184 protein-coding genes, 21 tRNA genes, 6 rRNA genes and 3 riboswitches (2 of these 214 running past the window's edge) are annotated in these 230,686 nt (G+C 46.4%); of the genes, 130 read left to right on the top strand and 81 right to left on the bottom strand.

Annotation, left to right across the window (positions count from 1 at the left end):
- Positions 1-526 carry the 5' portion of a zinc-binding dehydrogenase gene (locus tag ACUC6J_RS01230; RefSeq protein WP_447249620.1) on the bottom strand. The gene continues 464 nt to the left of window position 1, outside the view, so only the first 526 of its 990 coding nucleotides appear in the window; its start codon is at positions 524-526; the stop codon falls past the left edge of the window.
- Between the two features lie 134 nt (positions 527-660).
- On the opposite strand from ACUC6J_RS01230, the gene ACUC6J_RS01235 reads away from it, so the two are divergent.
- Both ACUC6J_RS01235 and ACUC6J_RS01240 read left to right on the top strand, forming a co-directional pair.
- A complete protein-coding gene (locus tag ACUC6J_RS01235) occupies positions 661-1,527 on the top strand; it encodes a LysR family transcriptional regulator (RefSeq protein WP_447249621.1) in 867 nt (288 codons plus the stop codon).
- A complete protein-coding gene (locus ACUC6J_RS01240) occupies positions 1,511-2,659 on the top strand; it encodes an RDD family protein (RefSeq protein ID WP_447249622.1) in 1,149 nt (382 codons plus the stop codon). Before ACUC6J_RS01235 ends, ACUC6J_RS01240 begins: the two co-directional genes overlap by 17 nt.
- Positions 2,660-2,869: 210 nt before the next feature.
- Here the strand turns inward: ACUC6J_RS01240 and ACUC6J_RS01245 are convergent, their stop codons facing one another.
- Positions 2,870-5,128, bottom strand: a complete 2,259-nt coding sequence (locus tag ACUC6J_RS01245; protein WP_447249623.1) for a beta-L-arabinofuranosidase domain-containing protein — start codon at positions 5,126-5,128, stop codon at positions 2,870-2,872.
- Positions 5,129-5,258: 130 nt separating this feature from the next.
- Between ACUC6J_RS01245 and ACUC6J_RS01250 the strand changes: the two genes are divergently transcribed.
- From ACUC6J_RS01250 to ACUC6J_RS01260, 3 genes are all read left to right on the top strand, one after another.
- Positions 5,259-6,152, top strand: a complete 894-nt coding sequence (locus tag ACUC6J_RS01250; protein ID WP_447249624.1) for an AraC family transcriptional regulator — start codon at positions 5,259-5,261, stop codon at positions 6,150-6,152.
- Positions 6,153-6,266: 114 nt separating this feature from the next.
- Positions 6,267-7,205, top strand: a complete 939-nt coding sequence (locus tag ACUC6J_RS01255) for a YwqG family protein (RefSeq protein WP_447249625.1) — start codon at positions 6,267-6,269, stop codon at positions 7,203-7,205.
- Complete coding sequence (locus ACUC6J_RS01260) at positions 7,165-7,581, top strand: hypothetical protein (RefSeq protein ID WP_420743643.1); 417 nt, start codon at positions 7,165-7,167, stop codon at positions 7,579-7,581. The genes ACUC6J_RS01255 and ACUC6J_RS01260 overlap by 41 nt, the downstream gene beginning before the upstream one ends.
- A 117-nt stretch (positions 7,582-7,698) precedes the next feature.
- Here ACUC6J_RS01260 and ACUC6J_RS01265 read toward each other — a convergent pair whose 3' ends face one another.
- The 8 genes from ACUC6J_RS01265 to ACUC6J_RS01300 all read right to left on the bottom strand — a co-directional run bounded on the left by ACUC6J_RS01265 (position 7,699) and on the right by ACUC6J_RS01300 (position 19,135).
- Positions 7,699-10,743 (bottom strand): glycoside hydrolase family 2 TIM barrel-domain containing protein, encoded by a 3,045-nt coding sequence (locus ACUC6J_RS01265; RefSeq protein WP_447249626.1) that lies wholly within the window; start codon positions 10,741-10,743, stop codon positions 7,699-7,701.
- Positions 10,744-10,794: 51 nt separating this feature from the next.
- Positions 10,795-11,619 carry a carbohydrate ABC transporter permease gene (locus tag ACUC6J_RS01270; RefSeq protein ID WP_013368914.1) on the bottom strand — a complete coding sequence of 275 codons (825 nt, stop codon included), beginning with the start codon at positions 11,617-11,619 and terminating at the stop codon, positions 10,795-10,797.
- Positions 11,616-12,512 (bottom strand): carbohydrate ABC transporter permease, encoded by an 897-nt coding sequence (locus tag ACUC6J_RS01275; RefSeq protein ID WP_016820161.1) that lies wholly within the window; start codon positions 12,510-12,512, stop codon positions 11,616-11,618. Before ACUC6J_RS01275 ends, ACUC6J_RS01270 begins: the two co-directional genes overlap by 4 nt.
- 101 nt (positions 12,513-12,613) lie before the next feature.
- Positions 12,614-13,903, bottom strand: a complete 1,290-nt coding sequence (locus ACUC6J_RS01280) for an ABC transporter substrate-binding protein (protein ID WP_016820162.1) — start codon at positions 13,901-13,903, stop codon at positions 12,614-12,616.
- Between the two features lie 343 nt (positions 13,904-14,246).
- Positions 14,247-16,061 carry a cache domain-containing sensor histidine kinase gene (locus tag ACUC6J_RS01285; protein ID WP_039276562.1) on the bottom strand — a complete coding sequence of 605 codons (1,815 nt, stop codon included), beginning with the start codon at positions 16,059-16,061 and terminating at the stop codon, positions 14,247-14,249.
- Between the two features lie 39 nt (positions 16,062-16,100).
- Complete coding sequence (locus tag ACUC6J_RS01290; RefSeq protein WP_016820165.1) at positions 16,101-17,666, bottom strand: response regulator transcription factor; 1,566 nt, start codon at positions 17,664-17,666, stop codon at positions 16,101-16,103.
- 236 nt (positions 17,667-17,902) lie between these two features.
- Positions 17,903-18,538 carry a uridine kinase gene (gene udk, locus ACUC6J_RS01295; RefSeq protein ID WP_013368919.1) on the bottom strand — a complete coding sequence of 212 codons (636 nt, stop codon included), beginning with the start codon at positions 18,536-18,538 and terminating at the stop codon, positions 17,903-17,905.
- A gap of 75 nt (positions 18,539-18,613) precedes the next feature.
- On the bottom strand, positions 18,614-19,135 hold the full coding sequence (locus tag ACUC6J_RS01300) for a ClbS/DfsB family four-helix bundle protein (protein ID WP_447249627.1): 522 nt from the start codon (positions 19,133-19,135) through the stop codon (positions 18,614-18,616).
- 341 nt (positions 19,136-19,476) lie between these two features.
- Here ACUC6J_RS01300 and ACUC6J_RS01305 point away from each other — a divergent pair, with 341 nt between their 5' ends.
- Positions 19,477-21,570 (top strand): pectate lyase family protein, encoded by a 2,094-nt coding sequence (locus ACUC6J_RS01305; protein WP_447249628.1) that lies wholly within the window; start codon positions 19,477-19,479, stop codon positions 21,568-21,570.
- Between the two features lie 89 nt (positions 21,571-21,659).
- Here ACUC6J_RS01305 and ACUC6J_RS01310 read toward each other — a convergent pair whose 3' ends face one another.
- The 9 genes from ACUC6J_RS01310 to ACUC6J_RS01350 form a co-directional block, all read right to left on the bottom strand.
- Positions 21,660-22,004 (bottom strand): hypothetical protein, encoded by a 345-nt coding sequence (locus ACUC6J_RS01310; RefSeq protein ID WP_016820169.1) that lies wholly within the window; start codon positions 22,002-22,004, stop codon positions 21,660-21,662.
- 112 nt (positions 22,005-22,116) lie between these two features.
- Positions 22,117-25,080: a DEAD/DEAH box helicase gene (locus ACUC6J_RS01315; protein ID WP_447249629.1), complete on the bottom strand. Its 2,964-nt coding sequence runs from the start codon at positions 25,078-25,080 to the stop codon at positions 22,117-22,119.
- Positions 25,077-26,732, bottom strand: coding sequence for an SWIM zinc finger family protein (locus ACUC6J_RS01320; RefSeq protein ID WP_318300843.1), 1,656 nt, complete (start codon positions 26,730-26,732; stop codon positions 25,077-25,079). Before ACUC6J_RS01320 ends, ACUC6J_RS01315 begins: the two co-directional genes overlap by 4 nt.
- Positions 26,733-26,941: 209 nt before the next feature.
- On the bottom strand, positions 26,942-28,060 hold the full coding sequence (locus tag ACUC6J_RS01325) for a GerAB/ArcD/ProY family transporter (RefSeq protein ID WP_031462626.1): 1,119 nt from the start codon (positions 28,058-28,060) through the stop codon (positions 26,942-26,944).
- A complete protein-coding gene (locus ACUC6J_RS01330) occupies positions 28,060-29,214 on the bottom strand; it encodes a Ger(x)C family spore germination protein (protein ID WP_447249630.1) in 1,155 nt (384 codons plus the stop codon). Before ACUC6J_RS01330 ends, ACUC6J_RS01325 begins: the two co-directional genes overlap by 1 nt.
- A 4-nt stretch (positions 29,215-29,218) precedes the next feature.
- On the bottom strand, positions 29,219-30,697 hold the full coding sequence (locus ACUC6J_RS01335) for a spore germination protein (RefSeq protein ID WP_016820174.1): 1,479 nt from the start codon (positions 30,695-30,697) through the stop codon (positions 29,219-29,221).
- Between the two features lie 165 nt (positions 30,698-30,862).
- On the bottom strand, positions 30,863-31,528 hold the full coding sequence (gene pgmB, locus ACUC6J_RS01340; RefSeq protein WP_016820175.1) for a beta-phosphoglucomutase: 666 nt from the start codon (positions 31,526-31,528) through the stop codon (positions 30,863-30,865).
- 24 nt (positions 31,529-31,552) lie between these two features.
- Positions 31,553-33,835 (bottom strand): glycoside hydrolase family 65 protein, encoded by a 2,283-nt coding sequence (locus ACUC6J_RS01345; protein ID WP_045244949.1) that lies wholly within the window; start codon positions 33,833-33,835, stop codon positions 31,553-31,555.
- 154 nt (positions 33,836-33,989) lie between these two features.
- Positions 33,990-34,997: a LacI family DNA-binding transcriptional regulator gene (locus ACUC6J_RS01350; RefSeq protein WP_039276584.1), complete on the bottom strand. Its 1,008-nt coding sequence runs from the start codon at positions 34,995-34,997 to the stop codon at positions 33,990-33,992.
- Positions 34,998-35,242: 245 nt separating this feature from the next.
- Here ACUC6J_RS01350 and ACUC6J_RS01355 point away from each other — a divergent pair, with 245 nt between their 5' ends.
- Positions 35,243-36,907 (top strand): PTS transporter subunit IIBC, encoded by a 1,665-nt coding sequence (locus ACUC6J_RS01355; RefSeq protein WP_016820178.1) that lies wholly within the window; start codon positions 35,243-35,245, stop codon positions 36,905-36,907.
- A 5-nt stretch (positions 36,908-36,912) separates the two neighbouring features.
- Positions 36,913-37,734, top strand: coding sequence for an endonuclease/exonuclease/phosphatase family protein (locus ACUC6J_RS01360; protein ID WP_447249631.1), 822 nt, complete (start codon positions 36,913-36,915; stop codon positions 37,732-37,734).
- Between the two features lie 23 nt (positions 37,735-37,757).
- Here ACUC6J_RS01360 and ACUC6J_RS01365 read toward each other — a convergent pair whose 3' ends face one another.
- Both ACUC6J_RS01365 and ACUC6J_RS01370 read right to left on the bottom strand, forming a co-directional pair.
- Positions 37,758-39,056, bottom strand: coding sequence for an MFS transporter (locus tag ACUC6J_RS01365; protein ID WP_447249632.1), 1,299 nt, complete (start codon positions 39,054-39,056; stop codon positions 37,758-37,760).
- Between the two features lie 85 nt (positions 39,057-39,141).
- Positions 39,142-39,639, bottom strand: coding sequence for a DinB family protein (locus ACUC6J_RS01370; RefSeq protein ID WP_016820181.1), 498 nt, complete (start codon positions 39,637-39,639; stop codon positions 39,142-39,144).
- A 305-nt stretch (positions 39,640-39,944) separates the two neighbouring features.
- Here ACUC6J_RS01370 and ACUC6J_RS01375 point away from each other — a divergent pair, with 305 nt between their 5' ends.
- Positions 39,945-41,438: a monooxygenase gene (locus ACUC6J_RS01375; RefSeq protein ID WP_430098906.1), complete on the top strand. Its 1,494-nt coding sequence runs from the start codon at positions 39,945-39,947 to the stop codon at positions 41,436-41,438.
- A gap of 102 nt (positions 41,439-41,540) precedes the next feature.
- Complete coding sequence (locus ACUC6J_RS01380) at positions 41,541-42,023, top strand: MarR family transcriptional regulator (RefSeq protein ID WP_025363747.1); 483 nt, start codon at positions 41,541-41,543, stop codon at positions 42,021-42,023.
- 103 nt (positions 42,024-42,126) lie between these two features.
- Here ACUC6J_RS01380 and ACUC6J_RS01385 read toward each other — a convergent pair whose 3' ends face one another.
- Positions 42,127-43,056 (bottom strand): response regulator, encoded by a 930-nt coding sequence (locus ACUC6J_RS01385; RefSeq protein ID WP_016820184.1) that lies wholly within the window; start codon positions 43,054-43,056, stop codon positions 42,127-42,129.
- A 5-nt stretch (positions 43,057-43,061) separates the two neighbouring features.
- A complete protein-coding gene (locus tag ACUC6J_RS01390; RefSeq protein ID WP_038978235.1) occupies positions 43,062-44,366 on the bottom strand; it encodes a sensor histidine kinase in 1,305 nt (434 codons plus the stop codon).
- A 211-nt stretch (positions 44,367-44,577) separates the two neighbouring features.
- Here ACUC6J_RS01390 and ACUC6J_RS01395 point away from each other — a divergent pair, with 211 nt between their 5' ends.
- From ACUC6J_RS01395 to ACUC6J_RS01435, 9 genes are all read left to right on the top strand, one after another.
- Positions 44,578-45,831 carry a cation:dicarboxylate symporter family transporter gene (locus tag ACUC6J_RS01395; protein ID WP_016820186.1) on the top strand — a complete coding sequence of 418 codons (1,254 nt, stop codon included), beginning with the start codon at positions 44,578-44,580 and terminating at the stop codon, positions 45,829-45,831.
- A gap of 259 nt (positions 45,832-46,090) precedes the next feature.
- Complete coding sequence (locus tag ACUC6J_RS01400) at positions 46,091-47,602, top strand: methyl-accepting chemotaxis protein (protein WP_025363748.1); 1,512 nt, start codon at positions 46,091-46,093, stop codon at positions 47,600-47,602.
- Positions 47,603-47,738: 136 nt separating this feature from the next.
- A complete protein-coding gene (locus tag ACUC6J_RS01405; protein WP_039276604.1) occupies positions 47,739-48,101 on the top strand; it encodes a DUF1304 domain-containing protein in 363 nt (120 codons plus the stop codon).
- Positions 48,102-48,260: 159 nt separating this feature from the next.
- Positions 48,261-49,880, top strand: a complete 1,620-nt coding sequence (locus ACUC6J_RS01410) for an ABC transporter substrate-binding protein (RefSeq protein ID WP_447249633.1) — start codon at positions 48,261-48,263, stop codon at positions 49,878-49,880.
- 73 nt (positions 49,881-49,953) lie between these two features.
- Positions 49,954-50,904, top strand: coding sequence for an ABC transporter permease (locus tag ACUC6J_RS01415; protein ID WP_025363750.1), 951 nt, complete (start codon positions 49,954-49,956; stop codon positions 50,902-50,904).
- A 4-nt stretch (positions 50,905-50,908) separates the two neighbouring features.
- Entirely contained in the window at positions 50,909-51,754 is an 846-nt protein-coding gene (locus tag ACUC6J_RS01420; RefSeq protein ID WP_016820191.1) for an ABC transporter permease, read from the top strand.
- A 59-nt stretch (positions 51,755-51,813) separates the two neighbouring features.
- On the top strand, positions 51,814-52,851 hold the full coding sequence (locus ACUC6J_RS01425; RefSeq protein ID WP_447249634.1) for an ABC transporter ATP-binding protein: 1,038 nt from the start codon (positions 51,814-51,816) through the stop codon (positions 52,849-52,851).
- Positions 52,838-53,809: an ABC transporter ATP-binding protein gene (locus ACUC6J_RS01430; RefSeq protein ID WP_447249635.1), complete on the top strand. Its 972-nt coding sequence runs from the start codon at positions 52,838-52,840 to the stop codon at positions 53,807-53,809. The genes ACUC6J_RS01425 and ACUC6J_RS01430 overlap by 14 nt, the downstream gene beginning before the upstream one ends.
- Before the next feature lie 47 nt (positions 53,810-53,856).
- Entirely contained in the window at positions 53,857-54,309 is a 453-nt protein-coding gene (locus ACUC6J_RS01435; protein ID WP_017425649.1) for a hypothetical protein, read from the top strand.
- A gap of 653 nt (positions 54,310-54,962) precedes the next feature.
- Here the strand turns inward: ACUC6J_RS01435 and ACUC6J_RS01440 are convergent.
- Complete coding sequence (locus ACUC6J_RS01440; protein WP_017425650.1) at positions 54,963-55,850, bottom strand: copper amine oxidase N-terminal domain-containing protein; 888 nt, start codon at positions 55,848-55,850, stop codon at positions 54,963-54,965.
- 1,017 nt (positions 55,851-56,867) lie between these two features.
- Here ACUC6J_RS01440 and ACUC6J_RS01445 point away from each other — a divergent pair.
- Entirely contained in the window at positions 56,868-57,230 is a 363-nt protein-coding gene (locus ACUC6J_RS01445; RefSeq protein WP_017425651.1) for a hypothetical protein, read from the top strand.
- Between the two features lie 28 nt (positions 57,231-57,258).
- On the opposite strand, the gene ACUC6J_RS01450 is transcribed toward ACUC6J_RS01445, so the two are convergent.
- The 3 genes from ACUC6J_RS01450 to ACUC6J_RS01460 all read right to left on the bottom strand — a co-directional run bounded on the left by ACUC6J_RS01450 (position 57,259) and on the right by ACUC6J_RS01460 (position 58,525).
- Positions 57,259-57,657 (bottom strand): hypothetical protein, encoded by a 399-nt coding sequence (locus ACUC6J_RS01450; RefSeq protein ID WP_017425652.1) that lies wholly within the window; start codon positions 57,655-57,657, stop codon positions 57,259-57,261.
- Between the two features lie 368 nt (positions 57,658-58,025).
- Complete coding sequence (locus ACUC6J_RS01455; RefSeq protein ID WP_225164831.1) at positions 58,026-58,241, bottom strand: hypothetical protein; 216 nt, start codon at positions 58,239-58,241, stop codon at positions 58,026-58,028.
- Positions 58,193-58,525 (bottom strand): hypothetical protein, encoded by a 333-nt coding sequence (locus tag ACUC6J_RS01460; RefSeq protein ID WP_017425654.1) that lies wholly within the window; start codon positions 58,523-58,525, stop codon positions 58,193-58,195. The genes ACUC6J_RS01455 and ACUC6J_RS01460 overlap by 49 nt, the downstream gene beginning before the upstream one ends.
- Before the next feature lie 1,193 nt (positions 58,526-59,718).
- Here ACUC6J_RS01460 and ACUC6J_RS01465 point away from each other — a divergent pair.
- The gene (locus ACUC6J_RS01465) at positions 59,719-60,210 is read left to right on the top strand and encodes a hypothetical protein (RefSeq protein ID WP_025363753.1); all 492 of its coding nucleotides are present in this window, start codon (positions 59,719-59,721) and stop codon (positions 60,208-60,210) included.
- Between the two features lie 69 nt (positions 60,211-60,279).
- Here ACUC6J_RS01465 and ACUC6J_RS01470 read toward each other — a convergent pair whose 3' ends face one another.
- From ACUC6J_RS01470 to ACUC6J_RS01480, 3 genes are all read right to left on the bottom strand, one after another.
- A complete protein-coding gene (locus ACUC6J_RS01470) occupies positions 60,280-60,744 on the bottom strand; it encodes a hypothetical protein (protein ID WP_025363754.1) in 465 nt (154 codons plus the stop codon).
- 445 nt (positions 60,745-61,189) lie between these two features.
- The gene (locus ACUC6J_RS01475) at positions 61,190-61,405 is read right to left on the bottom strand and encodes a helix-turn-helix domain-containing protein (protein ID WP_225164832.1); all 216 of its coding nucleotides are present in this window, start codon (positions 61,403-61,405) and stop codon (positions 61,190-61,192) included.
- A complete protein-coding gene (locus tag ACUC6J_RS01480) occupies positions 61,357-61,689 on the bottom strand; it encodes a sigma-70 family RNA polymerase sigma factor (protein WP_447249636.1) in 333 nt (110 codons plus the stop codon). Before ACUC6J_RS01480 ends, ACUC6J_RS01475 begins: the two co-directional genes overlap by 49 nt.
- 362 nt (positions 61,690-62,051) lie before the next feature.
- Between ACUC6J_RS01480 and ACUC6J_RS01485 the strand changes: the two genes are divergently transcribed.
- From ACUC6J_RS01485 to ACUC6J_RS01500, 4 genes are all read left to right on the top strand, one after another.
- A complete protein-coding gene (locus ACUC6J_RS01485) occupies positions 62,052-62,609 on the top strand; it encodes a GNAT family N-acetyltransferase (protein ID WP_016820196.1) in 558 nt (185 codons plus the stop codon).
- Between the two features lie 267 nt (positions 62,610-62,876).
- Positions 62,877-64,175 carry an ABC transporter substrate-binding protein gene (locus ACUC6J_RS01490; RefSeq protein ID WP_327196902.1) on the top strand — a complete coding sequence of 433 codons (1,299 nt, stop codon included), beginning with the start codon at positions 62,877-62,879 and terminating at the stop codon, positions 64,173-64,175.
- A 38-nt stretch (positions 64,176-64,213) separates the two neighbouring features.
- The gene (locus ACUC6J_RS01495; RefSeq protein WP_090890796.1) at positions 64,214-65,086 is read left to right on the top strand and encodes a carbohydrate ABC transporter permease; all 873 of its coding nucleotides are present in this window, start codon (positions 64,214-64,216) and stop codon (positions 65,084-65,086) included.
- A complete protein-coding gene (locus ACUC6J_RS01500; protein ID WP_447249637.1) occupies positions 65,076-65,906 on the top strand; it encodes a carbohydrate ABC transporter permease in 831 nt (276 codons plus the stop codon). The genes ACUC6J_RS01495 and ACUC6J_RS01500 overlap by 11 nt, the downstream gene beginning before the upstream one ends.
- Positions 65,907-65,916: 10 nt before the next feature.
- Here ACUC6J_RS01500 and ACUC6J_RS01505 read toward each other — a convergent pair whose 3' ends face one another.
- Positions 65,917-66,753: an AraC family transcriptional regulator gene (locus ACUC6J_RS01505; protein ID WP_447249638.1), complete on the bottom strand. Its 837-nt coding sequence runs from the start codon at positions 66,751-66,753 to the stop codon at positions 65,917-65,919.
- A 137-nt stretch (positions 66,754-66,890) separates the two neighbouring features.
- On the opposite strand from ACUC6J_RS01505, the gene ACUC6J_RS01510 reads away from it, so the two are divergent.
- Positions 66,891-68,177 carry a Gfo/Idh/MocA family protein gene (locus ACUC6J_RS01510; protein ID WP_447249639.1) on the top strand — a complete coding sequence of 429 codons (1,287 nt, stop codon included), beginning with the start codon at positions 66,891-66,893 and terminating at the stop codon, positions 68,175-68,177.
- Positions 68,178-68,284: 107 nt separating this feature from the next.
- Here the strand turns inward: ACUC6J_RS01510 and ACUC6J_RS01515 are convergent, their stop codons facing one another.
- Together ACUC6J_RS01515 and ACUC6J_RS01520 are read right to left on the bottom strand one after the other, a co-directional pair.
- A complete protein-coding gene (locus tag ACUC6J_RS01515) occupies positions 68,285-68,812 on the bottom strand; it encodes a hypothetical protein (protein ID WP_143069152.1) in 528 nt (175 codons plus the stop codon).
- Positions 68,813-69,072: 260 nt separating this feature from the next.
- Positions 69,073-69,906 (bottom strand): carbonic anhydrase, encoded by an 834-nt coding sequence (locus ACUC6J_RS01520; protein WP_290410178.1) that lies wholly within the window; start codon positions 69,904-69,906, stop codon positions 69,073-69,075.
- A gap of 242 nt (positions 69,907-70,148) precedes the next feature.
- Here ACUC6J_RS01520 and adhP point away from each other — a divergent pair, with 242 nt between their 5' ends.
- Positions 70,149-71,165 carry an alcohol dehydrogenase AdhP gene (adhP, locus tag ACUC6J_RS01525; protein ID WP_016820203.1) on the top strand — a complete coding sequence of 339 codons (1,017 nt, stop codon included), beginning with the start codon at positions 70,149-70,151 and terminating at the stop codon, positions 71,163-71,165.
- A gap of 77 nt (positions 71,166-71,242) precedes the next feature.
- Here the strand turns inward: adhP and ACUC6J_RS01530 are convergent, their stop codons facing one another.
- Positions 71,243-71,608: a winged helix-turn-helix transcriptional regulator gene (locus ACUC6J_RS01530; RefSeq protein ID WP_013368959.1), complete on the bottom strand. Its 366-nt coding sequence runs from the start codon at positions 71,606-71,608 to the stop codon at positions 71,243-71,245.
- 140 nt (positions 71,609-71,748) lie between these two features.
- Between ACUC6J_RS01530 and ACUC6J_RS01535 the strand changes: the two genes are divergently transcribed.
- From ACUC6J_RS01535 to ACUC6J_RS01555, 5 genes are all read left to right on the top strand, one after another.
- On the top strand, positions 71,749-72,945 hold the full coding sequence (locus ACUC6J_RS01535; RefSeq protein WP_277376225.1) for an MFS transporter: 1,197 nt from the start codon (positions 71,749-71,751) through the stop codon (positions 72,943-72,945).
- A gap of 31 nt (positions 72,946-72,976) precedes the next feature.
- Positions 72,977-73,819 (top strand): aldo/keto reductase, encoded by an 843-nt coding sequence (locus tag ACUC6J_RS01540; protein ID WP_017425667.1) that lies wholly within the window; start codon positions 72,977-72,979, stop codon positions 73,817-73,819.
- A 167-nt stretch (positions 73,820-73,986) separates the two neighbouring features.
- The gene (locus ACUC6J_RS01545; protein WP_447249640.1) at positions 73,987-75,009 is read left to right on the top strand and encodes a LacI family DNA-binding transcriptional regulator; all 1,023 of its coding nucleotides are present in this window, start codon (positions 73,987-73,989) and stop codon (positions 75,007-75,009) included.
- A 181-nt stretch (positions 75,010-75,190) separates the two neighbouring features.
- Entirely contained in the window at positions 75,191-76,666 is a 1,476-nt protein-coding gene (locus ACUC6J_RS01550; protein WP_090890784.1) for a glycoside hydrolase family 32 protein, read from the top strand.
- A gap of 67 nt (positions 76,667-76,733) precedes the next feature.
- Positions 76,734-78,152, top strand: a complete 1,419-nt coding sequence (locus ACUC6J_RS01555) for a sucrose-specific PTS transporter subunit IIBC (RefSeq protein WP_016820208.1) — start codon at positions 76,734-76,736, stop codon at positions 78,150-78,152.
- Positions 78,153-78,323: 171 nt separating this feature from the next.
- Here the strand turns inward: ACUC6J_RS01555 and ACUC6J_RS01560 are convergent, their stop codons facing one another.
- Positions 78,324-79,112, bottom strand: a complete 789-nt coding sequence (locus tag ACUC6J_RS01560; protein ID WP_447249641.1) for a helix-turn-helix transcriptional regulator — start codon at positions 79,110-79,112, stop codon at positions 78,324-78,326.
- A 178-nt stretch (positions 79,113-79,290) separates the two neighbouring features.
- Here ACUC6J_RS01560 and pyk point away from each other — a divergent pair, with 178 nt between their 5' ends.
- The gene (gene pyk, locus ACUC6J_RS01565) at positions 79,291-80,706 is read left to right on the top strand and encodes a pyruvate kinase (RefSeq protein ID WP_016820210.1); all 1,416 of its coding nucleotides are present in this window, start codon (positions 79,291-79,293) and stop codon (positions 80,704-80,706) included.
- Positions 80,707-80,781: 75 nt separating this feature from the next.
- On the opposite strand, the gene ACUC6J_RS01570 is transcribed toward pyk, so the two are convergent.
- The 5 genes from ACUC6J_RS01570 to ACUC6J_RS01590 all read right to left on the bottom strand — a co-directional run bounded on the left by ACUC6J_RS01570 (position 80,782) and on the right by ACUC6J_RS01590 (position 86,179).
- Positions 80,782-81,180 (bottom strand): hypothetical protein, encoded by a 399-nt coding sequence (locus ACUC6J_RS01570; protein ID WP_090890782.1) that lies wholly within the window; start codon positions 81,178-81,180, stop codon positions 80,782-80,784.
- A gap of 242 nt (positions 81,181-81,422) precedes the next feature.
- A complete protein-coding gene (locus tag ACUC6J_RS01575; RefSeq protein WP_025363763.1) occupies positions 81,423-82,544 on the bottom strand; it encodes a GerAB/ArcD/ProY family transporter in 1,122 nt (373 codons plus the stop codon).
- Positions 82,545-82,846: 302 nt separating this feature from the next.
- Positions 82,847-84,052, bottom strand: coding sequence for a Ger(x)C family spore germination protein (locus ACUC6J_RS01580; protein ID WP_447249642.1), 1,206 nt, complete (start codon positions 84,050-84,052; stop codon positions 82,847-82,849).
- Positions 84,053-84,087: 35 nt separating this feature from the next.
- Positions 84,088-85,683 carry a spore germination protein gene (locus ACUC6J_RS01585; protein ID WP_044786871.1) on the bottom strand — a complete coding sequence of 532 codons (1,596 nt, stop codon included), beginning with the start codon at positions 85,681-85,683 and terminating at the stop codon, positions 84,088-84,090.
- Positions 85,684-85,837: 154 nt separating this feature from the next.
- On the bottom strand, positions 85,838-86,179 hold the full coding sequence (locus ACUC6J_RS01590) for a DUF805 domain-containing protein (protein WP_016820212.1): 342 nt from the start codon (positions 86,177-86,179) through the stop codon (positions 85,838-85,840).
- A 429-nt stretch (positions 86,180-86,608) separates the two neighbouring features.
- Here ACUC6J_RS01590 and ACUC6J_RS01595 point away from each other — a divergent pair, with 429 nt between their 5' ends.
- The 3 genes from ACUC6J_RS01595 to ACUC6J_RS01605 all read left to right on the top strand — a co-directional run bounded on the left by ACUC6J_RS01595 (position 86,609) and on the right by ACUC6J_RS01605 (position 89,976).
- Positions 86,609-89,044, top strand: coding sequence for a LamG-like jellyroll fold domain-containing protein (locus ACUC6J_RS01595; protein WP_447249643.1), 2,436 nt, complete (start codon positions 86,609-86,611; stop codon positions 89,042-89,044).
- A 384-nt stretch (positions 89,045-89,428) separates the two neighbouring features.
- Complete coding sequence (locus tag ACUC6J_RS01600; RefSeq protein ID WP_007428290.1) at positions 89,429-89,629, top strand: cold-shock protein; 201 nt, start codon at positions 89,429-89,431, stop codon at positions 89,627-89,629.
- Between the two features lie 131 nt (positions 89,630-89,760).
- Positions 89,761-89,976 carry a cold-shock protein gene (locus ACUC6J_RS01605; RefSeq protein ID WP_013308357.1) on the top strand — a complete coding sequence of 72 codons (216 nt, stop codon included), beginning with the start codon at positions 89,761-89,763 and terminating at the stop codon, positions 89,974-89,976.
- Between the two features lie 82 nt (positions 89,977-90,058).
- Here the strand turns inward: ACUC6J_RS01605 and ACUC6J_RS01610 are convergent, their stop codons facing one another.
- Complete coding sequence (locus ACUC6J_RS01610) at positions 90,059-90,883, bottom strand: alpha/beta fold hydrolase (protein WP_447249644.1); 825 nt, start codon at positions 90,881-90,883, stop codon at positions 90,059-90,061.
- 186 nt (positions 90,884-91,069) lie between these two features.
- Between ACUC6J_RS01610 and ACUC6J_RS01615 the strand changes: the two genes are divergently transcribed.
- Positions 91,070-91,402, top strand: a complete 333-nt coding sequence (locus tag ACUC6J_RS01615) for a hypothetical protein (protein WP_016820215.1) — start codon at positions 91,070-91,072, stop codon at positions 91,400-91,402.
- Positions 91,403-91,452: 50 nt separating this feature from the next.
- Here ACUC6J_RS01615 and ACUC6J_RS01620 read toward each other — a convergent pair whose 3' ends face one another.
- Both ACUC6J_RS01620 and ACUC6J_RS01625 read right to left on the bottom strand, forming a co-directional pair.
- Positions 91,453-91,998 (bottom strand): GNAT family N-acetyltransferase, encoded by a 546-nt coding sequence (locus ACUC6J_RS01620; protein WP_016820216.1) that lies wholly within the window; start codon positions 91,996-91,998, stop codon positions 91,453-91,455.
- A 259-nt stretch (positions 91,999-92,257) separates the two neighbouring features.
- Entirely contained in the window at positions 92,258-92,830 is a 573-nt protein-coding gene (locus ACUC6J_RS01625) for a hypothetical protein (protein ID WP_016820217.1), read from the bottom strand.
- Between the two features lie 213 nt (positions 92,831-93,043).
- On the opposite strand from ACUC6J_RS01625, the gene ACUC6J_RS01630 reads away from it, so the two are divergent.
- The 6 genes from ACUC6J_RS01630 (at position 93,044) to ACUC6J_RS01655 (ending at position 97,802) form a co-directional block, all read left to right on the top strand.
- Positions 93,044-93,457: a GntR family transcriptional regulator gene (locus tag ACUC6J_RS01630; RefSeq protein ID WP_017425681.1), complete on the top strand. Its 414-nt coding sequence runs from the start codon at positions 93,044-93,046 to the stop codon at positions 93,455-93,457.
- Positions 93,454-94,167: an ABC transporter ATP-binding protein gene (locus tag ACUC6J_RS01635; RefSeq protein ID WP_016820219.1), complete on the top strand. Its 714-nt coding sequence runs from the start codon at positions 93,454-93,456 to the stop codon at positions 94,165-94,167. Before ACUC6J_RS01630 ends, ACUC6J_RS01635 begins: the two co-directional genes overlap by 4 nt.
- Positions 94,164-94,931, top strand: coding sequence for an ABC-2 transporter permease (locus tag ACUC6J_RS01640; protein ID WP_017425682.1), 768 nt, complete (start codon positions 94,164-94,166; stop codon positions 94,929-94,931). Before ACUC6J_RS01635 ends, ACUC6J_RS01640 begins: the two co-directional genes overlap by 4 nt.
- A gap of 39 nt (positions 94,932-94,970) precedes the next feature.
- Positions 94,971-95,456, top strand: a complete 486-nt coding sequence (locus ACUC6J_RS01645; RefSeq protein WP_017425683.1) for a cytochrome c biogenesis protein CcdC — start codon at positions 94,971-94,973, stop codon at positions 95,454-95,456.
- A gap of 362 nt (positions 95,457-95,818) precedes the next feature.
- The gene (locus ACUC6J_RS01650; RefSeq protein WP_025363770.1) at positions 95,819-97,036 is read left to right on the top strand and encodes a stalk domain-containing protein; all 1,218 of its coding nucleotides are present in this window, start codon (positions 95,819-95,821) and stop codon (positions 97,034-97,036) included.
- A gap of 88 nt (positions 97,037-97,124) precedes the next feature.
- Positions 97,125-97,802 carry a hypothetical protein gene (locus tag ACUC6J_RS01655; protein ID WP_090890772.1) on the top strand — a complete coding sequence of 226 codons (678 nt, stop codon included), beginning with the start codon at positions 97,125-97,127 and terminating at the stop codon, positions 97,800-97,802.
- Positions 97,803-97,897: 95 nt separating this feature from the next.
- Here the strand turns inward: ACUC6J_RS01655 and ACUC6J_RS01660 are convergent, their stop codons facing one another.
- The 3 genes from ACUC6J_RS01660 to bglX form a co-directional block, all read right to left on the bottom strand.
- Entirely contained in the window at positions 97,898-98,902 is a 1,005-nt protein-coding gene (locus ACUC6J_RS01660) for a LacI family DNA-binding transcriptional regulator (RefSeq protein WP_016820223.1), read from the bottom strand.
- Between the two features lie 165 nt (positions 98,903-99,067).
- On the bottom strand, positions 99,068-102,508 hold the full coding sequence (locus tag ACUC6J_RS01665; protein WP_447249645.1) for a GH36-type glycosyl hydrolase domain-containing protein: 3,441 nt from the start codon (positions 102,506-102,508) through the stop codon (positions 99,068-99,070).
- 13 nt (positions 102,509-102,521) lie between these two features.
- Positions 102,522-104,696: a beta-glucosidase BglX gene (gene bglX, locus ACUC6J_RS01670; RefSeq protein ID WP_447249646.1), complete on the bottom strand. Its 2,175-nt coding sequence runs from the start codon at positions 104,694-104,696 to the stop codon at positions 102,522-102,524.
- Positions 104,697-105,268: 572 nt separating this feature from the next.
- Here bglX and ACUC6J_RS01675 point away from each other — a divergent pair.
- The 14 genes from ACUC6J_RS01675 to ACUC6J_RS01740 all read left to right on the top strand — a co-directional run bounded on the left by ACUC6J_RS01675 (position 105,269) and on the right by ACUC6J_RS01740 (position 121,704).
- Entirely contained in the window at positions 105,269-106,522 is a 1,254-nt protein-coding gene (locus tag ACUC6J_RS01675) for a sugar ABC transporter substrate-binding protein (RefSeq protein WP_029514783.1), read from the top strand.
- A gap of 36 nt (positions 106,523-106,558) precedes the next feature.
- The gene (locus tag ACUC6J_RS01680; protein WP_016820227.1) at positions 106,559-107,443 is read left to right on the top strand and encodes a carbohydrate ABC transporter permease; all 885 of its coding nucleotides are present in this window, start codon (positions 106,559-106,561) and stop codon (positions 107,441-107,443) included.
- Positions 107,444-107,461: 18 nt separating this feature from the next.
- Positions 107,462-108,316 (top strand): carbohydrate ABC transporter permease, encoded by an 855-nt coding sequence (locus ACUC6J_RS01685; protein WP_013368987.1) that lies wholly within the window; start codon positions 107,462-107,464, stop codon positions 108,314-108,316.
- 616 nt (positions 108,317-108,932) lie between these two features.
- Complete coding sequence (gene papB, locus ACUC6J_RS01690) at positions 108,933-110,111, top strand: PapB family radical SAM/SPASM ranthipeptide maturase (RefSeq protein ID WP_410442902.1); 1,179 nt, start codon at positions 108,933-108,935, stop codon at positions 110,109-110,111.
- Positions 110,092-110,979: an ABC transporter ATP-binding protein gene (locus ACUC6J_RS01695; protein WP_447249647.1), complete on the top strand. Its 888-nt coding sequence runs from the start codon at positions 110,092-110,094 to the stop codon at positions 110,977-110,979. The genes papB and ACUC6J_RS01695 overlap by 20 nt, the downstream gene beginning before the upstream one ends.
- Before the next feature lie 4 nt (positions 110,980-110,983).
- Positions 110,984-111,673 (top strand): ABC transporter permease, encoded by a 690-nt coding sequence (locus tag ACUC6J_RS01700; RefSeq protein WP_447249648.1) that lies wholly within the window; start codon positions 110,984-110,986, stop codon positions 111,671-111,673.
- Complete coding sequence (locus tag ACUC6J_RS01705) at positions 111,670-112,815, top strand: hypothetical protein (protein ID WP_447249649.1); 1,146 nt, start codon at positions 111,670-111,672, stop codon at positions 112,813-112,815. The genes ACUC6J_RS01700 and ACUC6J_RS01705 overlap by 4 nt, the downstream gene beginning before the upstream one ends.
- 717 nt (positions 112,816-113,532) lie before the next feature.
- The gene (locus ACUC6J_RS01710; protein WP_447249650.1) at positions 113,533-114,729 is read left to right on the top strand and encodes an ABC transporter ATP-binding protein; all 1,197 of its coding nucleotides are present in this window, start codon (positions 113,533-113,535) and stop codon (positions 114,727-114,729) included.
- Between the two features lie 558 nt (positions 114,730-115,287).
- A complete protein-coding gene (locus tag ACUC6J_RS01715) occupies positions 115,288-115,515 on the top strand; it encodes a hypothetical protein (protein WP_447249651.1) in 228 nt (75 codons plus the stop codon).
- Positions 115,508-115,753 carry a hypothetical protein gene (locus ACUC6J_RS01720; RefSeq protein WP_447249652.1) on the top strand — a complete coding sequence of 82 codons (246 nt, stop codon included), beginning with the start codon at positions 115,508-115,510 and terminating at the stop codon, positions 115,751-115,753. The genes ACUC6J_RS01715 and ACUC6J_RS01720 overlap by 8 nt, the downstream gene beginning before the upstream one ends.
- 176 nt (positions 115,754-115,929) lie before the next feature.
- Entirely contained in the window at positions 115,930-117,444 is a 1,515-nt protein-coding gene (gene arfA, locus ACUC6J_RS01725) for an arabinosylfuranosidase ArfA (RefSeq protein ID WP_447249653.1), read from the top strand.
- Between the two features lie 442 nt (positions 117,445-117,886).
- Positions 117,887-119,782 (top strand): HSP90 family protein, encoded by a 1,896-nt coding sequence (locus tag ACUC6J_RS01730; protein ID WP_016820229.1) that lies wholly within the window; start codon positions 117,887-117,889, stop codon positions 119,780-119,782.
- A 23-nt stretch (positions 119,783-119,805) separates the two neighbouring features.
- Positions 119,806-120,867: a hypothetical protein gene (locus ACUC6J_RS01735; protein ID WP_017425697.1), complete on the top strand. Its 1,062-nt coding sequence runs from the start codon at positions 119,806-119,808 to the stop codon at positions 120,865-120,867.
- Between the two features lie 90 nt (positions 120,868-120,957).
- Positions 120,958-121,704: a glycerophosphodiester phosphodiesterase gene (locus ACUC6J_RS01740; RefSeq protein ID WP_447249654.1), complete on the top strand. Its 747-nt coding sequence runs from the start codon at positions 120,958-120,960 to the stop codon at positions 121,702-121,704.
- 166 nt (positions 121,705-121,870) lie between these two features.
- Here ACUC6J_RS01740 and ACUC6J_RS01745 read toward each other — a convergent pair whose 3' ends face one another.
- The 5 genes from ACUC6J_RS01745 to ACUC6J_RS01765 form a co-directional block, all read right to left on the bottom strand.
- A complete protein-coding gene (locus tag ACUC6J_RS01745; protein ID WP_447249655.1) occupies positions 121,871-122,698 on the bottom strand; it encodes a class I SAM-dependent methyltransferase in 828 nt (275 codons plus the stop codon).
- A 141-nt stretch (positions 122,699-122,839) separates the two neighbouring features.
- Positions 122,840-123,721: a UTP--glucose-1-phosphate uridylyltransferase GalU gene (gene galU / locus ACUC6J_RS01750; protein ID WP_447249656.1), complete on the bottom strand. Its 882-nt coding sequence runs from the start codon at positions 123,719-123,721 to the stop codon at positions 122,840-122,842.
- Complete coding sequence (locus tag ACUC6J_RS01755; protein WP_257126577.1) at positions 123,718-124,140, bottom strand: GtrA family protein; 423 nt, start codon at positions 124,138-124,140, stop codon at positions 123,718-123,720. The genes galU and ACUC6J_RS01755 overlap by 4 nt, the downstream gene beginning before the upstream one ends.
- A gap of 3 nt (positions 124,141-124,143) precedes the next feature.
- The gene (locus ACUC6J_RS01760; protein ID WP_447249657.1) at positions 124,144-125,235 is read right to left on the bottom strand and encodes a glycosyltransferase family 2 protein; all 1,092 of its coding nucleotides are present in this window, start codon (positions 125,233-125,235) and stop codon (positions 124,144-124,146) included.
- Between the two features lie 17 nt (positions 125,236-125,252).
- Positions 125,253-127,595, bottom strand: coding sequence for a glycosyltransferase family 39 protein (locus ACUC6J_RS01765; protein ID WP_447249658.1), 2,343 nt, complete (start codon positions 127,593-127,595; stop codon positions 125,253-125,255).
- A gap of 289 nt (positions 127,596-127,884) precedes the next feature.
- Between ACUC6J_RS01765 and ACUC6J_RS01770 the strand changes: the two genes are divergently transcribed.
- Together ACUC6J_RS01770 and ACUC6J_RS01775 are read left to right on the top strand one after the other, a co-directional pair.
- Positions 127,885-128,571, top strand: coding sequence for a response regulator transcription factor (locus ACUC6J_RS01770; RefSeq protein WP_430208754.1), 687 nt, complete (start codon positions 127,885-127,887; stop codon positions 128,569-128,571).
- Complete coding sequence (locus tag ACUC6J_RS01775; protein ID WP_447249659.1) at positions 128,568-130,064, top strand: sensor histidine kinase; 1,497 nt, start codon at positions 128,568-128,570, stop codon at positions 130,062-130,064. The genes ACUC6J_RS01770 and ACUC6J_RS01775 overlap by 4 nt, the downstream gene beginning before the upstream one ends.
- Positions 130,065-130,148: 84 nt before the next feature.
- Here the strand turns inward: ACUC6J_RS01775 and ACUC6J_RS01780 are convergent, their stop codons facing one another.
- Entirely contained in the window at positions 130,149-134,441 is a 4,293-nt protein-coding gene (locus ACUC6J_RS01780; RefSeq protein ID WP_447249660.1) for a S8 family serine peptidase, read from the bottom strand.
- Positions 134,442-134,803: 362 nt separating this feature from the next.
- Between ACUC6J_RS01780 and ACUC6J_RS01785 the strand changes: the two genes are divergently transcribed.
- Positions 134,804-135,739 (top strand): manganese-dependent inorganic pyrophosphatase, encoded by a 936-nt coding sequence (locus ACUC6J_RS01785; protein ID WP_016820240.1) that lies wholly within the window; start codon positions 134,804-134,806, stop codon positions 135,737-135,739.
- A gap of 68 nt (positions 135,740-135,807) precedes the next feature.
- Here the strand turns inward: ACUC6J_RS01785 and ACUC6J_RS01790 are convergent, their stop codons facing one another.
- The 3 genes from ACUC6J_RS01790 to ACUC6J_RS01800 all read right to left on the bottom strand — a co-directional run bounded on the left by ACUC6J_RS01790 (position 135,808) and on the right by ACUC6J_RS01800 (position 138,340).
- Positions 135,808-136,731: an alpha/beta hydrolase gene (locus tag ACUC6J_RS01790; protein ID WP_019685885.1), complete on the bottom strand. Its 924-nt coding sequence runs from the start codon at positions 136,729-136,731 to the stop codon at positions 135,808-135,810.
- Positions 136,716-137,267, bottom strand: a complete 552-nt coding sequence (locus ACUC6J_RS01795) for a MarR family winged helix-turn-helix transcriptional regulator (RefSeq protein ID WP_016820242.1) — start codon at positions 137,265-137,267, stop codon at positions 136,716-136,718. The genes ACUC6J_RS01790 and ACUC6J_RS01795 overlap by 16 nt, the downstream gene beginning before the upstream one ends.
- A gap of 110 nt (positions 137,268-137,377) precedes the next feature.
- Entirely contained in the window at positions 137,378-138,340 is a 963-nt protein-coding gene (locus tag ACUC6J_RS01800) for an ATP-dependent DNA ligase (protein WP_019685886.1), read from the bottom strand.
- A 191-nt stretch (positions 138,341-138,531) separates the two neighbouring features.
- On the opposite strand from ACUC6J_RS01800, the gene ACUC6J_RS01805 reads away from it, so the two are divergent.
- From ACUC6J_RS01805 to ACUC6J_RS01975, 35 genes are all read left to right on the top strand, one after another.
- Entirely contained in the window at positions 138,532-138,807 is a 276-nt protein-coding gene (locus tag ACUC6J_RS01805; protein WP_013369011.1) for a GNAT family N-acetyltransferase, read from the top strand.
- Positions 138,808-139,098: 291 nt separating this feature from the next.
- Positions 139,099-139,662 carry a DUF420 domain-containing protein gene (locus ACUC6J_RS01810; RefSeq protein ID WP_017425709.1) on the top strand — a complete coding sequence of 188 codons (564 nt, stop codon included), beginning with the start codon at positions 139,099-139,101 and terminating at the stop codon, positions 139,660-139,662.
- Positions 139,663-139,846: 184 nt separating this feature from the next.
- Positions 139,847-141,121: an ABC transporter substrate-binding protein gene (locus ACUC6J_RS01815; protein ID WP_016820244.1), complete on the top strand. Its 1,275-nt coding sequence runs from the start codon at positions 139,847-139,849 to the stop codon at positions 141,119-141,121.
- 64 nt (positions 141,122-141,185) lie between these two features.
- Entirely contained in the window at positions 141,186-142,067 is an 882-nt protein-coding gene (locus tag ACUC6J_RS01820; protein WP_016820245.1) for a carbohydrate ABC transporter permease, read from the top strand.
- Positions 142,067-142,957 (top strand): carbohydrate ABC transporter permease, encoded by an 891-nt coding sequence (locus ACUC6J_RS01825; RefSeq protein ID WP_025363791.1) that lies wholly within the window; start codon positions 142,067-142,069, stop codon positions 142,955-142,957. Before ACUC6J_RS01820 ends, ACUC6J_RS01825 begins: the two co-directional genes overlap by 1 nt.
- 50 nt (positions 142,958-143,007) lie before the next feature.
- A complete protein-coding gene (locus ACUC6J_RS01830) occupies positions 143,008-144,834 on the top strand; it encodes a beta-N-acetylglucosaminidase domain-containing protein (RefSeq protein ID WP_447249661.1) in 1,827 nt (608 codons plus the stop codon).
- A gap of 95 nt (positions 144,835-144,929) precedes the next feature.
- Positions 144,930-146,471 carry a DUF4127 family protein gene (locus ACUC6J_RS01835; RefSeq protein ID WP_113050890.1) on the top strand — a complete coding sequence of 514 codons (1,542 nt, stop codon included), beginning with the start codon at positions 144,930-144,932 and terminating at the stop codon, positions 146,469-146,471.
- A 5-nt stretch (positions 146,472-146,476) separates the two neighbouring features.
- Positions 146,477-147,196, top strand: coding sequence for an N-acetylmannosamine-6-phosphate 2-epimerase (locus tag ACUC6J_RS01840; protein WP_113050891.1), 720 nt, complete (start codon positions 146,477-146,479; stop codon positions 147,194-147,196).
- Entirely contained in the window at positions 147,174-148,013 is an 840-nt protein-coding gene (locus ACUC6J_RS01845) for a MurR/RpiR family transcriptional regulator (RefSeq protein ID WP_017425714.1), read from the top strand. Before ACUC6J_RS01840 ends, ACUC6J_RS01845 begins: the two co-directional genes overlap by 23 nt.
- Positions 148,014-148,129: 116 nt before the next feature.
- Positions 148,130-149,071: an ROK family protein gene (locus ACUC6J_RS01850; protein WP_031462675.1), complete on the top strand. Its 942-nt coding sequence runs from the start codon at positions 148,130-148,132 to the stop codon at positions 149,069-149,071.
- Between the two features lie 25 nt (positions 149,072-149,096).
- Complete coding sequence (locus ACUC6J_RS01855) at positions 149,097-150,707, top strand: FAD-dependent oxidoreductase (RefSeq protein WP_447249662.1); 1,611 nt, start codon at positions 149,097-149,099, stop codon at positions 150,705-150,707.
- 389 nt (positions 150,708-151,096) lie between these two features.
- Positions 151,097-152,650: ribosomal RNA gene (locus tag ACUC6J_RS01860) — 16S ribosomal RNA — on the top strand.
- A gap of 358 nt (positions 152,651-153,008) precedes the next feature.
- Positions 153,009-155,935: ribosomal RNA gene (locus tag ACUC6J_RS01865) — 23S ribosomal RNA — on the top strand.
- Positions 155,936-156,085: 150 nt separating this feature from the next.
- Positions 156,086-156,202, top strand: a 5S ribosomal RNA gene (gene rrf / locus ACUC6J_RS01870).
- Together the 16S, 23S and 5S rRNA genes with 21 tRNA genes alongside form the textbook arrangement of a ribosomal RNA operon.
- 36 nt (positions 156,203-156,238) lie before the next feature.
- A tRNA-Ile gene (locus tag ACUC6J_RS01875) sits at positions 156,239-156,315 on the top strand.
- Between the two features lie 22 nt (positions 156,316-156,337).
- Positions 156,338-156,413 (top strand) — tRNA-Ala (locus ACUC6J_RS01880).
- A 4-nt stretch (positions 156,414-156,417) separates the two neighbouring features.
- A tRNA-Asn gene (locus ACUC6J_RS01885) sits at positions 156,418-156,493 on the top strand.
- A gap of 33 nt (positions 156,494-156,526) precedes the next feature.
- Positions 156,527-156,600, top strand: a tRNA-Met gene (locus ACUC6J_RS01890).
- 3 nt (positions 156,601-156,603) lie between these two features.
- A tRNA-Ser gene (locus tag ACUC6J_RS01895) sits at positions 156,604-156,695 on the top strand.
- 31 nt (positions 156,696-156,726) lie between these two features.
- A tRNA-Glu gene (locus ACUC6J_RS01900) sits at positions 156,727-156,798 on the top strand.
- A 7-nt stretch (positions 156,799-156,805) separates the two neighbouring features.
- Positions 156,806-156,881 (top strand) — tRNA-Val (locus ACUC6J_RS01905).
- Between the two features lie 29 nt (positions 156,882-156,910).
- Positions 156,911-156,984 (top strand) — tRNA-Met (locus ACUC6J_RS01910).
- 25 nt (positions 156,985-157,009) lie between these two features.
- A tRNA-Asp gene (locus ACUC6J_RS01915) sits at positions 157,010-157,086 on the top strand.
- A 51-nt stretch (positions 157,087-157,137) separates the two neighbouring features.
- A tRNA-Phe gene (locus ACUC6J_RS01920) sits at positions 157,138-157,210 on the top strand.
- Between the two features lie 25 nt (positions 157,211-157,235).
- Positions 157,236-157,311: transfer RNA gene (locus ACUC6J_RS01925), tRNA-Thr, on the top strand.
- A gap of 4 nt (positions 157,312-157,315) precedes the next feature.
- Positions 157,316-157,401 (top strand) — tRNA-Tyr (locus ACUC6J_RS01930).
- A 19-nt stretch (positions 157,402-157,420) separates the two neighbouring features.
- A tRNA-His gene (locus ACUC6J_RS01935) sits at positions 157,421-157,493 on the top strand.
- 18 nt (positions 157,494-157,511) lie between these two features.
- Positions 157,512-157,586, top strand: a tRNA-Gln gene (locus ACUC6J_RS01940).
- A gap of 4 nt (positions 157,587-157,590) precedes the next feature.
- Positions 157,591-157,666, top strand: a tRNA-Lys gene (locus ACUC6J_RS01945).
- Between the two features lie 15 nt (positions 157,667-157,681).
- Positions 157,682-157,769, top strand: a tRNA-Leu gene (locus ACUC6J_RS01950).
- A gap of 6 nt (positions 157,770-157,775) precedes the next feature.
- Positions 157,776-157,850, top strand: a tRNA-Gly gene (locus tag ACUC6J_RS01955).
- 10 nt (positions 157,851-157,860) lie between these two features.
- Positions 157,861-157,931 (top strand) — tRNA-Cys (locus tag ACUC6J_RS01960).
- A gap of 26 nt (positions 157,932-157,957) precedes the next feature.
- Positions 157,958-158,034: transfer RNA gene (locus ACUC6J_RS01965), tRNA-Arg, on the top strand.
- Positions 158,035-158,056: 22 nt separating this feature from the next.
- Positions 158,057-158,130, top strand: a tRNA-Pro gene (locus ACUC6J_RS01970).
- A gap of 9 nt (positions 158,131-158,139) precedes the next feature.
- Positions 158,140-158,210: transfer RNA gene (locus tag ACUC6J_RS01975), tRNA-Gly, on the top strand.
- Between the two features lie 206 nt (positions 158,211-158,416).
- Here the strand turns inward: ACUC6J_RS01975 and ACUC6J_RS01980 are convergent.
- The 3 genes from ACUC6J_RS01980 to ACUC6J_RS01990 all read right to left on the bottom strand — a co-directional run bounded on the left by ACUC6J_RS01980 (position 158,417) and on the right by ACUC6J_RS01990 (position 160,759).
- A complete protein-coding gene (locus ACUC6J_RS01980) occupies positions 158,417-159,520 on the bottom strand; it encodes a PAS domain-containing sensor histidine kinase (RefSeq protein WP_447249663.1) in 1,104 nt (367 codons plus the stop codon).
- Entirely contained in the window at positions 159,513-160,166 is a 654-nt protein-coding gene (locus tag ACUC6J_RS01985) for a response regulator (RefSeq protein ID WP_447249664.1), read from the bottom strand. Before ACUC6J_RS01985 ends, ACUC6J_RS01980 begins: the two co-directional genes overlap by 8 nt.
- Before the next feature lie 143 nt (positions 160,167-160,309).
- Positions 160,310-160,759: a GAF domain-containing protein gene (locus ACUC6J_RS01990; RefSeq protein WP_017428696.1), complete on the bottom strand. Its 450-nt coding sequence runs from the start codon at positions 160,757-160,759 to the stop codon at positions 160,310-160,312.
- Positions 160,760-161,057: 298 nt separating this feature from the next.
- Here ACUC6J_RS01990 and ACUC6J_RS01995 point away from each other — a divergent pair, with 298 nt between their 5' ends.
- From ACUC6J_RS01995 to rrf (ACUC6J_RS02010), 4 genes are all read left to right on the top strand, one after another.
- The gene (locus ACUC6J_RS01995; RefSeq protein WP_017428697.1) at positions 161,058-161,798 is read left to right on the top strand and encodes a Crp/Fnr family transcriptional regulator; all 741 of its coding nucleotides are present in this window, start codon (positions 161,058-161,060) and stop codon (positions 161,796-161,798) included.
- A 569-nt stretch (positions 161,799-162,367) separates the two neighbouring features.
- A 16S ribosomal RNA gene (locus ACUC6J_RS02000) occupies positions 162,368-163,921 on the top strand.
- Positions 163,922-164,267: 346 nt separating this feature from the next.
- Positions 164,268-167,193, top strand: a 23S ribosomal RNA gene (locus ACUC6J_RS02005).
- Between the two features lie 150 nt (positions 167,194-167,343).
- Positions 167,344-167,460 (top strand): 5S ribosomal RNA (rrf, locus tag ACUC6J_RS02010).
- Positions 167,461-167,636: 176 nt separating this feature from the next.
- Here rrf (ACUC6J_RS02010) and ACUC6J_RS02015 read toward each other — a convergent pair.
- Positions 167,637-167,795, bottom strand: coding sequence for a hypothetical protein (locus tag ACUC6J_RS02015; RefSeq protein WP_016818883.1), 159 nt, complete (start codon positions 167,793-167,795; stop codon positions 167,637-167,639).
- Between the two features lie 294 nt (positions 167,796-168,089).
- Between ACUC6J_RS02015 and ACUC6J_RS02020 the strand changes: the two genes are divergently transcribed.
- From ACUC6J_RS02020 to ACUC6J_RS02040, 5 genes are all read left to right on the top strand, one after another.
- Positions 168,090-169,421, top strand: a complete 1,332-nt coding sequence (locus ACUC6J_RS02020) for an extracellular solute-binding protein (RefSeq protein ID WP_447249665.1) — start codon at positions 168,090-168,092, stop codon at positions 169,419-169,421.
- Between the two features lie 232 nt (positions 169,422-169,653).
- Positions 169,654-170,544 carry a carbohydrate ABC transporter permease gene (locus ACUC6J_RS02025; protein ID WP_044787812.1) on the top strand — a complete coding sequence of 297 codons (891 nt, stop codon included), beginning with the start codon at positions 169,654-169,656 and terminating at the stop codon, positions 170,542-170,544.
- 5 nt (positions 170,545-170,549) lie between these two features.
- Positions 170,550-171,383, top strand: coding sequence for a carbohydrate ABC transporter permease (locus tag ACUC6J_RS02030; protein WP_447249666.1), 834 nt, complete (start codon positions 170,550-170,552; stop codon positions 171,381-171,383).
- Positions 171,384-171,413: 30 nt separating this feature from the next.
- Positions 171,414-173,210, top strand: a complete 1,797-nt coding sequence (locus tag ACUC6J_RS02035) for a sensor histidine kinase (protein WP_447249667.1) — start codon at positions 171,414-171,416, stop codon at positions 173,208-173,210.
- Positions 173,191-174,375, top strand: coding sequence for a response regulator (locus ACUC6J_RS02040; protein WP_025363804.1), 1,185 nt, complete (start codon positions 173,191-173,193; stop codon positions 174,373-174,375). The genes ACUC6J_RS02035 and ACUC6J_RS02040 overlap by 20 nt, the downstream gene beginning before the upstream one ends.
- Positions 174,376-174,447: 72 nt before the next feature.
- On the opposite strand, the gene ACUC6J_RS02045 is transcribed toward ACUC6J_RS02040, so the two are convergent.
- On the bottom strand, positions 174,448-175,353 hold the full coding sequence (locus tag ACUC6J_RS02045; protein WP_447249668.1) for a LysR family transcriptional regulator: 906 nt from the start codon (positions 175,351-175,353) through the stop codon (positions 174,448-174,450).
- Positions 175,354-175,514: 161 nt separating this feature from the next.
- Here ACUC6J_RS02045 and ACUC6J_RS02050 point away from each other — a divergent pair, with 161 nt between their 5' ends.
- The 6 genes from ACUC6J_RS02050 (at position 175,515) to ACUC6J_RS02075 (ending at position 182,184) form a co-directional block, all read left to right on the top strand.
- Positions 175,515-176,105: a flavin prenyltransferase UbiX gene (locus tag ACUC6J_RS02050; protein ID WP_013369033.1), complete on the top strand. Its 591-nt coding sequence runs from the start codon at positions 175,515-175,517 to the stop codon at positions 176,103-176,105.
- A gap of 28 nt (positions 176,106-176,133) precedes the next feature.
- Positions 176,134-177,552: a non-oxidative hydroxyarylic acid decarboxylases subunit C gene (locus ACUC6J_RS02055; RefSeq protein WP_447249669.1), complete on the top strand. Its 1,419-nt coding sequence runs from the start codon at positions 176,134-176,136 to the stop codon at positions 177,550-177,552.
- A gap of 41 nt (positions 177,553-177,593) precedes the next feature.
- Positions 177,594-177,818, top strand: coding sequence for a non-oxidative hydroxyarylic acid decarboxylases subunit D (locus ACUC6J_RS02060; RefSeq protein ID WP_016818874.1), 225 nt, complete (start codon positions 177,594-177,596; stop codon positions 177,816-177,818).
- A gap of 71 nt (positions 177,819-177,889) precedes the next feature.
- Positions 177,890-178,351 carry a pyridoxamine 5'-phosphate oxidase family protein gene (locus ACUC6J_RS02065; RefSeq protein ID WP_447249670.1) on the top strand — a complete coding sequence of 154 codons (462 nt, stop codon included), beginning with the start codon at positions 177,890-177,892 and terminating at the stop codon, positions 178,349-178,351.
- Positions 178,352-178,514: 163 nt separating this feature from the next.
- Complete coding sequence (locus ACUC6J_RS02070; protein WP_447249671.1) at positions 178,515-179,675, top strand: serine hydrolase domain-containing protein; 1,161 nt, start codon at positions 178,515-178,517, stop codon at positions 179,673-179,675.
- 172 nt (positions 179,676-179,847) lie between these two features.
- Positions 179,848-182,184, top strand: a complete 2,337-nt coding sequence (locus ACUC6J_RS02075; protein ID WP_447249672.1) for an Ig-like domain-containing protein — start codon at positions 179,848-179,850, stop codon at positions 182,182-182,184.
- An 82-nt stretch (positions 182,185-182,266) separates the two neighbouring features.
- On the opposite strand, the gene sdaAA is transcribed toward ACUC6J_RS02075, so the two are convergent.
- Both sdaAA and sdaAB read right to left on the bottom strand, forming a co-directional pair.
- Positions 182,267-183,166, bottom strand: a complete 900-nt coding sequence (gene sdaAA, locus ACUC6J_RS02080; RefSeq protein WP_447249673.1) for an L-serine ammonia-lyase, iron-sulfur-dependent, subunit alpha — start codon at positions 183,164-183,166, stop codon at positions 182,267-182,269.
- Complete coding sequence (gene sdaAB / locus ACUC6J_RS02085) at positions 183,156-183,845, bottom strand: L-serine ammonia-lyase, iron-sulfur-dependent subunit beta (RefSeq protein WP_016818869.1); 690 nt, start codon at positions 183,843-183,845, stop codon at positions 183,156-183,158. The genes sdaAA and sdaAB overlap by 11 nt, the downstream gene beginning before the upstream one ends.
- A 211-nt stretch (positions 183,846-184,056) precedes the next feature.
- A riboswitch (glycine riboswitch) is annotated at positions 184,057-184,171 on the bottom strand.
- 214 nt (positions 184,172-184,385) lie between these two features.
- On the opposite strand from sdaAB, the gene ACUC6J_RS02090 reads away from it, so the two are divergent.
- The 7 genes from ACUC6J_RS02090 to ACUC6J_RS02120 all read left to right on the top strand — a co-directional run bounded on the left by ACUC6J_RS02090 (position 184,386) and on the right by ACUC6J_RS02120 (position 193,044).
- Positions 184,386-185,990 (top strand): DUF6359 domain-containing protein, encoded by a 1,605-nt coding sequence (locus ACUC6J_RS02090; RefSeq protein ID WP_447249674.1) that lies wholly within the window; start codon positions 184,386-184,388, stop codon positions 185,988-185,990.
- A gap of 332 nt (positions 185,991-186,322) precedes the next feature.
- A complete protein-coding gene (locus ACUC6J_RS02095) occupies positions 186,323-187,354 on the top strand; it encodes an ABC transporter ATP-binding protein (protein WP_447249675.1) in 1,032 nt (343 codons plus the stop codon).
- Positions 187,332-188,258, top strand: a complete 927-nt coding sequence (locus tag ACUC6J_RS02100; protein WP_249507111.1) for an ABC transporter ATP-binding protein — start codon at positions 187,332-187,334, stop codon at positions 188,256-188,258. Before ACUC6J_RS02095 ends, ACUC6J_RS02100 begins: the two co-directional genes overlap by 23 nt.
- 14 nt (positions 188,259-188,272) lie before the next feature.
- Positions 188,273-189,241, top strand: a complete 969-nt coding sequence (gene opp4B / locus ACUC6J_RS02105; RefSeq protein ID WP_017427175.1) for an oligopeptide ABC transporter permease — start codon at positions 188,273-188,275, stop codon at positions 189,239-189,241.
- A 37-nt stretch (positions 189,242-189,278) separates the two neighbouring features.
- Positions 189,279-190,178 carry an ABC transporter permease gene (locus ACUC6J_RS02110; RefSeq protein ID WP_017427176.1) on the top strand — a complete coding sequence of 300 codons (900 nt, stop codon included), beginning with the start codon at positions 189,279-189,281 and terminating at the stop codon, positions 190,176-190,178.
- Between the two features lie 43 nt (positions 190,179-190,221).
- Entirely contained in the window at positions 190,222-192,042 is a 1,821-nt protein-coding gene (gene opp4A / locus ACUC6J_RS02115) for an oligopeptide ABC transporter substrate-binding protein (protein ID WP_447249676.1), read from the top strand.
- Between the two features lie 42 nt (positions 192,043-192,084).
- Entirely contained in the window at positions 192,085-193,044 is a 960-nt protein-coding gene (locus ACUC6J_RS02120; protein WP_447249677.1) for a LysR family transcriptional regulator, read from the top strand.
- Positions 193,045-193,071: 27 nt separating this feature from the next.
- On the opposite strand, the gene ACUC6J_RS02125 is transcribed toward ACUC6J_RS02120, so the two are convergent.
- From ACUC6J_RS02125 to ACUC6J_RS02140, 4 genes are all read right to left on the bottom strand, one after another.
- The gene (locus tag ACUC6J_RS02125; RefSeq protein WP_019685912.1) at positions 193,072-193,722 is read right to left on the bottom strand and encodes an amino acid ABC transporter permease; all 651 of its coding nucleotides are present in this window, start codon (positions 193,720-193,722) and stop codon (positions 193,072-193,074) included.
- Positions 193,723-193,736: 14 nt separating this feature from the next.
- On the bottom strand, positions 193,737-194,396 hold the full coding sequence (locus ACUC6J_RS02130; protein WP_019685913.1) for an amino acid ABC transporter permease: 660 nt from the start codon (positions 194,394-194,396) through the stop codon (positions 193,737-193,739).
- 71 nt (positions 194,397-194,467) lie between these two features.
- Positions 194,468-195,298 (bottom strand): transporter substrate-binding domain-containing protein, encoded by an 831-nt coding sequence (locus tag ACUC6J_RS02135; RefSeq protein ID WP_025363817.1) that lies wholly within the window; start codon positions 195,296-195,298, stop codon positions 194,468-194,470.
- A gap of 42 nt (positions 195,299-195,340) precedes the next feature.
- Positions 195,341-196,078, bottom strand: a complete 738-nt coding sequence (locus ACUC6J_RS02140; RefSeq protein WP_274597397.1) for an amino acid ABC transporter ATP-binding protein — start codon at positions 196,076-196,078, stop codon at positions 195,341-195,343.
- A 328-nt stretch (positions 196,079-196,406) separates the two neighbouring features.
- Between ACUC6J_RS02140 and ACUC6J_RS02145 the strand changes: the two genes are divergently transcribed.
- Entirely contained in the window at positions 196,407-196,874 is a 468-nt protein-coding gene (locus tag ACUC6J_RS02145; protein ID WP_016818857.1) for a cupin domain-containing protein, read from the top strand.
- 89 nt (positions 196,875-196,963) lie between these two features.
- Here the strand turns inward: ACUC6J_RS02145 and ACUC6J_RS02150 are convergent, their stop codons facing one another.
- The 3 genes from ACUC6J_RS02150 to ACUC6J_RS02160 all read right to left on the bottom strand — a co-directional run bounded on the left by ACUC6J_RS02150 (position 196,964) and on the right by ACUC6J_RS02160 (position 202,537).
- Entirely contained in the window at positions 196,964-197,629 is a 666-nt protein-coding gene (locus ACUC6J_RS02150; RefSeq protein ID WP_044787800.1) for a class D sortase, read from the bottom strand.
- A gap of 111 nt (positions 197,630-197,740) precedes the next feature.
- Entirely contained in the window at positions 197,741-201,289 is a 3,549-nt protein-coding gene (locus ACUC6J_RS02155) for a collagen binding domain-containing protein (RefSeq protein WP_447249678.1), read from the bottom strand.
- A 235-nt stretch (positions 201,290-201,524) separates the two neighbouring features.
- Positions 201,525-201,605: riboswitch (cyclic di-GMP riboswitch) on the bottom strand.
- Positions 201,606-201,655: 50 nt separating this feature from the next.
- A complete protein-coding gene (locus ACUC6J_RS02160; RefSeq protein WP_447249679.1) occupies positions 201,656-202,537 on the bottom strand; it encodes an AraC family transcriptional regulator in 882 nt (293 codons plus the stop codon).
- Positions 202,538-203,131: 594 nt separating this feature from the next.
- On the opposite strand from ACUC6J_RS02160, the gene ACUC6J_RS02165 reads away from it, so the two are divergent.
- Together ACUC6J_RS02165 and ACUC6J_RS02170 are read left to right on the top strand one after the other, a co-directional pair.
- Positions 203,132-204,388, top strand: coding sequence for a DUF445 domain-containing protein (locus tag ACUC6J_RS02165; protein ID WP_447249680.1), 1,257 nt, complete (start codon positions 203,132-203,134; stop codon positions 204,386-204,388).
- A 33-nt stretch (positions 204,389-204,421) separates the two neighbouring features.
- Complete coding sequence (locus ACUC6J_RS02170) at positions 204,422-204,802, top strand: TIGR02328 family protein (protein ID WP_016818852.1); 381 nt, start codon at positions 204,422-204,424, stop codon at positions 204,800-204,802.
- Positions 204,803-204,901: 99 nt separating this feature from the next.
- Here the strand turns inward: ACUC6J_RS02170 and ACUC6J_RS02175 are convergent, their stop codons facing one another.
- On the bottom strand, positions 204,902-205,576 hold the full coding sequence (locus ACUC6J_RS02175; RefSeq protein ID WP_016818851.1) for an NAD(P)H-dependent oxidoreductase: 675 nt from the start codon (positions 205,574-205,576) through the stop codon (positions 204,902-204,904).
- Between the two features lie 184 nt (positions 205,577-205,760).
- Between ACUC6J_RS02175 and ACUC6J_RS02180 the strand changes: the two genes are divergently transcribed.
- Positions 205,761-206,171: a winged helix-turn-helix transcriptional regulator gene (locus tag ACUC6J_RS02180; protein ID WP_016818850.1), complete on the top strand. Its 411-nt coding sequence runs from the start codon at positions 205,761-205,763 to the stop codon at positions 206,169-206,171.
- A gap of 69 nt (positions 206,172-206,240) precedes the next feature.
- Here the strand turns inward: ACUC6J_RS02180 and ACUC6J_RS02185 are convergent, their stop codons facing one another.
- The 5 genes from ACUC6J_RS02185 to ACUC6J_RS02205 form a co-directional block, all read right to left on the bottom strand.
- Positions 206,241-207,488: a stalk domain-containing protein gene (locus tag ACUC6J_RS02185; RefSeq protein ID WP_447249681.1), complete on the bottom strand. Its 1,248-nt coding sequence runs from the start codon at positions 207,486-207,488 to the stop codon at positions 206,241-206,243.
- A gap of 246 nt (positions 207,489-207,734) precedes the next feature.
- Positions 207,735-208,484 (bottom strand): YcnI family copper-binding membrane protein, encoded by a 750-nt coding sequence (locus tag ACUC6J_RS02190; protein WP_447249682.1) that lies wholly within the window; start codon positions 208,482-208,484, stop codon positions 207,735-207,737.
- A gap of 31 nt (positions 208,485-208,515) precedes the next feature.
- Positions 208,516-210,234, bottom strand: coding sequence for a copper resistance CopC/CopD family protein (locus ACUC6J_RS02195; RefSeq protein ID WP_447249683.1), 1,719 nt, complete (start codon positions 210,232-210,234; stop codon positions 208,516-208,518).
- A gap of 254 nt (positions 210,235-210,488) precedes the next feature.
- Positions 210,489-212,339, bottom strand: coding sequence for a bifunctional diguanylate cyclase/phosphohydrolase (locus ACUC6J_RS02200; RefSeq protein ID WP_039268785.1), 1,851 nt, complete (start codon positions 212,337-212,339; stop codon positions 210,489-210,491).
- A gap of 283 nt (positions 212,340-212,622) precedes the next feature.
- A complete protein-coding gene (locus ACUC6J_RS02205) occupies positions 212,623-213,216 on the bottom strand; it encodes a DUF5317 domain-containing protein (protein ID WP_017427192.1) in 594 nt (197 codons plus the stop codon).
- A gap of 202 nt (positions 213,217-213,418) precedes the next feature.
- Here ACUC6J_RS02205 and ACUC6J_RS02210 point away from each other — a divergent pair, with 202 nt between their 5' ends.
- From ACUC6J_RS02210 to nfsA, 5 genes are all read left to right on the top strand, one after another.
- A complete protein-coding gene (locus ACUC6J_RS02210) occupies positions 213,419-214,648 on the top strand; it encodes a multidrug effflux MFS transporter (protein WP_019685926.1) in 1,230 nt (409 codons plus the stop codon).
- Between the two features lie 113 nt (positions 214,649-214,761).
- Positions 214,762-215,112: a metal-sensitive transcriptional regulator gene (locus ACUC6J_RS02215; protein WP_017427194.1), complete on the top strand. Its 351-nt coding sequence runs from the start codon at positions 214,762-214,764 to the stop codon at positions 215,110-215,112.
- Positions 215,113-215,167: 55 nt separating this feature from the next.
- The gene (locus tag ACUC6J_RS02220) at positions 215,168-215,368 is read left to right on the top strand and encodes a copper ion binding protein (RefSeq protein WP_017427195.1); all 201 of its coding nucleotides are present in this window, start codon (positions 215,168-215,170) and stop codon (positions 215,366-215,368) included.
- A gap of 117 nt (positions 215,369-215,485) precedes the next feature.
- On the top strand, positions 215,486-217,942 hold the full coding sequence (locus tag ACUC6J_RS02225) for a heavy metal translocating P-type ATPase (protein WP_447249684.1): 2,457 nt from the start codon (positions 215,486-215,488) through the stop codon (positions 217,940-217,942).
- A gap of 287 nt (positions 217,943-218,229) precedes the next feature.
- On the top strand, positions 218,230-218,973 hold the full coding sequence (gene nfsA / locus ACUC6J_RS02230) for an oxygen-insensitive NADPH nitroreductase (protein WP_013369076.1): 744 nt from the start codon (positions 218,230-218,232) through the stop codon (positions 218,971-218,973).
- Between the two features lie 176 nt (positions 218,974-219,149).
- Here the strand turns inward: nfsA and ACUC6J_RS02235 are convergent, their stop codons facing one another.
- The 5 genes from ACUC6J_RS02235 to ACUC6J_RS02255 form a co-directional block, all read right to left on the bottom strand.
- Positions 219,150-219,995, bottom strand: coding sequence for a TatD family hydrolase (locus ACUC6J_RS02235; RefSeq protein ID WP_447249685.1), 846 nt, complete (start codon positions 219,993-219,995; stop codon positions 219,150-219,152).
- Positions 219,988-220,941, bottom strand: a complete 954-nt coding sequence (locus ACUC6J_RS02240) for an ABC transporter ATP-binding protein (RefSeq protein WP_017427198.1) — start codon at positions 220,939-220,941, stop codon at positions 219,988-219,990. Before ACUC6J_RS02240 ends, ACUC6J_RS02235 begins: the two co-directional genes overlap by 8 nt.
- 45 nt (positions 220,942-220,986) lie before the next feature.
- Positions 220,987-221,763 (bottom strand): ABC transporter permease, encoded by a 777-nt coding sequence (locus tag ACUC6J_RS02245; protein WP_447249686.1) that lies wholly within the window; start codon positions 221,761-221,763, stop codon positions 220,987-220,989.
- Positions 221,760-222,053 carry an MTH1187 family thiamine-binding protein gene (locus tag ACUC6J_RS02250; RefSeq protein ID WP_447249687.1) on the bottom strand — a complete coding sequence of 98 codons (294 nt, stop codon included), beginning with the start codon at positions 222,051-222,053 and terminating at the stop codon, positions 221,760-221,762. The genes ACUC6J_RS02245 and ACUC6J_RS02250 overlap by 4 nt, the downstream gene beginning before the upstream one ends.
- Before the next feature lie 354 nt (positions 222,054-222,407).
- The gene (locus ACUC6J_RS02255) at positions 222,408-223,451 is read right to left on the bottom strand and encodes an ABC transporter substrate-binding protein (protein ID WP_123796678.1); all 1,044 of its coding nucleotides are present in this window, start codon (positions 223,449-223,451) and stop codon (positions 222,408-222,410) included.
- A 195-nt stretch (positions 223,452-223,646) separates the two neighbouring features.
- Positions 223,647-223,756, bottom strand: a riboswitch (TPP riboswitch).
- 269 nt (positions 223,757-224,025) lie between these two features.
- Here ACUC6J_RS02255 and ACUC6J_RS02260 point away from each other — a divergent pair.
- The 3 genes from ACUC6J_RS02260 to ACUC6J_RS02270 all read left to right on the top strand — a co-directional run bounded on the left by ACUC6J_RS02260 (position 224,026) and on the right by ACUC6J_RS02270 (position 228,117).
- Positions 224,026-224,460 carry a pyridoxamine 5'-phosphate oxidase family protein gene (locus ACUC6J_RS02260; RefSeq protein WP_016818833.1) on the top strand — a complete coding sequence of 145 codons (435 nt, stop codon included), beginning with the start codon at positions 224,026-224,028 and terminating at the stop codon, positions 224,458-224,460.
- A 218-nt stretch (positions 224,461-224,678) separates the two neighbouring features.
- Positions 224,679-226,781, top strand: coding sequence for a bifunctional 2',3'-cyclic-nucleotide 2'-phosphodiesterase/3'-nucleotidase (locus ACUC6J_RS02265; RefSeq protein ID WP_447249688.1), 2,103 nt, complete (start codon positions 224,679-224,681; stop codon positions 226,779-226,781).
- A gap of 274 nt (positions 226,782-227,055) precedes the next feature.
- Entirely contained in the window at positions 227,056-228,117 is a 1,062-nt protein-coding gene (locus ACUC6J_RS02270; RefSeq protein WP_113050911.1) for an EAL domain-containing protein, read from the top strand.
- A 149-nt stretch (positions 228,118-228,266) separates the two neighbouring features.
- Here the strand turns inward: ACUC6J_RS02270 and ACUC6J_RS02275 are convergent, their stop codons facing one another.
- Positions 228,267-229,358, bottom strand: a complete 1,092-nt coding sequence (locus ACUC6J_RS02275; RefSeq protein WP_447249689.1) for a hypothetical protein — start codon at positions 229,356-229,358, stop codon at positions 228,267-228,269.
- Positions 229,359-229,628: 270 nt separating this feature from the next.
- Between ACUC6J_RS02275 and ACUC6J_RS02280 the strand changes: the two genes are divergently transcribed.
- Positions 229,629-230,686 carry the 5' portion of a glycoside hydrolase family 13 protein gene (locus ACUC6J_RS02280; protein WP_330708305.1) on the top strand. It continues 643 nt past the right edge of the window, so 1,058 of the gene's 1,701 nt are visible here — the first part of the coding sequence; it begins with the start codon at positions 229,629-229,631; its stop codon lies beyond the right edge, outside the window.

Below are 230,686 nucleotides of genomic sequence, written 5' to 3' on the forward strand. Positions count from 1 at the left end.
GCATGGCATACGTGGCTACCCCGCCGCCAATACCGGGAATGAGCACATGATCCCCTTGCTGCAATTGGCCTCTAGTGAAGAGAGCGCGGTAGGCGGTCAAGGCAGACAGAGGCAGTACCCCTGCCTCTTCCCAAGACAGGTAAGCTGGCTTGCTGACGGCATTTTGAACGGGAATGATAACCGATTCGGCCAATGTTCCGTCCGAAGGACCACCCAAAATGGCAGGAACCAAGGGAACGAGGTGCGCCTTTTCCCATCCGATACAAGGATTGATGATTACTTCAGCGCCAACCAGCGAGTTTGGAACGCCAGCGCCTACAGCTTCGATCACGCCTGCTCCATCCGATCCGAGAATGAGTGGAGCATCGTTGTTGGTTCGATCCGCCATGAGGAACAGATCCCGATGGTTCAAGCCCACGGCTTTGAGTCTGACCTTCACTTCGCCGTGCCCCGGATGTCTGTCCGTAACGTCCTTATACATCAGGCCCTCAAGGCCGCTTTTGCCGGTATGTATTACAGCTTTCATTTTAAAGCCTCCTGTAGTCGATTTTAGATGCATTTGCATGTACTTTGAATTGTACAGAGCGGCAAGCATCCGGTAAAATGAACAAAATCGAACGTCAGTATCATAAATGATCATACCAAGCAGGTGATGTATATATGGAAAGCAGTGATTTGAAAATTTTTCGGGCGGTTGCTCGCGAGGGCAGTATCACAAGGGCTGCACAAGTGTTGAACTATGTACAGTCCAATGTGACCTCGCGGATTCAGCAGCTTGAGGCACAATTGAACGTACCGCTATTTCGCAGATCTAACCGCGGAATGACGCTAACATCGGCAGGAGAGAATCTGCTGGAGTATGCAGAATCCATACTGACCTTGCTCGACGAGGCAGAGAAGTCTACTCAATATTCGGCTCAGCCTGCGGGACCGTTGCGACTGGGCTCGATTGAGACGACTGCGGTTACGCATCTAACCTCATTATTGACGGGATATCACGCTCAATACCCTGATGTGCATCTGTCGCTTATGACCGGGGGGACGCATGCTCTTGTACAAAAGGTATTGAATTACGAATTAGATGGGGCATTCGTCTATGGTCCTGTCGATGATCCGAATATAGAGCATGTTGCGGCTTTTGAAGAGGAATTGGTGCTTATTTCGGAACCGGGAGAAAGGGATATGAGCAAGTTACTTGCCAAGCCTATGCTGTTCTTCGATGTAGGCTGCACACATCGGACAACAGCAGAGAGCTTTCTGAACGATTCAGGTGTGGATGCCTATCAGATTATGGAATTTGGGACATTGGAAGTCATTGTGGGTGGTGTAGCCTCTGGCCTGGGGGTGTCCATGCTTCCACACTCGTCAATTGTAAAGGCGAAGGAGGCAGGAAGGATTGCTTCGTATCGTTTACCCGAAACCTATCGTAAATTAGAGGTGTGGTTTGTTCATCGGCGGGATTCGGCTTACTCCAGTGCGCTGTCAGGCTTGCTCCACTGGATGAAAAAGGATGCTATACTTAACTAGGATTAAATTGACATCAGGGGTGTATCATTTGGAAGAACATCATTTATCGAAAAATCCATCTACAGTAGCACCGGGAGAATTTGTGAGGAATGGCGGCTATCAACGACGAGAACCAGATAGGATGGCGGTATTATCAGAGACATACGGAGCCTCTATCTTTTTCAGAAGATGGGCCGCCTGGATGATTGACTTCATTCTTATCGTCTTTGGGTATGGAGGGCTGGTTTATTTCGCAGCGAAGAAACTATCTGAAACGGAAACTCCAAATCTGGTCATGGTAGTGATTCTCTTCTTGATTGGCTCTTTCTGCTATTATCTGTTACTGGAAGGACTTACAGGCTATACGCTGGGCAAGTTTGTACTTCGTATTCAGGTTGTGAATGGAGAAGGAAGGCCGCCAGGCATGATTAAATCGTTGATCCGTACGCTCATATATCTGGTGGATACGAATCCGCTGCTTTTCTGGGGGCTGCCCGCCGGCATCTGTGTGCTGGTGACACCTCGGAAACAACGAATTGGAGATATGGTCGCCAATACATATGTAGTTAAGGTACGGGATTTGGGGAAGGTAGGCAGAAAGAAAAACGGAATTATTGCAGGAGCAATCATCCTGATGACGATCGCTTCGATTGTCTTTGCTGTATCCTTAATTTCTACGCTCATTACTCAAATCGTGAAGCCAGAGGTATTTATCAGTAAGGATAACCAGTTTGCGATTACGGCTCCGTGGAATTGGTCACGAGATAATATGATTAATGAGGAAGCGGATATTTCCATTAAAAATGAATTTACCGATAGATATTTGATTGTATTGTCTGAACCGAAAAGCGACTTTGACAGCAGTATGACCCTTCAAGAATATAAAGGGATTATTGAAGACCATTTGGTGTCAGAAATTACGGACCCCGAATTGGGGCTGGCCTCCGACAGGGTGGTGAATGGATACCCAGCCATTGAATTCACCCTAAAAGGAGAAGTAGACGGGATTCCGATCATGTATAATGTGACCACGATTGAAACGCCTTCGCATTATCATCAAGTGCTTGCTTGGACCTACGCTTCCCGGTACGGTCGAGCCCAGCAAGAGCTGCGCAAGATTAGAGACAGTTTCCGTGAAATGAACATGATGTAACGTGAACATGAAGCAGCTACTATATTCGAAGTTATTAGGGTAAACAAAAAAAGCAGATAGCTCATAGGAGCATCTGCTTTTTTTTATTTAAGCTGAATTTAAAAGATGAACATCAAAAACGGAGCAGGCGGAATAGTGCTGTACAAGCAAAGCGGTGGCGATGGGAAGCCTGCGTAGTGGCGTTATCGTAGATTTATATAGATCAATTGGTCATACAATAGAATGTCTGATCACTCGTAATCCAGCCACTTTCGCCACCTTGCCTTGTGGATGGGCTTTGAATTGAATTGTCACTTCATTTTTGTGGCTCGTCACAGACAGAGGCAACTCATAGGCAAACGTCTCGAATTTATTCATTTCCTCGGATTCCAGCTTGCCTTCTCCCAAATTCTGACCATCTGCAGTGATGTCAAAGTCACGATGAGAGCGGTCGGAGTCCTTCAGATAGGTCACTGCTAATTGGACAGGCTCATCAGGGAGCACCTTCATGACAAAAGAGAACCAGCCCCCAGGCCATGTATCGCGATATTTGCGGTTATAGATGGACCCCAAGCCTACATGTTCGCCAGTAAAGGCATGATCCCGTTCAGGCTGCATTTCGGCAGGCTGCACAACATCCACTGTACGTCGTTCCAGTTCCAGCTGGTACGCTAACGCGGTACGGTATTCTGCCTCTGTTGATGTCCACTCCTCCTTGGAAAAGAGATCCCAATAAACGGTATAAGAACGATCATATATCTGATAAAACGGACGAAGCTGCAACTCTCCGATATAACCCAGGTCGCTTAGATGGAATGTATTCGGCTCGATCCTGTCAGCAGTCAGCTTGGTTGCCAAGGAATCAGCCGATCCGATCAGAACAGATGCCAGCAGACGTTCCTCGTTGGACTCCTGTTCAACAGGACCCAGATCTCCAGCCAGCACAAGTGGACCGTACATGAAGGCAATTCGTCGCGGATTATCTGGCATTTCCTCAACTCTTACTGTCATAGGAATATCGTACTCGACCGTATCTCCATCGTTCCATTCCCGTTCAATTACAATATAGCTGGTAGGACATGCCTCTGCGGCATACTCTTCCCCGTTGATCTTAATCATCATGCCCTGCTCCGCCCAGTGTGGGCATCTTAGTTTGATCGTGAAGAACTTGGGCTCCTTGCTTATGACACGCAGCGTTCCTCGCCCATTTTGCGGAAAGAGAGTTTCTTGTTGGAGCTGTACATCCATCTCGTCCCACGTCACGGTAGAAGGGACATATTGGTTGACATAGATTGTGTTTGCCGTGTGAAAATAAATCGCAGTGCCGTACATAGAGTGACTCTCCATACCGGACCCGACACAGCATGTAAAATCCTCATATTGAGAATTGAAGGACTTGTGTCCTCCCATTTCGAGGGACACAAAATAGCAAACACGTCCATCTACCGGCTGCTGTGAAGCCAGAATATGATTAAACATTGCCCGTTCATAGTAGTCGGCATAAGCTGCGTATGCGTCCCATTCGAACATATGTCTTGTTAATTTCAGCATATTGTAGGTGTTGCAGGTTTCACAGGTGCCTTCACCCAAACGATCATTCAGCTTGCCAGGTTCACCAAAATGTTCATTATAGCTATTGCCGCCGATTACGTAGGAATGCTTGTGAACCACCCGATCCCAGAAAAAGCGGGAGAGGTCCGCATATAGAGGTTTGCCTGTCACTTCGAACTGCCGTGCTGCACCAATGATTTTAGGAATTTGCGTATTAGCATGTCGTCCTGCCAGCGTATCGCGGCTGTCTGCCAGATCATTCAGCACTTCTCCATGATAAAAGCGTTCCGCCAGATTCAGAAAGCGTGTCTCTCCGGAATGTTCCGCCAGATCGGTCAGCACCTCGTTCATGCCGCCAAACTCGCAATGGAGCACCTGTTGCACCTGTTCATCGCTCAGTCCTTGGAATACATCCTCCAGCCAGTCGCCGAGTTTGATTTCCATCGCTAATGCTTTGGGATGATGAGCGAGCAGGTGGGCATCACGCAAGCCTGCAAAGAGCTTGTGCATCGTATATAGCGGTACCCAGCCTCCGTTAAGATCAAAGCCCTGGGAGCGAATATCTCCGGCTTTGACTTCTTCAAAAATCTCTTTCCCGCGCGGAATACCGGAAATGTATCCGTTTCCATGACTGCTTTGACATATTTCCAACTCGTCGATCACATAGTTTACTCGTTCCAGCAGTCTTTTGTCGCCTGTTGAGGCAAACATCAGCGCACAGCCAGACAGGTAGTGACCAAGTGTATGTCCACTGATGCCGCGCGCCTCCCAGCCCTCATAATGAGCCGCTTTGGGCTCCAGTCCCGCATATTCACGAAAACGTGACAATAAACGGTCGGGTTCCAAACTCAGCAGATAGGTCGTATTCAGCTCCATGGCGTGGTAAAGTGGGCCGGAATCAATGCTTACTTTATGCAAGTCAAAAGCTTGTGCTTTCAAAATCATCGCTCCTTAGCTAAGATGAAAGTGTATATTTCTCCACTACATTAGCATTGCAAACGCGGTATGTCAGTAGCTTAACCATACAATGGGTGGACAAATCCGAACATGAATCTAAAGAGGCGATAACATGACCTATCTGAAAGTAAATGTAGATACTCCGATCCAACTAATCTCGGCAGGCGAGTTTGTTTCCGAGGTGCCATGGAAGCATATGAGCCGTTCCATTGAGAACTTTGAGTTGATCCTGGGTGTCCAAGAGACAGTATATATACGGGAGGAACAGGAGGATTTTGAAGTAGGGGAAGGAGATATTCTATTGCTATACCCTGGTCGTACGCACCGAGGATACCTGGAATCGTTGCCGGGGGTTAAATTTTATTGGTTTCATTTCGATATGCCTGCGACCCCGAATATATTATCTATTGAGGAAATGAAGCAGGAAACAAGTGCTATGGACGGGCTTTTGCAGCGTCATGACGTGATGCGGGATATCTATTTACCGCAAAGCGTACAGGCAGATAATGGAGATCGGATTCATATTATTGTCAATCAAATTTTGCATGTCGCCAACTCACATTATCTTACATATCACAGTGCTAACTATTTGTTCACCTCACTGCTGATCGAGATATCTGAACTGGCCCTCAGCCGCTTGATCTCCAATCCTGTCCATTCACAGGGGAATGTGAGCATGAACAAAATTATCGAGTGGACTCGAATTCATGCTGAGGAACCGCTGACCGTGACCGATCTGGCTCGGAAGTTCAATTACAACAAGGATTATATATCTCGTTTATTCAAGCAAAATACGGGCATGCGCCCCTTGGAGTTCATTCACAGTATTCGAATCAACAAAGCGAAGGAACTAATTTCCCGTACAGATATGAGCATTAAGCAGGTTGCGGAGGAAGCGGGATACACGGATGAGAAGTATTTTATGCGATTGTTCAAAAAGCGAGTCCATATGACCCCCTCGCAATACCGGAATGCCTATCACAAAACATTTATGAACAATGTCTAGTCCATTTCCGCTTTACAGCAGGCATGGCTTATCAGACTATAATTTGATAATCTGATTTAAGAGAGATTGAATGAGAGTGCAATACATAATACTTTGTTAAAAGGGGCGAGTGAGATGCTACAACCACCATTAAAGGAAGAACTGACTCGAATACTCGAAGAGCATTCACTTGGTGAAGAATTAAAAAAAGAGATCAATCAAGAAGCTCAAGCTGCTATACAATTTCATCTAGATCATAAAGAAAATTACGAGCGTGTTGGCAATAGTCGAATTGCTGGCTACCCGGATTTGCCCCCCTCAATCGAGTGGCCGTGTGATTCAGACGGAGAATATTATACGTTTATTGCTCAGATCAATCTAAGCGAGTTGCCTTTTTCACCATTCGAGGGATTGCCTCATCAGGGCATACTATACTTTTTTCTTGGGCTGGATGAGCCAGCTTATGATATTGACCATAAAGTCTTTTACTATAACGGTGACACCAGTGCTTTGCAGAAAACATTACCGCCCGCTGGGCGCGTAGAGGTGTCGACGGAGCAACGGGATTTCACCGCCTATGCGATTTCCTTTCATCCGATCCTGACACTACCATCGGAGGGTGAGCTAGGAGATATTCTTGTAGATCAGTACGAAGAGCTTTATGAGCTTCTATACGAACATAGCGACACGGTGTGGGGACAGCATCAGTCTTTTGCCGGGAATACTCGTCGGGATGCTTATCTACGCCGAAACGGGCTGGAGGGTCTTCTATTTAACTGGCATAAGAGTGAGAGTCAGATCCACCAGGAAGCCGAGCAAGCTATGCATAGGGGAAGTACGGAGTATGCGGAGCAGTTACGATCTGAAGTGCTGCCTCAGCTGCAAGAATACCAGGCGAATCGGGAAAAGCACGATCAAGCTTCGGAAAATTGGCATGTTTTGCTCTCTGTATCATCCTTGAATGAGGTCGGTATGTGCTGGTGGGACGCAGGGTATTTGGAGTTTTTTATAGATCAAAGGGATTTGAAAAACCTTGATTTCACGCGAACGTATGTCAATCTGGCTACGAGCTAGCCGGGGCGCCGATGCTGTCATTGAGAAACGTGATACGTCTAAAAATTGGGTCACACTTCATAAACCTAAAGAAGAGAAACAGTTCGCTGGCCTTAAAGCGGACGGTTATCAAATTGATTTTGCATACTATACAGAGGGAAAAGATTTGATTGTCGAATCGAAATCCGGTTCCCCTGGCTTCAAAGGTGTCAGCCAAACAACGATGCGAATTAACGGCAAAGAAGTAATACCTGAGATCATTGCGAAGGGTATGGTATCCACAGGCGTTAATGTTGATCGTTATAAAGATATTAAATTAGACGGAAGATTGGAACTAAATCCTGGCATCTACAAGTACAGTGATCCTGGACGTGATATTGAAGTTGTTTTGAAATAGATAGGGCGTTCGCCGCCTATTCTACAGATACGTAAATGCAAAAGCCCTTCCGGCTTTCCATGAGGGAAGCAGCGGAAGGGCTTTTGTTATATATACTTGCCTATGCGGGGAGTGTATTTATACCCGCTGCACGGTAAACTCGAATTCCAGCTTTTGATCGGCTGGGATTTGATATTCTTCATGTACTGGAGCACCCCAGCTGTCGTCGCCGCCTACGCCCATTTGCTTGCCAGCTACGGTGACAACGGTGTAATACACGTTCGGTAACTCATACACATGGTATGCACTTTCCAGCTCGAACGCTGTATACGGCGATATATTGCATTCCACCGGCGCGGTGGCAGGTGCGGTAATGCGGATGCCCCGCTGGGAATTGTCAGTAATATCGACACGGCGCACGCCTGTACGATTGCCGGATTCCTGTGGCACGACATACCCGGACACGTTATCCGCAGCTTCGTTGCGGAATACGCCAAGTCTAGCACCGAAGGCCCGGTCGATGTAATTCTCCTCTGGTCCCATCGCATACCAGTCCAGATGGCGGTAGTCCGCTGGAACCTTGAACGAAAGGGCAAAGATCGGCAGGTTAGGCAGTCCCGATACACCTTCATAGGTGGATTTTACGTTCAGACTGCCATCCGCCAAGACGGTATAGGCTACCGTTACCTGTACGTCTGCATGAATGCTTAGGGTGTAGCGGAACGTAATGGTCACACGGTCTGCCTGCTCTTCCGTGACCTCGATGTCCACACATTTACGAGTCAGACTTGCAGCGAACCAGCCACCAGCTTCAAAACCGAGTGCGGTTCCCCGATCATTGTCTGTGGTCGCCCGCCAGAACAACGGGGCAGGAGGCGTAGCAATCATCTCACGTCCTGCGTAGCGAAGTGAAGTCAGGCTGCCTGCTCCTTTGGAGAACATGATGCTGAAATCTGCACCGTGAACGCCAATATTTACATCGCCATGCACCACTCGTAGGGCTCCACCTGTAGGAGCTTTCAGCGGATTTGGATTTTCCACAATGAAAATATGCTGTCCGAAGGCTACTTCATGCCCAGCCTCAGCCCAAATCGTCGCTTCCTTCAATACAAGCGCCGTGTGAATGACATATTCCCCAGGCTTCCCGTCTGTGCTTGGGAACGTCAATGGAATATAGGCTTCGGTCTGAGCCGCCACATCCACATGACTCACATTTCGCGTGATCTCTTGGCCTTCATGCAACAGGCTGTATACCAGCTCATAGTCCCCTGTTCCCTCGAACAGGTTTTCGTTGCGAATGGTCACACCTTGGGTATCCGGGATGAGCTTCAGATTTTGATACAGGAATTTGACCTCCTGCATCTTTGGTGAAACCTTCCGGTCCGCATAGACAATTCCGTCCGTACAGAAGCCATAGTCTGTCGGACGGTCGTCAAAGTCGCCGCCGATCGCGAGGTACTCGCGTCCGTAACGATCTTTTTTCATGACCGCTTGGTCGATGTAATCCCAAATAAAACCGCCCTGATACAGCTCGTATTTGTTCTCCAACTCGGTATACTTGTGCATGCCGCCCACAGAATTGCCCATCGCATGCATGTATTCGCAACTGATATACGGCTTTTGTGGATTGTCATTCAAGTATTGCTCGATATCAGCGGGTTTGGCGTACATCCGGCTCTCCATATCGCTGGTATCATCATACGTACGATTGTGAAACACGCCTTCGTAATGTACCAGACGGCTCGGGTCGGTGGACCGGAAATAGTTAGCGACATTGCGTAGCACTTCGCCTGCATACGACTCATTTCCGCAAGACCAGATCAGAATGGATGCATGGTTTTTGTCCCGTTCCAGCATGGAAATGGCGCGATCCATAACGATATCCTGCCACTCAGGCAGATTGGCCGGAATATTCCACGAAGGCTCGACTGCGCCGAGTTTTTGCCAGGAACCGTGTGTTTCCAGGTTCATTTCGTCAATCACGTATACCCCGTACTCATCGCACAGTTCATACCACAGTGTCTGATTCGGATAATGAGAGGTACGGACAGCGTTCATATTGTTCTGCTTGAGCGTCCGAATATCCCACAGCATATCTTCACGGGAAATTGCACGTCCGGTACGAGCGTTAAATTCATGGCGGTTCACACCCTTAAAGATGATGCGCTTGCCGTTCAGATGCATGACCTTGTTCACCATCTCGAATTTGCGGAAACCAACCTTTTGTGGGATCACCTCGACGAGTGTTCCATTGGCATCATAAATTTGAATGAACAACGTGTACAAATAAGGCTTTTCCGCGCTCCAGCGCTCCACTTGCTCCAAGGTTGCTGACAGCGAGGCGATGCCATCTGTAAAGTCAGCTTTCAAAGAAGCTACTATATGTCCGGTGGCATCCTTCACATCGACAGTTGTATGGGCTGTTGCTGGTTGTTCCAAAGTCAGTTTCAATTCCAGCAGGCCCTGCGTGTAGGTAGCATCCAGGTCTGCCTTGGCATGCAGGTCACGTACGTGAATAGCAGGGATCGTATACAGATATACGTCTCTGAAAATGCCAGAAAAACGCCAAAAATCCTGATCCTCCAGCCAAGCTCCCGTACTTCTTTGATATACCTCTACCGCCAGTTTGTTTTCGCCAGCTTGCAGGTAGGGTGTCAATTCAAAATCAGACGGTGTAAAGCTGTCCTCGCTATAACCGACAAATTGTCCGTTCAGCCATACATAGAAAGCCGACTCAACACCTTGAAAAGAAATGAACACAGGTTGCGCGTCAGAAGCCATATTTTCAGGCAAAACAAAGCTTTTGATATAGCTACCGACCGGATTGTGGTCTTGTGGAATATGAGGTGGGCGAACATCCGAATGTCCGTCCCACGGGTACATCGTATTGGCGTACTGCATTTGGCCGAAGCCTTGCGTCTGAATATGACCTGGTACCTGAATATCGCTCCAGCCGCCATATTCAAAGTCAGGGGCATAGAATTCTGCTGGGCGAGTGGCTGGATTCGTCGCATAGTTGAACTTCCAGCTCCCATTCAGGCTGTGACGCCAGGCCATATCGGCCTGGTGTTCTGCTTCCTGAAGCGTGGCGTAATATTTATGATCGGAATAGGCAGGCAAGCGATTTACCGCGAATTTGGTCACATCGGTGAGCCAGTCCAGACTAGGGGTATGAAGGGTCAAGGCGAACACTCCTTATTTTTAATTTAAATGAAGACCGTATACAGAAATCTATTATTTTACCGAGCCGACCATACCTGCGACAAAGTGCTTCTGCATCAGGAAGAATACCAGTGCAGTCGGCAATGTGGACAGGACAATGGCGATCATGATAACGCCGTAGTCCGGTGCATAGCTGGAGCCGAGGTTCGAGATCAACAGCGGGATGGTTTGATTTTCTGGCGTTTGCAGTACAATCAGAGGCCAGAGGTAGTTGTTCCAGCTGGACATGAACGTGATAATTGCGGCAGCGGCATAGGTTGTTTTCATCGTAGGCATATACACCCGGAAGAACAGACCCAGCTCGGATAATCCATCCATCCGGCCAGCTTCCAGCAGATCCTTGGGAAACATCTTGGTGCTTTGACGGAAAAAGAAGATCAGGAACGCCGTAGTTACGGTTGGAATAACGACAGAAGAGAGCGTATCAATGCCGATCCACGGTATCACATTAGAAATGCTGCCGAACATCCGGTAAAGCGGGATCATAATCGCCGCAAACGGAATCATCATCGACATCAGCAGGATATTGAAGACAACGTCTTTCGCTTTACTTCTGTAAATTTCAAAGCCATAACCAGCCAGTGATGCAATGAGCATAGCCAGCAACGTCGTTGAGATGGAAACCTTTGCAGAATTACTGAGCGCAGTAACGATGTCTACTTGTTCGAGCAGATTGTGCATGTTATCCATCAGGTGGGAGCCAGGCAGAAGCTTGCCTTTGGTCACATCGACTGACAGGTTCGTGGAGCTGGATAGCATCCACAGGAACGGGAAAATCGAAATGAATGACACAAGAATCAGAAAGGCGTACGTAAATGCTCTTTTTGTTTTCATCATTTTTTCTCACCTGCCACTTTAAACTGGATAATCGACAAGATAATGATCATAATGACGATGGAATAAGATACGGTCGCCGCATAACCAAAGTCGGATGAATACTTGAAGGACAGATTATAAATATATTGTGAAATAGAAGATGTCGCGTTACCTGGTCCACCTTTGGTAATATTCATGATTTCATCGAAGAGCTGAAGTGTACCAATCGTCGATGTAATCGAGGTGAACAGGATAATCGGCTTAAGCAGTGGAACGGTAATGCTGAAAAACTGCCGGATCGGGGAAGCTCCGTCAATACGGGCTGCTTCGTAGATAGAACTGTCAATGTTTTGAAGACCAGACAGGTAAAAGATCATGTTGTACCCGGTCCAGCGCCATGTGATCGCGATAATAATCGTTACTTTGGCCCAGAAAGGATCTGTAATCCATTGGATTGGCGTGCCAATCACGTGCAGATTCAGCAACAAGGAGTTTACCAAACCGTCAGCCGAGAACAAATACTTGAAAACAACCGAATAGGCTACAAGGGATGTGATACACGGCAAGAAGATGGCGGTGCGGAAAAAGCCTTTGAATTTCAGGTTTTTATCATTCAATAATACAGAAATGAACAGGGCCAGAATGACCATTAAAGGTACCTGGAAAATTAAATAGATAAACGTATTCTTCACGGCGGTGATGAACATTTTATCAGTGAACAGACGCTTGTAGTTATCAATGCCGTTAAAGCTCAGATTAGACCCAGTACCCGTCTTAAAGGATAAGATTAGCGCCTGAATCATCGGATAGAAATAAAAGGCGGCAATCATGATCACTGCGATGGATATGAACAACCATCCTGTCATACCTGCTTTAAGACGTGTTGTAGTCATTTTGGGCGCGGCTGTCTTCATACCATGTCAACTCCCTATGCAGCAATAAAACCTTGAACTCGCAAGCCCAAGGTTTTAAGTGCTTATCGTTTTATTGTTTAGCCTTGGCTAGATGGACTGACTTATTTAAGCTGTGCTTCCGCTTGTCCTTGAGCGTCCTTCAGAACTGCATCTACATCTTTTCCGTTCAGGTAGTTTTGAATTTCAACAGTCATGATGTCCTCAATTGCATAAGTGTGCAGGCCATAATTGACTTTTGGAACTTGTTTAGTCCAATCAGCAAATTTCTTGTATACTTTGTCGCCACCGAAGTAAGCATCTTCCACGTCATAAGCTTTACCGCTGGAAGCTGCGTTCAATGAACCAACAATTCCGATTTTGCTCAGCATATCTTGATACAGCTCTGTATCTGAACCAAATGTTTCTTTCAGGAAATCAGCAGCGGTATCTTGACCGTCCGAGTTGAGGACATACCAGGAGCTGCCGCCGAGGCTGGAAGCATTCACGGATTCAGGTATATTTTTCAGTTTAGGGAAAGGAACTACAGCCCATTTACCGGATTGCGAAGCTTCTGCCTTAATCGAAGGCGTAATCCAGTTACCTGTAGGTACAGAAGCAACTGCACCGCTGTTGAATGCGGCCAAGAATTGACTCCAGTCGGCATTCATTTTAACGATGTTGGCGTCGAACAAGGCTTTGTACGTCAAGAGCGCTTCTTTCAGAGCTGGATTACCAGCCAGGTTTGGTGTTTTACCGTCTTCTTTCAGGTACCAAGAACCTGCAGTTTGGATCATGCCACGGATCAGACCGAGATCATTCGGATCTTGAGTCAGCATATCTTTGCCTGTTTTTTGTTTTACAGCTTTACCGATTTCAATGAATTTGTCCCAATCAATATTGGTCAAGTCAGCTACTTTGTAGCCAGCTTGTTCCAGATAATCCGTTCTTACATACAATCCCATAACGCCGGAATCGAAAGGAACTCCATATTGCTTGCCGTTGTAGCTAGTCGGTCCGATTTTATAATCAGCGAAGTCGGATGCTTTGATCGAATTAGTCATATCATGGAAGGAATCGGGATAGGCTTGCAGGAAGTTCTGTGCCCGGTAATCCTCAATTAGAACCACGTTTGGCAATCCTTTAGTAGAACCGGAGTTGAGGCCGGCATTCATTTTTTGAACGATATCGTTTTGAGCATATTCGACAATGTTTACGGTTACATCTGGATGTTTGGCAACATAGCGATCTTTTGCCAGCTTCAGGGCTGCGATGTTGAAGTTCGGGTCCCAAGCCCAGACTGTAATTTCTTTCTTGCCTGAATCTGTGGTCGTAGCTGCTTTCTCAGAATTGCTGGAGCATGCGGATAACAAGATCAAGCTTGCAATCAGCAGAAGGAAAGACATTTTTTTCATTTTGTTCAACCCCTACTCTTTTTTTATATGTTGCTAACCATGTAGAACTTTTTTGAAAGCGGTTACCTTGTTTATGAATTTAGTTTATCATCCTTGCTTTACTGGCAGTTAGGAATATCTTTATACAGATTGGTCTTATTATTATGATTTATCCAAAAAGGTACCGCTTACATTTGTACTTTCTTTAGACTTAGGTAATTTTTATAGATTGAACTAAAGATTTTCACGAAGCGCCATTGAGCGGCCGGATGGTGCTTCCCATCGCTGTTGTGCCTAGATGGCTAGCACCATTCCGCCCACTCCATTCTTGTTTCACTTCTTTGTTTCGTTCAGCCTATATTTTTTATGAGGTAGGAGGAGCGGGTTTTACGATCAGTGGCAGTGTCATTCTTACTTTGGTGCCCTCGCCCTTCTTGCTGGAGATGGTCACACCATATTCTTCTCCATATAAAAGGGTAATGCGATTGTGCACATTCTGGATGCCGATGCCCGTAAATAGTTGGCGTTTGCTCTTGGGGTTCGGCAGTCCGTCCTGCGCTGTATGCCCGTCCAAATCCATACCATCTCCATCGTCGACTACTTCACAGATCAATGTATCCTCTGTTTTCGACACCAATATATAGATGTGCCCTGTGTTTTTCTCATTAAACGCATGGAAAAAAGAGTTTTCGATAAAAGGCTGAATGATAAGCTTGGGCACATGATACTCCAGACAATCGGGTGATACAAAATAATTTACCTGTACCCGTTGCCCATAACGCACATGATTAATGAATACATAATTTTGCATGTTGGCCATTTCTTGCTCGATGGTGATCGTTTCGCTCACATTGCTGATTGTATTTTGCAGCAAGGAAATGAGTGCATTGATCGTCTCGGCGGCGGTTTCCTTGTTTCCTTTGAGCACTAGCATTTTGATTGAAGCCAATGTATTGTACAGAAAATGTGGATTGATCTGCCGTTGTAGTGCAGCAAGCTCTGCATTTCGTTGGCCTTTCTGCGTTTCTAAAAGCTTATGAATATAATCATTGAGTTCATCAAGCATGTAGTTGTAAGCATGACTTAACTGTCTGACCTCGTAGCTACCCGTGACCGGGATATAATTATCAAAATTTTTCTCGCGTATAGTCGACATTTGCTTGACCAGCCGAGTCAGAGAACGAATCAGGCGACGTGAAATGAGAAAAACAATCACCAAAGCAATCAGTACAATGGCGATACAGATCCAGACAACAGATTTAACGTCAATAATTTGCCCAACTGCGGTTTGCCTATCGATCATGTTCACCAGATAAAAATCAAATGAAGGGATATAGTTGGAAAGAACGATGCTCTCCTTATTCATTACATCCGCATTAATATAGTTTAGTCCCTGTTCATTGATTTTGGTGGCATAGCCCAGCAGCTCACTGGAGCGTTGTCCGATTAGGTCCTGACGGTTGCTCGATACGATCAGTCCTGATTTGTCCAAAATAAGCACATCATTACCGTTACTCGTGAAATTGTTATAAAAACGCCGAAATTCTGGCTCCCGAATGGCAATGTAGATCATTCCGTACAAGGTGCCACTGGTTCGCTCCATAAATGGTTTAGAGGCGATAATATAGGGTGAGGGTTTTTGGACGGTGCTAGTCATTTGTTGATGAAATAACTCCGTATCCATTTGATACATAAGCTGTGCCGGGCGTGCTACACTTCGGGCCGTAATAGCACTGCTCTTAAGCTGCTCCGCAGTTACAGGCCAATAGGAGGAATCGGAGTAAAAGCTCCGTCCGTTCAGACCTGTTACAGCGACACCGACATCATAAGCATCGACGTTCGATTTAATTTGCTTCATTTGCTGTGCCATACCGAAGTAAATCCTTGCCGAGTTAATCGAGTCAGATTGGCCGCTAGTCAAATAGTTTTTGACTGTTCCATTTTCCGAAGCGTGGGTTACAGCATTCACGATAGAGTCATTGAAGGATTCAAAGCTGGATTGAATCTGGCTAAGCACCTTGGCATTGGTAATACTGAATGTCTCAGCGAATAGTCGTTCAGACATTCGAATCGTCACCAAAGAGGTCAGCAACGATACCGCAGTGATGCTGACCACCATAACAATAAAGATTTTGAAGAACAGACCTTGATATTTGATCTTGTGGATATATCTTTTCATATTCGATCTCTTTTCTGCTGGCAGATATGCGCTTGCTCTCTAATGGAGATGCTCCCGGCGGTACTGGCTGGGCGAGTAGCCCTTCACTTTTTTGAACACTTTAGTAAAATAGCTGGGGTCCGAATAGCCTACTGTACTGCTAATATCTGAAATGGGCAGCGTCCCCGATCGCAGTAGTTCAGCAGCTTTTTCAACCCGAATTTTGTTCAGGTACTCGCTAAATCCCTCTGTATGGTGTGCCGTAAAATAACTGGACAAATAAGAGGGGTTAAAATGAAAATATTGCCCAAGGGTCGTCAAATTGAGTGTTTCAGCATGATGTTCCTCAATATACTCCAGCAATTTTTTCATGCTTGCACTACTTCCTTGCTGCGTCTTAGCCAGGATCTGTCGGTTCGCTTCCTCTAAAAAAGTCTCCAGTAACCGTACGGCTTCATGTACATGAGGGGCATCATTAATTGTTTTGAAATACGAATATTTCGCCGCATCCAGTTCCTTCATATCATACCCCTGATTCCCGAGCAAAATTGTAATGTTGAACACGATATTTCCGAGCAGCGATTTGAATTCAAAAGCGGTCGATGTGTAGTTGCCGGACATGGCGGCTACATAGGACCTCAAATCCTGAAAAGCTGTATCAAAATGCTCACGCTTCATCTCTTCCGTAAACTGTTTTAAGTTAAACGAACGATTCACCTGAACAGGCTGAGGGAGTTCATCTTCGATCAGCAGCGCTGTCTCTGGGAAATAAAAGCGGTAACTTAGTAATTTGGGCAGTTCATCCTGATAGACACTGCTAATCTGATTAAAATCATCAAATAGATGACTGACCGCCCAGCCTGTCTGTGGATCGAGCTGCTTTGTCTCTTGAGCAACTTCCCTAACCGCAGCCATCCAGGCATCTAATTCCCGTGGCCCCAGATTGGCTAAAAAAACGGCCGCATACCCATCCGATGGCAGCTGTCGCAGAACGATGTGTTCACAGGCAGAGGCTACTCGGTCTGTAAGCTTGGAAAATAGGTCCGAAGCCGAGGGATTGGTAGAGCGTCCCTTATCTTGCTGTACCGACTGTTCTATACCTATGAGCGCAAAACGGGCGTAAGGAAATGCTTGCTTCACCAGCTCAACGTCATAATCTATGCTATAGCCAGAGATCAATTTTTCGATCACATGATCCATCGTGATTTGATTATTCCCGGCATCTTCCTGATATTGAATGGATGGAATTTTGCGGGCTGTTCGCTGGAGCACCTGAAGCAGCTCATCTGTGTCCAGCTTGGGCTTTAAAATATAGTCAGCCACACCTTGCTGAAAGGTGGAGCGTACGTAATTAAACTCGCCGTAGCTGCTGAGCACAATCACCTCGATATCTGGATAGTTCTGTCTGACGATGCGTGTCAGCTCCTCACCATCCATGATCGGCATTACGATATCCGTAATGACAATATGAGGACGCAAGGCTTCAATCAGCTCCAGCGCCTCTTTCCCATTGGAGGCCTCACCTACAATTCGAAATCCGTATTGTTCCCACGACAAATGATGTTTGATCCCTTGCCGTACCAATATTTCATCATCTACAATTAAAATGTTGCATAGCTCATTCATGACAGCACTCTCCATAATTATATCTATTCAAAAAAGACGCCATTAAGGCGAGGGCCTAATCATCTGACGGACATAGTTGATAACGCTTCCAACTTTAACTAAAATCTAAAGCTTTTAATCTTTACATGCTAACATAAACGGCAGGGTGATTCCAAAAATAATTTAGTTCAAATGGCATACAAAAGACAAAAAAGGCTGCCGAGAAAATCTCGACAGCCTGAACAACCGGGATTACTTTATACAGTACCCCATGTCCGATCTCCTGCCAAATATTTTTCAGTCAAAATAGACAGCAGTTGAATACCAACCTCGTTATGTCCTCCCTCAGGCAGGATCAGGTCGGCGTATTTCTTGGAAGGCTCAATAAATGCCTCGTGCATCGGTTTAACCGTCGTTAAATAGTGATCATGGATCGAATGGATGGTGCGACCGCGTTCCTCAATATCGCGAAGAACCCGACGGAGAATGCGAACATCTGGATCCGTATCCACAAATACCTTAATATCAAGCAGGCTGCGGAGTTTTTCGTCTGACAGTACGTGCAGACCTTCCAACATAACGATATGATTCGGCAGAAGCTCTACCGTCTCGTCCGTGGAACGAGCATGAACCGTAAAGTCATACACGGGCGCTTGAGTTGCTTGTCCTTTTTTCAGACATTGAAGATGCTCAATCAGCAAGTCGTTGTCAAAGGCAAACGGATGATCATAGTTGACCAAAGCACGTTCGTCATAACTCAGATGTGAATGGTCTTTATAGTAGTTATCCTGAGATATGAAAGTCACTTTATTAGATCCCAGACGCTCAACGACGGCGCGTGCGACCGTCGATTTACCGGAACCTGTACCGCCGGCAATACCAATAATTAGCATGGCGTTTCACTTACCCTTCCCTAAATGTATCCCGATACAACTCAAGTATTGTAGCACAATGCACGCTTTTTTTCATCAATGTTGCACGTTGTATTTCTTCCATTTCCGGATCTTGGCCCTGAATGTTTTGAACGGTGCTACGGAATTGATATGAATCCATCTCGCCATAGGCCAGTTCGGATTGGTGCCTGTCCACTTGTGAACGCCCTGGGTGAAGAGTTCTTCATGACTGAGTGTGTCCACCCAATCCAGCCATGTCTGTTCCGCCAGCTTGAGCATATTGCGTAATTCATGTAGAGAGTGGTGGGAATAGGTCTTGTAGAATGTTTGGTATAGTTCGCCTAGTCTATTCCACTTATAATTCGGAGCGGGCATGATAGCGGTTTTTCCCTCCCGTTCGTCTTTGTCCCAGCTCATGACAAGATGAAGCCATCCAAGCTGATAGGCTATCATTTCTGCGGGTGTTTTATCTACTTCGTCGATTCGAGTATCTTTGTGGCTTTCGTCGATGCCCTGGAACTCACCATCAAACCGTAAGTAGGCGGTATGAATGGCTTCTTTTAACTCTGATTTGGAAGCGTAGTCGTAGCTAGACATCTAATCGCTCCTTTACATGATATTGGTGATACTCACCCCTTTATATGTACCATTCTCAATATGACAACCGTATGTCTTATTCAAAAATAAAAAAACCTCGTTTTTTGTGATTTTATGAAACATCATTTGGTGTGTTCGCGAAAAAGAACGAAAAATTAATAGAAAAATTAAGACAAAAGATAAGTAATTAGACATATTTTAATATTTTTTTAAGTGCCTATAATTATTGGAGTATAGCGATTAGGGGCCCTCATTGGTGTATGGATATGATTTCCTCCATCAATACGTTATATACCGTTTGCTTTAGTATTCATAAATCCAATTGAGAAGGGAATTGTGATATGAAATCGAGTTTGTTAAAAAAATGTGCAAGTGTAATGTTAAGCAGTACGTTGGCACTGTCTTTATCATTACCGCTATTAGGCCATGCACAGGCTGATGAGAATGTACAGGTAAGTGATGATTTTGAACAAGGAGAAGCTCAAGGCTGGTCTGCAGATTCGAGGAACTGGTCTGTGGTCAAGAACGGGAATGGTTCTACATACCAACAATCTAGTCGAAGCGAAAGCCATTCCGTAAAAGGCAATACCTCATGGACAAATTATAGTGTGCAAGCAGATGTATATGTAAATGATTTTAATGGCTCTAATCGAGTATATGTGGCAGGTAGATACACGGATTCTAACAACTTCTATGCAGCATCTTTGTACAACAAGAAAGGCGGAGCCCTTGAGATTCGTAAAAAAGTTAATGGCTCTATGAAGACACTGGCTACTAATAAAAAATACAAACTGGACACCCATACATGGTACAGAGTGAAGCTGGAGCTATCCGGTTCGGAAATCAAAATGTATGTTAATGATCAGCTGGAGTTGTCCGCAGCAGACACCAGTCTCACTGCTGGAGCTATGGGTTTGGTAACGTCCAAAGCAGTTGCCCAGTTCGATAATGTGATTGTATCAGGTGCTTCCTCGGAAGGGGAGACAAGTACACCTCCTATGAAGCCGGCTCCAGGTACAGAACAACCGACTCCTGGGGTGGACCCCAGTGTAACCTCCAAAAATAATTATAATTTGACTGGCTTTTCATATGGTAATACGGGTGGTGGGAACATCGCCAATACGGATGCCAATTACAAAAAGGTGTACAATGCTGTAGATCTCAACGAAGCTCTGAAAAAAGGCAGCAAGGTTAAAGTGATTGAGATTATGAATGATTTGGACCTTGGCTGGAATGAAATTCCTAGCGCTGCGAAGGCAATGCCATTTAGTGCCAACAATCCTGTACAAACACATCCTGTTCTAAAAAAGACAGGGGTGAGCAAAGTCTATATCGAGAATATGAATGGAGTTACAATCTTCTCGGCCAATGGTGCGAAAATCAAACATGCCGGTTTTGTCATCAAACGAAGTTCTAATCTGATTTTCCGTAACCTTGAATTTGATGAACTTTGGGAATGGGATGAAGCAACCAAAGGAAACTATGACAAAAATGACTGGGATTATATTACAATCGAAGGTGCAAGCTCCAAGGTATGGATCGACCATTGTACATTTAACAAAGCCTATGATGGCCTGGTAGATGTGAAAAAGGGAAGTAACGGAGTTACGATTTCCTGGTCCTTGTTCAAAGGAGATGACCGCAGTTCCAACAGCTGGGTAACCCAACAAGTCAACGCGATGGAAGCAGATAAGTCCTCCTATCCTATGTACGCTTATTTGAGAAGCAGTGCAGTAGGCATGAGTAAAGAAGATATCATTGATATTGCAGCAGGACAAAAGAAAGCGCATCTGGTGGGTGCCACGGAAATGGCAGGCGACAATGCGGATTTGGAAGTGACGCTGCATCATAATTATTATCTGGATATTCAGGACCGTATGCCACGTTTACGTGGTGGTAATGCTCATGCATATAACATCGTTATGGATGATGCTGGATTGGCCAGAGCCAAAAAAAGAATTACGTCCGACATGGCCAAAGCGATCGCTGCCAAAGGATATCATTTTGACGTCGTGGGTAATGGTGCGATTTCAACAGAAAACGGCGCGGTGCTGCTAGAAAAATCGTATTTAATAGATGTGTTTTCTCCGGTGCGTAACAATCAAAAAGACCCTAATAAAGCGGATTATACAGGTAAAATCAAAGCCGAGGATGTTATCTTTTCGGACAACGGTGCCGTGTTCAGAGGCGGCAGTGACGCTGCGAATAGCCCATTAGCTCCTTATCCAGCAAAGGCTAAGAGCTTCTCTTGGAATGGGTTCACAACGTTGCCATACAGCTATACAGCCGAAGACCCTGCCAACTTGGTTGCTCAATTGCAGGCCAAGGACGGAGCGGGCGCAGGCAAGCTGAACTGGTCGAGTGAGAACTGGCTCAAAACGGTGTACAATACAGCCGCTACGAAAGATGCACAAGTGGAAGAAGATTCCGAGTAGGTAGTTTTGAAAAAAAGCAGTCAGGACAGATGCGCTCTGTTCTGACTGCTTTTGTTGTTAAACACGTTTAGGCTGCGTTCGGTACGAACTTAACCAATAACGACAAATGAGGATACGCCAGCAGGTACGGATCTAACGCGGAATAATACTCCATCATCTCTAAAAGTGCGCAGAATATAAGGCTGGTTCGTAGGTGTGCGGACTCTGTTGAATCGGGCAGTACCAAAGCGGTCGAAGCCTGCAGCTTGGACAAAGGTTCCATCTAAACGCCGGAGTGTTGCAAAAAATCCAGACGTGTTAAAAGGTACACCATCATTGTTAGCCCAGATAACTGTGAATCTACGAAGGGTTTGTGTTGGACTCACATTGCGATATCTCGTAACAGGAACCTTTCTGCCCGTAGATTTCAGCGTTTGTGGAGGACGAATGGCCACTAAAAATCAACTCCTTTGTTGTGATGAGATATTAAATGCACACAAAGGAGTGTTGGACCGTGCTATAAACTACTCTTCCTTAAAATAGGCATATAACGAACTTAGCACCTCATTATGCCCAATCGCGCCGTAGCGTGAAGAGGTCTTTTAACGCGTCTGTAGACAGCTCAGTAATCCAGCCCTCGGTGCTGGTGATAATTTGGTCACTGAGCTGCTGCTTGCTCTCGAGCATCTCGTCAATGCGTTCCTCCAGCGTACCCAACGAGATAAATTTGTGAACCTGAACATCTTTGGTTTGTCCCATCCGGTAGGCTCGGTCTGTAGCTTGATTTTCCACAGCCGGATTCCACCAGCGATCAAAGTGAAAGACATGGTTGGCAGCTGTCAGATTGAGGCCCACCCCTCCGGCCTTGAGCGATAAAATAAACACGGATGGTTGCTCGTCAGGGGGAAGCGTGTGCGATTGGAATTGATCAATCATTCGGTCACGCGCAGTTTTGGATGTACTACCGTTCAGATAGAGCACGGGTTCTTGAAGTTCCTGAGCGAGTACCTGCTGAAGCATCTGACCCATACCAATATACTGCGTAAAAATAAGACAGCGCTCGCCCTCTTCCCGCAGCTCCTTGACCATAGCCAGAATGCGCTCCAGCTTGGATGAACGGCTAATAACCGCTTCAAGATCGGGCTGACTATAACCAGAAGCTGCTGCATCCAGGAGCGCCTCCTTAGTTAAGAGAGCAGGGTGGTTACAAAGCTGCTTCAACTGGGTCAGGGCTGATAAAATAGCTCCTTTACGCTCAATCCCCTCCAGCTTCTGCATCCGTTCCATCAGTTCTTTAACAATCTGATCATAGAGCGCACCCTGCTCGGAGGTGAGGTGAATGTACGTTTTCATCTCATTCTTGTCAGGCAAATCAAGCTGTATCGCAGGGTCCTTCTTTTTGCGACGTAGCATGAAGGGCTGAACCAGCTTTTGCAAATCCAGCGTGCGCTGCTCATTATGTTCTTTTTCAATAGCATTCATGAAGCGATTGCTAAAGGCGCGTGAGCTGCCCAAATAACCTGGATTGATAAAATCATAAATGGACCATAGCTCGGACAGCCGATTTTCAATAGGTGTTCCTGTCAACGCGATACGATGACGTGCAGGGAAGCTGCGCACAGCTGTGGATTGCTTGGTTTGAGCATTTTTAATGTTTTGCGCTTCATCCAGGCAGATCGAATCCCAAGTCATGCTCTGCAGCAGCTCTTGGTCCAGAGTTGCCGTAGCGAAGGAGGTCAGGATGACATCAGCTTGCTCGACTTTTTCGCGGAACAAGTCTCCTTGTTCTCGCTTGCTTCCATAGTGCAGCATGACCTTCAAGGAAGGAGCGAAGCGGCTGAGCTCCTTCTGCCAGTTGCCCAACACCGAAGTCGGGCAAATCAGCAACGAACTGGAGTGCACACCCGTCTCGGCGGCAATGTCCTGTAGGTGCAGTAAATAAGTGATAAACTGCACCGTTTTGCCGAGTCCCATATCATCGGCTAGGCACGCGCCCAATCCGAAGCGTCGCAAAAAGGCAAGCCATGCATACCCGTCCTGCTGATACGTCCGCAGCTCGGCTTGCAGCCCATCGGGTACGTCCAAAGCGGGCCATTCCGATTGCCGTCCGAGCTGGCTGATCAGCTTCAGTAGATGAGCGTTCAGCTCTACTTCCAGTCGGAAGCGTGCCGGGTCCTCCGGCTGCTCGCCCGAGGCGTCGCCTTCAGGCTCGTCGGTGTTACCAAGCAGATGCAGCTGCAGGATGTCCTGAAAGGACAATCCCTGAGTGCTGTCGATCCCGGCCATGGCGCGGCGGATTTGCGCCAGCAGCGCAGGGTCGAGCGCGATCCATTGGCCGCGGAAGCGCACCAAGCGCTCGTTGCGAGCCACGAGCTCGGTGAACTCCGACTCGCTCAGATCGGCATCGCCGATGGCCACACGCCAATCGAACTGGACAATGGAGTCCAGTCCGAACAGCGAGCTGCCCTTCGTGCGCTCTCCCGCCCCTTCACCTGGGCGTACCTTGGCCCGCAGTTTCGGCTTCTTGCGGGTGGCTGCCTCCCACCAGGCCGGCAGCAGCACCTGCCAACCGCTTTCCAGCAGACGCTGGCTGTCGGTCGTCAGGAATTGCCACGCTGCTTCGTCGGAGAGCGGGCGGCTCAGTATGTCATCGCGGCTTCCGGCACGCTGCCCTGCGGGCAAAATAGCGGTCAAGCTTTCCAGCCATCCGGCTGAGCGCTCACGCACATGCGCCGTCCATGCATCAGGCCATGATCCGGATGCATAGCCATCAGCGGCGAGCTGTACAGGCACCAGCAAGGCCGGGTCCTGCTTGTCCTGCAACACAAGCTTGAGCTGCCAGGACGGCTCGTCGTCCTCCAGCTCTGGCTCCAGTAGTTGCAGAAGCGGGCGGAATGGCGCGGTATCAGCTTTCCAGCCAATGGCGATCAGCCATGCCTGAGCATCCAGGCCTGCTGCGACCTGGCGTTGGGGAGCGAAGAGAATCGGATATTCTCTTCGCAAGTCAGCAGCTTCCGCTTCGGTGCCGTACCAGCGCTGAAATACAGCGGCCGAGAACGCCGCTACCAGCCCATCGCGCTCGTTCTCATCCAGGCTGTCCAGCAAGGCAAGCTCTGCCGGTTGGATGTTTTCCAACGCTTCTGCATCCCACTTCCATTGCAGCTTCCCTGCCTGGAACGACGTGAAGCTGGGCACATAGGCTTTCGTTTCAATACAGTGAGCCAATGGAGGGATCAGCCGAAGCCACGGGGCATTGGCCTCGTCCCAGATCCATTCGATATGCTGTAGAAGCTCCTGCTCTGCCAGAAAAGGAATCACTTGCTCCGAGGGCAGCACGATAATATCTGTGTCTTGAACATGCTGAATCTCTAGCTCGGTGCCATAAAATGAAGCCTCATGCCAAGCAAACAGACGTTGCTTCAACATTTGACCGGAAATGCTATAGTTCATGGAGGAATCGCCATAAATTAGCGCGTCTCCATAGGTAGTTAATTGGATGTGCACCGTAATCGTTTCGGTATATTGGCTCATGATAACAATTTCCCTTTCCGCAATTCCTCCTGTAGCGCCCGCAGGCGGCTGTGACGGCTGGTAAAGGTCATGAAGAACAGCTCCCAGCGTGTTTCTTGCTTCATTTTTTTGTACAGCTTGAACAATCGCTTTAACAGCTTAACTGCCGCTTTATAGCTAGATCTGTTTTTTTCCAGCACATAACGTTCTACCGCTTGATGGTAAAAGGGCAGCAGCAACTCAGGCGCGTTCTTTTCGATGGGTTGCAGCACGCTCACTCGAAAACTCAAAGGTTCACTGCGTATGCTTAGCTGATAGTCGATCCATTGCCGCCATTTTTCATGAGCAAGCAGGGCCTCTTCATACATCCCCCCGGCAAATGGAAGCATACCCATCAGCGTGTCCCACATGTCCTGTTCTGCTTCTGGAAGGTGCTGCAAAACCAGCTCCCAATCATGCATATAATCCTGTAAATGATCGTCCCGATGACTGTGAAGGAGGGGGCCGATATGCTGCAGTCCATCCTTGAGACGTACCCAATCTGCGGTCTGTCGCAATGCATGTAAGAACAATAGCAACTGGCTGGAGGAGATTTTTAGTGGAAAAGCTCGTTCCGCCTCCTCTAGTAGTTCCCAGGCTTTATGATCCTGCGCTTGGTAAACATACATCCAGCTCTGAGCCAGCATCCACGGAAGGCGTGCCAACGTAGCACTACGCTCCTTTTCAGCTGCAAGTAAATGCTGTAATTCTTCCGTATATATGCTAGGGTCCTGCCTTGCAGGATACACCCAGTACAGCCAAAACTGATAATATGCGTCTGAAAAATAAGTACCGTTCCGCGACTCTATCAGCATTTTCTCGCGTAAATAAGCTAAAGTTTCTGCCATACGAGCTTCGTGCATCGGTTCATCAGTTAGCTCCAGAGGACGCTCAAAATCACGTTCAATCGCCTCTTTCAGCTCATCTGCGGCGATTTGGGTGTAGTAGCCCATATAGGTATGAGTGGGGTAACCCGTCATGGGGGCCTGAGGTACCAGCTTCTCCAGTACACGCAGATGGGCATGCAGTCCATATAGCTGCTGCATACCGGGTGAGAGCGGCGGCTTCACAGCATAGATCGAAGCTAAAGCACTTTGCACATATTGGGAATTTTGAGTGTGCACATGATTAAGGGCGATACACTGATCGAACAGATCATGCCATTCGGAAACGGGCATGTCCGGTAGGTTGCTTGCTTTTTTACGGAGAGCATCTCTTGTTGCTTCCTTGTGATCCGGCGAAGGGTTCGACCGGAAAGCAGGTGTGGTACGGGTGTCTGCTTGTGTAGTCAGCCGTGTGAATCCTGCCGAATGAGCGTTCACTAATGCATGCACGGAACGTTCCTGTTCATTCGCGTAATTCAGCAATACGGCGATCATATGCTTGCAGTTGGTGCGAACAGGGCATGTACATCTGCTGGCAGCAAAAGCACTCAAGTGGAGATCCACTTCGTAGAGTTCATTCCCATCCACGACAGCCGCGATATGGTCAGCATCAGGCATTGCAAATTCTTTGACCTTTCCCTGCTTAAAGTACTGAAAACCTCGTTTGATCGTCACATCATTAAAATGGTCAGCCACGTTTTGAATGAGCTGCTGCCACTGTATATCATCCATAAGATAGGTTGGTTTCATATGCAATAGTCTCCTAAGAGAGAATAGTTGATCTGATATTGATCTAATAGTAGCTTAACTCTTCCATTATATCAGTTCACGAATATAAATTGAGTGGAGGGGGCAGTTGGAAAATTCCGAAGAATAACCGCTGGGGTAAAAAGTGAAAAACCCCTTACGCTATAGCATAAGGGTGGCATTCATTGGCAAGAACGAGGAGGAAGTATCCCCTACTTCTTCCCATTTGGCTTCTCTGTTCGATGGAAGACCATAGAGATGACGAGAAGCACCAAGGGTACTGCCGCGCATACCACTATTCCAAAGTAACCTATTATTTTATCGAAGTTGCCTATTTCAATAAAATTTTGGGGATACATGCTCAGGCAAAATAACATAATTAACGGGAGATAACAGATATACCTGTTCCACTTTTGGGTGAGCTGGCTGATCCCAGCCACAATATAGAAATAATAATTTGAGGCGGTCATGAAAATTTTGATCGTCCACAAAATGATAAATAATATTTCAAATCGTTCCAGAAACGCGCCGGGGAATTCAATTTGCTGTGCAAAAGAAACGACAGGCCATTGCAGTCGGGAAACTTCTTCAACGGACATACAGCCAACGACCATCGTTACCATTAAAATATACAAACCCATTGCAATCGAGTAGCCGATCCACCCGGCCTTCCATGCTTTTTGTGGGTGGGTCATCACATTAGTTAATATAAGAATGGATTCAAAACCCATTGTAGAGAAAGGTATAACTTTAAGTGATTCAAAGATCGGACGCCATCCTTTATGGAAAACAGGCCGCAAATGATCAAGATTAAAATGGTTGACATTAAGAACGATCAACAATAAAAAAACAATAAAGGTTAAAGGGAAAAAAAGCTCAATCAATCGAACCATTGCATGGAGACCGCCCCAGGTCAGATACCCGATAAGCAGAAGAAATGGCAAGAGAATCATGCTTATCGGGGTTCTCTCCAGTGCAAGACCTTTGAGGAATTCCGCCATCATTCTACATACAAAAGAGCAGATCATCATGCAAAATACAATAAATGCGATATTGATCAGAAGGCCGATGAATTTACCTGCAATCACAGGATTGAACTCATAGAACGTCTTCCCCGGAAATCTATGGCACAATTTAACCTGGATAAAAATGACGACGATTCCAAGCAGAGTTGCCAGCAAAAGTCCCTGCCACACGTCGGGCGTTTGCGTCTTCTCTGCAATGGTTCTTGGTAAACTGACAATACCCACAGCATACACGGTCGAAGTGACGGTAAATAAGGCTTGTATTGTGGATATTTTTTCATGTTTCATGGAAGGTATATTAGACATTATTCACCCTCTCCTTTTGTATAAGCACCAGTTCGCTCGATCTGTACTTCAGCCTTAACATCGATTGGTATTTGACTGAATGTATCTTGCCAATTTTCCTTTACCCGATCCCAGTAAGCGGGATAGTCCACTTTTACTTTTGTGCCAAAACCGACCACATCTGCTCTCATTTCTTTCTGGAGTGTGTTTAGCGATTGGGATACGTTATATTTGATTTCATCCTGCGCCTCTTGTTTAGCGGTTTGAATGAATGATTCCTTCAGGAAGTCTTCAGAATTAACCGTGCTTTCGTTTAGTTTAATATCTGCTTTAATACGAACTGTGAATGAGAGGTCCTGCCCGTTGAGGTGAGGAATAAGTTTAGTGTGGACATCCTCAACTTCAAACACCACGGATTGATTTGACTTTGAGCTCTCAATTCTAATAATTGAGCCCTTCGTTTTTCCCAGCATCCAGTTGATTCCGATGACATCCTCTTCGTCCAGCCAATAAGCAAATTTCTTCGTTTTGCCGCTGATCAGAGCTGCGCCAGAGAAGTGGTTGCCTCCATTGGTTTTTATGCCTTGAACGAGGAAGTCAGCTCCTTGTGAGATATGCGTAGAAATTTCCCCTAATGTTATTCTATAAGGTATTTTTGAGTTTAAATTGCTGTTTTTAGCCATTGCTTCAAGGTCAATAGAAGGAATCTCTTGATGTTTACCGATCTTATTGAGCGCTTCTTTCGCATCGCCTTTTATGATCATAACAAGTGATTTTCGACTTGGTTTATAGGAGCGAGTAAATGTATCTAACAACTGGTCGATTCTTCTTTTTTGTATAGCTTGGTCACTAATCAAAATCAGGCGAATAAAACTATATAAAGGAGCACGGGATACCTGCTTGGCCTGTTCCCTGGAAGCAGACTGGATGGAATCCTTGTTAAAGGTTGTTACGTTGCTGTACATATTTTTTCTGGATTTCTGCGCGATTAAGTGCTGATAGGTAAGTTCCAGCATATTCTGCTGATCCATATCAATGGCGACACCTTGAATAATACTCAAGTTATCGATCTCTCTGCTATCCCAACAACCGGTGAGGAGAGCACACACGATCCATGCGGCAAAGCATTTTTGCACCCAGAGGGTGCGACGAAACAGAAAGGCGTAAGAAATCATAGGTTTACTTCCTTTTCCGGTTAGAATGTGTTTCGTCCTGTGTTTTTAGCATCATAGGACGCTTTCTGAGGTATTTAAAAGGAACCCGTACCAAGGTGTCTTGTTGATCTCTTAGCCGAACAGGGGCTAGGGGTGACATGTAAGGAACTCCAAAGCTTTTGATCTGGACCATGTGTACGCCTAAACAAATAAAGGCTAAAATTACTCCATACAGCCCATAAACCCCCGCGATCATCATAATGGGAAAACGAAGAAGCCGGATTCCGATACTGCCGCTGTACTGCGGGCTTGCAAAGGACGCAATGGCAGTAAGACCAACAACAATAATTAGAAAAGCACTTACAACCGCCGCCTCGACAGCTGCTTGTCCAATAACCAGGCCGCCTACAATCCCAATAACCTGTCCTATCCCTTTGGGTAGCCGCAGACTTGCCTCACGTAATATTTCCAATGCCACTTCCATAATCAAAGCCTCCACAAAAACGGGAAAGGGAATCCCTTCCCTTGAGGCAACGATAGATATGACCAGCTCAGGCGGGATTAATCCAGGATGGAAAGAAATGAGTGCAACGTACAACGAAGGCAGGAATGTTGCAATGAACAAAGCCATTAAACGAAGCATACGGAAAAATGTTCCTAAAGGAAAACGCTCATAATAATCCTCTGGGGATTGAGCCAGCATCCAGAAGGTCATGGGAGCAATTAGGACAAAAGGGGTGCCATCTAGCATAATGACAACCCTCCCTGACATTAAGGCCGTTATCGCTTTATCCGAGCGTTCAGAGGCTTGAATCTGGGGAAACGGAGACCATGGATGTTCCTCGATCCATTGCTCAATAACCCCGGTATCAGAAGCATCATCCACATCAATCGTCTCGACTCTTCGCTTCACTTCCTGAACTAGCTCCGGATTTGCGATATCCGATATGTACAAGATTGCTAATTTACGGGAGGATCTCCTTCCTATGGTTATTTTGTCTATTCTGAAACTAATATCTTTGATGTGCCTTCTAACCATTGCCAGGTTACTTTCCAAATCCTCAATAAAACCTTCCCTTGGTCCTCTAACCAAAGTTTCGGTGCTGGGTTCATCAACACTTCGCGAAGGAAATTTGCCTGTAGAAGCAAAAAAAACATCATCCGTTCCTTCGATCAGCAGACAAGTATATCCCGATAATACTTTGCTTACACACGTCTCAAGGTCTGTCCCTTCTGTCATATCGATCGTAAATGCTGTCTGCTGTATCAACTCCTCCTTTATTTTCTCAGGATTAACTGGGGAGTGGTTTTCACGGACTCCAGTTAAAATGAGCGGCTTGACGATTTGTTCGTTAATCATACTTGTATCCGCAATACCGGAGAGATAGATCATTATGACATGAATTCCCGTTTGGCCTACATTCATTTTTTTGAAGACGACATCAGGAAGATGACCCAGGGTCTTTTTTAGATGGTCCAATTTCGCCTCGAGTGGTCTTGCCAATGACGTTTCCCCCTTCAAAAAACTTAAGCATGATATGCATGTAATATGTGTAAAATAGTGATAAATATTCATGAATCCTTTTGTACAGTACAAGAAAAAAACGAACACCTAATGGTGTTCGTCTCTAGTCATACATAACGTCATATGAACTTAATCAGAATGAGATCATTTTTTGAACTCGTAAAAATGTTCCTCCAGCATACTCAAAGAAAGCTCGGCTGTAGTGGCTACCACGATATCCGCACCTTGCATTTGCGAAGGCGTTCCTACACCAACTGCGAACATCCCGGCGCCCTTGATCGCCTGAATGCCGGCCTGTGCGTCTTCTATGCCGATACAATCGGCAGGCTGAACGCCCAAATTCGCAGCTCCGGCGAGGAAAATTTCTGGGTCAGGCTTGCCATTCCGAATGGACGTAACATCCACCACACTGTCAAAATAGTGTGCTAGCTCCAGCCGATCCAGTATAAACGCTGCATTTTTGCTCGCAGAGGCGAGCGCGATGCCGATTCGGGCTTCACGAAGCTCCTTCAGAAGCGCTTTAATACCGGGAAGAACGTCTGCGGGAGTTAAAGCTGAGATAAGCCGCTGATACTCGGTGTTTTTTTGCATGGCCAGTTCTTGCTTGCCTTCTTCTGATAACGTATCGGACAGGTTACCACGCACTAGTATTTTTTCGAGTGATTCCGTACGGCTGATTCCTTTTAACTGTTCATTAAATTCCCGATCGAAAGGGATGCTGAGCGCTGCCGCCAAGCTGCCCCATGCCTGAAAATGATATTCAGCCGTATCTGTAATGACTCCGTCCAGATCAAAAATAACTGCTTTCATATGCTTTCCCCCTGTCTGGTCCATTTATGAAGCACTGTTCGCCATTAACGATTGCCCACTGGTAATGTGCGTTGGCTGTCCATACAGCTCCAGCGTCAGCGGTTCTCCGTCCAGCAGGGTAATGACTACTTCACCCTCCTGTACGAGAATACTTAGCAAGCGGCCGCGATAGTTGATTTTAAACGTATATTTGTTCCAGTCCTTCGGTAGAAAAGGGGAAAAGCTGAGTGTTTCATTATAGGTTCTCATCCCGGCAAATCCCTGTACAATCGCCAGCCAGCTTCCTGTCATAGAGGTGATATGGAGTCCGTCTTCGGTGTCGTTATTATAGTTATCCAGATCCAGACGGGCCGTCCGTTTATACATTTCGACTGCCTTATCCTCCATTTTGAGTTCAGCGGCCAGCACGGCATGAATCGAAGGAGACAGACTGGATTCATGAACGGTCATTGGCTCGTAAAATGCAAAATTTCGCGCTTTTTCCTCCAGCGTGAACTGGTCTCCAAAGAAATAGAGCCCTTGCAGCACATCTGCTTGCTTAATGAAGCAGGAACGCAGGATTTTATCCCATGACCATTTCTGATTAAGTGGCAGATTGCTCGGATGCAAAGTGGATACAGGCTGCAAATCCTTATCCATAAAGGTATCGTGCTGTACGAAGACGCCTCGCTCTTCATCATACGGATAATACATGTTGTTGATGATATCTTGCCAATGTGCAAGCTCATCAGCTGTAACTGCCAGGCGCTGCGCTTTCTCAGTCGAAATTTGAGGCAAGACCGATAATGTATATTTCAGAACCCATGCAGCCAACGTATTGGTATACCAGTTATTATTGACGTTATTTTCGTATTCGTTCGGCCCAGTAACCCCGTGGATCATATACTGCTGACGACTGTTGGAAAAATGAACCCGATCGGCCCAGAAGCGGCTAATTTCGACCAGTACATCGATTCCGTATTCATGCAGATAAGTCAAGTCACCCGTATAATTGGTGTAATTGTAAATGGCATATGCAATCGCACCGTTACGATGAATTTCCTCGAAGGTAATTTCCCATTCGTTATGGCATTCCACGCCTGTAAAAGTGACCATAGGGTACAATGCCCCTCGAAGCCCTTGCTGGGCTGCGTTATGCTTGGCACCTTCCAATTGTTGGTGACGGTACAGCAACAGATTTCGCGTTACGTCCGGGTCTGCAAGCGCCAGGTACATAGGTACGGCATATGCTTCTGTATCCCAATAGGTGGCACCGCCATATTTTTCACCCGTAAAGCCCTTCGGTCCGATATTCAGACGGGCATCTTCACCGTAGTACGTAGAGAATAGCTGGAAAATGTTAAAGCGTATTCCCTGTTGGGCCTCCGTATCCCCCTCGATTTCGACATCTGCCTTGTCCCAGCGTCTGGCCCAAGCGTCGATATGCTCTTGCTTTAGAGAGGTGTAGCCTTTGTTCACAGCTTCCACGGCAATGCGTTCAGCTTGCGGAATCAATGCATCCTTTTCCATATCGCGTGAAGTGGTGACGGCTACAATTTTTTGCAGTTGGATACGGTCCCCTGGCGAGACGTTATATTGATAGTGGCGTGCAGCATACAAAAAGCTCTCTTCCGTCGTCTGCTCATCCTGTCCCTCGGTTACAATACCCATGGTAGCGTTTACGGTAAAGCGCGGAATACCGAAGGGATTATCTATCGTCGTTGTGGACAGACTGATGAATTGCTCTTGAACCTCACGGGCCTCTTCCAGCCAAAATACCTCGTCATAGTTGGTGTCCTCATTTTTCGTATTGCCGTCCAAATAAGGAACAAGCTCAATGCTTAAAGGCTGATCGCTTATATTTTCGACCTGATAATCAATCAGGCATAATTCACGTGTAGTAATGCTCAGAAAACGCTCTGTAGTGATACGAACCTGGTCGTTCACAGTACAAGCGCGCCGCAGGATTCCCTGCTTCATGTCCAGTTCCTGCACGAAATCGCTGATGTGTGCCGCAAATAAGTCCACTTCCTCTTGGTTTACAATCAGACGGATGCCGATGAAATTCATGGCATTGATGACCTTGCCGAAATATTCAGGATAGCCGTTCTTCCACCAGCCTACCTTTGTTTTGTCAGGGAACCATATACCGGAGATATACGTCCCTTGATGATGATCCCCTGAATAAGTTTCTTCAAAATTGCCGCGCATGCCCATATAACCGTTGCCTATGGACGTTAAGCTTTCCTGTAATCGCATGTGTGTGCTATGTAGAGTGTGTGTTGTCAGCTTCCAACTATCTACGTCAAATAATCGGTTGTAAACCATGATTGCGTACCCCTCTCGGAAAATGAGATCGTTGTTTTAACGGAACCAATATATGAGCGAGTTCAGTATATAGTGCAACCGTTTGCCCTGTCAACGCAAAAAAACTGATTTTATGAATATCCACAAAATCAGTTCTTGTTCATTTCTTAGAGATTCATAGTGTCTGGCTTGATTTGCGCTCTACAATTCGGTGGGGAACAATGATGTGCTTGGTCAATTCTTTCGGGTCTTTAATTTTTTCGATCAGACTTTTGGCAGCCTGATAACCAAGGCTGAAGATATCAATATCCACGGAAGTAAGAGGGGGATTCATCAGCTCAGCCAGCATCAAGTTATTAAAGCTCACCATGGAAAGCTGTTCTGGCATGGATACGCCTAACTGAGCAAGCATTTTCTGTACGGCCATGGCTACAAGGTCATCGCTAACGATCATCGCTGTAGGTGGCGGGGAAGCCTGTAATAACGTGCGCATGTCCTCCAGATTAAAGGGCTCCCTAACCACGTATTCTTTTGGTAGAGGCAAGCCAGCCTCTCGTAGCGCATCTTGGTAGCCTCGGAGTCTTTCAAGATTTACGATGTGTTCCTGATCACCGCCAACATAAGCAATGCGCTCATGATTCAGCCCCGTCAAATAAGTGACCACATCTTTGGCAGCCTGGTAGTTATCGTTGTCTACATGGGTAGTTTCACTGACAAACTGCTGAGGCTTGCCGATGACGGTATAGGGGATTTTCTCTTTATGAAGATACTCCACGATGCTGTCCTTTTGCTTGGAGTACAGGACAATGTAGCCGTCAACGCGTCCGGTCCGGGTCATCAACTTTACGCGGGATAGCAATTCATCACTCGTCTTGCCTGTGACAATCGACAGTGTATAGTTGTGCTCGTTTACCCATTCGCTGATCCCGCGTAGGCTTTCCGGAAAGAAAGGATTCTGAAAGATCGCCACGTCCGATTCAGGCATAATAATGCCTATCGACTGTGTGACACGGTTAGCCAGGCTTTGAGCGGAATAGTTGGGTTCATAGCCAAGCGCCTTCATTTCTTTGCGAACGCGTGCCTTGGTGGCTTCGCTGATTTTGGGGCTGTCTTGAATGACACGGGATACGGTGGAAGTAGCAACTTTAGCACGTTTTGCGACATCTTTGATGGTTACTGCCATCGTCTTCGTCTCCTTTTGCTATCTCAAGCAGAAAATATTATGTTCTATCATACGATATTGCTCCAATTTCAACAAATTAGCGGCTTTTTCGAGTATTTCTATCATCATTAACCAAGATATTTATAACTAGGGTATTGCCAATAGAAAGCGATATCATTATAATAATCGTGCAACCGATTGCATAATATTTTTTATTGAGCACTACCCATGCTATACATACTATAAGGGATGGAGACTGAACGAGCATGAAAAAACTTCTATCATTTGATTTTTGGCAAAAGCTTGGGAAGGCACTTCTTGTGGTTGTTGCTGTCATGCCAGCAGCCGGGATTATGATTTCACTTGGTAAAGTAGTGGCGATGTTGGCTGGCGATATTCATTTCTGGGTGACTGTCGGCGGGGTCATGGAGAATCTGGGCTGGGGCATTATCAACAACTTACACATCCTGTTTGCCGTGGCGATTGGTGGTTCCTGGGCTAAGGAACGAGCGGGCGGGGCTTTTGCGGCTCTAATTGCCTTTGTTCTCATCAATATTTCAACAGGAACGATTTTGGGCGTATCCTCGAAGATGCTAACCCAGGAAGGAGCAACCACTCATACCCTCTTCGGTGCAACGATTCCGGTTAGTGGTTATTTCACCTCTATTTTGGGGGCTCCTGCACTCAATATGGGTGTGTTTGTCGGTATTATCTCCGGCTTTGTCGGGGCCGTGGTGTTTAATAAATACTATAATTATCGCAAGCTCCCCGATGCTCTAGCTTTTTTTAACGGTAAGCGCTTTGTCCCGTTTGTCGTGATTTTATGGTCTGTAATCGTTAGTTTGATCATGTCTGCTGTCTGGCCATTTGTCCAAGGAGGGATTAACCAATTTGGCGTCTGGTTGGCGACTTCGGGAGAGTCGGCTCCTTTTGTAGCGCCGTTTGTCTATGGTACACTAGAAAGACTGCTGATTCCTTTTGGTCTTCATCATATGTTGACCGTTCCTATTAACTATACTCAACTTGGTGGCGTTTACACGGTGCTCACGGGTTCTGGAGCAGGAAGCGTTGTTGCTGGGCAAGACCCGCTGTGGCTGGCTTGGGCTAGTGATCTCAGTGCGCTTCGTGGTACGGATCCGGCAGCCTACAACAGCTTGCTGGGAGACGTAACGCCTGCCCGCTTCAAGGTAGGACAGATGATCGGCGGAGCGGGTATCCTTATGGGGCTGGCCGTGGCTATGTATCGCCGCGTAGATAAAGATAAACGCAGCAAGTACAAGTCAATGATTTTCTCTGCAGCAGCAGCCGTCTTTTTAACAGGGGTGACGGAGCCGCTGGAGTTCATGTTTATGTTCGTAGCGCCCGTGTTGTATGTAGTTTATGCTATTCTTACCGGAATCGCGTTCGGAATGGCTGATATCATACATCTGCGTTTACATTCATTTGGTATGATTGAACTGCTGACTCGATTGCCATTGTCTATAAATGCGGGGTTGGTACAGGATATAATCAACTTCGTGCTGACTTGTGTTGTGTTTGCGGTAGCAACCTACTTTATCGCGTATTTTATGATCGGTAAATTCAAAATGGCTACGCCAGGAAGACTGGGGAACTATACGGATGAGGAGCCTCAAGCGACTTCCGAGGCAGAGAGTACATTAACGGATGGTGTGGCAGCGGTTTCAACTCAAAATCAATTGGCTGCGGATATCATCAAGACACTTGGGGGTGAGCAGAACATTGTCGAGGTGGATGCTTGCATGACCCGTTTGCGTGTGACGGTGAAGGATACAGAAGCTGTCGGGGATGAAAAGACGTGGAAAGCGCTAGGCGCCTTGGGCTTAATTAAAGTAGATAATGGGGTACAAGCGGTTTACGGACCAAAGGCCGATGTGCTTAAATCAGATATACAAGACATACTCAATAGGTGATTAGCTTGAAATTGTTAACCTTAAATGCACATGCTTGGATGGAAGAAAACCAGCACGATAAGCTGAAGCAATTGGCTGCTTTTATTGATGAACAGCAGTTTGATGTCATTGCTTTGCAGGAAGTGAATCAGTCCATGAAAGAGACTCCTTTGTCAGCGGACGATTTGGGCGCGTACTATAGTGCAGACCCTGAAGTTGTCATTAAACGTGATAACTATGCTTATGTGCTGAATGGGCTATTGTCCGATGCCTATCACTGGACGTGGGCTCCTGCGCATGTGGGTTTTGCCAAATATGACGAGGGTTTGGCGATTCTGTCCAAAGCACCGATTACAGCTACGGTGAACGAATATGTTTCCTCGGTACAGGACTATGACAACTACCGCTCGCGTAAAATTGTGGGCATTCAGACTGTGGTGGACGGAGTGCAGGCCTGGTTTGTCAGTGGGCATTATAACTGGTGGAATGATGAGGAATCCTTCCGCGGACTATGGGATCGTACAATCGAAGTGCTCGCTCCTTTAGCTCCGGCTCCTATGTTTGTGATGGGGGATTTCAACAACGCGGCTGAAGTGCGCGGAGAAGGATATGATTATGTATTGCAATCCGGTTGGTCAGACACCTATCCGAATGCAGTAGTACATGATGCAGGACACACGGTCATCAAAGCTATTGCAGGCTGGGAAAGTAATGCGGAGCCGCTCCGTATTGACTATATCTTTTCCAATAAGACAGTACAGGTTCAATCCTCAACGGTCGTACTGAACGGGAAAACAGGACCCGTTGTATCCGATCATTTCGGCGTTGCAGTCAAGTTGGAACTGTGATGAACACAAAGGAGGCCATTTGCTTATGCAAGTGGCCTTTTTCTTATGGATTTTGATTTTAATCGAATAACATATTGAATAACAATCGCAATCAATACTAATATCATATTGTAATAAAAGGGGGTATTGAGGCTAAAACGGTCCATGAGCGCGCCTGCAATGATTGGAGACACAATGGCCCCCACTTCGGACAAAGATACGACGTTGCCGATAAATGAGCTTCTATTGTCTTCAGGAATAACATCTCCTAGCTGCGAGTAAAAGGAATCCAAATAGCTGGCTCCTCCTATACCTCCGATGAACATCCCTAAGTATACAATCCACGGTTCTGTGAACCATAAAAATAAGATAATTTCTATCATGATTAACAATAGACCGATGATACATAGCAGCAAGCGATCCTTGAGCATATCAGATATTTTGCCAATAAAGGGTGCTGATACAAAGGTTGATATGCCGATGATTGTAAAGGCTAAGCTGATTTCTGCTGGGCTCCAATGGAGCTTGTAGGTCGCATATACTGAGAAGTATGTTAAAAATATAGCAAATGCACTCATTTCAAGAAAATGAACGGTGGAATAAAGCAACAACTGTTTCGTTAATTTGAATCTTCTCTGCGATTTTTGAAAGGGGGGATGCTGTGGCTGTGGCTTTAAGGGAGAATTAGCGAAAGTCATTCTTGAAACGGCAACGAAGGATATACAGGCAAAAAAAGCAACGAAATAGAATGGAAAGGATAAAGAAAAATAAGAAACGATAACTCCACTTATAAGAGGGCCTAAAATCATACCAGCACCCTCACTGCTGCTGATATATCCATTGAGCGTGCCTCGATTCTCTGCGGTGCTCATATGGTTGATCGTGACTCTGACGAAGACGGTTAGCCCTATAGCCACCAAGCCTTGAAGAAGTCTAAGTATAGATAAAACAATGAAGCTTCCTGCAACCGGGAACAGAAGCATACAAACAATTTCGGCGATGAGTAAGCTCAACCCCAAGCGTTTTGCACCGATCTTTTCATATATTTGTCCTGCCATGCCTCCACCAAGAAATCTTCCCACATAAAACAAAGAAAATAAAATGCTCATGCCAAGTGTAGATATCCCGAATTGCTCTACATAAATAGCAAAGAGTGGAAGGATCATGCTTCCACTCATGTTAGCAATAAGGCTGATCACGATCATACAGGCAATATTACGATTTAAATATAAGTGTTTTACCATATCCTCGGAGCCTCTCTTTGGTTTGCATCGTGGGAACCGTTTTTCCGATGACTCCTGATTATGCATGAACGGCTTCCATTCGCTAGCGGGTTCCTTCATAGGATACGCAGGCGTACTCTACGCTGTGCCTAAATCCCAATGCCATTTTGGAGGTGTGACACGTATGGCAAGTGTAGGTGTGCCTTTATGCAGGAAAGCCGCCTCCTGGTGGTGGCCAAGCTCCATAAATACGGCGCAGCAGTACAATTTCACCCAAATGATAGGAATTGTGGGAAGCGATATTTCGCAGCAATCCCGCTTTTGTTTCACCTGGGAAATGAGCCAGTGATTCATCCAGTTGCGCGGTTTCGGCAATTTGCACAGCCCGATCTACGCCTTGTAAAAATTCATTAATGACAGCCTGCCATGCCTCTTCGCTTTGCGGTCCAGTTTCTTCGGGCCAGCTTTCCATGACATTGCCCGGAAGCTGGGGCTTCCGTCCTTCCAAATGCTCCAACATAAATTGCTGCCAGTAAATCATATGTTTCAGTAGTTGATAAATGCTGTAGGGCATTTCTGCGTTTTTCTTCCCTGCTAGCTCGACGTTAATGTCTGGCAAAGCCCGAGCCACGCGAATATGTCCACGTTCCCCGACCAGTGATTTAACCAGCGCTTGACCGAATAATTGGTTGGCATCCGACATGAGGATCATCCCTTCTATGAGAGCTTGTTTCTAGCTTAGTCTTATATTACGATTATACAATTATATTTTCCAAAATGTAAATGAACACGTGGTTTAAAGTAAAGAGCAGAAATCATTCTAATAAAGCAGTTGATAATTGTTCTCAATTAAATTATAATAATATTGTTTCAAGAGAAACAATAAACGACATTTATATGTGTTGTTTAGTATATACGGAAACGTTAAGGGGAGCTTTCCGTATATATATATTGTTTCTGTTGAAACAATAGGTGGTGGGAATAAAGCTTTTAGATAGGGGTGTGAACATGGATTACGAAGTGATTGTTGTAGGCGGCGGACCCGTTGGGATGTGGTTGGCTGCTGAGTTGGCATTGGCGAGGGTAAGCGTATGTGTAATTGAACGTTTGGAGGAGCCTATTCGCCAGTCGCGTGCGCTTACGCTACATCCACGGACACTTGAGATGTTTGATATGCGTGGATTGAAGGAGCGGTTTATGAAGCACGGCAGACCTATACGTACAGGTCACTTTGCAATGCTGGATACCCGCTTGGATTTTTCTGTGCTTGATAGTTCCTCCAATTATACATTGTTTATCCCACAGGTGATTACAGAGCAGTTGATTGAGGAGCATGCGCTCAAGCTGGGAGTTGTCGTCCATCGTGGCATGGAAGTGGTATCTGTACGGGAGCAGGAGCAGGGCGTAGAAGTGGTGAGTGTACGCGCGTCTGGACCACAAGCCAATGTATCGGTGATGACTGCTGCCTATGTCGTAGGAGCGGATGGGGCCGGGAGCATCGTGCGGAAACAAGCGGGGATTGCTTTTCCGGGCACGGATACTACTCTGACCGCTGTATTAGCGGATGTAGAGTTAGCCAATCCGCCTGAAAATGGCGTACATTCCGAATATAGTGAACGAGGCGGGGTGATGATTGCCCCCGTGTCTCCAGGTATTTATCGGGTTATTTTGACTACACTTCGATTGATGGATGTCCCGAAAGACGCACCTGTAACGCTAGAAGAAGTGCGCACAGAGCTGTACGATCTGCTTGGTACGGATCTTGGCGTATCCAATCCTCGCTGGTTATCTCGATTTGGGAATGCAACGCGGCAGGCGCAGACCTATCGTAAAGGGAGAATCCTGCTAGCAGGTGATGCTGCGCATATCCACTTCCCGGCAGGCGGACAGGGAATGAATGTTGGCTTGCAAGAGGCTGCGAATCTGGGATGGAAGCTAGCAGGAGTGATTCGTGGCTGGGCTCCAGACACGCTGCTGAATAGCTATCATGACGAACGCTATCCGGTTAATACGCAGTTTTTACGGAATACCGAGGTTCAGACCCGCTTAATGGATTTTACGCCTGCTGTCTTGGCGCACCGCCAATTACATGAGGAATGGTTCCGTCATCCGGAAATTAATCGGTCTATGGCAGAGCAGATTAGTGCACTGGATGTATGTTATCCAGGGGCTGGCAATATACCGCAGCATCCGCTGAACGGGAAACGGTTTGCTGATTTTGAATTGCGGTTGCCTAACGGAGTGACATCGTATGCTTACGATCTTCTTCATGAAGGCCGATTTGTGCTTCTCCATCTTGCACAGGATACTAAGGTATCGAATGAGTTTCGCCATATCTCACTTTCACATATTTCATATGTGGAGGCCGTAGCTGAAGAATTGCCCGTTGGATGGAGAGATGTGCATACGGTTCTCATCCGTCCGGATGGGTATATCGCTTGGGCTGTTTCTGTGAAACAAACGGATATATTGAGTGTTATTAAGGATGCATTATCACGTTAATATAAAGGAAAAAGGTATGATCATGACCATATTGTTTCCTGCGAAACAAATGTGGGCTATAATGAAAGGAGGAGTATGCCAAAGGAGTGACTACTTGTTCGTATGGAGAAGGCGACATCGGTTCAGCATGTCTATGATTTGCTTATTAAGATGAATCACCAACTGGAGCAGCATCAGCAGAGAGAGGGCATGATCTTTCTCGAGGAAATCCGCGAGCACTTTGACGGAATGACTTCGCTCAATATGACGGATGTGCACGTTATGGATTGTATTGGGAGGCATGAGCCGATCAATGTTACAACCTTAGCGGAACGAATGGAGCTGAGCAAGGGGACCGTTTCGAAAGTTAGCACCAAGCTGCTCAAGGAAGGCTGGATTCGCAGAACCCAGCTGAACGACAACAAAAAAGAGATTTATTTTCGGCTAACCCCGTTGGGGAAAAAGCTCTTTCTTGTACATGAGCGGCTGCATGCTAAGGCACAGCATCAGTTATTTGAATTTTTAGATCGTTACAGCTCGGAAGAACTAAATGTCTTGAAGCGTCTGCTGTCCGATGGTGTAGGTTTCTTGGAAGCTATGGAGTAGCAGAAGATGAGTCTCAATTCCAAAGGACATTTAAATCATCGACAATGTGCACCTGTTTATTCTTCATGTGATAGCTACATGGAGAGATGCGGGTGCTTTTCTTTTAATGCAATAGCCGTTTTGCTTCCATATAGAGCACCTGCACGAACTTTTTCGTATTAATGCGGGCTTGAGATAGTGAAGGCTCCACATTGTTTTGCAGCTCCAACATTTTTTTGCGGATTTCTGTAAAATCAAAAAACTTGGATGCATAATTTTCGAACTTAGGATGGGTATAGTCGGTCAGCCCGAGCGATACAATATGGCTTAATGTCTGGAAAATAGCGCGGCGGACACGCTGCTCCGATGCCTTGATTTCCTTGCTTAGCTCTATTGCTGAAGCTGAGTCTCCTAATCGTTTCAACGCTATATTGGCAAATATATCCTTTAGCGAGGGGAACAGATAGGGGGATAGATTGCCTGTTTCCTCCTCATATTGGTCCAAGTATTCCAGCATATCCAGTAAATCCACACTTCCGGCTTCGCCGATCATTCCCATTTCGGAGAGCAGAAACTGTCCCGAACTCACAATGTTTCGGGTCGGTTCCAGTGTCGCTGATGGGCCATTCGATGTGAACATCGACAGTCCTTGCAGTGTGCGCTGGATATCTGTAATCGATTGCTGCATACGCAGGCGTTCGGTTACTTTTTGGATAACTGCAATAATTTCCAGTCGGTTTAAGGGCTTGGCAATATAATATTCAATACCGAGTGAGTACGCCTCACCGATCATGTTTTTGGATTCAATCCGAGAAATCATAATGATTTTTCCGCTAAATTGATCACCGAGTGCACGCACGGTCTGAATGCCGTCACGAAGCGGCATCAGCAGGTCAATCAGCAATACATCAATTCGGTTCAGCTCCAGCAGGCCGCTATTCACGTAGGAACCATCCTCCGCTTCCCCAACAACCTCTCCTAAACCCTCGTCTTCAATAATGTCTGCCAGCATCGAACGAATCCCCTGATCGTCATCTACAATATAAAAACGCATCCGGGCTATCTTCCTTTCTCCGTCAGTTTCCGTAAAGGTAATATGATTCTAAAAGTGGTCTGTAATTTATCTGTATGCTCATCTTCATTCTGTAGTAGTTCAAGCGTTCCATCAAGACTCTCCGCGACTTCACGCACATAAAATAAACCCATGCCGGTCGAAGGCTGTCCTCCCTCATCATACTTGGTTGTGTATCCCGGTGTGAAGATCATTTCCCGTTTGCGCTGAGGAATACCTGGACCGTTATCGGTGACACTAAAGGATATTATATCCTCTTGCCCTGGTAGAAAATGAATGGAGACGTCAATCCTTCCACTGTCTTTCATCGCTTCTACTGAATTGGAGGTCAGGTTGTTAATCAGAGTGAGAACTGTATAAACATGCAGTTTGGGCAACAAAGGATCGAAATTCAGCGTGAAACGGATAGACTTGCCTAGCGATTGGGCGTATTTGCTGTTTGTTCGGACGATCAGCTCGCCAAGTTCCTGTGAGGTCATATAATGCACGTCGCTTTCCGAATCAATGAGCTTGGACAAACCGGCAAAAATCCGCTGGCTGTCTTTTTTAATCTCATGGACTTGTCCGGAAATACGAAGTGCCTGTCTGGCGTAATGTTCTCTATCTTTCAGAGATTCATCCTGCTGCAGCTCGCGGTATAGCTCATAGCTTTCACGGGTGATTTGCTCTGCATGTGACAAAGTTTTGCCTAACTGGACTGACTCCTCATACAAGTCCGATACCAGGAGTAAAATTCGCTCCGTTTGCTGTCTTTGTGCCTCTTCATGCTGAACAGATTGATTTAATCGAATCATATTATAGAACCCAAGCACAAAGAAGCTGCGGATCATGGCCATAAAAGCCACTTTGCTGATCTTAACGATGTCCCAGAAATCACCATCAATGCTTCGCCGGACACTAAGCTCTGCCACACTTGCGGCAACCTCAATTCCCACAGAGAGGATGCCCACACGCAGTGCGCGGTAAGGCTCAGCATTAATGTTAAGAACCTGAAAGAGCAGGCCATAAACCATATAATAAAAAAAGGTAGGTCCATGCAAGGTCATTAATTCTTCAAAGGAAGAGCCGGGATGAAGGTAATGATTGAGTGAAATACGAAATGCAACTACTGCTATCCCTGCAAACACTCCCGATAATGCAGGTGGAATATGACGTATAGATAACAGAAAGAAAAAAAATACGGGCGTACCAAAGCTGAGACGAAATGTATTATCGAACGGGTGAATATTCAACTCACCTGCTAGGGGTACAAAGATAAGCATCAGCAGGAAAAGAAGGGTATTTAGCTTCATCCATATTCACCTCCGGGTATTTGTTTCAGAAAGTCAATGTAAGATAAATTCACAGGCTTAGCATTAATACTTGTGAATTTATAGAAAAAAACAAATACATGTGTAGATAACTGTCGGTTTTTATAGTTCGGATTGTAGTATAAATAACATCATTTGAATATTAAGAGCTGCATACTGCAAAAATATACAAACCAGCCAGGGGGGACATGAAGTGAAAAAGATTAATTTAACAATGCAAATCTTTATCGGTCTGGCTTTAGGTATTATTGTTGGTGCCTTATTTTACGGCAATTCAGGGGTGGAAGTCTACTTAAAGCCGATCGGTGATATTTTCATCCGCTTAATCAAGATGATTGTCGTACCTATTGTAATCTCAACGCTCATTATTGGTGTAGCCGGCGTCGGAGATATGAAGAAACTGGGGAAACTCGGCGGGAAGTCGATTCTGTACTTCGAAATTGTAACGACCATTGCGATCCTGTTTGGTCTGCTTGTTGCCAATCTGGTTCGCCCCGGTGAGGGCGTGGACATGTCCCACCTAGCCAAGAGCGATATCCATTCCTATGTGGAGACTGCGGAAAAGTCAGGCCATAACTTTATAGATACGATTGTGCACATTGTACCTACCAATGTTATTCAAGCCCTGGGCGAAGGAGATATGCTGGCTATTATATTCTTCTCTGTATTGTTCGGACTAGGAGTAGCAGCGATTGGTAACAAGGGCAAGCCTGTGCTGAATTTCTTTGAAGGTGTAGCCGACGCCATGTTCTGGGTAACCAATCAGGTCATGCGCCTCGCTCCGTTCGGTGTATTTGCACTGATTGGCACGACAGTGGCCAAGTTTGGATTAGCCTCGTTATGGCCGTTATTGAAGCTTGTACTGTCAGTGTATGGCTCCATGTTACTGTTTATTGTGATTGTCTTTGGAATTATCGCCAAGCTTTGCGGTACCCGTCTCTGGACTATGGTTAAAATTTTGAAAAGTGAGCTGTTGCTTGCATATTCGACGGCCAGCTCGGAAAGTGTCCTGCCTAAGATCATGGAGAAGATGGAGAAATTCGGGTGTCCGAAGGGAATCACATCCTTTGTCATTCCGATCGGATATTCTTTTAATCTGGACGGCTCCACTCTGTATCAAGCACTGGCTGCAATTTTCATTGCCCAAATGTATGGCATTGATTTGCCGATCACGACCCAAATCACGCTGGTACTCGTGCTGATTATTTCCTCCAAAGGTATTGCAGGCGTGCCCGGCGCTTCCTTTGTCGTGTTGCTCGCTACGCTGGGAGCAGTGAATCTCCCGCTGGAAGGTCTGGCCTTTATCGCTGGTATTGATCGTATTCTGGATATGGCGCGTACGGTAGTCAATGTTTTAGGGAACTCGCTTGCGGCTGTAGTCATGTCCAAATGGGAAGGACAATATGATAAAGAAAAAGGCGAGGAATACGTTGCTTCAATTAAATAAGATACATTGAACCGAATAGTGGATACCAAGAGCACCTTTGCGAAGTAATGCAGAGGTGTTCTTTTTGTTTCCAGACTTGTTAACACACTTCCTTTTTCGACATTTTTCGATGTTTTTTGTATGGATATATAGGTATATGGACACGAAAAATAAGTCTTAATACCTATACGATTATAGATTTATTTATAATGATTCTTAATAAAATTCCGATATTAAATTATACCGTTTTATATAACTGGCTTAGAAGGGAAGATCATATATGTTTCTCAAGAAAAATGAGTCTCAATCACTTGCTCCTTTAGTAGAAGAAAGCCGCAAACTCTCACAAAGAATACAGCAAAAGGATTATTCTGCTGCAATACAGGTTTCCTCAGCATCTCCTGAAATTCAAGAAATCGCAAACAATGTCAACCAAGCGATAGAGTCCATGAAAAATGATGCTCAACATGTTGATATCCGTTTGAAGCTTGTTACCAAGGCGATAGAGATTGGCTTATGGGACATGGAGGTCATTGCGGGTGATCCCGTCAATCCAAGTAATACGTTCACATGGTCAGAAGAATTCCGTTCTATGCTGGGATATCAGAGCGAAAAGGAATTCCCAAATGTATTGGACAGCTGGTCATCTCGACTACACCCCGAAGACTATGACAGATCTTTGGCAGAATTGTCTGATCATTTACTGGATACTACGGGGAAAACCCCTTATGACGTACAGTATCGTTTGAGGCTGAAGCATGGAGAATATCGCTGGTTCCGGGCTACCGGAACGACGATCCGTGACCAGCAGGGAGTGCCGCTTCGTATTGCGGGCGCTCTGTTGGATGTGCACGATCAGAAGATTAAGTCAGAGGAGCTTCAGGCGCTAGTTACAAGATATGATCTCATCAACCGTGTTTTGGTGGAGGCGCCATATGACGTCATTCTGGCTGATGGAGACATTGAGAACCCGGATAATATATTTTGGTGGTCCCAGCAATTCCGCCATACTTTGGGCTTTAGGGATGAGCAGGACTTCCCGAGTGTACTAAGCAGTTGGAGTTCACGCATACATCCTGACGATGCCGAGCATGCGTTTAAGGCTGTAGTCGATCATTTGAATGACTATTCAGATCGTACGCCGTATGACATGGTATGCCGCTTACAAAGTAAGAATGGAGAGTACCGCTGGTATCAAAACAGTGGAAGAAGCATACGTGATAGCAAAGGAGTGCCTATTCGCATTGCCGGAACCATCCGTGATATCACAGTGGAAAAGGAAAAGCAGGCTGTTGCAGACGAGCTTACGCTCAAAATTCAGCATCTCTCCGATTCCATTACAGAAATGGTGAACGGTGTTAACTCGGTTAGTAACCAGGCACAGGAATTGGCTACGGCTCAAGAGCAATCGACAGAGGCAGCGAATCAGGCCAAAGTCAGTGCAGAAGAGACGCAAAACATTTCGAACTTCATTAAAGAGATTGCGAATCAAACGAATCTATTGGGTCTGAATGCTGCAATCGAGGCATCGCGTGCAGGCGAGCAGGGACGGGGTTTTGCAGTAGTTGCAGATGAAGTCAGAAAACTTGCCATCCATAGTGCGGATGCGACCGGGAATATCGAGACCAGTCTGGACGAAATGAAAACACTCATCGAGCGAATTCTGCACAACATCGGGAATATGTCTACGCTGACACAAACACAAGCCGCGCTAACACAGCAAGTCAATGCATCTACGGACGAGATCAACAGTATGTCCAAAGCTTTGTTGGATTTTGCGAGAACGATGTAAGGCTTTAGACTTCATGTAAATAGTAGACCGGGCCATAGGCTCGGTCTCTTTACTGCTTTTGGTAGATGAACTATACTTTTTGAGGATCAATCTAAGATGACCTCAGAGTAATTTCATGTGGAAAAGAGGAAGCGATTTGAGCCTACTTAGTTCAATATTGGTTGGAATTGTAGCGCTGGAGCACGTGTACATTTTAGTATTGGAAATGTTTTTGTGGACGACTCCACGCGCGATTCGTACGTTCGGTACCTCGAAGGAACTGGCAGGAGTGACCAAATCCTTGGCAGCCAATCAGGGGCTGTATAACGGATTTCTGGCTGCTGGATTGGTGTGGGGCTTGTTCTATCCCGATCCTGTGATCGGGCGGCAAATCGAATTATTTTTTGTCATTTGCGTAGTAGTGGCTGCAGTGTATGGTGCATTAACGGCTAATAAGTCTATTTTATTAAAGCAAGGTCTGCCTGCCATCTTGGCATTAATCAGTTTGCTGGTCTTCTAAAAGACGCCCTTAACGGGTGTCTTTTTTGCTAATTCGATCACATAATGTCTGCAATGCTAATGACAAGGGGAATAAACAGTTTTTGAACGATTGTAAATCCGACTATTCCGATTTATAATATTTTTCAATACATACTTAAAGAATTTGGAGGCTAGAGCGATGCGTCGTAATTTGACAGGTATATTCGTATTCATCGTATTAATGTTGGTAGTAAGTGCATGCTCCGGCGGAAATTCGGGATCTTCGTCTGCGACGAATGGTAGTGCGTCTGGCACAGATGCAACTACAGCGGATAACGGACAGCCCAAAGATGGTGGCAGCCTGATTATCGGCGTGCAAGCCGATCCGGTGGTGCTGAATCCGAACTATGCGGGTGACCGGGTAAGTCTGACGATAGATCAAGCGATATTTGCACCTTTGTTCCAAGTGAACAATGGCAAGAAGACGTTTTATTTGGCAGATAGCCTGACTCCTTCGGCAGACAAGTTGACCTATACACTAAAACTGAAAAAGGATCTGACTTGGCATGATGGCGAGAAGCTGACAGCTGACGATGTCGTTTTCACGATTAACAAAATTTTAGATGAGAAGCAGCACAGCTTCTTGAGAAGTAATTTTATGGTCAACGGCAAGCCGGTACAGGCGAGCAAGGTTGATGATACGACGGTGGACTTCAGGCTTCCTCAGCCAGCCCCAGCTTTTGAGGCGGCCCTGGTACAGGTATCCCCGATTCCGAAGCACATTTTTGAGAATGAAGCGGATATTGAGAAAAGCACGAAAAACAACACTCCGGTTGGATCAGGTCCTTTCAAATTTAAAGAGTACAAAACTGGCGAGTACGTTACACTTGAACGGTTCGATAACTATTTTGGCGGCAAGCCGCATCTGGATTCTGTGACATATCGAATTGTTAAAGATTCGAATGCTGCCAATTTGGCCCTGCAAAATGGTGAAATCAATGTAAACTATCTCGACCCACAAAACGTAGACACCATTAAAGCGACAGATAAGTTTGACATTTTCCCTTACAGCGAAGGACGCTTGGCATACCTGATGTTTAATGAAAACAGTGATACGAAGCAGTTGAACAAAAAAGAAGTACGTCAGGCACTTTCTTATGCACTGAATCAGGATGAATTGATCCAGGTATCGTATGGCTCCAAAGATTATGCAGATACTGCAAAGTCCGCTTTGACACAGGATGTACTGTATCACACGAATGATGTTGCATTTTTCAATAATGATGTGAACAAGGCGAAGGAGCTGCTGAAATCGGCCGGCGCTGAAGGGCTGAAGCTGCGCATTATCATTCCGGGCGGCAACAAGGTACAGGAAGCACAGGCGCTGTATATCCAGCAGAAGTTCAAGGATATTGGCGTTCAGCTGGATGTGAACAGTATGGATTCCTCAGCGTGGTCGCAAAAATTCGTTGATACGAATGCCAAGGATTTCGATCTGGCGATCAGCGGCTATATCATGGGGTATGACCCTGATGCGTATCGTATTTTGTATAGCACGGGATCGTCCTCCAACTATTCGCATTATTCTAATAAAGAAGTAGATAAGTTGTTGGAAGAGGGCGCGGGTGAGTCGGATACGACTAAACGTGGAGAAATTTATAAAAAGGTACAAGAAATTTTGGCTGATGATGCGGTTATCTACCCGATTGCATACACCAAAACGATTGTGGCCTTCGACAAGCAGTATGGCGGTATTGATCAGGCTGTGTTGAAGCCGGTCGTGATTTTCGAGGATTTGTCCAAAATTTATCACAAATAAGACAGGGTTTTCAAAAAATAAGCTGGGGTAACCAGCTTATTTTTTTCGAAAACAGCAAGGGGAAGGAAAACGTATGAGACAACTCATCGCCAGAAGGTTGCTGCAAGTTATACCGATGCTATTTTTTGTGTCCGTCGTCTGCTTCGGCTTGATCAAGCTGGCTCCAGGTGATCCGGTTCTCTCTTTTGTTACACCGAATATGCATCTGGAAGATATTGAAAGAATGAGGCATAGCTTGGGGCTGGACCAGCCCGCTTATGTACAGTACATATTATGGCTTAAAAAAAGCCTGACAGGAGATCTAGGTTATTCGCTAATTAATCATCAGCCTGTACTGGATCAGATTCTCGACCGTCTCCCGGCGACAGCGGGGTTAATGGGCGCCTCCATCATACTCGCTGTGTTGATTGCAATTCCACTTGGTTTGATTGCTGCGGCCAATCGGAATCGCTGGATCGACAAGCTCATTAATCTAATGTCGTACATCGGTATTTCTGTCCCATTGTTTTGGCTTGGCATTTTGCTTATTTATCTATTTGCAATTTATTTGCATTGGCTTCCAAGTACAGGGATGCGTACGATCGGAACGGACTCGGTGCTGGATGTAATCAAGCATGGAATTTTGCCATGTTTTGTACTGGCCTTTGGCTTTCTATCTGTCTATGTGAGGTACATCCGTTCCAGCACGATTACGCAGCTTAAGGAAGAGTACGTGCAGATACAGTACGCGTTCGGATCTGGACAGCGACTGGTTTTGTTCCGACACGTGCTCAAGCATGTGCTGCTGCCCATCATTACGCTGCTTGGTATGTCGGTTGCGGATCTGGTAGCGGGAGCCATTGTGACGGAGACGGTATTTTCCTGGCCGGGCATTGGCTCGCTGGGCATGACGGCTGTAAAAGGAATGGATTATCCCGTCATTATGGGGATTACTTTATTTTCCGCTTTGCTGCTGATCCTGGGCAATCTGCTGGCAGATATCTTGTACAGCATGGCGGACCCGAGAATTAAATCAACGAGGTGAAAACATGAATCGGAGCAAATGGCGCAACATCGGGATCGAGCTGATGACGAGCAAAATGGGCGCCGTCGCCCTCATACTATTGATCGTATTCTCGCTGGGAGCGATTTTCGCATTTTTATCACCGCAGGACCCGAATAAGCTGAACGTACTGGAGCGCCTCCAACCACCGGGAGGCGCACACTGGTTTGGAACGGACGATTACGGTCGGGACTATTTTACAAGAGCGCTGTATGGCGGTCGTGTATCCTTGCTGGTGGGCTTTGCCTCTATGATTATTGCGACCAGTATTGGTGCAGTGGTAGGCATTGTGAGCGGCTATTTTGGCGGGTGGATTGACAACCTGCTTATGCGGATTTTGGAGCTAATCATGTCGATTCCGTCTTTTCTAGTTATATTGCTGCTTAGTGTGTTTTTGAAGCCAGGCGTTGGCAATATCATTGTCATTATCGCCCTGCTCATGTGGATGAATATCGCCCGGGTGGTGCGGGCAGAGACGATGACGCTGCGCGAACGGGAGTATGTACTATACGCTAAGGCTTCAGGACAAAGTACATTTGGCATTATCCTGAAACACATCGTTCCCAATCTGATTCCAGTCATTATCGTAGGAGCGACGAACAATATCGCTTCAGCCATTATGATGGAATCATCACTGAGCTTTCTCGGCTTTGGTGTTCAACTGCCGAACGCTACGTGGGGCAGTATGCTGAATAATGCCCAAGGTTATATTGCACAGGCACCATATATGGCATTGTTTCCGGGATTGCTTATTTTACTGACCGTGTTGAGCTTTAATGTACTGGGAGATGTACTGCGTGTAGGCTTTGAGCCCAAATTAGTAAAACGGTGATTCACAGCATAGATCCATTAACAATGGCTCCAGGAGCGACAGGAAGGGGCGAAAACACAATGACAGAACATCTGCTGTCTGTCGAACAGCTGGAGGTCTCGTTTTTCACTCGTGGGGGGGAGAATCAGGCCGTTCGAGGGGTTAGCTTTCATATTGATGCTGGAGAAACGGTAGGAATTGTAGGAGAATCCGGTAGCGGCAAAAGCGTTACGGCGAAAGCGATCATGTCGATGATTGCCCCGCCCGGCAAGCGGCTGAACGGCGATATCCGTTACCGTGGAGAAAGTTTGACCGCGCTGACAGAAAAACAATGGCGTAAAATACGCGGTAACCAAATCGCAATGGTGTTTCAGGACCCGATGACTTCGCTGAATCCGGTCAAAAAAGTAGGCTATCACCTGGTCGAGGTGATTCGCAGGCATCGAGGATTGAGCAAGGAAGCAGCTACGCAGGCAGCTGTGGAGCTACTGCGACAGGTAGGTATTACTGAACCGGAGCGTCGAATGAATCAATACCCGCATCAATTCAGCGGAGGGATGCGTCAGCGGGTGATGATCGCAATGGCGCTCTCGTGCAGCCCGGAGCTACTGATTGCTGATGAGCCAACTACAGCGCTGGATGTGACGATTCAGGCGCAAATCTTGGAGCTACTCAAGACGCTCAAGCAGCAATCTGATATGGCGATTGCCCTGATCACCCACGATCTGGGCGTCGTCGCTCAGGTGTGCAGCCGTGTCATCGTAATGTATGGCGGCATGGTGATGGAGGAGGGGCGTGTGGACGATATCTTCTATCGTCCTGGGCATCCATATACGCAGGGTCTGCTGCGCTCTGTACCCCAGCGTACGAACGGCTTCCGTGAGCGGCTGGTGCCGATTGAGGGCACGCCCCCGGATCTGGTGAACCCGCCATCAGGCTGTCCGTTCATGGAACGGTGCCCGCACGCGTTTGCCCGCTGTGCGGAGCGGCCGCCGATGGTGGAGCTGCGCCCAGACCAGCGAGCAGCCTGCTGGTTGAACGAGCCGGACGCCGTGCCTGCCGGAGTCTACGAGACGTCCGAAGCGGGTCGTGCAGAGGAGGGGAATGACGGTGAATGAAGCGTTGAGAGAGGCCAACCATGTGGCGGGTGAGGATCAGCCCTTGGTGGAGGTACACCAGCTTAAGAAGCATTTTGTGACCGCAAAAGATTTGTTAGGGCGTAGCTCTGAGGTGCTCAAGGCGGTTGACGGCGTAAGCTTCCGCATCAAGCGCGGCGAGACGTTCGGACTGGTTGGTGAGTCCGGTAGTGGCAAATCGACAGTTGGACGCTGCCTGACACGGTTATACGATTATACGGAAGGTACGGTATGCTTTGACGGTCAGGATATTTCCAAGCTGAATGACAAGCAGCTCAAGCCGCTACGTCGGCGTATTCAGAGCATTTTTCAGGACCCATATTCCTCGCTTAATCCGGGTATGAACGTGCTTGACCTGATTGGTGAGCCGATGGATATTCACAGATTGCATCAGGGCAGTGAGCGTAAGGATGCCGTAGTGGCTTTACTGGAGAAGGTAGGGCTGAAGCGGGAGCACCTGTACCGCTATTCGCACGAGTTTAGCGGCGGTCAACGCCAGCGGATTTCCATCGCTCGTGCCTTATCCGTGAATCCGGAGTTCATCGTCTGTGATGAACCGATTTCGGCCCTGGATGTGTCCATCCAGGCGCAGGTCATTAACACGCTGGAGGATCTCCAGCAGGAGTTCGGGCTGACGTATCTGTTCATCGCTCACGACTTGTCGATGGTGCGGCATATTTCGGATCGAATCGGCGTGATGTATCATGGACGGTTGGTGGAGGTAGCCGACGCAGATGAACTGTATGAGCAGCCCGCTCACCCCTACACGCAGGCGCTGCTCTCCTCCATCCCTGTGCCTGATCCGAGAGCGGTCGGCGAGCGGCAGAATAGCTTGGCTCAACCCGACGGTTCATGGGTATGGGACAAGGATAGCAACGATGCTGGCGAGCTGAAAGAAATTAGTCCCGGACATTATGTGGCGTACCCGGTTAGCCGTTAGGTTAAGATTGGTTGTACGTGTACATAACCTATAGGAGGTAAAAAACGATGACTGAATCAACGAATAGAGTACGTATTTCCCAGTGGGACGCGCTCATGCTGGAATCTTTACGTTCATTAGGCTGGTCCCCTGAGGAACTCATCCGTCGGGTGCAGCAAAATGAGCTGCCAACGGACGGACAATTTGATTATGCGGAGCTTGCCACCGGGCTGGCGGCCAATGAACCGGAGGTGTTTGTCAGCGCGGTAACAGACGGGTATCAGATCAAGTACAATACGATCCGTGGCATTCGTACGTGGATTGCCGTGGCGCTTGGAGGTGAGCCAGAGCTGTCTCTGGAGGAAGGAAGCGAAGCTGTCACATCCGAACTGACGCAGGCCGAATATGATCGGCTGGAGCAGGTGCTGTCGTTAGGTTGGGTCATTCAGGAGGTACGGCCCGCAACTGGCGATACAGCAGGATTGTACCGCATTGTGCCTGCTGCACAGATTAAAAGTTGACTTTGTAGAGCTCGTTCTGCAAAAGCAACAGATGTGGAAGGTTGCGGTATAAATGTTACTATAAGACATAATCTTTCTGGATAATACTTTATTTCGTTTTTTTATTATGAATAAATATATATAAGGGGATTTCACCTAAATATATGCGAAATTTACATCAAGACAAAAAAATCTATTTTATATAATGGTGAAGTGTTCGGGAATTCAAAACCCCTGTGAAATATGGAGCAAAAAACTCGTTCGTGACTAATGTAGTTTATTTAAACGTAGTAGGTAGGATTCTTCTAACTGGCTATTATACCACCTAAGAGATAAGAGAGGGCGTAAAGACGAATAATCTGACTATGCAGGAAGCGCATGATCTCATATTTGCTATATGAGGAACTAATAATTGTCTAAATATTTTGCTATAGGCTAAGCCAGTATGTTTAAAATTTTTTTACCAAATTCCGAAACATTTACTGGGGAAAATAGGCGATATAATTAGGTTGATGTGAGAGTGTCTAGGCCGATTAGGTGCACCGGTTTAGGCACTCTCGCGCTTACCTATCTGCGGACAGAAGACCCCGATTTAGAAGGTGTGTGGATTGAAGCACTACGTTATTCATAATGTCTATGCGCAATAATTTAGAAAGACATAGCCTTTTTTTGGTTTATTTTTGTTCGCCTGGGATATCAATGAAGAAATTTGTTGGATCAACTAGTTTTTGTCCCTGGGTTATTTCCTTCCCATTATTGTCAATGACACTGTAACTGATTTCTCCAATGGCGGACATAAAGTTAAAATGGGCTACTCGATTTTGAATCGTAGGTCTCAGACCATCTTGTTCTAATAACTTATATGGCAAAAAAGATAGACCATTGCTTTCTTTTTTTGTTGAGTCAAAGCGTGCCGTCCATATTAATTCAACATGATCGTTGCTAGCTTTATAGAAAGAGATTACATCCATTTCCTGAATGAAAAACGAATCTGATTTACCTTCAGGAAAATAATAGTCTGTGTTTAGATTTTCGTACCCTTTGGGGGTAAATTCTTTTAAATTGCTAATTTTAGGGAGTTTGATTACTGCTCCTCTGGATACATTAAGCTTATCAGATGTATATTTCTTTTTTATTTCATTGCTTGCCTTTGCTACATATGCCGTTTGAGATTTTTGATTCCAGGAGACATACGCACCGGATGAATCGGCTATAAATCGCAGAGGCACCATAACTCGTCCGTTTCTTAAAGTTGGAGCAACAGGCAATGTAATTTTTTTTGAACCAATGGTTATATTTTTTTGTCCAACTTTCAAAATTGTTTTTTTACCACTACGATCTATTATCACTGTTTTAGTAGTATTATTCCATGTAATGGATACCTCGGGTAAACTTTGAACAGCATTTAACGGGACCATCGTAGTGCCGTGAGATTGATAAACATCATCAGAGGGGATATTCAAATTATTTACGATAATATGTACCGAAGAAGCCCATACTGCTCCCGCACTTAAAGTAAGACTCAAAACAGAAATACATGCAATTTTTGAGATGAAATTCATTCTTTTTACCTCCAAAAATGTATTTGTTGTTATAGATGGATAAAAAAGATAAATGTTGCCTCCATTTAATGATTATAACATAAAATGGATTGTATGAATCAAATTCCGTGACTCTTCTTACTGTTGTAGATCCTTGTTTTAGTATCTGACAGGCTTACTTTATTCCTGATTTTCCCTTAAACCAGTGCAGTTCCGGAAATCTTGCTTCACACTCTAATTTATTAATATAAGATTGTAACATCACTTTGTTATCAGATTCTTCCGCAAAAGAGGGCTGGAAGAGGTTAGGACTGCATTCCATAGAAATTTCACGTTTGTGATCACGTCTTTCCCAATACCGTATTCGCTAAGCAATTCTATAAAGTTAGCGTCTATACTGTTCAATAACTTCTAACGAAATTTACCGCCCTTATGTTCATACGTGTACATAGGGGAGGGAGTTATCAATTTAGTTAACAACCGTTAAATAGAATGAACATCCCTTCTTCTTCGCCTCTACTTCCATAGCACAATGATGGAACGCAGCGGAATCATGGTACTGCCCTGTGCATGCATACATGATGATTAGCGTAGCGGTTCATGATGTGTGCTTGCCATCTTTGATTCCGCCCACGGCTCTTACGCTCCCTGGGCTGCGTGAAATGAACGACAGGAACGTAAAGCGTTTTGGCCGGGGTGTTCTCGCCCGGCCTAAGCGTCTCTAATTATCGGCGTGAATAACGGACCAGCGGTGCGTACTGACTCTTAGGCGGGCGTTTAGAGTCACTAGCATGAGCCAGCTTCCCTGCTCGCTCCCTTACTTGCCGATCAGCGAGCCTATTTGCTATAGATACCCCGGCCGGTTAAAACCAGCCTTTAGGGTTTCAAACGGCTCATAAAAAAAGGGGTGTTCCTGGATTGATCCAGAAACACCCCTTTATCGTGACAAATTACCTTCTTTTGAGAAGTATGTTTATTTTATGAAAATTCTAAACGGATAATGTATAATAATTGTAAATGGAGTGAGAGGAGAGAACTATGCTGACGAAGCTGAAGAATCCCATTTTTCTTATTTTGATGATTTTCTTGGCTACCTTCACGGTGCGAATTGTATATAATAATCCGCCCGACTATATTTATGATTGGTTGATGGGTGCATACGCCGTTCGTTTGATTGGTCGAACGATGTACGAAAAGTATCAGAACAGTCATAGAACCAGTATTATAACCGACACGATTGTAGAACTGATTATGCTTATGATCTCACTCGGAATTATCCTATTTTTATTTATGTCACAAGAAACATGGTGGCATAAGTCGCTTTTTCTCATAGCAGAATCATATTTCCTCATTCACATCGGCATAAATTCTAAAGAAATCATAAAAAAAGGGTGGAATTGATCCACCCTCTCTTTTTGTGTGTTACTTCTTAGGCTACATCATAGGAAACTGTCGTATAGTAAGTGTAGTATCCCATTGTCGGGCCTTCATGCCATTCCATCCAAATTGTTGACACTACTTTGAATCTGTTGAACTGTCTAGGATTGTCGATAAGATTTTGCAGCAGGCCTACAAAATCCTGTCTTTCAGTATAGGTACTGATATCACGAAGAAGGGCTGCACCAGCTACAACTGTAGTAATAGCCCCAATCCATGCATAGACCACAGGCGGAAGTTTTGCCTGAATAGCTTTAGCACACATTTTAATTCCAAATGAACCGATTGCCCATCCTAATGAAGAAGCCGATTTTCCAGTATATTGTTCGACCATTTCCTTTAATTGATCTTTTGAAAGATATTGTGTGTGTTGAGAATGAACTTGTGCCATATTTAGCTACCTCCAAATTTTTTTTAGACGAGAATTGATGGAGTCGCTGACATCTAAATGGCTCCACATTTATTTGATATCAGTCTTCAATTCCCTTTCACTTATGTAGGTGATTTAAGGCTGTAAATTACAACCAAATTGCGGAAACTGCGAAGACATAACCTTTTGAGATTCATGTACTTTGCCCGATTTATCCCCTACACTTATATAGGAGTTGGGGAGTGTAACTACACAACCGCACAATGAATTTTTTTCTGATCAAAGAAAATGCCTTTTGAACTGTTTAGCCCATGCTGAAGAATGTCGAAGCAAAAACGAAATAAGCTGCTTCCGGTAGGTTCCAGAAACAGCTTTCGATAAAGGATTTCTTATTTTTTCATGATTAGTTTAAGAAGTTGGGTTTTCATACTCTGAGTAGCATCCACTTTTGGCATACGTAAAAGTTTGCTTAATCGTTTAATATCTTGATCGAAATATTGAAAGATTGCATTCATGGCCTCTACATCGGATTGGGTTTGGGCAAGTTTTACTAACTTTATAAACTCATCATCTGACATAATTCGCAAAGAGCCTTTTTCTTCCATTTGTTCACCGCCTGTTGAGTGATTTTGAGTTCTCTGGCTACCTGGGCCTCTGTTTTGTCGTTTATGTAAATTTCATAGATGACCTTTTTGCTTGTTTCACACTCTAATTTATTAATATAAGATTGTAACATCACTTTATTATCAGATTCTTCCGAAAAAGAGAGTTGGAAGAGGTCAGGACTGCATTCCATAGAAACTTCACGTTTGCGATCACGTTTTTCCCGATACTGCATTCGCCAAGCAATTCTATAAAGTTCGCGTCTATAATGTTCAATGGCTCCCAACGAAATTTACCTCCCTTATGTTCATATACGTGTATATAAGGGAGGGAGTTATCAAATTCTATTTAACAACCGTTAAATAGAATGAAGATTCCTTCTTTGTAAAAAAATATATTTTGTTTGCTGTTATTGTAACATTATCGAAAATCTCCTTTTTGCTCTTGTAGGCTGTGATAAGTGAACACCAGGGAAAATATCTTGCAGCGAAGCAAGTCATGTTCCTAGATTTCTTCAAGAACCTCCTTACTTCTCTTCAAAATTCCTAGGGATTTAGCCTTTTACAGGGGCACGACGATGGAGTGCAGCGGAATCATGGTGCTGCTCTTTGCATGCATACAATGTTGATTAACGAAGCTCCGGCGTAGCGTCTCATGATGTATGCATGCCCTCTTTGATTCAGCCCACAGCTCTTACGCTCTGTGGGCTGCGTAAGACGAACGACAGGAACGTAGAGCGCCTTGGTCGGGGTGCTCTCTCCCGGCTTAGGCGCTCTAGTTATCGGCGTGAATAGCGCCCCAGCGGTATATACTGGCTCTTAGATGGACTCTCTTCCCGCCTTAGAGCAGTAGCATGAGCCAGCCTCCCCGCTCTTGTCTTGGCTCACTCCCTTACCTACCGATCAGCCATTCTACTTGCTACAGATACCCCGGCTGGTTTTAACCAGCCTTTAGGGTTGCAACCGGCTCATAAAAAAAGGGTGCTCCTGGAATGATTCAGAAACACCCTTTTATTGCGAAAAATTACCTTCTTTTGCGAAGTATGTTTATTTTTATGAAAATATCAAATAGATAATGTATAATAATTGTAAATGGATTGAGATGAGAGAACTATGCTGACGAAGCTGAAGAATCCAATTTTCTTATTTTGATAATTTTCTTGGCTACCCTAACAGTGCGAATTGTATATAATAATCCACCCCATTATATTTATGATTGGTTGATGGGTATATACGCCATCCGTTTGATTGGTCGGATGTTGTACGAAAAATACCAAATTAAGCATAGGAGCAGTAATGTAACCGATACGATTGTAGAAGTGATTATGGTTATGATCTCATTGGGAATTATCCTATTTTTAATTATGTCACAAGAAACATGGATACATAAGTTGCTTTTTCTAATCGGTGAATCCTATTTCCTCGTTTACAGTAGCTATATTTTTAAAGAGATCATACTAAAAAATAAGGAAGTGAATTGATGAAGAATCGAACTATTAAGATTGCAGTTGTTATTGTTTTAGTACTAGCATGGGGCATTTATGGCACTTATTATTTTTTGAATTTAAAGACCTCTATTCAAAAAGCTGTGTTAGATCAGGTCGATATGGATAATGTCTACCTTCAGATCATAAGAACGCACACTAAAATTACTAATGAACCAACCGATTATAACGTGCATGTGATGGAAAAGAGTGGAGTTAAAACAATATTGGATCAATTATCTGGCATTGAGCTTAAAAAAACAAACGGAATGAATAACGGGGATAAAGTTCCTTTTTACTATACTATTATCATCCGCCCGAAAAGCAATCAGGATTCAACATCGAAGTATGAAATTACATTTAAGAATAATAAGTTAGTATCTATCTTTGATCAGGAAAAAAATAATAGGCAGGAATATATGATAACAAACGAATTCGACTACCATTCGTTCAAAAATTCAATCGATAAACTTTTCCAGAAGGAGTAGTTAGTTTGTATAAAAAAGGTCGGTTGTCAAACTCAACCGACCTTTTTCTCAGTTATTTGGGAATCATTCTTAGAAAACTTCCCATCCATTTCCGGAGTGTGCTTTTTGCACAACGCCATTACCCGAAATAAAACGGATAACGGTACCGTCTTGTAGAGTGTACTCAAGGAACGGGAATTTAATCTGATAAAGATCGTATCTTCCACCGTAAAGGGTAATTTGATTGTTGATTTTATCAATGCCCGCAATACCGTTGCTAATGACATTTTCGACTGTCGAACCCGTGCCTGAGGCAAATAGCGTAGAGGCGAGGGAAGCAATTCCCATTGCTACCCCTACTGGTGTGCTTGCAACGAAGACCAGCCCCAGAACCGTAGCTGTTATTCCTGTCAGCCCTGCTACGATTGCAGCTGTGTTGGCGGAACCACCTCTGAAATTCCCGCTCTCTAATGCGACACGTTGTGCTTCACTCATTTTTAGTAATTGATACGGACTTGCCGTTACTGTTGCTGCATACTCTCGTGATCTTGCCATAATATATCAACCTCCTGATTTTTTGTGAGGAATTGATGGAGTCGCTACCATCTAAATGGCTCCACATTCTTTGATGCTAGTCTTCAATTCCCTCTCACTTATGTAGGTGATTTAAGGCTGTAAATTACAACCAAATCATGAAAATTGCAAAGTACATAAATTTTTTAATTCATGTACTTTGCTCGATTATCCCCTACACTTATATAGGAGTTGGGGGCTGTAACTACACAACCGAATATGAATTTTTTCTAGATTAGGAAAATTCCCCTCTGAATTTGAATAGCCCCTCTAGCTAGAATAGGTGCTGGGATAAATCTTTAATTTATCCTGTATTATGGTCAAGATGTGAGAAGAGTTGAGGAGTCCTTTTCAACTTGACTACAGCAAAAGCTAAATAAGCTGCCTCTGGTAGAGTAACCACAAGCAGCTTATCGCCAAGGACGCATTATTTTTTCATGATGAACTCTAGAAGTTCAGTTTTCATGGTCTGGATGGCATCCTCTTTTGGCATCCGGATAAATTTACTTAATCGTTTAATATCTGGATCGAAATATTGGAAAATTGCATTCATAGCCTCTACATCAGATTTGGTTTGAGCGAGTTCTACTAATTTCATAAACTCATCATCTGACATAAATCGTGAAGCGCCTTCTTTTTCCATTTGTTCACCGCCTGTTGTGTAATATGGAGTTCCTTGGCAACTTGGCCTTCTGCTTTATCGTTTATGTAAATTTCATAGATGACTCTTTTACCTGTCTCAGACCTTAATCTATTAATATATGATTGCATCATTATTTTGTTATCAGACTCTTCCGAAAACGAGGTTTGAAAGAGATTAGGCTTGGATTCTAAAGAAATTTCACGTTTCCGATTGCGTTTTGTACGATACTGCATTCTCCAAGCAATTCTATAAAGCTCGCGTCGGTAATCTTCGATAGCACCCATCTGAAATTTCCTCCCTTTTATTCATATACGTACATATAAGGTAGGAGTTCTCAAAATCAATATAACAACCAATTTATAGAAGTAATATTCTTTTTTTAGCGAATATAATATTATTTTGAATTATTTTGAGACTATTTGAAATTTCAGTGTAGAAACCATTGAAATTCTGTAAAGGGTTTGGGCGATATGGGAAAGCTACTACTAGAAGATCAAGTGTATGCTGGTATGGCTGATGAGCAGGAGCAAAAAGAATCATTTCCGGCAAGCGGAAGGAACCGCTGTTGCAAAAAAGAACAGATGAAGTCAAACTCTCTTTTTTTATGCTATATTTTATACATAAAAAAATAGAGTTGAGGTGCAGCATGACATCAATGACGATTGTCGATCCATCCGTCAAACCAGGAATAGTGGCTTATCAGGCAAGTAATGAAGATCAGGCTGAGATTCAGGAGTTAATTTTAAAGACGGCCAGATGGCTGCACAGCAAGGGTTCCACGCAATGGGGCAAATTACTAAAAGGAGAAGATGATCACAATCTGGGTGGCGCTATTTCACGCGGAGAAGTGGTTATTTTCCGAACCTCAGACGATCATCGCTTGGCAGGCGCAGTGATCTTGCAGCAGCAGCCCAGTGCTTGGGATTGTAGATTGTGGGGATTAGACGGGATGAATTCCGAGGGAGGTACCTCCGTGTATCTGCATCGTTTGGTTGTAGATCGCGATAACACGGGAAAGGGACTGGGCCGTGAGCTTATGCAGTGGATTGAGCAAGGTATCCGCTTCGCAGGCAAGGATCGAATCCGTCTGGATTGTATTGCGGGCAATGACAAGCTTAGCGGTTTTTACCAACAATGTGGCTATACTTATATAGGCGAAACAAATGGCTATAACACTTTTGAAAAGATGCTAATAAAGTCATAGAAAACGGAATTATAATTGAAGGAATACAAAAGAAGGAAGCAGGTGATCTGCATTCTTCTTTTTTTTGTTGTGCAGACCTTTACGTCCTCGTGATGTCTTTCTCTTGGTTACTGTCATATCAGAGCCACTCAAAAGAAAAAAATTTATATAAAAATGAAAATGGGGATATCGCGCTTTCTCCTTCTACATATGATGATAGGGAAAGTTTTGTAAGCGCTTCAAAGAAGGGTGATATACAACCATGCGAAGCTACAGGAGGCGGTTAAGGTGGACAATTACATGAGTTGGATAAAAATTGGATTTTTCCTCAGCATTCTGTTTTTACTTGCAACGGCATGCAGCACTTCTCCCAAAATAGAGAATACAGATGGACAAAAGGTGCGGCTTACGATGCAGGTTTGGGGTAACCCTGCGGAGGTGAAGGTGTATCAGCGGGCACTGGATGCATTTGAAAAAGAGAATCCGAATATCGAAGTTAAGCTGGTACCAGTACCGGGAGACCAATATGAGCAAAAGCTGTTGACACAGCTACAGGGAAGTCGCGGACCGGATGTCTTTTATTCATATGAGTCGACGATTGCGCGTTTGATCGGAGCAAAACAGGTGCAGCCTTTGGGTGAATTTTTAAAAAGTGAGGCAAGTGACGTGAAGGCCGAGGATTTTCCGGAAGGATTATGGGGTCCGGCCAAGCGTGATGGGGAAATCTATGGGGTCACTCCTGACTCAAACCCGATGGTCATGTACTACAACAAAAAGGTATTTAAGGAAGCAGGTGTGAAAACACCGCAGGAATACTATGATGAGGGCAAGTGGAACTGGGACGCCTTTGAGGAGGTTACATCCAAGCTGAAGGCCGCCGGAAAGCAGGGCTATATTGCGGAAAACTGGTGGGCTCACTGGTATTCATGGGTGTGGTCGAATGGTGGCCGGATCTTTGATGAACAAGGCAAGTATGTGCTGGACCACAATGAAAAGGGCAAGGAAGCGTTCGCTTTTATGTACGATATGGTGAAAAAGGGAAATGCGGTATACCTTGGCTCACTCCCAAAAGGGCAGGGGGCAGATGCCATGTTCATGTCCAATCAGGTCGGCATGCTGGCGGCAGGAAGATGGCTGGAGCCCTTGTTTAGCCAAAATAAAAGCCTCGACTTTGATTATATCTACTGGCCCTCCAACACTGGTAAAAATGAGCCTGTCGCCATCCCGGTTGCATATGTAGCTGTCAACAAAAACAGTCCGCATGTGCAAGAGGCCATGAAGCTGGCAGCCTTCTACGTCTCTGTGAAAGGACAGGAGGTGCGGCTGGTTGAAGGTGGCAATGCCATGGGTACGCTTGCTGCCGCAGATGAGAGCATCATGAAAAAGGCGACGATTGAGCACTCGGGCTATCTGACTGAGGGACGAGATAAAGGGCATGCTTATGGTTCTGCATTGGCGTATGATGCACAGGTGCCGGGGTTGAACTCCGATATCACGGAAACCATTGACCTGATGTTCCTGGGCAAGCAGGATGCTGCGACAACTATTGAGAAGTTGAACCAGATCATATCCAAGGCGGTCAAGTAAACACGGGATGTGCCGTGACCAGGGAGGAAGGTGACAAGATGCAGAAAAAGCATCAAGCGCTGTGGGGCTATCTATTTATTGGCCCCCAGTTTCTTGGTCTGTTATGTTTTTCACTGCTGCCCTTGCTGTATGCGTTTTACTTAAGCTTTGTCAATTGGGATGGTTTTGGGGTGCCTTTGTTTGTCGGCTTGGACAATTTTAAAGGTCAATTATCTGATCCTGATTTTTGGAAGGCGCTCATTAATACGGTGTACTATATGGTGCTGGTCATTCCGGTGGGGATTGTGTTGGCTCTGCTCGTAGCCATCGTACTCAATAAAGTGAAGGGCAGGGAAATCTATCGCTTGTTTTTTTTCATGCCTGTCGTAACCAGTTCGGTATCGGTGGGGGTCATCTGGATGTGGATACTGAATGGTGAATTTGGCATTTTAAACCACTTGCTGCGAGCGATTGGGATTGTAGGCCCGATGTGGCTTACCGATACGCATTGGGTGATCCCATCGATTGCCCTACTTAGCATATGGCTGGGACTGGGATACAACATGGTCATTTTTTTGGCAGGACTTCAGGGCATCTCCAAAAGCTATTACGAGGCAGCCGAAATTGACGGGGCCAGCAAGTTCCAGCAGCTAAGGTATATCACATTGCCGCTGTTGTCACCAACAACCTTTTTTGTCACCATCATGATGGTCATCAGCTCTTTTCAGGTGTTCGATCAGGCGTTCGTCATGACAAACGGCGGGCCAGCCAAAGCAAGCTATACGCTTGTGTATCACATTTACGATCAGGCATTCATTGATTTCACGATGGGAGAAAGTGCGGCAGCGGCAATGATTTTGTTCGTGATTATTCTCATATTTACACTGCTGCAATTTAAAATGCAAAAGAGGTGGGTGCACTATGGAGATTAGTTGCAGAGGCAGGATGCTCCTGCGCCATGTGCTGCTCGCTGTCGGCTCTTTAATCATGTTTTTTCCATTTTTGTGGACCACCCTCAGTTCTTTAAAGGATATCTCTCAAATTTTTGTCGTTCCGCCACAATGGATTCCCGATCCGTTTGTATGGAGCAACTATCCGGCATCGCTGGAGGCCATGCCCTTCGTGCAGGCGTACATGAACAGCTTTTACATTACGTTTATCATCGTGACAGCGACGCTGATTAGCGCATCTATGGCAGCGTATGCCTTTGCTAAAATCCGTTTTCCGGGCTCGAATATATTGTTTATTTTGTTCCTCGCTACGATGATGGTGCCTAAGCAGGTAACGATGATTCCGCTATACTTGGTGATGGATCGTATCGGCTGGCTGGATACGCATTGGTCGCTGATTGTACCTGGAGCCTTGTTTAATGCATTCGCGGTGTTTTTGCTCCGTCAATTCGTCATGGGAATTCCACGCGATCTGGAGGAAGCAGCAGTCATGGACGGGGCGGGATACATTCGCATTTACTGGAGTGTCATTCTGCCACTCATTCGTCCAGCATTGGCGGCGATCGGGATTTTCACCTTTTTGGGTGCCTGGAACAGCTTTCTTGATCCGCTGATCTATCTCAATACCCCAGAGAAATTTACAGTTCCACTTTTGCTCAACAATTTCAAAGGACTATATACCGCCGATTGGTCACTGATGATGGCAGGTACCACCATCTCCGTCGTCCCGGTGCTCATCGTCTACATCATCGCCCAAAAGCAAATTATTGAGGGCATTACCTTAACAGGCATCAAGGGGTAGGGGCTTTTCCCTACTCCTTTTTATGTACTTTCCGATACTGTAACGGAGTACGCCCGGTGAAATGCTTGAATACACGGCCAAAGTGAGCAATGCTGTCAAAGCCCGTTTTTTCAGCAATGGCGGTCACTTTCCAGTTTGTTTCCTTCAAATACGCCCGAGCCTGCTGGACCCGTACATCCTGAAGATACTCGACCAACGTAAAACCTGTGGTCTGCTTGAAAATGCGGCACAGATAGGTGCTGCTAATATAAAAGTGTCCTGCCAGTTGCTCCAACGATAGCTTCTCGGCATAGTGGATATGCAGATACTCAATCACCGAGTACACGCGCTGCTGCTTCTCGCTGCGCTCAGGCGCTATGGTGTCCGGAGCCGTTGATTGTATGCGGCGGATTCGTATCAGTAGCTGCAGCAGCAGGCTTTGAAGATACATATATCGGTAGGCATGCTCTTGATGGTATTCATCCAGCATTTGCTGGAACAGATGCTCCAACTCGCGTTGTTCTGCTGCAGAGGGGCGAAGCAAAAAGCTTTTTTCAGGCAATAGCAGGTGATTCTGATCGCCGGATGGAGTGACAGACGTGGACGAGCCTACAAACGCTTCATCAAAGTTGATCAAAATTCGCTCATGGCTGCCGTTCCCTTTGTTACTCGTACGGTGGAAATCATGTTTGCTAATCCAGATCAGATCGCCCTTTTGTAGTGCGTATACACGCTGATTAATGTAGTAGTAACGCTCTCCTGCCAGCAGATAATAGATTTCATGCGCTTGATGGACATGGTCAGCAGACATGCTAAATGGCACCGTCCGAAGCGCTTGCTCGATAGCAAAATGGGGAGTGGCGATCATAACGACGTGCTCCTTTATGAAAATATTCATGAGGATAATATATGCATACTTTTTGGACAGATTCACAATAAAAGCGAAGATTTCGCTCTTTCTTATACTATAAAATAGAAGTAATTCATGTAAAGGGTGTGAACCTATTGGCTAAAATCAAATATGCACTTGTGGGCACCGGAGGAAGAGCTGAATTTTTTTACGGTGAAGTTGTTACCGTTTTCAAAGATACATCAGAGCTAGTCGCGTTCTGTGACGTCAACCAGACGAGAATGGACTATGCCAATCGGCTGTTGCAAGAGAAATACGAGCACCAGCTGATTCCAACCTATAAAGCTCACGAATTTGATCGGATGATCGCGGAGACAAAGCCGGATATCGTCATCGTCACTACCATTGACCGGGTGCATCATCGGTATATTATCCGGGCGATGGAGCTGGGCTGTGATGTCATTTCCGAGAAGCCGATGACAGTTGACGAGGACAAATGCCAAGACATTCTGGATGCTATAGAACGCACGGGACGGAAACTGCGCGTCACCTTTAACTATCGCTATGCCCCGCATAATACGAAAATCCGTGAGGTTATCATGGACGGGACACTGGGTGACATCTTATCAGTCAATTTTGAATGGCTGCTGAATACCCAGCATGGCGCGGATTATTTCCGCCGCTGGCACCGGGACAAGCGCAATAGCGGCGGTCTGTTGGTGCACAAATCAACCCATCATTTTGATCTGATGAACTTCTGGCTTGGCTCGAAGCCGGAGACGGTGTATGCGCTGGGTGATTTGAAATTTTATGGCCGGGAGAATGCGGAGCAGCGTGGCGTGACGGAGTTCTATCAACGGGCTTACGGCAGCAAGGCGGCGGAGAATGACCCTTTTGCCTTACACCTGGATCGTAACGAGCATCTAAAAAGTATGTATCTGGATGCGGAGCATGAGGATGGATATGTGCGGGACCAAAGCGTATTTGGCGACAATATCAGTATTGAGGATACGCTCAGTGTCATGGTGAAGTATCAGAATAAAACGGTAATGAACTATTCACTGAACGCTTATATGCCTTGGGAGGGCTTTATCATGGTATTTAACGGCACCAAGGGACGGATGGAAGTTCGGGTGTCCGAGCAATCCTATGTTAATTCCGGTGGCAGCAAGGCAGATGAGGGGGCGCTAAAAGAGAAAACCATCACGATCTATCCTCACTTTGCAGCACCTTACGAGGTCGAAGTAGAGGAAGGCGTGGGGGGACATGGCGGAGGAGATCCGGTCATGCTGCGGGATATTTTCGATAAGCCGGCAGAGGATCGGTTTCATCGTGCGGCCTCCCATATTGATGGCGCATGGTCCATTTTAACAGGCATCGCTGCCAACCGCTCTATGCGCACAGGTCTGCCGGTGAAGGTGGAGCAACTGGTGCGATTATAACGATGGTAAGTAGACAGCAACTTTAATAACAAGAAGCCTCCTCTATCAGATGAATGAGGAGGCTTCTTGTTTGTATTATATATAAGGCGGACTTTATATTTGGTTTATTATATAGAAACCATAGAAACAGTATCAAGATTTAATACTGACAGCTGGGAACCTGTTCCTGTACCAGTAACTTGGAATTCTAAATTAAAGACTGAACGGCCTAATAAAGAAGCTGCTGGAATAGTCAAACTATAACTTTGGTATCTTCCTGAAGGAATACTTATGAGGTTTAGTACTCCACCTGAAAATGTGCTACCTAGAAGTCTAACCCGGAGGATACCAGTGGAACTTGGTGATTCAGCAAAAAATGTTAATCGATATGAACGAAAGGGACTTAGAGAAAGAGTTTGAGTTAATGATGCACTTTGACCTGGCAGAACCGAATAGCGGGCATTTGCCCTGCCTGTATGAGGACGAACGCGCGAGAGAGATACATTACCTACAGGACGCCATGGCGAAAAGGAACTATTTTCAAAACTCCCGTTACGTACTTGAGTAACTCTAAATTTAGTTTGACGTTTAGTTCGATATCTAAGAATTGGAGGGACAACTTTTTTAGTCCGGCGGCTAACTCTTTTAACAGACATCTTGCCAACTCCTTTACTATAAATAGTTAGTATAAAGTATGTGGCTCTCATTTAGAGAGTGTTAGTTATCGGCACATAATTTCTACTATATTCCCGTTTATATTATAGTGAGTGACAAGGCAACCGGTGGGAAAGACACAGTGAAACTACCCGAAAGAGGGGGGCTGTGTCTCTTGATCTGATCGTGAAGATTCCTGACGCTGTGATGAAGATGGTCAGTATTACTACTGGCCTGAAGACTTTGGTCCAGACATATTTTATTATTTATCGGTCTTCAGCTCACGGGTTCCCAGCTGTTGTACAGGTCGATGGTTGTCGGGAAAAATGGCAGCAAACTGATTGATTTGGTCTGCGGACATTTCAATAGGCTGTTCCAATACCGTCCAATTCACATGTTCTGTACATGGCGGGGTAGTCAGTGATCCGTTGTAGCGAACGGAGTGCAGGTCTTTTGGCAGCAGCGTGGCAAGATTTATTTCTCCCTCCAAGTTCGCTTCTTGAGAGATACCTTTTGGCAGTTTGGACCAGATGCGGTTGAAGGCCTTGTTTTCTTTGCCACTTTGTATAAGAACCCCTAAGACAGCTGTGCTTCCGTTGTCGCTTTGATGAACAAAATGAAGCTCCATTTCAGCATTTTTACCGTCTATTTGGTGTTCACTTGGATGATGAAAATGGAACTGCTTTAAGGTGAATGTAGTGCCGTCCACGACAATATTATTGCTGGGACTAGCCGCATTGACTTGGACGGTATGTCCATTATTTAGTATGGATACTTTAGTGGTTGAATAATGAACCTGCAACGGCTGCTGCGTATGCGAAGCTTCCAGATGGGAATGCTCTATGTTGATGGGAGATTGTTCCTGACCGTTACCACAAGCGACAAAATCCTTTTCCAGCTCCCCCCAATGCTCCGGTCCTTCATCCCCTTCGTAGGACCAGTGCGGGCTTTTCTGAACAACTGCATGAGCGTTGTTAGCTGATGACGATGATGCGCGAGTAGTACTAGAAGTGGCGGGTGATGTACATCCTGTTACCGACAGTGCCAAGATTATGGAAAATATGCTGAACAAGCAACCTCTCCAATGTTTTTTCATGTTTCTTTATCCTTCTTCCAAATAGAGTATGTGAAACTTTTTACATTGTAAATTACTGTACAAAGTTCCTGCAAGGGTACAAGGACTTAGGAAAAAGGTAGAAATGGTTGCTTATTATTACCGGGATGTAGAGAGAATAATGGAGTGGTGAAATATTTGTTTGTCCTCTTTGGGGGAAGTAACTATAATAGTGGGGTGTGCATTACAAAATAATTCCATATCCACTCAAAGGAGAGATCTACATGAAAGCAGCAATTGTTACAAAAGACAAGAAAGTTAGTGTAGAAGAGAAACCTTTGCGCTCCCTGAAACATGGGGAAGCGTTAGTCCAAGTTGAATATTGTGGGGTTTGCCACACAGATTTACACGTAAAAAATGCAGATTTCGGTGATGTCACAGGCAGAGTTCTGGGACATGAAGGCATTGGGAAAGTCATTGAATTAGGTGAAGGAGTAACCAGCCTTAAAATTGGCGATCGCGTAAGTATTGCCTGGATGTTCGAAAGCTGCGGTCACTGCGAATATTGTTTAACCGGACGGGAAACTTTGTGTCGTGAAGTTAAAAATGCCGGATACACGGTAGATGGTGCAATGGCAGAACAATGTATTGTCACAGCTGACTATGCGGTCAAAGTACCAGATAATCTTGATCCTGCCGCTGCAAGTAGTGTAACTTGCGCAGGGGTTACAACATATAAAGCAGTTAAAGTAAGCGATATCAGACCAGGACAATGGATCGGTATCTTCGGTATCGGCGGCTTGGGTAACCTGGCTGTGCAATACGCCAAAAATGTATTCAATGCTAAAGTTGTAGCCTTTGACATCAGTGATGAAAAACTCGAACTGGCCAAAAAAATTGGTGCTGACTATATTGTTAACAGCATGAAAGAAGATCCAGTCGCCCGAGCTAAGGAATTAACGAACGGTGCTGGTCTGGATGCAACCGTGGTTACTGCTGTTGCCAAAACACCTTTCAACCAAGCCATTGACGTTGTGAAGGCTGGCGCGCGTGTCGTAGCTGTAGGCCTTCCAACCGATAAAATGGATCTGGACATTCCGCGTCTGGTTCTGGACGGCATTCAAGTAATCGGTTCTTTGGTCGGTACTCGTGAAGACCTTAAAGAAGCGTTCCAGTTTGCTGCAGAAGGTAAAGTTGTTCCTCTTGTACAAAAACGTCCGCTTGAAGACATCAATGAAATCTTCGAAGAGATGGAGCATGGCAAAATCCAAGGACGTATGGTCATTGATTTCACAAAATAAAATGATGTCCAATTCGTAACTCATGAATTCTAAGAGAGAAAGCGCCTGCTGATCTAGTGCAGACGCTTTTTTTTGCTTTACAGCTTATTCAGAATGTTATCCTCCAAAACCGCAGATTTATCCCCGTATTCTTTAATAATATGTCTTTCTCCCCAGGCACAAAGTGAATCCAAAATGCTTTTCAAACTACATCCATATTCACTAAGCTCGTACTCCACTTTGGGTGGAACCTGATTATAACTAATCCGATTGACAATGCCGTCTTCCTCTAATTCACGAAGCTGTTGAGTCAGCATTTTTTGTGTTATGGAAGGCATCATGCGCTTTAATTCACTTGTCCGCATTTTTCCATGAGTCAAATGACACAGAATCACACACTTCCATTTTCCTCCGATCACCTCTAATGTCGCCTCAACAGAGATATTGTATTTTTTCTTCCCCAATGCCGATCCCTCCGTGTATGTCACCTGTAGGGTACTTTTTGGTACCTATATCACTAAAAAGTACGTACTGTTCATAATTGATTGAATAACTCATAATAACATCTGCTGGTCGAAGATTACTATAGATAGGAGTGAAAAACATGTCGCCAGAATCCAAACGAAGTATCTGGCCATTACTGGCTTTAGCCGTAAGTGCCTTTGCCATTGGGACCACTGAGTTCATCAGCGTAGGATTGCTTCCCCTGATCGCTGAAGACTTGCACATATCCGTAACAATGTCCGCACTAACTGTAACGCTGTATGCATTAGGGGTTACCATTGGGGCACCTGTGTTGACCTCGTTAACATCGAGTGTTCCTCGTAAAACGCTACTGCTGTGGATCATGATTGTGTTTATAGCAGGCAACAGCCTTGCTGCGGTCTCTAGTGGAATCACCCTGCTGCTGATTGCACGTGTCATCTCGGCGTTCTCCCATGGAGTGTTCATGTCCATCGGGTCCACCATCGCGGCCGACCTTGTTCCCGATGATCGTCGGGCGAGTGCCATTTCGATTATGTTCTCCGGCTTGACCGTTGCCACCGTCACAGGAGTGCCGTTGGGCACCTACGTGGGGCAGCAATGGGGTTGGCGGGCTGCATTTATGGCCATTGTGGTCGTCGGTGTTGTGGCCCTCATTGCTAATCTGATTCTGCTGCCCTCTACGCTCCGAAAAGGGAATAAGACTCCTTTCAGCGAGCAGGTCAAACTGGTTACGAATGGTCGCTTGCTACTTGCATTTATCATTACTGCCTTGGGATATGGGGGCACATTCGTCGTGTTTACTTATTTATCTCCATTACTTCATGACATAACCGGTTTTGGAGAAAATACGGTAACGTTCATTCTCTTATTGTATGGAATCGCCATTGCTATCGGGAATGTCATCGGTGGAAAAGCTGCAAATCGCAGACCGCTTTCAGCTTTGTTTTACATGTTTCTGATTCAAGCTGTGATCCTGTTTCTGCTGTGGTTTACCGTGCCATTTCAAACGGCAGGTCTGATGACGATTTTCTTTATGGGATTGCTTGCGTTTATGAATGTGCCTGGTCTACAGGTGTATGTAGTTATGTTAGCCGAACGTTTTGCACCCAAAGCTGTCGATGTCGCCTCTGCTGTTAATATTGCGGCTTTTAATGCAGGAATCGCAATCGGAGCATATGTGGGAGGAATTGTGACAGATTCACTGGGGCTTATGCATACGACTTGGGTCGGTGGGGTAATGGTTTTTGTTGCGGTTCTACTGACAGCCTGGAGTCGTATGCTCGAAAAAAGGGATACAACCGCCTTGGTAGGCTAAAACTTTTAAAAAATAGAGAGGAAGATACAAAATGACACAAAACCTACAAAGCACAACAACATTGCACAACGGAGTTCGCATGCCTTGGTTTGGCATCGGGGTATTTAAAGTAGAAGAAGGTTCAGAGCTGGTCAATGCTGTGAAGGCTGCTGTAAAGCATGGCTACCGCAGTATAGATACAGCGGCAATCTATGCGAATGAAAACAGTGTAGGACAGGCTATTCAGGAAGCCCTCTCGGAGAATAATCTGTCCAGAGAAGAACTATTCGTCACGTCCAAAGTGTGGAATGCAGATTTAGGCTATGAAGAGACACGAGCAGCTTATGAAGCAAGCCTAGACAAGCTGGGACTGGATTATCTGGATCTATATTTGATTCATTGGCCGGTTCAAGGGAAGTACAAAGAAGCCTGGAGAGCTTTGGAGTCCTTGTATAAAGAAGGACGGATTAAGGCCATCGGAGTCAGCAATTTCCAAATTCACCATTTGGAAGATCTCATGCAGGATGCAGAAATCAAGCCAATGGTCAATCAGGTGGAATTTCACCCGCAGCTAACCCAAACCGAGCTGCTGCAATTCTGTCAAAAGAACAACATCCAAATGGAAGCCTGGTCCCCGCTCATGCAGGGTCAATTGCTCGATCATCCGGTACTGCAAGACATAGCGAACAAGTACGGTAAATCGGTGGCTCAAGTGATTTTACGCTGGGATGTACAGCAGGGAGTCGTCACTATTCCCAAGTCCACCAAGGCGCATCGAATCGTCGAAAATGCCGATATTTTTGACTTTGAATTGACGCGTGAGGATATGGATCAAATTCAGGCGTTAAATGCCAATCTTCGGGTAGGTCCAGATCCGGATAACTTTGATTTTTAAAATTCAGTCCATCATAAAACGCCGTTTCCTTCTTCATGGAAGGGACGGCTTTTTGTGCATAGTGAAACTGAAGCTACAGCAATCCAATCCTGCCATATGGTATTATAGAATTATATGAAAAGAGAAGTTTTGGACGCTTATGAAAATGAAAATCTCCGGGGGACCTCATGAATAAGACAATTTCAGATATAGCCCAAATGGCTGGTGTATCCAAGAGCACCGTATCCCGTTTTTTGAACGGCGGATCTGTCAGCCTGGACACTAAGCGTAAAATTGAAAAGGTGGTTAAGGCCACAGGGTATGTGCCCAATACCTTTGCCCAAAGTTTAAAGGCTAAACGGACCAACATTATCGGAACCGTCGTGCCACGGCTGGATTCCTTTGCGACATCCCATACGTTAATGGGGATTGATGAGGAGCTGCGTTCCCAACATTACCAGATGCTGATCTCTAATACGAGTCAGGATGTAAAGCGTGAAATCGAAGCGATCTATGAGTTCGCACGACAAAAAATTTCAGGCATCATTCTGCTGGCTGCTCAAATTACAGACGACCACCTGACCGCGATTCGAGACATCAGTATTCCGGTATTGCTGGTAGGCCAACAACATGAGCAGATCCATAGCCTTATCCATGATGATTATCGTGCCGGATATGATATCGGTGCATATGTCCTGTCACAGGGCCACCGTGAAATTGCCTATGTCGGTGTTACTGAAAGGGACGTTGCTGTCGGTGTGCAGCGCAAAGAGGGCTTTAGGCAGGCTGTTCGCGATGCGTTACCTGCTACGTGTTATACGGACGAGACGATGCGAGTCGCAGGATATGATATCAGGTACTATGAAACCGGGTTTAAAATGTCCGATGCACGGATTGCTGCATCTGCCATCTTAGACCAATTCAAGCCATCGTTGATGGTGTGTGCTACGGATAATATCGCGCTTGGGGTAATCAACGCGGCTTATTCCAGAGGAATTACCATTCCGTCGGATTTGTCGGTCACTGGCTTTGGGGGATACGATATTACGGAGGTCATTCATCCTGCGCTAACAACTGTTCAATACCCATATATGGAGGCTGGACGTGTAGCAGCCCAAAACATTGTACGGCTGGTAGAACATAAAACGGTAGAGCAAGTGACGGTCATGGATTATACCCTTATTGAAAGAGAAAGCGTTGACAAACGCTGAGCAGGTGGATTATAATTTCTTCGAAACCGGTTCCATTGCACTCTTGCACAATTGGAATCGGTTGCAAATCCATGGATGAGTATATTTTTTTCATTGTATAGGAACCGGTTCCGTTTAATTTTTTTCATTACATTGGAACCGGTTCCCAAAAATCTAAGTTTTAAAAAAATGAGGTACACCTATGAAAATGACAAAAGAACAAAAGTATCGATTAATCGAGCAGGCTGAGCCCGGTGAAATAGCAAGCTTGCAGAAAAAGGTGGAGCAATGTCCGTGGCGGCAGTCGTTTCATATCCAACCACCGACAGGCTTGCTCAATGATCCGAATGGATTTTCATATTATCAAGGCGAATACCACTTATTTTATCAGTGGTTCCCACTAGGAACCGATCACGGAATGAAATATTGGTATCATTTGAAATCCAAAGATTTGGTCACATGGCATAGTGCAGGCATTGGCATCACACCTGGAGACTACTTCGACTCGCATGGGGCTTATTCCGGCAGCGCGCTGGAGCATGAGGGCAAATTATACATGATGTATACAGGAAATACACGTGACGAAAACTGGATCAGACATCCTTATCAATGCATGGCTGTTATGGATGAGAGCGGTCACATTACCAAGTGGGAGCATCCTGTTATTGGCCATGTGCCAGAAGGTTATACAGACCATTTTCGTGATCCCAAGCTATGGAAGGACGGCGATAGTTTCTACTGTGTGATTGGTGCACAAAGAACAGATTCAACAGGCTGCGTTGTCCTTTATCGTTCAACGGATCTTCACACTTGGCAGTTCGAGGGAGAACTGAGCACGGGGCTGGAATCGTTTGGATACATGTGGGAATGCCCGGATTATTTTGAACTGAATGGAGCGGGTGTGTTGGTCTTTTCTCCACAGGGCTTGGAGTCTTCAGGGGATGAAAACCACAATATTTATCAATCGGGCTACGTCATCGGCAAACTGCTGGATACAGAGACAAGAACACTGGAGCACGGCGCATTCCACGAGCTTGATCGGGGCTTCGACTTCTATGCACCACAGACGATGATTGACCCGCAGGGGCGTCGTATTATGGTGGCCTGGATGGGGCTACCGGATATCGAATATCCGACAGATCCGAACGGATGGGCCCACTGTCTGACATTACCGAGGGAACTTACGCTTCATGAGGGAAAACTCTTGCAGCGGCCTATCCCCGAATTAACCACGCTGCGTAGAAATAGTGAGGATCGGGTAGCTGACACGTTGTCCTCAGAGAGCAAAACCTACGAAGGATTTAAGGGTACTGCCTATGAGATGATCTGCGAAGTAGATCTTTTGGATGCCAAGGCATTCGGTATTGAATTCCGTGCGAGTGAGACGGAGAAAACGGTGATTAAATATAATGCCGTTAGCCGTAAACTTGTATTGGATCGTACGCAATCGGGTGAGCCTGTAGCCACTTCGTACGGTGAAGTACGGCAGTGTGCATGGGACAAGGATCATATTAAACTTCATCTGTTTGTAGATACATCTTCAGTTGAGATTTTCGTCAATGATGGGGAAGAAGTGTTCACCAGTCGTATTTTTCCGCACCCAGAGAGTGACGAAATACGCTTTTTTGCCGACAAGGGAGAGGCTCTCTTCCAAGCGGTAAAATGGAATTTTACATGAGTAGGCTAATTCATCAAGTGGATCGTTAATCATCAAACATAACGGAATGAACGAGGGGATGAACATCATGGCGGAAAACAGAGAGATAGCTAAAGAAGTGATCGAGGCGATCGGTGGAAAGGAAAATATCGCTTCGTTTGCTCACTGTGCAACGCGCCTGCGCATTATGGTGCATGATAAAGAGAAAATTGATCAGAAAAAGGTTGAGGAGATCGACAAGGTTAAGGGGGCTTTCTTCAATTCAGGTCAATATCAAATTATTTTTGGTACAGGAACGGTAAATCGGATTTTTGATGAGGTTGAAAAGCTTGGCGTGACGGGTTCATCTAAAGAAGAGGTGAAGAGTCAGGCGAAAAAGGAGGGCAACGTCTTCCAGCGGTCTATCCGCACCTTTGGCGATGTGTTTGTACCGATTATTCCAGTGCTGGTCGCTACGGGGTTGTTCATGGGATTGCGCGGTTTGCTCACTCAGCCGCAAATTCTCGCATTGCTCGGCATGACGCCGCAGGATATTTCACCTAACTTTTTATTATATACACAGGTATTAACGGATACGGCTTTTGCCTTTCTGCCTGCGTTAGTCGCTTGGTCAGCCTTTAGAGTATTCGGCGGCAGTCCGGTGCTGGGTATCGTTCTCGGTCTGATGCTGGTAAACCCGGCTTTGCCTAACGCGTATAGTGTTGCGGACGGCTCAGCCCATCCGTTGACGATGTTCGGTTTCATTCCTGTGGTGGGCTATCAAGGCTCGGTATTACCAGCCTTCTTCGTGGGCTTGATCGGAGCCAAGCTGGAGCGGGCGCTGCGCAAACGGGTGCCTGAAGCACTGGATCTGATTCTCACACCATTTTTAACACTGTTGATTATGATCACTTTGGGACTGTTTGCTATCGGTCCAGTTTTCCATTCACTTGAAGAATGGGTGCTGCACGGAACCATATTTGTACTTGATTTGCCTTTCGGTATTGCAGGGATCGTCATCGGCTTTTTGCATCAGATTATCGTCGTTACAGGTGTGCATCATATATTTAATTTCCTGGAGATTCAACTGCTTGAAAAGAACGGCGTAAATGCCTTCAATGCTATTATTACCTGCGCAATGGCTGCACAGGGAGCTGCCTGTCTGGCAGTTGGTCTGAAAACGAAGGACAGCAAGCTGAAAGCGTTGGCGCTTCCTTCTTCGTTCTCTGCTTTCCTAGGAATTACAGAGCCGGCTATCTTCGGGGTCAACCTGAGATATATGAAGCCTTTTGTCATGGGTCTCATCGGCGGAGCGGTTGGTGGTTTTATTGCTTCGGTCTTGCATTTGGCGGCTACAGGGATGGCGGTTACGGTTATTCCAGGTACGTTGCTCTACATGAACCATCAGCTTCCTTTTTATATTTTGGCGAACTTGGCTGCTATGGCAGTATCCTTTGTCCTGACTTGGATGTTTGGCTTTAACGATAAAATGCTGGACAAAGTCAAAACAGCGGGTTCCTCCAAATAATATCATTCAGTCAGCACCAATATACGCAGATTCATGCGTGTAACTATAAATATAATGGTCGCTTTTACACGGAGCGCTCTTGTCCCTTAATGAAAAAAAGGATAACTAGAGCAGCATTCGATGTGAAGCGGCCATTTTTTTATCTGTGAAATTCTGCTTCAGGCTATCAGATTAGACGATGGAGGAACGTTCATCCAGAAACTCGGACGGGGAACAGCCTGTTAAGCGTTTGAAGATCCGATGAAAATAGGACACATCACTATAGCCCACATACTCCGAGATTTCACGAATCGTTAGCCGCGACTCCGTCAACATGTAGATGGCGGTTTTAATACGTTGCGTATGTACATGCTCGCTGATCGTTTGGCCTGTAACCTCACGCAGCAGTGTCGCGGCATAATTGGGGGTTTTGCGAATGGCATCACCAAGCTCTTCTTTGGTTACCTTTTCCCTGTAGTGATTCTGAATGTACTGTTTCATATGTTCTACATGCCGTTCTTTATCGCGAGGAACGGTACCTTTGTCCCATTCCTGGTTCATATAAATCATGGCTTCGGTCAGCAGACAGTCAGCCATCAGGGCGTAGTAGCTTGGGTGTTCAGTCCATTGATAATACATCGATTTGATCCGTTCATGCAGCAAATCGTAGCATCCGGGCTTGATCCATAACGGCTGGTCTGTATTCAGTATGGGAAGTGTGCTGTTCGTACATGTTTTGCGGCAATGTATCACATACTTGGTATGGAAAAGCGTAGGAATGCTCTTGCCATAGTAATTCAGATGAGCGGGTAAAAGCAGTGCTTCACCCTTGCCCAGAATGATCTTGCTATCGTTCACCCAATATACACATTTGCCAAAGGTGACCAAAATGAACAGTAAGTCATCGTTGTCGCTATTTGCGCCAGCCTTTTCATACCAGTCCACACCGTTGTCCTGCCGTATATCCATCAATGTAATCACGAAACTCACTCCCCGATGTCTTCAACATTCACTATACTGTAATACATCCATCATACTATAGTTCATAGTCTTGGTGAACGGGTACAGGTAGAATAGGACTATATAAGTTTAATGTAGATAGAGAAGCAAAGTGGAGAAGAAGTTATACAGTAAAGACATTCAGGAGGATGACATTACTATGCTTAAAACGAAAATTATTTGTACTATGGGACCTGCCTGCGACTCCATTGATTTGTTAAAAGAAATGATCCAGGCTGGTATGACTGTAGCTCGCTTGAACATGGCTCATGGGGAGCTGGAGGATCATGTTAAACGTATTGAAAATGTGAGACAGGCAGCGAAGGAAATGAATACCTGTATCCCTGTCATGATGGATATTAAAGGACCGGAAATACGGATTGGCAAGCTGAAGGAGGCATCTGTTCTACTGAAGCCAGGCAGCCAGCTTATTCTGACCACGGAAGAGATTTTGGGGGACGAGCATCGTATTTCGGTGAATTACCCAGATATGCCGAAGGATATCAAAGCAGGTGACCGCATTCTCATCGACGACGGTTTGGTTGATCTGACTGTAACCTCCATCGAAGGAACCGAGATGATTTGTAACATCGTAAGCGGCGGTATTTTGAAGCCGAGAAAAGGTGTGAATCTGCCAGGGATTCATACAACTCTTCCAGGCGTAACAGAGCGCGACGTGAAGCACATTCAATTTGGGGTGGAGCAGCGTATCGAGCTTATTGCGGCTTCTTTTGTGCGTAAAGGCGACGATATCCGTGAAATCCGTGAAATTTTGAAGGGACATCATGCCGAGCATGTACAGATTTATTCCAAAATTGAAAATGCCGAAGGTATGGAAAACCTGGATGATATCATCGAAGCTTCGGACGGTATTATGGTAGCTCGTGGCGACCTGGGCGTGGAAGTGCCGATTCAAGACGTGCCTGTGATGCAAAAAGAAATGATCGACAAGTGTAATCTGGTCGGCAAGCCCGTTATCGTTGCTACTCACATGCTGGAGTCCATGCAGGTGAACCCGCGTCCGACGAGAGCTGAAGTTAGTGACGTGTTCAATGCCGTTATGCAGGGAGCTGACGTAGTGATGCTGTCGGGCGAATCTGCTGCAGGAAAATACCCTGTTGAATCCGTACGGACCATGGCTGCGGTAGCTGCCAGTGCAGAATCACAATTGGATTACCAGGAGCAGTTCGATAAGCGCAGAGCACGCCAAAGCACCAACATTACTGAAGTCATTAGTCAGGGTGCGGTGAGTTCGTCTCTGGAGCTGGATGCCAAAGCGATTATTACCTCGACTGCCAGTGGATTCACGGCTCGTATGGTGTCCAAATATCGTCCGAAGGCACCGATCATTGCGGTTACTCCGAATAACACGGTATTCGCTAAAATTTGCCTGTTGTCCGGTGTATTCCCGATTAAAGGGGATAAGGTAGCCACAACGGATGAAATGTTCGAATCTTCCATCCGTAACGCGCTGAATGCAGGATATATCCATAAAGGAGATACTGTAGTCCTGTCAGCAGGCGTCCCTGTCGCTGAGGCAGGCACGACCAATCTGATTCGGGTATATCAAGCGTAAGTTATATCAAATACAGAAAAGGCGCTGATCCTCTAAGGGTTCAGCGCCTTTTTGATGTTCGGTCGTGTCCTAGGCTTATAGCCCGAACACACTTTTGGCAACGACTTGTGTCAGTTCTGCCTTATGGGCTTGGTATTGCTCTGGGGTAATGCTCTTATTGGCCAGTCGTTGATCCAACTGCTCCGTCAACTGAGCTACCTGTAGATCAACGATAGCCTGAGCATCCTGATTATGGGTTTGTGCAATATCAGCCAAGGTTTGACCATTATATAACGCATCATATAATTGCTCATCCGAGGATATACCCAGTGCTTTCAACAGATCATCATCCTTGGAAGCTTCATTGTCCTGTACATGCAGGGCTCTCTCTGGAGCCAGTGCAGCAGCATTAGCCCGACTTCCCCAAGTAGATGACTGCCCAATAGATAACGCCAGCAACAGTGTGCAGATGACCAACATTCGTTTTCGATTCATAAGTGTAAATCTCCTTTTGTGTTTCATTAAATTTCTGACGGGGTGGAACGGTATATGGATATCCAACGGGAGTGATGTTTATGCCTTTAGCCCATCCGGCTTATGTAGTTACCAGATTCTTAAATACATCATACACGCCCAATCTTAGCGCCAGCTTAATACTCGTTTAAAATAAACTAAAAGAGGAGATTGTAAACAGGTAGCGCTAAAAAAAATCGCAGATAACGAAAAAAGAGTGTGATTTACCCTTTGGATGCTGTTTTTTTCTTTGACCAGATTGTTCGTATCCCATGAATACAGAGCAGCAGTAAGGGGAAAAACAACCCAATGGATAGAGAATAGGGAATCCACGTCTTTGTATCATAGGTTTGTTGGTAAGGGACATTAGGGTACACGATGATGGACAGGATGACTAATAACATCCCGAGAGGAAGCACCAGTTGCCGATCGCTTTTCAGACAAAAGATTTGGGCTATTGCTGTCACTGTGGTGTGCATATACAGCGTGATTCTAAAAAAAAGTGAAATAAACCACATTGTAGCCATGATGGCTTCGATGCGCTGTAGAAAGTTGCCAATGCTAATTTTTTTGGCTAACGCATAGCTAGGATATATATTTCTTGCCGTTAAGTCAGGACCAAATACCAAAATTGTCAATGCAACCACCACGACCAGCATCAATCCGCCAATCAGGCTTCCTATGAAAAAAGCTTTACGGGTTTGATCGGAACGATTTATAGAAGAAGGGAAGATCATGAGCAAAATAATATGAGGTATAAATACTGTGCTAAAAAAGGACAGGGCAGCAGGCCAAATCGGTCCTACTCCTGCCTCCAATACAGGTTGGACATTTTCCAGCTTAATGTTGGATACCACTAAACCTACAAAAGAAATATACAGCAGAGTAAATAAAGGAAACAACAGTTCGGCCGAACGAGCCAGGACTTCGAGACCCAGCCGAGCAGCGAATACTATGATAAGTGCAAAAAGAATATTTACCGCTAGAATCGGCGTTTCCGGTATCATTTGAGTAGTCATAAAATTCCCTAAATAAAATAACACCGGTACAGGAGCATTAATGAATAGTAGGGTGAAAAATAGAAAACCTACGGTTTTGCCTAACCATTTTCCGAGTAGGGTTTCCATCATCTCAACCAGGGTCATCTCTGGATAAAGCGCCGCAAGCTTGCTGTACATATACAAGATAAGAAGCCCAGCCCCGACCCCCACGAGCGCGGCAATCCACGCATCTTGTTTGGCTACAAGTGCCATCCCTGAAGGGACGATGAGGATCGCACTTCCGACCGTAAATAAAGCAGATATGATCATGATTTGTCGTGCTGAGATTTTGATTTGTGCGGGCACCCGTTTTTCACCTCCTCTTATTTTATTAGGCCCATATGGATCAGGAAATTGCTGAATGGTCTATATATGGCTGTTATCCAATCCAGGGGGGTGGGAATGAGCCAGTGTAATACCTTGGCACAACTAATTCCGACCGCAAAAAAGAGTAGGATGAAAAATAACCAAAGCTCTTTTTTAAATCCTTTTTTCCACATGTCGGGGACTTCAATTAAGCTAATTACAGCAGCGACGAGGAATATGCCGATGATTTTTACCATTTGAGATAGCACTTTGGAAAACACCTTCTTTTGTGGAGTGGGGAATTACTCTTTCATATCATTCATAAAGGAGCTACCGATGGTGCCCAAGCGCCGAATCTTGAAATCGACTTTGATCGTTACGGGTAATTCTGTAAAGTGTTCCTCATCCCAGTTTTGTTTCAGTCTGTTCCAAGTCTTCGGGGCGGCGCGGTGAATGGCTTCACCGAATCCAAATATGTCCGTTTTGTAGGATTGCTGGGCCTTTCTAACGGCCGACTTCATAATATCTTCTATTTTTTCTTCTTCTTGCTTTTCAATGTCATAAATCGTTCCTACCTTGGTCAAATCGAGGTCAGTACACTCGACTTCTCCCACGTTGGCCTCAACCTCCATTTTAATATGAATCTGGGGCTCTCCCCTATAGGTGCTTCCTTTTACAGTGGTTTGGGTGCGAATGATTTCGGAGACGACTTTGCCGCCTCTGGGGCAAGCAACGTAGCCGACAGAGCTTTGCACTTTGCCAAGGATAAAATTATAGCCCCTACTTTCAGTTTCATCTAACCATCCGATTAGTCGATCTTTTCTGAATACAGCAAGTCCTGAATACTGTAAACGACTGAACGGAGCGATCTTTTGCACATTATCGCTGGTTTCTCCCATTTCTTTATTGCCAATGATCCGAAGTCCTGTCAACACAGGCTGCTTTCCTTCACTAGTCATAGCTGCAATCAATTCATCCAAGGTTACCGTCGTAGTAGGCGACCAGTTTTTCTGTGATGTTTCCAGGGAAGAAAAAAGGTCATTGGCGGGAATCGGATTTAAAGGCGTCATAATTTTCAACGTATCCTCCGCACTAACGTCCTTGGACACTACAATATAAAAATCAGTGCGGAACTGATGATATCTGGAGAGTAAATCTAAAGATTTTGCCATCCCTTCGGCAGCTAACGACTCACCGATAACACATATGCGCAGGTGAGAAAAATACATTCTCCGGGGGCTAATTGTTGTTATTTTCCGGATCGCTTCAAATATGGTGTCCGCCTCCTCTGTATACAAGGTGGCTGGAGCCCCACCTCCTGCTCCTTTTTTAGCCGATGCTTTGCCAGGGTCCACCACTTGGATAGAGACCCGGAATTGGTCTCCTTGCTTATCGATTCCCATACCGACGGCGATGGCAAGCTCATTCAACTCTCTACGATTCCAACAGCCTGTCAGAAGTAAGACGAGTGCAAGAATCAGGAAGAGAAACGCCTTCTTCCGCTTCATGATGATCCACTCCTTTCTGACGGTTTCTCTTTTTTCTATTCCCGTGATTTGCGGGGCGGAGTGCTGTTTCGACGTTTGACATTTTTCTGATCGACTAACCGGGGACGTGACATCATCATCCAGTGAGGGAATCGAAAGATGGTATCTTTGGTGTCTGCCGGTATGAGAGGTGCAAAAGGAGTCATATAGGGAACGCCGAATGAACGAAGGCTGCACATATGCAGGATCAGGGCAATGCCTCCGACGATAATTCCGAACAGCCCAAAGGAAGCGGCAAGCCCCATTAAGGGAAACCGCAGCATGCGAAAAGCGATAGACATATTGTAGGCAGGAAGAACAAAGCTGGAAATAGCAGTAATCGATACAACAATAACCATTGCCGCAGATATGATGCCCGCCTCGACAGCAGCTTGTCCAATGACGAGTGTGCCGACGATAGAGACGGCTGCCCCGATGTACTTGGGCATGCGAACGCCAGCTTCCCGCAATATTTCAAATGTCAGTTCCATCATGAGTGCTTCAATAAAGGCAGGGAAGGGGACCGCTTCGCGCTGTGCCGCTAGACCGATTAGCAGTGAGGTCGGCAGCATTTCCTGATGAAACGTAGTGATGGCAACATATAAGGACGGACCGAGCAAGGAAATAAAAACTCCGGTATAACGAAGGACACGGATGAAGCTGCTAATGTCTGCACGCTGATAATAGTCCTCCGCCGCATGCAGGAAGGAAACAAATAATGCAGGCACGACAAGCACAAAAGGGGTACCATCCACCAGGATCGCAATTTTTCCCTCCAACAGTTCGGCGGCGATCACGTCTGGGCGTTCTGAATTGTATACTGTCGGAAAGGGGGTGAAGGTTTTGTCTTGGATTAATTCCTCGATATACCCGCTTTCGAGAATGCCGTCTACATCAATGCGATTCAATCGTTCATGTACTTCCTCAACCAATTTAGGGTTCACAATCCCCTTTATATACATGACAGCGACATCGGTCTGGGTTACACGACCGATTTGTTTGGTCTCCAGCCATAGATTCGGATCTTTAATTTTACGTCGAATCAAGGCTGTGTTCGTACGCAATGTCTCAGAAAATCCTTCCCGAGGCCCACGGACGACATTTTCTGAGGCAGGCTCGGTGACCCCCCGATCCTTCCATCCACGTGCGCTGGCCGATATTGCCTGCGTCTCACCCTCAATCAAAATGATTGCATCCCCCGACAACAGCGCATTGTACAAGGCTTCAAAGTCAGTAATATCCCGGATGCTGCCAATAGTAAGGGCGTAATCTTTCAACATTTGCATGACATTAGAGGAGGATTGAATCCGGCATTCCACGTCCCTGGACAAGCTGCTGTCCAGCAACATTGATTCCATAATGAAGTCGGAGACTATATTTTGGTCCACCAAACCGTCGGTATAGAGGATCGCAATGGTCTGGTCACCGTCCTTGCCGATTCGAATTTCTCTTATGACGATGTCGGTGCTGTTGCCGAGCGCTTGTCTGATCTGCTGAAGATTGGTTCCGATATTTGCACTGAGCTGTTCTGCGGGATGTTCAGACTTACTCTCGCTTTGCTGAACGGGTGCCTTTCTAAATTTGTTAAGGGGGGTTCTTTTCCGAAAACGCATGCACGTTCTTCCTCTCTTTGAGGATACTTTTTAATCCAGTATGGACGCTGGAGTCTCTTGGTAAACTTATAGCTGGAATTTCGATAGGGGAAAAGCGAGTATAAAAAAACCTCCTTCACAAAAGTGAAAGAGGTTTTAGACCAACTACATCAAATTACAATTTAGGATTTTTCCCATACTTATTGTCGCCAGGCTGACTGTCTAGGCATGTGAATACAAGCAGCACAATGCTCCCAAAAGGAACCAATGCGATCAGAATCCACCACCCGGTTTTGCCGGTGTCGTGTAGTCTGCGGAAAAGAACTCCCAGAGACGGTAACAAAACAGCCAGACCATAGATAGATGACAATACGAAAGGAAGTCCCAAGAGGAAATCCAACAAGTATAATACCAGACCAGCTATCGCATTGAACAGAGTAAACATCCAGTATTCTGTACGTCTTGCTCTACCTTGAAATCCTACATAGTTTTGAAGCACTTTTAAATACCATTGCATAAATTTTCACCTCCTCATAAAATGTAAATATTTGTATTATGTTCATCGTAAAACAATTCTTTTTAGATATATCGGCAGGTAACATATAGAATTTTACTTGTCAAATTATAACTTTAAACTAGGAATTAAAGCAACACATTTATTAATGTTAATAATTAAACGAATAATTTATAAAAATATAAAATTACATATTGAATTTTCCATATTCATTGAATAATATAGAGATACGATTAACCGCCAGGTTTGAATCGTCCTTCTAACAAAAGGAGGTTTTATTTTTCATATTGGTTGAAAGCGCTTTAATTCGGAGAGGGGGATGATCAGCATTTAATTTAAGAGTGGAGAAGTTAATACAAACATAATCCTGACCGTCTTATTCATTATTGTTTTATGTTAGCAGGAATGTTCAAAACGAGAGGAGATTGATTTATGAAGCAATTATTTGTTCGTAAAGTAACGGCTGCTTCTCTGGCAGGTGCGCTGTTGTTGCCTGCTTCTTTGGTGGGCGCCGAGTCCACACTCAATTCAGATACAGCTGGGATTCAAAGTCTGGAGCAAACCACCCTTCAACCTCAAGGTCTGGATAACATTTTAAGCCAAAGTAAAAAGGCTGTTTCCTTCAAGGAGACTTCCGTACATGATCCATCCATCCTGAAAGTGAAAGATACATTTTACATTTTTGGTTCACATCTGGCGGCTGCCAAGTCCAAAGACCTCATGAATTGGGATACAATTGCGACAGGTGTGGCAAATGGTAATGTATTGATTCCCAACGTCAAAGAGGAATTAAAGGAAGCGCTGGATTGGGCGCAGACAGACACGCTGTGGGCAGCGGATGTCATTCAACTGGCGGATGGTAAGTTTTATATGTACTATAACGCTTGTAAAGGAGACTCCCCGCGTTCAGCTATGGGCCTAGCGGTTGCTGATAAAATTGAAGGACCTTATAAGAATAAAGGAATTTTCCTGAAGTCCGGTATGTGGGATCAACCGAGTGAAGATGGGACGATCTATGACGCAACCAAGCATCCCAATGCCGTAGACCCTGACACTTTCTATGATAAGAACGGCAAGCTGTGGATGGTATATGGCTCCTACTCCGGAGGCATTTTCATTATGCAGATGGATGAAAAAACAGGGAAGCCTTTACCAGGCCAAGGCTACGGGAAAAAACTGACGGGCGGTAACCATGCTCGTATGGAGGGGCCGTACATACAATACAGTCCACAAACGGACTACTATTACTTGTTCCTGTCCTATGGCGGATTGTCAGCGGATGGCGGATATAACTTGCGTGTGGCTCGGTCCAAAACACCGGATGGTCCTTTCTACGATGCTGAAGGAAACGACATGATCAAGGTTAAAGCGAATCCTGACAAACCTCTTTTTGATGACGCTTCCATTGAGCCATACGGCGTCAAGTTAATAGGTAATTACCTAATTCCAAGAGAAATTGGTGATCCGGGAACAGGGCTGGGAACAGGCTATGTGTCGCCCGGACACAACTCGGCTTATTATGATCCCAAGACGAAAAAGCATTTTGTCATTTTTCACTCCCGTTTTCCGGGGAGAGGTGAGCAGTTTGAAGTGCGTGTACATGAAATGTTCATGAACGCCGATGGTTGGCCTGTAGTTGCTCCTTATCGCTATTCAGGAGATGAGGATTCACTGAAAAAGCTGTCAGAGAAGGATGTCATCGGCCAATACTCGTATGTAAATCACGGGAAGGAAATTTCGGCCAATATTAAGCAAGCTGTTACCGTCAATCTGGATCACGGTGGCAAACTGTCTGGCGGAGTGAACGGTACATGGAAGCTGGGGGCAGACAATCAGCTGGAAATTACAGCAGATGGTGCGAAGTACAAAGGGGTATTCCTGCGGCACCGTGATCCAGACACGGGAGCCAAAACCCTTGCTTTTACCGCACTGTCCTCCAAGGGTGTTGCAGTATGGGGTTCGCTAAAGCCTGACCTGAAGGCCAGCAAGATTGTAGCTGCGGTGCAGAAGGATCTGAGTCTAGGCGACACAAGCAACGTTTTTTATGATCTCACGCTACCTACTCAAGCTGCACAAGATACCACGATTTCGTGGGAATCTTCCCGCCCTGAGATTATTTCTGTCACTGGTGAAGTGTACCGTCCAGAAGCCGGTTCCCAGCCTGCAGCAGTTACATTGACGGCGACTATTAAAAAGGACAAAGTAACAGCAAAGAAAAGTTTTAGTGCCATTGTTCCCGAGCAGGCTCAAGGCCCTCAGCTCGCACGTTACTCGTGGAGTGAGGATCAAGGAACTTCGGTTGTCGACAGCACATATAATCAACTCGACGGTAAGGCCTATGGTGGTGCCACATGGGATAAAGATGGGAAGCTTGGCGGTGCTCTTGCCCTGAACGGCAAGGATGGTTACGTGCAGCTGCCCAACACGGTAACGGATGCGAAGGACTTTACCTTTTCCGCGTGGGTGAACTGGAAGGGCGGAGCCGCTTGGCAACGGATTTTTGATTTCGGCAACGGCCAGGCTCGTCATATGTTCCTCACCCCTTCCCAAGGAAGCGGTGTACTCCAGTTTACAATCCATGAAGGTACGGATCAGAGCCTGCTCTCCAAATCATCATTACCTCTAAACCAGTGGACCCATGTGGCGGTTACACTGGAGGGGAATACAGGGAAGCTGTATGTAAATGGTGAAGAAGTAGCTGTAAATGACGGTATTACCTTTAACCCTAATGAGTTGCTGACAAACGAAGCGTATCTCGGTAAAAGCCGCTTTGTCGCTGATGCCTACTTTAACGGCAGCATGGACGAGGTACAGTTATATAACAAAGCGCTGACAGCAGAGGAAATTAAAGCACTAGCGGATTTGTAATTAAAATGAGCAAATAAAGCAGGGGATGGACTTTTTCTCAAGAAGTTCATCTCCTGCGCAACGTTGTGTATATTTATTTCTTGATTACTGGTATAATAGGAAGCAATTGCGGATATAATGTTTTAAGTAGGCGTTAATGACTCACTCTTGTCTAATGAAGACAGCTTGAGGCAGCAATAGATGACATAAGCACTCTGCATAAATTAAATTCTCCAGTGCTTGCGTTTTCAATACACTTATGGTAATATGAGTATATTGAAATTGTGACCTGAGATTCACATATTGTAGAGGGTTATTGTTTTAGGTTGAAATAACCTTGTGCAATATGTGAATTTTTATTTGTAAAAAATAAAGGTCATATAAATATATTTTGGAGGTAATTCCATGCAAACAGGTACAGTTAAATGGTTTAACGCAGAAAAAGGTTTCGGTTTCATCGAAGTTGAAGGTGGAAGCGATGTATTCGTACACTTCTCCGCAATCCAAGGCGAAGGTTTCAAATCTTTGGACGAAGGCCAACGCGTAGAATTCAACGTAGTTGAAGGAAACCGTGGACCACAAGCTGAGAACGTTGTAAAACTGTAATTTTAAATTACAGCCTACTTCAGATGCCCCGAACATAGCGTTTGGGGCATTTGTTTTTATCTGTTCACAAGACCGTTTTTGAACTGATTACATCTTATCGCTTTATAAATCATGAAGAAAGAGGGATGTTTATGTACAATTCACGGAAAAAGCCAATGGATGAAATTCCTGAGGAAATTACAACTGTTTGGAATTGCGCCAGTGATACATGCAACGGCTGGATGCGGGATAACTTCGCTTTTTCTGTCGAGCCGACATGCCCCATTTGCGGTTCTGCCATGGTGAAGGGCGAGAAAAAGCTGGCTGTTTTAAACAATACGAGCTTTAATCATACCAAACAATCCTAAGCGGATACATGTTTGTAGTAAAAGATGCCCCATAGCCATAACGGCGCTGAGGCGTCTTTTTTGTTTTTCTGAGAACAGGCTTTCAATTAGGGTGTATAGAGGATGGGGATAGTATGCTCAGTAAGGTGGAATTAAATTCAGGTAGTGCCTCATAAAATACACCGTGACCACTTCGTTCGAAAGGAATAAGCCTGGAGCCGGCAATTCCTTTTTGAGTTTGGAGCGCTAGAGGGAAAGGGCAGACCCGATCCAGCTTGCCGTGTAGAATCCACGTAGGCACGTGTATACATGGCAAATCGGGCCGTAAATCAGAGTCACGCAGTGAATACAAAGTACAAGCCATGCTATGAACCGAAGCCGCAAAGCCCTGATCACGTAACCAGTCACGTAAACTCTGGCTGACGGGTTTGGCGAACAACATTTCGCCAAATGATGTTACCAGTTGCGGACGATCTGTATAGGCTTGTGTGATGAGTTTATCTACCTCTGCGACAGGAGTGCCGTAAGGAAAGTCGCTGGTTGGGGTAAACCGAGGCGTGGCAGCTCCGATCAAAATTAGCTGATCAACACCCCATCCCCTATGTCTGCTCATGTAGCGCGTGACAATTGCTCCCCCCATAGAAAAACCGATCAGCCGTATATGGCTTAATTGAAGGGCCTGTATAACAGCCAGGAGATCGTCTGCCAGTCGATCATAATTGTAGCCATGCCATGGTCGATCAGACTTCCCGAACCCCCTAAGATCAACTTGAATACAGCGGTATCCGTAAGCAGGCAACTGGGCAACCTGGTATTCGTACATTCGATGGTCCAGCGGCCAGCCGTGCACCATCAAAACAGGGACGCCATCTCCTATATCTTCTACATACAGCTTAACGCCACGTTCCACTTCAATATAATATCCCATGATGCTCCCCCCTTTAAAAATCACGAAATTTCGTTCTCTCTCACATATATGTAGTCAGGGCTTAGCTCATTCGGAAAAGGGGTGAGATCGCCGCTATACAAGTATAGAATTAGTAAAATATGTATGTCATCCTGCATGGGGATAGGATATACTTATGGAATGAAACAGCATTGGGAGAGTGGAACAATGACACCATCAAAAACATTAAAATGGATTACGGGCGGATTGGAGCTATTTTTTGCTATTCCTGTTTTGGGCGGGCTGCTCGTCATAAATTCTGCGTATACTGTATTGTTCTTTATGTTGATTTTCCACATTGTTACGTTGGTACTATCGGTGACTAATAAAGAGACTTATTATGGATCTATTTTAGGGATTGTGACCTCGGTTGTTGGGTGGATTCCATTTGTAGGCTGGTTAATGCACCTGCTCTCAGGCATATTTTTGATGATTACCGCAGCCCAACAGCCGCGAGACCATTATCGTAATCGCAATCCCTACGATGATTATCGCTACTAGGGCCAATATCGCCTCGAAATGATGGAAGATCCTGTGGAACAGGATCTTTTTTAGTTATGGAATCTTCCCATGATTATGGTGTTGTAGTATTGACCATCTGAGAGAATCTTGTCGTTTTTTAATAACCCTTCGATTTCAAATCCATGCTTTTTATAAAGTTCAATGGCTTTATTATTGGTTTCTAGAACTTGTAGGTTCATTTTCTGGATGCCGTTAGAGTCTGCCCAGGAAATAGACTCTTTCAAAAGATTCGTCCCGATTCCATACCCCCAGAAATCCTTTAGTACACACACACCGAATTCAACTTTATGAGCGAATCGACGCAGAACATGACCTTCACATCTTGAAAATCCAACGACTTTATCATGAACGACCGCAACTAAAAATAGATTTTTGGCGTGCTCTGTATCGGCTTTAATAAGCTGTTCAAAACCGGATGTACTTATGAATGCTTCTCCCTTTTCTCTGTCTAAATTTTCAGTCTCTCCATCCAACCGTAAGCGGATTTCAGACAAATTCATCGCATCTTGAATCATAGCCGATCTAATGATATAGCTTACTCCTTGTGCATGAAATTCCTGTTTATTTATTTTCATTACATACTCCTTTTGCTGAATCAGGATAAAAAATGTGATCTCTGGCTTAAGTTAGTTTACCACATATTGTATGAAGTGCATGAAAAATAAGCCTGTCCTCTTCTGTTGTATCGTAGCAGAGGGCAGGCTTATTCATTCTCGATCCGTACAGGGAGGCCGGATGGAGATTTATTATTGTGGAGTGGCTGTGTCAGATTAACAAATCGTTCTTATGAATGTGACTTATCGAGCTACAGCTTTTGGAAAACAGAAGCTGTAGCTATTTTTGCTTATCAGAGGCTTTAGCTGCATTTGGCTTAGCAGGAGCCTTAGCCGCATCTGTTTTAGCTGGAGCTTTACCTGCTTCTCCTTTAGCCCCGTCTACTGGTGGCTTAGAGGGCTTAACGCCATTCACCATATCGGTAATCATTTGCTTCAGATTGGAAACACGCTGATTATATTCGCTTGCGGTAATCTTGCCATTTTGTTTTTCCGTAGCGAGTTTTGACTTCATATCCGAAACCATCACATCAATTACGGAGTTTACGCTCACGCCTTGTGCTTTGGCGATCGTAGCAAGGGATTTACCAGCCTTCAACTGTGTATCCAACTGACTGGAGGACAATTTCAATAGTTTCAGGAGAGCCTTGTTCTCAGCATAGTTTCCTCCTGCGATTTGTGGACCGTTAGCATCGCCAGGGTTTCCCTTAGGTGCCTGTGCTTTGCTTGCAGTAGGAGCCTTCTCAGGTGTAGTTGAAGCAGCATGGGCTGCGCCTGTGGAGTACAGCGCTCCGCCTCCTAAAAATGCCAACGCCAACGTTCCGGCCAAAATTGTTTTCTTGGTGCTCTTCATCTTCATTTTCCACCTTTCGTTTATGGTTTGTTTGGTACGTGATACATCATAAGGGATTAACTTGAATGCTATCTGAGCGCAAGCTGAGCATTTACTGAATGGAATTTGGATGGCAGGACTAGCATTTTAACGAATTGCTATTGTATTACGTGTATTAAGTGATATAATACACTACAGGCACGATAGATACAGCCGAATTAGGGGGAAACACCCATGGAAGAACAACGGGTTGGCTCGTTCCGATTTTTAATAGACTTTAGCCAGCCATTATATGAACAAATATTAAATCAAGTACGAAGCTCCATTGCTAAAGGAGAGATTGAAATGGGAAGCAAAATGCCATCTGTGCGTGATCTGGCGCAGGAATTGCGTATGAATCCGAATACCGTGATGCGGGCGTATCAGGAGCTGGAACGGGACGGATTGACTGAGAAGCGACGCGGTCTGGGTACGTATGTAACTTCGTCCAGTGAGCGGATTGCCAGCTTTCGGGAACAATTGGCTATGTCGTATATAGATCAGTTTCTCGGACAGATGAGCAGCCTGGGATTATCCTGGGAAGATGTACAGCAATATATAAGAAGCCGACAGGACGGAGATCACAAGGAAGAAGGCGAAAAGGCATGACGGAGTCTGTGGTAACCGCAAAGCAACTGATGAAGCAATATGGAAATAAAAAAGCATTGGACCAACTGGATGTCGTCATTCCAGCAGGACGTATTGTAGGTGTGCTTGGGCCCAATGGCTGCGGGAAGTCCAGCCTCTTTCGAGCCATCACGGGGTTAATTCAGCCGGACGGGGGCGAGCTTCAGGTGCTGGGCCAACAGCCTGGCTGGGAAACCAACCGGAATATATCTTATCTTCCTGACCGGGCACGCTGGTATCCCAATCATACAGTTCAGCAGACGCTGGAATGGGGGAAGTCCTTTTTGCCTGGCTTCAATATAGAGGATGCCTATAAACTTGCTGACCATATGGATGTGGAATTGGAGCTAAAGATGGCCGGGTTGAGTCGCGGACAGGAGGCACGTGTGCTGCTGATTCTGTGCCTGGCACGAGAAGTACCGCTTATGATCCTGGATGAACCTTTTGTAGGCATTGATGTCCTCTCTAGAGAAGCGATCGTAGCTGGGATTATTGATTATTTGGAGGATCGGCAACAATCTATACTCATTAGCACACATGATATTCAGGAAGTGGAAGGCTTGTTTGATTACACGGTCATGATGGACCGCGGGCGAGTGATATGGTCTGGTGAATCGGATGATCTGCGTGCAGAGCATGGCTCGCTGAACCAGGTGTTCCGCAATTTGTACAAAAGGGAGTGGAAGGCGTGAATTCATCCGGGCTGTTCAAAGATTTAATACGCCATGAATTTCGAAATAAAGGAAGCTGGAGAAAGCAAAGCCGCAATCGACTGCCCAGATCGTGGAGACTTGTATATTTCTCACTATTTCTAATTGCGGCGTTCGCGATCTCCTTGTACTTCGCTCTTCACAACCAACTCGAATTGACAAGGCTGTGGTATGTCACCCTGGGCTTGCCGTACATGATTGTTTTCATGGGTGTGGGAATGCTGAGAAGAGAATGGGAAAATGACACCTACGGATGGTGGCTGACCCTTCCCTATCCGCGTATGTGGCTAATTAGCGCCAAATGGATTGCTGCTATTTTACAAACCATTGTCGTGATATTGCTCTTGTTTGTAGTAGGTTCTCTATACGCGCTATTTATCTCATCGACCATACAGGCTTATACGTTTGCGGATGCAGCGTCTTTTATGATAGCCGGCTTAAACTGGTTTGTAATGATTATCGCCTTTACGCCGTTGGTTATTGCGCTGGGTCTGCTGACGGCCAGTACCAAATACAGCACCTTGCGGCCGCTTAGCCCAATCCTGTGGATTCTTTTGATGGGTGGAGGAAGCGTCTTTTATTGGTCAGGCGATCAGCGGATTTATGAGCAGTTTCATCATGTTCACAACGGACAGTGGTTTCCTTTTACCTGGCATTTTCCGGTTGCGGTGTTGATTAGTTGGGTTGCTGCATATGCATTGATCCGCTTGAACGCTTATTTGCTGGAGAAAAAACTGTCGATTTAACTTAGGATAAATGACTCTATATTAGAAAGGAATTTCACCATGGCGACAATCTTTATCTATGCATTGATGGCTGTTCTGGTGGGTCTGATGATTTGGTTGAGAACCAAAAGACGAAGGGGCCCGGTAAAGGGAAAAGGATTTCGGATTTTGCTCCCTATGTTTATCGCTTTCCCAGCTATGATGATATCGGTATATCAATTGATGCATATTCCTGGTCAAACGTACGCGCCTCCCGCCTTTTGGGAACTGCTGGTTGCTGGGTTATTAGGGGCTCTGTTTGGCTACGTTATTTTGCTGCATACGGCGTATGAAAGACGAGATGACGGTCTCATCTATCCCAAGCCGAACCAATATTTTAAGTATATTATTATCGCTATTATTTTGATTCGGGTTGTTCTGACTCAATACCTCAGTAGTTTGGGTACGACCGAAATTAGCATGCTGGCCATTACGATGGCGCTGGTATATATCTCAATCTGGCGAATTGGGAGCTTTATCAAGTTTCGGAGGACGTTATCTGTATAACAATATGAATGAGGTAACAGCGGCTTTCTATTCAAAAAGCGTCCATTCGCTTGGTGATAGGAGCCGCTTTTTTTGAGCTAACTTCATTAGTACATGTTATTTATAATAAAATAATGAGGATGATCATACATTGTTATTGCTTTCCATATCCTTTATTCGAAGGTTTGTGACTTGCATGACAACGGTCATAAGTATAAAAATTCAAAGGAGGGTTAATAAGGTTTCAAATGATTTAAATGGGGTTTAAAGTTAGATAGGTGGGGAAGAGTTCATACCTTCGTAGTTAACTGCAACCACATTAGTTACATAAAGAGAAATTGCATTCCATACTCTATTTTACAGGTTGAGAGGGGCTTACATTCATGAAAAAACATACGGTTACTGCTGCACTTGCTGGCTTGCTCGTTCTGTCTTCTGCTGTACCGGCTTTAGCAGCCGACGTAAAACCTACTACGGGTATCCAGGTTTGGGTAGATGGCAAGAAGGAGGCTTACAAAATTGCGCCTATCGTGAGAAATAAGCAGGTGTTGATCCCCCTGAGACAATTGGCTACTAGTTTAGGAATTCCGCTGGACGCCAAGCATATTACATTCAATACGGCGCGTCAAAGCACGACGATTCGTTATGATCAAGCGACGGTTGTACTGGTATCAGGCAGTCCGGAAGCGCAAATCAACGGGATTAAGGTACCACTATCCACCTCGACCATCTTGACCAAGCAAGGGGTAACCTATGTACCAGTTGATGTCGTCAAAGAAGCGTGGGGCAAGCAAGTGATTTGGGACCCGGCCAGCCAGACCTTGCAAATCGGGGTGAGTAATAAGGATAAGGTTGTAGAGATTCTGAAGAGCTTTGAAACGGGCGATACGAAAGCAGCTGAGGCTTGGATCAGCAAAGATCAGTACATTCAGCATAATCCGAGCTTTGCTAGCGGGAGAGATGCCTTTTTGCAAGGGATTAGCCAATCCAAGGGAGCCAATGTGCTGGTTGAAGTCCAGCGGGTTATTCAGGATGGCAATGATGTAGCAGTACATTATAAAAAGTCTATTGCAGGGAAAACGAGCATTGCTTTTGATATTTTCCGCTTCGATAGCAATGGTAAAATTGTTGAGCATTGGGATAACATGCAGGACTCGGCTCCAACCAATCCAAGTGGACATACCATGATTGACGGAACAACACAAGTCACGGATCTCAATCAAACCGAGACAAACAAAACGCTGATCCGCAAGTTTGTAGATGATGTGCTGGTTGGCAAAAATCGTGCAGCATTGGAAAGCTATTATAATGGGGATCAGTACATTCAGCATAATCCTCTTTTTGGTGACGGTGTATCCAGTCTGAAGCAAGCATTATCCGCTACGGGTCAAGGAGCTTCTATTGGATATGATCAGGTGCATATGGTTCTTGGAGAAGGCAACTTCGTGCTGGTTGTAAGTGAACTGAAATCTCCTAAGGGAATCTCAGCCGCTGTCTATGATCTGTTCCGTGTGGAGAACGGCAAAATAGCCGAGCATTGGGATGTAGTTCAGGAGATTCCAGCTAAAACAGAGTGGAAAAATACGAACGGCAAATTTTAAAGAATATGCTCGTCGTGTGATCTGATTAGCACTGTCCAGACCGTCCGGTTCCTGTTAAAATGGGGCAAACATATCAGGGGGTTGGACGGTGGAAGACTTGAAGCAACGTGTGGGTTGCCTGCATGCGCATCATTCGAACATTGCCTATGTGGAACGAGCTTTTGCTTCTTATGAGGTGGAGCTGGTACATTTTGTGGAACCGGGACTTATGCGCCGGGTATCGTCGGATCCGCATTTTTCTTCAGATGATGCCAGTCGCAAGGTAGAAGAGCAGCTGAGCTGGATGTCTCAAAGCGATCTAGACGTTATTTTGATAACGTGTACGAATTATATTGCTTTGGCGGAGAAGGCTCAAGGGTCAATGCCCACACCAATTGTCGCACTGGATGAGCCTCTATTTCATGAGATGTGTGATGATTTGCTGCCACGAACCTTGGTATTCACGAATCCGGCTACCGTAGAGGGCACGATGAAGCGTCTTTATCATACGGCCAATCTATTAGGCAAGCCGGACCTCTCTTCTTTAATAGAGGTCAAGGTGGTGGAGGGCGCTTTTGAACTGATTATGCAGGGACATAAAAATGAGTATGAGGAATTGCTGGTTCGTTCATTGCATGAATTGAGGAAGACTGATCCCAGCAGAGGGCTGGCTGTAGCACAGTTATCGATGGTTGATGCTGCGTTGCAGGTGGAGCTGGAGACAGGGCGGACGATTGCCAATCCCTTACGGTCGTTGGCGAATTTACTTGAGGTTTTGTTAGGTTAAATGAGTATAGCTAAAAGAACTTCCTACCCATTTTGGGACAGTGGAAGTTCTTTTTTTTTGGAAGTGGGTAGGTGGGGGCACTTCTGTACGATTCATTAGTGCTCCTGCTGGTCTTGGGTGATGAGCGCCGCGCCTGCCGATTCTCTTTGGACAAGCGTAACGTACAACCGTTCATGCTCCACGTCTTCCCCGGCAATGATTTTGAGAACCTGTTCAGCGGCTACAGCGCCCCATTTGCGCTTGGAGTAGTCTATCGTTGTCAGCCGGGGCTGAATATATTGCGCCAGCTCGATATTATCAAAACCTACGATATGGACATCCTTGCCAATGGTAAGCTCTGACTGAGCCATTCGATTGTAAAAGCCTACGGCCATTTCATCATTGAGACAAAATACAGCTACAGGTTCCGAATCCGGGCGAGTCTGCTGCTGCAAAATGATCTCAGCCGCCTGCTCACCGCCCGATTTCTCGAAATTGCCGTCAATTTCGATTATCTCGGCGACACCGCTACGCTCAATGGTCTGCTTGACCGCCTGCATCCGCTGCCAGGAATCATAAGAACCTTCTGGTCCGGTCACAACATATAGCTTGCGGTGTCCCAATTCCAATAGATGCTCTATGGCGAGCGCGGCACCTGCTTTGTTATCCAGCAGCACCTGGTTAATGTTAGGATGATTCAGTTCGCGGTCCAATACGACAATTTTATGTCCGCGCTCGGCGTAGTTCAGCAGCTCCTGACTATCAAACGTCTGATCCAGTACGATGGCACCGTCAATCATGCGTTCTGGCAGCATTCGATGTGATTGCTTGCCGCTGCAGACAATGAGGTCATAGCCCTTGCGGTTCAAAATTTCCTTGATGCCGTACAGCAAATCTCCATAAACGTCTCCGCGAAAATCAGTCAGGAATACGCCAATAATTTTGGTTTGCCTTTTCTTGAGATTCCGTGCGGCGGCATTGGGCACATAGTTAAGCTCTTTGGCAATGGCCAAAATACGTGCGCAAGTCTCTTCTGTTACCTTATCGCTACCGTTCAAAGCATATGAAACGGTAGATATGGAAACGCCCGCCTGTTTGGCGATATCTTTAATGCTGACCACAACGTCACCTCCTTGTGTTCGTCTTATATGTGCTATTGTATATGGATTATTAACCACATATCTATTCAAAATGTCGTAGTTCTACATGCAAGCAGCAAAGGGCGATCCCGCAAGATCGCCATTCCTTTGTTGCCTATACCTGACTTTGCTTATGCATCATTCGATTTATAAAATAATCTCCAGACGGTGTACACCATCATGTTCTGCTAACGCCTGCTCGAAAGTCTCACGTTTGATGCGCAAGGCACCGGAACGATAGCGATTATCATCGGCTGGCTCACTTTCCAGAGGGGCACCGTTCAATACTGCACGGCCTTGCTCACCGCTCGTATGCTCTTGCAGCATGCGGTAGACGAAGGTGATTGGCTTTCCTGCAAAGGAAAATTTAAATTCCAATCCGTTGAGATCGTCCGGCAGCACAGGGTCCAGGATCAGGTCCTCGCCTGACTGACGAATACCAAGGACATTCGATATGAGCTGATTCATGTAGATTCCCGGACCGCTGGAATAGATTCTCCAGCCACCCTTGACGGGTACGGCTCCTTCCCGCAGTTCACCAAACCGTTCCTGTGCTTCATAGCGGGTGTTAAATTTACCGTCCGAGCTGCTGAAATACGCGTTGCTTTGACGCCATTCGGCATTCGGTACGGTTGCACGGATGCCGACCGGATTGATGAGCTTCAGGCTGTGCCAAGCGTCATCCTTGCGTCCTAACTTGGCCATGGCTTCCACAAAGCGGATATGAGCGTGCACATATTGCAGACCGACCTCACGTCCAAAGTTGGCCGCTTGCTCTGCGCGCTTGAAGTGCGAACTCACACCGCCATCATATTGAGCAGGGCGGTTCATCAGACGCACACCATCCGGGCAGAGGAACTGCTCGCGGATGAGCTGCTCATGAGCCAATGCTTGCTCAGGCGTGAGCAACTGGCTGATCATGCTGCGTGTCATCGGCAGCAAACGGTAGTGGATTCCCGTCTCGGTGTCGGACGGATGGAGCATGAGCTTGGGTTGACCAGGCTCTTCCATATATACAAAGCCTGGAATAATTCCGCTCTCCAGCATGTAGCGATTGAAGTCTTTACGGATGCCGTTCGCCATCTGATGTAAATCTTGTGCAATCTTATCCGCTTCGCTTACTACATTTGCTGGAGCTTGCTCCAACGCAGCAGCAAAGTTACGAATCACTTGGTAGGTGAGTGCAACCGTCCAACTGCTCGCCATGTATTGCTTCAGTTGCGCATTGGCTGGCTGGAGAGTGTCATCCCAATCGCCATCGCCATAAGCCGATAAGTACGTATCATGCAGGAAATTCTCTCGAATATATTCGATTTCCTTCAGGGCATGTTCCATAAGGGTCGCAGTCTGCTTGGTATAATCGAAAGTATGCCGATGGGTGTAAGGCACATTTTCTCCCAGAATACTGTAATCACGGGTAGCGGTCAAATAATCGCCCAGTACCTTGAGCGGCCAAACGATAATATCCCCATGGCTTTCTTCTTGCTGCACGTGAGTATAGTTGTCAAACATAAACCATTGCGGCCAGTTTCCGCTGTCTTCATACTGATGGCTGAATACAGTTAGCAAAATAGAACGAACCTCGTCAAACTTCTGCACAGCCGAGAAGTATTCTACAGGCCCCTGACATACATCGCGTGTCCCCCAGGCCGCACCGCCATATTGCTCCAGACCGTGAGGTACAGAGTAGTGGACGAGCATATTGTGGGTGTACCACCAGGCCACTGCGTTCACACGGAATAGCTCGCTGGTTTCCTGCTGGCCAAGCGTCAGATGGAAGCCATTCATAAGCTCCGCAAAATATTCCCGATAGCGCTCGCGCTCATCTTCAAAGGAGGCGTGAGGCTCCTTGTGTGCTCGGTCCTTTCCGGTCGAGCGGCCATGCAGCCAGCCCTGTACAGTGCAGGTCCATTCGCTGCTGTCGCCCAGTTCCAAAACGACCAGTGACGCATCAGGAGATGCTCCACCCTGTAGCAGTGCTTGAGCGTCGCTCACATGCTGTAATGGAGCGCCCTCTACGTGCATTCGGTAAAGCAGGTCGGGATAGGCCTCGGCGCTCAGGGAAACGGAATCAGCTCTAAAGAGCAGGTCGTCACCTTCGCGTTCCATATGAAACGGAAGCTCATATTCGTTCACATGCATACACATTTGCTGAGTGATCAGGAATGGGTAGGCTTTACCACTTGCCGAGCGCATGTGAAGCCGCACTTCCGGGCTATCGGCATTCGTATGGTTTGTAATAATGAATGTATCGTCAGCTGTCTTGTAATACCAGCGCACATAATTAAAGCCAATCTCAAACAGGGAAGGCATGGTGAGCAGGCGATATTTTCCTTGAATTCCGACGTAGATACGTTGACCGGATGTCTTAGGAATGTTGAGCGCATTACGAACGTTGGTGATCATTTTGTTGAAATTCGTATTGCCGATCACGAGCTGGGAATTGAATACCCCGTACATATAGGAAGTGGTTGTAATGGTTTCTTCCTTACCTCTAGAGTAATGCCCACCCATTAAAATGTGTCCGTGAGGACGCTCTACACGAAGCTCTTTGGATTTGAGTACGACATGCTCATAGCTATCCGTGAAAAAGGAAAGTAGTGTATCGCCATCCCGTTCTTCTTCCTGGCGTTTCGGGAAAAGCTGATTCACTTCGGCATCGGTCAAGTCCAGTGTGCGCAGCGGTTCACCGATGGTTTGAGCTGGGGCCACACGCCCTGCCTGAAGATCACTTGCCGCGTGTGCTGGTATGCTGGTCTCAGAAGCGTCCGCTAGAACGGTAGCTACTTCATCGCGTGCTTTGGTTACCAGGTCCTGATACTCCAGCTTCGTCACTGCAGCCGGATGGCTCGGCTGGAACAGACCGTAAAACGTAAAGCGAGCTTCCCCAGCGAGTTTTACCCGCTCAGATTGCAGCGCCGTATAAGCGAATTCGTATTGATACACTTCATTGGCGAGCGTGTCGCGGCGCAGTGCTTCCGGCTCATTCGTTTCCTTGTAAGAAAGTCCAAAGAACTGAAATCCGTCTGTCGAGTAACCAACAGTGCGGGTTAACGAGCCTTGTTGAATGTATGGGAATGCCTGACTTTGAGGCTGGTTTTGACGTGAGCAAACGGTATAGCCTCTTTGTTCATCATGATAGACAGTATGGTCAATATATTGAGACAAATAAGCTTCATTACTGCGCACAGCAGCGGTATCGGCAATGCCGATATCCTGACCGTACACAATATCTGCTTCAACATCATCGCCCTGTAGGGTTACATCCCAGAACCATACTCCCAGGCGGCTGAGTGTGAAGGTCACCTGATAGCCTACACCGGCAGTGAACCCTTCCCATATAATCTGCTGATCCGTTTGTCGGATTACGCCGGGCGAACGAACTCCCAGCAGAGGAGTGATGCTTACGCCGGAAGGACGATACAGTCTCAAGTACAGATTGTTCAGGGAACCATCGACTGAATTGGTCAACAGTTGGTTGATCATCGTTGAGCCGTGAGCGATCTTGTACACATCACCGCTGCTTAAGAAGGTAAAAGACAGGTCTCCGGCCCGCAGCAAAATATTTTGGTCTAGACTTGTATTCATCAAAGGGAACGCCTCACTTTCCTGTTTCTTTTACTAACCGAAAACGGCCTTCAGTAGTATCTCGGCTGTTAGGTCCTGTAAAGACGGCGAATTCACCGCTGTCACTGTCAAAGCTCAAATCTGCATGATGATAGCGCAGCTGAGGCTCGGTCAATGTAAACTCCACTTCCCGGCTTTCGCCTGGGGCAAGCAGGATTTTGCAGAAATCTTTCAGTTCCTTCATGGGGCGAACCGTATCACCGCTGATATCACGGACATAGAACTGAACGGTCTCCTCGACTGGACGTGTTCCTGTGTTCGTTACCTGCACTCTAACGGTCAGTTCTTGACCGGGAATAAGAGTATCGCCTGAAAGTTGTAAGCTGTCATAGGCTACATCGGTGTAGCTCAGGCCATAGCCGAACGGGAATAAAGGTTCGTTCGGTACGTCTAGATATTGAGACACGTAGCGTTCTGTTGTGTTCGGATCTAACTGCGGACGTCCAGTATTAAAATGATTGTAATACACTGGCACCTGTCCGACCGATTGCGGGAAGGACATCGTCAGACGACCCGTAGGTTCAGCATCACCGTATAACAAATCGGCAATTGCCGCGCCGCCTTCGCCACCAGGGAACCAGGCTTCTAGTACAGCGTCTGCTTCTTCAATGACGCCGTGCAGATCCAATGGACGACCATTAAACAATACGGCTACCATGGGCTTGTTCAGTGTCTTCAGGCGTTTCACCAATTCCAATTGAGCCTGCGGCAGGCGAATATTTGAACGGCTGCCTGCTTCACCACTCATATCTGAGCGCTCGCCAAGCGCTAGTACGATGATCTCTGCTTGACTGGCAGCATGCAGAGCTTCTGCATATTGCTCCTCTGTTATGTTGTCTACAGAGCATCCTGCCGCTACCGTGAGCAGCGAGGAGGATATTTTCGATTGGAATCCATCAACAACACGAATGGCTTCCTCTTGTGAACCGCTCCATGACCAAGAGCCCAGAATATCGCCGCTCTCTGCAAAAGGCCCGATCAATGCAATATGTTGATTGCGATTCAATGGAAGCACAGAATCATTTTTGAGCAGCACGCATGATTTAATGGCTAGTTCTTTAGCAACCGCACGGTGGGCTTCGCAGAATACCACTTCACGTTCACGCTCAGGGTCTGCGCCGCGTAGCGGATTCTCGAACAAGCCCAGCTTTTGTTTGAGCTTCAATATACGCATCACGGCTTCATCAACGAGCGCTTCATCCAGCTGTCCGTTGCGAATCAGCTCAGGCAGGTGCCCATTGTAGCAGGAGGTCATCATTTCAATATCTACGCCTGCTAGCAATGCTTTTTTTGCTGCCTCCCGTTCATCCTCGGCGATGCCGTGAGGAATAAGCTCTTTGATCGCGGCCCAATCCGAAATGAGTACACCGTCAAAACCCCATTCATCACGAAGCAGATCACGCATCAGGCGCTTGTTGCCCGTTGCCGCTACGCCTTCTACGGTATTGAAGGACGTCATCACCATTTCGCAGCCTTCATCTAAAGCAGCTTTGTAGGAAGGGAGATAATACTCTCGCAGCTGCCATGCGGATACATCTACGGTATTGTAATCACGTCCGCCTTCACCGGCTCCATAAGCAGCAAAGTGCTTCACGCATGCGGCTACCCGCTCGGTATCATTCGTCAGATCATTACCCTGAAATCCGCGCACAAACGCACGGGCAAATTGACTGTTGAGATAAGGGTCTTCCCCAGTAGATTCCATTACACGACCCCAGCGTGGGTCACGTACCAGATCGACCATAGGAGCGAATGTGACGTGAACACCGGATACGGCTGCTTCCCGAGCAGCGATAGTAGCGCTCTCTTCTGCAAGTTCCATATCCCATGAGCAACCCATAGCCAGCGGTATAGGGAAAATCGTTTTGAAGCCGTGTACAATATCTGCCATAATTAAAAGCGGGATACCCAGACGGTTTTTACTCAAATGAGCCTGCTGAACACGAATTGCTTCCTGGGCTCCTGCAAGGCCGAGCACGGAACCAACGTTGTGAACCGTCTGCTCTGTGATGCCGAGAGAAGCCATAGGCCCAGTAATTTGGCCCTCTGTACCCGCTTCTTCAAAAAAGCCACCCACAAGCTGGAGCAGTTGGTCAACTTTTTCTTCAAGAGTCATGTTTTGTAAATAGGAATTCAGGTGTTGTTCCATCATAATCCTCCGTAAGCTGTTTGGTTGGTAAAACAGCTCTCTTTTTCAGATTCATGAGATTTTTTGGATAAAGTTGATTCAAAAAAGTGCTGAACAGGCTAATAGCTAGTATAGAAGCATAATCTTCTGTTGTATTATTAATCGAAACGTTTCTATTGTTGGACTCAGTTGGATTATATACGCTCCCAAATGGAGAGTCAAATGCAAAACGGGGGTTTTTTATAGGACAAATAGCGTAATAAAGATTGAAATAAATGAAAAAGAGATGCGATTCCAAGTAAATAAAAAATAATATCCCTATTGAATACGGTTTCAATTTGTTCTATAATGACTATCGAAACGTTTCTATTGATGAGTATGGTCCTTAGGCTTTAAACATAATTGTTATAACGGTATGCTTTAACTGCTATGTATTTGCATGTATCAGGATTTTGCAAAATTCGATTTCAGTCGCTCCAAATTGCAATATTTGGACATTGGAAGTCGCTTATTGAATTTTTGCAAAATTCATGTGCTTGAATCCGTTATCATATTGCATGATCGGTAAACTGATCATCTCGGGAGGAATTCGTATGATGAAAAGAACATTGGGGATCATTTTGGCAAGCACCTTATTACTGGGGGGTGCGTTGGTAGGCTGTTCATCCAAGGATGATTCGTCGGGCAAAGATGCAAATGGCAAGACGACCATCACCATGTGGGGAATGGGAGCGGAAGGGAAGTTGCTGCCTGAAATTGTAAAAGATTTTGAAAAAGAAAATCCAGATATTCACGTTGATGTACAGGCGTTGCCTTGGGATAACGCTCACGACAAATTGCTCACGGCGGTTGCCTCAAAATCAGGTCCAGATGTTGTCCAGCTCGGTACATCATGGGTGCCGGAATTAGCATCTGCGGGTGCACTAACAGACATCACGCCTTACATCAGCAAATACCCTGAGCTTGAAGCGAAAAATTTCTTCAAGGGCGCTGTGAGTACGGCTCAATTTGAAGCTAAACCGGTCGCCGTACCTTGGTACACTGAAACGCGAGTTTTATTCTATCGTTCGGACCTACTGAAACAGGTTGGATACAATGAAGCACCTAAAACGTGGGAGGAACTGTCCGATGCTGCTCAAAAACTAGCGGCTCGGGGTAAAGGCAAATATGGTATCTCCTTTAGTGCAAAGGAGCAGTCCATGGGCTTTATGTTTGCTCTCCAGAACGGTTCCAAGCTGGTTGACGAGCAGGGCAATCCGCTATTCAACCAAGCACCGTTTGTAGATGCTGTGAAGTATGTAAATACCTTTTTCCAAAATGGCTCTAACGCAGTGGATATTGGAATTGATTCCGTTCAAGGTTTGCAAGGCGAGGGGATCGTTCCAATGTTTATCAGCGGTCCTTTCATGATTAAAGAAATCAAGAGCAAGGCACCAGAACTGGAAGGCAAGTGGAATATTGCGGAGCTTCCTGGCAAAGTAAACAACCTATCCGTTTTGGGTGGAGCTAACCTTTCAATTATGAAATTCAGCAAGCACCCAGAGGAGTCGGCCAAATTCCTGGCTTACCTGAGCAAACCAGAAACACAACTGAAATGGATGGAGCTGTCCAGTAACTTGCCTGCGACTACTAAATCGTGGGAAGATGCCAAACTGAAGAGTGATCCGATGCTTCTGACGATTCGCAAACAGCTGGATCATTCCGCAGCATTGCCGCAACTGGCTGCATGGGAAGAGGTTTCTCAACAATTCATCAAGAGCTTTGAGCGTATTTACCGCGGTCATGCCGATGTACAGAAGGAAATGGATGACTTTAATCAGCAGGCTGCAAGTATAATGAAAAAATAATGATCCATATCCGTCATTGTCAAAGGGAGTGAAGGCATGAAAGGAAGCTCGCAGAAGCTTGCGCCATACTTGTTTATCGGTCCCTCCATCATCCTGTTAACGCTGTTTTCGTTATTGCCGATACTACTGGCGCTCGTGATCAGCTTCACGGATATGGATCTGTCCGGACTCGTTAATTATGAAAGTATTCGCTTTATAGGATTGGAAAATTACACGAACGTGCTTTTGGACCCTTCCTTTTTGAAGTCCATTGGGAATACGTTGTTCTTTGTTATCATTGGCGTTCCGCTGGTGCTGATATTTTCGCTCAGCATCGCGATTCTGATTAACATGGGTAAATCACGTGCTTTCAAAGTATTCCGCGTCGTGTTCTATCTGCCGTCCGTAACGAATGTGGTTGCGGTCGCAGTGGTTTGGAGCTATCTGTATAATCCGACGCTTGGGTTATTCAACTACGTGCTTGGTCTGGTGAATTTAGGTCCCGTCCCATGGCTGACCGATCCAACAGTAGCGAAAATTTCGCTGATTGTGTTAGCGGTTTGGCGGGGCATCGGTTTAAACATGATTATTTTTATTGCGGCTATTAAAGGCATTCCAGGCTCTTATTATGAAGCGGCCCAGCTTGACGGGGCCAATACATGGCAGCAAATTCGTTATATTACGCTGCCGCAGCTTCGTTACGCTATTTTCTTCGTGTCCATCACGACGATGATCGGCTGGCTGCAATTTTTCGAGGAACCTTTTGTCATGACCAAAGGGAAACCGCTGGACGGTACGCTGACGGCATCCTTGTTCATTTACAATAACGGCTTCCAATTTAGTAAATTCGGGTATGCCGCGGCGGGATCGTTCATTCTGTTCTTCGCGATCATCGCGGTAACGCTGATTCAGTTCCGTTTGCAAAATAAAGCGGAGTCCTGATAGAGAGAGGTGATGAGCGTGAAAACAGCTGTTCAGCAAGCCCGCGCCAATACGCGCAGTGGTGAAAAAACATTTCAATGGTTCGTGGCGATTCTCCTGACTGTGGGAGGTCTGTTGATGGTGCTGCCTTTTGCGTGGATGATTTTATCCTCCTTTAAGACAGAGGGCGAGGTAACCAAAATTCCTCCAACCATCTGGCCGGAGCATTTTACACTGGATAATTTTAAAATCCTATTCGATAGCATGGCGTTTGGAACCTACCTGACGAATACGCTGATCATTGTCCTAGCTTCCTTCTTCGGATTATTCCTTAACGCTATGGCGGGTTATGGTTTTGCCAAATTTCAGTTTAAGGGCAAAGGTTTCCTGTTCTATCTGGTGCTGGCAACCATGATGATTCCAGGTCAAGTGACGATGATTCCCGTCTATTTGATTCTAAACCAGATGGGGTTGACCAATTCCATGCTGGGGATTGTGCTTCCTGGATTGGTGGGCGCGTTCGCGATCTTCCTCTTCCGGCAGTTCATGTCCGATATCCCGGAAGAACTGCTGGAGGCGACACGACTTGATGGAGCAGGGGAGTTCCGCACTTTTTTACAAATCGTGCTGCCCATTTCGACGCCGATTATTGCGGTACAGGCGATCCTGACCTTCATCGGTGGATGGAACAGCTTCTTATGGCCGCTCATTATTGCGAACGATGAGAAGCTGTACACCTTGTCCGTAGGTTTATCACTGCTCAAGGGACAGAACGAAAGTCAATTTGCCCTGCAAATGGCGGGCTCGACCTTTATGGTCGTTCCGATTATGATTATCTTCATTATTTTCCAAAAGTATATTATCGAGAATTATACAATTTCGGGAATTAAGTAGGGGTATAATAGGTATGTAAATTGATAAAAACACAAAAACGGAGGACTTCTTAGAAAAAGAAGCCCTCCGTTTTTTGTGATCTTGTTTTATAGAAAAATTAGAAAACCTGGCTAGTCACATTCATTCCTAAGAGGCTGCATCAGGTTTTGTTTATATATGAAAACGGGAGAACGAAGATTTAGAATTCAAAGATTGCGTGTTACGAAGGTGAATAAAAGTTCCGACCTCTAGAATCTTTAAGACATGCATTACATAAACAACGAATAGTTTTTTTGGCAAAGAAAATTATACTTTTATTATATTTAATTGAATATATTTCAAAAGTAATATGTTAACAAATTTTATATAATTATTTTAAAAAAAGTATTGAAGTGCAATAGGAAAATGATTATCTTGGAAATTAAATAAAAAAATACAAAAAAATGGGGTGATTCAAATTGTTCGATCCTATTAACCAAGCAGCTGAAGGAAGTGTTTCCCCTATGACGTGTGTTCTTTGTGATACACGTGAAGCATTGAAGAAATATATGAATTACTTAAATATCGTTCTAGTAGAGAAGAGATAGATAGGTTATTAGCCAGTCTGAAGGAAGCATCGGTTATATATAATAAAGATTTGCCTATTCAAAAGGAATCTAAAAGTTGCAATGATGAGCAAGTAAGTCTATCATCTATAGTCCTTATGCTGGTTCAAGAGTGTAATCTAAGATGCTCTTACTGTTATGGAGGAGACGGAGAGTATAATGATCGAGGGAGGATGGACACAGAGACCGCATTAAAAGCAGTTGATTATCTGTTTAATCATTCTGGCGAAGAAGAAGAACTGAATATTTGCTTTTTTGGAGGGGAGCCACTTCTGAACATTGAAGTTATTAAAGAAGTTGTAGCCTACACTAAGCTAAAACTAGAAAAATCAAATAAACGTGTTACATATAGTATGACAACGAACGGTACCTTGATTTCCAAAGAAATTGAAAACTTTTTATTAGATCATCATGTTTCTATTCAGATAAGTCTAGACGGTGATCAAATGACGCACGATTTCAATCGATATTATCAGAACAGAAAAGGTACCTATGAAATCATTTTAAATAGAACAGAAAGTTTAAGAAAAAAAGGTGCCATAACAGCAAGAGCTACAATTTCATCAGTACAATTGGATATAACACATACACTTACACATTTAATGGGGATTGGTATCCGCCATGTTGCGATGTATCCTGCAGTTGAGATGCTTAGTGAGGAAGACTTTGAGAAGTATGCACAAGAATTCACCAAATTGGTTGTTCATTTTGAATCTTTGCTTCAGGCCAAAAAATATGGGGAAGCACGTCAAATATCGAACATTCTAAAATATTTGCAGATGATTCATTCTTCTTCTAAGCGAGATTATTTTTGTGGAGCAGTCTCGCATATGCTTGCCGTTGATGTGCACGGTAATCTTTATCCTTGTCAACGATTTGTTAATGTAAAGGATTATTCTTTAGGGAATGTGAGGGAAGGGATGGATGTAAGAAAGAAGAGTGGTATGCTTAGTGAGATGCGTTTAGAGAAGAGAACTGTATGCGGAGAATGTTGGGCTAAGAATCTATGTGGTGGAGGTTGTCCTCAAGAAAATATGGTGCTTAGCGGTTCGATTAATGAGCCAGTGGATAAATACTGTAACTTTACTCGTAGTGCAATAATGGATTGTATGAAGTTGTATTTACGATTAACTAAAGAAGACAAGACAAACCTGTTCTCAGCTAAGCAGCAGCGAGAGCAACTATTGGAGGATGCCTCATTTGACAATTGATATTCAAGCTTTAAGTAAGTCATATGGTTCTCACCAAGTACTTAACGAGCTTCATTTTCACATTGATAATGGTATATTCGGGCTGCTCGGAGACAATGGGGCGGGTAAGACCACCTTAATGAAAATTCTTGCCACTTTACTTAGATTCGACCGAGGGGAAGTTGAAATATTCGGACATTCTTTGAAAAAAGAACCTGATGCTATTCGTTCTTTACTGGGTTACTTGCCGCAGCATTTTGATTTCTTTCCAAATGTGACTATTTTGGAATCCATGAACTATTTTGCAGCTTTAAAAGGTATTCAAGGTAAACATCATATTCAAGAGGAGACATCACAGCGATTAATTGAGGTAGGACTTATCGATCAAGTTCATAAAAAAATAAAACATTTGTCTGGGGGAATGAAGCAGCGCTTAGGAATTGCTCAAGCTATGTTAGGACAGCCTAAGTTGTTAATTGTAGATGAGCCTACGGTTGGACTGGACCCCAAAGAACGAATTGCTTTTCGAAACTTGCTTCAGAATTATGGAGAAGACCGGATTATATTGTTATCTACTCATATTGTCCCTGACGTTTCAAGCACATGTGACAAACTACTCGTTTTAAAAGAAGGTCGTTGTCTGTACCAAGGGGCTATAGACGATATGATTCGAACTGTTGAGGGTAAAGTATGGTTGGTTGATGTTGGCAAGCGTCAATTGGAACAATTAAACCAACAAGCTCGAATCACTTCCATTGTGCGAAAGGAAGGAAGAATTCAGGCTCGATTATTGTGTAACTACCCTCCAGATTGTTGTACAGAAGTCACACCTGAAACGGCTAATCTTGAGGATGCGTATCTGTACATTTCTGATTCGGAGGAGAGTTAGCAGAATGGGACAAGTAACCAGAGCCCTAGTTCAATTTGAAGTTTTGCTTATGAAAAAAAGTGTAGTGTTTTTTATAGCACTAACGTTCTCTTGTTTTTTAATTCCTTTATTTTTATATCTAGGAGCAGGGAATAAGAATAACGAGTTATGGATATTTTTGCATCATGGACAAATGTTCTTTACCATATTACTAATGCCGTTAATGTATTCTGTTCTTTATGATAGTGAGAAGCAAAAAATGATCTCTTCTGTTATTATGCCTAAATTACTTAAAGGAGCCCAATATTTTTATTGTAAGAGCTGTGTATTATGGGGAGTGGTTTGCTTATTTCAATTTGTCGCTTTAGCTATGATTGGTGTAGTTCAATGGACGACTCATAGTAAGGCTCCATTCTTGATACTGCTTCAGCTAACAGCAGCAGGTGTAGCAACTATGAGGTATTCTGTTCAAATTACCGTCATATTGAACTTGGTCTTACGTAAACAACTGTATGTGAACATTGTGATGCTCGTTTACCTTCTAATCAGTATTACTATCAACTTTCCTTACATTTCAATCTGGTTTAATCCGGATTGGATTATTTCCAATTTCTTCACACAGTCGTTTTCTTTTGGGCGAGTATTCCTATTTTTGCTTATATGGGTATTGATGAAAGTCAGTAATCATCTATGGATGGCGAGGGTACAAGGATGAATGGAATTATAGTTCGTTTCTGGCTACAGCTTTTATTTCGAAGAGAACAAGCAGTAACCTTGCTCGTTTCCTTTAGTGTGGTTCTTTTATTCAATTTAATAATGAATGAAGGTATTGCAATAACTTATAGTGTTAACTTGTTATTTGTAGCTTTTTTTTCTTTACAGATTGCGAGTATACACAATCGTAATCATACAGAACCGTATATATATATTTCTGTCTTTCCTAATTACCGTCTAATCGCTTACCAGCTTTATGTTTCTTTAATTCTTTCGTTTCCTCTCTTGCTCATGATGGTAGGACTTTTATGGAAATCATTCGCTGATGTTTCACTATGGAATTTGGTTACCATTGTATTTTTTTCTAGTGTTTTTTCATCGATGTTGGGTCTCTTCCTGGGGCAGGTAGTAAAGCATTATGGGTTAGCCTTTACTTTTCTCATTGCTTTTTACCTTCCTATAGGTTTAGTTTCCTGGTCTTTTAATGAAAAGTTACGTTACATATCTCCTATAGTGAATATATTCAACCCCTATATGGTCAACTGGCGAAATCTTTTTGGACTCTTAGGCTGTAGTTTATTATTTTACGGATTAGGCACAATGTTATCCAGTCGGCGTGGAGGCGGCAAAAAGTCTATAATCCCTTGGATTAGTACAGTCCTTGCTTGTAGTATATTGATGGGCGTATGGGGATATGAGAGGCTATTTAATGAGAATGTACAGACATCGTCGTTTCAAAAAATAACTGTGGGGCAAACACAAGTAGAGTATAAGGGAATTAGTTTGTATCAGGCGAGGCAATTTGCCACCCTTTTCGAAACGCTGTATCAAGTGGCTAAGAAAAATGGGACACACCCGGTTCGCTATACCTTGGAAATCACCCGAATACACTCCATGTCATCGTTCGAGCCGAAAATAATAGTTCAAAATTATAATAAACTTCAAATCAATATTTATTCAAATAAGCTTTTAGAGTTTAATTTCGGAATGGATTGGGCGAGTAAGTGGATTGATTACATTTTGCCGCAATCAACTCACTTCTCCAATGAGCAAGTGGACGCATTTAGGCGCGTCAAAAGTAATATCATTGTGGAAGTTCGCAGAAAAAATCCCGGAAATGTCTATACAATTCAGGGAGATTGAGAGCTAAAATAACGAGAATTCGTGAAGAACCAATAATAGTGGATATAAAAGAAAGGGATGGAATGAATGGAACGTGAGATAGACCATTTGAATATAAGAGCTATATTTCATTCATTCCAATATTGGCCGAAATTAACTAGGTTGTTATGGAATACAAAACCTATCTATTTTATTATCATCATCATTGGTTATCTTTTAAAAGGAATACTCCCGATTGCCAATCTCCTTTCCATACAGTTTTTGGTTTCTGAAATAGAAACAAGACCATTATCGCATATGCTTCAAATAAGCACAGTGTACCCTTTAGTTCTTGTGATGTTTTGTGGTCTGCTCATTTCAAGTTTAATTGAATACTCTGATAAACTGTTCCAAATTACTCTGATAAACCAATTACAAACATTGATAGTACAACAAACATCAACATTTAATCTTTCGGATTTTGAAAACCCGCAAGTACATAATTAGCTCAAAAGAGTTCAGAACGACTCGATAGATAGACCTATCCAGATCTATAAAGAACTCATTAATTTGTTAAGTTCCATGGTTACACTATGCTCTAGTATTGCCATTTTACTAGCGTTCAGATGGTGGATTTTACTTATTCTCATTCTTTCTCCCCTAGCATCCTTTTATTCTTTACTGAGGTTCACACAAATTCAGTATATAGCTAAAAAGAAACGTGCTCCTTTACAACGCAAATCTAGGTATATTAATTATTTGCTCACTAATGACAAGTCTTTTAAAGAAATCGTATTGTATCAACTTAGTGACTATTTAACGGCAAGATATAAGAGCATTTTTGATGTTTTCTATAAAGAGGATAAGCATTTAGCCAAAAAACGTATCACTTTATACTTATCATTTCAAGTGATAAGTACATTAGTTATAGCCATAGCTTTGATCATGATTATACAAATAGCATGGAAAGAAAAATTACTTGTTGGCAGTGTTTATGCATTAGTTCAAGCAGTATTATTAACTAATCAAAATATTAACACGGTATCTCAAGGATTGATTTCATTGTGTGATCATAATCTGTATCTGGATGAATTATTCGCTTTTTTTAACATAAAAGAAAAACAAGAGAATTCTAGTATGTTACTAAGAGAATCAGGTATATGTGTTGATTCAACAATAGAATGCATAGAATTTAAAAATGTTTCATTTGCCTACCCAGATCAAAAAGAATTAGCTCTCAAAGATATAAGTTTTAAAATGAAGCGTGGTGAACCTCTTGCTCTAGTGGGCAGGAATGGATCAGGGAAAACAACAGTGATAAAACTTTTAACGGGGTTATATGAAGACTTTGAAGGAGATATTTTAATCAATTCTATCTCGATTCGAAATTACAATAAAGAAATGCTTTACAAGAAAGTAGGTGTTATATTTCAAGATTTTGTCCAATTTGATTTTTCAGTAAGAGAAAACATAGGTTTTGGCAGTATAGGAGATCTTGAACTTGATACTAGGATATGGGAATCGGCACAACATACAGGAGTAGATTCGGTAATACGAGATTTGCCTAATCAATTAGAACAACAGCTAGGAAGAAACTTCGAAGGGGGTATACAGCTTTCAGGAGGGCAGTGGCAAAAGATAGCTATATCGAGAGCGCTCTTCAAAGATGCTGACGTTTATGTGTTAGATGAGCCAAGTTCATTTCTTGATCCAGAATCAGAAAAACAACTATTTCGCCAATTTCGAAATTTTGTTATTGACAGGCTTTGCCTCTACATTTCTCATCGTTATACCTCTGTTTTATATGCAGATAAAATTTTAGTTATGGAAAAGGGTCAGATTGTAGAAGAAGGAACCCACCAAGAACTAATTGAAAGTAGAGGATTTTACTATAATTTATTTTCTGACGAAATTAATACATTCCAGAAAGCGCTAGTTATTAATGATGTACGCTAACTGTGTAATGAGATTCCGGTAATTAGTGGGACTGCGAACAGAATTGTTTTTTACCTTATGAGAAGTAGACTATAATAAAAAAGCGGAGCTTCCCATTGAGAGGCCCCGCTTTTGGGCTTCACATTGGACATTTCCTATATGAGTTAGACAATATTGATGGGATAATGTAGGAATTTTTCTTTTTAGTCTGTAGTTCCGGGTCGTTGTCGCCGTAACTGAAATATTATATTTGTCAGCGAGGAAGGACATATACAGTGTTATATTGGGAGAGGCTGCTTACATATAACAAATTGATAGACGATAAAGGACTGCTTAACAGTCAAAAAGGAATGAAGAATTTATGAATAACGATGATAAAATATACAAAAACATACAAAAAATCCGATATACCTCTAGTATTATTATTTAGAAGAGAAATGGTGGTTTTAAGATGAATGTATCTTTTACATCATCTCACCAATCGCCGTTCCACACCTCAGATAACAACCAACTTGAACTACGGCATTCCCTTCCCCCTCAGGCTGAAAGGAAGAGTATAGACAAGCCGCAGCATTTGGAATGGATGAGGAAAGTAAAAAAGAAGCTCAGGAAGATAAGAAGGAACAATATACGCACCAGACTGCAGAGGAGCATAAGCAAAGTCTCATTACTTATACGATGCATAATATTGTATCAGCAAACAACCAGCTGAAGAATCCCAAAATCACTAAAATGGAACAAATTACATTAGAAAGCGAAGCAAAGGGTTGGGAGAACAAACCCTTCAAGATCAACTGCTTTGCGTGAGAAGGCAGAAGGTCTTAATGAGGAAATTATGGCGATTGCCTCGAATATCAAAGAGTGCATTAGTAAAGCAGTGAATAAGGAACCGACGATAATAGATGGAGATGAACCAAAGGATGAGAAAGAATTAAGTATAGAGGTTGGTAGGGTGTGGACTGAACAAGAACTCAATGCTTATGTGAATTCGGCTAAAGACGAAGCTAAGATTGCAGGTGTGAAGATTAATATCGCAGTTTGGTAGAAATACGTAACCAAATGCTTATCTTTTATTATTAAATACTTAATATTTATATTAAGTATTTAATAATAATATTGACTATGTTAATTATGGTGTGTTATATTGAAAGCGTTAATAAAATGGCTTGTTAGTTTTAGGTACAACAAATTTTATTTTCGTATTCAGAGAGGATGGTTTAGGTGGCAGCAGCTGTAAAAGCAAAGATGATCGTAGACAAGTCTTTTCGTATTGCTGAAGTCGATAAACGCATTTATGGTTCTTTTGTAGAGCACCTCGGGCGTGCTGTATATGGTGGTATTTATGAGCCTACTCATTCAACTAGTGATGAAAGCGGTTTCCGTAATGATGTTAAAGAACTGGTAAAAGAACTAGATGTTCCTATTATACGCTATCCGGGCGGTAATTTTGTATCCGGTTACAATTGGGAGGACGGCGTTGGCCCTGTCGCATCCAGACCTAGACAGTTAGAGCTGGCGTGGAGAACGGTCGAACCGAATGAAGTAGGGACGAATGAATTTTTTAAATGGGCCCAGGATGTTGGCTCCGAAGTAATGATGGCGGTAAATCTGGGTACGCGTGGTATTGATGCGGCGCGTAATTTGGTGGAATATTGCAACCATCCAGGAGGCTCCTATTGGAGTGATTTACGTCGTAGTCACGGTGTAGAGCAGCCACATAAGATTAAAACCTGGTGCCTTGGCAATGAAATGGACGGTCCATGGCAGATTGGTCACAAGACAGCAGAGGAATATGGTCGTCTGGCTGTAGAATCTGCAAAAGCCATGAGGCTGATTGACCCTGACATTGAACTTGTATCCTGTGGGAGTTCCAGCTCCACGATGCCGACGTTCCCGGAATGGGAGGCAACCACACTGGATCATACGTATGAGGTAGCTGACTATATTTCCCTGCACCAATACTACGGCAACCATGACAATGATACGGCTAATTATCTGGCACGTTCTATGGACATGGATCATTTTATTAGTACAGTCATTTCGACTTGTGATTATATCAAAGCGAAGAAACGCAGCAAGAAAAAAATGATGCTCAGCTTTGACGAATGGAATGTGTGGTACCACTCCAATGATGCGGACAAAAAAATTGATCCATGGTCTGTGGCACCACCGCAGCTTGAGGATATTTACAACTTTGAAGATGCATTGTTGGTCGGCAGCATGTTGATTACGTTCCTGCGTCACGCAGACCGTGTAAAAATGGCTTGTATGGCTCAACTGGTCAACGTTATTGCACCAATCATGACCGAAAATAACGGAAAAGCGTGGAAGCAAACGATCTTCTATCCGTATCTGCATGCCTCCCGTTATGGTCGTGGGATATCGCTGATGCCTGTAGTGAACTCCGAAAAATACGACTCCAAAGACTTTACAGATATTCCTTATCTGGATAGCGCTGTAGTTTATGATGAAGAGGGAGACGCGCTGACGGTCTTTGCAGTGAACCGTCACTTGTCTGAATCGCTGGAGCTGACGGTAGATGTACGCAGTTTTGAGGGTTACCGCATTGTCGAGCATACTGTACTGGAGCATGATGATCTCAAAGCGACCAACAGCCCAGCTGGTGAAAAGGTTACACCTCATAACGGTGGCAATGCCAAGCTTGAAGACGGAATTGTAAAAGCCCATTTGGGTAAAGCCTCGTGGAACGTGATCCGTCTTGCTAATTCTCATTAATTCTCATTAATTCTCATTAATTCTCATTAATTCTCTTTCTAAAAGGAACGCACTAGGCTATGCCTAATCAGCCCGCATTCTCTCTTGTAAGGCTACTACAAGAGCAGGAATGCGGGCTTTTTGTATAAAATGAGTCATTTGTCCCTCCATCGATCTAGTGCCCGAAAGGAAGGGATAATTTTAATAAATATTATGTTTATTCCTAAATTTAACTAGGCAAAGATGATCCTTATTCACTAAGTGTTCGTGCTTCATTCATTTTTGTGAAGTTAATTAGACCCAGGTCCGACATTCCCGGGTGAAAAAAGACCCTGTTATACCGTTGTCAATGAATTGATATCTGAAACGAGGGTGTGTAATCCGACTTGAATCCACGTTATACTTTAAAAGATAGCTATTTTAAAAAAGATGGCTGTAGCATTTCGAGAAAGGAATGATCTCTATGAGTCAAACGGACGAATATCGTTTTCAAGTGAATTTGGGCGGCATGATTGATATTTTGGCCAATCATTTATATAGCAGTCCACGAGTGTTTATACGTGAAATACTGCAAAATGCAACAGATGCGATCACAGCTCGCAAGGAGCTGGGGAAGGCTGCTGCTGAAAGTAAACCATTGAAAGAAGACAATACTCTTGGAGATACAGCTTTTGAGAGTAACGACTATGAAGGCAAAGTCATCGTGGAGCTATCCGGTGCCGGGGACCAGCAGGTATTGATGATTCAGGATAACGGGATTGGATTGTCGGAAGAAGACATTCACCGGTTTCTGTCGATCATCGGGCAGTCTTCCAAGAAGGGAGCTGACTTGCTGACCTCGGAGACTTCATTTATCGGGCGTTTTGGGATTGGTTTACTGTCTTGTTTTATGGTGAGCGATGAGATTGTAGTACTGACCCGTTCGGTGAAGGAAGGCGTCTCTATGGAATGGAAAGGGAAGCCGGATGGGACATATACAATTCGTCGATTAGAGACCCAATTGCCTACAGGGACGCAAATTTATTTGCGCTGCAAGCCAGGGAGCGAGTTTTATTATGAGCCAGCTCAGGTGAAAGATTCTTTATTTTATTATGGAGCCTTGCTTCCCTATCCTGTCCTGCTGTCTGTAGACGGGGAGACCAAGCAGGTCAATCTTCCATCGACAAGCTGGATGCAAGACCCGGAACAATTACGGAGCCGCCGCGGTGAGGTGCTGGATTTAGGCTATCGTCTGATGGGTGAGCGCTTCAGTGATTTTATACCGCTACGGACAGCATCGGGTAGAACAGGCGGGATTGCATTCATTTTGCCTCGCAGTGTTAATCTGAACAGCAAGCGGCTGCATCGGGTGTACCTGAAGCATATGCTCGTGTCTGACAAAGCGGAAAATGTATTGCCAGAATGGGCATTTTTCATTAAAAGCCTGATTTGGACAGATGAATTGCAACCAACGGCATCACGTGAATATTTTTATGAAAATGAGCAGCTTGATGCGGTTCGTTCTGAATTGGGGACCTGTATTCGCGAAGAACTGCTACGCATGGCGGAATATGAGCCAGACCGCTTGCAGCACTGGATTCGTTTGCATGAGCTGTCCATGAAGGCGCTCGCGGTTGAGGATGATGAGTTTCTGCGGATTATGCATCGCTGGTTTTCCTTCGAAAGTACATTTGGGCGGCGCGAGCTGAGTGAACTGATCCGAGAGGCGGGCGGACGTCCGCTCCATTACACGGCGACCGTGGATGAGTATCGCCAGATTACGCATGTGGCGGCAGCGCAATCGATGCTGGTGATCAATGGCGGATATATCTATGATGCAGAAATTTTGGATAAGCTGCACTGGATCGACGCTACCCTGCAAACAGAGCGGCTCAGCCCTGAGGATGTATCTTTATCATTTACCGGACTGACGCAGGAAGAGCACACAAAGTATTACGGTGTGCTGCGTGTGATGGATGCTGCATTGCAGCCAATGCGTTGCCGTGCTGAGTTGAAGCGTTTTGAGCCTGCGAGCTTGCCTGTGCTTTACACCATTTCACAGGATGCACTAACCTTGCGCTCCATGGAACACACAGTTGAAGAGACAACTTCACTTTTTTCCAATGTGCTAGATAGTCTAAAAGCGGGAGTCCAGCAGAACGCGGGCTACTCGACCTTGTATTTTAATTTCAACAACCCGGTAGTGGCGCGAATTTTTGAAGCTACTGATACACAGATGATTACGGCTGCCACAGAAATGATGTATGTGAATGCACTTATGATGGGTCACTATCCGATGAACCGCAGTGAGCTGGAGCTGATGAACCGGAGTGTGCTGCATTTTATCAATTGGGGATTAGGGAACGGACAGAATACGTAATTGCGTAATAAAGGAGGATTCAGATGGAAGAGACGATATATGAATTGATGGAGCAGGCGCAGGATATGCCCGGAGGGGCGGCGAAGCTGGCGATTCTGGAAGAGGCTGTTCGCTTGGCGGATACTTCAGGTTTGAAGGAACTCGCTTATGAAATTCGGGGAGAGATTGTAGACTGTGCTATTTTTAACGGATATCCATTGAAATCACTGATTGCTTTTTCATGGCAGCTGGGTCAATTTGACCAAAATCCAGAGGAGTACGACCCCGTTGAGCTGTTGTGGAACTACAAATGGATACTCGGGAAGGTGTGCAGCTTTTCCAATATATCGAAGACTCAAATCGAAGATTTGGTGGAGGATATGCGCAGACGTTATGCCGAATACGGGTATAATGAGCGTCCATATTACTATTATAAGTTCCGCATCGCGATGGACATGGGGGAACTGGATGAAGCACGGCGGTATCTGGATATGTTCCGCGTGATTGAGCCAGACAGTATGAGTGATTGTGAAGCCTGTGAGCAGAGCCAGATGGTGAGGTTCTATTACTTGACCGGAGAAGACGAGCAGGCGCTTGCCGTGGCAAAACCGATTTTATCGGGACGGATGAGATGTGCAGAAGTACCGCATGTGACGCTCTCGCAGGTGCTATTGCCGCTGTATCGTCAAGGCGAGGTTGATCAGGCGAAGGAGCAGTATCGCAAAGGCTATCGCCTGGTGCGTGATGACCGTGACTTCCTGAAAACGATCGCAGAGCATATTGAGTATTTGACAGTTGCAAATCCGATTGAAGGCATCGGAGTGGTAGAACGTCATTTGCACATCGCACTGGACTATGAGAGCGGATTGGAGCAAATGTATTTTTACGCAGCGATGGTGGGGTTGCTGCAAAAGCTGGATACTTCGAGCAAACTTCGTTTGATTCGGATGCCTGCGTCTTTTGAATGGGGCAAACAGGAACGTACATTAGAAGAGATCATCGCATATTTTAAACCTCTGGCAGAGTCAGCAGCAGCCGAATTTGATCGACGGAATGGGAATACATTTTATTCGGATTGGATCGGGAGGATCGTTCAACCAGTGTAGAAGAACAGGTAGCTGTGGCGAATATTTTATACAACCCAAACAATGAACGAGTACAATGTTCTTGTTTGAAATGACAGGAGGGATTAGATCGTGACTATGACCCGGAAGGTGATTAATTTTGCACATCGCGGAGCTTCGGGGGTATGTCCTGAAAATACGATGGCGGCTTTCCGCCACGCGTTGGAACTGGGGGCAACAGGTATTGAAACGGATGTGCAGCGTACCCAAGATGGGCATTTGGTGCTAATTCACGATGAGTCGCTGGAGCGCACGACAGGCTGTCCACTAGATGTAAGAGATATCACGCTGGAAGAATTAAATAAACTGGACGCAGGCAGTTGGTTTGATGAGAAATTCCGAGGCGAGCGGGTACCGATGCTGGATGAGTTATTGGAACTGGCCCAGTCCTCGGATACCATTATTAATCTGGAATTGAAAAATAGCGTTCATCTCTATCCAGGGATGGAGGAAGAGGTTATTGCCGCTGTGAAGCGTTTCGGATTGGAAGAGCGGGTGATCTTATCCAGCTTCAATCACGAATCGCTCGCGCTCTGTGCGCAGATAGCCCCTGAGATCAAGACGGGAGCGCTATATATTGAAATTATGGTTCGCCCAGCGGAGTATGCAACCCAGTTTGGGGTTACAGCACTTCATGCCTATAAGCAAGTGGTTACACCAGAAGCTGTGTCTGAGGCTTTGACATTAGGTGTCGTCTACCACCCATGGACGGTGAATGAGCCGGAAGAAATGGAGCGTCTGCTGGAGGCCGGAGTGAACGGCATCATCACAGACTATCCCGATCGGTTGGCGCACATTCTAGCTGTCCACTCTTCTTAAGAGGGAGACGCAGCAAAACTACACTACTACTAGAGATTGTACGGAAATTGTAGTAGAAATGTATTGAAAGAAAAAAGACTCACCTACGTACTCGCTTTCACGAGACAAGGAGAGTCTTTTTTGCTTGAGCCGAAGAGAATATGATCACGACAATTTTGGTTCCGTTCTATTTGATGCCAAGTCTCATACGATAGCTGAACAGGATATCCAGTGTTCTGCCTTCAAAATGATTCTCTACTAGCTTCACGAAGCGAGCTATATCGTCGTCAAGCGTTCGATTGCCAAGTTTGAAAAGACTCTGAATCCCCCCTTGGCTAAGAGCGAGCCCAGTATAACGAGCAGCGTCACATTGCTCACGATTGTGGAAGACAATCTCCCGAGTATAGCGAAATTGTCCGCTGCGGTGCAGATTAGCTAGATGCTGATCCTTACTCCATTTATGAGCTCGTTGCTCTACTGGCGCTTCCTGTTCCAAAACGCCATCCGCTTTGGTGATAAGCTCTGTATAAGCTTGCTCTATCTGCCATTGCAGCACTGGAGGCCAGTCACAGTCAAAGGCCGCAAACACACCGCCTTGAGCCAATACCCTGCCTGCTTCCTGAAGCGTGCTCTCGGGGTCCATCCAGTGAAAGGATTGAGAGCAGGTAATGACGTCCACAGTGCCGTCCTCAAAGGGCAGGTTGTTGGAGAACCCGCTCTCGAAGGAAATAGCTCCTGCCATTGTCGTTCCTGCTCTCTCCAGCTTGCGCTGCGCTATTCCTCTCATGTCCGGGTTAGGCTCGATGCCGACGATTCGCTGAGCGCTGTCTTTCCATATGAAGGTTGAAAGTCCGGTACCGCAGCCAATATCGGCAACTAGCTCTACGTTCCGATCCAGATAGCGGCTGATGATTTCCACCACGAGTGATGGCGCTTCTGGACGGTGCTGATCGTAGTTGTCGGCAAAGCCATTGAAACGATCCACATTACTTTGCAGATTTCCCTCAGGAATCATAGGGTCTTTTCCTCCTTAGCTTCGGCCGGGCGACCGAACAAATTCCGATGTTCTGTACTCTTACATTGTACAAGTTTATGTGCTTAACCAGCTACTTTTGTGTTTTCACAACATCATCGGATTTCGGTGGAGGAAAGTCTCCTATTTTATCATTGAAGCAAGCGCCCACTCACGCATCATGGAGTCAAGCATTGGACGCAAATCTTCGCGCTGCATGCCCATGTGGAGCACCGCTTCCAGATAGCCGGCTTTATCACCAATATCATAGCGTGTGCCCTCCAGCTCCAATGCGAGCAGTTGGTTCTGCAATGCTACTTGATGCAGAGCATCTGTCAATTGGTATTCACCGCCCGCTCCAGTCGACATGTTCTCTAATATGGAGAAAATAGAAGGCTCCAATACATAGCGACCAATGACGGCCTGTCGCGAAGGAGCATCTGCTGGAGCGGGTTTTTCAACAAGCCCGCCGACTTCATGAATAAGACCATTCTGGCGGACAGAGTCAATAATGCCGTATTTACTTACATCCTGTTCTTCCACTGTACGCACGCCGACCACTTGCTTGCCAGTGGCTTCGTAAACATCCATCATTTGACGAATCGCCGGAGTGGAGGAATTCATAATATCATCGCCCAGTAACACGGCGAAGGGCTCATCGCCAATGAACTGACGTGCGCAGCGTACCGCGTGCCCCAAGCCGAGCGGCTCTTTTTGACGGATATAGTGAATGACTGCTTTGCCCCCGATGCTTTGTACTTCACGCAGGAGATCATATTTACCCTTGCTCTCCAGTACTTGCTCCAGCTCTACGGACTTGTCAAAATGGTCTTCGATGGCTTTTTTATTACGCCCCGTAACGATAATGATGCTCTCAATTCCGGACTTGATGGCTTCTTCTACGATATATTGAATCGCTGGTTTGTCTACGATGGGAAGCATTTCTTTCGGTAAAGCTTTCGTAGCTGGCAAAAAACGGGTACCTAAACCGGCGGCAGGAATAACGGCTTTTGTAATTTTTCTCATAGGGACTCACTTTCCTTTCGGGATGGGGAACCGAACACCCAGTATCGGCTCCCGATATAATTGATGATCATTCCGGCTGCAGTGGCGATCAGCTTGCCTAAAGCAAGCGGCAGCTCGGTTTTAGTGTGAAGCACTTGGAGTAATAAGGAGGTTATCCCCAATACGATGAGGTTGATCACGATAAATCTGAGTAACTGACCTTTGCTTGTGTTGTTTGCTTGTTGTTTGCTGAATGTCCATTTGCTGTTCAAAATATAACTGTTGGCTGTGCCGCAGCTGTACGAAATGATCTGCGCCACCACGACCGGCACTCCGGTCCAAGCCAGCAGCATGAAAATGATATAATCTACACCCGTATTCACCAGACCTACGATGCCAAATCGGATCATAGGAAGCAGCTGGGCTATGCGACTTTTCATGGGTTAGGCTCCATGGCCGGATTTGGGTCCAGTATATACCGCGCTGTTGCCGCGTACTGTGCGTCCACCCGAAATCAGGCTGTCACGGGCTCCTTGCATGTACAGGGAGTCGCGCTGTTCAGGAACCTTCATAGCATGCGTCGGACCGTTATCGTATTGTCCACCCAGACGCTCACGGACAATGTAGAGTGGACGCGCTTTGGTTTCGTCATAAATCCGTCCAATATATTCACCCATAATACCGAGGATAATCAGAATCACCCCGTCGAAGATCAGGCTGATGCTAATCATGGATGACCAGCCTTTCATCACATAGGAATCGGTGAAAAGATTAAGAAACAATACATACATCAGATACAGGAAGCCGGACATGGACAGAAGTGCGCCGATATACCCTGCCAGCTTGAGCGGCTTAATCGAAAAGGATGTGATCCCGTCGAGACTGAGCTTGATCATGCGTTTTAGCGGATACTTGGTTTCGCCTGCGAGCCGCTCATCGCGCTCATATTCAACAGCGGTTTGTTTAAAACCGATCCAACTGACCAGGCCGCGTACGAATCGGTTATTTTCCGGCAGTCGTTTCAATTCATCTATGACCTTGCGATCCATTAGGCGGAAGTCCCCGGTGTCAACCGGGATATTAATATCCGTTGATGCTTTAAGAACGCGGTAGAAGAGGCTGGCAGACCATTTCTTGAAGCGAGTTTCGCCATTGCGTTTGAGCCGTTTGGCGTAGACGACTTCATAGCCTTCCTTCCACTTGTTAGCCATCTCAACAATCAATTCCGGTGGGTCCTGGAGGTCGGCGTCAATGACGACGACCGCCTCTCCCACCGCATAATCCATCCCGGCGGTAATTGCTAGCTGATGACCAAAGTTGCGAGAGAAATCAATCAATACAATCGTGTCATCTCTGAGACTGAATTCCTTAATAAGCTGGACGCTGCGGTCCAAACTTCCATCATTGACGAAGATTAGCTCGTAGGGCTCTCCCATTGAGCCCATGACTTGTTTCAGCCTCCGATAGGTTTCCGTAATAACGGCTTCCTCGTTGTACATTGGAATAACTATGGAATAACGGATAGGTTCACTCATTCGTAGTTCCTCCTCATTTATAATGTGATTTCGTATAAAGTACCGCTTCCGCCACGCTCGTCTCCGCCAGGTCCACCTTGGCCATTCTGAGCGCTCGCATTGCTGTTTGTGGTGTCGTTTCCGCTGTCGGTTGCTTTCGCTGCTGTACTTGTTTCCCCTGTTGTTGTTTTCCATTCATCTGTAGGGATTACTTTGCCGTGTTCCTTGATCCATGCAGTGACTTCGGAGTTGCCGCCATCCGGTCCACCGCCGCCACCAGAAATCATAAAGTATTTCACTTGCCCACTTTCAACCAGCGCCTTGATTTTATCGACGGTATAGACCGGATCGGAAGACACAAAACCGTTCATAATAATTACCTTTTGTCCGGCTTCGATCAGGTAAGGAGCGGCTGTTGAATAATTACTTGCTGCGAAAAGATAGGTTTCACCTGTATTGTTTTTTTGTAAGTAGCTCAACGTTTTTTGATCTAAACTTTGACTGCCGTTCGGGCCTCCCATTCCTCTGGAGCGGGTAGAAGATCTCTGTTCCGTGTCAGTACTTGTTTGTGTGCTTGAAGTATTTTCGTCAGAGCTGGAATTGTCTGCATTATTGTTCTGGTTATTCGCTTGTATTCTTTCAGCTTGTTGTCCATTGAAACCTGAACCTCTGTTGCCATCATTGCGGCCTGGCATTCCACCACCGCCGCCAAATTGAGTCGGTCCAGCTTGTGGAATCATGCTGTTGCCACCGTAAACGATTGGTGTCAATGCCCAGTACACAGGGCCGATAAACATAGCGAGTACACTTGCAATAATGGCAAATCTTGTAAACTTCTCGGATTTCATTCGTGCTACTACCAGAAGTGCTGTGCCGATGATCCCTACGATCAATACCGCGATGGACCAGCCGCTACCGATGGTGTCGTTGTAATTTTGTAGAATGAACCAGCTAAATACCGATGTTGCCAATACTGCCACGGGTAATAGCCAGGAGAGCCAGTTGGAACGCTCACGATACTGCTGCCACAATTCTACGAATCCTGCTCCGAAGAGCGCTGCAATCGGTGGTGCGAGCATAATCAGGTAATAATGATGGAAGAAACCTGCTACGCTGAAAAATGCAGCTACGGGAATCAACCAGGCGAGCCAGAAGATAACCTCTCTATGTTTCTGTGTGATATTACGGCGTCGAATACCGGCAAGCAAGCCGATGGAAGCAATGATTACGAACGGAAGCAGCCAGCTGGCTTGGCCTGATAGGGAAGATTGGAACAACCGCAAAGGCCCCTTTTCACCAGTACCGAACATGCCGCCACCGGAATTTCCACCCGGGCCACCACCAGGACCACCCTGTCCGTCTCCACCAGGAGCGCCTTGTCCGTTCCCCCCGAATCCGCCCGGGGGTATTTGACCACCTGCACCAGGTCCGCCTGCTGTCATGTTGTTGGCACCAGAATCATCTGTAGTGGTAGTGCTGTCGGATGATGGAGTTGTCTGGATCTGACCCGTGTTCGTATTGTTGCTATTGGTTGCAGCGTTGTTGTTTTGCTCTGAGCGTTGACCGCCACGATTTCCACCTGTTCCCTGATCTCCTGTCAGGCGGGACAGGCCGTTATAACCGAAGGCCAAATTCAGTACAGAGTTGGTTCCGCTACTCCCCATATAAGGACGCTCATCGGCTGGAGTGGAGTCCACTATGACTGCCCAAGAGAGCGATACAATCAAGAGGACTACTGCCGAGCCTGCCAACGTAATTGCTTTACGTTTCCAGTTAAACTTGGAAGCCAGCAGATAGAACAGGCCCAGCGCCGGAACGATCATATAGGCTTGCAACATTTTTTCGTTAAAGGCGATGCCGACGACTGCAAAAGCAGCCAGGATCAACCCGGTTTTGCTATTTTTAAGGCCTCTGAACAATAGCCAAGTTGCGAGCAATAATGTGAAGACCAACATAGCGTCAATGTTATTCGTGCGGCTAACCGCTACGGCTATCGGTGTCGTTGCCATGGCGAAGGCAGCCAGGCGTGCGGCCAGTGTACCAAAGCTCGGTTTGACGAGTAAGTAGATGAGCAAGACCGATCCGACCTGAGCCAGCGCCTGTGGCAGGATTACGCTCCATCCGTGAAGCCCGAATATATAGGCGCTCAACGTCTGAATCCAGAACACCACTGGCGGTTTGTCTACCGTTACCGATCCTGCAGAATCAAGTGAGGCGAAAAAGAAATTATGAAAGCTCTGCAGCATGCTTGCTACTGCCGTCGTGTAGTAGGTGTTTACGTATTTGTCTTGCCAGATGTTGTATCCGTTCAAAAATGCGGATATCAGCATAATGATGATCAGGGGGATGTCCGCCCTAATCTTGAACCATTTCTTAATCATGTTCATTCCACTCCCTGTGAAAATTCTTTGTTTTTATTCCGTTGTTCTAGCCGCTATCTTCAGGACTGCGGAATGACCAGTCGCTTCCGATCTTGGCCCGGTGAACTACCGGCTTGCTATTATCATGCCATACGTACCTTAATGAGTTCTGAGCGCTCCCTGAACGTTAGCTGAAAGCTGAGATGAGGTGCTTTTTTTACGGCAGGATTCAGGTATATTAGATACAGGTAAAAAATGAACCGACTTTTAATGTGAGAAAAATGCGCCAATATGAAAGGGAAGATTAATGATGAATCCAATACACGGAGTTAAGATTATGCTGGCGGACGATGAGCCTCATATTTTGCAATTTTTAGAGCTTGGACTGATTAATGAAGGGTATGAAGTCAGAACCGCCGAGAACGGGAGTGCAGCGCTCGAACTGGCTAGAGAGTTTCGTCCGCATGTAGCAGTGCTGGATGTGATGATGCCGGAAATGAACGGTTTTGAGGTATGCCAAAGTCTCAAGGAGACAGAGGATAACATCGCAGTCATTATGCTGACAGCCAAGGATGATGTGGATGATCGGGTAAAAGGGCTCAAGCTCGGCGCGGATGATTATATCGTAAAGCCCTTCAGTTTTAATGAACTGCTGGCTCGCATCGAAGCGCGTTTGCGAAATCAGTTCCCAGACCTGTTGGGGGAAGTGGTTCACGGACCCTTTCAAGTGGATGACCGACGGAAGGAGATTCGCTATCAGAACCAGGTACTGGAGTTATCGCCTACCGAATACGAACTATTGAAGTTTCTGGTGTTGAATCACGGAATTGTGCTGAGTAAAAGTCGTATTTTGGACCGAGTCTGGGGGTATGATTTTGGGGGCGAGGACAATATTGTGGAAGTGTATATTCGCTCCTTGCGTGAAAAACTCAAAGATAAGGAGCATCGGGTCATTCGGACGCTGCGTGGTGTTGGGTACCGAGTGGATTTGTTATGAAGGCGGGAGGGAAAAGTCGGAGAAAATATGCGCTTCGTTCTCTCCGGTCCCAGCTTTTGGCCAGAACCTTACTCATTTTGGCTTTATTGCTCGTATTGATCGGTTTTCTCCAATACTTTCTAATGAAAGATTTTTTGTATCGCAGTCGCGCGGAAGCTATGGATACACAGCTGAATTCAATTCCTGCCGACTTATTGATTAAGGATTCGCAGGAAAAGAGCGGAGCTGGGGTCACCGTTCCTCAAGGTGAGACCAATCGGAGAAGTAATCGACCGGGACCGTTTCTGTTTTGGCCGGATATGTCGCTTGCTTCTATAGGTATAGACGGCACCTTCCAGAGCTTGTCCAATGAAAATGGACTTAAACCGCCGCGCCTCACCACTCAGCAGTATCAAGCAATGCAGCAGAGCAAGCGCATGCGTCACGGCTATCAATTAATTACGGATGCTCAGGGAAAAGAGCAGCTGGTTGTGTTTCGCCCACTCGGACCACCAGACCGTTCGTCAGGGTTACTTCAAATGGGCGTATCCACGAATTCTATGCAGGCGCAGTTGATCAATCAACTCCGCACCTTTATTTTATTGTCCCTGATTGCACTTGCGATTGGTTTAGCACTTATGCTTCCTGTGCTTCGCCGCACATTGGTTCCTCTTTCCAGAATGGTCGAGGCAGTCAAACGTATTGATGCGGGCAATTTGGACGAGCGCTTTGACGCAGAGCAGGGTCAGTATGAGGTAGATCGCTTGGCAGTTTCATTTAATGGAATGCTGGAGAGGTTGGAGCATTCTTTTGCTGCCGAGCGGGAATTGCAGATGCAAATGCGACGATTTATTGCGGATGCCTCCCATGAACTGCGTACCCCGCTCACATCCATTCACGGTTTCTTGGAAGTGCTGCTTCGTGGAGCAGCCTCCAATCCAAAGCAGCTCCAATCAGCACTAGAGAGTATGTATGGTGAATCCAAGCGGATGAATAAGCTTGTCTCTGATTTGCTATTGTTGGCTAAGCTGGATCGAACACCGGAGTTGAAGCTGGAAGACATATCACTAGATGCATTGCTGCTGGAAATGAAACCGCAGCTCCTTATGCTGGCAGGCACACGTAAGGTAGTTTTTGATATGACAGCAGGTGTACGGGTATTGGCAGAAGGCGATAAGATCAAACAAGTCGTGCTTAACCTGTTTCACAATGCTGTTCAACATACCGATATGGAGAAGGGCTTGATCCATGTCAACCTATCGGCTGGTAAGAAACTGGCAGATATTCAAATTCGTGATAATGGACCCGGCATGGAGAAGGAACAGCTGGAGCGGATATTTGAGCGATTTTATCGTGGAGATGAATCGCGTACACGCAGCTCAGGCGGAGCGGGCCTTGGTCTGGCTATAACACAATCGATCGTGGAAGCTCACGGTGGGAGCATTACAGCTGAAAGCACACTGGGAACGGGGAGTATATTTAAAGTAACGTTGCCTTTAGCAGGAACAGTATAGTATCGCAGATTATGGTCTAACATAAGAATAGCCCCCCAAACCGCGACTTTGGTTAAATAACGGCTTGGGGGGCTTTTTTAATTGTTAGTTAATCAGCGCAGCTTTTTGTAAAAGTACATGCAGCACCTTGGCAGATGCCTCACGTGTTGTAGGTGCATTCGGCTGGAAGTAGGAAGAGCCTTTGATCGTGGCTCCGTTAATAATCCCTGCCGCACTTACTTTTTCAATACTGTCCTTGGCATAGCCTGCAAAGGATGAAGTATCATGGTACGGTGTGCGTGCAGGACCATCGGTTGCTGTTTTGATTTGAAGCAAGTCCACTGCTTTGCCCAGCACAACAGCAATTTCTTGACGACTGATATTTGCTTGCGGATCAAACTTGTCGTTATTGCGACCTGTAATCAATCCGGCCTCATAAGCGGCTGCCACATCCCCGGAATACCAGCTACCTGCCGGAATATCACTGAATGGTGCAGCAGTACCTGGTGTCAGGCCAAGTGCCCGGGTGATCAAGGCTGCAAATTCTGCACGCGTCACGTTTTGCTTCGGTGAGAATGTTGTGTCGGTTGTGCCGTTAATTAGCAACTTATTCGCTAGCGATCGAATTTCGGATTGGGCATACGACGATGAAATATCTTCAAAGCTAACAGGACGTGTCGCCGCTGCATACGTGGAGAAGCCCGGACGACTTACCTTAACGATGGTAGATCCATCAGCTTGCTTGGTGAAAACGGATGGAACGGGATAGACATTTCCATTCGCCGTATAGAGCACACCGGCTGTATTAGGATCAATTTGACCAGGTACGGTAAAGGATCGGCTAATGAACTGTCCTGGGGCCACTTTGAGCGGTTGATTCTTGCCACCAGTGACAACGTTGACCTCAAACCCTACCGGGGTGCCGATCACATTCGAGCCTTTAAGCTTGCTTGTAAATGTGCCGCTCGCCTCTGCCTGGCTACTGATGACCACTTCAATGCCTGCACCTTCAGGTGCATTTTTTAGAGCAGATACCGGCAATGCCAGGGAAGAACCTGTATTGCTCACAATCAGGCTGCTTCCTGCTGCGGCTTTGCCCAGTGTTGCCAGCTGTGACGAAGTGAGTGATGCCTTAGTCGTTTGGCCTGCTTGGCTAGTAGCCGATAATACGATAGCTGCCGGGCTGGAGCCCGCTGCTGTCACGGCAGCCTGCAGGTCTGCATTAGCTACTGTCAGTGACTGTACATTATTGTTCAACACAACGGCTGTAGGCACAGCTTTTACAGCTTGTCCTTGCTTCACTACGCTTTGCAGTGAAGGTGCAGATGTAGCGACAGGGGTGGATGCGTTCGTTGCAGCAGAAGGTGTAGTATTGCTTCTGCCGCCACCTCCACCACCTCCGCCGCCGCTACTACCACCGGATGCGGCACTATTATCCACACGGATCGATTTCGTGGCAGTGAACAGTTTAGGACCATCGGTATTACGTTCAACTTCTCCCTTTTCATTCAGTTCTGGAGAGCTGACTTCCAGCTTGTAGACGCCATCCTTCAAGTGTTGAATAACCGGCTGACCGTTAGCATCCAGAACAGGCTTGCCATTGTCATCAAATTCAACATAACTTCCGTTAATCCCCTTAAAGGAATATGCGCCTTGTTTGAGGCGAGCGTTAGCTCCTTGTTCTTTGGTAGTGGCAATCCCATCAATCAGACCGATTAGCTTATCATCTAATCCGTATACATAGAGCGCGATCTGATTGGTTTTATCTGTGGTCAGACGGAAAGCCAAATCTGTTGTGCGCTCCGCACCTGTACGACTTGGATAAATAATCGGGTTCGTGAAACTTAGATCCTGCAAGCCGAAACCTGTCGTTGGATTTTCTTTGCCGACATGCACAACGAACGGAAGATGAAGTGTCGGCTGTCCAGCGCTTTTTAAAATAACTTCTCCTTCATATACACCTGTAGCTGCACTCGAACTTGGTTGTACAGACAGGAAAAACGGTTGTGACTTGCCAGGTTCTGCCGAGATGGCTCCATTCGCGCCAACACCCTGCAACTGAACGGCAATGTTGCTCACATCAGGGGTAGCAATAGGCTTAGTCGGATCAGAGGTGACATTATCATGTAAAACGTAGCTGGCTTCATACTGCACAGGGTTTGCGGATAAGTTTTTGAGCTGAAGCTGGATCTGCTTCGCATCACTACCCGGTCGTAACACCCCGAAGCTGGCGGAAGGATTGTAATTCACAACCTCCTGCCGATTAAAGTTCTTGTCAAGAATCGTAATCTTTTCAACGGTTTCCAGCAGGGCTGGAGTCTGAATCGCATTTGCAATGTTTACAAGACCTGCACCTTGGGAATACACATCATATTGGATTTTATCCTCATCAAAGAGTGTAACCGAAGTGTTTGCCAAAGCAGCGCGGATATCAAACGGTGTCCAGTTTGGATGCTGCTGCTTCAGCAGCACCGCAAGTCCAGCCACATGCGGAGATGCCATACTCGTTCCGTTGCTGCGTTTGTAAGCTTGCTCATAGGATGCATCCGGATAGAACTTGGCGAAGGCAGGATACGTCGACAAAATGCCAACACCCGGTGCGCTTACGTCTGGCTTGATACTCAGCAGTTCATCTCCATTGGGTCCACGGGAGCTAAAATCGGCCATGGTATTACCTGAATGATCTGTGCGAATATAGTCTGCACCAAAGGAAACGGAGAATTTTTCTCCAGTGTTGTCTACGATTTGTTTAGCCAGCGCGCGACCTTCCTTACCTTTCATGTCAAAGGTCGGAATAAAGTCAAAGCTGTCACCCAAATTGGAATTTACGTAGTCATCGCGACCTGAAATGCTTTCCCCTAAATCAGCCTTGGTGATGTCACCAGGTTTCGTATTTCCATTGAAAACAATGACGGCTTTCGCGCCGTTTTCTTTCGCATTTGCGATTTTATCCACGAACGCTAGGTTGCCCCGTGAAACGAGGACAATTTTGCCGGCTACGTCTTTTCCTTCAAAATCATCAGCTTGTCCCAAATTAGCATATACAAGCTCATAAGGGGCAGTTCCCATAACGGAGGCAAAGTCCTCTCTGCCTGTCTCCCAGCCCATCAAATTAAAGTCGTAATGTGCATAGGTATCAGTAGTTACGGTTTTCTTTAGTTCACCGTTGTCCTCCCAATAGGAGTCGCGTGTCACTGAGGCTTTGCCTGAGAAGCTCTTGCTTGGCGAAGTGGCTGCACCAACGGAAATCGCTAGCTGGGATGTTGCGGGAGAACCCATGGAATAAAAATAGGGTCCTTGTTGTGCAGCGTTACCGTTCGCGATGACTGCGACTACCCCGGAAAGTACCGCATTATTGATGGCAATGGCATCCGGGGAGTTGGGATCCTTTTCAGAATCTGAACCTAGCGACAGGTTGATGACATTCATGCCATCCTTGACAGCACGTTCAATACCGTCAATGACCTGAGCCGAGGAACCGGAGGAACGACCGGTCTTGGTATTGCGTCCAAGCACCTTATACACGTATAAGTCCGATTTATAGGCAATCCCTTTTTGCACAATATCCGAGGATTTATTTGCAGCTTTCCCGGCAATTGTACCGGAGACATGAGTACCATGTGTCGTTCCACTAAAACCTGTGCCGTACGGATCATTCTCTTTTTCAAGGAACGGTTCCTCGTAAGGGTCGTTGTCCTGTTCAAAAGAGTCATATCCGCCTTTGTAGGCTTCTTTCAAATCTGGATGCTCATAATCAATACCGGTATCAATAACCCCGACCTTGATTCCCTCGCCATGCAATCCTTTGGCCCAGGCTTCAGGCACACCAATTTGGTCCAGTGGTGCATTGTCATAAGTGGCTTCATTGGCTGTAAGTGTTGGTGGGTCCTGCACGGGGATGGAATAATATGTTTTGTTTTCGTGAATGGATTTAACGCCTGGTAGTTTAGCCAATTCTGGAATTTTATTGGCTGGCACTGTAACCTCCAGTCCGTTAAGCACCGTATTGTACTGGTAATTCACTTGAAGGGAAATGCCGTGCTCAGCGGCTTGGTCTACGAACGTTGTTTGCTCGGTGGCGATCGCAGATTCGGCTTTTTGCTCGGATTGAGCGGTGAAAGCTTTGGCGCTTGAACGTGCGGCATATTTGTCCACAGCTAGGGGCTCACCATCAAGCTGTACGATGACTCTGACCTGACGAGAGGAGTCTGTGCTCAGCTCAGGTGAGATAAAGGCTGGAGCCGACTCAATAGTTAATGCTTCCTGAGCTTTTAAAAATGAGTCGATTGGCAGATCTGCAGTAGCGGCAGAACTGAAAGACGGTAGAGATAAGCTTACCGTCAAGGCAAGAGCGAGTGATACGACAGGTATTTTTTGCAAAATGATCGGCTTTTTCAAAGATTTCCCTCTTTTCAATCAAAATATGATATCTCTACATACTAGGATTTGAAGCCACTGCCGTTGTTCTCACGCCTCCCTTAATATCTAAAATAATAGAATTGACCACTGGTGACTAACTTGCCAGTTTTGAGGCATATCTTACCATATTGGTGGGATATATTACTATATGTTTTTTATATTTTTAGAAAAAATAAGGTTAACTTCACATATAGATTCCATGGAAATGTTATGAATTTACTAGATTATTTTTGAAATCAATCGAAGAGGAATGGGAGAATGCAAGATTTAATGATATAATCTGCATTGGAATTGTTGAGGTTACACAATCACGTAAAATGCTTAAGGTGAAGGAGTCGATTATGTTGGCAAAAACATTGATTTTTGGGCATAAAAATCCGGATACGGATACCATTTGCTCAGCTATTGCTTATGCAGACTTGAAAACCAAACTGGGCGCGGACGTAGAGCCGGTTCGTCTGGGCGAGGTTAACGGGGAAACGCAGTATGCGCTGGATTATTTCAAAGTGAGCGCGCCGCGTCTGGTTGAGCAGGTTGCTGCCGAAACAGACAGCGTCATTCTGGTCGATCATAATGAACGCCAGCAAAGCGCGACTGACATTGACAAGGTGCGCGTAACTGAAGTCATCGATCACCACCGGATCGCTAACTTTGAAACAAGCCAGCCGCTGTACTTCCGCGCTGAGCCAGTAGGTTGCACAGCCACCATTTTGAACAAGCTCTACAAGGAAAATGGTGTAGCCATTCCCAAAGAAATCGCAGGTCTGATGTTGTCCGCGATTATTTCTGATTCCCTATTGTTCAAGTCTCCGACCTGCACAGATCAGGACGTAGCCGCTGCCCGCGAACTGGCCGAAATTGCTGGTGTGGATGCAGATCGTTACGGTTTTGACTTGCTTAAAGCGGGTGCTGATTTGAGTGGCCACACGATTGAGCAGTTAGTAAGCTTGGACGCCAAAGAATTCCAGATGAATGGACGCAAAGTGGAAATCGCACAAGTGAATGCAGTAGACGTAAACGACGTATTGTCCCGTCAAGCTGATCTGGAAGCTGCTTTGTCCCAAACCATTGCAGCCAAAAATCTTGATCTGTTCTTGTTCGTCGTAACAGACATTGTGAACAGTGATTCCATTGGTATTGCGCTGGGAAGCCAGGCTCAGGCAGTTGAAAAAGCCTACAATGTACAGTTGGATGACAACAAGGCTGTTCTGAAAGGCGTCGTATCGCGCAAATCGCAAATTGTACCTGTATTGACCGAAGCTTTTAACAGTTTGTAATGATAAAAAATAAGCCTCCTGAACCCGACTGCATGAAGGCAGTGGAAGCAGGAGGCTTATTTTTATTTTTATTTCTTCAGCTCTGCCAAAGTGTCCTCGATACGAAATTCAAATGCCAACTTCAACTGGTCGCTCATCAGGTGCCAGGCACTTTCAGCTACAGCGAGATCCCCGCTATGAGTAAAAGCATGTGCGGCGCCCATATATTTCTTATATGTTACGGGCACATCCGCTTCAATCAGCCGCTTGGCGTACAGCTCAGCTTCCTCAGCCAAGGAATCCAACTCAGCTGTTATGATCAGCGCAGGAGGAAGATCATGCAGCGATTCTGCATAAATAGGAGAAACCAACGGATTTCGCGCCTCATCTGGCGAGCGCAAATAGCTTTCATTGAAGATTTTTGCCACGCGAGGCGGGATCGCCTTCTCAAATTGGGGCTTCAGCTTGGGATCTGTAGCAATATCCAGTGATGGGTAATCCAGCACCTGATACACAATTGGGAATTCTTTGCGATCCCGGGCCATAAGACACAGCGCTGCTGCAAGATTACCTCCTGCACTATGTCCGCCGACCGCAATGCGTTGGGGATCGATGTTTAGTACGTCAGGATGCTTGTACACCCATTGGGTCACATCATAACTTTCCTGTAGCGGAATAGGGAATTTATGCTCCGGGGCCAAGCGATAATCGACATTAACGACGACACAATTCGCTCGTTCGGAAATGACCGGGCACCAGGGATCATCCATTTCAGCGCTGCCCATTATGAATCCGCTACCATGAAAATTGACGAATACAGGGAGTGGATCAGCAGACCGGAGGGAAGGTTCATATACAATTACCCTGGAATCACCTACAGAGGTGGGGATCATTCTCTCAGTCCGATGTACTTTGGGAGCATGCGAAGGCTTAAAATCGGATGCTGTTATCATTCGGCCAGCCGATCTGCGGGCAAGTTTGACGAACAGATTTTGTCTCAGTCTTCGCACCATTTGTCTTTCTCCTCTCTGAGGGCGCTGGGGGTGGTTAGACGCGAACCTTTAACATCTTCAAAAGCATCTCGTACGCGTGACAAATAGGTCTGAAACTGGCAGAGTTCTGATTCAGTAAAGTCTGACATCAGACGTGAAGCCAGCCCTATGAAAAAAGGGTCCATCTGCTGGATTTTACTTCTTCCTTTATCATTCAGAGAAACAAAAACTCCCCGCTTGTCATTGGGATCGTCGTATTTATTTATGAATCCTTCTTGCTCAAGAGAAATGACCATAGAACTGATGGCTGCCCGGCTGACACCCATCTTTTCAGCCAACGCTGAAGGAGATGACATTTCATCTCTTTGCGCAGAAAGTACACAAAGTGCAATATATTGCCCATAGGAGAGACCAAACTCACGTGAACGTTTTTCCATATTTTTTCTTATTTCGTATGTTATAGAAAATAAATCTACCAAAACACCAATCGGTTTATTGCCACCTGGAAATAGGTTATAGGCCAGTTGACGAATTTCGGAGTCCAAAAAAAAGAACATGCGATCCACCTCGATGTAGTTAATTAGTTAACTGTAATTTAATTAACCACTGGTTGCAATGATTTATACAAACTTTGTTCTGCATTTTTTGAAAAAGTATCGGCAAAACGTCACTTCCAGGGTCCGATGCACTGTTCAATACCTTGATCCACAAGAGCTTGGATGGAGGGCTGACGCAAGGTACGTCCTTCTTGCCACCGCCACTCACTATATTGAATTTTGGCGGTAAACATGGGCTTCACCCAAAATGCGTCTTGATGCCGATCCGGTTTGTTAATAAAAGGTCGCTCCGATAGAGTATGTGGCATCAGGCGCTCGGTAAGCTGACGCCAATCTCCACGAGTCAGCTTACCTGTACCCACGTGCCCGATATAGCGCAGCATTCCTTGCTTATCATACTGGCCCAGCAATACAGCGTTGATCACACCCCCGTTCAGGGTATAGCCACCGATAACGGCAATGATATCGCCATAATTTTTGACCTTGACCCATCGTCTGTCCTGTCCGCCCAATGTGTAGGGACTATCCAGTTTTTTGCACACAATACCTTCCATTCCTTGGCTGCACATAACCTGAAAAAGAGCCTGTCCATCAGGATGAGCAGGAGCCAGTTGGATCCGTTCATTCGGTATGATGATCTGATGCAGCAGTTCAAGCCTTTCCTGTAACGGTTTGCGATGAACCCATTCCCCATTTAGATATACAATGTCAAACAACATGTAAGTAGCGGGTACGGCTTCATAGGCTGCCTGAATTCGCTCCGTCCGGCGAATCAGATCCCGGCGCATAATTTCATGGAACGACGGTTTACCGTCGGCACCAAGTGCGATCATCTCCCCGTCCAGTATGACTGAATCTGCCCTACAGTAGGAGGAGAAGCGAGCAAGCTCCGGGTACAACAGCGTTCGTTCATGCTGCTTACGATTGAACAGACGCGTGTTGCCCTGGTCGTGATACGTTAAAATTCTTGTACCGTCCCATTTTATTTCGTAACGCCAAGGGCCTGCATCTATAGGGACTTTTTCACTCAGTTCTGGTTCAAACGGGATGACAGGTTTCATTTCCGTACCCAATACAGCACCTCCCTTTACCTTAATTGGAATAAATATAGTGTCGACGATAGTTCCTTTTTTATGTATGGATGTTTCGCTGTCCCCTAAATAGGGGAATGATAAGGATATCTAGCGTGGGTATCAAGTGAATGCATCGTTCGTTCGCATGGAGTCGTTACGGCATTTCTTCAGTCAGAAAGGGGATTGGTCTCATGAGACAAATTCGCGAGGAGGACCATGCAGTAGTCATGGTGGATGATGGACAGGTAGTTGCAGAAGTAGGTTATAAATCTGTAGATGACCACTCTCTGGTCATTGACCATACATTTGTATCTGAACAGTTACGGGGTCAAAAAATTGGCAAGGAGCTCATCGACAAAGTTGTTGCTATGGCGAGGGAACAGCATAAAAAGGTGATCCCGGCTTGCTCGTATGCGCTGGCTCTGTTCAAGCGCCATCAGGAATACAGTGACGTCTGGCAGCAATGAATATTGCTATCAAGGCGCGTTATTGCATAGCCGACACAACACCGGAGTGGGGAACGATCCCTTCCCGGTGTTTTTTGTGTGCATAAAGCTTGTAAAATGAATGCATTCTACCGTTGATATTGGGAAGTAAGAGTGGTTCCCAAATCGATGAAGCATATTTCCTGGAGAATGGCTGTGAAATTGTTCATACTGTTGTCACTTCACAGGCTATCTATGAGTTCTATATAATATATTATGGTTATGACCGCAAAAATAACGAAAACCTGAATTTAAACGAAGGAGACGCTCATGATGAATAAAGCGAGTGAGGACAAGCAGTACGTTCCAACGAGCAATCGTAATTTTACAGCCTTGATTATCACCGTTTCCATTATAGCCAATGTGATTATTTTGCTGCTGTTCTTTTCGCCGATCGGATACCAGGGGAGTGTTAGTTTTGATCTCACTATTTTCCCAAGGTTGAATGCGATTTTTAACAGCTTCACATTTATTTTCTTGGTGGCTGCATTGGTTGCGATTTTCAAGAAAAACATTAAGGTGCATAAAACCTTTATTCTGCTGGCCTTCGCCAGTACCGTTTTGTTTTTGTTTTCCTATCTGACCTTCCATTACATTTCACCGGAAACTGCAAAATATGGCGGTGTGGGTATCCTTCGGCCGATTTACTTTACGCTGTTGATTTCGCATAGTATACTCGCGGCGATTATCGTACCGTTGGCGCTATTCACAGTTGTATGGGGATGGACGATGCAGGTAGCAAAACATCGTAAAATTGCCCGTTGGACGATGCCTATTTGGCTATATGTGAGCTTGACTGGAGTTTTGGTGTACGTTTTCATGGCTCCATATTATTAATAGATATGAATCCTCTGTGGGTTGATTTGGCAAACATGGCGTCTCTATTGAAGAGGCGTCTTTTTTGTATCCAATAAAAGAAAAATTATTCCTTCTAAATTTATTTTATTGAAAAAATGTTCCTTCTATAACGGTATTTCTGTTATAATTTACCTTAATCAACTAAGAACAAGGGGGTCACCATGTGACAAAGAAAGCGAAAGGCAGGTTACGGTTGCTTGTATCTATGCTGGCGCTGGTTGTACTGCTGAGCGGCTGCGGTGGCGGAGGCTCAAAGCCGGAAAAGGTAGACGGAGGGAAAGTGACACTCCAATTTTGGACCATTGCGCTACAACCTACATTTACCCCGTATTTTAATCGGGTCATTGCCGATTATGAGCAGAAGAACCCTAATGTCAAAATTGATTGGAAGGATTACCCATATGATGCAGTGACCAATAAGTTGTTGACGAGTATCGCTAGCAACAGCAGTCCGGATGTAGTGAATCTCAATACGGAATTTGCTAGCCAAATGGGCTCTAAGGGCGCTGTTGTTGATATGAATGAACACTTGTCGCCTGAGGAAAAGGCTGCTTATTTCGAAGGTATTTATAATTCGACTGTTATTAACGGTAAAGCTTATGCACTCCCCTGGTATACAGGCACGGAAGTGCTTTACATGAATACTAAGTTGGTTAAAGCTGCTGGATTGGACCCTGCCCATCCGCCCAAAACGCGGGAGGAATTGTCAGAATGGGGCCGCCAAATCAATAGAAAAATCGGTAAGGCCGGCTATGCTCAGCAGCTTGTATCCAAGCTTTTTGCGGTTGACGGTATTCCTATCTTAAATAAAGAAAAGACAGCAGCTGCATTCAACACACCAGACGCAGTCACCATGATCGATAATCTAAAAAAACAGATGGAAGATGGAGTCGTGCTTAAGGAAGATGCTGACTTCTCGCAGCAAGTGAAATATTACGCTGGCGAGCAGGTTGCCTTCGAGCTGGCGGGCCCGACATTCATTAATTTTATCAAAACGGCAGCGCCGGACGTATATAAAAATACGATTGCTGTTCCCGTCCCAACCGGCAAAGCTGATTTGCGGCTTTCCAACTCTATGGACCTGGTCGTACCTACCAAGTCGGCACATATAGACGAGGCGGTGAAATTTGCTGTTTTCTTAACAAATGCAGAGAGTCAAACGGCATTTTCTAAAGAGGCCAATACACTACCTTCCACGAAAGAATCGATTAAAGACCCGTATTTTACTCAGTCTGACCAATCATTAGAGGCACAAGCCAAGGTAGTATCTGCACAAAGCTTGGATAAGGCGACAGATTATATGGTCGGTGTGCCTAATGCCAAGGATGTGAACAGCGCGATCGCGCGAGCCTTGCAAAATATTTTATTGAACGGAAGTAATACGAAGGAGACGCTTACTGCCTTGGAGCAGGAAGTGAATGATATTTTAAAGCAATAGGTATGACAGGGGAGTAATGCGAATACTCCCCTGTTCATTTATCAAAATCAGGTGGTGATGCAGCATGATCAAATGGTTGAGGTCGGAGTCCTTTACGGCCTGGGCCTTTATGACGCCGGGACTGTTATTGCTTGCCGTCTTTGTATTTTGGCCTATTATTTACAGCATTCCGCTGGCATTGACGGACTACTCTGTCATATCAGATACCCATTTTGTCGGCCTGGATAATTTTGAAGCAGCGTTTAAGGACCGTAACTTTCTTATTTCGATTTGGAACTCATTGTTGTACGTGCTCATTGTTCCCTTTCTTCAAATATTCTCTATCCTGATGGCTGTGCTAGTGAACAGTCGTATCCCCGGAATTAAAATATTTCGTACGACCTACTACATCCCTGTTGTGACTTCGATGGTAGCTGTGGCCTTAATTTGGAGCTGGCTGTTGGGCAATAACAGCGTAGTGAACTATTTGCTTATACAAGTCGGTTTGATTAGCAAAGACATACACTGGTTATCGGACAGCAATTTAGCCTTGTATGTACTGATGTTCATCACGATGTGGAAGGGACTCGGGTATTATATGATGCTCTATCTGGCAGGATTACAAAACATTCCTCAAGATCTGTACGAAGCCGCTAGGGTGGATGGAGCCAGTCGATGGCGTCTGATTGTTCATATTACACTTCCGCTGCTGAAGCCATACGTTCTGTTTTGTACCCTCATATCGCTCATGTCAGCTATTCGCGTATTTGATGAGGTATATGTGTTAACCAAGGGTGGACCGGGAACGGCCACGTTGACATCCAGCTTGTATATTTTTCAAAAGGGGATGGAGCAGTTTAATTTTGGGTACGCTTCGGCACTTGGCTTAATTGTCGGTGCAATGATTGCGGTACTTAGTATTATTGTATTCCGATTCAATAGGAAAGGCGGTGTCAATCCCTATTGATGAATCTACAGAATGATAAAATGCTGCGCTCGTCTCTTCCTAAAAAAGAAAGCAGTCGCATCATGCGTAGTCTTGGTCGAGTGATCAGAATGACGGTAATGTATGTGCTTTTAGTGCTGCTAGCCCTCTTTTTGATGGGACCGTTTCTATGGCTGCTTAGTGTATCCCTCATGCCAGGCCGTAATATTTTTTCAACGCCGCCTGCGATCTTCCCGACCTTTATTGATTTCGACAACTATGTTCAGGTGTGGCAGTTCATGGATTTCCCTAAATATATGCTGAATACAGTCATCATTACGGTGTTGGGCGTTGTGCTCAATGTGGTACTGGCCAGTTTGACGGGATATCCCTTGGCTGTGTTTCGCTTTAAGGGTAAAAATGTGGTGTTTACGCTGCTGATTGCTACAATGATTATTCCTTCTTACACGGCATTTATTGTGCATTATCTGACCATTCAAGGGCTTCATCTGGGCAATACATATATGGGTGTGGTGTTGCCCGGGGCAGTCTCTGTGTTCAACATTTTTCTAATGCGGCAGACGTTTATTCATATCCCCGCCGATGTGCGTGATTCAGGTAAAATGGATGGCGCTTCGGAGTTTCGAATTTGGTGGCAGCTGGTGCTTCCACTGGTCAAGCCGGCGCTTGCTGTGATTTCTCTGTTGGAGGCCATGTCGTTCTGGAATAGCTTCCTGTGGCCTATCGTTATTCTAAACGATACGGAGCTATACCCGCTGGCAGCTGCACTTACGTATCTCAATGGTCAGTTTGCCTATAATTTTGGCTGGATTGCTGCAGGCACAATGATTTCGGTATTGCCGATCATTATATTGTTCCTGTTCACGCAGCGCTATTATATGGAAGGCTTGGCGGGAGCGGTGAAAGGATAATTCAGAAGTCTCGGCTACGGAGAGCCCGTAAATGGAAGGAGACGATTGCGATGGAACTGTCCAAAAGAATGAGACCTAATTCGGATGTAGGGCTAATACCACAGGAGGTTCAATATTATTTTCGTGATGTGTATGACAGTGGGGACAAACTGGTTATCGCTGAACCGAACCTGATCTGTGAACTGTCCTCTCGCTTTGCAATGAATCAGGAGTATGAAGGTGTGCTTGACCCCGAGGGACCGATCCGACTCATTGCACCTCCGGGGCCCGGTGTTCCGACTGAAACAAGGGGAAGCGTGCAGTTGATGCTCGAATATGACGGAACGCTTACTGCCGATGGATATCGTTTGGACATTCAGAAGGAAGGGAGAATTGAAATCCATGCATCCAATAAAAGAGGGCTCAAATACGGCATGGATGCCCTGCATCTCCTGCTTCAAGTAGAACAGGAACGATGTACGCTACCGGTGATGTCTATTCGGGATGAGCCCTCCTTTCCGGTCAGAGGAATCATTGAAGGCTTCTACGGGAAACCGTGGAGTTTCGCGGATCGGCTGGATGCCGTTCATTTTATGGCTGCGCATCGGATGAACACGTTTATGTACGCTCCCAAGGACGATCCCTATCATCGCGAGCTATGGAGGGAACCGTACCCCGAGGAGATGTTTGCCCAAATCCGCGAATTAAAGGAAGCCTGTGAACGGCACGAGATTGATTTTCACTATTGTATTAGTCCAGGGAATGACCTGAACTTTGGTAGCGCTGAAGATTTTCTCAAATTGACGGAGAAGCTGGCAGCCATGATAACGATAGGCGTACGTCATTTTTCTGTATTAATGGATGATATTGATTACGTCCTTAAAGGGGAAAATCGGCATTTGCTGGGCCGTTCGGGTCACGCTCATGTCTTCTTGACGAACAAGGTTCATACTTGGTTGGCTGAACGTCTGCCTGAATTTACACTGACAGTCTGCCCTTCGGAATATTGGTCCTATTGGGATACCGAATACAAAAAGGATTTCCGGGAGCGATTGCATCCAGATATTAAGGTATTCTGGACGGGATACTTTGTATTTGCTCCACAGATTGGTCGCCAGCATGCTGCCGATAATCATGCATTCTATGGGCATGAGCTGTGGTTATGGGATAACATCCCGGTGAATGATTGTGACCATGATCGGTTATTCCTCGATCCGCTGCGCGGACGGTATTCCAGGCTTCCAGCTCGCGGACATACCGGCATGGTGGCCAACCCAATGAACCAATGGGAGTGCTCCAAGGTGACGCTCATTACGATGTCCCACTATATGTGGAACAGTGAGCGTTATATGCCGGGGCTGTCATGGGAATGGGCTGTGCGGGAGTTAGCGGGGGAGCATGCAGATGAACTGATGTTTTTCTGTCGCCAAAACAAGAACAGCCGACTGGGCGGCAACACGTATGAGGACGTGGACCTTGCCTTGCAAATGCGCGATATCCCTGCGCTGGATTTCTACTTCGAGCGGCTGCTTCACGTTGTGAGCGTCCTACAGAATATATCTGCTAATGATGCGGCGGCAGGCTTCGTGGCACAGGCTACGCCTTGGCTGGAACGTGCCAAGTTGGATGTGGACCTGTGGCATGTGCTGCGCCAAGCTGCGCTAGGCAACGAGCGCCAGAACGATGTGCAGTCGCTAGGAAACCTCATGCAGAGCGAAGCAACTGGCGGACAAAAGCCGCCGCCTCTGACGGACGAGGTCGTGGACGAACTACGACGCGGTATCACGGCTTGCCTAGAAGCAGAGACTCGACTGGGGAGCAATCCAGCGATCCGTGCCGCCGTGCAGTGGGGCTATGTCGATCAGGATGAACAAGGCAAATATCGACTGATCTTGTGAGAATTGGTGATGGTTAAGAAACAAGACAGCATAGCTGCCTTGAAAATTACCATTTGCCGTTAGAATAACGGTAATTTCCAGGAGAGGTGGAGCGTATGGTGAAGCCAAATACCCGATTACTTTTTGTACCGCTGGATGAGCGGCCCTGCAATTATCAATTTCCTTACTTACTAGCACAGGGCACAGACCTTGAAATGGAGCGCCCTCCTTTAGAATGGATGGGACAAAAGAAAATCCCTGGCGATACGACCAGGCTATGGACGTGGCTCGAAGAACGTGCGGCGACTGCTGATGGAGCGATTATTGCGATGGATACGCTGCTGTACGGGGGAATCGTACCCTCCCGGCTACACGGAATGTCGAGTGAGCAGGTCAGGGACAGGGCTAATCGTCTTCGCAGGTTGAAGCAGCTATACCCGCAACTGACTTTGTATGCCTTTCAATTGATTATGCGTTGTCCGCAATACTCTTTGGCTGATGAGGAACCAGACTACTATGCTGATTGGGGTCGTGAGATATTCAGAAAGGGTTTCATTGAGCATCGTCAGGAGCTAGCGATTGCTACCGCAGAAGAGTTGCTGGAATTAGCGGACATCGACGAGCGTTTGCCTATAGAGATTTTAGACGATTATCTAGGGCGTCGCCGTGTGAATTTGGAAGCTAATCAAGTAGCACTGGAACTGGTAGCAGAAGGCGTGATTGATTTTCTGATCATTCCACAGGATGATTCGGCTCCCTACGGCTATACCGCCAAGGATCAACAGCGACTAAGAAGTCGTATTTCCGAGCTTGGGCTGGATTTGAAAGTATACATGTATCCGGGGGCAGACGAAGTGGGTTGTACGTTGCTAGCTCGTTGGGTGAATCGGACGAATCATGTAGTTCCACTGGTATATCCTCGATTGTCTGCTTTGCAGGGGGCGTTCGTAGTCCCGCTTTTTGAGGATCGTTATTTTTACGAAACGTTAAAGTATCAGATTATAGCGGCAGGTGGGCTGATTGCTTCCTCGGCAGCGGAGGCTGATTTGATTTTGCTGGCCAACACACCTGGTGACACGATGGCAGAAGCTTCATCCCAGCAGCATGCGATGGCCGGATATGATGTACATCGGAATCTGGTAGAACTGGTGGAGTACGGTGCTCATATGCATCGTGATGCCAATAAACATATTGCAATTGCTGATGTAGCTTACGCCAACGGCGCCGATCTCAAGCTGCTTAGACTATTGAAGCAAAAAGGACTGCTTTTTAAGCTGGCAGGCTATGCAGGCTGGAATACCAGTTCTAATACGCTCGGTACCGTCATTGCCCAGTCCATGCTTTATGTTCGCTATGGTCCTACGGAGGAGCACCTGGATTTTCTGGGGCTACGCTACGCTGAGGATGCCTGTTATTGCGCTGTGGTACGTACAGCTATGAATAATGGAATTGTGGAGCAGATGGGTTTTAACAAGTTTATGCTCGATGGCTCTAGAGGATCGGTAGCTGAGGTCATTCGCGGACGGCTGGAACAGGCGCTCGATGAATATGTGAACGGGCCGGAGGGTCGCGTGGAAATTACAGATTGCTACATGCCGTGGAACCGTACCTTTGAAGTTGGATTGACCGTTCGGCATTATGCTGAGGAGAGGGAGTGATTCCTATGGAGATGGAAGCTATATTATCCAAGGTTCGGCATGGACTGATCGTTTCCTGTCAGGCGCTACCTGGCGAACCGTTGCATGGAACAGATTTTATGGTCAAAATGGCATGTGCTGCACAGGAGGGTGGAGCTGTAGCGATTCGTGCCAATGGTGCATCGGATGTACGTGCGATTAAACAGGCGATCCCTCTACCAGTCATTGGTTTGATTAAACGGGATTATGATGATTCTGATGTTTACATTACGCCTACCCTCCGTGAAATGGAGGAACTGGTGGAGGCAGGTGCGGATATCATTGCGCTGGATGCCACATTACGACCGCGCCCAGAGGGGGGCAAGCTGAAGCAACTCATAGATTACGCTCATGAGCACGGAGTCACTTCCATGGCGGATATATCGACACTGGAGGAGGCGCTTCATGCGGCTTCCCTTGGTGTAGGCTGCGTGTCCACGACGTTATCCGGTTATACGTCATATTCTACTCAGATAGATGGTCCGGATCTGGAATTGGTGCGGAGAGCGTCAGAGCTGGTTCCTGTTCCTGTCATTGCAGAGGGCAGAATCCATGATCCGGCACAAGTAGAGGAAGCATTTCGGCTGGGTGCACATGCAGTGGTTGTAGGCTCGGCGATTACTAGACCCCAATTGATTACGCAGCGGTTTGCCGATGCCGCAAGGAAGGCAGTGAAATGCATCTATGGAGATGAACGACCGAATTAACACGTATTATCCTTCATTAACGAAATCGGAGCAAAAAGTCGCTTTGTGCGTACTGGAGTGCCCCGCTGACATCATATATTTCTCCGTGACGGAGCTGGCTGACTTTGCAGGTACAGGCGAAACGACGGTTATGCGTTTTTGTCGGAAAATTGGTTTTAAAGGGTATCAGGATTTCCGACTGTCGCTGGCGCAAAACCAGACTTATCGCAAAACCGATATGAGCGAGGAGAACATCGACCCAGATCACGAACATGATATTACCCGCACGGTGTATCACAATATGCTCGATATTTTGCACTCCAGTATGGGGCTCTTGGACCGTTCGGAGCTTAGTCGTGCGATAGCGTGTCTCGATCAAGCGGGTTATGTTCAATTTTTCGGTGTAGGTGCATCGGGAATTTCCGCACAGGATGCTAAAAACCGATTCTTGCGGATTGGGCGGCGCGCCGAGGCTGTGGCAGACGGACATATTCAGTCGATGATGGCCGTGTCCATGAGTCCTGGTGATGTCGCTATTGGCATCAGTGTATCAGGAAGTACACTGGATACCAACGACATGCTGCACAAGGCCAAGCAGAACGGAGCAACAGTTATCGCAATTACGAATTATGCAAAATCACCTATTACCTCCATTGCAGATATTGTTTTACTGACCGCAGGGAAGGAAGCTCCGATAGAAGGCGGTTCAATCGGCGCCAAAATCTCACAGCTATTCGTGATTGACCTCATCTGTGAAGGACTTGCTCGCAAGCACACAAGCCGCACCGAAGAGATGAAGGAAAAAACAGCGAGGGCGGTTATTGAACGAAGTTATTGAGATTCTGCGGTTGTAGATTAGAATATGATACGCTCCGACAGTTCATCATGTTTTTCTATCTATAGAAGGTTTGTGCTAAGAGCTCGTAAGCTTTTATGTGGGGGAACAAGGAGGATATGGTGGTGGCAGTTGCATTGAACAAAGTCATTGGGATCGACATTGGAGGAACTTCCGTAAAGGCCGCCATAGTGGCGCGGGATGGATCGGTACTTGATGAAATCCGAATGGATACAGATGCCTCACGTGGGCGTGAATGGGTGTTGTCGCGTGTGTCTGAGGCTGTATTCGGACTGATGCGTTCATTTGGAGATACCAGTGTGAGTACCCCTATAGGTATAGGCGCTTTAGGTATTGCTACTGCTGGCAGAGTGAACGTGGAGAGCGGTGAAGTTGTGTACGCCACAGATAACCTGCCTGGCTGGCAGGGGACATCCTTGGTGGAGTGGGCTAAAGAAAAGCTGGCGCTACGTGCGGTTGCAGATAATGATGCGAACGCTGCGTTACTAGGAGAAGCGTGGCAGGGAGCTGGGAAGGGCAAACAGCGCTTGGTCATGCTCACCTTGGGAACAGGGGTCGGAGGCGCGTATATGGAAAATGGCCTCTTGTGTAGAGGGGCTCACTGGAGCGGCGGCGATTGGGGGCACAGTATTTTATTTCCCGGAGGTCACCCCTGCAATTGCGGGAAAAAGGGATGTGCCGAGCAATACGTATCAGGTAGTGCCCTGTTACGTCGAGGCAGTGAATACACCGGAAAATTGTACCGTTCGGGGAACGAGATTGTGACAGAGGCCACTCACGGCAATCTGAAGACAATTCAGGCGCTGGATGACTACACGGCAGATTTGGCTGTGCTTCTGGCTAATATTTCGGTGACCCTCGATCCTGAGTTGATCATTGTTGGGGGAGGAGTAGCGGATGCGGGGGAGGTATGGTGGCCCTTGCTCGAAAAGCATTTGTACCAACTGGGAGTTCAAACAGAAGTAAGTCGGGCAATGTTGGGCAATCGCGCTGGATTCATAGGCGCTGCTAGACTAGCTTTTGAAGTGATGGAATCTTAGTACAAAAATGAAAGGGGAACGAACCATGACGCAAAAACGGCTTGATGCCGATGTTGTTGTGATTGGCGGAGGTCTGGGAGGGACATCGGCAGCCCTTGCGGCGGCGAAAGCTGGTATGAGAGTCATCATGACAGAGGAGACGGACTGGCTGGGAGGGCAATTAACTTCACAGGCTGTTCCCCCAGATGAACACCGATGGATCGAACAGTTTGGTTGCACAGCAACATATCGTCAGTTCCGTAATCGTGTACGCGAGTATTACCGTCAGAACTATCCGTTAACCGAAGAAGCCTACAATGATCCGATTCTTAATCCTGGGAACGGCTGGGTAAGTCGTCTGGCCCATGAACCACGGGTAGCTCTACAGGTGCTTGAGGATATGCTTGCTCCTTACTTAAATACGGGACGCGTTCGTGTATATTATCACACCGTGCCTATTGCTGCTCAGACAGATGGAGATTGTATTACTTCTGTTACCGTCCGTACCTCGCATAATCCTGATCATAAGAGTGGCCTCAGAGTGCTGCATGGAACGTTTTATCTGGATGCCACAGAGTGTGGTGATCTCCTTCCCATGGCGGGTGTGGAGCATACGAGTGGAGCGGAGTCACGGGCTGCAACGGGGGAGCCTCACGCACTGGAGTGTGCTAATCCTCTTGATATGCAATCTATCACACATGTGGCTGCTGTAGACTATATCCCCCAGGAAAGCTTCATTATAGAGCGACCGCAGCAATACGATTTCTGGAGAAATTATATCCCGTCATTTTCTCGTTTTCCGATTTTGAGCTGGTTTGCTACAGATGCAGATGATACCAGTAAGCTAAAACAGTTCACATTATTCCCTAACGATCAGGGTATTGTATCCTTATGGGATTATCGTCGTATCGTAGATCCCTCGATATGGAGCGAACCGCTAAACGATGGCGAGGTTACTCTTTTAAACTGGGCGCAAAATGATTATTACCTAGGACCATTGATCGGCGTCACCGCTCAGGAGCAGGCAAAACATCGAGAAGGAGCGCGTGAGTTGACCCGTTCATTAATATATTGGCTTCAAACTGAAGCTCCCCGCTTAGATGGAGGTTTCGGCTATCCAGGAATTCGACCACGGGGTGATTTTCTTGGGACTTCTGACGGGCTGGCTAAAACGGCTTATATTCGCGAGTCGCGTAGGATTAAGGCCAAGTATACGATCTCAGAGTTTGATGTAAGTCGTGAGCTTCGGGGTAAGGAGGGACCCAAACGTTATTCAGACAGTGTAGGTGTGGGCAGCTATCATTTAGATCTTCATCCGACTACGGTATCTCAGCGAACCTTTTACATCCCTAACTATCCTTATGAAATTCCATTGGGTTCACTGGTTCCTGTGAGAGTTCGTAATTTACTTCCTGCTTGCAAAAATATAGGGATGACTCAAATAGCCAATGGTTGCTACCGGCTGCATCCTACAGAATGGAATATAGGAGAAGCGTCGGGAAGCTTGGCGGCTTACTGTGTCTCCAACGGAGTATATGCTATTGAAGTGAGTCGATCAGAAGAACATCTTGGACGTTTTCAAAATATTCTTCTTCGCCAAGGTGTGGAGCTACACTGGCCAGCAGAGGTGTTCGAACCAGAGGGAGTCACCAGCTAGTGAGGGGGCAGCTAGCCCCTTGACTGATTTAACGTAGCAGAAAATGAGTGGATTTATTCATAAAATAAAAAAATGAAGAAAGTGCTTGCTAAGTTGCTTGGATATGTGATATATTATTTGGGCTGACAACAAAACAGCCGTTTCAAAAGAGAATAAGCAGGGTGAAATGATCTTCGAAAAAAAGAAAAAAATAACCCTTGCAATTTTGGGATGAACATGATATGATCTTATAGCTGCTGAAAAACGCAGTGAAAAAGAATTTGATCTTTGAAAACTGAACAACGAGTGAGTAAACTGATTTTGTTCGCAAAATCAAACAAAGAGATATTTTATCTCGTCAGTTTCAAAATGAGCTAATCGCTCTTTCTATAACCAACTTCGGTTGGTCTTTAATGGAGAGTTTGATCCTGGCTCAGGACGAACGCTGGCGGCGTGCCTAATACATGCAAGTCGAGCGGGATTAGTTAGAAGCTTGCTTCTAACTAATCTAGCGGCGGACGGGTGAGTAACACGTAGGTAACCTGCCCACAAGACAGGGATAACTACCGGAAACGGTAGCTAATACCCGATACATCCTTTTCCTGCATGGGAGAAGGAGGAAAGGCGGAGTAATCTGTCACTTGTGGATGGGCCTGCGGCGCATTAGCTAGTTGGTGGGGTAAAGGCCTACCAAGGCGACGATGCGTAGCCGACCTGAGAGGGTGATCGGCCACACTGGGACTGAGACACGGCCCAGACTCCTACGGGAGGCAGCAGTAGGGAATCTTCCGCAATGGGCGAAAGCCTGACGGAGCAACGCCGCGTGAGTGATGAAGGTTTTCGGATCGTAAAGCTCTGTTGCCAGGGAAGAACGTCTTGTAGAGTAACTGCTACAAGAGTGACGGTACCTGAGAAGAAAGCCCCGGCTAACTACGTGCCAGCAGCCGCGGTAATACGTAGGGGGCAAGCGTTGTCCGGAATTATTGGGCGTAAAGCGCGCGCAGGCGGCTCTTTAAGTCTGGTGTTTAATCCCGAGGCTCAACTTCGGGTCGCACTGGAAACTGGGGAGCTTGAGTGCAGAAGAGGAGAGTGGAATTCCACGTGTAGCGGTGAAATGCGTAGAGATGTGGAGGAACACCAGTGGCGAAGGCGACTCTCTGGGCTGTAACTGACGCTGAGGCGCGAAAGCGTGGGGAGCAAACAGGATTAGATACCCTGGTAGTCCACGCCGTAAACGATGAATGCTAGGTGTTAGGGGTTTCGATACCCTTGGTGCCGAAGTTAACACATTAAGCATTCCGCCTGGGGAGTACGGTCGCAAGACTGAAACTCAAAGGAATTGACGGGGACCCGCACAAGCAGTGGAGTATGTGGTTTAATTCGAAGCAACGCGAAGAACCTTACCAGGTCTTGACATCCCTTTGACCGGTCTAGAGATAGACCTTTCCTTCGGGACAGAGGAGACAGGTGGTGCATGGTTGTCGTCAGCTCGTGTCGTGAGATGTTGGGTTAAGTCCCGCAACGAGCGCAACCCTTATGCTTAGTTGCCAGCAGGTCAAGCTGGGCACTCTAAGCAGACTGCCGGTGACAAACCGGAGGAAGGTGGGGATGACGTCAAATCATCATGCCCCTTATGACCTGGGCTACACACGTACTACAATGGCCGGTACAACGGGAAGCGAAGCCGCGAGGTGGAGCCAATCCTAGAAAAGCCGGTCTCAGTTCGGATTGTAGGCTGCAACTCGCCTACATGAAGTCGGAATTGCTAGTAATCGCGGATCAGCATGCCGCGGTGAATACGTTCCCGGGTCTTGTACACACCGCCCGTCACACCACGAGAGTTTACAACACCCGAAGTCGGTGAGGTAACCGCAAGGAGCCAGCCGCCGAAGGTGGGGTAGATGATTGGGGTGAAGTCGTAACAAGGTAGCCGTATCGGAAGGTGCGGCTGGATCACCTCCTTTCTATGGAGAATCGTTTCCTGCGATGGAAACATTCAAATCAGCAGGTACACGTACCTGCGACCGGATATTCGATTCGGTTCATCACATAGGTGTGAATGAAATGAATATCCCAAACTACTCACTCGTTGCTCAGTTTTGAGAGTTCAAACTCTCAAGTTTCGACGAATGTTTCATTCACACATCCGTGTAGAACCGAAATATTCATCGGGTTTCGCTTCGATGAAGCGAATTGCACCTTGAAAACTGGATACCGAAACGAAATTGCGTTTTTAGAATATTCCTTTAAGCTGATCTTGTGTAAACAAGTGAAATAAAGGTAGCATATATCGATATTTTCTTTCTATGAAAGAAAAGTCTAGGTTAAGCTACAAAGAGCACACGGAGGATGCCTAGGCGCCAGGAGCCGACGAAGGACGTGGCGAACAACGATAAGGCCTCGGGGAGCTGTAAGCAAGCTTTGATCCGGGGATGTCCGAATGGGGAAACCCGGCTGTCTTCATCGACAGTCACTACTCACTGAATTCATAGGTGAGTGAGAGGCAGACCAGGGGAACTGAAACATCTAAGTACCCTGAGGAAGAGAAAACAATAGTGATTCCGTCAGTAGCGGCGAGCGAACGCGGATTAGCCCAAACCAAGGAGCTTGCTCCTTGGGGTTGTGGGACGTCTCATATGGAGTTACAAAGGAACCGGTTAGATGAAGAGGTCTGGAAAGGCCCGCCAGAGAAGGTAAAAGCCCTGTAGTTCAAAACCCGTTCCCTCCGAGACGGATCCCGAGTAGTGCGGGGCACGTGAAACCCCGTATGAATCCGGCAGGACCATCTGCCAAGGCTAAATACTCCCTGGCGACCGATAGTGAAGCAGTACCGTGAGGGAAAGGTGAAAAGCACCCCGGAAGGGGAGTGAAATAGATCCTGAAACCGTGTGCTTACAAGAAGTCAGAGCCCGATCTATGGGTGATGGCGTGCCTTTTGTAGAATGAACCGGCGAGTTACGTTCCCGTGCAAGGTTAAGGTGAAGAGCTGAAGCCGCAGCGAAAGCGAGTCTGAATAGGGCGAATGAGTACGTGGACGTAGACCCGAAACCGGGTGATCTACCCCTGTCCAGGGTGAAGGTGCGGTAACACGCACTGGAGGCCCGAACCCACGCATGTTGAAAAATGCGGGGATGAGGTGGGGGTAGCGGAGAAATTCCAATCGAACCCGGAGATAGCTGGTTCTCCCCGAAATAGCTTTAGGGCTAGCCTCGGAAAGAAGAATCGTGGAGGTAGAGCACTGATTGGGTGCGGGGCCCGCAAGGGTTACCAAGCTCAGTCAAACTCCGAATGCCATAGATTTAGTTCCGGGAGTCAGACAGTGAGTGCTAAGATCCATTGTCGAAAGGGAAACAGCCCAGACCATCAGCTAAGGTCCCCAAGTGTGTGTTAAGTGGGAAAGGATGTGGAGTTGCACAGACAACCAGGATGTTGGCTTAGAAGCAGCCACCATTGAAAGAGTGCGTAATAGCTCACTGGTCGAGTGACTCTGCGCCGAAAATGTAACGGGGCTAAACACACCACCGAAGCTATGGCTTGATGCTTTGCATCAGGGGTAGGGGAGCGTTGAATGCGGGTTGAAGGTGTACCGGAAGGAGCGCTGGACTGCATTCAAGTGAGAATGCCGGTATGAGTAACGAAAAGATCTGTGAGAATCAGATCCGCCGAAAGCCTAAGGGTTCCTGAGGAAGGTTCGTCCGCTCAGGGTAAGTCGGGACCTAAGGCGAGGCCGATAGGCGTAGTCGAAGGACAACAGGTAGAAATTCCTGTACCACCGTAATCCGCTATGAGCGATGGGGTGACGCAGTAGGGTAGTGACGCGGACTGATGGATGTCCGTCTAAGCAGTGAGGCTGATGTGTAGGCAAATCCGCACATCGTTAAGGCTGGGCTGTGATGGGGAGCGAAAATTATAGTAGCGAAGGTCATGATCTCAGACTGCCAAGAAAAGCCTCTAGCCAGGAGAAGGTGCCCGTACCGCAAACCGACACAGGTAGGCGAGAAGAGAATTCTAAGGCGCGCGGAAGAACTCTCGTTAAGGAACTCGGCAAAATGACCCCGTAACTTCGGGAGAAGGGGTGCCTCGGTAGGGTGAATAGCCCGAGGGGGCCGCAGTGAAAAGGCCCAAGCGACTGTTTAGCAAAAACACAGGTCTGTGCGAAGCCGCAAGGCGAAGTATACGGGCTGACGCCTGCCCGGTGCTGGAAGGTTAAGGGGAGTGGTAAGCCTTCGGGCGAAGCTATGAACCGAAGCCCCAGTAAACGGCGGCCGTAACTATAACGGTCCTAAGGTAGCGAAATTCCTTGTCAGGTAAATTCTGACCCGCACGAATGGCGTAACGACTTGGGCGCTGTCTCAACGAGAGATCCGGTGAAATTTTAATACCTGTGAAGATGCAGGTTACCCGCGACAAGACGGAAAGACCCCATGGAGCTTTACTGCAGCTTGATATTGAATTTGGGTACGATCTGTACAGGATAGGTGGGAGCCGTAGAGCCTTGAGCGCCAGCTTGAGGGGAGGCATCCTTGGGATACCACCCTGATCGTATCTAGGTTCTAACTTGGTACCGTGATCCGGTGCGAGGACAGTGTCAGGTGGGCAGTTTGACTGGGGCGGTCGCCTCCTAAAGAGTAACGGAGGCGCCCCAAGGTTCCCTCAGAATGGTTGGAAATCATTCGAAGAGTGCAAAGGCAGAAGGGAGCTTGACTGCGAGACCTACAAGTCGAGCAGGGACGAAAGTCGGGCTTAGTGATCCGGTGGTACCGCATGGAAGGGCCATCGCTCAACGGATAAAAGCTACCCTGGGGATAACAGGCTTATCTCCCCCAAGAGTCCACATCGACGGGGAGGTTTGGCACCTCGATGTCGGCTCATCGCATCCTGGGGCTGAAGTAGGTCCCAAGGGTTGGGCTGTTCGCCCATTAAAGCGGTACGCGAGCTGGGTTCAGAACGTCGTGAGACAGTTCGGTCCCTATCTGTCGTGGGCGTAGGAAATTTGAGAGGAGCTGTCCTTAGTACGAGAGGACCGGGATGGACGTACCGCTGGTGTACCAGTTGTTCCGCCAGGAGCACCGCTGGGTAGCTATGTACGGAAGGGATAAGCGCTGAAAGCATCTAAGCGTGAAGCCCCCCTCAAGATGAGATTTCCCAGTATGTAAGACCCCTTGAAGACGACGAGGTAGATAGGTTGGGGGTGGAAGTGCAGTAATGCATGGAGCTGACCAATACTAATCGGTCGAGGGCTTATCCTAAAGATAAGGCGCAATGAGTTTCGGATCCAGTTTTCAAGGTGTAACCTTGAAGGTATGTAGAAGTACATACGACAAGCGTATAGCTATTCATTCACACGATCCGTGATGAACCGAATAACCTTACGGAAGAATTTACGGTGTAAATTCATGTTTGGTGGCGATAGCGGAGGGGTTCCACACGTACCCATCCCGAACACGACCGTTAAGCCCTCCAGCGCCGATGGTACTTGGACCGCAGGGTCCTGGGAGAGTAGGACGCCGCCAAGCAAAATCCTTTAAAGGATGATAAAATTTAATGAATTAGGGCCTTTAGCTCAGCTGGTTAGAGCGCACCCCTGATAAGGGTGAGGTCGGTGGTTCGAGTCCACTAAGGCCCACCATTTCTAGATTGACTAAAAGTTTGGGGCTATAGCTCAGCTGGGAGAGCGCCTGCCTTGCACGCAGGAGGTCAGGGGTTCGATCCCCCTTGGCTCCACCAATATTCCCTGATAGCTCAGTTGGTAGAGCACTCGACTGTTAATCGAGTTGTCACAGGTTCGAGTCCTGTTCGGGGAGCCATATTTCAATACTTCTGAATTTTATATATAAGGTGGCGGCGTAGCTCAGCTGGCTAGAGCGTACGGTTCATACCCGTGAGGTCGGGGGTTCGATCCCCTCTGCCGCTACTCGGAGAGATACCCAAGTGGCTATAAGGGGACCCTCTGCTAAGGGGTTAGACTGCGTAAGTGGTGCGAGGGTTCGAATCCCTCTCTCTCCGCCACAAAATTATTAAATCAGAATTCATTTTGCAAGGCCCGTTGGTCAAGGGGTTAAGACACCTCCCTTTCACGGAGGTAACAGGGGTTCGAATCCCCTACGGGTCATAATTATGGAGGCTTAGCTCAGCTGGGAGAGCATCTGCCTTACAAGCAGAGGGTCGGGGGTTCGATCCCCTCAGCCTCCACCATTAATAATATTGTGAAATATCTTTGATGTCGCGGGGTGGAGCAGTTCGGTAGCTCGTCGGGCTCATAACCCGAAGGTCGTAGGTTCAAATCCTGCCCCCGCAATTAATTTCCTATTGGAAATGTCTCTGGAACTGTGGTGTAGAGGCCTAACATGCCTGCCTGTCACGCAGGAGATCGCGGGTTCGAATCCCGTCAGTTCCGCCATTTTAACTACATATAGTGTGAACTATATGATATAGTTGTAAAATAAAACATGGCTCGGTAGCTCAGTCGGTAGAGCAGAGGACTGAAAATCCTCGTGTCGGCGGTTCGATTCCGTCCCGAGCCACCTTTCAAGTGGGAATTGGCAATGTGCCGGTGTAGCTCAATTGGTAGAGCAACTGACTTGTAATCAGTAGGTTGGGGGTTCAAGTCCTCTCGCCGGCACCATTTTGGAGGATTAGCGAAGTGGCCAAACGCATCAGACTGTAAATCTGCTCCCTTACGGGTTCGGTGGTTCGAATCCATCATCCTCCACCAGTCTTTTTATAATCATATGGCGGTCGTGGCGAAGTGGTTAACGCACCGGACTGTGACTCCGGCATTCGTGGGTTCAAGCCCCATCGGCCGCCCTTTGATTCTTAATTTAATGGGGATTAGCCAAGCGGTAAGGCAACGGACTTTGACTCCGTCATGCATAGGTTCAAATCCTATATCCCCAGCCATTAAGAGCCATTAGCTCAGTTGGTAGAGCACCTGACTTTTAATCAGGGTGTCGAAGGTTCGAGTCCTTCATGGCTCACCATTTATAAGTTATTTTGCGGTCGTGGCGGAATTGGCAGACGCGCACGGTTCAGGTCCGTGTGGGCTAACCCCCCGTGGAGGTTCGAGTCCTCTCGACCGCACCATATTTTGCGGACGTGGCTCAGCGGTAGAGCATCGCCTTGCCAAGGCGAGGGTCGCGGGTTCGATTCCCGTCGTCCGCTCCATTATCCATACGGCGCCATAGCCAAGTGGTAAGGCAAAGCTCTGCAAAAGCTTCATCCCCAGTTCAAATCTGGGTGGCGCCTTGACTGCTCATTATGGAACTAAATATGCGCCCTTAGCTCAGCTGGATAGAGCGTTTGACTACGAATCAAAAGGCCGGGAGTTCGAATCTCTCAGGGCGCGCCATTTATTAAAAAATGTATAATGTCGGGATGTAGCTCAGCTTGGTAGAGCACCTGGTTTGGGACCAGGGGGTCGCATGTTCAAATCGTGTCATCCCGATACTGATTTGCGGGTGTAGTTCAATGGTAGAACTCCAGCCTTCCAAGCTGGTAGCGTGGGTTCGATTCCCATCACCCGCTTTTTGCTATAGCGGATTCTTGTTGCCTCAGTGGTGACACCTTATAAATAAAGAGAGCCTGTCTGGGGACAGAGCTCTCTCTTTTTTTTGTATGTTTATCTTCCATAGATTCTATAAAAGTGTTGACTATCGATAATCCTTGCTATCGGTGTATTCCTTCTGCTCCTGCAGTGAGTATACACCGATAACTGATCTAGTACACAGGTTTTACACTGGTATGGTCAGCTGTATGGAGGTTCCCTGATTTGGAGCAGAGGTCATGCTCAAGAAGCCGCCTACTCCTCTAGCTCGTTCTTCCATGCTGAACAATCCAACTCCTTCTCCTCGGGACTTTCCAGAAAAGCCAATACCTTCATCCCGAATAGTCACTTGTATCGTTTTATCTTGATCCTCTACATCCACGTATGCTTCTGCTACATCTGCGTATTTAGCCACATTCGTCAGTGCTTCCTGTACAATTCTATAGATTGCTATTTCTTTTCGGATATCAAGGCGTTTACGTAAAGTACATTGAAAATGCACTTCGATTCCGTAATGCGAACAGAAATTTTCAATATAAGTTCTTAGGGCCGGTACGACACCCAAATCATCCAGAACTGAGGGACGAAGTTCCCACGCTAGGCCACGAACATCTTTAATGATATCGGTTACCTGTGCACGCAAATTTTCCAAAGTAGCGTTGGGTTGTTCAGCTAGTTGGCTATCTAGTTGAATAATAAGTGAAAACAGGCTTTGACCAATCCCATCATGAAGCTCTCTTGAAAAGCGTTTACGCTCTTCCTCCTGTATTTGCATGACTTGCGTCATCATGGTCTGAAGCTCTGCCTCTACTTTTTTTAATTTAGTTACTTCATTACGGATCGCTAAGTACTGATAGGGTTTACCTTCCTCGTCCATAAATGGAACAATCGTAGTATTCACCCAGTAGTAGCTGTTATCTTTAGCACGATTTCGTATTTCTCCCTGCCATACCTCACCAGAACGGATCGTAGTCCACAGGTTCTTCATGAAGGCTCGAGTATGATAGCCCGAATTAATGAGACGATGATCCTGCCCGATCAATTCTTCACGACTATATTGCGAAATCTCACAGAACTTATCGTTTACGTACTGAATAATTCCTCGATGATCGGTCAAAGCAACAATGGAGGATGTATCTAAGGCAAATTTAAGATTGGATAGCTGGTGGAGAGAACTACGCAGTACATGGAGAAAAGGAGAATTTGGTATATGAATTTCCAAATCATTCAGCAGTTCATCGGTTGACTCCCCAAATGCGGGCTGCAGCAAAGGGTTAGAAGGTTCATTCATAATGGAGCAACCCCTTTTTCAGTGCAAATTTGACCAACTCAGGTCGTGTTTTCAAGTTAAGCTTCTCCATAAGGTTGCTTTTGTGGGACTCTACGGTTTTGACGCTAATCACCAAGTGTTCGGCAATTTCTTTGTTGGCATATCCTTTGGCTACCCATGATAGGATCTCCTTTTCCCGCTCAGACAGGGATTCATACGGTCCAGCTATGCCCTCTTGTTTGATTTTATCCAGATATTCACTCATCAGGCGTTTGGTTGCATTGGGATACAGATAGGCACTGCCTTCGGCCACAGACTGGATGGCAGCGAGTAATTCCTCATGAGGTGCACTTTTTAAAATATATCCAGATGCTCCGGCTTGAATGGCTCGGAACAGATATTCCTCATCATCATGCATCGTTAAAATAAGCACTTCTGTATCCGGCAACTGTTTTTTTAATTCGGTGGTTGCCGTGAGGCCATCTTTGCCAGGTGGCATACTAAAATCCATGAGCACGACATCAGGTTGTAGCTCCACCGCTTTGCGGATTGCTTCATCCCCGTCTGCTGCATCTCCTACTACCTTAATACTGTTTTTGCCGTCCAATAGGGCCATGAGGCCAGAACGTACGACAACATGATCATCCACTACTAGTATACGAATCAATTAGTCATCCCCTCGAACGGTAAAAAAACCGTGCGTTTTGTCATAATCATAGCAAATTTTAGGGATTTCAATCAACAGAGATAGTTAGATGAGCTGTTCATGTTCACTTATATTTATAATTTTATTTTTCTTCAAATATCAATCTATGGAGTGAGAGGGAGAGCACATAGCTGGCCAAGGCGATGAGCGACTTGAGTGGCCTTGGCTACATCAGATTCGGTGAATGTTCTCACTTCACGGTTACCGACAAGTAGCACACCGTTTGGCAAGTCTCCTGTACTGGAAAAGGGAATGGCTACTGCAGAATGTAACTGTTCGGCCAGCATAAGCGCACATTCTTGACGTAAACGTATACTGCCTGATATTAAAGCGCTAACGGTTACGGTACGCCCCAGACGAACAGCCATCCCGGCAATCCCATGACCGACTTTAAAAGAGATAAGGCGATAGCGATTGTTTCGGCTGCCGGAGGCATAATACCAATGCAACTTACCCCCTGACCTGGACATAAATGCAAGTGCAGTGAGATCCCCATAAACATGATCTCGCAACTGGTTCAGTTCATTTCGCATTTCATCCGTTATTTGTAGCATAGAAGACACATCCTTTATCTTAACCAACTGTAGCTCTAATTTATTGTAATTCCGACAGGTACAAAAGTAATTCAGGGAACCCCCTGATCTATAGGCGCAGGAAACACTGACTTTTCATTAGACTGGGTAATCAATAAGAGGTGGGGCGATAAATGGGGCGTTAGATAATCCTGGAAGTGATATTTATCACTGCAAATCAGGGAGTAGGGAGGTGCAAAATCAGGTGTTCTCCCGATAACAACCCAGGAATTAAAACATTATGATAAAGATATCAGGTAAACACGAGGAGGACGCTAATATGCAAGCCACTTGTATGGAACGGTTTAGGGACGAAACGCAGCGCACGGGGATTCAGCTTTTTCTGACGGAAGAGCATTTTGAACTGTTAAAAGATATCATGTCCTGGAAGAAGGTAAAGGCAGGCGTTATGCTTTTCCGAGAGGGTGATGATGCGGAGCAGCTTTATTATATACATTCGGGTCATGTTAAACTCCGTAAGTCGACAGAAGACGGTAAAGAATTGATTCTGACTATTCAGCACCAAGGCGATTTAATCGGGGAGTTTAGTGGGATAGATGGGGAAGAGTATAGTTGCACTGCAGAAACAGCCGATGTGTGTGAATTAGGTGTCGTGCTTGTTAAGGATCTGGAGTCGCTCCTGTCTAAGCATGGGGAAATGGCGCTTCAGTTTATACAGTGGATGGCAATGAAGCAACGAATTATGCAATCACGGTTTCGGGACTTATTGTTGTATGGTAAAACGGGGGCACTAGCGTCTACCTTAATCCGTGCAAGTAATACATGTGGCGTAGCTGTGAAGGATGGCATTTTACTGAATATGAAGTTAAGTCACTCCGAACTGGGTGAGATGATTGGAGCAACGCGCGAGAGTGTGAACCGGATGCTGAGCTCGCTGAAAGAGCAGGGTACCTTGGATACGAGAGACGGAAAAATCGTCATTCACGATCTCAAGGTGTTGCGTGCTATGTGCTGTTGCCCTTCGTATGGCCAATGTGCCCATGAGATTTGCAGACTATAAATTTATGAGCTTGTTAGGCGGGGGCTAAAAGACTCCGTCTAATTGTAAGTCTTCTGACAACAAGCGATTAAAAGGAACGAGTATCGTAGATATCTTAAAAAGAATCGACGGCGCGTTTAGCGGCAAATCAACGATATAGTGTTTTGAAGTAGCCATCATGTTGAAATAGTTGACTAGTAGTAAAAAAATTTTAGATATTGGTTTATTGTTAAATATTACAAGTTGTATTCTGTAGTTAAAAATGATATATTATTTGAGCTGACAACAAAACAGCCGTTTCAATGAGAATAAGCAGGGTGAAATGATCTTCGAAAAAAATAACCCTTGCATTTTTGAAATGAACATGATATGATCTTATAGCTGCTGAAAAACGCAGTGAAAAAGAATTTGATCTTTGAAAACTGAACAACGAGTGAGTAAATTGATTTTGTTCGCAAAATCAAACAATGAGATATTTTATCTCGTCAGTTTCAAAATGAGCTAATCGCTCTTTCTATATTGTTTCATCTTCGGTTCTTCTCATTGGAGTGGATGAAGATGAAACAGGTTGACGTTACTTTGTAACGTCTTTAATGGAGAGTTTGATCCTGGCTCAGGACGAACGCTGGCGGCGTGCCTAATACATGCAAGTCGAGCGGGGTTAGTTTGAAGCTTGCTTCTAACTAACCTAGCGGCGGACGGGTGAGTAACACGTAGGCAACCTGCCCACAAGACAGGGATAACTACCGGAAACGGTAGCTAATACCCGATATATCCTTTTCCTGCATGGGAGAAGGAGGAAAGGCGGAGCAATCTGTCACTTGTGGATGGGCCTGCGGCGCATTAGCTAGTTGGTGGGGTAAAGGCCTACCAAGGCGACGATGCGTAGCCGACCTGAGAGGGTGATCGGCCACACTGGGACTGAGACACGGCCCAGACTCCTACGGGAGGCAGCAGTAGGGAATCTTCCGCAATGGGCGAAAGCCTGACGGAGCAACGCCGCGTGAGTGATGAAGGTTTTCGGATCGTAAAGCTCTGTTGCCAGGGAAGAACGTCTTGTAGAGTAACTGCTACAAGAGTGACGGTACCTGAGAAGAAAGCCCCGGCTAACTACGTGCCAGCAGCCGCGGTAATACGTAGGGGGCAAGCGTTGTCCGGAATTATTGGGCGTAAAGCGCGCGCAGGCGGCTCTTTAAGTCTGGTGTTTAATCCCGAGGCTCAACTTCGGGTCGCACTGGAAACTGGGGAGCTTGAGTGCAGAAGAGGAGAGTGGAATTCCACGTGTAGCGGTGAAATGCGTAGAGATGTGGAGGAACACCAGTGGCGAAGGCGACTCTCTGGGCTGTAACTGACGCTGAGGCGCGAAAGCGTGGGGAGCAAACAGGATTAGATACCCTGGTAGTCCACGCCGTAAACGATGAATGCTAGGTGTTAGGGGTTTCGATACCCTTGGTGCCGAAGTTAACACATTAAGCATTCCGCCTGGGGAGTACGGTCGCAAGACTGAAACTCAAAGGAATTGACGGGGACCCGCACAAGCAGTGGAGTATGTGGTTTAATTCGAAGCAACGCGAAGAACCTTACCAGGTCTTGACATCCCTCTGACCGGTCTAGAGATAGACCTTTCCTTCGGGACAGAGGAGACAGGTGGTGCATGGTTGTCGTCAGCTCGTGTCGTGAGATGTTGGGTTAAGTCCCGCAACGAGCGCAACCCTTATGCTTAGTTGCCAGCAGGTCAAGCTGGGCACTCTAAGCAGACTGCCGGTGACAAACCGGAGGAAGGTGGGGATGACGTCAAATCATCATGCCCCTTATGACCTGGGCTACACACGTACTACAATGGCCGGTACAACGGGAAGCGAAGCCGCGAGGTGGAGCCAATCCTAGAAAAGCCGGTCTCAGTTCGGATTGTAGGCTGCAACTCGCCTACATGAAGTCGGAATTGCTAGTAATCGCGGATCAGCATGCCGCGGTGAATACGTTCCCGGGTCTTGTACACACCGCCCGTCACACCACGAGAGTTTACAACACCCGAAGTCGGTGAGGTAACCGCAAGGGGCCAGCCGCCGAAGGTGGGGTAGATGATTGGGGTGAAGTCGTAACAAGGTAGCCGTATCGGAAGGTGCGGCTGGATCACCTCCTTTCTATGGAGAATCGTTTCCTGCAACGGAAACATTCAAATCAGCAGGTGTATATACCTGCGACCGGATATTCAATTCGGTTCATCACGTTCGTGTGAATGAAATGGATATCCTGAACTTACTCACTCGTTGCTCAGTTTTGAGAGTTCAAACTCTCAAGCTTGGACGAATGTTTCATTCACACATCGTGTGGAACCGAAATATTCATCGGGTTTCGCTTCGACGAAGCGAATTGCACCTTGAAAACTGGATACCGAAACGAAATTGCGTTTTAGAATATTCCTTTAAGCTGATCTTGTGTAAACAAGTGAAATAAAGGTAGCAAATCGTATTTACTATGTAGATACTAGGTTAAGCTACAAAGAGCACACGGAGGATGCCTAGGCGCCAGGAGCCGACGAAGGACGTGGCGAACAACGATAAAGCCTCGGGGAGCTGTAAGCAAGCTTTGATCCGGGGATGTCCGAATGGGGAAACCCGGCTGTCTTCATCGACAGTCACTACTCACTGAATACATAGGTGAGTGAGAGGCAGACCAGGGGAACTGAAACATCTAAGTACCCTGAGGAAGAGAAAACAATAGTGATTCCGTCAGTAGCGGCGAGCGAACGCGGATTAGCCCAAACCAAGGAGCTTGCTCCTTGGGGTTGTGGGACGTCTCACATGGAGTTACAAAGGAACCGGTTAGATGAAGAGGTCTGGAAAGGCCCGCCAGAGAAGGTAAAAGCCCTGTAGTTCAAAACCCGTTCCCTCCGAGACGGATCCCGAGTAGTGCGGGGCACGTGAAACCCCGTATGAATCCGGCAGGACCATCTGCCAAGGCTAAATACTCCCTGGCGACCGATAGTGAAGCAGTACCGTGAGGGAAAGGTGAAAAGCACCCCGGAAGGGGAGTGAAATAGATCCTGAAACCGTGTGCTTACAAGAAGTCAGAGCCCAATTTAGGGGTGATGGCGTGCCTTTTGTAGAATGAACCGGCGAGTTACGTTCCCGTGCAAGGTTAAGGTGGAGAGCTGAAGCCGCAGCGAAAGCGAGTCTGAATAGGGCGAATGAGTACGTGGACGTAGACCCGAAACCGGGTGATCTACCCCTGTCCAGGGTGAAGGTGCGGTAACACGCACTGGAGGCCCGAACCCACGCATGTTGAAAAATGCGGGGATGAGGTGGGGGTAGCGGAGAAATTCCAATCGAACCCGGAGATAGCTGGTTCTCCCCGAAATAGCTTTAGGGCTAGCCTCGGAAAGAAGAATCGTGGAGGTAGAGCACTGATTGGGTGCGGGGCCCGCAAGGGTTACCAAGCTCAGTCAAACTCCGAATGCCATAGATTTAGTTCCGGGAGTCAGACAGTGAGTGCTAAGATCCATTGTCGAAAGGGAAACAGCCCAGACCATCAGCTAAGGTCCCCAAGTGTGTGTTAAGTGGGAAAGGATGTGGAGTTGCACAGACAACCAGGATGTTGGCTTAGAAGCAGCCACCATTGAAAGAGTGCGTAATAGCTCACTGGTCGAGTGACTCTGCGCCGAAAATGTAACGGGGCTAAACACACCACCGAAGCTATGGCTTGATGCTTGCATCAGGGGTAGGGGAGCGTTGAATGCGGGTTGAAGGTGTACCGGAAGGAGCGCTGGACTGCATTCAAGTGAGAATGCCGGTATGAGTAACGAAAAGATCTGTGAGAATCAGATCCGCCGAAAGCCTAAGGGTTCCTGAGGAAGGTTCGTCCGCTCAGGGTAAGTCGGGACCTAAGGCGAGGCCGATAGGCGTAGTCGAAGGACAACAGGTAGAAATTCCTGTACCACCGTAATCCGCTATGAGCGATGGGGTGACGCAGTAGGGTAGTGACGCGGACTGATGGATGTCCGTCTAAGCAGTGAGGCTGATGTGTAGGCAAATCCGCACATCGTTAAGGCTGGGCTGTGATGGGGAGCGAAAATTATAGTAGCGAAGGTCATGATCTCAGACTGCCAAGAAAAGCCTCTAGCCAGGAGAAGGTGCCCGTACCGCAAACCGACACAGGTAGGCGAGAAGAGAATTCTAAGGCGCGCGGAAGAACTCTCGTTAAGGAACTCGGCAAAATGACCCCGTAACTTCGGGAGAAGGGGTGCCTCGGTAGGGTGAATAGCCCGAGGGGGCCGCAGTGAAAAGGCCCAAGCGACTGTTTAGCAAAAACACAGGTCTGTGCGAAGCCGCAAGGCGAAGTATACGGGCTGACGCCTGCCCGGTGCTGGAAGGTTAAGGGGAGTGGTAAGCCTTCGGGCGAAGCTATGAACCGAAGCCCCAGTAAACGGCGGCCGTAACTATAACGGTCCTAAGGTAGCGAAATTCCTTGTCAGGTAAATTCTGACCCGCACGAATGGCGTAACGACTTGGGCGCTGTCTCAACGAGAGATCCGGTGAAATTTTAATACCTGTGAAGATGCAGGTTACCCGCGACAAGACGGAAAGACCCCATGGAGCTTTACTGCAGCTTGATATTGAATTTGGGTACGATCTGTACAGGATAGGTGGGAGCCGTTGAACCTTGAGCGCCAGCTTGAGGGGAGGCATCCTTGGGATACCACCCTGATCGTATCTAGGTTCTAACTTGGTACCGTGATCCGGTACGAGGACAGTGTCAGGTGGGCAGTTTGACTGGGGCGGTCGCCTCCTAAAGAGTAACGGAGGCGCCCCAAGGTTCCCTCAGAATGGTTGGAAATCATTCGAAGAGTGCAAAGGCAGAAGGGAGCTTGACTGCGAGACCTACAAGTCGAGCAGGGACGAAAGTCGGGCTTAGTGATCCGGTGGTACCGCATGGAAGGGCCATCGCTCAACGGATAAAAGCTACCCTGGGGATAACAGGCTTATCTCCCCCAAGAGTCCACATCGACGGGGAGGTTTGGCACCTCGATGTCGGCTCATCGCATCCTGGGGCTGAAGTAGGTCCCAAGGGTTGGGCTGTTCGCCCATTAAAGCGGTACGCGAGCTGGGTTCAGAACGTCGTGAGACAGTTCGGTCCCTATCTGTCGTGGGCGTAGGAAATTTGAGAGGAGCTGTCCTTAGTACGAGAGGACCGGGATGGACGTACCGCTGGTGTACCAGTTGTTCCGCCAGGAGCACCGCTGGGTAGCTATGTACGGAAGGGATAAGCGCTGAAAGCATCTAAGCGTGAAGCCCCCCTCAAGATGAGATTTCCCAGTATGTAAGACCCCTTGAAGACGACGAGGTAGATAGGTTGGGGGTGGAAGTGCAGTAATGCATGGAGCTGACCAATACTAATCGGTCGAGGGCTTATCCTAAAGATAAGGCGCAATGAGTTTCGGATCCAGTTTTCAAGGTGTAACCTTGAAAGTATGTAGAAGTACATACAACAAGCGTATGGCGATTCATTCACACGATCCGTGATGAACCGAATAACCTTACGGAAGAATTTGCGAGGCAAATTCATGTTTGGTGGCGATAGCGGAGGGGTTCCACACGTACCCATCCCGAACACGACCGTTAAGCCCTCCAGCGCCGATGGTACTTGGACCGCAGGGTCCTGGGAGAGTAGGACGTTGCCAAGCACAGAAAAAAGAGCACAGCCTTAATGGTTGTGCTCTTTTTGTATAACCGATTTATTTATCGTCCACATGAAAGGCTCATGCCATGCCTTTGGTTAAAAGCACTAATATATTCTGGTTGTTCCTTGTATAGTGCTGCTTGACGTGCTGTTTCAACTGAGATCCAGCACTGTGCGATGTTAATCTATTTCAACCTCTTCTGTCTGGAGGACACTTAAGGCTTGAAGTTTACGGGTAATTTCCTTTTGCCACTTTGTATCTCCGACTTGTACGGCAAGATTGAGAAGATCCAAATAATCATCGATATGCAGGGAGGTTTTACTAAAAGCTTCTTTCACTGCGGTCCTGCCTCCTTTAAAGTCTATGTGTATTTATCATTTAATAATGATAATCATTATCAAATAAAGATCTTATTCATATTATGCCTGTCTTCTAGATAAATTGCAAGTTATGATATGAATGAATTTTGAAGCACGCAAATGAGGGCTTAAAAAAACAAACCCTTCTCCTTAAGTTCACGCATTGTTCACGTCTTTTCTATGTAACATAATGAAAAGAACAAGCGGGCATTGAGTGTCCACCGACTAGGAGGATAAATTGCGCAATGCTTCAACCAGAGGAGGAAAAGGAACATGAGCAGAGTAAAAATGAAAGCGTTTGCCGTTGTGGCGGCGGGCGCCTTGGCATTGACGCTGGCAGCTTGTAATAACGGACAAAGCGCAAGTCCGGGAAATTCAGGGGAAAAGGGTGGAGGCAATGTAATGAAGGATGTGACGATTACCTTTCAAAACATCAATCCTGATCCGAGCACCCCTTCATACAAAATGATAAAGCAGATTGTAAGTCAATACGAGCAGGATCATCCTCATGTCAAAATTGAATTGGATTCGCTAAATACAGATCAGCAGAAGCTCAAGCTGAAAACACAAGCAGCAGCGAAGGAAGTACCGGATATTACGATTGTAAATCCGGCTGCACAGATGAAGCCATTCGTAGATGCCGGGCTACTGGCACCATTAAATGATGTAGCTGATAAAGAGGGGTTAAAAGATACGTTTCAGGATGGCCTTCTTAACTACTATAGCTTCGATGATAAGCTTTACGCTTTTCCGGATGGTAACAATATAGAAGTGGTCTTTTACAATAAAGAACTGTTCGAGCAGGCGGGAATTCAAAAGTTGCCGACCACCTTTGATGAGCTGATAACAACGGTGAAGACACTGAAGGCAAAGGGAATTACTCCAATTGCTATTGGGGAAAAGGATTCATGGACCGGTTCCCTCCTTTTTATGAATATTCTGTTGCGTACAAATGAAGGACCAAATTTCCTCAATGATGTGCTGGATGGCAAAAAGACGTTTAACGACCCGGCTTTTGTGGAAGCTGTGGATGCATTTCAGGAATTGGTGCAGGCCGGGGCTTTCCCTGATGGAGCTACATCTATTGACTATAATGCAGGCGGTAATATTTTTAAAACAGGGAAAGCTGCGATGTATATTATGGGCACCTGGGAAACAGGTTCTATTGATGCCTCCCCAGTAGCGGGTAAGGTCGGAGCGTTTCAATTCCCTACGGTGAATGGCAAAGGGAATGTGAATGAGTATGTCATTGCGCCGGGTAGCGCGTTTGCGGTATCTGCGAATAGTGAACATTTACAGGAGACGAAGGACTTTCTGCACTATTTTATTACAGAGATGCCCAAGATTCAGTTTGATCTGAAGAATGCAATTGGCAGCGGTCAGAAAATGAAAGGCGATCTGAAGGAAGCGGGTTATTCCGAGTTAGCCATTAGTCTCAATGAGCTGTTCAAAAATGTAAAAGGAGGGGACCTTGCTTTTGATAATACGATGAATCCGGCTATTGCACAGGCGCATCTAAGTAGCATTCAAAACCTGTTTGTACAACAAGAAGACTCTGTGCAAGTTGCGAAGGAACATCAGAACACTTTTGAAGCAAATAAATAATTGAGAATTTTGCAAACATCCAATAGGTGGCTTCCAATGAAGAATGTATAGATCGAAATGGCCTAGTTCGTCTAGATATTGCACTTTGGAGCGACTGGAATCGAATTTTGCGAAATCCTGGAGTAGCAGACTTGAGGGGAGGGAGCGAAAGTTCCCTTCCCTGATTCGGAATCACATATGGCTAAGCATTTCCCAGAAAGATGCTTCGAATCAACACAAAGGAGATTAGAGCATGAATGTACTGAAGGTGCCGGCACGCACGATTGCCGTTTTCGTGCTGCCCTGCCTGTTGCTGTATACCTGTATGGTATTTGTTCCGATTTTGGTATCTGTGTATTGCGGGTTGCTGGATTGGAACGGGATTGCAGAGGCGAAGTTTGTGGGTCTGACTAATTTTAAGCGTATTTTCACAGCCGATCCAGTGTTCTGGCCGTCCGTGAAGCGAACGATGATGTTCGCTGTATTCTCTATGCTGGAAATCCCGCTTTGTCTACTGCTGGCCATTTTACTCAATCGCTATGTGCGTAGGGCAAATACATTGGTAACGATGTATTTTTTGCCGGTCATTCTATCGGTGGTTATTATTGGCCAGTTGTGGAAAACGATCTATAATCCGGCCTCGATGGGTGGGATGCTGAACGGCATTTTAATGGCGGTCGGGCTGGAAAGCTGGACACGCTCTTGGTTGACGGAACCGCAGATAGCGATGTATGCTCTATATTTTGTATCGTTGTGGCAATACTTTGGCTACCATTTGCTTATCCAGTTTACTGGGGTACAAAACATACCCAATGAGCTGTATGAAGCAGCTAAAATTGATGGGGCAGAAGGATTCAAAGCAGACCGTTACATTACGTTGCCGCTCATTGTGCCTATTTTCAAAATATCTATTGTATTAGCCTTTATCGGGTCCTTGCAATCGTTTGATTTGATCTGGGTGATGACGGGTGGAGGACCAGCCCATGCGACGGATACAGTATCCACGTATATGTACAATATGTCCTTTTTATCTATGAAATACGGGTATGGCAGTGCATTGGCTTCGTTTCTCGTAGTAATCTGCTTGTCATTTACAATTGTGATAAATTTTGTTTTCAAACGAATCGAAAATAAGGTAAGCTAAAGGGGATGGGACTGTTGAACGCTTTGAAAAAAACGGGAGTCTTCTCCCTGTTGGCTGTCTTAGTGGTCACGCAGCTGTATCCACTCTTTTGGTTGCTGACCTATTCGTTGAAGACGAATGAAGAGATATTAAGTTCAAGCTTCTTTGCACTCCCTCAAGTGCCCCAGTGGCACAACTACCAGGAAGCCTATGAATCAGGGAGCTACTTACGTTATTTAGGAAACAGTGTGCTGGTGACCGGGGTTACGATGATGTTCGTCATTGTATTAAGCTCGATGACTGCTTATGCAATTACACGTTTTCGCTGGCGTTTCGGGGCTGTTGTGCTGACGTTGTTTTTGGTCGGGATGATGCTCCCCATGCAAGCTACACTGCTACCACTAATGGTGATGTTTAAAAACGTCCATATTCTGAATACGTATTTCTCGCTGATTTTACCCTACATTGCTTTTCAGACACCGATTGCGGTCTTCATCCTATCCGGCTTTATGCGGTCCATTCCCCACGAAATTGAAGAATCCGCCTACATTGACGGAGCGAGCATTTATCGTATCTTCCGCAGTGTAATCTTACCCATCTCGATTCCGCCTATCATGACAGTGTGTATTTTAACTTTCATTAACATCTGGAATGAATACATTATGGCTGCCACCTTTATCTCGTCCGAAAAGCTAAAAACTCTCCCTTTCGGCGTATATACGTTCGTCAGCCAGTATTCTGTGAACTACGGCAATATTGGTGCTTTTTTAGTCATGGGAGCCTTACCGGTCATTATTATTTATTTTGTCCTGTCCGAAAAAATTACCAAGGGCATGGTAGCGGGAGCGATTAAAGGATAGGCGGCCGATGCGAAAGGAGCGCACGGAGGTATGATGCGCCGTTTTCAATCCATTCAATACCGCTTGTTTGTTCTGTTCCTATTGAGCATGTCCGGCATTGTGCTGGCGGTCAGTCTATTATTTTACAACCGTACTACGGTGCAGTTCCATGATAAGGTCAGCGAGCTTGCACGTAAAAATGTATCTCAGACGGCAGGACTGTTCGAATTGCTGCTCGACAGCTATAACAGTCTCTCCAAGTCGATCAGCAACAATATGGATTTGGTTCGTCTGCTGACGACAGATCATAGTGATTTACCTGCTGTCAATTACATCAACGAACGTACGATTACGAATATCCTTGGAGCCATCTACTATTCGCGGGAGGACCTAATCGGCATTCATGTCATCACAGACACTGGCAAGGTATACAATTATGGAAATTATATGAATGTCATTGATACTCATTACGAGCATACGGAATGGTACAGGGAGATTCGAAGATCGGCGGGCAAAATTGCATGGCTGGGTGTGTATCCTCACTCTGTCATCGACCAAGTGGAAACCAGGTCTGTGTTTGCGTTCGGACGGCAGCTCTATGATCTGGATGAACACAAGCCGATTGGTATTGTTTTGTTTGAGGCTGAACCGCGTTCAGTTTTGTCCGCACTCCACAATTTACGCCTGAGCACTAATAGTCAGGTCTATCTCTTGGGCCATGAAAATCGAATTGTATCGGCGACTTCTTCTGATCCGCCACCAGATCTGCGAAATCTAGAGCAACAGGTCCCGGAGGAGGATGTAATTGTAGATCGGAATAATGAGAAAGTTGTAATCGCTTCCAAACTTCCGTTTGCCGATTGGTCGGTGATTAGTGTGACACCCAGTGAGGATCTGAACGTGGAACTGGCGCAAAATCAAAGGTACTTATTTATCGTAGCACCTATACTCATCTTGGTGTCGGCGCTAATTGCTTCTATCGTCTCCAGGGGCATCTCCCGTCCGCTCAAACGAGTTATTCGGGAAATGAAACGGGTAGAGACAGGTAACTTCCGCCACACGGTAAACATCGAATCCTATGAAGAAATCAACCAGTTGGCTACTTCTTTCAACCATATGGTAAGACAGATTGCAGAACTGATTGAGTTAGTGCGTATATCATCGGTCAGCGAAAAAAATGCAGAGCTGCACGCTCTACAGACGCAGGTTAATCCGCATTTTTTGTACAATACACTGGATATGATCTATTGGATGCTGGATGAAAAGGGACAGGATCAGCTTGGTGAGGTGGTTCTCTCCTTATCCCATATGTTCCGTTACAGCAGTCACTGGGAAGAGGGAGCCGATGTAAGCCTACGGGAAGAAGTAGAGCAGGTCGGCCACTACCTCACCATTATTCAAGCTCGGCTGGAGGGCAGGGTATCTGTTGACGTCAATATTGAAGAACGATGGCTGGATATCCGTGTACCCAAAATGACCTTACAGCCATTGATTGAAAATGCGGTGAAGCACGGACTGGAGCCTCTTCATGCGGATACAGGAGGCAAGCTGCTCGTCAGAGCGGAGGAGTATGGCGGTGTATTGAGCCTGCACATCATCGACAACGGTGTAGGAATGGAGTACGAACGATGGGAGGTGGTCCAGATCGCTTTGGCAGAACCCGGCAAACAGGCGGGCAGCGGGCAGGCGGGAGGCATCGGCCTGCAAAACCTAAATTTACGGCTACGGCACATGTTCGGGGAAGAGTACGGCCTGCGGATCTCTAGCGCACCAGGGGCCGGAACGACAGTCACTGTAAGTGTGCCTCTGCCACAGAAGGAGGAGAAACATGAATATTCTGATAGCTGACGATGAAAATATGATTCGACAGGGGATTCGGCGTACTATTGGCCAAGCTCTACCAACCTGCGGCATTCATCTCGCTGCTTCCACCGAGGAAGCAGCAGGCATTCTGGCGGAGCATCCTGTAGATATTGTTTTGACCGATATCCTGATGCCCGGTATGGATGGTCTGGAATTCATGCGTATTTCCAAGCGAAAGCATCCTCATCTGCAGTGGGTTGTCATTTCGGCCCATTCCGACTTCCAATATGCGCAAAGAGCAGTAAAGCTGGGTGCCAAAGACTATCTGTTAAAGCCAATCGGCAAAAAGAAGCTGCTGGAATGCATTGAAATGTTAGCAGCCGAAGCGCTCGTGGCTTCGCAACAGGCGAACGAGGGCAGGCTTCTTAAATCCAATATGGTTTATTTGCGTGAAGCTGTTTTCCAACGGTATGCACTCGGACTGGATACGGGTAAGCTGGATATACAGCCTTTCGTCGAAAATTATCCAGAATTCCATCTTTTTATGGTTCGCATGGAACCTGATCACAAGCAGACGCATTTGGAGCATTTTATGATTGAAAATGTACTGTCCGAGCTCATTGAAGCTGGAGGCAGTGGCTTTGTCGTTAGTCTAGACCGCCATAGTCTGCTGGGGATTGCAAGGCTAAGGGATGAAGCAGAGGCTGCACGGCTAGAGACGTTGCTTGAATCCCATTTGAAGCGTTATGTCAGAGTGCCTCTGCAAATTACACGTTCAGGTGTTCACCACAATTTCTCATCCATACCTGAAGAGGTAGCGCGACTAAGACGAACACCAGAGGAGATTGCAGCCGCAGCAGCGGATACAGGAGAATGCCTCCGCAAGGGCATGCATACGGTTGATGTAGCATTGCAATATATCCGGGCTCATTTTACAGAGGAGCTGTCACTGGAAAAAGTGGCCTCAATCGTATTTTTAAATCCGGTGTATTTCAGCCAGTTATTCAAGCAAAAGACGGGACAAGGCTATAAGGATTACGTTATTTCCTTGCGTATGGAAGAGGCAAAGCGGCTGCTAAATGATCCTCATCTACGGCTGGCTGATATTTCCGAGCGGATTGGATATCAAGATATGAGGCATTTTACGCAGGTGTTTCGGCGCAAATGTGGAATGACTCCGACCGAGTATCGGCATCAGGGAGTGAAGTAAGTCGGCATCAACGACCGAATGAAGGAAGTTCATCCAGCATCAGACTGTTTCAGGAGTAGAGCGGTAGAGCATCTACTCGGGAACAGTCTTTTTCGTGTCTCCAGCTTGTAGCAATTCAACAAATTTGCGAGCTGCATTGGATAAATAACGATCCTTGCGCCATACGACGGCAGGCTGTGTGAAGGGGAATGGCTCCTTAATGGAGAGTGTGCGAAATCTGTCCCCATATTCTTGTCCCAAGCCAGCGTCTGGAATAATGGTAATTCCCATGCCTGTGGAAACGAGCGAGAGAATGGTCGATATTTCTGGACAGTCCAGTACCACGCGCGGAATAAGATGGTGTTCCTGAAATTTGCGGATGACGGTTTCGTATAGTCCGTGTCCTTCTGTTCGGCGTCCCAACAAGAGGTCATAGCTGGCAGCTTCCTGTAATGTAATTTCCCCACTGGGATGGCGATCTGCCCATTCACACGGAAGAACCGCAACAAAAGAAACGCCCTCCAGTTTAATCGTATGGTACGATTTGTCGTCTACCGGAAGCAGCAGCAGGGCCAGATCAACTTTATTTTGATGCAGCAGCTCTTCCAGATGATGTGTGTCTCCGTGTCCTATTTTAACGTATACCTCTGGATAAACCTGATGAAAGTGACTGAGCTGTTCAGTAATCAGAGACATACAGGCGGATGACGTGCCTATGGCAAGTGTGCCGATTACTCTGTTTTCAAACTCCCCAATTTCTCTACAGGTGTCCTCCATTTCAGCCAATAATCGTTTGGCGCGTGTATACAATGTATATCCGGCCTCGGTAACTTCCCACTTCTTTCCTTCACGGTAAATCAGCTTTACACCAAGCTCGTCCTCCATATTTTTGAGTTGTTGACTCAGTGGAGGTTGGGCCATGTTGAGCGTTCTGGCGGCCTTGGTGATTTGCCCTTCCTCCACGATGACGCAAAAGTAATGCAGATGCTTCAAGTCCATTGGGGATTCCTCCTCATTTCTAAACAACGCTTCGATTTGAATACTTTTAAAGTATGCATTACATATATTATATATATTTTTCGTGTGCAGGGAACGGGCGTATAATTTTTGACAGTAATGCATGGGTGAACATAAAACGATGGGATGGAAGAAGGGGACATATGAAGAAAATCATTGTAGGAATATCGGGAGCGACAGGGTCAATCTTTGGTATCCGTATATTGCAACAATTACGGGAGGCTGGAGTCCAAAGCCATCTGGTGCTATCCCCGTGGGCTATTGCCAACATTCCCTATGAGACAGGCTACACGGTGAAGGAAGTGGAGGCAATGGCGGATGCAGTCTACTCGTATAAGGATCAGGCCGCACGTATTTCTAGCGGCTCCTTCCGGGTAGATGGTATGGTCGTCGCTCCTTGCAGTATGAAGACTCTTGCCTCTATTCGTATCGGTATGGCGGACAACCTGCTTACCCGATCAGCGGATGTGATACTGAAGGAGCGAAAGAAGCTGCTGCTCATGACCAGAGAAACACCATTAAGCAGTATCCATCTGGAAAATATGCTGGAGCTGTCACGTATGGGCGTGATGATCCTGCCGCCGATGCCTGCCTTTTATAATCATCCTGCAAGTATTGAGGAATTAGTGGATCATATTGTTTTTCGCGCATTGGATCAGTTCGGTATTGTCACAACCGCAGCCAAACGCTGGGATGGGATGAAGCAGAATGACTCCAGGCTGCACCAGAATTGAGAAATCGAAAGACGAAGGAGAATGAATGATGGCTTATAAAGACTTTCGCGATTTTCTACACACCTTGGAAAAGGAGGGACAATTACTCACGATCAGCGATGAGGTAAAGCCGGAGCCGGACCTCGCAGCAGCTAACAGAGCATTAAACAATCTTGGAGATAAGACGCCTGCTCTCTTTTTCAACAACATCTATGGATATACGGATGCTCGTATTGCAATGAATGTGATGGGCTCCTGGCCCAATCATGCCCTCATGATGGGAATGCCCAAAAATACGCCGCTCAAGGAGCAGTTTTTTGAATTTGCCAGACGCTATGAACAATTTCCGGTGCCCGTGAAGCGGGAAGAAGCCGCTCCTTTTCATGAAGTCGAGATTACGGAGAATATTAATTTGTTTGATATTTTGCCGTTGTTTCGTTTGAATCAGGGGGACGGAGGGTTTTATTTGGATAAAGCAATTCTAATTTCACGCGATCTGGATGACCCGGACACCTACGGTAAGCAAAATGTCGGCTTATACCGGATGCAGGTGAAAGGCAAGAACCGTTTGGGCATCCAGCCTGTACCACAGCATGATATTGCGATCCATATCCGTCAGGCTGAGGAGCGTGGCGAAAATCTGAAGGTGGCTATTGCCCTCGGATGTGAGCCTGTGATTACAACGGCAGCTTCTACGCCGCTGCTGTACGATCAATCCGAATATGAGATGGCGGGCGCCATTCAGGGCGAGTCTTATCGTGTGGTCAAAGCGAAGGATGCAGATCTGGATCTGCCTTGGGGAGCCGAGGTCATTTTGGAAGGCGAAGTGTTAGCAGGTGAACGTGAGTATGAAGGTCCATTCGGTGAATTCACAGGTCACTATTCCGGCGGTCGCGCGATGCCAGTCATTCAGATTAATCGTGTATATCACCGCAAACAGCCTATCTTTGAGCATCTGTACATCGGGATGCCTTGGACGGAAACGGATTATATGATCGGTGTGAATACAAGTGTACCGTTGTTTCAGCAGCTTAAGGATGCTTTTCCTAATGAAATCGTAGCTGTTAATGCCATGTATACGCATGGGCTGGTCGCTATTATTTCCACGAAAACCCGGTATGGCGGCTTTGCGAAGGCTGTGGGAATGCGTGCGTTAACGACTCCGCATGGATTGGGGTATTGCAAGCTGGTGATTGTGGTGGATGAGAAGGTCGATCCGTTCAATCTGCCGCAAGTCATGTGGGCTTTATCCACCAAGCTTCATCCAAAGCATGATGCTGTCATTGTTCCTGGCTTGTCTATTTTACCGCTTGACCCCGGCTCTGATCCGGCAGGTATGACGCACAAAATGATACTGGATGCGACGACACCTGTAGCACCGGATATTAGAGGCCATTACTCGCAGCCGCTCGATTCCCCGCTGGGTGTAGCGGAATGGGAGAAAAAGTTGAGTCAAATGCTTCGCTAAATATTTTTAAAAACAAAGAAAGATTAAAGGAGTGCTGACAGATGCATATTTGTCCCCGTTGTGAGTCCAATCGTTCAGAAGTCGTTTCCCATTCGCCGGTTAAAGGTGCCTGGGAGGTTTTGTTGTGCCCTGTATGCCTGTTCACATGGCGAACCTCAGAACCGGATAGCATTACTGATCCAGCAAAGTATAAATCGGCGTTCAAGGTAAACCCCCAAGATATTCCGGATGCTGCTCATGTTCCTCCTATTCCAGAGCGGATATAGGGTCGTTCGTAAGTAGCCGTAAATTATGGTATTTTGAAGTTATAGGCCAAATGTAAAGGGGATTATACTTCATGCAGACGCCAAGGATCGGTAAGGAGCTGTTCACGCTGCTGAACGGCAAGGAGTTGGAGCACAAGCAACAAGAAGCAATGATGCTGTTGACGGTTACAGAAGATCAGTGGCCGCACATAGCGATGATTAGTGTGGGCGAGGTTGTAGCGCTGGACGAGGGGAATTTGCGTCTGGCCCTATGGCCGGGTACGACCACGACAGGCAACATGATCCGTACTGGGAAGGCAACGCTTGCGGTGTTCACCGGGGGAAAGGCGCATTATGTGCGATTGTCGCTGGAACATCTGCCTGTTTTGCCCGGGGCCAAGCATGTACGTGAGCGATTTGCTGCTCATGTTTTTGCAGCCAGAGAAGATTCAGCCCAATATGCGGATATTTTGACAGGTGTCACGGTTCGTCTCAAGGAACCGGAATCGGTGATCAATCGCTGGAAAGAGACGGTGGCAGAGTTGTTGGTATAAACCTATCTGATGTTGACAAATCATCTTTGTAATTGCCCAGTTTAGCGTTAAAATAAATGCAGGGGAAAAAGCGTTTACATGGAATCAGGTTAAGCTTATTGGAACAGGAAAGTAGAGCGTAGGGGAAGCTTGTTTCTTTTGAAGAAAAATAGGAGGGATGAATATGTCTCGTTTTGACAAGGTAGATCAGCTATTGCAACAATTCTTAGCGAATGGACCGGCAGGGTGTGGTTGTGCCATTGCACAAAATGGTCAAGTGTTGTATGAAGGTTATCATGGATATGCTGATGTGGAAACTAGGAAACCGATTACTGAAGATACCGTGTATCGCCTGTTTTCCATGACAAAGGTTGTTGTATGCGCAGCTGCCCTTATGCTGTACGAACGCGGACAATTTTTATTGAATGAGCCTTTGTATGAATATTTACCTGAGTATCGTGATTCGTATGTATTCAAAACTGCTCCTAACGGGTACACCTACATGGATAAGGCGGATAACCCTATTTTAATTAAGCATATATTCAATATGAGTGCGGGGCTTCCTTATGCTTCCGAGTTTTCAGAAACAGGAAAAGCTATGCACAAGGTCATTACAGCTTTAAAGGAAAAGCAAGGAAAATATGACCTGCGTACAGAAATTAAAGCGCTTTCTAAAGTTCCACTCGCATTTGAACCGGGAACACGTTGGTTATACGGGTATGGACACGATCTTGTTGCAGGTCTTATTGAAGTCATTTCGGGTAAATCGGTAGGACAATTTTTGAAGGATGAAATTTTTGATCCACTTGGAATGAACAACACAGGTTACCGTTATTGTGGAGATATTGAATCGCGGATGGCCTCCATGTATCAACGGACAGACGCCGGAAAACTTAAAAAAATTGAAGGTTTCCTGGATGAATATCATCAGCCAGATGCTATATATGAAGGTGGGGGCGCAGGTTTATATTCGACAGTCAAGGATTACCTCACCTTTTCACAAATGATGTCAAATGGCGGCACGATAAACGGTGTGGAGCTATTGGGGAGAAAAACCATTGATTTAATGCGCTCAAATCATCTGAGTACAGCCCAACTAACGGATTTCACCAATTCATACCATACAGGTTATGGCTATGGACTGGGCGTGCGTACGTTAATGGATAAAGCAGCTGGGCATGCAAACAGCTCGATTGGAGAATTTGGCTGGACGGGAATGGCAGGCACTTGGGTTTCTATAGATCCGAGCGAAAAGTTCTCTGTCGTTTATATGCATCAGCTCGATCCCAATATGGAAGAGTACCACCATTTGAGAATTCGTGCAGCAGCTTATAGCTGCTTGTAAAAGTGAGGGTATATTTAACGATTTGATCTTTGGTAATACCGATTCTAGTTAATAAGGACCAAATTTTCTTTAAAGTCTAAACTATTCTTTTCCATATGACGACATAAAACGTAGGTGTAGGGATTTTACGAAATCCTTAATTTTTAGCTTTGAAATGGGAGGGAATTAGATTTTGAAGAATAGATGGTCCGGTTTTCTGGCGTTGGTCATCCTGATTTCAAGTTTTACATCATATGCAGGGTTTGCATCTGCAGCAGAAGCAGTGCTTTCCAAGATCGTCCTTTCGTCTAACGAGGTAACTTTGCAACAGGGGGATACAGCTGCGTTGACGGCAACGGCTGTTTATAGCGATGGGACAACCTCGAATGTAACCGTCAGCACAGATTGGAAAAGTGATAATACATCTATTGCTACAGTGTATAATGGTACAGTTTCAGCCAAAGCTGAAGGGGAAGCCACTGTGATTGCGACCTATAAGGAGAAGGTACAGTCAGTTCAGGTACATGTAACGAAAAAGGTTAAGGCGCTGACATCCAATGTACAAAGCCTGAACTTGCGTTCAAGCGGTACAGGACAGATTGATCTGACAGCGACTTACAGTGATAATACAACAGCTCAGGTTTCAGGTGATGCGGCCTGGACTTCGGATAATCAGAAGGTAGCGACTGTAGTCAACGGATTAGTTACTGCTCAGGGAGCAGGTTCAGCTAATATTAAGGCTGTTTATGGACAACAGAACGTAACGATTGCTGTACAGGTGGAGCAGGTTAAACGGCTGGATGCCAGTACATCAGAGGTTTCTCTTTTGTTGAAAGATACGGAGAAGGTTAAATTGACAGCCATGTTCCCAGATGGATCGACTCAGGATGTTACAGAGTCTGCCGAGTGGAGCTCCAGCAATACAGCCGTGGCAGATGTTCTGAAAGGCACTATTACCGGCTATAGCACAGGGAAGGCGACAATTATAGGTAAATATGGCACGATGTCCGCTACGATTGCGGTGGATGTGGATCAGACGAATAAGCTGAAAGCCAGCGAAACCAACATTTTTCTCCGTTTGGATGGATCAAAAAAAATACAGGTATCTGCTGTGTACCCGGATGGAACGGTAACAGATATCACAGATAAAGCTACTTGGACATCAAGCGATGAAAAAATTGCAACAGTGAATAAAGGAACCATTATGGCCATTGGAGCGGGTTCAGCTACAGTGACTGCTAAGTATGGAGATAAGACAGTTTCGATCAAGACAGATGTCGAAACCTCTAGATTTCTGGATTTGAGCGAGGACAAGCTGAGCTTGAACGCCAAGGAATCCAAGAAGCTCAAGCTGACTGCAACGTACGTGACAGGTACGGAAGAAGATATCACAAGTAAGGCAGAGTGGAAGTCCAGCAATGAAGATATCGCTTTTGTCAGCGCGGGGGAAGTCACAGGTTATAAAACAGGTGAGGCTACGATCACAGCTTCTTATGGCGGCAAAACAGCCACAGCTACGGTATCTGTAAATGTACCTGGTGATCTGTCTTTGTCCTCCAAAACGGCGACGATTGATATTAATGAGGATTATACTGCGACTCTGACGGCTACTTATGCGGATGGGCGCAAGGAAGACGTAACACAGGATGCGGAGTGGGCTTCAAGCGCGGAAGATATTGCTTCTGTGTCCAAAGGAACGATTACGGGTAAAGCAGCCGGTAAAGCGGTTATTACAGCGACCTATAACGGCAAAAAACTGACGATAAACGTACAAGTGGGCCTTGTAGATCGTCTGGAAACAGACTCGCGCGTAATTGCACTCGGCGCTCAGGAAACGAAGCAACTGAAAGTAACAGGCGTTAAGAGTGGCGGTACAAAAACAGACGTAACCAAGGACGCCACTTGGACTACTAGCAATGTAAAAGTAGTTGAAGTTAGCGAGGGTTTGATCAAAGCGAATGCTAGCGGTAAGGCAACGATCACTGCTTCATATGGCAAGCAAACCATTACATTTACGGTAGAAGTAGACGTAGCGCAAAAGATTGAAGCGGATGCCATTGCATTATCACTGAAATCCGGGGATCAAAAAACGATTGCGATTGTGGTTAAATCCAGTGATGGTAAAGAAAAGGATGTTACAACTCAAGCTGAATGGAAAACCTCCAATTATAAGGTAGCCACCGTCAAAAAGGGTCAGGTTACCGCGGTCAGCTACGGTAAAGCTAACATTCAGGCGAAGTTCGGTGGGAAAGTGATCAGCGTGCCTGTTGATGTTGATACGCTTAAATACTTACAAACGGACGAAGTCGCCTTGACTTTGAAGGCAGGGCAGTTGGCTAAGGTTACAGCTACAGCCACGTATAAGGATGAGTCGGAAAAAGATGTTTCCAAGCCGGCTGTCTGGTCCTCATCCAGAATTATTGTTGCGACGGTCAAAGACGGTAACATTAAAGCACAGGGCAAGGGCAAAGCTGTAATTACCGTGAAATATGCAGGTAAAATGACGAAGGTACAGGTGACCGTTCAGTAATCTGTAATCGACTGAAAAGAAAAAGAGCAAGCATACGTCTAGAGACGACATGCTTGCTCTTTTATTTTTTAAAGCTTAGAAGCTACGACTTATGCTTCTTGGCCCGTGTGTTGCGTGTCAGTGATTCGGTCAAACGCTTGCCAGTGGGTGTCTGGGCCAAGCCGCCTTTGGCGGTCTCGCGGTGCTTTGATGGCATTGCGCTGCCGACTTCAAGCATTACGTCAATGACTTCGTCAGACGGGATGGCGCTGCGCACGCCTGCCAAAGCCATATCCGCTGCGGCAAGTGCGGTCACGGCTCCCAGTCCGTTGCGCACGATGCATGGAATCTCGACGAGTCCGGCGACGGGGTCGCAAATTAGACCGAGCGTGTTCTTGAGCGCTAGGCCTACGGCGTGAACGGCCTGCTCAGGTGTGCCGCCGCGTAGCTCGACCATCGCGCCAGCGGCCATCCCGATGGCTGAGCCAATCTCAGCCTGACAGCCTCCCTCCGCGCCGGAAATGAAGGAATTATTGGCGATGACGTAGCCAATGGCTCCGGCTGCGAACAAGCCGTGCACCATATGCTCATCATCCCAGCCGAACCGCTCCTGCGCACTAATGAACACACCGGGGATGACTCCACAAGAGCCAGCAGTGGGCGTAGCCACAATACGCCCCATGGACGCATTAACCTCCGACACGGAGAGCGCATAAGCCATGGCGAGTGCGGAGGCGTCGCCGGAGCAGGTTTCCCCTGTCCGCAGATACTCGGCCAGACGCTTGCCGTCGCCGCCTGTTAATCCACTGCGGGATACGGTGTCTTGTGTCTGACCACGATGAACGGCCTCCTTCATGACTTCATAATAATCAGACATTTGGCGGAAGATTTCTTCTTCCGTTGTATTCGTCTCTTGTACCTGCTCTTGAATCATCAGGCGGCCAATCGTGGTGGATTCCTCCGCGCATATGGCGCTGATTTCATGCAGATGGCTAAATCGCATCAGATTCAGCTCCTTTTTTCAAATTAATCATTTTAATTTCGTACATATGTGGTAAGGATCGTAGTTTTGCGATCAGTTCAGCCGTAGGAGGACTGTCCGTTTCGATGGCGGTAAGTGCTTCACCATCTCGGCCTTTGCGATCCACATGCATATAGGCAATGTTAATGTCGGCAGCGCCGAGTGCTGAAGTCACCGCACCTAATGTGCCGGGCTTATCCGAGTGAAGAAGCACCAACGTAGCCAGCTCCCCGGTCAGGTTGACTCGGAATTCGTTGAGCTGCTGGACATGGATGCTGCCGCCGCCGATGGAGGAGCCCAGCAGTGTGCGCTGATCCTCACCCTTCCACAGTTCAAAACGGACGGTATTTGGATGGGGCGCGGGTAGTCCGCTGACGGCAAACTCCACGGCCATTCCAGCCTGCTCCGCCCATTGCTCGGCATCTGGAATTCGGTGGTCGTCTGTATCGTAATTGAGCAGGCCTGCGATGAGTGCTAGGTCTGTACCGTGTCCTTTGTAGGTGTCGGCGAAGGAGCCGTACAGTGTCATGCGGGCACGGTCCGGCTGCATCCCGAGCCAGTGACGGGCAACGCGTGCAAGCCGCACCGCGCCTGCAGTGTGTGAACTGGAAGGTCCGGTCATGGCCGGACCGATAATGGAAAATACATCTTTGAAACGCATGGTGTGGCCCCCTGTATGTTCTAGTACCATAGTATATGGTATTTCCGCGTTTGTGCGCAGCTATGACGGTTCCTAATGCTGACGTACAATGTGAGCGCAAAAAAGGACAGGATAAGGGAGTTTCCCTTATCTCTGTCCTCGTTACCTGAGAGTTTCGTGCGGTGTCCTTACCGCCTTACCCCTTGGGTGGCTTGCGCTCTCTCCAGAGTTGCGTCAGATGACGATACATGGACCTGAGAGATTATCCGCCAGCCGGGTGCTGACGTCTTGCTCCTTCGGTGCCGCCAGCGTGTAAGCCCCTGGACAGACTCTCCCGTCATCTTCATTCGCGTATACCGTTCTACATATCTTTCTTAGCGTAATGTATGCCGTGCTCGGTGTCAATCGCAGGTTTCAATTTTTACATAAACAGGCGAGTTTCCGATAAAAAAGATTAAAATTTACATAATTATGGATGAAATCAGGAAGGAATTAGAAGATTGACAGCTAATCTGATAGAGGACAAGTACATTTATGGAATTATAGGAGGGATATTGACGTATGGTAAAAGGCTTGCGGTTCACAGGTTCACGCTTGAAAGGGGTGCTGCATCTAGCAGCGATCGTATCGCTGTTGATTGGGATCCTCGTTCCATTCGGTCAGGTCAAGGCAGAGGGAGCATTGACAGTAGACGAAGCACTTCAGCGCCAAGGCAGTGGAGGTACAGTGACGGTGGAAGGCTACATCGTCGGACATGCTACCGGATCGAAAACAGCTAATTTTTCTGCTCCGTTTGCGAATGATTTTAACGTACTGATTGCCGACCAGGCCAATGAACGTAGCACGTCTAATCTATTGGATGTGCAGCTGACATCTGCGTACAGAGGGCAATTTGGGTTAACAGGTTATCCTGAACTGGTCGGCAGCAAAATTCGCGTGACAGGTACGCTTGGTGCCTACAATAATTTTGGTGGAGTAAAAAGTCCAAGCGCTGTGGAACTGGTGAGTGGAAGCGAGCCGGGGGAACCAGGTGAACCTGGCGAACCTGAACCTGGCAACCCGGGTCAACCCGGTACTACACTGCCGGATGGAAAAGGCAAAAAGGTGCTGTTCGATAATACGCACGCACAGACGGCTGGTGCAGCAGATTGGGTCATTGAAGGCGCCTTCTCCGACTTTGCCAATGGATTACGTAATGTAGGCTTTACTGTGGATCAATTGAACCGCCCTATTCCTTTTACTTATGGAGAACAGGCCATAACCTATGATAAGCTGCGCCAATATGATGTGTTCATCATCGGTGAAGCGAATGTGGCCTTTAAGGCATCCGAGCAGGCTGCCCTGCTGCAATATGTGAATAACGGGGGAAGTGTGTTCTTCATCTCCGACCATTATAATGCCGACCGTAACAAAAACCGTTGGGATTCCTCCGAGGTTATGAATGGCTACCGTCGTGGAGCCTATACTAATCCGGCCAAAGGCATGACTGCAGAAGAAGCTGCATCGCCGGCGATGCAAGGATTAACAAGCTCCGATTGGCTGGCGACCAACTTTGGTGTTCGTTTCCGTTACAATGCGCTTGGCGATGTAAATGCTACGGACATCGTAGCCGCAGATCAATCCTTCGGCATTACCAAGGGTGTACGCTCGATTGCCATGCATGCGGGATCTACGCTGGCTATTATTGATCCTACCAAAGCCAAAGGAATTGCCTATATCCCGACAGGTACAAAAAAATGGGGCAATGCAGTAGACCAAGGAGTCTATAACGGCGGAGGCCGTGCGGAAGGTCCTTATGCTGCGATCTCCAAGGTGGGTCAAGGCAAGGCAGCATTTATCGGTGATTCTTCCCCTGTAGAAGATGCTACTCCGAAATATGCGCGTGAGGAAAACGGACAGTCGAAAAAGACATATGATGGTTTTAAGGAAGTAGACGATGCCACCTTCCTAGTGCAAACGGTTCAATGGCTTGCGTGGAAGCAGGACTACACGAAATTATCCGATGTGGCAGGCTTAACGCTGGATCAACCGACGAAGCTGCTGCCGTTTGAAGAGCCTGCGGCTTCCACAGAACCGCAACCGGAGCCTTGGTCTGCTCCAGCAGCAGGCTACAAATGGTACGATCCAAGAACGTTCAAGCCGGGCTCCTATGGAGCGGCTTCGTAATAAACGCAAAAAATAATTCAGTGTGAGTGGTTGGATGCTAGTTAGCCGTTTGGTCCTCTGTAGGGGATCAAACGGCTTTTTTGTGATGAAAATTAACCTGTGGTTGGTTATTTTATTACATTTTGTGCCAGGAAGGTCGCGCTACGGCTGGATCATTGATTTTTTAAATGATGTTGATAGCATAATCTTAATTGATATATCCATATACTGGTGATAGGATGTATTCAAATTATTCCGACAAAAACGGTGCGTAATGTTTGTGGAAGGTTTTAACATCAAACATGGTGAGAATAAGCAGGACAAGACCATGGAGAATGGAGGAAACGCGCGCATTGAATATCGAGCCTGTGTTGGAGATTAAAGGATTATCCGTATCTTTTCGTATCAACGATCAATACCACCCGGCAGTCGATCATCTGGATCTGACGGTCAACCCCAATGAAGTGCTGGCTGTAGTCGGAGAATCCGGTTGTGGCAAAAGCGCGCTGGCGCTTTCCATCCCACAATTGCATGACATGGAGCGGACACGTGTCGAAGGAAAGGTTCTTTTTAAAGGCACGGATCTGATCCGTCTCTCCTCAGGGCAAATGAATAAAATCCGCGGAGCGGGCATTGGCATGATCTTTCAGGACCCGCTGACAGCACTGAACCCGTTAATGAGCATTGGCAAGCAGATCGAGGAAAATCTCGATTATCATACGTCCCTATCTACGAAGCAAAAAAGGGAACGTGTACTGGAGCTACTGGAAAGCGTGGATATAACCAACCCCGTACGTGTGTATGAACAGTATCCACATGAACTTTCAGGAGGGATGCGCCAGCGTGTGATGATCGCGATTGCCATAGCTTGCCGACCCTCACTTATTATTGCAGATGAGCCGACGACTGCGCTCGATGTAACCATTCAATCGCAAATTCTTGACTTGCTCAAACAGCTTCAACAGGAGACTGGAAGCGGAATTATTCTGATTACGCACGATCTTGGCGTTGTGGCCGAAGTAGCTGACCGTGTGGTGGTCATGTATGCCGGAGAAATCGTGGAAAGCGCTGATGTTTTTGAATTATTCCGGCATCCACAGCATCCGTATACGCGTTCCTTGCTAGCCTCCATGCCGGGATCGCATACCAAGGGAGAATCGCTGCATGTCATTGGTGGCATTGTTCCCTCATTGCAAGATATTCCTCGCAATAGCTGTCGCTTTGCTTCGCGTATTCCCTGGATTCAGCAGAGAATGCATGAAGACCATCCCCGATTAAAAGAAATTTCCCCCGGCCATTGGGTCCGCTGTACATGTTACCAGCATTTTCATTTTGAAGACGAAACAAAGGGAGAGGCTGCTCATGGCACTACTGGAGCTAAATGATTTGAAGGTTCATTATCCGGTGCGCGGTGGTTTTTTCCAGCGTGTTGTTGATCAGGTAAAAGCAGTGGATGGCGTGTCGATCAGCATAGAGGCAGGCCAAACATATGGGCTAGTGGGAGAATCCGGCTGCGGAAAAACGACGACAGGCAGGACGATTATCGGCCTGAATAAGCTGACGAGCGGACAGATTATTTTTAATGGAAAGGACCTTGCGGCTTTGAGTCGGAATAACCGCCATCCGCTGCGTAGAGACATTCAGATGATTTTTCAGGACCCCTATTCTTCGCTTAACCCGCGCAAGCGCGTATTGGATGTCATTGCTGAACCGCTGCGGAACTTTGAAAGGCTGAGTAATGAGGAAGAGCGGCGAAAAGTGCAGATGCTGCTGGAAAAGGTCGGCTTGAACGCTGATGCGGCCTACAAATATCCGCATGAATTTTCCGGAGGCCAGCGGCAACGGATCGGGATTGCGCGTGCGCTGACATTAAATCCAAAACTGATTATTGCTGATGAACCGGTATCGGCGCTAGATGTTTCTGTGCAGGCACAGGTGCTTAATTTTATGAAGGATGTGCAGCGAGAGTTCAAATTGACGTATTTGTTCATTAGTCATGACCTGGGTATTATCCGCCATATGTGTGACCAAATCGGCATCATGTACCGAGGTCGCTTAGTGGAACAGGGAAGCGAGCAGGACATTTATGAGCGTCCACAGCATTTGTATACCCAGCGGCTTATTGCCACCATTCCCAGTATTGATCCTGCGAAGCGGCTAGAAAATGCTCGAAAAAGGCAGAAGCTTTTATCCTCTTACAAGTCAGAGCTGCCCAAACATTTAGATGCGAGTGGAAAGCCGTTTGCACTAAAATCTGTAAGTCCATCCCATCAAGTCGCGCTACCTTAAGGGAGGTACAGAATATGTGGAAATTTACAATGCGCCGGCTGCTGGTTATGATCCCTCAACTTTTTGCACTGAGTGTGCTTATATTTTTCCTAGCTAAGGCTATGCCAGGGGATGCCCTGACAGGGCTTATCACTTCAACACCCAATCTGAATCCGGCTGCACTGGAAGAACAGCGGCAAAAACTGGGACTCAATGACCCGGTGTGGGTGCAATATGGGAACTGGCTTGTCCAGCTTGCTCATGGGGATCTGGGCAAATCTTATGTACATAAAATTAGCGTTACCGATTTGATTGGCAGTCGTTTGGGGAACACGTTCTTTCTGGGTGTAGTGATTCTGGTTCTGACGTATCTGATCGCCATTCCGCTGGGAGTACTCAGTGGTCGGTATCAGCATAGTCTGCTGGATAAAACCGTGGTGGGGTATACCTATCTCAGCTTTGCAACACCTCTGTTTATACTCGCGTTGCTGCTGCTGTACGTGTTTGGATTCAGACTTGGCTGGTTTCCAACCAGCGGCAGTGTGGATGTAGGAGTGGAGCCGGGGACATGGTCATATTACGTGAATAAGTCGTATCATCTCATACTACCGGCGGTTACAGGCGCATTGCTCAGTACGACGGCTACCATTCAGTATTTGCGCAATGAGGTCATTGACACACGTCTGAAGGATTTTGTGAAAACAGCGCGTTCCAAGGGGGTACCCGAAGGAAAGATCTATTCCCGTCATATTTTCAAGAACTCTTTATTACCCATTGCTGCTTTTTTGGGCTACGACCTGACGGGTGTGATTGCCGGCAACATTTTCCTGGAATCTATTTTTGGTTATCCGGGATTGGGCCAGTTGTTTCTTCAGTCTATCACCCAACGGGACTTTTCAGTCGTGAACGCGCTGGTCATGATCTCTGGCTTCTTGGCACTATTAGGAACCCTTTTATCTGATGTCATCCTGAGCAAGGTCGATCCACGCATTCGAATTGAATAGCGAACAAGTCTAGAGAAAAGGAGGGGTTATGGTGTCTATGCAGGTGGAGGAGGTCTTCTCGCCGGAAATCATTCGTAAATCACCATCCAGTTGGTCTGTACTGCGTCGTGAGTTGGTACGTGACAAAATGGCCTTGATTTCCATTGGGTTTGTGGCTCTGTTCTTGATTTTTATATATGCCTCTGTCCTGTTTGTCAATCAGGATGTAGTCACGACGGTCGATTTGGGCGCGATCCGCGAAGCTCCCGGCTCAGTGCACTGGCTGGGTACGGACCGAGCGGGCAGGGATATATTCGGCCAGCTGGTCATTGGGGCCCGCAATTCCTTTACCATTGGCTTTACGATTACTTTGTTATCCGCCGCCATTGGCTTGACGCTGGGCTTACTGGCTGGGTTTTATGGAGGAATGGTCGATAACATCATCATGCGAATCATTGATTTTATTCTGGTGCTTCCATTCTTGATGCTGGTTATCGTATTTGTCAGCATTGTGCCCAAAAGTGGCATAGGGTCCTTTATTTTCATTATGACCGCCTTTTTGTGGATTGGAAAAGCGCGCCTGATCCGGGCCAAGGTACTGTCGGAGCGGGAACTGGACTACGTGCAGGCTTCCAAAACCCTTGGCACACCCAATTGGAAGATCATCTGGTTGGGTGTGCTGCCCAATCTCAGCTCTGTTGTGATTGTTAATCTAACGCTCAGTCTTGCAGGAAATATCGGGATTGAGACCGGGCTTTCCTATCTCGGCTTTGGCTTGCCAGAATCTACTCCAAGCTTGGGGACACTGGTGAGTTATGCCAATGACCCGGATGTATTGCAGAACAGCTGGTGGATGTGGTTGCCTGCCTCACTGCTTATATTAGTGCTGATGCTGGCGATTAATTTTATCGGTCAGGCGCTCAAACGTGCCACGGATGCCAGACAACGATTGGGGTAAACCGAAGTTCAAGGATAAGGACAACGACAAGGAGGGGTTTACAATGATTAAAAGCTGGAAAAAAGGAATTTTGCCTGTTCTATCTGCCATTTTGGTGCTTTCTTTGGCCGCATGCAGCGGCTCGCCTTCCACTTCGAGTGGAGCAAAATCGTCTGACGGTACAGGTGGGTCAGGGTCCGACAACAAGCAGGTGAATACGACTGCGCTGGCAAAGGCGGTCAAGAACGATAAACCCCCGATTAAGGGCGGCATCATCAATTATGCACTCGTGTCCGACACCCCTTTTGAAGGTATTCTGAACCCTGTATTTTATGATGGAAATCCGGATTTTGAAGTCTTCCAGTTTTTCTACCCTTCCATGTTTTCGATTGATTCCAATCTGAATATTGACGATAAAGGAGCGGCGACGATTTCCTTTTCCGCAGACAATAAGGCGGTGACTGTCAAAATTGATCCCAAACTGAACTGGACAGATGGTAATCCCGTAACGGCAGAGGACTATGCCTTTTCCTATGAAGTGATCGGTAACAAAGACTATGAAGGTCCGCGTTATGATAGTTTTATGACCAACATTGTAGGGATGGAAGATTATCACGCCGGCAAGGCCAAAACCATTTCTGGCATTAAGGTGCTGAATGAGAAAGAGGTTACCATTCATTTTAAGGAACCTAATCCTTCGGTAAAGTCGGGACTCTGGTCCACACCACTGGAGAAAAAGGTATTCCAGAACATTCCTGTGAAGGACATGGCCGGATCTGATCCTGTCCGTAAACATCCGATTGGCTATGGGCCATTCAAAATTAAATCTATGGTCACAGGTGAATCTGTAGAATTCGTCAAAAATGAAGATTATTTCCGCGGTGCGCCCAAGTTGGATGGCCTTCATCTGAAGGTGGTGAATCCGAATGTCATTACCGAGGCGTTGAAAAGCGGAGAAATCGACTGGGCCAGCTATCCGACCACCCGTTACAATGAGGCCAGTAATCCGAAAAATGTACAGTTTCTCGGTCAGGAGGAATTGTCTTATAGCTATGTAGGCTTTAAGCTGGGCAAATTCGATCAGGCCAAGAGTCTGAATATCATGGACCCGAACGCCAAGCTGGCGAACAAGTCATTACGTCAGGCCCTTGGCTACGCGCTGAATAATGAGCAGGTTGGCAAGCAGCTCTATCATGGGCTTCGGACTCCTGCGACATCCCTGATCCCGCCCGCCTTCAAGGGATACCATGATGTGAATGCGAAGGGCATTGCGTATGATCCAGACAAGGCGAAAAAGCTGCTGGACGAGGCAGGATATGTGGATACCAATGGAGATGGATACCGTGAGGACCCTAAAGGTAAGGAACTGGTGCTCCATTATGCAGCAATGAGCGGGGATGCGACAGCTGAATCGCTGGCGAAGTTTTATTTGCAAAATTGGAAGGATGTCGGGCTTCATGTCGAGCTGGTGGACGGTCGTCTGCTTGAGTTCAATTCTTTCTATGACCGTGTGCAGAAGGATGACCCTGGCATTGATATTTTTGGCGGCGCATGGAGTACGGGTACAGATGTAGACCCTAGTGGGCTGTATGGACGCGGAGCCAGCTTTAACTACTCGCGCTTTACCAGTGAAGAGAATGATAAGCTGTTGCAGGAAGGGGTGTCTGTGAAAGCCTTTGACGACAATTATCGTAAAGATATATACAATCAGTGGCAGGCGTATATGAGCGAGGAGGCGCCCATTGTACCGACGTTATTCCGTAATTCGCTGGAGGCAGTGAATAATCGGGTAGCCAATTACGATATTACCCGTGGTAAGGAGTACGATGCAGACGCGTTTGCGAATATTACGTTGACTTCGGAAAAAGCAGAAGTAGGTCAATAATCTAAAAAAAGCGCAATAACCTGCGAAGAAGCGCGAACCGGAATGATCCGATCTCGCGCTTCTTTTGACCTGTTCATGCAAACATTCTTGGATTTTCGAAGGGAGAGAAGGAAGACGGAAATACGTCAGCTTCAATACTTCATAGCCGTATGCGAGGAACTGCATTTTACGAAGGCTTCGGAAAAGATCGGTATCTCTCAACCCACACTTAGCTTACAAATTAAGGCGCTGGAGGAGGAACTGGGCATGACGCTCTTTGACCGCGCAGGCAAGAAAATTAAAATGACAGATGCCGGTAAACTGCTGCTACAACACAGTGCCCATGCGCTCAAGGGATTACAGCAAGCAAAGGCATCCATTGAGGAGCTGCGTACCGAGCAACGCGGAAGTTTACGGATTGGTATCGCATTACCTGAGCTGGAGGAACCTTTGCAAAAGATGCTTGCCCATTTTCATCGGTCATTTCCTAAAATCAGCTTGCACATCTGCCCATTCTTTGATGTAACAGAACAGTTGCTGGGCAACCGTGTGGATGTTGGCATCACCCTACACTCGGGTACAGATGAAAGGCTTGTCCAGCTTCCTCTTCGCACAGAGAACTACTGTCTTATTGTCCCGGTAAACCATGCATTTTCCAACCGTTCTTCCATTATGCTGGACGAATTGAGGCATGTACCCTGGGCGATGCAGCCAGAATGCCATCCCGGTAGGAAGCTGATTGAGAAATGCTTTCGTGATCGCGGGTATCCCTTTGCAATCGTCTTGGAAACTAATTCTATAGCTTCAATCCTGCGCTGGGTGCAGGAGGGACTTGCCGTAACCTTACAGACGAAGTCCCTTGCGGCCGAACTGGATCGTTCGCATTTTTGCACGGTGCCTATTTTGCGTGGTGCGCCTCAAGGTCAGCTAGAGTTGATTTATCGATCTGACCGTTACCAGGGAGAAGCAGTGAAACGATTGATAGATAAGATACAAGCTGTGCTGACAGAGCGCTCCAACTAATGGCAACCCTGATGAGTATCAGAAGCCTTAATGTGTACGAACCTCCAGCCTGCGTGCAATCAGTGACATACTGTAATTAACGGCAAAGTACAGGAAAGCGGCGAACAGCAGAGCTGGAATGACAAAGGATTGATTTTGTCCACCGACGATCTGAATGTTATGCGTCAGCTCCGGCAAACTGATAATGACAGCCAGTGACGTATCCTTAAATAGGGAAATGAACTGGCTGACAATCGGGGGTACCATGCGACGAAGCGCTTGGGGCAGAATGATATGCCATAAGGTTTGAGAATAGCTTAGACCGGAGGAACGTGCGGCTTCCACCTGTCCTTTATGGACCGAATTCAGACCACTGCGCACAATCTCGGCGATCATGGCTCCCTCGAAGATTGACAGTCCTGTGATGGCTGCCCACTTGAGGGAAATTGAAAATCCGATGGATGGCAAAACCATGCCGATGAAGAAAATAATGAGCAATAAGGGCAGATTGCGAATCAGATCAATGATAAAGGCTGCAACCTGTGAGAGCACAGGTAAGCGGGTATAGCGCAGAATGCCGAATACGATACCAAGAGCGAAGCTGAATATGATAGAGTAAATGGCAACTTCCAGCGTGAGCAGGAAGCCCTCCAGTATAAAACGCACATTAGGCCATACAAACAATCCGCTGAAATCCATACGGGCTTCCCTCCTTAGGATGTTTTGGACAGGCGTCGCTCCATATAGAGTACAAGAAAGCTGAGCGGAACCGTCAATACAAGATACAGCAGCGCCGTGATCGCATAGACTGTGATGGGCAGGAAGGTATCCGAGTTAATGAGATCCGAGTAATACATGAGATCCAGTCCGGCCACAATGGCCAGCACGGAAGAGTTTTTGACCAGATTGATGAATTGGTTGCCGATTGCAGGCAGTACAATTTTGATGGCTTGCGGTAAAATAATGCTGATCATCGTCTGGTTGTAATTCAGCCCGGAGGACCTTGCCGCTTCAAATTGTCCTTTGGGTACAGATTGAATGCCGGCACGTATAGCTTCTGCAATGAAAGAGGCTGTGTACACAGTCAATCCAAGCGTTCCAGATACAAAGCCATCCAAGGGGATGCCCAAAGTGGGAAGACCGAGATAAAAAAACAGTACGACAATCAGCAATGGAATATTGCGGATGACCTCTACATAGACAGTACCGATCCAGTTTAGCCATTTAAAAGGCGCAATTCGGAAGATGGCAATGATAGCGCCCAGAATAAAGCTTCCGATCAAGGCAATAACACTAGCTTGAACAGTATGAAGCAAGCCCTCTCTAAAACGGTCGCCATGATCGAGAAGTACGTTGATATCAAAAGTAAGCATCTACGGGTATACCTCCTTATCCAGAGCTAAGAAAGGAAGGAGCACGCAATCGCGGCTCCTTCACAAGATCATTATTCGGGTTTAACCCCAAGCCATTGCTCATGCAGCTTATCGTATTCACCATTGCTTTTCAGTTCCTTGATCGTATCATTAATGGCTTGCAGCAGTTCGGTTTGTCCCTTCTTCACTGCAATACCGTAAGGTTCCTCTGTGAAGTTCCCGCCTACTAGGGTATAATTCGGATCTTGCTGTTGCATGCCAAGCAAAATAGAGTTATCGGTAGTCAACGCTTGCCCTTTACCTGCCTTGAGGGCATTGAAGGCATCTTGATAGTTTTCGAACTCTAAAATCGTTGCTTTGGGCGCTTTTTCGCGGATATTTTTTGCGGAGGTAGAGCCTTTAACAGCGAGCACCTTGGTATCGGGAGTCAGGGACTCCAGACCTGTGATCGGGCTTCCCTTTTTCACAAGCAGGGATTGCCCTGCATTAAAGTAGACATCGCTGAAATCGACCTGTTTTTTGCGTTCATCCGAAATGGTCATCGTGGCGATAATAGCGTCGATGTCCCCATTTTGAAGTAAGGTGATTCGTGTTTTGGACGTGACTTCCTTGAGCTCAAGCTTGGTTTCATCACCAAAAATATGCTTGGCTACAGCCTTGGCGATGTCGATATCAAAGCCCTCGACCTTACCGCTAGCCGGGTCTTTTAGTCCGAACAACTTGGTATCGTACTTCACCCCAATGACCAGCTTGCCACGCTGTTTGATGGCTTCCAGCCCGTTGGAAGCTGCTGCCTCATTTCCTGACGTTGCTGCTTCTTGCTTGCCTCCACAGCCTGCCAAGACGAGCAGACAGGATAATGCAACCAGCACCAAAGTACTCCACTGAAATCTTTTTCTCATCAAGATGATCCCCTTTCGATTTTTATTCCATTAATAGTCTGTTTAATGATGAATCAGACGGCTCAGGAACAGGCGAGCCCGTTCTTCACCCGGATTCTGAAAAAACTCAGCAGGTTGGCTGTCTTCCAGGATCTGTCCTTTGTCCATAAAAATCACGCGGTCTGCCACTTCACGGGCAAAGCCCATTTCATGAGTGACGATGACCATCGTGATGCCCTGATGGGCAAGCGAGCGCATGACATCCAGCACCTCTCCGATGGTTTCGGGGTCCAGGGCTGAAGTAGGCTCGTCAAACAGCATAATTTTCGGATTCATCGCGAGTCCACGGGCGATCGCCACCCGCTGCTGCTGTCCACCGGACAATTGGGCGGGGTAGCTCTGTGCCTTTTCCTCGATTCCGACACGCTTCAGATAGGTGAGGGCTGTTTGAATAGCTTCTTCTTTCGGGATGCCCAGTACCTTCATCGGTGCCAGTACAATGTTCTCAATCACCTTTTTGTGGGGATACAGATTGAAATGTTGGAATACCATCCCGATATTGCGACGGAAGGCGTTAATATCAATCTTTTTGTCATGCACAGGGACATCGTTAACGATTAGCTCCCCATCGGATATCGTTTCCAGACGATTGATGCAGCGAAGCAGGGTGCTTTTACCTGAGCCGGAGGGACCGATGATGACAACGACCTCGCCCTCCTTAATCTGAAGATTGATGTCTTTAAGTACATGAAAGTGACCGTAATGCTTGTTGACATTGCGAAATTGGATCAGAGAGCTCACCCCTTTTTTTGACTTGAATACATCGCTTAGTAGACGACTGACATGATTAAGCTCTATTAGAATTTCAAAATTTCTCTCATGATACTATAAGCTTACAATAAAAAACAAGATTTTATGTCAATAAACTTTACGTTAAATATGTTTTTGAATGTATTTTTACTAGTTTAATGTTATTTTTATGATGAAAATGAGTATGTATCCACAATTTAATGTCATTAAATTTGACATAGTTTATTGATCTTCGACATGCAGAGGGAGAAACGTGACAAAAGCAGCGCTATGTTTTACAGTAGGGGAGAAGGAATTTAGGGTAAAGGAAGGATAGACAATGACGAAAGCTATTTCACCGCTAGTCACGGCATTGGGCATGGAGCCCCATCCAGAAGGCGGCTGGTACAAAGAGATGTGGAAGGCCAATTTTCAAATTCCGAAGCCTGTACTGCCGGATGTGTATTCCGGTCCGCGCTTTGCAGCTTCGTCTACGTATTTCTTGCTGCATCCGGGTGAGTTCTCCGAGTGGCATGTGGTCCATTCTGATGAGCTGTGGCTATACCATAGCGGAAGTCCTATAGAGCTAAAATTGGGTGGAAGCGGAGAAGAACCTGGCGAAGAAACGGTAATTATCGTTGGTGCAGATGTGGAGGCAGGACAACATCCACAAGCACTCGTACCAGGAACAGTATGGCAAACGGCACGTCCGCTGGGGGATGAGCCTGTGCTGGTAACCTGTGTTGTTGCACCAGGATTCCACTTTGATGATTTCAAGCTGATTGCCAAGAATTCAACTGAAGCATGATGTGAACTATGGCGGGTGTATTTCTGTAAACGAGCAGGAATAGCCCGCCTGATTTATTTTATCCATAGGAATGGGCGATTTAGCTAGGTTTAGGTGCTTAACTTGGCTTGAACAATGAGACGATGGGTGGGATTCACGAGAGGGTCGCATGTAATTAGCGTGAGCAGCTTATGGTTTTTGAAGCTTTTCAGAACAGACACGTCCATTGGATCGACTACCTTTATACTGTAAACTTTATACATATACTGGCTACCTTGAGCGTTAACAACAATTTTATCTCCAATCTTCAGTTCATGAAGACGATTAAATAAACGTCCAGGAGTACGGGCTCGATGAGCAGCAATAGCAGCATTCCCCACTTGTCCCAGCTTTCCCGTTTCCGGCATATGTACTGCCGCATATTTCATATTTTTCCTCGTCGCGCCTTCCAACACGGGGAGCTTTAAAGCAATACGACTTATGCTAATAGTGGCTATAGGAGTTTGTTCATTAACGCTGACATTGGGAGCGGGGGATGGAAAGGTATGTTGCCGTGCCTCACTAACCGGAGCTTCCGCTACCCGAGTGGACAAGCGAGCATAGCTGTCTGCAAGACTAGAAGGCAATACCGAATTGCTTTTTTCTAGTGATAACTCCGCTGCTTGTAACAGCTTGTGTTGTTCTCGATCCTCATTCCATTCGGTCGCTTTAGGAAACAAAATAAAGAGTAAGCCCAACCCAATAAACAGATAGGAAAGTTTACGCAGATTCAGCAACCTCATCTCCCCTAAGCAATGTACGGATGATACATACTTTGAAAAAAATGCCCCATTTCCGTCTCATTCCACTCGGGAATGAGACGGAAGATCAGGGCAGGTAGATTGCATTTATTTTTGGTTTGTCCGTCTAAATTTTAAAAATACGCCGCTTATAATCATGGCAATGCCTGCCAAATAAAACGGAACGGGGCTACTTTCACCTGTTTGGGGCAACTGATGCACTGCAGGTGGCTCCTCCGGCTCTTTCTCCGGATCATGGAGACGGATTTTAGGTTTGGGCTCGTCGTTCGGCTCCACTGGAGGAGACGGATCTTGATGAGGCATGACGGCTGGCGGTTCAGGCAGTGCTTTGGGTTCCTCCCGGGCTACTGGCGGCGGTGTAGGTGCGGGTTCCTCCTGTGGAGGGACTATGTCCTCCGGAGGCCTTGGCAGTGACGGAGGAACGGTTATAGATGGTGTCACGGGCACCTCGGGATCTTTATCATGTTTTTTCCCGGAGCCTCCCGCTGGGGGAGACGGCTCTGGGTGGGGAGGTGTGCCCGGGTCTACAGGTGTTTCGGGTTCGTTTTTCTTTTCTTTACGATTGGTGATCACAACCCTCTTTATGCCAGAGCCTTGTTGGGGTGCTGCGTCTATTTTGATCTCAAGCTTACCCTCCGTTATTTCATACCCCTCCGGTGCTGCCAATTCTTCCAAAATGTAATCGTCATGAAGTAAGGAGGAAAAGATGATTTTGCCTTCCACATTGGTCGTTTGTATAAGCGGTGCTCTTTTTTGTCCCTTATCATAGAGCGCAAACCGGGCGCCAGGCAGTACTCTGTCGGGAGCATCCTGATCTACCTTGGTCAGCTCAAGGGTTTCGGTTACGCCCCCACCAGAACCGGAGCCGGAAGACGTTCGTACGATGATTTCCTGACTGGTTTCCCGCAGTTCTGTCGTCAAACGATCTCCTGCAAAAGCAACCTTGTTGCTCACCTTAGCTTTATCCTCAGCATGAATGAACGATTGATATTCAAGAATAAAAGCAGTGGAAATATCCTTGGCAAAAGTAAGCTCAAAAGTTTGCTGACCCTGAGTGTCTGTCTTGATGTGAAGCCAGTAATCTCGGTTTTTGATTAATTCGGTGCCCTTGGTGGTATTTCCATTGGCAGCCATGATTGCAGAGTATACATGAAAGGAATCCTCAATTAAGATTTGGTTGTTGCTAGGCTGATCGACTATTTTAGCGTTGGACACATGTGATTGTCCTTCATTGATACGAATGCTCCAGTCGATCTTATTTCCATTTTGTGCGCCGGCCTTAGACACATATTCCCCGCCATGAGGTACCGTAACTTGGGCTGCCCAATCGGAGACGGTTTTTTGTCCATCCAGTAGAAGAGCGCGATTATGAATTTCCTTTTCAATCAATTCTCCTTCCAATGAAGTTTGAAAGGTAATCCAGTACGGAGTCTGTATCGGCTTCTTGAACTGGATACGCAATTCATTACTATTTTGTTTAGTGGGAGGAATAATTGTATATTGATCTGCCGGGATTTCAGCCCCTTTTTGTACGCCATCCCACCATCCCAGCAAGGTCATATCGTATACTTTTACGGAGCCAGGCAGTAACCTCTGACCTTGCAATAAGACATCTCTCACTTCCGCATGATTCAGGATCTTGCGATTATAGTTGGCTTTAATATCCCAGGTAATGAGTTTGGAGCTCGCATCATAGCTTCCTTGCTTGGCCCCATTCCGTTGTGTCATAAAGTCCGGCCAGATCGGGCATTCCACCTCATGCGATGATGTTTCACCATTTTCATATTGATAATCTATAAAGGATTTGTTGCGAAATTCGGGCTTCGTCGTATCTGTTTTCCAATCATTGTTGTAGAGAGTTGAATATTTGATCGTATAAGCTTTCTGAATCGTTTTATGAAAAATAAGTGTAAACCCTTGTTTATAGTCCGCTGATCGTGGAACTAGCTCATAATCCATGGGCGCGAGTAGTTCCGTTGTACCGTCAACACTTTGAATTTTCAGGGTGTCGGGCAACAAGGCGAGGCCCCCATTAGGGAACACATCCTTAATGACAATATTTTTCATGGTGTATGAGTCTGTATTAATGGTGATCACCCAAGGTATGACTTTCGTGTTGTAATTGGGCGTGTCATACATTTTAGTCATAACTCCGCTTGTGATTTCCGTCGATATGATCTTCTGGGTTCCATCTGTGGTGATGATGTTTGTAATTTTTTCATCTTCATAGACGCGGCCTCTAGCCTGGGTCTGATATCGGATGGTATAGGCTGAATCTACATCGAAGTTGAATTGAAGTTTGAAGCCGTTACGGTCGGGATAGTCAACCGGGATGACGGTGTACGCCCACGATGGAAGCTCCTCCAGTGTATTTCCCTTAAATACTTTCAAAGAACCGGGCAGCAATTTTTGAGTTTTGTTGAAATGATCAATTAAAAGGGCTTTGGCTTCGGGGATTTTTGTCTCGCCAAAGTTATATCTTATGGCCCACGAGAGTGTTTGTGTGGCATGATCATACTTTTCAACTTTTTTGGACAAAAATTCACCACGCTCCACCTGAACTGTAGCGGTGGCAGCAACGTTATCTATCGCATCTCCTGAAAGCGTCGCTGTGTTGGAAAAGCGAGTTTCGTTGCCAGTAATGCGGGTGGAGTATTGGATCTGATAGGCAGTGCTAATGCTAGCATCTTGAAAATGAATTGCAAATCCGGTCCCGGCTTGATCCGATTCAATGGCGTATTTACTCGCATTCACTAGGTCTTTGACAACGGTCGTGCCATCGATATTGACTTGCAGATGATAGAGTCGGATAGAGCCTCTCACGAGTTCCAGTCCTGAAGGAGTTGGATCGGTAATGAGGGCGTGTTTAACGGTGTTTAGCTGTTTGTTCACATCAATGGCCCAGTCGATCTGGTGGGTGCCATTTATTTTTCCTTGCTTGCTTAAAGTTGGCCCTGACTGGGGTTTCACATTTACGATGACCGTTTGAACCCCGCCTTTAATTGGAATCGCAATGATGACTTCTGTGCTGCCTTTCACCGTTTCTTTTGTGAATTCGGTTTTAATTTGCAGTTTGCCGCTGACATGGGAATGGTTCTCTACATATTGGTTAAAGGTCATGATGACCTTACCCTGACGATCTACTGTAAAGAACCCTACGGTCCCGTCTGTAGTCACTAGCGGAGATGAGATATCAGTGTAGATGACAAACTGTTCTGGTAAGTGAAAGGTGAAGGTATCCCCTGCTTTATAAGTATCGTCAGGAAGCTCCCATTCATAGCCAAGTTGGATGGCTGATCCAATGTCGAACGTACTACCTGGATTATATACCGCATCAATGACACGTCCGGCTTCGTCCGTTAGACTCAACTTCGTTAGTATACTCTGGGGAGCTGCTTCCTTTTGAGACTTTGAATGAGCTGCTCCTTGCACGGAAGGGACAGTGTTTGGCGGAACCTCCTTAGGGGGTTCAGGGTTTGGGACCGCATATACAGCATCCGTAACGGTTGTAGGATCGGATACAGCACTGTGCGGCAGTTCAGGGGCAGGAGGATCTGCGTAAGCCAGTGTGGTGCTGAAAAAGCTTTGGACAATGAGCAATAAGGCAATAATCATGACATTTATTTTGGTTCCCATGCTCCAAGTGATTCTCCTATTCATCGTAATATGGCAAGCTTCGGCGGGTATGTTGTGTTATATTGTTTTCCTTCCCTCCTCCTAGTTCGAAATTAGTATATTCAGCATGCTAGGTTGACATGACTACCCCAACAGAAAAAAACCTTGATCATAGTGATCAAGGTTTTTTCTTCGAGAGAGGTATAGCAATTTTGTGATGGAGCTATGTAAAAAGGCATAATAAAAAGCTCGTTCACCTGGTAACTGGCTGCCATCCGAGTAGGAAGGCCCTATAGTTTTGCGTCACTGTCTTTCGACAGCTTTGCCATTAGCTTGAATAGCTTGTGCGTCTATCGTCTATCAAACGGAGTACAGGAGACCTCCTATTTACAGTTTGGAGCGGTTTCCCCATTTTTTACGGAAGGAATGAGGTGTTTCCCCTACATGTTCCTTGAATAGGTTGATAAAATGGCTCGTATTGGGAATCCCAACGTACCTTGCGATATCCACAATGGATATGTCACTGGTTTTAAGCCATCCCTGAGCGGCTGTGATCCGGACATTAATGAGATAATCAATTGGAGAAAATCCAATCTGTTTTTTGAAATTTTTAGCAAGATTAAATTTGTTTAGGTTGAACATGTCTGCCAGCGAGTCCAGCGTAATTCGCTCACAGTAGGACTGGTCCAAATACTGCTGCACCTGACGTACTTCGCTGAGTGTTCCAGCATTTACATACCGATGATCATAAGGATGCTGCAAAATATACGTCAGTATTTCACCAATGAGTCTGGACGTTAGCAGCTCGCCGGAAAGGCTTCGATCAGACTGCCCGCAGATTAGAGCATGCAGCTTGTCCAATATAACATATGGATTGTGCAGGGATATTACCGGTTTATTATGCTTGGCAAATTGTTCGTAAAAATGTTCGATCAGGTTGCCGTACAGGTATAAGCTGATAAACTCCCAGGCTTCATCACCGGAGGTGCTATATTGTAAATATTCATCGCAATTAATAAAAAACAAATCATGAGGCTTTAAAATATACTTCTTGTCCCGGTACAGTAATTCTCCCTTACCAGACAGCGTAAAAACAAGCAAAAAAGAGGTGAGTTCTTTCCTTTCTATTGTAAAATAAGAGGTTTTTTGGAAATAGCCTAATTCCTGAATATATAAAAGGGATTGCTTGGCAAAAGCGGAGGGAGTGCGCACAATTACGACAGGTTCGCCGTTCCAGAGGCCCTCGGTGTTTTTTTGGTCTGTTGTCATATTCAATTCCTTTACAAAAAAGCAATTTTATCTAGCTTATCTTGGTTTGATTTACCAATATATAATGGCTGATTAAACATGATTTACTATTTAATAAAAGTTTATTTTATCACATTAAATATGTCTATATATCAAATTATGTGTGTGAGTTTTATAGAAGCCCCGCTTCTTATGGATATTCAACCTGGTTATCCGTATAAAAGGTCGAATATTGTTGAAAGAATTCTGAGGTCATCATGGATTCAAATCCTTTCTGGGGTCAAATATAGGATAGTGTTGAAAAAAATATCTTACATGCCCATTCAACTTTTCCATTCACTTCTCCTTTCGGTTTAAGAAATTTAGGACTTGGTTCTGATAAAATGGTTCGTAAGGCTTATTATTGAAAATGAGATTTTGGACCCAGTGTTGTGATTTGGTTCACGAACATGAATGTAAAAAAGAGAGATATATGCATAAAAAATTACGCAAAAAATGTTCTTATGTGTTGAATTATAAGTGCTCTCAACTTTGGAAATTACACAGGCAATGATATGATGGGTAATACATGTATAGTTGCTTAACTTATCGATAGTCAGTTTGGAGGATTACAGAATGGAAAAACCCAAAAATACGAAAACCGCAGCGGCTTGGTCGCTCGTTATTCTAGGGGCAGGCTTTGCAGCTACCGTGCCCTTCCAGCAATATGGCTGGGCTCGATTGTTAGCCGGAGCCTTTGAGGCAGGACTTGTAGGGGGACTGGCAGACTGGTTCGCTGTCACAGCATTGTTCCGTCATCCGCTAGGCATCCCGATACCACATACGGCGCTTCTCCCCAAAAATAGGGACAAGCTCACGAATGCATTGGTGAATACGGTGGAAAATAACTTGCTGAACAAAGACAGCATTGCTTCTAAAATCGCGGACATTCGTTTGGCGGAGCTGATGCTGGGCGGTGTGGAAAAAGGATTGCGTACACCAGAAGCGGCAGCATCGATAGATGTGCTCGCCAAGCGACTCGTCCAGTCGCTCCCGCTCGCGGAATTGGCTCCGATTATCGTGGCTGAGATCAAGCGACAGGTGACGGACATCGATGCCGGACCACTACTGGAGGCGCTTGCCCGCCAATCCAGTGAGAAGGGCTATGATATTCGCGCACTGGATTACACGCTGGAGCAGGCGGAATCCTGGCTTTTGCGACCGGAAACAGGCTATACACTTGGCACCTTAGGGATGCAGGCTGTCAGTGGTTTGCAGGTGAGCGGGCTGATGCAATTTGCCTTGAACGCCTTCCTCGGCTATCTGAACGAAGAGCGCATGGGTGAAATGATTCGTCATTTCCTGCTGGATCAGGTAGCAGAGCTGCAAAGGGAAGAGCTTCCGCGCCGTCTGGCAGTGATCGACGGTCTGAGAACACAGGTGACCCGATTGGCAACGAAGGAGACGGTTCAGGAAGGGCTGAACGGCTGGAAGGATAGCCTTATTGAAGCTTGGGAAGGCGAAGCGTCCGTGCTCGGTAGAATGGAAGAGCTTCGTACCCGCTTATTGAACTATATGGAAGACGAAGACTATGTGCCGACCTACATTTTACCGTTACTGGATCGGATGCTGGCTGATTTAAGAGGGAATACCGAATTGCTGGACAAAATTAATGCACGAATCGTGGAAGGGATTACTAGTCTCGTGGAAGCCAATCATAGCCGGATTGGTAACCTGGTGCGCGAAAATGTAGACAAAATGGATAACAAATCCCTGATTGCACTGATGGAGGACAAACTGGGACAGGATTTGCAGTGGATACGTATTAACGGCGCAGTAACAGGCTTCCTGATCGGTATTGTACTGACAGGTATCCGTATGCTAATCCAATAATACAGAAAAAGCTACAGATAAGGTTGTGGAAGCATGAGGCTTTGGCATGAACAATTGATTGGCAAGCTGCCCCGTCCCCAACTGTTGGGACAACATCGTGAGTGTTGTGCCCTGCGGGGGAACGGGTGGGGAAAGCCACACGCCACAGTGAATTATGTGTTCGACTATCACCCCATGCTGCTGGTACGCTATCATAAGCTCATTATGGACGAAATGAAAAGCAGAGGATACAATGTTGATCCACTATGGGAACAGCCATTGTATCGTGGTAAGCAGTGTGAACCTTGGGAAGCGGAGCTAGGCGAGGAACTGGCAGGCGCGGACGCATATGTGGAGCATGATGACGAATATATGAAGGAGTGCCTGGATAACCTGGCTTCCAAAGGAATTTTAATAGAGATTGAAGTGATCTAAAAAAGCGGGCTACGGTGTGTTCATCATTCAGATGAAGCGCCGTAAGCCCGCTTTTTAGATGCTTTAATGTCCAAGGTTTGGAAGGGTATGAGTCGCAGGCTACAGAACCCAGCGTGTGACCTTCTCCAGTGGTTGTCTGGATTTTTCCCGCTTGGGTTCATGAGCACGATAACCGAAGGCAGCGATGACTGAAATATCCAGCAGCCCGTCCTCCAGCAGGCCTTCTTCCTCCAAAATGGCATGCACCTGATCATAGTTAAAGCCTTCAATCGGGCAGGAATCAATGCCGATCTGAGCTGCCGCTGTCATCATATTACCTAAGGCAATATAAGTTTGCTTGGAGGCCCAGTCGAATAACGTGCGTTCGTTTTCCAGCAGGCGTTGGTTTTCACCTTGGAAAATCTTATAGCGGCCTGGTAGGGAGGCAAAGTCTTCGTCAGACATACCCTTCACCTCTTTATACATGTACTCCACGTAAGGTGAATCATAACGGACATCCTTACGTGCCAAAATCAAAACGACATGGCTGGCCGCTGGGATCTGCTTTTGACCACCACTGGAGACCGCAGCCAGTTTTTCTCTCAATGCCTGATTTTGTACGACTACAAACTGCCAAGGTTCAAATCCTACGGAGCTTGGGGAAAGTCGTCCAGTTTCGAGAATGAATTGAAAATCCTCCTCCGGTATGATGCGATTAGGGTCGAATTCTTTCGTGGCATGTCTGAATAGAAAGGCATCCAGAATTTCCTGTTTTTTAGCTGATGTATTGGACATGAAATGTACTCCTTTAGATTTGGGTTTAGTTGGTGCTCCATTGGTTTTCTGCTACTATAATGAGAGTTGATATCGAATATATAGTCATCATATAGAAAGTTTTTTGCGGGAACAAGTACGCACATATTTGTACCTTGTAGGTCTGGGGCTATTAGTCTACAACCTGTAGAAAGAAGGGGAATACATGGCACAGGAGATGGAACATACAGTTAGCGTTAATTTTGGGTGTCCTGTCGCGACAACTGTTGGGATTATAGGCGGCAAATGGAAGGGGGTCATCTTGTATCATTTGACCACAGGACCACGGCGCTATAATGAAATTCGACGGACCCTCCCTAATATTACACAGCGGATGCTAACCTTGCAGTTGCGCGAATTGGAGCGTGATGGCATTGTGCACCGTGAAATTTATAACGAGAACCCACCGCGTGTGGAGTACTCGCTTACCCCGTTGGGAGATACGTTAAGACCGTTGCTGGATTTTATGAGAGACTGGGGTGTCTTCTACGGAGAACAGGGTTGCGAGCCTGTGGCGACAACTTCCAAGTCAGGCAAGCATTTTGCTAAAATAGACATGAAAAAAGCCCACCGATGATTTCATAGCAGACGCATGAGAATCATTAGCGGGCGGAATAAGAACGGGATATCTTTATAAAATATAATCTTATTTAAACTCGATGGCTTCGTTCATCTGTGCCCAGGCTGTTTCTCCGATGATGCCCAGACGCCAGATAGCGATTCCTTTGAGGTCATAACGTTTGGCTAAACCGATCTTGGCGTTAACGGTGCTGTCTTTTTCGCTACCCATTGAAATTCCCAAAATGAGCTTATCCCGCGAGGTTTCCTTCAACGCCAGTTTTATGGCTTCGTCCACTTTATCTAGTGGCTCAGGCGTAGATTTTTGTCCGTAATCATAGGCCATGATGATCAGATCGTCCGCCAGATTACCCAGCGTCTTGTAATCATAACCAGTGTAAGAGCTATTCAGCGGATGCAGAACGACGGTGAGCTTGAGTCCCGCGTGATGCGCTTTGGCCGATAACTTTTTAATAAAAGCGTTGTAATCAGAACGAGCTTTGGCCTTATCGCCGCTCCAGCCTAATCCTTCAAGATCTAACGTAATGCCCTTGAACTGCTTATCGGTGGCAGTGCTGACGATTTGGGAAATGGTTTGTTCTTGAAGCTGCGTATTTTCCAAAACCTTGGTTAGCTCATGATTACCGTCTACAGAATAAACCATCAGGTAAGGGGAAGTCCCCTGGCTATCTGCTTCTTGTAGAATAGACTCAGGCGTTACAGCTCCAGCGGCTTGAGGCCATTTATATTCTTTGCCAGTCGTTGTGAATTGTCCGTTCGTATCAATTCGGCTCCAGCCGAAGGCAACGGCATTAAAATTCGGTATTTTGGATTTTTGGTCAAAGGAAGACAGCGCATAGAAGCCTACAGTATACATAGCTTCACGTGGCGATGTAATAGAGACTGTCCGTGTTCCCTGATTCCAGTTGACTGTGGCTCCAAACTGTTGCCCGAAAAAGCCCAGCGGAATCATCGTGCTGCCGCGCACGGTTTGCGGTGCGGCTGTTAGTTGAACGGTTTGTCCGTCTACTGTGGCATTGCGGCTCCCCATTTTGAGAACTACCTGCTTGGTTGCACTGCCTTGCGTTTTGGTAGCGGTGATGCTTTGGCTGGCTTGATCCCATTTCACTGTAATGCCCAGAGCCTCAGAAATAGCGCGAAAGGGAACCATCGTCGTGCCGTCCATCATGGCAGGCTGTACAGGGAACGTCAATGGATATCCGTCCAGCATGATGCTGATCTTACTCGCCTCCGCTTGTGCCATGGGGCTATAGATGCCCGCTGCGGTACTCAGAAGGATAACGCTAGATAACAAAGCCTTATTTACGATTTTCATCCTATGATCTCCTATGCTCAATAGATTGCAATGCTATCATGTTAGAATCGTGAGGTTTCTACCATTTTACCAAAAAAATGATAGATAGGTGAATGTGAAATGATAGGATGAGATAAATCTGAGTATGTATTTAAGCTGAATAGTATAAGAAAACATTGTTATTTCTCATATAAAAAAGCTGACACCTTTTAAAACGGTGTCAGCTTTTTCTTTTTAAAACAGTTTTATATTTTATTGTAACCCAGATTACTTGCGACGCTTGAGTGTAATGCCTACTGCTGCTGCACCAAGCACGACTGCTACGATCGAGAGGACAAGTGCTGTGGTTTGTGCAGCAGAGCTGGCTGGAGCAGAAGCAGCAGGGGCAGCCTCAGCAGCATTGTCCGAGGTAGGTGCGGTGCTGCCGCTATCTTTAGCCGTATCTGTGCTTGCATGACCCTCTGCGGTGCCTGCCGAATCATGTCCGCTGTCTGCGGCAGGAGCAGGAGTTTCCGGTGTGGCATCCGCCGTGATTGTAGTAATAGAATGAGGATTGTTACTTCCTTCATCGCCTGTCCATTCCACAATACTTCCGTCACTGTAATATTGGAAGGCGTCCCAGGCTGCTGCAGTATTCTGATCTGCATTTTGTGCTACAAAGCTGAAGCGTTGGTACTGACCCGCTTGGATTCCGTCTTTTTCGGACGTCCAGGTGACGGTAGTTATTTTGCCAGAGCTGTCTTTTTGGGTGGCTACCTTCCATTCCGGTACAGGCTCGTATTGTTTGAAAACGACCTCTTTGGGAATTTTCAAGGCCACTTTAGTGGTTGGAATGTTTTTTTCCACAGGCACTTTCAACGTGTACGTTTCCCACGCATTAGGTTGTGAAACGGAAGGCTTGACCGTCACATGCGCACTGGCCATACCTGCAAAAAGCAAGGCACCAGCCGCAATTAGACCCATGGAAGTTGCTAACCTGGAAAACCTGGATTTTGCTGTTTGAATCGTTGTATTCATATTTATTTCGCTCCTTTTAAGAATAAAATAATTATTTTTTACCGTCTACTTGCAGAGTGAATTCAGCATCAACCGCATCGAGTGATGCTGTCAGAGCATGTACTTTTACCGCCCATGTTCCTTCGGAGGTTATCAATTCCTGACTGCGGAAAGGCTGCTGCTGCTTCACGGGCAGAACAAATTCCTGTTGATCTTGGTCAGGATTAGCTGGGATAAGCGTTAATGTGACCTGCTGGATTCCTGAAACGGCAGCCCCTTTGCTATCCTGAATGGCTACCTTAAATTCATTGCTGCCCACAGCATTAGGGCTGACTGCCAGTGTAACGCTGTATTCGCCAGTAGTGCGAGTCTCCTCAAACGGTACAGCAGGTGCCTGGCCAGGTGACAGGTGAGTGAGCACCGCTGCCAGTAGCATCACGAGCAGACCGACGGACAGCTCGGTACGCAATCCTCCGACGGCTCGCTTGCTCGCCGCCGCTTGCCGAGCGCTGCGAAACTGGCTGGCTGCGAAGACCAGCATCACTAGCAGTAGCGCTGCTTTACCAAGCAGAACGAGTCCATAGGATGTGTTCAGCAGCATGGAGGGAGCCGGAATGTACAGCACCGCTCCATAGATACCAGTGGCGAGTAGCGCCGCCACCATAGCCATGCCCCAGCCAGCGAAGCGGCGCAGGGCCGTTTGTCGCAGAGTTGCCTGCTCGGATACAGGCAGCTCCAATCCGGCAACAGGCAGGCACACCACCATGACGGCAAGTGATCCGATCCAAAAAGCTGACGCTGCAAGATGGACGAAATCTGCCACAATGGCTGGAGCCGGATGGGTGGCTGCTGCCGGATGCCCGACAAAGGCCTTGGACAGCATGAGGCTCAGCGTGAGTAAAACGGAGCTGTAGCCCCACACTCGGCGCTGGCGATCAGAAATGCTGGGATCGATCGCATAAATTAGCGTTACGCTCAGTAGCAGCACGAGAATCATCTGGATAAACCAGATTTGCCCTGCTCCCGTAAATTGAAGAGCTTCTCCCAGAATAGGGAGTGAGAAGCCCTCCCCGATGGAAACTCCGGCATCCCAAGACGCCTGAAGCGGTAGGCTAATTAAAATGACAGCAGACGTTATGCCGTAGCCGCTCCAGAGCAGCTTAGTCCAACGGGGTAATGTGTCAGAGGGTCGCTGACTAAGCATCTGCTGTTCACTGCGGTTCTTGGCTCGGTTTATGCTCGGGAAGAGGAACAGTCGGAAACAAATCGCTCCAAACAGCAGCGATAACCCTATGTAAAGGAGCCAACGGACAGCAATTAAGTCGATTCGTGATGTCCCAGAGCTTTCAGAAGGGGTAGCTTGATCGGTATACGCATTGGAACCGCTACCTACTTGAAATGGAATCACTCCATTGACTGGGTGTCCATCTGCGGACAAAGCTCTCCAAGTGATGGTGTAAATTCCATTCTTCATTCCTGGAATCAATTGGATTTCCATGGTGGATTGGTGCTCTGGATTGAGCTGGGCTTTTCCTGTGTCGACCCGCTTGCCTGTTTCATCAGTCACTTTGATGGACATGAAGGCAGACTGCAAATCTTCGTTGAAAGTGATAGTCACCTGAGAAGGGGACTTGTCCAAAACCTGATTTTCGGTCGGGCTGGATTCAACGACAAATGCATGAGCCCACGATGAGTGAGGAAACAGGAACAGAAGAGGGAGACACAGCAATAAAAGACAAGCCACACGGGCTGGTCTGGACAGGTACAACATGCCTGTGAAGTCACCTTCTCTCGATTACTTGAAGCGAGGATATCCTCATTTGTAGCATTTTATACGGACAAACCAATTCCTATCTTAATCATAGTGCATATAGCGTGAATAGATGGAGCGAATTATGACATTTATATGAAATTTGAAATAATAAGCATGATGCAAAATGCCACTCTTATGAAAAGTCCCTACTGTGAAAGAAATCGCCTGGATTTCTTTCACAGTAGGGATAAAGTGGAATAGTGTATGAGACATTAGATGCCTGCTTCTATAGACTGCGTGAAAGCAGGTTGCTTATGTTGAATATATTGGATAAAAATAGCCGTTAGATCGGGATCGAATTGGCTCCCCGAACAAGTACGCAATTCTTCGATGGCCTCCTCGAATGTTTTGGTCGGTTGATAGGGACGTTCTGTTGTCATCGCGTCAAAAGAGTCGATGATCGTCAGCATCCGACACAGCCTTGGGATTTGCTCGCCCTTAAAGCCAAACGGATAGCCTCCCCCGTCATAACGTTCATGATGCAGCTCCACAAAAGGAACTAAATCTATGAATCGTTCATTGGCTTCGACAATACGTTTGCCCCACATGACATGAGCTTGTACCATCCGCCATTCCTCGCTAGACAGCTTCTCTTTTTTATTAAGAATATTCCAGGGTATTTCCAGTTTGCCAATGTCGTGAATGAGGGCTCCCAGTAAAAAACGTCGCTTATCCTTCGGACCGAGCTGAAGCACATCGCTCATGTCCGCTGCATATCTGAATACCCGTTTGGAATGCTTGAAGGTGTTAATATCCTTGTACAAGAATAGATTAAGCTGCTGCTCCAGATCACGAATATCCTGTCCGAGATCGACCTCGCGTTCCACTTCATTTAGACTGCCGTGTGTATGAACGATATTTTTGCCCTGTTTCTTGGCATAGTACAGTGCTTTATCCGCTAGATCGACCAGCTGTGATTTGTCGTAGATGTCAATGCGGCTTTGTGCAATGCCTGCGGAGAAGGACAGACACCCGTGTGGGAAAATTTCAACTCCCTCGTAACGGGAATCATTCAGTTTTTTTCGGATAGCATTGACCTTTTCATAAGCTTGTTCAGCAGTATGATCGGGCATAAGCAAAGTGAATTCTTCTCCACCATAGCGGGATACGGTAATATGAGTACCGAACGTTTCCTTTTTGAGAAACTCACCGAGAAACCCCAGTAGCTGATCGCCCTTGAGATGACCGAAGTGATCATTGTATTTTTTGAAATCATCAATATCAATCAGCGCCAGACTTAGGGGAGTATTCTGCGATCTGGATGTATTTAGTTCAGCTTCAAGTGTATTTTCAAAGTAGCTGTGATTGTACAGCCCTGTTCTGCGATCCGTGTTGGCTTTTTCTTCAATCTCACGATACATCGTGAACATTTGCTTGAACGCGTGGGATAAGAGCATGCTTAGCCCCAAGAACAGCAAAAGTCCTAAAATGCCGTTGTAATAAATCAGCGTGGTCAAGACCAAAGACAGGATGAGTGTACATAAGTATACAAGCAGGGATTCTGCCAAAAAAGCCTGTTTGAGCTCATTGAACGACCCTTTATATGCGATATAGAAGTAGATGCCCAAGGTGATTGTGTTTACCGTAAAGTAGCAGATCAATGCGAGCAGGTAGGAAGCAAAATGGTCCTCGTTCAAGGCTCCCTGCGTTCCGCCGCTTAGTTCGAATACGGTTGACGACAGGAAAATGGAAAGTGCGTAAATGGAAAAATTGACGGCATGTTTCCACCAGGACAGTTCTGTATGCCGAAACGCAGCAATGATCACATTGAACAGCAAAATCAAAATGGCAATTTCAGTGCCATGCACAAAAATACAAGCGAGGTACACGGAGGAATCCATGGACTGCTTGTTACTGGCTGGTGGCAACTGGAATGTAAAATGCTCCAGAATCAGAACTGCTCCCAACAGGGAATAGATCGTGACCCACTCTGTCGTCGAATAGTGCAAAAAGGACCAATGGTTCGTATACAAGAGAACGATCAGGCCTACCATACACATGAAAAATACGTATATTCCCGTCGTGGTAACCCGTTCTTGCAGCTTTTTTAATATACTCATCATTTTTTCTCCTGCCTTGTCGTATCTTGATGTCAAAGCTACCAGGGGTGAATGGGATAATTTACAATTTTGTAATCGAAAATTTCACATGAAAAAACAGGCCGGAATCCAGCCTGTTTTGTTGAGCCTGTGCTTCCTTTTTTTCTTTATCGGTGACTAGCCTCCAATTTTGTAACCGGAAGTCAAAGCGATTACGACAGAAGCAACGATAATAGCATTGATAATCACACGGGAGTATTTCAAGTTTTTCATACGGTTCCCTCCCTTCCTTGGAATAAGCTCTGAACTAGGCATGGTGGGGGTTGGTTTCTTGTTGATTATCCTTATTTCTTTTTACGACCATCACATTTTGGATAAACAGGAACATCCCGAAGTTCATGACGACATCTCCAATACTAATCACCTGCGTGCGGGGATAGGGCTTGGAAAGGGGAATGATGTCACCAAGCAATGATAAACGTGTGCTCGCATCCATCATGTAATGTTTCGAGATGACACTGCCGGATTTAAGCATATCTGTATAATAGGGACCCAGTACTTCAGAAGCGCTCAGCGAGACCGGCATCCTGCCGCCATTCACTGCCATAACGATAAAATTCATCAACACGCCGATTAAAATAAGCTTGAATCCCTTATGATGTCTGTTCAACCAGAGAAATATCAATCCGACCACGTAGACTCCCATAAATAGATACCCATTAATGGCTGCCAGCCAAGCCCACTTTTCCTGAGCATAAAAAATAATGAATTGAACCACCAGCAGCAGGGGGAACATCCAACCGGCTATAAGGCGAATATGACTGAAACGGATCAGACCTTGCCGCCAGCCTCCTCTAAACAGGCCTACAATGAGACCCAGCAGCACTCCATCATAGACCATTATCATTCTCCAGATTCTACAATTTTTTTGTTTTGGTTACCGTGTAATTCGACCTGAAATTGGTAAATTCCTGCCTGATTTATAGCAATTTTGAAAAAAAATCGCGGATTAGCGTGTAATTATTCGAAGCCAGACGAAATGAATGATATCATAATATATTGAAGTCATTATTTATATTTTAGTGAAAAGGATGATTATTATCATGAATCGGTTATCCAATACGGTAATGGTTGCCGCAGATATGACCAAATCACGAATATTATGGATTGCCTTTGTTCTGGGTGCATTAAGTGCCTTCGGACCATTGTCCATAGATATGTATTTGCCGTCACTGCCTACATTAGCCGACAATTTGCATACGACTACTTCGCTAGCGCAGCTTAGTTTGACAGCCTGTCTGTTGGGACTGGCCGTTGGTCAGATCGTTGCTGGTCCGCTTAGCGATGTGAGGGGTCGCAGAGGACCGCTGGTGATTTCGCTTATTCTGTACGCCGCGGCATCGCTGTTATGTGTGTTTGCTCCAAATATCGCTGTGCTCATTGCGCTTCGCTTTATTCAAGGGCTTACGGGATCGGCGGGGATCGTGATTTCCAGAGCAGTGGCCCGTGATCTGTACTCGGGCAAAGAATTGACACGCTTTTTCTCACTGCTCATGCTGGTGAATGGTGTGGCTCCCATTGCTGCACCTGTGCTGGGCGGTGTCATTTTGAATTTTGTTTCCTGGCGCGGTGTTTTCATGGTGCTGTGTGTAGTTGGTGTGGCCATGCTAATTGCCGTTGTATTGGGTCTTCCAGAAACGTTGCCAACGAACCGTCGTTCATCCGGTGGCTTGAAGCAGACGCTGGGAACACTCGGTCATCTATTTGCAGATCGGCGCTTTATGGGTTATGCCCTCTCGCAGGCACTGATTACAGGGGCTATGTTCGCGTACATCGCTGGCTCGCCTTTCGTGCTTCAGGATATTTTCGGGGTTTCTCCCCAGACGTACAGCATCATTTTTGCGGTGAATGGTTTGGGGATTGTACTGTTTTCCCAGTTGACGGGTAGACTCGTGGGTCGATTTAGCGAACGACAGTTGCTCTTGTCAGGTCTGATAATTGCGGCTGTAGCCGGGATCAGCTTGCTTACCGTAGCTTTTACCGGAGGCCAATTGTTAGCTGTATTAATTCCGATGTTTTTTGTCGTATCCTGCGTAGGTATTGTGAGTACAACGACGACTTCACTGGCCATGCAGAGTCAGCAACGTTCGGCAGGCAGTGCGTCCGCCATGCTTGGCTTGCTGCCTCTATTGCTGGGCTCCATCGCTTCACCGTTGGTAGGCTTGGGTAGTGGAACAACCCCCGTACCGATGGCGGTTGTTATTGCTATAGCTGAGCTTGGTGCGCTGTTAAGCTTTGTTGTACTTGCCAAGGAAGCACGCTCAAAAGTGTGAAACAAGGCAAAATGGTGACATTTTTCAGGAATGTTGACATACCCCATGGGGGTATATTATGATGGGGATATATTAAATGCATGAGTGCATTACACCACACAGGAGGCTGATGTATGGCTGAGGAGCAACCTGTTTCCCACACTGAAGTCCACGGGACTCATTGTGGAACAGATGGGGAGAAGACAGTTAGAAAAAGTCATCATTCGGCGGAATTCAAGAACAGCCTTGTATCCCGGTTAAACCGTATTGAAGGGCAGGTACGCGGGATTAAGGGCTTGATTGAGAAGGACACTTACTGTGACGATGTGTTGAACCAGATTGCGGCTGTTCAGTCGGCCCTGAATGGTGTCGGCAAGCTACTGCTGGAAGGGCATATGAAAAGCTGTGTCATTGAGCGCATGCAGGCAGGAGAGCAAGAAGTGATTGATGAGCTATTAATTACGGTTAAGAAGCTAATCCGTTAAAAGTAGCAGATATACACATTATGGGTATGGACGTACCCTTGAGGAGGAAACGAAAATGGCACAAGTTACATTGAACGTAGAAGGCATGAGCTGCAATCATTGCGTGAAAGCCGTAGAAGGAGCTTTGGAAAAAGTAGGCGCTACCGGCAAGGTCAGCCTCGAAACGAAACAAGTAAGTGTAGAATATGACGAATCCAAGCTGAGTGTTGAAGCGCTGAAAACAGCCATTGAAGACCAAGGCTATGATGTTGTTTAAGATTAAGATGCTGTATGATGCGTGAACAGGTTTGTTCGAAGAAGAAGCTTCCTTGTAAGGAGCTTTTTCTTTTTGAACACAATATACCCCACTGGGGTATGTAGAAGGAGGACTACCATGGAAAACCGTGCGACCGACGGTGATAAGCATACAACGCTTCAAATTACGGGGATGTCCTGCGCAGCCTGCGCAAGCCGTATTGAAAAAGGTTTAAACCGAATAGACGGAGTGGCGCAGGCTAATGTGAATTTGGCATTGGAGCAGGCGTCTATATCCTATGACCCCAAGCAGGTGGAAATCCCTGAATTCCGCGATAAAATTGCTTCTCTTGGTTTTGGAACTGTGAGTGAAGAAGCCAATTTGAATGTGACGGGCATGACTTGCGCAGCCTGTGCAGCTCGAATTGAAAAAGGATTAAACCGAATACCAGGCGTAACAGGTGCTACGGTTAATTTGGCGATGGAAACAGCTCATGTGGAATATTCTGCTGGGAGTACTACGGTTAGTGATCTGGTAAGCAAGATTGAACAGCTGGGCTACGGAGCGATCCCACAGAGTGCTGAGGACAATATTGCGGATGTTCGCAGTAAGGATATCCAACGTAAAAAATGGAAGTGGATAATATCGGCAGTGCTGTCGCTTCCGTTATTGTGGGCGATGGTGGCTCATTTTTCCTTTACCTCATGGATTTATGTACCGGAACTGTTCTTGAATCCATGGTTTCAACTTGTACTGACAACACCCATTCAGTTCATCATTGGATGGCAGTTTTATGTGGGTGCGTATAAAGCGCTTCGCAACGGCAGTTCAAATATGGATGTGTTAGTTGCACTGGGTACGTCTGCGGCTTATTTTTACAGCTTGTACCTTACCCTGCGTCCGTCTGATGTCATGCAGGGAATGGCGGGAATGCCTGTCATGACCATGCCAGAGCTGTATTACGAGACAAGCGCGGTACTCATTACGCTTATTCTGGTCGGTAAATGGTTCGAAGCGGTAGCCAAAGGACGTTCGTCTGAGGCGATCAAGAGCTTGATGAACCTACAGGCGACAACGGCACGTGTGGTACGTGATGGACAAGAGCTAGATATACCGATTGAACAAGTGCGTGTGAAGGATATCTTTATTGTGCGTCCAGGAGAGAAAATTCCCGTCGATGGTGTAGTCGTGGATGGGCGTTCGGCAGTGGATGAATCCATGTTAAGTGGCGAGAGTCTTCCGGTTGAAAAAGGAGAGGGTTCCCCAGTCACAGGAGCCACGCTCAATAAAAACGGAGTACTTCGTATCCAGGCTGAGCGTGTGGGTGGTGATACGGCGTTGGCCCGTATTATTAAGGTCGTGGAAGATGCGCAAAACTCCAAGGCCCCGATTCAGCGGATTGCGGATCAAATCTCGGGTATCTTTGTTCCCATCGTAGTTGCTATTGCCGTGATGACGTTTCTCGTCTGGTTTTTCCTTGTGACACCGTCTGATTTTGCAGGATCATTGGAGAAAATGATTGCAGTTCTCGTCATTGCTTGTCCTTGTGCGCTCGGATTGGCTACCCCAACGTCCATTATGGCAGGATCGGGACGTGCCGCTGAGTACGGTATTTTGTTCAAGGGCGGCGAGCATTTGGAAATGACCCGTTCCGTCAACGCAGTGATTTTGGATAAGACAGGTACGGTTACGAACGGCAAGCCAGAGCTAACGGATGTTATGGTTGGCGCAAGCAACCTGGCTGAAACGGATTTGCTGCGATTGCTCGGTGCGGCAGAAAAAAGCTCGGAGCATCCGCTGGCAGAAGCTATTGTAAAAGGGATTGCTGATCGAGGTATTGAGCTAGTGAGCCCGACGGATTTTGAAAATATTCCGGGTTATGGTGTGAAGGCCTCTGTGGAAGGCAAGCAGGTATTGGTGGGCACACGCCGGTTAATGAGCAGGGAAGGCATCGCGATTGATGACTCAACCGAGCAGCAAATGAATGAACTGGAAGGCTCAGGGAAAACGGCGATGCTTGTCGCTGTGGACGGTTCCTATGCCGGATTAGTGGCCGTCGCGGATACAATTAAAGAAACGTCACGAGAAGCTGTTGTCCGTCTGCGGGCGATGAACATTGAAGTCATCATGATTACGGGTGACAATGAAAGGACGGCGCGGGCCGTTGCCACCCAGGCGGGAATTGAACGGGTGCTGGCGGAAGTGTTGCCTGAAGGAAAGGCCGAAGAGGTAAAACGACTTCAGGAACAGGGCAAGATCGTAGCCATGGTCGGGGACGGTATTAACGATGCGCCGGCGCTGGCTACAGCTCATATAGGGATGGCAATGGGTACGGGTACGGATGTGGCCATGGAGGCTGCCGATATTACGCTCATGCGTGGTAACCTAAATAGCATTCCGGACGCGATCGAAATGAGCCGGCGGACCATGACAAACATACGGCAAAATCTGTTCTGGGCGCTCGGTTATAACGTGATCGGCATTCCGATTGCTGCTTTGGGCTTTCTTGCTCCATGGTTGGCGGGAGCGGCCATGGCATTCAGCTCTGTTTCGGTCGTGCTGAATGCGCTGCGTCTCCAGCGCGTGAAGCTGTAAATGTTTTGATGTATTAGGCAGACGCATACTGCTGGATATTTGTAGCGAGATCATTTTGTAATTAGAGCAAGTACGCACAATTTTAGCTTTGTGCGTACTTGCTTTTTTGTTGTGTATTTCATTTATTTAATTCATGCAATCCCTCTTCATTGCGTCAGGTTGCTTATCATTGGCGAAAGTTTCATAATATTTGTAGGAGTGCCATGCAAACATGCAAAAACCTACTCGTGTACTCACAGCTTGAAGCAGATAAAGAGCTTATATTATGGATTAGGAGTGAAGCCGTCATGAATGATACGATTTCCTTGTTGATGAACCACCGGTCTGTGCGAAAATTCAAGTCAGACCCCATTACCGACGAGCAGCTCGCAGCTATTGTGGCAGCTGGCCAAATGGCATCCTCGTCCAGCAATGTGCAGGCATATACCGTTATTGCCGTTACCGAGCCTTCCTTAAAAACAAAACTGGCCGAGTTGGCAGGAGGGCAGGCTTATGTTGAGCAATGCCCTACATTTCTGGTGTGGTGCGCAGACCTGTATCGTTTGAAGCAGGTGACGATTCATCATCAGCCAGGCCAGCCTTCCTACGAAGGGTCCGTCGAAAATTATACGGTTGCAACCATTGATGCCGCGTTAGCTGCACAAAATGCAGCGGTGGCCGCTGAATCACTCGGCTTGGGCATCGTTTACATCGGGGGCATTCGTACTAAAATAGCAGAGGTATCCGAGTTGTTAGGGTTACCAGAGCTGGTATATCCAGTGTTCGGTATGTGCATTGGTGTACCGGATCAGGAAACGGGCTTGCGTCCACGTCTTCCACTGTCCGGTGTGTTGCATATGAACGGTTACGATAAAAATCAGACGATGAAAGCTGTAGAGGTATACGACCATACATCAGCTGAATATCTGAAGGAACGTACGGGCGGTCAACGCTCTACACCTTGGTCTGAGCAAATGGCGACGAGATTGACCGAGCCAGCGCGTTTGCAGTTGAAGCCATTTTTGGAACAGAAGGGTTTCTTGAAGCAATAAAGTGGAGCAACGTCAAAAAACGTTGCAATGGATGAGCCGCATTTGAGCAACACGTGTATGTAAAATTACAAGAACCTCCTTAATTACGCATGATAAAGTTTCGCGTATATAAGGAGGTTCTTTGCTTTGACTACAAGTTATGGTTGTGAGCCTTTTAGTAAATAGCTGATATGCCTTTATGAATTAGACAGGGAGTAGAAGCGGCTCGTATTATCATAAAACAATTGACGGACAGTAGCTTCATCTTGACCGGTCAGCTTGCTATACTCGCAAATGACCTCGGCAGTCATCCGTGGATGTGTCTGCTGTCCGGTAAAAGGGCCCTCGAATGGCCATGGGCCGTCTGTCTCTGCCATGACCTGATTAGACGGATACTGTCTTGCCAAACTGCGGATTTCTTCTTCGTACAGGAGATCCGGTGTGAAGGACACATAATAGCCATTACGGGCCATACGTTCGGTCGTGGTGGCAGAGCCCTTGAACCAGTGAAAATGCGCTTGCGTAACGCCGTGTCGTTCCAATAGGTCGCAGGCCATGTCTGCATCTTCATAAACGGCATGCAGCACGATGGGTTTGCTATGCTTGCTTGCAAACTGGATAAAACGCTCCAGCAGCGCTATGTAGGGAGCGAGGTCAAAAGCATCTCCGCTGCGTGAGGCCTCCAGCCGATTGTAATAGGGCAAGCCGACTTCACCCACCGCGACCATCTGCTGTACATGTTCGTCCATCCAGTGGAACAACAGGTCAAGCTCGGCTTGTGATGGCAGAGCCTGTTCTGGATGAAGGCCAAAGGCCGGACGTACTAGCCTGGGCCAACGCTCAGCCAGGCGCAAGTTGGCTTGACTGGAGGCTAGATGCATGGACACAGCTACGATGGCTTCTACATGGTTGTCGACAAGCGAAGCGAGCAATAGCTCCTGTTGTTCAGGTGGGTAGCTGTCTACATGAATGTGTGCGTCGATTAAGGGAACAGTTGCTGTCGCATTCAATCTCAATGCAGAGTGCACATTCCAATCATTCATAATGGTTTACCCCGCCGTCAGAGGTGTTTTTACGGACACTTTCAGCGGTGTCCATATCGCCGTCCAGTTTGTGCTTTTCCTCACGCATCCAGCCAGTCATTGTCCGCTTCCATTCCATAAAGCGTGGATCGAGGGTGATTTCTTCCCTACGCGGGCGAGGAAAAGGAACGTCTACGACATGCATCACTGAAGCAGGTCGCGCCGACAGCACATAAATGCGGTCGGAGAGCAACAGCGCTTCTTCAATGCTGTGGGTAATGAACAGCACAGAGCGGCGGTTCTTCTCCCACATCCGCAATAACCATTGCTGCATATCTGCGCGTGTCAACGCATCGAGTGCGCTGAACGGCTCATCCAGCAGCATTAGCTCCTGCGGGCTAAGCAGGGCGCGAAGAAAGGCCGCTCGCTGCTGCATGCCACCAGACAGCGTATGCGGATACGCCTTCGCGAACTTGCCCAGCCCAACCTGCTCAAGCCATTGCAAGGCTTCTTTGCGCCGTTCACGTTCGCTGACGTATCGGGACTCTGCTACTGCATCCTTTCGCGGTGCATTTTCCTGCCCGAGTAGTATGTTGTCCAGCGTGGTGCGCCACGGGAAAAGGGCGGGCTGCTGTGGCATATAGCTAATATGACCGCGTTCACCAGTCACGTCCTGTCCATGCATACGAATACGTCCCTGCTGCGGCTTGAGCAGCCCGCCGATGATGTGAAACAGCGTACTTTTACCACTGCCTGACGGACCAATGAGGGAGACAAATTCGCCCGGCTTAACGGTAAGGGATACATCCTGTAGTACAGGCAGTGAGCTTCGCTTTTCCCGGAAGGCGAGGCTGATCCCGTCCAATTCCAAAGCAGGAGGAGCAGGTGTCATTACCTGCGGTTCTCCGGCTTGTTGCTGTTCATCAGCCACGGGTGGTGATGTCAAGTCAGTCGGATGCAGACTCATATGTGCCACGTCCTTTCATTAATGCTTTAATGCAATATGTGGAGGCTATTCTTGATCAGGCTTCCAGCGCACCAACCATTTCTCCAGTAGTAGAATAACGACAAACATCAGTAAGCTGAGTGTAACAATAATCCCGATAGCGGCAAAAATGAGATCCGTACGATAGGCAGATTTTTGCAGCAACATATAATATCCAATTCCTTCACTGGCCCCAATCCATTCGGCAATAATCGCGCCCATCACACTGTAGGTAGCAGCGATTTTAATGCCAGAGAAGACTTGTGGCAGGGAGTGTGGCAGCTCTAGTTTTAGAAAAATAGCCCGGCGGCTTGCACCCGACATCCGCATGTAGTTCATCATCATACGGTCCGTCCGTGTCAGCCCGTCCATGGCTGCTACAGCCACGGGAAAAAAGCATACTAATGTAATGACCATAAGCTTGGGCAGCACGCCAAAACCGAACCATACCATGAGCAACGGACCGAGGGCGATAATCGGAATGTTTTGGCTAAGGATCAGGAGCGGGTACAAAGCAGATTTGAGAAAAGGAATCGTATGGAGAACGATGGCGATCAGCAGTCCTGTTGCTGTCCCTATAGCAAATCCCGCAAGCGTCAGGCGAATCGTAGCCCATGTATGGGCACCAAGCAACGCCGACTGCGCCATACCCTCTTGTACGATTAGGGATGGAGCTGGCAGCAGCCAGGATTCAATATGTAAATAGGAAACCGCTCCCTGCCAAGCCGCTAAAAAGAAGAGGACCGCCACAAGGGGCGGCCATACGCTTTTCCACCAGGATGCGTTCTTGCCTTTCGGATTCATGGGCGATACTTCTCGGTCAGCTTGTTCATGCTGATGCCCTGTGGGTTATGTGCAATTTTGATCTGTGAAATGACGCTGGGACTTCCAGCTTCCGTCAAAGCCTCGTGCATTTCTTTAACCACTTTCAGCAACTCGTCGAGCTCGCCCTCCATGGTCGTATCCAATGGATTCACCAGATGTTTGACACCGGAACGCTGGATGACCTCAATCGCCTTGTCTACATAGGGGTAAGAGTCTTCGTTATTAGGTGTTTTAGGGATTACTTGAATGCTGAGCAGTGTATTAGCCATGTGAATTTCACCTGTCCTTTATTGGAGTGTTAGTAAAAAAGATATGGTGGTTTAAGGTGGGGAGACCGCTTCGCGTTTCATTTGATCTTACGATCGCTGTTGCCATGGGATTCTTTGAATTAAATTTTAAAGGTAAGAATCCCCCTGAGCGTATGCTTCCGAAGCTAGCTTTCCTAAAGAAAGCTTCAGGCGAACGCTTCGCTTCTCCAGATTCAAATGAACCGCTCCGCTACCAACCGCCTTAAAAGCACTTTAGTTTTTTGATAGGTTGTGTGGCATTTTTACACACAAAGCGCGTAGTGGCGCTTCGTTCACTTCTCTAGTCCAGTCTTATTTAGCGATTTAACAAAATGATCAACGCTTGGGCAAGAAGTCGTTTGTGAAGGCCTTATCGACTTCCAAAGGTTTGCTGAGCAGCTTGCGTTCATACATCCAATCCGAGTAGTTTTGCCATACCTCTGCTTTTTGTAAACCCCATTGCGTGGCATCGTCCTGATAACGCGGGCTTAGCCATTTTTGGCTAGCAAGTACCAGTTTTTTGTCCAGCTCTGGCACAGCTTTAGTTAAGATATTCGCCGCTTCTTCTGGATGGGCGATAGTGTATTCATAGCCTTGTGCAGTAGCGTCCATGAACGCTTTGACTAGGTCAGGATCGTTTTTTATCGTCTGTTCATTGCTCACAATTACAGGTGTATAGTAATCGAGACTTTTGGAATAATCTTTTACATACAGCATATCCAAGGGCTCGCCTCGAAGCTCGGCCTCAATCCCGGTCCATGCGTAGAAAATCCAGGCAAAGTCAATATCCCGCTTCACGGCTGTAAAATAGTCTGCATTGCCCATATTGACGATTTTCACTTTGCTCACATCACCTTGGTCTGAATCCATGATGGATTTCATGACCGCTTCTTCTACAGGAGAACCCCAGCCGCCGTAGCTTTTACCCTCGAAATCTTTCGGGCTTTTAATTCCGCGGTCTACCGGAGCTGCGAAGCCAGAGGTGTTATGCTGAATCACCGCAGCGATGGATACGAGCGGTACGCCTTGGATACGAGCCTGAGTGACGCCTTCTTGATAGCTGATACCAAAAGGTGCAGCATTCGAAGCAACCATTTGGTCGGCTCCGCCTGAACCTGGTTGAACAATTTGGACATTCAAGCCTGCTTTTTCGTAAAATCCTTTGTCCTTGGCGACATAGAGTCCCGTGTGATTCGTATTGGGTGTCCAGTCGAGCACGACTTTAACATCTTTGAGCCCCTTTGCCGAGGTAGACGTTGAAGTGTCGGCAGCAGGAACCTCCTTTTGAGATGTAGGGGGATTGCCGCCGCAAGCGGTCAGAGTCATAGCCATGAGCCACAGACTGATCAGACCCAGGCTTAACATTTTCATGCGCTTCATCGTTGTGTTCTCTCCTTTTTAATTACCCGTTATCCGTCCAATCAGACAGTTTATATTCCCCATTTTCACAAAAATCACATCTGCCGGAAGCAATCTTTCCAACAACTTTATCTTCAACAAAAAAAGCGTCCCGAGATTCCGGGACGCTTGCGCTTGTATATACCAAAGTAAGGGATGTCCTGTTTTAATAAAAGGCACATCTTGCTTAAGCATTCCTACGCTGGCATTACCCAGATCAGGTTGTAAGGGTCAGTGTCTTGGGACACACTCTCAGCCGGCCGATTCCAGCACCCCTGGCATTGTATGGTTTAATGGGTTCGTTTATTCGGGTTTACTACGACGATTATATGCCTTGAAAGCAGGTCTGTCCAGCCTTGAGGGAGCGCTCACGGTTCATTTGTCGAACGACAGGGTACACTTTTACTGTGAGCTTTGATCTGAAAATGGACATGAATCATTCAGATCTGTTTCGGTCATGTTATTTTCAGAACAGCTACACTGTATGTTTAGGAGAGCTGGTGCCAAGTGGCATAGCCCTATAGAATTCTAATTCGTAAAAAGGAGTTGTTGTACTGTGGGTAAAACGGAGACACTGGATCGCAGTCAGCTGGAACAAGCCATTGTGAAGGCTTTGGATAACAACAAATTTTGCTCGTTAGGTACGGTTGAGGGCGGAAAACCGAAAGTACGCTATATGGCCCTTTTTAACGATGGAATGAACATTCATCTGGCGACGGATCGCAAAACACATAAAGTGGATGAGCTAAAGGACAATCCGAATGCTTATCTGCTGCTGGGCTATGAAGTGGGTGGCACGAAGGAAGTCTTGGAAGTGGAGGCTACCGTCCAGATTACAGCTGATGAGGGGTTACGCAAACAAGTGTGGAATGATTCTCTGAAAAAATGGTTTTCCGGACCAGATGATCCCGATTATGTCATCTTAGACGTCAATCCGACTCGTATTGAGTACGTGGGTCAACAAACGGAGCGCCAGGTGTGGACGAAATAGAAACAATATAAACGGACAAGCCAGTAAATTTCCAACTTTTTCAGGAGATTTATTGGCTTTTTTTATACGCAAAATAATTATTTTTTCATAAATATTTTAAGCAAATGACTACTCTTTTGTCTGGCGTTGGATTAAAATAGGAATGGTGGGTTCAAAGCTTACATATATGTGCAAAAGTATGTATATGAGGCATACACCTTAATGAGGAGGGGTATATTTTGTTATTTCGTAAAAATTGGTTTAAAGGGTTTACAGCAGCAATTGTAGCTTGTAGCCTGCTGGTGTTTTCAGCGGCTCCATCCTGGGCAGCTATCGATTCTCGCGATAGCGCTACGGTGAATTTGCGGATCATGGAAACAACAGATATTCATGGGGCGCTGATGAATTATGATTATTATTCGGACAAAGAAACTAATGAATATGGCTTGGTTAGCACAGCAAGCTTGATCCAACAAGCACGTAGTGAAACAAGAAACAGCATGCTGTTCGATAACGGTGATTTGCTGCAGGGCAATCCATTAGGCGATTATATGGCCCGCAACAAAACCTTTGAGAAAGAAGGCGGTGTCCATCCGGTCTATAAGATGATGAACTTGATGGATTATGATGCGGCTACTGTCGGCAACCACGAATTCAACTATGGTCTTGACTTCCTGGACAAATCGCTCAAGGGAGCTGATTTTCCTTACGTAAATGCGAACGTTTATGTTGATAATGAGGGTCAAGCTACTAAAAATTATTTTACTCCTTATCAGATTCTTGATAAAAAAGTAACGGATGAGAAGGGCGAAGAGCATACGCTTAGGGTGGGTGTCATCGGTCTGGTAACCCCCCAAATTATGCAGTGGGATGAAGCTAATTTGAAGGATAAGGTCGTTACGAAGGATATTGTGGAAACAGCCAAAAAGTTTATTCCACAAATGAAAACAGAAGGTGCTGACATTATTGTCGTGCTTGCACACACAGGCTATGAGGATGTGCCGCAAACGCCAATGATGGAGAATGCCGTTAAATATTTGAGCCAGGTAGACGGGATTAACGCGATTTTGTTTGGGCATGCTCACAAATCTTTCCCAGGCTCTGATTTTAAAGATATGAGCGGTGTAGATTTGGATAAAGGAACAATTAATGGCGTACCGGCTGTGGAAGCTTCTTCGTGGGGTAAGGATCTGGGCATTATTGATCTGAGCTTGGAGAAGAGAAATCGCGAGTGGCACGTAATCAACTCTCAGTCAAAAGTGCGTCCAGTTGTGAGTACTACCAATCAGGCAGTGCAGTTTACTCCTGAATTTAAACTGATTGATGCGATCAAAGGAGAGCATCAAGGAACGCTGGATTATATCCGTCAACCTGTCGGAACAACGACTGCACCGATTACCAGCTATTTTGCATTAGTGCAGGATGACCCGTCCATTCAAATTGTGACAAATGCACAGAAATGGTATGTTCAAAACCATCTTAAAGGAACCGAATACGAAAATCTCCCCGTATTATCGGCAGGCGCTCCATTCAAAGCCGGTGGTCGCAACGGTGCCGAGTATTATACCAACATTCCTGAAGGTACAATAGCGATTAAAAACGTGTCCGATCTGTATGTGTACCCGAACACGGTTCATGCTGTAGAAGTTACTGGTGCTGAAATTCAGGAGTGGCTGGAGTGGTCTGCGGGTCAGTTCAACCGCATTGATCCTAGCAAAACTGAGGAACAATCGCTGATCAACAAAGATTTCCCAACCTACAATTTTGATGTGATTGACGGTGTGAATTACCAGATTGATGTAACTCAGCCTGCACGATATGATGCCAAGGGAAATATTATTGATTCTTCAGCCCATCGTATCAAGGATCTGCAATACAACGGGAAGGCTATTGATCCTGCACAGAAATTTATTGTTGCGACCAATAACTATCGTGCTTCCTCCTCCAAACTGGCCAACCCAGATGGCAAACGTATTGTGATGGCAGCACCAGATGAAAGTCGCCAAGTCGTTGTTGATTATATCCGTACGAACGGAACGATTAATCCGTCAGCGGACGGCAACTGGTCTATTGCTCCTTTTGGTCAGGCCAAGGTTACCTTTGAGTCCTCTTCTGATGCCAAAGACGTGCTGGCTGGAAATCAACAAATTTCATACTTGAGCAGCGCGGCAGACGGGTTTGCCAAATACAGCTTGAAAGCTGGCGCTAAGCCTAGTGCAGCAACGACCTCTGTGAAGGAAGCTGCGGCACCTGCGAAAGCAACCGCGAAGCCAGCTGTCAAAACGACTAAACCTGCGGCTGCAAAACCGGCTAAAACAACGAAGCCAAAGGCGTCCAAGTAACTTGGGATTTTAGTCTCCACTCCATAACAGAATGAAGCAGTAAGTCTCTTTAAATAAGAGATTTGCTGCTTTTTTTGATGCCCAATACAACAGTACCGTGTTTATTATGAGTGTAAAAAAGGCTTTGTTTTTGTCGAATATGTACTTAAGTCCTAAGTTGTTGTTCGGAATAAGCTTATTTTTTGTCAAAACACGTAATTATATAGTACTTTTGTTCTAATTGTTTGTGATATAATGGTGAAAAAACCGGGAAATTGTTCCGAGGAGGACCATTATGACTTGCAGCAATTGCAGCATCATATTACCTATTAAGGATCAAGGATTGCTGAAAATTAGGCATTCTAGGGTGTCGCTTACTCCAGCATTAGAGGGCTTGGGTATGCTATCGGAACAAATGAAACCAGAATATTGGTGTGAGGATAACATCGTGTTTCGCTACGACAGCCGTTCACAGTTGGAACAGCTAGTTAACGGACTGGCTCGTCTGCCGCAGGAGTGCTTGGACCAAATGCAAGTTGTGGTGACTGGTTTGCAACATGTTGAGGGATTTGAGGACTGGCTTTTATTTAGTCAATTGCAAGCTCGACTGCAACATCCGGATCTGGTGAGTATTATTAAGAATCAAAACTTTACCAGCCATATGCAGCCTATTGTTGACTACAAGCTGAATATCATCGGCTTTGAGTTTTTGCTGCGTCCATCACAGCCCGATAAGTCTTTTCAGCCTTTCCGATTGTTTGAAGTTGCTCGTGAAGCTGGCTTGCATGCTCATTTGGATCGCTCGGCTCGTATTTCCGCCATTGAAAAAAGTGCGACATGCCTTCCGACGGGAATTAAACGATTTATTAATTTTCTCCCTTCAACTATTTATAATCCGGCTTATTGCTTGAATCATACCTTTGAGACAATTGATCGGCTATCCATGAATACGGAGGATTTTGTGTTTGAGGTCGTAGAGACGGAAGAAATAGACGACCTGAATTTTTTGCATCAAATCTTTGAACAATATCGTACACGGGGAGTTTCGGTGGCACTGGACGATGTAGGGGCAGGTTATTCTACGACAGAGCTTATGAATTGCCTCCAGCCCGATTATGTTAAAATTGACCGCAGTATAATTGATGGCTGTCACAGTAACAGTGATCAAAAACGCCAAATTACTGGGATAGTGGAATCCGCTTTTCGTTTTGGTGGTCAGGTGTTGGCTGAAGGTGTAGAGCAAATGGAGGATTTTGAATTTTGTCGTGATGCAGGTGTGTCGCTAGCCCAGGGTTATTTGTTTGGTAAGCCGGAGCCTACTCCACCATCCAATTTTATACTTAGTAGAGTAGTGTAATCTGAAATAGCGTATTCTATAAAGATATCGACACAAATAACCCGATGATCTATGGTCACCGGGTTATTTGATTTTTTAGAACAATTACATCTTAATTATATTCTTTGCACTATTGAGTCGACCCATATGTCCATCTAATGTTATTACGATTATAGTGTGATCACGTATAAACCCAGCGGAGTAGTCGCGCTACCTGCAACCATGAAGCTAAGAGAATAGCTCGACTGGCCAGGCGGGACGCGGATGTCAGTCAGTCGGCATACCTTGGTATTATCTTGTAGCAAGGGGATACCGTATACATGACCATCTACGCGTACAGACCCGGCGAATGCACCTCCACGTGGATTAGCGTAGATTCGTACGGTACGTACCTCACTACTGTGATTAACGATAGGAATGGTTGCGTTATATATTGTTCCAAATTGTCCGCGATTATCAAGCGCAGGCCCCAACTCGCTGCGTTCCCCTGTAAACAGCAGATCTGCAGGAGTTTCGCCGTTCAGCTTCTTAGTGGCACATGCTCGGTAGTTGGCGCTTTGCCCTACTACATACTCCGGCATACGCGCATTTGTTTCAGAAAAGGACCATACGCCCCGTGGATGCGCCTGTGGCGGGGGTACAGGAGGGAGCGCATCCTCATGAATTTCGCGCAGATCAGTCTGCGTATCTTTGCTGACTACGGTGCGAATCACATAGTCCAGCGTACCGTGACTTTCGGCATATTCTACCGTGAGGTCATAGATGAATCCAGCCAGCGATCCTTCGAGTAGCTCAAATTCCTCCAGCAAGGCGGTGCCTTTGCCGAATTTGTGACGGTCTACTGGCTTTAGACGTTTCATTGTACCTGCCAAACAGCTTTTGGCAATAGATTGCCCGACATCAATAATCCAGTTGCCATCCTCAGGTACAATCTCAAGGGCACGTTCAATATGACGTACTTCCAGACGGGCCATGCTTTTATTCTCTATGGTGATCCCCAGTTTAACAGGGCTGCCGATTTTGTTATAATGCCAGCCGAAAATTCGGTGCTTGACTGTCCGGGTGGTGGTGCGAACCACATCATGCCACAAAGTGGCTTGCTCGGTAGGTACCGTCACGTGGGTAAGCGTCTCCGGGTTATCACTAAGCATCAGGCGGCGTGTTCCCCCCTCAGTGGCTGACTCCACATCCACATGGATGTTGGGCGGGATCACAGCTGACTCCACAATTAAATCCTTTGGCTCCTTGGGCCGAAAGTTCATATCAATTCCTCCCTAAATTCAAGAATGGCACCGCTTTTGGTTCAAGTATATGGGTAGTTCATAAATATAGGTAACGCCAAGTCCATGTATACAACCTGTTTTTCAAAAAAAAATTAAAAAAACATATCGTAGGCTATAGCAGCTCTGCTTGTGTACCTAAGCAAGCTTACAAGTCCCTCATTTCCCTGCACCGACGATTCGCATACAGGTATTGCGTGTATGTTAAGAGCATAAGCTATTGGATGTACAGAGAAGATACAGGAGGGAAACATGCCTAAAAAAATATGGTGGAAGGAAGCTGTTGTTTATCAGATATACCCGATCAGTTTTCAGGATTCTGACGGAGACGGAAAAGGGGACCTGCGCGGCATTTTGTCTCGGCTGGATTATCTGTCTGAGCTGGGTATTGATGTGATCTGGATTTGCCCGATATATAAGTCGCCCAATCACGATAACGGATATGATATTAGCGATTATTATGCCATTATGGATGAGTTTGGAACGATGGAGGATTTTGATGAACTCCTTCATCAGGCGCATGAACGAGGTATCAAAATTATGATGGATTTGGTATTAAACCATACGTCGGATGAGCACCCGTGGTTCACGGAGTCACGCTCGTCCAAGGATAATCCGAAGCGGGACTACTACATATGGCGAACAGGCAAAAATGGCGGATATCCGAACAACTGGGAATCGTATTTCTCCGGTTCTGTATGGAAATATGACAAGCTTACAGACGAATATTACATGCATCTATATTCCGAGCATCAGCCGGATCTGAACTGGGAAAATGAAGAGATGGTGGGTGAACTCTATCGTATGGTGGAATGGTGGTTAAAAAAGGGAGTCGATGGCTTCCGCTTTGACGCCATTGCCCATATTGTCAAAGCCGAAGGACTGCCGGATGCGCATAATCCTGACAAACAAACCTTGGTGCGTGCCTATCAGCTCTTTTCCAACCTTGAACAGGTACATGTACTTCTACGGATGCTGAACGAAAAGGTACTGGAGCGTTATCCCTTAATGACGGTTGGTGAAACGTCCGGTTTAGGGCCAGAGCAGGCACTGGATTATGTGGGAGATCAGCGGCATGAGCTGAATATGGTGTTCCAGTTTGAACACATGTTTATTGATGCCCAAGGGTTAGGAACGGAAAAATGGAAGTACAAGTCGTGGACGCTGGTGGAACTGAAAAAAATAATGAGTAGTTGGCAGACGGTGCTTCATCAGGAAGGATGGAATGCCAATTATCTGAACAATCACGATCAACCGCGGGCTCTCTCGCGTTTTGCGAATGATGGCCAGTACCGTGTGGAATCCGCCAA

The organism is Paenibacillus sp. JJ1683, from assembly GCF_053006485.1.

What these genes read in the sequence shown, in the direction of transcription:
- ACUC6J_RS01255 (WP_447249625.1), top strand. Translation starts at nt 6,267, where the DNA reads ATGCTACAACCACCATTAAAGGAAGAACTGACTCGAATACTCGAAGAG.
- ACUC6J_RS02250 (WP_447249687.1), bottom strand. Translation starts at nt 222,053, where the DNA reads ATGGCTAATACACTGCTCAGCATTCAAGTAATCCCTAAAACACCTAAT.
- ACUC6J_RS01855 (WP_447249662.1), top strand. Translation starts at nt 149,097, where the DNA reads ATGACGCAAAAACGGCTTGATGCCGATGTTGTTGTGATTGGCGGAGGT.
- ACUC6J_RS02275 (WP_447249689.1), bottom strand. Translation starts at nt 229,358, where the DNA reads ATGAACTTTCGGCCCAAGGAGCCAAAGGATTTAATTGTGGAGTCAGCT.
- ACUC6J_RS01545 (WP_447249640.1), top strand. Translation starts at nt 73,987, where the DNA reads ATGAATAAGACAATTTCAGATATAGCCCAAATGGCTGGTGTATCCAAG.
- ACUC6J_RS01570 (WP_090890782.1), bottom strand. Translation starts at nt 81,180, where the DNA reads ATGAATCGAAAACGAATGTTGGTCATCTGCACACTGTTGCTGGCGTTA.
- ACUC6J_RS02160 (WP_447249679.1), bottom strand. Translation starts at nt 202,537, where the DNA reads ATGACAACAGACCAAAAAAACACCGAGGGCCTCTGGAACGGCGAACCT.
- ACUC6J_RS01630 (WP_017425681.1), top strand. Translation starts at nt 93,044, where the DNA reads ATGGAAGAACAACGGGTTGGCTCGTTCCGATTTTTAATAGACTTTAGC.
- sdaAA (WP_447249673.1), bottom strand. Translation starts at nt 183,166, where the DNA reads ATGCGATTTAGCCATCTGCATGAAATCAGCGCCATATGCGCGGAGGAA.
- ACUC6J_RS01675 (WP_029514783.1), top strand. Translation starts at nt 105,269, where the DNA reads ATGATGAAAAGAACATTGGGGATCATTTTGGCAAGCACCTTATTACTG.
- ACUC6J_RS01400 (WP_025363748.1), top strand. Translation starts at nt 46,091, where the DNA reads ATGTTTCTCAAGAAAAATGAGTCTCAATCACTTGCTCCTTTAGTAGAA.
- ACUC6J_RS01495 (WP_090890796.1), top strand. Translation starts at nt 64,214, where the DNA reads ATGCAGAAAAAGCATCAAGCGCTGTGGGGCTATCTATTTATTGGCCCC.
- ACUC6J_RS02210 (WP_019685926.1), top strand. Translation starts at nt 213,419, where the DNA reads ATGAATCGGTTATCCAATACGGTAATGGTTGCCGCAGATATGACCAAA.
- ACUC6J_RS01810 (WP_017425709.1), top strand. Translation starts at nt 139,099, where the DNA reads ATGAATAAAGCGAGTGAGGACAAGCAGTACGTTCCAACGAGCAATCGT.
- ACUC6J_RS01455 (WP_225164831.1), bottom strand. Translation starts at nt 58,241, where the DNA reads ATGGAAGAAAAAGGCTCTTTGCGAATTATGTCAGATGATGAGTTTATA.
- ACUC6J_RS01755 (WP_257126577.1), bottom strand. Translation starts at nt 124,140, where the DNA reads ATGAAAAGTCGCATAGCCCAGCTGCTTCCTATGATCCGATTTGGCATC.
- ACUC6J_RS02035 (WP_447249667.1), top strand. Translation starts at nt 171,414, where the DNA reads ATGATGCGCCGTTTTCAATCCATTCAATACCGCTTGTTTGTTCTGTTC.
- ACUC6J_RS01250 (WP_447249624.1), top strand. Translation starts at nt 5,259, where the DNA reads ATGACCTATCTGAAAGTAAATGTAGATACTCCGATCCAACTAATCTCG.
- ACUC6J_RS01270 (WP_013368914.1), bottom strand. Translation starts at nt 11,619, where the DNA reads ATGATGAAAACAAAAAGAGCATTTACGTACGCCTTTCTGATTCTTGTG.
- ACUC6J_RS01650 (WP_025363770.1), top strand. Translation starts at nt 95,819, where the DNA reads ATGAAAAAACATACGGTTACTGCTGCACTTGCTGGCTTGCTCGTTCTG.
- ACUC6J_RS02180 (WP_016818850.1), top strand. Translation starts at nt 205,761, where the DNA reads ATGGCACAGGAGATGGAACATACAGTTAGCGTTAATTTTGGGTGTCCT.
- ACUC6J_RS01480 (WP_447249636.1), bottom strand. Translation starts at nt 61,689, where the DNA reads ATGGGTGCTATCGAAGATTACCGACGCGAGCTTTATAGAATTGCTTGG.
- ACUC6J_RS02130 (WP_019685913.1), bottom strand. Translation starts at nt 194,396, where the DNA reads ATGCTTACTTTTGATATCAACGTACTTCTCGATCATGGCGACCGTTTT.
- ACUC6J_RS01370 (WP_016820181.1), bottom strand. Translation starts at nt 39,639, where the DNA reads ATGTCGGATGCCAACCAATTATTCGGTCAAGCGCTGGTTAAATCACTG.
- ACUC6J_RS01280 (WP_016820162.1), bottom strand. Translation starts at nt 13,903, where the DNA reads ATGAAAAAAATGTCTTTCCTTCTGCTGATTGCAAGCTTGATCTTGTTA.
- ACUC6J_RS02165 (WP_447249680.1), top strand. Translation starts at nt 203,132, where the DNA reads ATGGAAAAACCCAAAAATACGAAAACCGCAGCGGCTTGGTCGCTCGTT.
- ACUC6J_RS02125 (WP_019685912.1), bottom strand. Translation starts at nt 193,722, where the DNA reads ATGGATTTCAGCGGATTGTTTGTATGGCCTAATGTGCGTTTTATACTG.
- ACUC6J_RS01485 (WP_016820196.1), top strand. Translation starts at nt 62,052, where the DNA reads ATGACATCAATGACGATTGTCGATCCATCCGTCAAACCAGGAATAGTG.
- nfsA (WP_013369076.1), top strand. Translation starts at nt 218,230, where the DNA reads ATGAATGATACGATTTCCTTGTTGATGAACCACCGGTCTGTGCGAAAA.
- ACUC6J_RS01840 (WP_113050891.1), top strand. Translation starts at nt 146,477, where the DNA reads ATGGAGATGGAAGCTATATTATCCAAGGTTCGGCATGGACTGATCGTT.
- ACUC6J_RS01735 (WP_017425697.1), top strand. Translation starts at nt 119,806, where the DNA reads ATGGAAGAGACGATATATGAATTGATGGAGCAGGCGCAGGATATGCCC.
- ACUC6J_RS02190 (WP_447249682.1), bottom strand. Translation starts at nt 208,484, where the DNA reads ATGAATACAACGATTCAAACAGCAAAATCCAGGTTTTCCAGGTTAGCA.
- ACUC6J_RS01645 (WP_017425683.1), top strand. Translation starts at nt 94,971, where the DNA reads ATGGCGACAATCTTTATCTATGCATTGATGGCTGTTCTGGTGGGTCTG.
- ACUC6J_RS02030 (WP_447249666.1), top strand. Translation starts at nt 170,550, where the DNA reads ATGGGACTGTTGAACGCTTTGAAAAAAACGGGAGTCTTCTCCCTGTTG.
- ACUC6J_RS02225 (WP_447249684.1), top strand. Translation starts at nt 215,486, where the DNA reads ATGGAAAACCGTGCGACCGACGGTGATAAGCATACAACGCTTCAAATT.
- ACUC6J_RS01795 (WP_016820242.1), bottom strand. Translation starts at nt 137,267, where the DNA reads ATGTTCTTTTTTTTGGACTCCGAAATTCGTCAACTGGCCTATAACCTA.
- ACUC6J_RS01365 (WP_447249632.1), bottom strand. Translation starts at nt 39,056, where the DNA reads ATGAAGGAACCCGCTAGCGAATGGAAGCCGTTCATGCATAATCAGGAG.
- ACUC6J_RS02070 (WP_447249671.1), top strand. Translation starts at nt 178,515, where the DNA reads ATGTCTCGTTTTGACAAGGTAGATCAGCTATTGCAACAATTCTTAGCG.
- ACUC6J_RS02245 (WP_447249686.1), bottom strand. Translation starts at nt 221,763, where the DNA reads ATGAATCCGAAAGGCAAGAACGCATCCTGGTGGAAAAGCGTATGGCCG.
- ACUC6J_RS02020 (WP_447249665.1), top strand. Translation starts at nt 168,090, where the DNA reads ATGAGCAGAGTAAAAATGAAAGCGTTTGCCGTTGTGGCGGCGGGCGCC.
- ACUC6J_RS01435 (WP_017425649.1), top strand. Translation starts at nt 53,857, where the DNA reads ATGACTGAATCAACGAATAGAGTACGTATTTCCCAGTGGGACGCGCTC.
- udk (WP_013368919.1), bottom strand. Translation starts at nt 18,538, where the DNA reads ATGCTAATTATTGGTATTGCCGGCGGTACAGGTTCCGGTAAATCGACG.
- ACUC6J_RS01555 (WP_016820208.1), top strand. Translation starts at nt 76,734, where the DNA reads ATGGCGGAAAACAGAGAGATAGCTAAAGAAGTGATCGAGGCGATCGGT.
- pgmB (WP_016820175.1), bottom strand. Translation starts at nt 31,528, where the DNA reads ATGAAAGCAGTTATTTTTGATCTGGACGGAGTCATTACAGATACGGCT.
- ACUC6J_RS01585 (WP_044786871.1), bottom strand. Translation starts at nt 85,683, where the DNA reads ATGCGTTTTCGGAAAAGAACCCCCCTTAACAAATTTAGAAAGGCACCC.
- ACUC6J_RS02065 (WP_447249670.1), top strand. Translation starts at nt 177,890, where the DNA reads ATGCAGACGCCAAGGATCGGTAAGGAGCTGTTCACGCTGCTGAACGGC.
- ACUC6J_RS01705 (WP_447249649.1), top strand. Translation starts at nt 111,670, where the DNA reads ATGAATGGAATTATAGTTCGTTTCTGGCTACAGCTTTTATTTCGAAGA.
- ACUC6J_RS02135 (WP_025363817.1), bottom strand. Translation starts at nt 195,298, where the DNA reads ATGAGAAAAAGATTTCAGTGGAGTACTTTGGTGCTGGTTGCATTATCC.
- ACUC6J_RS01470 (WP_025363754.1), bottom strand. Translation starts at nt 60,744, where the DNA reads ATGGCAAGATCACGAGAGTATGCAGCAACAGTAACGGCAAGTCCGTAT.
- ACUC6J_RS01605 (WP_013308357.1), top strand. Translation starts at nt 89,761, where the DNA reads ATGTACAATTCACGGAAAAAGCCAATGGATGAAATTCCTGAGGAAATT.
- pyk (WP_016820210.1), top strand. Translation starts at nt 79,291, where the DNA reads ATGCTTAAAACGAAAATTATTTGTACTATGGGACCTGCCTGCGACTCC.
- ACUC6J_RS01500 (WP_447249637.1), top strand. Translation starts at nt 65,076, where the DNA reads ATGGAGATTAGTTGCAGAGGCAGGATGCTCCTGCGCCATGTGCTGCTC.
- ACUC6J_RS01315 (WP_447249629.1), bottom strand. Translation starts at nt 25,080, where the DNA reads ATGAGCCAATATACCGAAACGATTACGGTGCACATCCAATTAACTACC.
- opp4A (WP_447249676.1), top strand. Translation starts at nt 190,222, where the DNA reads ATGATTAAAAGCTGGAAAAAAGGAATTTTGCCTGTTCTATCTGCCATT.
- ACUC6J_RS01275 (WP_016820161.1), bottom strand. Translation starts at nt 12,512, where the DNA reads ATGAAGACAGCCGCGCCCAAAATGACTACAACACGTCTTAAAGCAGGT.
- ACUC6J_RS01520 (WP_290410178.1), bottom strand. Translation starts at nt 69,906, where the DNA reads ATGAAAAAACATTGGAGAGGTTGCTTGTTCAGCATATTTTCCATAATC.
- ACUC6J_RS01770 (WP_430208754.1), top strand. Translation starts at nt 127,885, where the DNA reads ATGAATCCAATACACGGAGTTAAGATTATGCTGGCGGACGATGAGCCT.
- ACUC6J_RS01680 (WP_016820227.1), top strand. Translation starts at nt 106,559, where the DNA reads ATGAAAGGAAGCTCGCAGAAGCTTGCGCCATACTTGTTTATCGGTCCC.
- ACUC6J_RS01475 (WP_225164832.1), bottom strand. Translation starts at nt 61,405, where the DNA reads ATGGAAAAAGAAGGCGCTTCACGATTTATGTCAGATGATGAGTTTATG.
- ACUC6J_RS01285 (WP_039276562.1), bottom strand. Translation starts at nt 16,061, where the DNA reads ATGAAAAGATATATCCACAAGATCAAATATCAAGGTCTGTTCTTCAAA.
- ACUC6J_RS01410 (WP_447249633.1), top strand. Translation starts at nt 48,261, where the DNA reads ATGCGTCGTAATTTGACAGGTATATTCGTATTCATCGTATTAATGTTG.
- ACUC6J_RS02175 (WP_016818851.1), bottom strand. Translation starts at nt 205,576, where the DNA reads ATGTCCAATACATCAGCTAAAAAACAGGAAATTCTGGATGCCTTTCTA.
- ACUC6J_RS01320 (WP_318300843.1), bottom strand. Translation starts at nt 26,732, where the DNA reads ATGAAACCAACCTATCTTATGGATGATATACAGTGGCAGCAGCTCATT.
- ACUC6J_RS01305 (WP_447249628.1), top strand. Translation starts at nt 19,477, where the DNA reads ATGAAATCGAGTTTGTTAAAAAAATGTGCAAGTGTAATGTTAAGCAGT.
- ACUC6J_RS01465 (WP_025363753.1), top strand. Translation starts at nt 59,719, where the DNA reads ATGAAGAATCGAACTATTAAGATTGCAGTTGTTATTGTTTTAGTACTA.
- ACUC6J_RS02100 (WP_249507111.1), top strand. Translation starts at nt 187,332, where the DNA reads ATGGCACTACTGGAGCTAAATGATTTGAAGGTTCATTATCCGGTGCGC.
- ACUC6J_RS01375 (WP_430098906.1), top strand. Translation starts at nt 39,945, where the DNA reads ATGGATTACGAAGTGATTGTTGTAGGCGGCGGACCCGTTGGGATGTGG.
- ACUC6J_RS01420 (WP_016820191.1), top strand. Translation starts at nt 50,909, where the DNA reads ATGAATCGGAGCAAATGGCGCAACATCGGGATCGAGCTGATGACGAGC.
- ACUC6J_RS02055 (WP_447249669.1), top strand. Translation starts at nt 176,134, where the DNA reads ATGGCTTATAAAGACTTTCGCGATTTTCTACACACCTTGGAAAAGGAG.
- galU (WP_447249656.1), bottom strand. Translation starts at nt 123,721, where the DNA reads ATGAGAAAAATTACAAAAGCCGTTATTCCTGCCGCCGGTTTAGGTACC.
- ACUC6J_RS01825 (WP_025363791.1), top strand. Translation starts at nt 142,067, where the DNA reads ATGAATCTACAGAATGATAAAATGCTGCGCTCGTCTCTTCCTAAAAAA.
- ACUC6J_RS02110 (WP_017427176.1), top strand. Translation starts at nt 189,279, where the DNA reads ATGCAGGTGGAGGAGGTCTTCTCGCCGGAAATCATTCGTAAATCACCA.
- ACUC6J_RS02170 (WP_016818852.1), top strand. Translation starts at nt 204,422, where the DNA reads ATGAGGCTTTGGCATGAACAATTGATTGGCAAGCTGCCCCGTCCCCAA.
- ACUC6J_RS02040 (WP_025363804.1), top strand. Translation starts at nt 173,191, where the DNA reads ATGAATATTCTGATAGCTGACGATGAAAATATGATTCGACAGGGGATT.
- ACUC6J_RS01790 (WP_019685885.1), bottom strand. Translation starts at nt 136,731, where the DNA reads ATGGTGCGAAGACTGAGACAAAATCTGTTCGTCAAACTTGCCCGCAGA.
- ACUC6J_RS01785 (WP_016820240.1), top strand. Translation starts at nt 134,804, where the DNA reads ATGTTGGCAAAAACATTGATTTTTGGGCATAAAAATCCGGATACGGAT.
- ACUC6J_RS01240 (WP_447249622.1), top strand. Translation starts at nt 1,511, where the DNA reads ATGCTATACTTAACTAGGATTAAATTGACATCAGGGGTGTATCATTTG.
- adhP (WP_016820203.1), top strand. Translation starts at nt 70,149, where the DNA reads ATGAAAGCAGCAATTGTTACAAAAGACAAGAAAGTTAGTGTAGAAGAG.
- ACUC6J_RS01850 (WP_031462675.1), top strand. Translation starts at nt 148,130, where the DNA reads ATGGTGGTGGCAGTTGCATTGAACAAAGTCATTGGGATCGACATTGGA.
- ACUC6J_RS02235 (WP_447249685.1), bottom strand. Translation starts at nt 219,995, where the DNA reads ATGAATGATTGGAATGTGCACTCTGCATTGAGATTGAATGCGACAGCA.
- ACUC6J_RS01635 (WP_016820219.1), top strand. Translation starts at nt 93,454, where the DNA reads ATGACGGAGTCTGTGGTAACCGCAAAGCAACTGATGAAGCAATATGGA.
- ACUC6J_RS01380 (WP_025363747.1), top strand. Translation starts at nt 41,541, where the DNA reads ATGGAGAAGGCGACATCGGTTCAGCATGTCTATGATTTGCTTATTAAG.
- ACUC6J_RS01580 (WP_447249642.1), bottom strand. Translation starts at nt 84,052, where the DNA reads ATGAAGCGGAAGAAGGCGTTTCTCTTCCTGATTCTTGCACTCGTCTTA.
- ACUC6J_RS01385 (WP_016820184.1), bottom strand. Translation starts at nt 43,056, where the DNA reads ATGCGTTTTTATATTGTAGATGACGATCAGGGGATTCGTTCGATGCTG.
- ACUC6J_RS01835 (WP_113050890.1), top strand. Translation starts at nt 144,930, where the DNA reads ATGGTGAAGCCAAATACCCGATTACTTTTTGTACCGCTGGATGAGCGG.
- ACUC6J_RS01235 (WP_447249621.1), top strand. Translation starts at nt 661, where the DNA reads ATGGAAAGCAGTGATTTGAAAATTTTTCGGGCGGTTGCTCGCGAGGGC.
- ACUC6J_RS01695 (WP_447249647.1), top strand. Translation starts at nt 110,092, where the DNA reads ATGCCTCATTTGACAATTGATATTCAAGCTTTAAGTAAGTCATATGGT.
- ACUC6J_RS02215 (WP_017427194.1), top strand. Translation starts at nt 214,762, where the DNA reads ATGGCTGAGGAGCAACCTGTTTCCCACACTGAAGTCCACGGGACTCAT.
- ACUC6J_RS01760 (WP_447249657.1), bottom strand. Translation starts at nt 125,235, where the DNA reads ATGAGTGAACCTATCCGTTATTCCATAGTTATTCCAATGTACAACGAG.
- ACUC6J_RS01425 (WP_447249634.1), top strand. Translation starts at nt 51,814, where the DNA reads ATGACAGAACATCTGCTGTCTGTCGAACAGCTGGAGGTCTCGTTTTTC.
- ACUC6J_RS02145 (WP_016818857.1), top strand. Translation starts at nt 196,407, where the DNA reads ATGACGAAAGCTATTTCACCGCTAGTCACGGCATTGGGCATGGAGCCC.
- ACUC6J_RS01820 (WP_016820245.1), top strand. Translation starts at nt 141,186, where the DNA reads ATGATCAAATGGTTGAGGTCGGAGTCCTTTACGGCCTGGGCCTTTATG.
- ACUC6J_RS02050 (WP_013369033.1), top strand. Translation starts at nt 175,515, where the DNA reads ATGAAGAAAATCATTGTAGGAATATCGGGAGCGACAGGGTCAATCTTT.
- ACUC6J_RS02205 (WP_017427192.1), bottom strand. Translation starts at nt 213,216, where the DNA reads ATGGTCTATGATGGAGTGCTGCTGGGTCTCATTGTAGGCCTGTTTAGA.
- ACUC6J_RS01845 (WP_017425714.1), top strand. Translation starts at nt 147,174, where the DNA reads ATGGAGATGAACGACCGAATTAACACGTATTATCCTTCATTAACGAAA.
- ACUC6J_RS01700 (WP_447249648.1), top strand. Translation starts at nt 110,984, where the DNA reads ATGGGACAAGTAACCAGAGCCCTAGTTCAATTTGAAGTTTTGCTTATG.
- ACUC6J_RS02200 (WP_039268785.1), bottom strand. Translation starts at nt 212,339, where the DNA reads ATGATGAGTATATTAAAAAAGCTGCAAGAACGGGTTACCACGACGGGA.
- ACUC6J_RS01415 (WP_025363750.1), top strand. Translation starts at nt 49,954, where the DNA reads ATGAGACAACTCATCGCCAGAAGGTTGCTGCAAGTTATACCGATGCTA.
- ACUC6J_RS01995 (WP_017428697.1), top strand. Translation starts at nt 161,058, where the DNA reads ATGCAAGCCACTTGTATGGAACGGTTTAGGGACGAAACGCAGCGCACG.
- ACUC6J_RS01610 (WP_447249644.1), bottom strand. Translation starts at nt 90,883, where the DNA reads ATGGGATATTATATTGAAGTGGAACGTGGCGTTAAGCTGTATGTAGAA.
- ACUC6J_RS02090 (WP_447249674.1), top strand. Translation starts at nt 184,386, where the DNA reads ATGGTAAAAGGCTTGCGGTTCACAGGTTCACGCTTGAAAGGGGTGCTG.
- ACUC6J_RS01620 (WP_016820216.1), bottom strand. Translation starts at nt 91,998, where the DNA reads ATGAAAATAAATAAACAGGAATTTCATGCACAAGGAGTAAGCTATATC.
- ACUC6J_RS01745 (WP_447249655.1), bottom strand. Translation starts at nt 122,698, where the DNA reads ATGATTCCTGAGGGAAATCTGCAAAGTAATGTGGATCGTTTCAATGGC.
- ACUC6J_RS01535 (WP_277376225.1), top strand. Translation starts at nt 71,749, where the DNA reads ATGTCGCCAGAATCCAAACGAAGTATCTGGCCATTACTGGCTTTAGCC.
- ACUC6J_RS01550 (WP_090890784.1), top strand. Translation starts at nt 75,191, where the DNA reads ATGAAAATGACAAAAGAACAAAAGTATCGATTAATCGAGCAGGCTGAG.
- ACUC6J_RS02155 (WP_447249678.1), bottom strand. Translation starts at nt 201,289, where the DNA reads ATGGGAACCAAAATAAATGTCATGATTATTGCCTTATTGCTCATTGTC.
- ACUC6J_RS01345 (WP_045244949.1), bottom strand. Translation starts at nt 33,835, where the DNA reads ATGGTTTACAACCGATTATTTGACGTAGATAGTTGGAAGCTGACAACA.
- ACUC6J_RS01505 (WP_447249638.1), bottom strand. Translation starts at nt 66,753, where the DNA reads ATGATCGCCACTCCCCATTTTGCTATCGAGCAAGCGCTTCGGACGGTG.
- ACUC6J_RS02025 (WP_044787812.1), top strand. Translation starts at nt 169,654, where the DNA reads ATGAATGTACTGAAGGTGCCGGCACGCACGATTGCCGTTTTCGTGCTG.
- ACUC6J_RS01600 (WP_007428290.1), top strand. Translation starts at nt 89,429, where the DNA reads ATGCAAACAGGTACAGTTAAATGGTTTAACGCAGAAAAAGGTTTCGGT.
- ACUC6J_RS02045 (WP_447249668.1), bottom strand. Translation starts at nt 175,353, where the DNA reads ATGGACTTGAAGCATCTGCATTACTTTTGCGTCATCGTGGAGGAAGGG.
- ACUC6J_RS01980 (WP_447249663.1), bottom strand. Translation starts at nt 159,520, where the DNA reads ATGAATGAACCTTCTAACCCTTTGCTGCAGCCCGCATTTGGGGAGTCA.
- ACUC6J_RS01765 (WP_447249658.1), bottom strand. Translation starts at nt 127,595, where the DNA reads ATGATTAAGAAATGGTTCAAGATTAGGGCGGACATCCCCCTGATCATC.
- opp4B (WP_017427175.1), top strand. Translation starts at nt 188,273, where the DNA reads ATGTGGAAATTTACAATGCGCCGGCTGCTGGTTATGATCCCTCAACTT.
- ACUC6J_RS01590 (WP_016820212.1), bottom strand. Translation starts at nt 86,179, where the DNA reads ATGCAATGGTATTTAAAAGTGCTTCAAAACTATGTAGGATTTCAAGGT.
- ACUC6J_RS01440 (WP_017425650.1), bottom strand. Translation starts at nt 55,850, where the DNA reads ATGAATTTCATCTCAAAAATTGCATGTATTTCTGTTTTGAGTCTTACT.
- ACUC6J_RS02240 (WP_017427198.1), bottom strand. Translation starts at nt 220,941, where the DNA reads ATGAGTCTGCATCCGACTGACTTGACATCACCACCCGTGGCTGATGAA.
- ACUC6J_RS01805 (WP_013369011.1), top strand. Translation starts at nt 138,532, where the DNA reads ATGAGACAAATTCGCGAGGAGGACCATGCAGTAGTCATGGTGGATGAT.
- ACUC6J_RS01390 (WP_038978235.1), bottom strand. Translation starts at nt 44,366, where the DNA reads ATGAAGCTAAATACCCTTCTTTTCCTGCTGATGCTTATCTTTGTACCC.
- sdaAB (WP_016818869.1), bottom strand. Translation starts at nt 183,845, where the DNA reads ATGCGTTTCAAAGATGTATTTTCCATTATCGGTCCGGCCATGACCGGA.
- ACUC6J_RS01990 (WP_017428696.1), bottom strand. Translation starts at nt 160,759, where the DNA reads ATGCTACAAATAACGGATGAAATGCGAAATGAACTGAACCAGTTGCGA.
- ACUC6J_RS01665 (WP_447249645.1), bottom strand. Translation starts at nt 102,508, where the DNA reads ATGAATACAAGTCTAGACCAAAATATTTTGCTGCGGGCCGGAGACCTG.
- ACUC6J_RS02195 (WP_447249683.1), bottom strand. Translation starts at nt 210,234, where the DNA reads ATGTTGTACCTGTCCAGACCAGCCCGTGTGGCTTGTCTTTTATTGCTG.
- ACUC6J_RS01515 (WP_143069152.1), bottom strand. Translation starts at nt 68,812, where the DNA reads ATGTCTGTTAAAAGAGTTAGCCGCCGGACTAAAAAAGTTGTCCCTCCA.
- ACUC6J_RS01540 (WP_017425667.1), top strand. Translation starts at nt 72,977, where the DNA reads ATGACACAAAACCTACAAAGCACAACAACATTGCACAACGGAGTTCGC.
- ACUC6J_RS01450 (WP_017425652.1), bottom strand. Translation starts at nt 57,657, where the DNA reads ATGGCACAAGTTCATTCTCAACACACACAATATCTTTCAAAAGATCAA.
- ACUC6J_RS01325 (WP_031462626.1), bottom strand. Translation starts at nt 28,060, where the DNA reads ATGTCTAATATACCTTCCATGAAACATGAAAAAATATCCACAATACAA.
- ACUC6J_RS01615 (WP_016820215.1), top strand. Translation starts at nt 91,070, where the DNA reads ATGACACCATCAAAAACATTAAAATGGATTACGGGCGGATTGGAGCTA.
- ACUC6J_RS01730 (WP_016820229.1), top strand. Translation starts at nt 117,887, where the DNA reads ATGAGTCAAACGGACGAATATCGTTTTCAAGTGAATTTGGGCGGCATG.
- ACUC6J_RS01330 (WP_447249630.1), bottom strand. Translation starts at nt 29,214, where the DNA reads ATGATTTCTTACGCCTTTCTGTTTCGTCGCACCCTCTGGGTGCAAAAA.
- ACUC6J_RS01300 (WP_447249627.1), bottom strand. Translation starts at nt 19,135, where the DNA reads ATGTCTAGCTACGACTACGCTTCCAAATCAGAGTTAAAAGAAGCCATT.
- ACUC6J_RS02060 (WP_016818874.1), top strand. Translation starts at nt 177,594, where the DNA reads ATGCATATTTGTCCCCGTTGTGAGTCCAATCGTTCAGAAGTCGTTTCC.
- ACUC6J_RS01445 (WP_017425651.1), top strand. Translation starts at nt 56,868, where the DNA reads ATGCTGACGAAGCTGAAGAATCCCATTTTTCTTATTTTGATGATTTTC.
- ACUC6J_RS01625 (WP_016820217.1), bottom strand. Translation starts at nt 92,830, where the DNA reads ATGAAGAGCACCAAGAAAACAATTTTGGCCGGAACGTTGGCGTTGGCA.
- ACUC6J_RS02120 (WP_447249677.1), top strand. Translation starts at nt 192,085, where the DNA reads ATGATCCGATCTCGCGCTTCTTTTGACCTGTTCATGCAAACATTCTTG.
- ACUC6J_RS01350 (WP_039276584.1), bottom strand. Translation starts at nt 34,997, where the DNA reads ATGGCAGTAACCATCAAAGATGTCGCAAAACGTGCTAAAGTTGCTACT.
- ACUC6J_RS02255 (WP_123796678.1), bottom strand. Translation starts at nt 223,451, where the DNA reads ATGAAGCGCATGAAAATGTTAAGCCTGGGTCTGATCAGTCTGTGGCTC.
- ACUC6J_RS01715 (WP_447249651.1), top strand. Translation starts at nt 115,288, where the DNA reads ATGGATGAGGAAAGTAAAAAAGAAGCTCAGGAAGATAAGAAGGAACAA.
- ACUC6J_RS01355 (WP_016820178.1), top strand. Translation starts at nt 35,243, where the DNA reads ATGAAAAAACTTCTATCATTTGATTTTTGGCAAAAGCTTGGGAAGGCA.
- ACUC6J_RS02185 (WP_447249681.1), bottom strand. Translation starts at nt 207,488, where the DNA reads ATGAAAATCGTAAATAAGGCTTTGTTATCTAGCGTTATCCTTCTGAGT.
- ACUC6J_RS01775 (WP_447249659.1), top strand. Translation starts at nt 128,568, where the DNA reads ATGAAGGCGGGAGGGAAAAGTCGGAGAAAATATGCGCTTCGTTCTCTC.
- ACUC6J_RS01290 (WP_016820165.1), bottom strand. Translation starts at nt 17,666, where the DNA reads ATGAATGAGCTATGCAACATTTTAATTGTAGATGATGAAATATTGGTA.
- ACUC6J_RS02220 (WP_017427195.1), top strand. Translation starts at nt 215,168, where the DNA reads ATGGCACAAGTTACATTGAACGTAGAAGGCATGAGCTGCAATCATTGC.
- ACUC6J_RS02270 (WP_113050911.1), top strand. Translation starts at nt 227,056, where the DNA reads ATGACTTGCAGCAATTGCAGCATCATATTACCTATTAAGGATCAAGGA.
- bglX (WP_447249646.1), bottom strand. Translation starts at nt 104,696, where the DNA reads ATGGAACAACACCTGAATTCCTATTTACAAAACATGACTCTTGAAGAA.
- ACUC6J_RS01595 (WP_447249643.1), top strand. Translation starts at nt 86,609, where the DNA reads ATGAAGCAATTATTTGTTCGTAAAGTAACGGCTGCTTCTCTGGCAGGT.
- ACUC6J_RS01830 (WP_447249661.1), top strand. Translation starts at nt 143,008, where the DNA reads ATGGAACTGTCCAAAAGAATGAGACCTAATTCGGATGTAGGGCTAATA.
- ACUC6J_RS01430 (WP_447249635.1), top strand. Translation starts at nt 52,838, where the DNA reads ATGACGGTGAATGAAGCGTTGAGAGAGGCCAACCATGTGGCGGGTGAG.